The following is a 193,291-nucleotide window of genomic DNA, read 5'->3' on the forward strand; positions in this document are numbered from 1 at the left end:
GTGGAGCCCAAGCCCGCCCTCACCAAGATCCTCCAGGGCGGCCTGGGCGACAAGAGCGCGCTGCGCGAGGACTACGTGGACGAGCTGCTGAAGGTAGGCAAGCGTCCCGGCTATGCGACCGTCGCCCGCAGCGTGTACCAGGCCCTGCCCAGCCTCATCGCGGCCCGCTCGCGCTACCGGGAGGTCAAGGCACCCGTCCACCTCGTCTACGGCGAGAAGGACTGGTCCCGCCCCTCGGACCGCGAGGCCAACAAGCAGCTGCTGCCGGCCGCCGACTTCACCCAGGTACCAGAGGCCGGCCACTTCATCGCCCTGGAACGACCCGACGTCCTGGCCGACCTGCTCAACGCGGTGGCATAGGCATCACAATCGCAGCGGTCACCCCGATCGGGGTGTACTGCGGGACCGAGCCAGGGCACTGGGCCGTGGCCGGTCCCGCTGAGCCGGCTGCCGTACGGGAAGCAGATGCCCCTGGCGATGGCAGTCCTCGATGAACGACGGGGTGGGGTGCACTGATCGGCGCCCCAGGTCCCGAACCCCAATCCGGCGTCCTGTTGCCGGTGCCCCGCGCCTGCCTCGTGCAGCAAACACCGGTTTCTGAGACCGAAGAGGGTAGTCGCAATGAGTGCAGATCCGCAGAAGAAGGTGTTCTACGCCCTGAACATGTTCGACGTGGTCGACGTGGAGAAGCACCTCGCGTATTTCAGCCGTCTGCCCGAAGTGGCCCCGCAATATGGTGGGCGAATGGTGGCGTTCGGCCGTTTCCGGGACAGCGTGGTCGGTGACCTCGCGCCACGGCAGGTCCTGTTTCTCGTCGAATGGGACTCCGAAGAGGCGTTCAACAGCTTCCGGGACGACCCGGAACTGGCCGACCTGCATCCGCTGCGGGAGGACGGGACGGCGTCCTACATCTGGCAGAGGTTCGATGGCTCCGACATGAGCGACCGCGCCGGCGTTTCGCTCGACGATGTACTGGCGGTGCTCACGCCTTAAAGACCTTAAAGACCCGCAGCGCTACAGAGCCGGATCCGGATGAGCAGGCTGGCGAATCGACCTTGGACTTCGGTGGTGCTGCCGCAGCCGCATCCCGAGACCAGGCGGCACTTCGGGGGGCTGCCGTCGTGGCAGCACCGAAGTGGAGTCACATCAGCGGCCAGTGGCCCGGCTGCTGCCGCCACATTGGGTGTGAGCGCCGATCAGAAACCGGATCTTGATCCTCGAACCCCTGCAGAGGGCCTCAGTAAAGCGCTGACGTGTTCCGGCGGGATCGGGCCGACCCCGCAGCGGTCCTCTTCCCGGGGTGTATCCGTGCTGTGGGGGGAACGGACCCAGCATCACCTGGCATGTACGGGTCGCACCGGACGCCCCTGGGGGCGCGGGCCTGCTGTGACTTCTCCCACCTGCTCTTGCCTGGGCGAGAAGCGCTTGCCTACGTTCGGTCCCATGTCCTCCCATGGCCGCGCCGCTCCAGGCGACCCGATCCCGACGATCGACCTGGACGTCGACCTGAGCTCACATGAACTGCTCCGGCGCGCTCATGTCCTGGACGCTCTCGGCCCCGACTGGGACCCCGTCGCCGCGCTGCGCGGCGAGGAAGCGGCGTATGAGCTGCTGTATTCCGGCCTCAGCGCGGAGCAACAGCGCGTGTACGACGAGCTGGTCTCGGCCGGCGTGCTGCCTCGGAGAGGCGGCGGCGATGCTGCCGCTTGACCCGCAGGCGGACATCGGGCGCCGCGCCTGGGTGGCCTGCCCGAACTGCGACGACCGGAGGGGGTGCGCCACCTGCGAGCAGGGGCGCACCTGTTCCGAGCACTGGCGCTACCTGCTGTCCCACGTCGGCAGCCTGCTCCACCTGCAGTGCCGGTCTTGCACCCACATCTGGTCGCACGAGACCCACTTCGGCGCCACCCGCTCCAGGTGGGAGCGCATCACCAGCGGCCTGCGACGCATGTGATCGTTCACCTGGTGAGGCCGTACGGCGGATCGGCGCCCGCTTTCGGATGATCCCACCGCCTGTCGTCGGGAACGGCAGGCCGCCTTGCCCGAGGATCGCGTCCGGCGGGCATCCCTGCCCGCCGTTCGTCCGTCTCGGAGGCAGCGGTGCACATCCTGCTCCTGGCCAGTGCGTTCAACAGCCTCACCCAGCGTGTCTTCGCCGAACTGCGCGACGGTGGCCACACCGTGGCGGTGGAACTCGCCCTGCCCGGCGGCCCGTTGCCCGAAACCGTGCGGCGGCACGCACCGCAGCTCATCGTGGCGCCGATGCTGAAGACGGCGATTCCCGAGGAGGTATGGACAGCGCACACCTGCCTCATCGTCCATCCGGGGCCCGTGGGCGACCGTGGACCTTCCTCCCTGGACTGGGCGATTCACGAGGGCGTCGACCAGTGGGGGGTCACCGTCCTGCAGGCCGACGGGGAGATGGACGCCGGTGACGTGTGGGCCTGTGTGCCGTGCCGGGTCCCTCCGGTTCCCAAGAGCGAGCTGTACCGGGGCGAGATCGCCGACGCCGCGCTGGAGGCCGTCCTGCTGGCGGTGGAGCGCTTCGCCGAGGGAACCCACATCCCACGCAAGCAGGACGTGGCTCCCACGGCCGACGCCCGTCTGCGCCCCCGCCCCTACCTCGACCAGAGCGTCCGGCGCATCGACTGGGCCGAGGACTCCACGCAGGACGTCCTGCGCAAGCTGAGAGCGGCGGACTCGCAGCCCGGTGTGCTGGACGTCCTTCTCGGCCGTGAGTGGTATCTGCATGGCGGTCATCCCGAGAGCGTGTTGCGTGGCCGCCCGGGCGAGTTGCTGGCCACCAGGGCGGGGGCGGTGTGCCGGGCCACCAAGGACGGCGCCGTGTGGATCCCCGAGCTTCGGCCCCGGCGCGTGCCCGGGCAGCCGCCCACGTACAAACTGCCTGCCGTGCGGGCCCTGGGCGACCGGCTGCCGCCCCTGCCCGATCATGCCCTGCCCCTGCTGCCCGAGGTGCGGCACCGCACCTGGGCGGACATCCGCTACCGGGAGGACGGGAACGTCGGGTTCCTCTCGTTCTCCTTCCCCGGCGGCGCGATGAGTACGGAGCAGTGCCGGCGTCTGCTGGACGCCTACCGGGAAGCGTGCGAGCGGCCCACGTCCGTACTGGTGCTGGGCGGCGAACGGGACTTCTTCTCCAACGGGATCCACCTGGGCGTCATCGAGGCCGCGGACGACCCCGCTGCCGAGTCCTGGGCGAACATCAACGCCATCGACGATCTGGTCGAGGCGGTCCTGACGACGACCGACCGACTGGTGGTCGCGGCGGTCGCGGGCAACGCCGCGGCGGGCGGGGTGATGCTCGCCCTGGCGGCCGATGAGGTGTGGTGTCGCTCGGGCGCCGTTCTGAACCCTCACTACCGCCTGATGGGCCTGTACGGCTCGGAGTACTGGACGCACACCCTGCCGCGCAGGGTGGGTCCGGCAACGGCGGAACGGCTCATGCGTGAGGCTCTCCCGGTGAGCTCGGCGGCCGCCCTGCGCCTCGGCCTCGTCGACCGGGTGGTCGACTGCGGTCCGGACGCGTTCGCGGGGGAGGTCGACGGCCTGGCGGTCCGTCTGGCGTCACTGCCGGCGACGGCGTCACGGATCACCGCGAAGAAGACGGAGCTGGACCGGCTGGAGAGCGTGACCCCACTGGCCGGCTTCCGTGAGCAGGAGCTGGCCCGGATGCGCCGGACCTTCGACGACCCGGATGCCCCGTACCACTCGCTGCGTCGTTCCTTCGTCCACAAGGAGCGGCCGGCGTGCACCCCGCCGCACCTCGGTCCCGCCCGGGTCGCGCAAACCGGTCCGACCCCCTCCGCCGCGGATGTCACCGGAATGGCCCTGCATGGCGTCTCGTCACAGCCGAACGGCTGATACGAAGAGAAGCGATGGTCGAAATCTGGGCTTTCATCCCTTACCTCCCCAGGAGGCGGTCCCATGACTGAGGCGACGCCGGACACGGTCGGCGCTGCGGACGCGAGCGGCGCGCCCGCCGACGAGACACCCACGATCCACATTCTCTGGATCAACGCGGGCCTGAGCTGCGACGGTGACTCGGTCGCGTTGACGGCGGCCATGCAGCCCAGCATCGAGGAGATCGTGCTCGGTGTGCTGCCGGGCCTTCCGAAGATCGCCGTCCACTGGCCGCTCATCGACTTCGAGTGCGGTCCGGTCGGCGGCTCGGACACGTTCATCGAGTGGTTCTTCAAGGGCGAGCGGGGCGAGATCGACCCGTTCGTCCTGGTCGTCGAGGGCTCCATCCCCAACGAGGCGATCAAGCCCGAGGGCTATTGGTGCGGCTTCGGCGACAACCCGGAGACCGGCCAGCCGATCACCACCAGCGAGTGGATCGACCGGCTCGCCCCGAAGGCACTGGCGGTCGTCGCCATCGGCACCTGCGCCACCTACGGCGGGATCCACGCCATGGCGGGCAACCCGACCGGCGCGATGGGCGTGCCCGACTACCTCGGCTGGGACTGGAAGTCCCACGCGGGCATCCCCATCGTGTGCGTCCCCGGCTGTCCGATCCAGCCCGACAACTTTTCCGAGACGCTCACCTACCTGCTCTACCAGGCGACCGGCGCCGCCCCGATGATCCCGCTGGACGACAAGCTGCGCCCGACCTGGCTGTTCGGGGCCACCGTGCACGAGGGCTGCGACCGCGCGGGCTACTACGAGCAGGGCCAGTTCGCATTGTCGTACGACTCGCCGACGTGCCTGGTCAAGCTCGGCTGCTGGGGCCCGGTCGTCAAGTGCAACGTGCCCAAGCGCGGCTGGATGAACGGGATCGGCGGCTGCCCCAACGTCGGTGGCATCTGCATCGCCTGCACCATGCCCGGCTTCCCCGACAAGTTCATGCCGTTCATGGACGAACCCCCCGGCGCCAAGCTGTCGAGCAACGCCAGCGGAGCGTACGGCGCCGTGGTCCGCAAGCTGCGGTCGATCACCGCCAAGACGGTGGACAAGGAGCCCAAGTGGCGCAGCACCGGAGACAAGATCACCACCGGATACCGGCCCCCGTGGTGAGCGTCAACCGCACGTAATCCGCTCCCCGCTTCGTGCACACCCCCACACGAACCTCCCGCGCAACGAAGGGCACGGCACACAGATGGCACCGACGACGAAGGCGGCCGACGACGGCAGCGGCCTGGTGGAGATGGCCTGGGACCCGATCACCCGGATCGTGGGCAGCCTCGGCATCCACACGAAGATCGACTTCAAGCAGAAGCGAGTCGCCGAGTGCTACAGCACCTCGTCGGTCTTCCGCGGCTACAGCGTCTTCATGCGCGGCAAGGACCCCCGCGACGCCCACTTCATCACCAGCCGCATCTGCGGCATCTGCGGTGACAACCACGCCACCTGCTCGGTGTACGCGCAGAACATGGCGTACGGCGTGAAGCCCCCGCACCTCGGCGAGTGGATCATCAACCTCGGCGAGTCCGCGGAGTACATGTTCGACCACAACATCTTCCAGGAGAACCTGGTAGGGGTCGACTACTGCGAGAAGATGGTCAAGGAGACCAACCCCGGCGTCCTCGAACTCGCGGAGCGCACCGAGGCCCCGCACGCCGCGGAGCACGGCTACCGCACGATCGCCGACATCATGCGCTCGCTCAACCCCCTGGAGGGCGAGTTCTACCGCGAGGCCCTCCAGGTCAGCCGCTACACGCGCGAGATGTTCTGCCTGATGGAGGGCCGCCATGTGCACCCCTCCACGCTCTACCCGGGCGGCGTCGGAACCATCGCCTCCGTGCAGCTCTTCACGGACTACCTCAGCCGGCTGATGCGCTACGTGGAGTTCATGAAGCGCGTCGTGCCCCTGCACGACGACCTGTTCGACTTCTTCTACGAGGCGCTGCCCGGGTACGAGGAAGTGGGCCGCCGGCGTGTCCTGCTCGGCTGCTGGGGCGCACTCAACGACCCCGAGTACTGCGACTTCACCTACGCCAACATGACGGACTGGGGCCGGCGCATGTTCGTCACGCCCGGCATCATCGTGGACGGCAAGCTCGTCACCAACGACCTCACCGAGATCAACCTCGGCATCCGCATCCTGCTGGGCAGCTCCTACTACGAGGACTGGCAGGGCCAGGAGCAGTTCGTCACCCACGACCCGCTCGGCAACCCGGTGGACCCGCGGCACCCGTGGAACCAGCACACCATCCCCACCCCGCAGAAGCGGAACTTCGACGACAAGTACAGCTGGGTCATGTCCCCGCGCTGGTTCGACGGCAAGGACCACCTCGCCCTGGACACCGGCGGCGGCCCCATCGCCCGCCTGTGGTCGACCGCCCTGTCCGGTCTCGTCGACATCGGGTACGTCAAGGCCACCGGCCAGAGCGTGGTCATCAACCTGCCCCGCACCATGACCAAGCCCGAGACCACCTTCGAGTGGAAGATCCCGAAGTGGTCCAACGCGCTGGAGCGCAACCGCGCCCGCACGTACTTCCAGGCGTACGCCGCCGCCGTCGCCCTGCACTGCGCGGAGAAGGGACTGGCGGAGGTCCGCGCCGGACGCACCCAGACCTGGGAGAAGTTCGAGGTTCCGGACGAGAGCATCGGCGTCGGCTTCACCGAGGCGGTCCGCGGTGTCCTCTCCCACCACATGGTGATCCGGGACGGCAAGATCGCCAACTATCACCCGTACCCGCCGACCCCCTGGAACGCCAGTGTCCGGGACACCTACGGCACGCCCGGCCCGTACGAGGACGCCGTGCAGAACACGCCCATCTTCGAGGAGAACACCCCGGAGAACTTCAAGGGCATCGACATCATGCGCGCCGTCCGCAGCTTCGACCCCTGTCTGCCCTGTGGCGTCCACATGTACGTCGGGGGCGGCAAGACGGTGAAGTCCATGCACGTGCCCACCGGCCTGAGCGGACTGGGCGGATGAGCGCGGTCAGCTCCGCGGAGCAGACCGGGCGCCGGGTCGAGGAAATCCTCGACAGGCTGGCCGAGAGCGGCGACCCGGCAGCCGCCGAGGCCGCGGAGGAACTCGTCCGCTCCCTCATGGACTTCTACGGCGCCGGCCTCGCCCGCATCCTCCACCTGCTGTCCGGCGCCCCCGGCGAAGCAGCCGCACGCCTCCTGGACGACGACCTGGTCGCGAGCCTGCTCGTCCTGCACGACCTGCACCCCGAGGACCGCGACACCCGCATCGCCCGCGCCCTCGACGGGGTCCGGGACCACACCCTGGAGGTGGTGGGCTTCGACGACGAGAGCGGCACCCTGACCGTGCGGGCCCGGGAGGCCGACGGCTGCGGTTGCGGCTCCGGCACGGGTGCCCGGGAGGCCGCGGAGGCGGCGCTCGCCTGCTTCGCACCGGAGGTCAGAGCGGTCGACGTACAGACCGCCCCGGCGGGGCCGACGCTCCTCCAGATCGGCACCGCACCGACGGGGGCCCGATGACGGCGTCCCCGGCGACGCGCACGCCCGGCCTGCGGAGGTTCCTCACCGAGAGGCCTCCGCAGCCCGAACGATGCGAGCTGTGCGCCGTGGCGGTGGAGGCGGGCCACCGTCATCTCGTCGACACCGAGAGACGCGCCCTCGTCTGCGCCTGCGCCCCGTGCGCGCTGCTGATGGAGCAGCCGGGCGCCGCCGCCGGCCGCTTCCGTACGGTCCCGGCCCGCTACCTCACCGACCCCGGACACCACCTCGACGAGAGCGCGTGGGAGGCGCTGCAGATCCCGGTCGGTGTCGCCTTCCTCTTCCGCAACGCGGCGCTCGACCGGCTGGTCGCCCTCTACCCGAGCCCGGCCGGAGCCACCGAGAGCGAACTCGAACCGGCCACGTGGACGGACGTCCTCGGTGGCAGCCGCCTCGCCGACCTGCTCGAACCCGACGTGGAGGCGCTGCTGCTGCGCCGCACCGACGGCCGCTTCGAGTGCCACCTCGTACCCATCGACATCTGCTACGAACTCGTCGGCCGTATGCGTCTGTTGTGGCAGGGCTTCGACGGCGGAGCCGAGGCCCGCGCCGCGCTGGACGCGTTCTTCGCGGACGTCGCGCGACGCGTCCGGCCCCTGGGCGAGGTGGGTCACCCATGACCGCGTTCTCCTTCGCCTGCACCGGCGTCCGCGCCGACCAGTACGCCGCCGGACCAACCCTCGTCTTCCGGCTGCGCGTCACCGCCGCCGACAACACGCGCGTGCACGCCCTCGCGTTGCGCTGCCAGATCCGCATCGAACCCGCCCGCCGCGGCTACGCGCCCGCCGAGGCCGACGGCCTCGCGGACCTCTTCGGCGAGCGCTCACGCTGGGGCAGCACGCTCCAGCCGGTGCAGTTCGCCCAGGTCTCGGTCATGGTCCCGAGCTTCACCGGCGAGATCGAGACCGACCTCGTCGTGCCCTGCACCTACGACATGGAGATCGCCGCGACCCGCTACCTCACCGCGCTCACCGAGGGCGAGGTGCCCCTGCTGATGCTCTTCTCCGGTACGGCGTTCACCGGAACCGGCGGCTTTCAGGTGGAGCCCGTCCCGTGGGACCGCGAGGCGGCCTTCCGGATGCCCGTCACCGCCTGGCGGGAGATGGTCGAGCAGCACTTCCCCGGCTGCGGCTGGATCCGGCTGCCCCGCGACACCATGGACGCCCTCCTCGCCTACCGCTCCCGTCACGCCCTGCCCTCCTGGGAGGCGACCGTCGCGGCGCTGCTGGAGGAGGGGGCCGACCCGCCCGCGCACGACCCGCTGCGCGCCCTCACCGCCACCACCGGAAGGACCGATCCGTGACCGTGACCGCGTTCGCCCCCGAGACCGAGGAGCGCCTCGCTCTCGCCCGGCAGGTGGCCGACGCCGTCCTCTTCGAAGGCTATGTGCTCTACCCGTACCGCGCCTCGGCGGCCAAGAACCGGCTGCGCTGGCAGTTCGGGGTGCTCGTGCCACCCGGCTGGGGCACCGAGTGCGAGGAGCACGACTTCCAGCACACCGAATGCCTGATGGAACCGAAGGCGGGGGCGACCCTCGCGGTCGAGGTGCGCTTCCTGCACGCCCGAAGGCGCACGGTGCAGCGGGCCCGTCCGGACGGCGGCTTCGACACGGTGCCCGAACTCCACCTCGACGACCGGGTGTTGGTGCCCTGGGACGAGGGAAGCGAGGAGCGCGTCGCGGTGGTCGCGCGGGTGGACGAGCTCCTCGGCGACGGCGTCACACATCCCTTCCGGCTCCCCGCCCGCGAGGACACCGCACCGGTCCTGGACGCGGCCGGCCGAACCGTCGGCCGACTGGTCCGGCGCAGCGAGGAGATCAGCGGGACGGTACGGCTCTCCGCCCGCGAACTCGACGGCCCCTACCGGACCGTGCGGCTGACCGCCGTCATCGAGAACACCAGCGACTGGACACCGCCCGAGGGCCGCGGCGCGGACCGGGAGGCGGCGCTGCCGCACTCCCTGGTGGCCACCCACCTCCTCATGGCCCTCAGTGCCGGATCATTCCTGTCGATGACCGATCCCCCCGAGTGGGCGAAGGGCGCGGTCGCCGCCTGCCGCAACCTGCACACCTGGCCCGTACTCGCCGGCGAACCCGGCCGCGCCGACCTCGTACTGTCCTCGCCGATCATCCTGGACGACCATCCGGCCATCGCGCCGGAGAGTCCCGGCGCGCTCTACGACGCCACCGAGATCGACGAGATCCTCGCGCTGCGCACCGCGGCCCTCACCGACGAGGAGAAACGCGAGGCCCGGGGCACCGACGAGCGGGCGGCCGCCGTGATCGAACTGGCGGACTCGATGCCGCCCGAAGTTCTGGAGCGCCTGCACGGGGCGGTGCGGAGCCTGCGCGAGGTGACCGGTCCCGGCCCCGTAGCCCCGGCCTGCGGCTTCCCCGACGAATACGGGGTGATGCGGCCGGACACCCCCTGGTGGGACCCCGCGAGCGACGCGGGCTTCGACCCGGCGCAGGACCGGGTGGTCGTGGACGGCCGGTCGGTGGGCCAGGGCAGCCGCGTCGAGCTGCACCCGGGCCTGCGCCGCACCGACGCGCAGGACATCTTCCTGCGGGGCCGCACCGCGAAGGTCGAGGCGGTGCTGCACGACGTGGACGGCGGGGTGCACCTGGCGGTCACCGTGGAGGGCGACCCGGGCGCCGACGTCCGCCGTGAGCAGGGACGGTTCCTGTACTTCCAGCCCGACGAGGTCACACCGCTGGAGGACGACGTATGAACCCCTCCCCGCAGTCAGGCCCCAGGACCCTCGTCGCCGGCATCGGCAACGTCTTCCTCGGGGACGACGGCTTCGGCGTGGAGACCACCCGTCGGCTCGCCGAGCGCGACCTGCCCGGACACATCGAGGTCGTGGACATCGGGGTGCGCGGGGTGCACCTCGCTTACCAGCTGCTGGACGGCTACGACACCCTCGTCCTCGTGGACGCCACGGCACGCGGCGAAGCCCCCGGCACGCTGTACGTGATCGAGCACGACGTCGGCGGAGGGAGCCCTTCACCCGCCGCCCCCGCGCTGGACGGCCACCGGATGACCCCCGATACCGTCCTGGCACTGCTGGGCACCCTGTGCGCCGGGACCGGCGGCGAGCCACCACGCCGCGTCCTGGTCGTGGGATGCGAACCGGCTTCGGTAGAGGAGGGCATCGGTCTCAGTCCGCCGGTGTCCGACGCCGTACCGGAGGCCGTCCGGCTGATCGAAGAACTGCTGCGGGACGGCGAGCCGTCCGTGGCGCAGGCCTCAACCTCTGAGGCTCCGACATGAGGAGAGACGGGATGAAGAAGATCGTCATCGGTGGAGCGGCCGTGGCCGCCATGGTCGCTGTCGTCGTCGAGGTACTTCCCGACCTGAGGCGCTACCTGCGCATCAGACGCATGTGAATCGTGGCCGGCACCGGTGTGCCGCGCGGTTGGGTCGAACGGCTTACCCGCCGGCCGGCCACGGCGTGCCGGGCCCCGCGACCCGGCCGCGCGCGCCTCTAATGAAGGCCGACCGGAGGCAGCCGCGGACGGAAGGACGGAAACCATGCACGAGATGTCCGTCGCGATGGCCGTCGTCGACCAGGTGGAAGAGGCCGCCGCGCGGGCAGGTGACGTCACGGCGGTGCGATCGGTACGGCTCCAGGTGGGCGAACTGGCCGGCGTCGTACCCGATGCGCTCGCCTTCTCCTTCGAGCTGGCCTGCGCCGGAACCCTGCTGGAAGGCGCCGAACTGATCACCGAAGCGGTGCCGGGGCGGGCCCGCTGCACCCCCTGCGCACACGAATGGGCCGTCGGCATGCCGCCCCGGCTGACCTGCCCCGCGTGCGGCGGTACGCGGACCGACCTGCTCGCGGGCCGGGAACTGCAGATCGTCGACGTGCACTGGGAGGACGGCCTCGGCCCCGCGCACACGCCCACCCGCGAACCGATCTCCGAGGAGCGCTGAACCATGTGCCGTGTCGTCGACCTGCGGCAGGCCGTACTGGCGAAGAACGACGCAAGCGCCCACGAACTGCGCGCCGCCCTCGCGGCGCGAGGCACCGCGGTCGTCAACCTGCTGTCCAGTCCGGGCAGCGGCAAGACCGCGCTGCTGGAGCAGGAACTGCTGCGGGCACGGGAACGGTCCCTGCCCGTAGCGGCCCTGAGCGCCGATCTCGCCACCGAGAACGACGCGGTCCGCCTGGCGCGTTCGGGCGTCCCGGTCAAGCAGGTACTCACCGACGGACTGTGCCACCTGGAGGCGGGAATGCTCGCCGGGCACCTGGACGGGTGGCTGCCCGACGACACCCGGCTGCTGTTCGTGGAGAACGTCGGCAACCTGGTCTGCCCGGCTTCCTACGACCTGGGGGAGACACTGAGGGTCACCCTCGCTTCCGTGACGGAGGGCGAGGACAAGCCGCTCAAGTACCCCACCGCCTTCGGCCTCGCCCACCTCGTGGTGGTCACCAAGACCGACATCGCGGAGGCCGTCGAGTTCGACGAGGCGGCGTTCCGCGCGAACGTGGAGCAGGTCAATCCCGGTGTCGAGGTGATCCTGACGTCGGCACGCCGGGGGCAGGGAGTCGGCGCGCTGCTCGACCGGGCGCTGGCCGCCATGGACGGCACACCCGTCCACTCACCGGTCATGGCCCGGCAGCACCATCACCACACTCACCCGCACACGCACCCGGAGGCCACCGGCCCCATGGCCCACACCCACTCGTGAGCGGTCCGCAGGCTGCGAGCGCCGTCGCCGAGAACACCCCACGCCGCTGCCGGGTCACCGTCCGGGGAGTGGTACAGGGCGTGGGTTTCAGGCCCTACCTCTACGGCCTCGCCACCGAACTCGCCCTGGCCGGGCATGTGAGCAACACTCCGGAGGGCGTCGTAGCGGAGGTCGAGGGCAGTGCCTCGGCCGTGGCCCGGTTCTGCGAGCTGATCGCCGCCCAGGCACCGCCGCTGGCCCGCGTGGAGTCCGTCCACCACCGGGAGATGCCTCCCGTCGGCGGCACCGCGTTCACCATCCTCACCTCGCGCACCGGCGGGCCGGCCCGCACCCTGGTCTCCCCCGACTCCGCCACCTGTGCCGACTGCCTCGCCGAGCTGGCCGCCCCGGCGGACCGGCGCCACCGGCACCCCTTCGTCAACTGCACTCACTGCGGCCCGCGCTTCACGATCGTCACCGGCGTGCCGTACGACCGGGCGAACACCACCATGGCCGGCTTCGCGATGTGCCCCGACTGCGCCCGGGAGTACGCGGATCCGGCCGACCGCCGCTTCCACGCGCAGCCGGTCGCCTGCCCGGCCTGCGGGCCCCGTCTGCGGCTGGTCCTCGCCCAGGAGGCACGGCTCGGGAATCTCGAGGGGGCGGACCCGGTCACCGAGGCCCGCGAGCTGCTGAAGCGGGGCGCGATCCTCGCCGTGAAGGGCCTGGGCGGCTACCACCTGGCCTGCGATGCCTCGAACCAGGAGGCGGTCGCCCTCCTGCGCCGGCGGAAGGCACGCGGGGACAAGCCGTTCGCCGTCATGGCCAGGACCGCGGACGACGTCCGTCACCTGGTCCGGCTGAGCCCGGAGGAGCGGAGCCTGCTCGAAGGCGGGGCCAGGCCGGTCGTCCTGCTGAGGCGGCGTCCGCACCCCGTTGGGGATCCACGGCCCGCCGAGGCCGTGGCACCCGGCAGCCCCGACCTCGGCGTGATGCTGCCCTACACGCCCGTGCACCATCTGCTGCTCGGCCTGCCCGGCGACCCGGACGGCCCCGGGCTGCTGGTCATGACCAGCGGCAACCTGTCCGGTGAGCCGATCGTCACCGACGACGACGAGGCGCTGGAACGACTCGCGCACCTGGCCGACGCCTGGCTCACGCACGACCGGCCGATCCACGTCCCGTGCGACGACTCCGTGGTCCGCGTCTGTGACGGAGAGCCACTGGTGATCCGCCGCTCGCGTGGCTACGCCCCGTTGCCGGTCTCCCTCCCGCTGCCCGTGCGGCCGGCCCTCGCCGTCGGCGGAGACCTGAAGAACGCCTTCTGTCTCGGGGCGGGCCGGCAGGCCTGGCCGTCGGCGCACATCGGCGACATGGACGACGTCGGAACACAGCGGGTCTTCGAGCGCGCGGTGGCGCAGCTGGAGTCCATCACGGGAGTGCGGCCCGAGGCCCTGGTCTGCGACCGGCATCCCGGCTACCGCTCCACCGGATGGGCCGACCGGAACGCGGCGCACCGGACCGTCCTGCGCGTCCAGCACCATCACGCGCACATCGCCGCCACCATGGCCGAGCACGGACTGGACGGCACCCGGCCGGTGATCGGCGTCGCCTTCGACGGCACCGGCCACGGCGACGACGGCGCCGTGTGGGGCGGGGAGTTCCTGCTCGCGGACTACGACCGCTTCACACGGTTCGGACATCTCGCGTATGTTCCCCTGCCCGGTGGTGACGCCGCGGTGCGCCGGCCGTACCGCATGGCGCTGGCCCATCTGAGGGCGGCAGGGATCGACTGGTCCGACGACCTCGCCTGTACGACCGCCTGCCCGCCCGACGAACTCCACGTACTGGCACGGCAGTTGGAGCGCGACCTGAACTGTGTCCCTACGTCGAGCATGGGCCGGCTCTTCGACGCGGTGTCCTCTCTCGCCGGGGTGTGCCACCTGGCCGGGTACGAGGCACAGGCCGCCGTCGAACTGGAAGGGGCGGCTCTGCACGCACCCACCGACGACACCACCGCGTACGCCTTCGCCCTGCACGCGTCGGAGGAGAACCGCGACGGCGCCGTACGGGCCGATCCGGCACCCGTACTCGCGGCGATCGTCGGCGACCTGCGCGCGGGCGTCGAGCCGGCCCAGGTCGCCGCGCGCTTCCACCGGGGCGTGACCGGCCTGGTGCACCGGATGTGCGCGCGGGCGCGAGAGCGGCACGGGCTGGACACGGTCGCCCTGACGGGAGGCGTGTTCGCCAACACGCTGCTCTCCTCGGCCTGTGCCGCCACCCTGCGCGAGGACGGCTTCACGGTCCTGCGGCACCACCTGGTGCCGCCCAACGACGGTGGCCTGGCGCTGGGCCAGCTGATGGTGGCGGCCCGGGCCACTCCCACTCCCACCGACTGAGCAAACGCGCGACCACAGCGAGGAGAGGCTCATGTGCCTGGCGGTACCCGGCAGAGTGCTGGACATCGAGGATCGGGACGGCACCCGGATGGCCACCGTCGACTTCGGCGGCGTGGTCAAGGAGGTGTGCCTGGAGTATCTGCCCGACCTCCAGGTCGGCGAGTACGCCATCGTCCACGTCGGGTTCGCCCTGCAGCGGCTGGACGAGGAGTCGGCGCGACAGACGCTCGAACTCTTCGCCGAACTCGGCCTCTTGCAGGAGGAGTTCGGAGACCCCTGGGAAACGGCGGCGGCGGAGGCGGCGGGCTCGGAACCGGTGGAAGAGGTGCACAACAAGTGAAGTACATCGACGAGTTCCAGGACCCGGAGCTGGCACGCCGGCTCCTCGACGACATCCACGCCACGGTGACCAGGCCGTGGGCGCTGATGGAGGTGTGCGGAGGGCAGACGCACAGCATCATCCGGCACGGCATCGACCAACTCCTGCCGGACAAGGTCGAGTTGATCCACGGGCCCGGCTGTCCGGTGTGCGTGACTCCGCTGGAGGTCATCGACAAGGCTCTGGAGATCGCCTCCCGACCGGAGGTGATCTTCTGTTCCTTCGGCGACATGCTGCGAGTGCCGGGCACCGGACGGGACCTGTTCCAGGTCCGCGGAGAGGGCGGTGACGTGCGCGTCGTCTACTCACCGCTCGACGCGTTGCGGATCGCCCAGGAGAACCCGGACCGCGAGGTGGTGTTCTTCGGCATCGGCTTCGAGACGACCGCACCCCCCAACGCCATGACGGTCCATCAGGCCCGGAAGCTGGGCATCCCGAACTTCAGCACGCTGGTGTCCCATGTCCGTGTACCGCCCGCCATCGAGGCCATCATGTCGTCGCCGAGCTGCCGGGTGCAGGGCTTCCTCGCGGCCGGCCATGTCTGCAGCGTGATGGGCATGGGGGAGTACCCGGAACTGGCGGAGCGCTTCCGGGTGCCGATCGTCGTGACGGGCTTCGAGCCACTGGACATCCTCGAAGGCGTACGCCGTACCGTCCGGCAGCTGGAGCGCGGTGAGCACACCGTCGACAACGCCTACGCCCGTGCCGTTCGCGCGGAGGGCAACCCGGCCGCCCGGGCCATGCTGGAGGACGTCTTCGAGGTCACCGACCGCGCCTGGCGCGGCATCGGGGTGATCCCGCAGAGCGGCTGGCGGCTGGCGCCGAAGTACCGCGACTACGACGCCGAGCACCGCTTCTCCGTCGAGGGCATCCGCACGCAGGAGCCGGCCGAGTGCCGCAGCGGAGAGGTCCTGCAGGGGCTGCTCAAGCCGCACGAGTGCGAGGCCTTCGGCACTCTGTGCACACCTCGTACGCCGCTGGGGGCCACCATGGTCTCCAGCGAGGGAGCCTGCGCCGCGTACTACCTCTACCGGCGGCTGGACATGCCCGCCACCAAGGCCCAGGAGGCGACCCCCGTTGTCTGACACCACCGATCTCCCCGTCCCCGCCCTGGACGTCGAGGCGTGGACGTGTCCGGCGCCCCTGCGGGACCGGCCGCGTGTCGTCATGGGCCACGGCGGCGGCGGAGTGCTCTCCGCCGAACTGGTCCAGCAGATCTTCGCTCCCGCTTTCGGGGGCGAGGTGCTCGCCCAGATGGGTGACGCCGCCGTCCTGTCCCTGGGCGGTGCGCGGCTGGCGTTCTCGACCGACTCCTACGTGGTGCGGCCGCTGTTCTTCCCCGGCGGCAGCATCGGTGACCTGGCGGTCAACGGCACCGTCAACGACCTCGCCATGAGCGGCGCCCGCGCCGCCTACCTCTCCTGCGGATTCATCCTGGAGGAGGGCGTCGAGCTGGATGTGGTCACTCGGGTGTCCGAGGCTCTGGGGGCGGCCGCGCGCGCCGCCGGCGTAGAGGTGGCCACCGGGGACACCAAGGTGGTGGAGGCCGGCCACGGCGACGGGATCTACATCAACACCGCGGGCATCGGTCTCGTCCCGGCGGGCGTCGATCTGCGCCCTCAGCGGGTCGTCCCCGGCGACGTCGTGATCGTCAGCGGCGCCATCGGTGTCCACGGGGTGGCGGTCATGAGCCTACGCGAGGGACTGGAATTCGGAGTGGAGATCAAGAGCGACTGCGCGGCGCTCGGCGGCCTGGTCGACGCCATGCTCGCCGTCACCCCGGACCTGCATGTCCTGCGCGACCCCACCCGGGGCGGCCTGGCGGCCTCGCTCAACGAGATCGCGCAGGCCTCCGGGACCGGGGTGGTCATCCAGGAACGCGACGTCCCGGTCCCGCCGGCCGTGGCCAACGCCTGCGCCATTCTCGGACTGGACCCCACGTACATCGCCAACGAGGGCAAGCTCGTGGCGTTCGTCCCGCGCGAGCACGCCGACGCCGTCCTCGGGGCGATGCGCGCGCATCCTCTGGGCGCGGACTCCGTGATCATCGGTGAGGCCGTGGAGGGGCATCCCGGCATGGTCGTGGCACGGACCGGCCTGGGAGGGACGCGGGTGGTCGATCTGCCGATCGGGGAGCAACTGCCCCGGATCTGCTGACAGGGGTGAGTCTCGCCGGGGAACCTGTCGTCCGGGCCCGATCGGAGGGTTGATCCGGTCAGCGCCCGGGCGGCGGGTCCTGTGGGTCCACGCCGGTCTTGGCGGCAGCGTCCTTCGTGCCGCTGGGGCGCTGGGAGCGGCCCTTGCGTCCGGTGTCGCGCCTGCCCTTCTCGTCCGCGTCGCCGTACTCCTCGCCGCTTGTGTTCGGGCTCTCGACCGTGTCCCCGGGGACGGACTTCGTCTCCTCGGCGGACTTCGTCCGGCCCGGACCGCGCTTGCCGGCCTGCTCGGCACGGAAGGAGCGTTCGGCGCTCGGGTTGTCCTGCTGGCGGGTCTCGTCCACGTCGGGTGACCAGCCGTGGTGTTCGGTGTCCTGGTGACGGCTGGGACCCCTTCCGTGCGGTGGCTCGGACGAACGTGGTTTCTTCGACATGATCGGATCCGCCTTTTCACGGTCAGTGGGGGGGGGGACACCGGTGACGGCGGTCCCAAGTTAAGTAAATTATCCCACCTTGCAATATTTTAGGCATTTCATCCCGTTCCGGCGCTGCCGCGGAAGCCGGGCTGCCGAACCGCGACAGACGCCCTCTCCCGGTGATCTAAAAGGTCTTTCAGCGTTGCCGCTCGGGTGAGGATGGCGGCGGCGGTTGACGTCATTCGATTCGGGCTGCACCGAGCCCTGCGGAAGATCCGCCATGACTTCAGGCGAGTGCGATGCCCCGCTCGACCGGTGTCCGGGACATGACCCAGCTCGGCTATGTACTGGTTGACTTCGGCCTCCAGAGCGGCGGCCGGCATCCGACGGGCGCCGTCGCGCACGATCTCGTCGATCAGGGAGCCGGACTGGTGGACCGTCGGCGTTCACTACGCCGAGTACGGGCGTGCCTTCCCGACCTGCGCTGCAACGCGCGCCTACTCGGTGACCATCCAAGGATCATTCGGGAAGGTACGCCTTCCGCGTCCAACCCAACGCCGATCCACAAGTCCCGGGCATTGCTCCCGATCCACTGACCGGGCCGGTTCACTGACCACGCTGGTTCGCTGAGCTTCTTCGAGTTCCTGCCGCCTACGCTCGTGGAGTGGGTCACCATGCTGATCATCACCGTGAGGGTGACCGACGCTGCAAAACAGCAGCTCGGTCATCCATCTGCTCGCCGAACGTGCGCCGGGTCCGTTGAAGGTCCTGCGCGAGGCCGATGTGGACTGCGTTCTGCTGGACGGCACTCTCACCAGGTGGGCGACGGACGGACCGACTGTTCCCACAAGCACCGCCGGCACAGGGTGAACGTGCAGGTAGTCACCGAGAGCGGCATCGACGGCGTGCTTGTGGCCTGCGCGGACATGGCTGGCGAGCGCCAGGCGCTTCTGCTCGCGCGGCGGTCTGTCGACGTATGACGCGCTCACTGTGCCGCTCTGCGATTCGGCCGACGAGAGGGCGCCTGCATCGGTACCCCGTTGTGCCCAGGAGACGCCTTCTTCGGGACTCGTCCGGATTTGCCCCGTGTACGCACAGTCGGATCCGAGGACTCCCGGACAACAAGCTCTGTCGGCAGGCGGAGCTGGGACGGCGCGTCGCTCGTCTCACCGCGGAGGCGGGCGACGAGCAGGCGGGCGGCCTCGGCGCCCATCTGGTGGAGGGCGCTGCGAACCGTACTCAGGGGCACGGGAAGATCCCGGGCAATGGAGATGTCGTTGAACCCTATGACGGCCACGTCCGTCCCGATCTTGCATTCAAGGTCGCGCAGAGTGCCCATGACGCCGATCGCGGTCATGTCATTGACCGCGAAGATGGCCGTCGGCGGCCGTTTCTTGCGCATGAGCCTCAGCGTGGCGGTTCGGCCGCCGTCCGCGTCGAACGCGGAGTGGATCACGAGATCGCGCGGGGTGTCGATGCCGCGTTCGGCAAGGGCGTCCAGACATCCTCTTGTCCGCTCGCTCCCGGTGCTGGCGTAGGGCTGGCCGGCGATGATGCCGATGCGTCGATGACCGAGATCGGCCAGGTGTGTGCCCACGAGGCGTCCGCCCGCATAGTCGTCGGCTGTGACGGAGTCGAACCCGTCGTGGGTTCGGCTCACGAGCACGAAGGGCGTGCCGCGGGCGGCCAGCTCCGCCAGGAACGGACTGTCGGCGTGGGCGTCCCCGAGGATGAGGCCGTCCACGCGGCGGCTCAACAGCAACTCGGCGCGGCGACGTTGTTCGGCGGGAGAGTCGAGCGTGTTCGCCACCACCGTTTGGTAGCCGAGTTCCGTCGCGGCCTGGTCGATGCCCTCGTAGATGGTGCTGAGCACGACGTCGGTGAGGTGAGGGACGAGCACGCCCAGCATGTGCGTCTGCTTCGACCGCAGGCTGGCAGCCTGGGCGTCAGGCTCGTAATTGGCTCGGCGGGCGATCTCCAGGACGCGTTCGGCTGCCGCGGAGGACGGCGGCAGACCCTGCCGGGAGCGGGCCAGGACACGCGAGGCGGTGGACACGGCGACCCCCGCGGCCGCCGCGATCTCGCGCAACGTCGCGCGCCTCGCTGATCCTTCCTCCACTGTGCCGCTCCCTCCGGTCGAGCCGTCCATGAAGAGAAGAGTCTCTCAAACGTTGACGGCGTGCAATCGTTTCTGTAGTTTCGCGGAAACGTTTCCGCGCCGCTCCTGTCGAGAGGGTGTCTCCCGTGGTCGATGACCCAGGTGTTGTCCGTGTCGCCTGCGTCCAGATGCGCCCCCAGGTCGGTGAGCCCGAGCTGAACGTCCGCCGGTCGGCGGAGTTCGTCTCCGCCGCGGTCGCCGGGGGCGCGTCCCTCGTCGTTCTGCCCGAGCTGTGCAATTCCGGATACGCCTTCGACAGCCGAGAGGAGGCCTGGGCCGCCGCCGAGGAAATTCCCGGAGGAGAGGCGTGCCGGGTGTGGGAAGAGCTGTGCCGTCGGCACGGTATCCACCTGGTCGCCGGGATTGCCGAGCGATCCGGCTCGCGGCTGTTCAACGCGAGCGTCGTGTTCGGTCCCGACGGGTATGTCGGCACGTTCCGCAAGGTGCACCTGTGGAACCGGGAGAACCTCTTCTTCGACCCCGGTGATCTCGGATTCCCGGTGTTCCAGACACCGATCGGCCGTATCGGAACCTTCATCTGCTACGACGGCTGGTTTCCCGAGTCCTACCGCGAATGCGCCCTGCGGAACGCGGACATCATCTGCGTCCCGACCAACTGGGTGCCGATTCCGGGGCAGGCCGAAGACCAGCCGGCCATGGCGACCGTCCTGTGCATGGCAAACGCCCACTCCAACTCCGTCTACATCGCGGCGGCCGATCGGGTCGGCACCGAACGGGGTCAGCCGTTCATCGGCCAGAGCGTCATCGTCAGCTACACCGGCTGGCCGATTTCGGGCCCGGCCTCCCCTGACGCCGAGGAGATCGTCTACGCCGACCTCGACCTCAAGCAGGCGCGGGCGGCGCGCCGCTGGAACGACTTCAACGACCCCGTTCGGGACCGGCGGCCCGAGGCCTACACCGGCGATTCGCCGACCGCACCGTAACAAACCGGCGTGAACGTCCGCGTCGTATCGTCCCCAACCCGGCTGGACCAGACAACAAGGGAAACACCATGACAATATCGTCGTCGCGTGGCTTCGACCGGCGGTCCTTCCTCAGATCCTCCGCCCTCGCGGCCCTGGGCGCGAGCGCCGCGGTTCCGCTGCTCGGTGCGTGCGCGCCGCAGTCCTCCTCGAAGAATGCCTCGGGCGGAGAATCCGGCCCGATCAAAGTCGGTGTCATCTCGCCGCTGAGCGGTGCGTGGACGGTGTACGGCAAGGCTCACATCGCCGGGTTCAAGCTGGCCGTCGACGAGATCAACGCGGCCGGAGGCACACTCGGGCGCAAGTGGGAGATCGTGCAGGCCGACTCGCAGACCCAGCCGCAGGTGGTCACCGAGCAGGCCAACAGGCTCATTCGCGAGGAGAACGTCGCGTTCCTCGCGGGCACGTTCAGCAGCGCCGAGCGCAACGCCGCCGGGCCTGTGGTGACCGCCGCGGACAAACTGCTCCTGTATCCCACCTTCTACGAGGGGCAGAGCCAGAAGTACTACCCGGGTGTGTGCAACCCGAACATCTTCATGTTCGGTCCCGAGCCGTCGGAGCAGGTCTGGCCGCACATGGACTACGTCGTCAAGAAGCACGGCGGAAAGTTCTTCATGGTGGGTTCGGACTATGTCTGGCCCAGGGAGACGAACCGGCTGACGAAGCAGAAGCTCGCGGAGCTGGGCGGCAAGGTCGTCGGCGAGGTCTACATTCCGTTCAACACCCCCCAGTACGGTTCGGTCCTCTCGCAGATCAAGAAATCCGGCGCGGATGTCATATTCCTCTCCCTCACCGGTTCGGACACCGTCAACTTCCGTCGCCAGCTGGCCGCAGCCGGTATGAAGAAGGACTTCATCGTCTGGACGGTGGACGACGAGGAAGCCGCGACATCCGGAATCGGCCCGGAAGCGACGGCCGGTGACTACGTCAGCTTCGACTACTTCTGGTCCATCGACACCCCGAACAACGCGGCGTTCCGCAAGAAGGTGCGAGCCAAATCCGGCAACGTGCTGATGGACACAGTGGGCGTGGCCATGTACAACGCCGCTCATATGGCGGCGAAGGCCATTGAACTGGCCGGAGACGTCAGTACGGACGGCATCCGCGAAAAGCTCGGAGGCATGACCTTCGACAAGGCTCCGCAGGGATCGATCACCATGCGGGCCGAGGACCACCAGGCGGTGCTGCCGTCCTACCTCGTCAAGGTGCGTCCGAACTGGACCGGTACCGACGACATGTTCGAAGTCGTCCACAAGGTCGCGTCGGTGACGCCCAGCGCCGCGGCCTGCACCGATCTGCCCCTCAAGGCCAAGTAGCCATGACGCAAGTCATCTCGGTGGCGCTGGACGCCATCAGTACGAGCCTTGTCCTCGCATTGGTCGCCATGGGTCTGGCCGTGGTCTTCGGGCTGGTCCGAGTGATCAACATGGGCCACGGAGCCATGCTCGCCCTGGGCGCCTACCTCACCTGGACGCTGGCCCAGCACGGTCTGCCCTTCTTCGTGTCCGTCATCGTGTCGGCCCTGCTGGTCGGGGTGATCGGCCTGCTCTTCGAGGTCGTCCTGATCCGCCATTTCTACGACAAACAGTTCGAGACCCTGCTGATCACCTGGGCCTTCTACCTCGTGGCGACGCAGCTGATCAAGGTCTTCTGGGGGACGGACCTGCACAGCGTGGCGAATCCGATCCGGGGGACCTTCACCATCGGGGGCGCCGTGATCGGACGCTACGTGGCTGTCGTGTCCCTGGTGTCGCTGCTGCTCTTCGCGTCGGCCGGCTGGGTCATGTACCGCACCAGCGTGGGCATCCGGGTGCGGGCCATGATCCAGAACCGGGAGATGGCCATGATGCTGGGGGTCAGGGCATCGGCGATGTACCGCGCGATCTTCGCCCTGGGGGCGATGCTCGCCGGACTCGCGGGGGGACTCATCTCGCCGATGTTCAGCGTCGAGCCGGACATGGGAACCCTCTGGCTGGTACGGAGCTTCTTCGTCGTGACCGTGGGCGGTCTCGGAGCGCTGGTGGGCGGCACGCTCATCGGCAGCGCGCTGATGGGCGGGGTGACGACCCTCGTGTCCCTGGTGGCCCAGCAGGTGTTCGCGCAAACGGTCGTCTTCGCGCTTGCTGTGATCGCTCTGCGATTCCGCCCGGCGGGCATCCTGGGAAAGAAGGCCGCATGATCGTCGATCAGTCCGGTGGGACGCGTACCGAGTCCGTCCGCCGCCGTCCGGCAACCGCCGCGGTACGCAGGTGGGCCTCGGGTGAGAACATCGCCGCGTCGGCGGTCTTCGTCGCCTTGTTCTACGTGCCTTACGTGTTCACGGGCTACCCCGTGTTCGTGCTTCCGCAGTACATGCTCTTCGGTGTCCTCGCGATGAGCCTGTGCCTGCTGTGGGGCCTGGGGGGAATGGTCAGCTTCGGCCAGGCGGCCTTCTTCATCGTGGGCTCCTACTCCATGGGCATCGCGGTGCGTGACATCGCAGGTTCCCTCGGGCCCTGGGCCGGAATCGCCATGGGGGTCGCCATCGCCGTGGCCGCCGCAGGGGCTGTGGGCTACTTCCTCTTCAGTGCCCGAGTACGAGACTCCTACTTCGTGCTCGTCACCCTGGCCATCTCCACTGTCGCCCAGGTCGTTGCGAACTCCGCGTCCGGACTGACCGGCGGTTTCAACGGAATGTTCGTCCCCAGGGTCGCTCTCGACCTGCCGGGACTGGCCATCTCCCTGGAGAGCGACCTCGGCGCCTACTACGTCATCTTCCTGCTGACTCTCCTGACGTACCTCGGACTTCGCACGCTCCAGCGGTCGGCCTTCGGCAAGGTCCTCGTGAGCATCCGCGAGAACGAGGAGCGCACCGAGTCGCTGGGATACAACACGGCGTTGCGCAAGACGCTCGCCTTCGCCATCGCCGGCGGAGTGGCGGCCCTGGCCGGAGCGTTCTACGCGACCGACGCCGGGTTCGTGTCACCGGACCTCGGCGGCGTGCTCTTCTCGACCAACGTCGTGGTCTGGGTGGCGATCGGCGGCCGGCAGCACCTGCTCGGGGCGATCGTCGGGGCGATCGGTATCTCGGCTCTGTCGAACCAGCTCAACGCATGGATCCCCACCTACTGGCAGCTCCTGCTGGGACTGCTCTTCTTCGTCGTCATCGCCTTCTTCCGGCGTGGCCTGGTCGGGACAGTCCTGGCGATCCGTCTGCCCATGAGGAGGGCCCAGTGACCGCCATGCTCGAAGTCCACGGAATCTCGAAGCGGTTCGGAGGAGTGCAGGCGAACACCGATGTGAGCCTCGCTCTTCCGGACTCGGCGATCCGGTGCGTCATCGGCCCCAACGGAGCAGGGAAGTCCACCCTGGTCAGCATGCTGTCGGGCCATGTCAGGCCCGACCGGGGGACCATTCACCTGCGCGGCAAGGACATCACCACCTGGCCGGCTCACCGCGTGGCCTCGGCCGGCATGGTGCGCAAGTTCCAGCGGCCGTCCTTCTACCCCGAGTTGACCGTCCGCGAGAACCTGGAGATCGCGGTCCTGGGCAGCGGATTGCGGCGACGAGCCCTCGCCGCCCGCGTGCGGGAGGTCGCCGAGAGCGTCCGCCTCGGCGACGCGCTCGACAAGCCGGCGGCCCATCTGCCCCACGGGCGCACGCAATGGCTCGAAATCGGGCTGGTCGTCGGCCGACGGGCCCAGATCATGCTGCTCGACGAGCCCACCGCCGGCATGACCCCCGGGGAGACGATGACGACGGCCGGCCTGGTACGTGAACTCGTCGACACCCAGGGCGTCGCAGCGATCGTGGTGGAGCACGACATGGGGTTCGTCCGCGCGCTGGACGCCGAGATCACCGTGCTGCACCTCGGCCGCGTCATTGCGGAGGGCTCGATGTCACAGATCGAGCAGGACACTCAGGTCCGTGCTGTCTATCTTGGCGAGGAGGTGGCCTGATGCTCGAAGTACGTGACGTCGTGGCCGGATACGGGAACGGGACGGTCCTGCACGGGCTTTCGCTGTCCGTCCAGCGCGGCGAGATCGTGGGAATCCTGGGGCGCAACGGGATGGGCAAGACCAGCCTGATCCGCGCCGTGGCCGGTCTGCTGCGCCTCCGCGAAGGCACCATCCGGCTCGACGACATCGATCTCAGCCGCGCCCCCGCGCATGCCCGTGCGCACCACGGCATCGCTGTCGTACCGCAAGGGCGCGGTGTCTTCCCCGATCTGACGGTCGACGAGAACCTGCGGCTCGGGCGTATGGCAGCCGGTAAGCGCGGCCGCCCCGGCCGGCTGAAGGAGGTTCTCGACTACTTCCCCCGGCTGGGCGAGCGGGGGTCCCAGGCGGCCGGCACGCTGAGCGGCGGTGAGCAGCAGATGCTCGCCATCGGCCGGGCTTTGATGTCCGAGCCGCAACTGCTGCTGCTCGACGAGCCCTCGGACGGGATCATGCCCGTACTCGTCCAGCAGATCGCCCAGAACATCGTGGACATCAACCGGAACGAGGGACTGACGACTGTGGTCGTGGAGCAGAACGTGCCGATGGTGCGGAGCATGGCCGGGCGCTGTCTTCTGCTGGAGGGCGGTCAGGTGATCGCCGAGGGTCTGCTCGACACTCTTGCGGACAGCGGTCGGCTCGAACAGCATCTCGGAGTCTGACGCATGGGAACGACTCGTGTCGCGCTGCTCGGTACCGGCGGCACCATAGCCTCCGCATCGGGAGCGGACGGTCAGCTGATCGCCCGGCGCTCGGTCGCGGAGCTGCTCGACGGATGCGACGTGCCGGCGGGTATCTCCGTCGAGCCGGCGGTCGACCTCGACCGGATCAACAGCTGGGACATGGACCCGCGAAGGATGTGGCGTCTGGCCGCCCGCATCCAGGAGGTGCTGGCCGAGCCAGAGGTGGCCGGGATCGTGATCACACACGGCACCGACACCCTTGAGGAGACGGCGTTCGCAGTCGACCTGGTCACCACCGCGGACAAGCCCATTGTCTTCGCGTCGGCGATGCGCAGCGCGGACTCGACCTCGGCCGACGGACCCCGCAACCTCTCCAACGCCGTCGTCGCTGCGGCGAGTCCGGAACTGCGGGGCCTCGGGGTCCTCGTCCACGCGTCCGACGAACTACACGCGGCACGGTGGGTCCGCAAGGTCCACACGCATCACGTCGACGCGTTCTCCTCGCCGACCTTCGGACCGGTCGCCACCTTCGGTCCCGCCGGACGACTGCGGCTGATGCACCGCAGTATCGCGCGCTGGACGCCGGCGTGGCCGCTCGACCCCGACGTCCAGGTGGTCGCCATGACCCCCTACACCGGGTTCACTCCTGGTCTCGTACGGGCCGCCGTCGAACACACGGGAGCCCGCGGGCTGATACTCGAGGGCTTCGGTCTCGGAAACCTCCCGGGAAGCCTGACGAGCGTGGTCGGCGACCTCACGGAGAGAGGCGTGCTCGTGGTCATCGCGTCGCGTGTCATGGCAGGCGGCACGTTTCCGGTCTACGGCGGAGACGGGGGCGGCGCGGGGCTGGAGAGCGCGGGCGCGGTCTTCGCCGGTGGATTGTCGGCCGCGAAAGCACGCCTGCTGCTCATGTGCTGCCTCCCCGGCGCTTCTACGGCGGAGGCCCGCGCGAGACTGGTGCACGCCCTCGACGTCATCGACGGACGTAGTTCGGGCGAGCGGTGACGGTCCAACCAGCCGAACCACGGGCGCCGTGACGTGCTCCACCGCGGAGTCAACGGCTCCATTCCCGTGTACCCGCACCACGGCCACAAGTCTTGACGATTGCTCGTTCCCAACCCTGCCCAAGTCGCCCGGTTGCTCCGTGCCGTTGCTCAGCAGCGTGGGCGAGGTCCTGGCCGGCGGAGGTCATGCACCTCCGTCTTGAGCAGTGTTACCTCCCGAGGCCGGGTGGGGGCTGCTCCATCTGTCGGGTGGCGTCGTCGCCGCAGGCAAGGGCTGGACGGACGACGGTGCGGTGCACGACGTGCACTCGCTGAAGCGCCGTGCACCTGTGCCCATCCCGCCGCAGTTCGTGCGGATCCGCCGTGCGCACATGGAGCGAGTCCTCTTCCGTGACTGGTCCGGAAGAGCTGGTCAGGAGCGGGATAGCAGTGGGGCGCCTGACCTGAAAAACCCCAGGTCAGGCGCCCTTTTCGCCCCTCTAGAAGAAGCCCAGCTGCTTCGGCGAGTACGACACCAGCAAGTTCTTCGTCTGCTGGTAGTGCTCCAGCATCATCCTGTGCGTCTCCCGCCCGATCCCCGACTGCTTGTACCCGCCGAACGCGGCATGGGCCGGGTACGCGTGGTAGCAGTTCGTCCAGACGCGGCCGGCCTGGATCGCGCGGCCCGCCCGGTACGCCGTGTTCATGTCCCGGGTCCACACGCCCGCCCCGAGGCCGTACAGCGTGTCGTTGGCGATCTTCAGGGCGTCGTCGAAGTCGTCGAAGGACGTCACCGAGACGACGGGGCCGAAGATCTCCTCCTGGAAGATCCGCATACGGTTGTCGCCCTCGAAGATCGTCGGCTGGACGTAGTAGCCGCCCTTCAACTCGCCGTCGTACTCGATGCGTTCACCGCCGGTGAGGACCCTCGCGCCCTCCTGTCGGCCGACGTCCAGGTAGGAGAGGATCTTCTCCAGCTGGTCGTTCGAGGCCTGGGCACCGATCATCGTGTCGGTGTCGAGAGGGTGGCCCGGCTTGATGAGTTCGGTGCGGGCGACGGCCGCCTGGAGGAACTCGGCGTAGTTGCCGCGCTGGATCAGCGCCCGGGACGGACAGGTGCAGACCTCGCCCTGGTTGAGGGCGAACATCGTGAACCCTTCGAGGGCCTTGTCGCGGAAGTCGTCGTCCCGCGCCCAGACGTCGTCGAAGAAGATGTTCGGTGACTTGCCGCCGAGTTCGAGGGTGACCGGTTTGATGTTCTCGGAGGCGTACTGCATGATCAGCCGCCCTGTGGTGGTCTCGCCGGTGAAGGTCACCTTCGCCACCCGTGGACTGGACGCGAGCGGCTTGCCGGCCTCCACGCCGAAGCCGTTGACGATGTTCACCACGCCCGCAGGCAGCAGGTCGGCGATCAGGCTCATCCAGTAGTGGATGGAGGCCGGGGTCTGCTCGGCGGGCTTGATGACGACCGCGTTGCCCGCGGCGAGGGCCGGGGCGAGCTTCCACACCGCCATCAGGATCGGGAAGTTCCACGGGATGATCTGTGCGACCACACCGAGCGGCTCGTGGAAGTGGTACGCCACCGTGTCGTCGTCGAGCTCGCCGAGCGAACCCTCCTGCGCGCGGATCGCCCCCGCGAAGTACCGGAAGTGGTCGATGGCGAGAGGGATGTCGGCCGCCAGCGTCTCGCGCACCGGCTTGCCGTTCTCCCAGCTCTCCGCGACGGCTAGCTTCTCCAGGTTCGCCTCCATGCGGGCGGCGATCTTCAGCAGGATGCCGGACCGCTCGGTCACCGAGGTCCGGCCCCAGCCCGGGGCGGCGGCGTGCGCGGCGTCCAGCGCCCGCTCCACGTCCTCCGCGGTGCCGCGCGCGACCTCGGTGAACGTCTGCCCGTTCACCGGCGACGGGTTCTCGAAGTACTGCCCGCGCGCCGGCGGTACGTACTCGCCACCGATGAAGTGGTCGTAGCGCGCCTGGTAGGAGACGATCGCGCCCTCGGTGCCGGGTGCCGCGTAACGGGTCATGCTGGCCAGCCTCCTTCAGCAGCACTGCCCGCCGTTGGGCAGCTCTGCGCGTGAGGCTAGGAGCGCGGACGTTGCAACCACGTTGCCGTCGGCGCGGCCAGCTCCGACTCCAGCGCGGCCAGGCGGGCCCGCACACTCGCCGCGGGCCGCACGGCCGCGAGCGCCCGCCACACCTCGACGTCGTCCTCGCCCCACGGCGTGTGTGCCCAGTCGGCCAGCAGGTCGGGATCCCGGCGGGCGATCAACGCCGTCCGCAGCCCGTCGGCGACCCGGCGCCTGAGCCGCACCACCGCCGGTGCCTGCGAGGCGGGCAGCAGCGGACCGGTGTACCCGCGCGCCGCCTCCGTCACCGCCCCGCTCTCCAGCCGCCGCTCGACGAGGGCCGCGTCGGACTCCACCGGCACCGTCAGCCGGTACGGCCGCGAGGCGAGCAGTCCCGGTCCGAGCAGTCTGCGCAGTCGCGCCAGTTCGGCCCGCAGCGTCACCGGGGTCACCGACTCGTCCTCGTACAGCGCGCACAGCAGCTCGTCACCGGTCAGGCCCTCCGGGTGCCGGGACAGCAGCACCAGGATCTCGCTGTGCCGACGGCTGAGCCTGATCCTGCGGCCGTCACTGACCAGCAGGGCCTCGTCCCGGCCCAACGCGCTCAGTTCGGGGGCGTCCGTGGCGGGTTGCTGCGGCAGGAGCAGCGCCAGCTGGGACTCCGCGGCCCGCGCGACCGCCTGGACGAAGCCCAGACTGTGCGGATGCGCAAGTCCGTCCCCGCCGGTGATGTCCACGGCTCCCAGCACCCGCCCGGTCCGCGGGTCGTGCACCGGCGCCGCCGCGCACGTCCACGGCTGCACACGGCGGATGAAGTGCTCCGCCGCGAACACCTGCACGGGCCGGTCCACCGCCACCGCGGTACCCGGCGCGTTCGTCCCCATGGCGGTCTCCGCCCATCGCGCACCCGGCACGAAGTTCATCCATTCCGCCTGCCGCCGGGTCGAGGCATGACCCTCGACCCAGAGCAGCCTGCCGTGCTCGTCGCACACCGCGAGGAGATGCTCGCCATCCGCGGCGAACGTCCCCATCAGCTCACGGAACAGCGGCATGACCCGCGCCAGCGGATGCTCGGCCCGGTATGTCCCGAGGGCACCGTCGCTGAGCTCGACGTTCGCCGTCCCGTCGGGACCGACCCCGGCCCGCGCCGAACGCCGCCACGAGTCGGCCACCACCGGGCGCACCGGCCGCGGAACCGTGCCCGCCTCGGTGAACGTCTCGTGCGCCCGCAGCAGCAGCCGCACCTGCTCGGCAGGGTCGGCCCCCGGCTCCAGGGCCACCCATGGATCGGTCAACTCGGCCTCCCCGGAACGTGATGCGGCTGGGGACATCGTCACTCCGGGTACGGGCGCAGACAACCTCTTCGACCGCCGTCACCCGAACGATGTGCCCCCGGCGGCTCACACGAGCTCGACCATCCGCATGTAGCGCGCCCAGTCCCAGTACGGCCCCGGGTCGGTGTGGTCCGTGCCCGGCACCTCGTAGTGCCCGATGATGTGCGTACGGTCCCTGGGGATGCCGTATCTCTCGCAGATGTCCGCGGTCAGCACCGCGGACATCTCGTACAGGGCGTCGGTGAAGTAGGCGGGCTTGTCCACCCACCCCTCGTGCTCGATGCCGACGCTGCGCGTGTTGTACCCCCAGTTCCCGGCGTGCCAGGCCACGTCGGCCTCCCGGACGCACTGCGCTACATGACCGTCGGCCGACCGGACGACGTAGTGCGCGGACACCTGCTTCGCAGGGTTGCGGAAGATGTCCAGCGTGCCGGTGTACGAGGTCTGGGTGACGTGGATGACCACCCGGTCGATGCGGTAGGACTCGGGGCGGTCCGAGTACGTGTAGTTGGAGCTGGTCGCGGGCTGCCACTCGGCGAGCGGGTGGTCGACGGGTTGGGGAGCAGCCCCGGCCAGTGTCTCGGGAAGCAGCGCGTACGGTACGGCGGCGAGGACGGCGCCCTTCAGCAGCCGCCGCCGGTCGAACAGCGGTCTTGCGCGTTCCAAGGATCAAGTGCCTTTCCGGTCGGCGGACTTCAGCCCCGCAGGGCCGCCGCGGTCTCACGGAGCCTGTCGTGCACTCCGCGGTGAGTCTCGCGCGCGGGCAGCCATTCCTTGCGGATCTTCGCCACACAGGTGTAGTTGGTGTCGCAGACGTTGGCCAACGGCGACTCCACGGCCTGGGTCGCGAACTGGTACGCGTCCAGTTCGCTGAACCCGTAGTCGCGCGCGAGCCACTGCACCAGGTCGAGCTGCGATATCCGGAACGCGTCCTCCAGCGGGCGCGCCGAACCGGTCGAGATGATGTGCGTGTCCGACTCGATGCGCGGCCACGGCGTGGCGAGCCCCTTGAGCAGCTCGACGATCACCACCGTGTTCATGGCGCACTCGACAGCGACCCCGCACGTCTCTCCCTCGCCCTGCCGGGCGTGCCCGTCGCCGAGGCTGAGCAGGGCGCCCTCCACATTGACGCCGAGGTAGCAGGTGACGCCGGCCCGCATCTCCGGTGTGTCCATGTTCCCGCCGTGCGCATCGGGCACCAGCGCCGAACGCACCTCCAGATTGGCAGGAGCCACCCCCACGGTGCCGTGCATCGGGTCCATGGGCAGCTCGATCTCGATGTCACTGTCGTGAGCCCGGAACAACGCCGTGCGCCGGGCCCGGTCCAGCTGCCAGATCCACACGGTCTCCGGCAGCGGCGGCTGCAGCGTGGCGGTGGTGTGCGTCGAGGTGAGCGCCCCGAACAGGGGGACCGTGGTCGACGCGGCCCAGTCCCGGGCCGGTTCGATCGACACGAAGTGCACGGCGACCGTGTCACCCGGCTCCGCGCCCTCGATGTGGAAGGGCCCGGTCTGCGGGTTCAGGAAGGGGAACTCGCACACCTCGGACACCAGGTCCTTCTCGGACCGCACCCGCCCCGCGAAGCAGTCCTCCGTGTACAGGTCGAGGACCGTACCGGGGGTGATCCGGGCCACGGGCGGTGCGCCGCCGAACGTCCAGGCGTACTCGCCGGGTTCGGGTCGCACGGTCAGGATCCTGGGGTCGCTCATGGCTGCACGGCTCCGTTCCGCTGTTCATGGAGGCCGGGTGCCTCGCGTGAATCACGGTACGGGGACGGCAGGTTGGGCAGCAGGGCGCTTGGTGTTTCGGTGGACAACCTTGGAACTGTGGATAACCCTCTCACCCGACGGGGTGAACCAGCCGGCGAGTCAGGCCCGTTCACCCACAGCCGCCGGGTCGTCCAGCACGGCCCGCACCACCGAGTGCGCCGCCCCGAGCAGGGGTCCCTCCGACCCCAGCCGCGACACGGCCACCGGACACGGCGGACCGGCCGTGCGCCCGGCCAGCTCGTCCCGCAGCGACGGCAGCAGCCAGGGCGCCAGCCCGGCCAGCGCGCCTCCGAGCACCACACTTTCGGGGTCCAGCAGATTGACCGCGCCGGTCAGCGCGATGCCGAGCGCCTCGCCGGCCTCGCGCAGGGCGCCTCGTACGTCCTCGTCACCGTCCGCCGCGTGCTGCGCGAGCAGGCCGACCCGGTCCTCGCCCGGCTCCAGACCGGCCGCCCGCAGCACCGCCTCCTCACCGGCGTACTGCTCCAGACAGCCCCGTCCGCCGCACGGACACCGGGGGCCGTCCGGGCGGACCGGCACATGGCCCAGCTCACCCGCGAAACCGCGGGTACCGCGCAGCAGTTGCCCGTCGACCACGAGCGCAGCGCCGATGCCGATCTCGGCCGAGACGTGCAGGAAGTCGTGGGGTGTGCCCTCGCCGAGCCAGAGTTCGGCCAGCGCACCGAAGTTGGCCTCGTTGCCCACGGTCAGCGGATAGTCCTCGGGCAGCAGGGCGCCCAGGTCGGTGTCGTGCCAGTCGAGGTTCGGGGCGCGTACGACGGTCCGTGCGTCGCGCGCCACCAGACCGGGCACCGCCACCGCGAGCCCCGCGGGCCACAGGCCCTCGTCCTCAGCCTCCGCCACCACCCGGTGTACCAGGGCGGCGAGTTCGGCGATCACCGGCTCGGGGGAGCGGCCGCGGTTCGCGCCGTACCGCACCACGCGCGCGCGTACCTGTCCGCGCAGATCGACCGCGCAGACCGCGAGGTGGTCCACACCGACCTCGGCGCCTATCCCGGCGGGGCCCCGCCCGCTGACGGCGAGCGCGGAACCCGGTCTGCCGACCCGGCCGGGACGCTCGGGGCCCAGTTCCTCAAGGAGCCCCGAGCGTATGAGCTCGTCGACGAGGGTCGACACAGCGGCCCGGGTCAGACCGATGCGTGAGGCGACCGCGGCGCGCGAGAGCGGTCCCTCGGCACTCACGCTGTGCATCACACGGGCCAGGTTGCGCCGGCGCATGCCCTGCTGGGTGTCGGGCAGGCCCCGCCCGGGACCCGCCGTGTGGGCGTCGTGCAGCGGTGCGGTCATGCCTCCCTCGATCCTCTGTGGAGCAGCGGTCCGGTTCTCGGTCGGCCCCCGCGTTCCTGCTCTCGGCCGGACCGCGGCCCTGGCCGGCCGGCGGCAGGCCCGCGTCCTTGTGCTCGGCGAGCCCGCAGTCCTGTTGTCAGCCGCTCTGCGTCCCCCGCTCCAGCAGCGGCGCCGCGTCGGAGAGTACCCCGGCGATCCTGGCCAGCGTCTCGTCGTCCCGCTCCACGGCCTCCAGCACGGGCCCCGCCGCCGTGTTCCAGCGCCGGGCGACCGCGGCCGGGTCCTCGCCGGTCAGCAGTCCTGCCGCCTGTGCGGCGGCGCCGAGCGCGACCAGTTCCTTGGCCTCGGGCACCTGGACCGGACGCCCCGAGAGCCGTCGTACGGTCTGCTGCCAGGCGGTGCCCTGGGCGCCGCCGCCGATCAGCAGCAGCGGGGTCGAACGGTCCGCGTCCGCGTCGAGCACCAGGTCCAGCGCGCCGAGCAGCGCGTGCACGGCACCGTCGTAGGCCGCCTGGAGGAGCTGGCCGGCGGTGGTGTCGTGGCGCAGTCCGTGCAGCAGCCCCGAGGCGTTCGGCAGGTTCGGGGTGCGCTCGCCGTCCAGGAACGGCAGCAAAGTGACTCCGGAGACAGGCTCCACGGCCTCGCGGTCCAGGCCCAGCAGGGTGGCGACCCGGTCGACGGCGAGCGTGCAGTTCAGGGTGCAGGCCAGCGGCAGCCAGTCGCCGTGGGCGTCGGCGAAGCCCGCCACGGTCCCGGTCGGGTCGGCGGGGCGGTGCTTCGAGACGGCGTACACCGTCCCCGAGGTGCCCAGGCTCATCACCGGCGTCCCGGGACGCAGTCCGAGGCCCAGTGCGGCGGCCGCGTTGTCGCCGGTGCCGGGGGCGACCAGGGTGCCCTTGGAGAACGGCAGATCATGGCCGTCGCGCACGGTACCGGCGACCTCGCCGGGCCGGACCACGCGCGGGAGCAGCGCGGGGTCGAGCCCCACGTGCGCGAGAACCTCGCTGTCGTACGACTCCGTCGCCGACGCCCACCAGCCGGTGCCGGAGGCGTCACCGCGGTCGGTGGTGCCCTGGCCGGTGAGACGCTCGGTGAGGTAGTCGTGGGGCAGGCGCACGGCCTTCGTGGCCCGCAGCGCCTCCGGCTCGTGCTCGGCGAGCCAGGCCCACTTGGTGACCGTGAAGGAGGCGCCCGGCACACTGCCGGTCCGCTCCGCCCAGGCCTTCGGGCCGCCCAGCTCGTCGATCAGACGCTGGGCCTGCGGCGCCGAGCGCACGTCGTTCCACAGCATCGCCGGACGCACCGGCTCGCCTCGCCCGTCCAGCGTGACCAGGCCGTGCTGCTGGCCGCCGATCGACACCGCCGCCGCCTCGCGGGCCGCCTCCCCGCACTGGCGCAGCGCCTCGGACAGCGCGTCCCACCACTGGCGCGGATCGCTCTCCCGGCCGGCCCCGGAGGACACGGCGTGCGGTGCCTGGCCGCGTGCGACGACCTGACCGGTGGCCGCGTCGACCACCAGCGCCTTGGTGGACTGGGTGGACGTGTCCACGCCGACGACGAGCGGACCCTCGGCTGCTGACATCGGGCTCTCCCTGTGTGTGCGGCTCATGTCTCCAGCCGGAGACACCTTGTCTCTTCCCAGAGACGTGTGCGCATACTAATTTGTAAACCGCCATGACGAAATAGTCCGGAGCAGCAAGGAGCCGCGTCATGAACTACCAGCCCACCCCCGAGGACAGGTTCACCTTCGGCCTGTGGACCGTCGGCTGGCAGGGAAGGGACCCGTTCGGCGACGCCACCCGCCGTGCCCTCGACCCGGTCGAGACGGTGCAGCGCCTGGCCGAGCTCGGCGCCCACGGCGTGACCTTCCACGACGACGACCTGATCCCCTTCGGGGCGTCCGACAGCGCGCGTGAGGGTCACATCAAGCGCTTCCGTGAGGCCCTGGACGCGACCGGCATGAAGGTGCCGATGGCGACCACCAACCTCTTCACGCACCCGGTCTTCAAGGACGGCGCGTTCACCGCCAACGACCGTGACGTGCGCCGCTACGCGCTGCGCAAGACGATCCGCAACATCGACCTGGCGGTCGAGCTGGGCGCCGAGACCTACGTCGCCTGGGGCGGCCGTGAGGGTGCCGAGTCCGGCGGGGCCAAGGACGTACGCGTCGCCCTCGACCGCATGAAGGAGGCCTTCGACCTCCTCGGCGAGTACGTGACCGAGCAGGGCTACGACCTGAAGTTCGCGATCGAGCCCAAGCCGAACGAGCCGCGCGGCGACATCCTGCTGCCCACCGTCGGCCACGCCCTGGCCTTCATCGAGCGCCTGGAGCGCCCCGAGCTGTACGGCGTGAACCCCGAGGTCGGCCACGAGCAGATGGCCGGACTGAACTTCCCGCACGGCATCGCGCAGGCCCTGTGGGCGGGCAAGCTCTTCCACATCGACCTCAACGGCCAGTCCGGCATCAAGTACGACCAGGACCTCCGCTTCGGCGCGGGCGACCTGCGGGCCGCCTTCTGGCTCGTCGACCTCCTGGAGAGCGCGGGTTACGCCGGTCCCAAGCACTTCGACTTCAAGCCGCCGCGGACCGAGGACCTCGACGGTGTGTGGGCGTCGGCCGCGGGCTGCATGCGCAACTACCTCATCCTCAAGGAGCGTGCGGCCGCCTTCCGCGCCGACCCGCAGGTGCAGGAGGCGCTGCGGGCCTCGCGTCTGGACGAGCTGGCGCAGCAGACGGCGGCGGACGGCCTGAAGGCGCTGCTCGCGGACCGCAGCGCCTTCGAGGAGTTCGACGTGGAGGCGGCCGCCGCGCGTGGCATGGCCTTCGAGCAGCTCGACCAGCTCGCCATGGACCACCTGCTGGGTGCGCGCGGCTGAGTGAGCCCCACGCGCGCGTGCCGACGGTCGTGAGTGACCTCCGTCGACCGCACGCGCGCGTGGGTGTGCGCAGTGACCGTGACCCCTGCGCGGAATGTGCCGGAACCATGCGATCCACGGCATGGGGCCGTATCAACTTCCGCGCGGGGGTCGCCCCATGACCGGTTCGAGGTGACTCTGGACGGTATGGCCATGCCGCCGGTACCGCCCCAGCCGCCCGGACCGCCGGGTGACACACCGCCTCCGGGCGGTGGCTTCGGACCACCCCCCGACGACTTCGGGCGCAAGAGCCCGAACCCCTACGGCGGACTGCCGTCGACCCAGCCGATGGGTCCGGTCGGCGACCCCGGCCCGAGCGGTCCGAGAAGGCGCCGGAGCCCGCTGTTCGCCCTGCTCGCCGTCATCGCGGCGGCCGTGGCCGTCGCCCTCGTCGTGGTCTTCATGGCCTCGGGCAACGACGACTCACCGGACAAGAGCCCGGCCCCGGAGACCAGCACGAGCGGTTCTCCCGAGCCGTCGTTCAGCCTGCCGACCCGGCTTCCCAGTGAGCTCCCGTCGCAGTTCCCGACCGACATACCCAGCGAGTTCCCGAGTGACCTGGAATCGCTGCTCCCGTCCCTGATCGGCTGACGTGTACCTCAGAGGCCGCGCGGCAGCCTGACGTACGTCACCGTCGTCTCCACGCCGCTGTCCACCAGCCGGCCGTCGCCGTCGAAGGCGCCGGTACCGTCCGTCATCCCGAAGTCGTTGTCGTTGATCAGGGCGAGCGTGTCGTGGTCCACGCGCGCGACGCCCTCGATCTTCCCGGGCACCCCGGCGACCTTGCCCAGGTCGACGACAAGCTTCTTGGCGAGCACGGGCACGCCCGAGGCGGCCGGGTCGTCGAGCTGCTCCAGGGACGGAGAGGTGGTGTCGTCGTCCCAGGCGCCGCCCAGGATGTCCGAGGACCGGTCAAGGCGCACCAAGTGAAGACGCGCGGCCTTGTCGGTGCGCTCCTCGACCAGCAGCCGGTCACCGCCCACCGCGACCACCGAGGAGATCTTGAGCTCCGAGGTGTCGTCCTCGCTCGGGTCCACCACGTTCACCGGGTCGAAGCGGTACGCGTACTCGGCGGTGACCGCCTTCTTCTTCGGCGAGAAACGCAGCAGCCGGGTGGTCCGGGAGGCCTCTCCGGCGTCCGTGTCCGGCAGCGACAGCGGACTCTGCACGGCCAGCACCAGGTCGCCGCCGGGCAGTTGGGCGAGCCCCTCGAAGCCCCGGTTGATCTTCCGGTGGAGCAGGACGGAGGGCAGCGCCTCGACCACGGGGTAGTCGGCGCCGGTGAGGTTCAACCCCTTGGGGACATAGCGCGTGAGGACCTGCCCGCGCGCGGAGACGTGCACCAGGCTCGGGCCGTACTCGTCGACGAGCCAGAAGGTCCCGTCCGAGGCCCGCACGACGCCTTCGGTGTCGAGACCGTTCGGGTTGTACGACAGAGCTGTGAGCGCGTTGTAGTTGTACGGCGCCTCGTCGCGTCCCTTCTGGTTGGACAGCCCCGTGACGGCCTTGCCGGAGGAGGTGGTGATCGGGATCGCGTCCAGCACCTTCACGGTGTCGCCGGTGACGCGGATCTTCACGATCGCCGGGTCGAAGCCCGGGACCGGGAACGTGCGGCGCTTGGTGCCGTCCACCTTGATCTGACCGTTGGGGCCACGGTCGGTCACGGTCCAGAACTCGCCCTTGCGGCCCGCCGGGTAGATGTCACTGCCGAGGCCGCCGAGGTCCACTCCGCGGTCGTCGGCCACCGTGCCCGGCAGCAACCTGTTGCTGAACGCCCCGAGCGGGATGTCCCCGAGCGTCGCGGTCCGCACGACACGGGCCTCGCCGGAGGGGGCGCCCACGGCGGGGCCCGCCGCGACCAGAGCGGCGGCCAGGGCGAGGGGTATGCCCGCCGCGGCGGTGCGTCTGGCCGGGCGTCGGCCGTCGGCGTGCGGGGACATGGGGCCTCCTGGGGACCAAGTTCGGTGACAGCGGCCAGATTTGGCTCCCGCCCGGAACGCCGTACGACCGACGGGTGAACACACGGCGTCGGCCGGGCGGCGGTCCGACAGCGCGGTACGCGCGCGTGCGGTTCGTGAGACGCGTGCTCATCCAGGGGAGTTGCGGGGGGCCCGGTGCGGACCCAATCCCTGGAGGACATCACCGAGTTGGTCCGCCGTGAGTGCGGGGGTGGGGAGGGGCGGAGCGGTGGGCGAGGCGCGCAGGCCGTCGAGGAGCAGGGCCAGCGGGCGCCGCCAGGCCTCCGGGGCGACGGCGGTGGCCAGGGAGGGGACGGCTCGTCCGAGCGCGGCCAGCGAGAACAGGATGTCCTCCGTGGTGACGTCCGCACGGATGCTTCCCTCTTCGCGCCCCCGGTGCAGCAGCGACTCCATGGTCGCCCGGTTGTGGGCGTGCACGGCCTGCAACGAGTCCACGCCCTCAAGGTGCGTGGTCATCAAATCGTTCGTGCCGCGGTCGGTGGCCAGGACGGCGAAAACGGCCTCCAGGTAGCCGACCAGCCCCTCCCAGGCGTCCGCCGCGGTCCGGGCCCGCTCACCGGCGGCCATGGTGCCCGCCAGCGGCTCACGGAAGACCGCGTCGACCAGCGCGGCACGGCTGGGGAAATGCCGGTAGAGCGTGGCGTTCCCCACCCCCGCCCGCCGGGCGATCACGTCCAGGGGAGCCTCGAGACCCTGCTCCGTGAACACCTCGTGAGCGGCCTCGACCAGCAGTTCACGGTTGCGCCGCGCATCGCGCCGTCGCACCGGTGCCGTCGCGTCGTTCGTCATGATCGCCCTTCCACGGTACCGGGGAGTGCTCCCCGGTAGTGATGCTATCGTCGGCCGGGTAAACGGGGAGTACTCCCCATTTTGATGGAAGGGGTGGGCATGGCCAGTACGGCGCTTGTCCTCGGCGGGGGTGGCCCCGTCGGTGGAGCGTGGATGACGGGAGTGCTCGCCGGCCTGACCGACGCCGGTGTCGAGGCGACCCGCGCGGACGTCGTCATCGGCACCTCGGCCGGCGCGATCTTCGGCTCGCGGCTGCTCACCGGTGAACCCGCGCGCGAGCTGTTCGAACGCCAACTGGCCGGTGCCGACCGGGTGGACCTCGGCGTCAGCCTCGCTCGGACGCTCCGCTATTTGTGGGCCGCGTTGGGATCCCGCGACCCGGAGCGTTCCGTACGACGCCTCGGGCGGGCCGCGTTGAAGGCCCGCACGGTCCCCGAGTCCGAGGTGTTCCCCGTGCTCGACCCGCTGCTGCGCGGCGTGCGGAGGTGGCCCGAGCGCACGCTGCGGATCACGGCCGTCGACGCACTCTCGGGGCAACTGACGGCTTTCGACGCCGAGTCGGGGGTCGCACTCCTCGAAGCGGTCGTCGCGAGCTGCGCGGTTCCCGTGATCTGGCCCCCCATCACCCTGGCCGGGCGCCGCTGGATGGACGGAGGCAGTCGCTCCACGGCCAACATCCACCTCGCCCGCGGCCATCACCACGTCCTGGCCATCGCCCCGATCGACGCCGCCGTGGGCCCTCACGCGAGCGCCAAGGAGCAGGCGGCCGCCCTCGCCGCCGAAGGCGCCCACGTCACCCTCGTGACCCCGGACGCCGCCGCCCGCCGCGCCATGGGACGCGACATGACGGCCGACGCCCGCCGCCCCGCGGCCGCCCGGGCCGGTCACGCCCAGGCGACCGCGCTCGCGGCATCCGTGCACCCGGTCTGGCGCGCGGAGCAATAGAGGGCGCATCGGGACGCCGTAACCCTGACGACCGCGACCGAGAGGACCACCATGCCCGCCCCCAGCCTGGAGGAACTGGCCCCGGACGGCCACGACCTGGCCCAGGACCCTTACCCCGTCTACGCCGCGCTGCGGGCCAAAGGAGCTGTGCACCGCGTCCTCGTCCCCGGAAGCGGTGAGAGCTGGCTCGTGGTCGCCCATGACGCGGCACGGACCGCGCTGACCGACCCGCGCCTGCGCAACGACATCCGGCACTCCTCGTCCTGGCGTAGCGACGGCGGGCACGCCGTCGGCCGCAACATGCTCCAGACCGACCCTCCGCAGCACACCCGGCTGCGCCGACTCGTGGCGGCCCGCTTCACGGCCGGGAGCGTCGCCGCCCTGCGCCCGAGCATCGAGGCCGTAGCCCTCGAACTCCTGGACGGGCTGCCGGAGCGGGGGACGGCCGACCTGGTCGCCCGGTACGCGCTGCCGCTGCCCGTCACGGTGATCTGCGACCTGCTGGGTGTGCCCGCCGCGGACCGCACCGCGTTCCACTCCTGGTCCGACGAACTGGTCATGCCCACCTCGCCCGAGGCCGCGACCGCCGCCGCGTCCGCACTGACCGAGTACCTCGCCGAGCTGGTCGCCCCGGGACGCGAACCGCGGCCGAGCGGACTGCTCGGCGATCTCGTGGCGGCCGGTGGCCTCGACCCCGGGGAACTCCTCGGCATGGCCTTCCTGATCCTCGTCGCGGGCCACGAGACGACGGTCGACCTGATCTCCGCAACCGTCCACGCACTGCTCGCACACCCGGACCAACTCGCCCTGCTCCGCGCCGAACCGGACCTGGCCGAGGCCGCTGTCGAGGAGTCCCTGCGCTACAACTCACCCGTCCACGCCACGGCGTTCCGGTTCGCGGCCGAGCCGCTCGACCTCGACGGCACCCGCATCGAGGCGGGCGACTCCGTGCTGGTCTCCCTCGCCGCCGCCTCCCGCGATCCGCTGCGCTTTCCCGACCCGGACCGCTTCGACCTGTGGCGCCCCACGCGCGGGCACCTGGGATTCGGCCACGGCCCGCACCACTGCCTGGGGGCCCCGCTGGCCCGCGCCGAAACCTCCGTCGCCCTGCGGCTGCTGCTGCGCCACCGCCCCGCCTTCGCCTTCGCGACCGACCCGGACACGCTGACCTGGCGCAGCAGCACCCTGCTCAGGGGACTGGCCGAACTACCCCTGAGGTTCGGCTGAGGCGACCTCTGTCGAGGCCAGAGCGGTCGCCGGATCCAGGACGGCCGGACCCGCGGGCACCCAGCGCCCCCGCTCGTTCCGGTACGGCCACCAGCGCCCGTCCCGGCCCAGGCGTATCTGGGCGGGCGCGCCGACGACCGTCCACCGGTTGCCGGCCGCCCTGAGCGCCGGCCGCTCGTCCTCGTCCCAGACCGAGTCCAGGGCGGCACGCGCGCGTGCGAGGGTGTCGCCCGCGGGCGCCCACTCCTCCTCCAGCACGGACAGCGCTGCCGCACCTCCGAGGCCCCACGCGCGCGTGGCGTGCGCCAAGGCCTCCAGGTCGCGTCCTGATCCGGAGGCGAGCCGTTCCGTCACGGTCTGGTCGGGCGCCCCGACAGCCAGCCGCACCGCGTCCTGGGCAACCGTCAATTCGACGGCCGGAGAAGAGGTGGGCCCTCTCAGAGCCTCCGAGAGCAGCCGATGGGCCTCTACGGCCGTCCTGGCGGCCAGATGACGGACGGCGACCGGGTCGACTCCCGGTCCCGGCGGGGCCTCGGTGTCCAGCGAGGGCGGCCGCCCTGGGCCCTCGGGCAGTTCTGCCGGCGAGGGCAGGGGCGGCAGGATGTCGCCGGCGGCGTACGCCTCGGCCGCGTCCACACCGTCCGTCCTCTCGGGCTCGGAAGCCTCCTGCGCGGGCGCGGCGCTGCGGGCCCGGAGGTCCTCCAGGAGGGTCTGCTCGCCCCGGCCGCGCATGAGGAGCAGGACGAACGGGTCCTGGTCCAGCAGGCGGGCCACCTGGTAGCACAGGGCCGCCGTGTGACCGCAGTGGTCCCAGGTCCCGCAGTCGCACTCCGGTTCCAGATCGCCGAGGCCCGGCAGCAGCTCGATGCCGGCACTCGCCGCGTCCTCCACCAGATGCGGTGGCATCTCGCGGTCGAGCAGCGCGGCAATATGACCGGACCGTTCGACGGCCATGTCCAGGAACCGGTCCCACTGTTCGGCGGACAGCTCGGACAGCAGGACGTCGGCCCGGTGCGGGGTGCGGTCACGGTCCTGGACGACGGCCGTGATGCGCCCCGGACGCACCGACACCGCCCCCACCGCACCCGCGCGGGCGAGTCCGCGGCCCGTCTTGACCTGCTGTGAGTCCATCGCGGCGTCCTCCAGCGCCCGCAGCCAGGCCTGGCCCCACCAGGACTGTGCGAAACCCCTCCCGTGCGCGGGCGGCAGGGCCGTGAACGTCCGCTCGTTCTCCGTGTCGTGTCCCGTCATCGTGCGCCCCCTCGCAGTTCCACCAGATCGGCCAGCTCCGCGTCCGTCAGCTCGGTCAGTGCCGCCTCACCGGCGCCGAGCACCGCGTCGGCCAACTCCCGCTTGCGGTGCAGCATCTCGGCGATACGGTCCTCGATGGTCCCCTCGGCGATCAGCCGGTGCACCTGCACGGGACGGGTCTGGCCGATGCGGTACGCGCGGTCGGTGGCCTGCGCCTCGACGGCGGGGTTCCACCAGCGGTCGTAGTGCACGACATGCTCGGCCCGCGTCAGGTTCAGGCCGGTGCCCGCCGCCTTCAACGACAGCAGGAACACCGGGACCTCGCCCTCCTGGAACCGCCGCACCATCGCCTCGCGTTCGGCGACCGGAGTCCCGCCGTGCAGGAACTGCGAGGGCAGGCCGCGCGCCGCCAGATGGCGCTCGACGAGGCGGGCCATGCGCACGTACTGGGTGAAGACCAGGACACTCGCCCCTTCGGCGAGGATGGTGTCGAGGAGCTCGTCCAGCAGCTCCAGCTTGCCGGAGCGGCCGGCGATCCTCGGCTGCTCCTCCTTGAGGAACTGCGCCGGGTGGTTGCAGATCTGCTTCAGCCCGGTCAGCAGCTTCACGATCAGCCCGCGCCGCGCCATGCTGTCCGCCCCGGAGATCTCCGCGAGCGTCTCACGCACCATGGCCTCGTAGAGCCCGGTCTGTTCCTGGGTGAGCGACACGGCACGGTCGGTCTCGGTCTTCGGCGGCAACTCCGGGGCGATGCCCGGATCCGACTTGCGGCGCCGCAGCAGGAAGGGGCGCACGAGCCGGGCGAGACGCTCGGCGGCCGCCGGGTCCTGGCCGCTCTCGACGGCCTGCGCGTACCGGGCGCGGAAGGTGCCGAGCCGGCCCAGCAGGCCGGGAGTCGTCCAGTCGAGGATGGCCCACAGCTCCGACAGGTTGTTCTCCACCGGGGTGCCGGTGAGTGCCACGCGTGCGCGTGCCCCGATCGAGCGCAGCTCCCGCGCGGTCGCCGAGTACGGGTTCTTCACGTGCTGTGCCTCGTCCGCCACGACCATCCCCCAGGCCACGTCGGCCAGTCGGGGCGCGTCCAGGCGCATCGTGCCGTACGTGGTCAGCACGAACTCCCCGTCGGCCAGGGAGTCGAGCTCGCGCCGCGGACCGTGGAAGCGGCGCACGGGCGTACCCGGCGCGAACCTCTCGATCTCGCGCTGCCAGTTGCCCATGAGAGAGGTCGGGCACACGACGAGGGTGGGGCCGGCGGTGGCCGCGTCGGTCTGCCGGTGCAGATGCAGCGCGATCAGGGTGATCGTCTTGCCGAGGCCCATGTCGTCGGCCAGACAGCAGCCGAGCCCCGAGGAAGTCATACGAGCCAGCCAGTTCAGGCCCCTGCGCTGATAGTCCCTCAGGGTGGCGGCGAGCGCGGCGGGTTGCGGGACCGGCTCCTGGGCCTCCGGGTCCATGAGCCGGTCCCGCAGGGCCGCCAGCCAACCGGTGGGCTGTACGTCGACCCTGCGGCCGTCGACCTCGGCGGAGCCCGTCAGAGCGGCGCTCAGCGCGTCGACGGGCGTCACCTTGCGGTCCTGCCTGGCCCGGGCTCTGCGCACCTCGTGGGGATCGACCAGCACCCACTGGTCGCGCAGCCGCACGACAGGGCGGTTCGCCTCGGCGAGCCGGTCCAGCTCCTCGCGGGTGAGCTGTTGGCCGCCGAGGGCGAACGACCAGTCGAACGCGAGCAGCGCGTCGGCGGACAGGAACGACGGAGTGTCCGAGCCCACCCGGTCATCGCTGTCTGGCGGGCCGACCGTCGCGACCGTGGTCAACCCTCTGACCAGGCCCTTCGGCCAGTGCACCTCGACGCCCAGGTCGGAGAGGCTCCGCGTGCCGGCTCCGAGCAGATCGGTGACCTCCTCCTCGGCGAGGTCGACCGCGTCCGGCACGGCCGCCGAGAGCAGCGGCGCGAGCGGGGGCCACGCGTGTGCGGCCCTGCGGAGCGCGAGCAGGGAGTCCATTCGCGCGTGCGGGCCGAAGGCCGTGGCACCCGCCCAGACATCGGCGGCGTCCGCCACGAGCGTCGGATCGCTCACGCTGTGCACCTGCACCACGGCCCGGAAGGACGTCACCTCGCCAACGGCCAGGCCGCCCACCTCGATCCGCAGCGAGACACGTACGCCCGCGTCATGGCCCGCGGCGACATCCGCCGCCCATGTGCGCTGTTCGGGCATGTGCTGCGGTTCCCGGGCGGCGTAGGCCGGACCGCCCGTCACGAGGCGGGCCGCGGGGGAGCGGGGCAGGGCGTCGGCGACCGCGTCCAGGAAGGCGAGCAGCAGCTGTTCGGGGTCGGGCAGCAGCAGCGGCGCGGGGCTGTCCAGAGGCTCAGTGGTGTCCAGCGGGACGGCGGTGTCCAGCGGGACGGCGGTGTCCAGCGGGACGGCGTGGGCCTCGGGCGGCATCGCGGCGGCGAGCCGGCGGACCCGCTCGACGTCCGACGTGCCCAGCGGTCCCATCCGCCAGGCGTCATGGTCCGTCGCGGACAGGCCGGGCAGCAGGAGCCCGCGTGCCACGTACTGCAGGGCCAGCACGGCCGCGGCACCCCAGAACACCGCCGACCGGTGCCCGTGCGCGCAGGTACGCGCACGCGTGAGGACCGGCAGGGCGGCGCGGACGGGCAGCAGCAGCGCGGGCAGGCTCACGAGCTCCACACCCCCGACAGCGGGCACCACGAGCGCCAGGTCCTGGACCGTCCCGGCCGCGACAGCGGGAGGAGGGTCGCCGTCAGGCCGCCAGAAGGCCACACCGCCCGTGCGGGCCGGGTCGCCGGGCAGGAACACGGCTTGGCAGGAGGCCAGTTCGGAGATCTCGGACGGTGTTGCCGCGGGGAACCTCTGGACAGAGATCGCGGTGCTCCTCAAACTTGACTACTCGGTCGGAGTGGTCGAGGGTACAGCACTCTCCGGGCCTGTCTGGGGTGTCCTGCGTCACCTTCGCGCGAGGGTGTTGTCAACCCCCCGTCATGCCCGGTGCTGGCCCCCGAAGGGACACGGGGGGTTGCCACATGGTCGCGACAGGTCACTGGTCCGTACGTTTCCTCAGGTCAGCACGTTTCCTGAGAGAGCCGGAGTCCGGACATGCCTCAGCCCACCGCAACCGTCGCAGTCCATCCGCGCGGTACGTCCGGATCGCCGCCCGGCGGAAGCGAGTTCGCACCCCTCCTGCGCGCGGTGAAGGGGCAGGGCCTCCTGGACCGCCGCCACGGGTGGTACGCCCGGGCCATCACCCTGAACGCGCTCGCACTGGCCGGTCTCGTCACGGCGGTCGCCCTGTCCGGTGACTCCTGGTGGACCCTGCTGCTGGCCCCGCTCCTCGCCGTGTTCTGCGCCCGCACCGCCTTCATAGGCCACGACGCGGGCCACGCCCAGATCACCGGCGACAAGGCGACCGGCCGTGTCATCGGCCTTGTTCACGGCAACCTGCTGCTCGGGATGAGCTTTTCTTGGTGGAACCACAAGCACAACCGTCACCACGCAAACCCCAACCACATAGACAAGGACCCCGACGTCGCGGCCGACGTCCTCGTCTTCACCGGCGAACAGGCGAAGGACCGCACGGGCTTCCGGCGCCTGCTGACCCGCCACCAGGCCTGGCTGTTCTTCCCCCTCACCCTCCTCGAAGGCGTCGCCCTCAAGGTTCAGGGCTTTCGCGACCTGCGCCGACAGGCGCCGGGGGAGCGCGCCGTGGAGGGCACGCTCCTGGTGAGCCATGTCGTCGCCTATGCCACGCTGCTGCTGACCACCATGTCGCCCGGCAAGGCGCTGGCCTTCGCGGCGATCCACCAGGCGCTCTTCGGCCTGCACCTCGGAATGTCGTTCGCCCCCAACCACAAGGGCATGGAAATGCCGGACCCGGACGGCGAGCCCCTCGGCCACCTGCGCCGCCAGGTGCTCACCTCCCGCAACATCCGTGGGGGCGACGTCACCGACTGGTTCCTCGGCGGGCTCAACTACCAGATCGAGCACCACCTGTTCCCCAGCATGCCCCGGCCCCATCTGCGCCTCGCCCGGCCGCTGGTGCGCGCCCACTGCCGGGATCTGGGTATCCCCTACACGGAGGCCGGACTCGTCGACTCCTACCGGCAGGCGCTGGGCCATATGCACGAGGTGGGCGAACCGCTCAGGGCGGACCACCAGGCGTAGTGCGTCCGGGACGTCTCAGGGCGTGGTCTCAGGGATGTCTCAGGGTCGCGATCCGGAACTGCCGGGAGCGTGGACCCGTTTTTCTGGACAGAGAGCGGCAACCGCCGCGAAGGAGGCGACGCACATGTCGAAGAACGCGAAGATCGCCGCAGGGGGCGTGGCGGTCGGGCTGCTCCTGTTGATCTGGCTGCCCTGGTGGGCCGCCCTCCTGATCGTCCTGGGAGTCCCGGCCGCCGCATATCTCACGCTGGACCCCTCGCAGCGGCGCAGGCTGCGCCGCGTCACCCGCAAGGAACTCGGCCGCTGACGCGTCCGCACCGGCCGGGAGCACATCGGGCCCGGCCGGTGCGGAGCGACGGCTCAGCTGGGGCGTACGGCCATCTTGTCGAGCGCTTCCAGAAGCCCAGGAAGCTCCGGGCCCCGGCCGACCGGCAGGACCTCGCCCGGCTCGTCGTCGAGAAGCACGAACGCGATGTCGTCGGTCCTGGCCACCAGCGACCAGCCGGGACCGTCGGCGCGCAGCGTCCGTGCGTCGCCCGACGCGAAGGACGACCGGACCCGCCCGAGGGGAGGCGGCGTCTCCACGTAGCCGCGGGCCTCCGCGAGGACACGCCGAATGCCGCTGTGGCCTTTGGGTGCGTCCTTCTCGGCACCGCCCGAAGCCGTCCCGCCCGAAGCCGTGCCTGTCGAGGCCGTGCCTGCCGACGTCTGGCCACTCGAAGCCAAGTCGCCCAAGGCCGTGTCGCTCGAAGCCGTGTCCCCGGGGGCCTTGCTCCCCGAGGTCCCGCCATCCGAGGTGCCGGCTCCCACCGCATCGGTACCCGCGGTACGGCCTCCCGAGTCGCCGTCGCCCGAGCCATCGCCTTCAGCGGCGGCCTCTTCCTGCTCGTCCCCGGCGGACCCCGCCCCGCCGTTCGGGCTCGAGAAGGCCGCGTCGTCGATCTGTTCCCGCCACATCGCCCACCGGAGCGCGATCTCGTCGGCACCCAGACGCCGTTGAGCCGATCCCCACGTGGAGGTGTCCGGCGGCCTCAGCGCGGGCCCGTCGGCGACCTCGGGGTCGGGGTCGTGCGGCGCCGGCACACCGGGCGCGGCGACGGCGACCGCGAGTGGCCAGCCCGGCAGCGCGGCCACGACCGTGCGCTCGTCGGGCGAGAGGTCGTACTCCATGCCGCAGTCCCAGGACGCGATGGCGACGGCGACCAGCGAGACGTCGTCGATGACGACCGTCCACCGGGCGCCGCTGCCGTCCTGGCCGATCACCAGGCCGTACCCGTCGGCCAGCGGTGCCAGTCCGAGCGCCGCGCAGGCCTCCGGATAGTCGTCGCCCAGCACGCTCGGGAACTTCGCCGGCGTCAGCAGCACCGCCGTCAGCACATAGAGCGCGTCGTCCTCGGCGGCGACGGCGTCCTCGTCCGTCCCGGCCATCCCAGCCTCCCCATCGGTTCGTCCAACGGCGCGCACCCTAGTGTGCGCGGAAGGCGCTTGTCACGACTCCCAAGCACACCCGGAGCTGCAGTTTTCCGGCTGGACGGGGCGAATCGACCATCATTTGCCGGCCGGTCGGGCGGCCGGCAGTCCGAGGAGCGCACGCGCCACCGTACGCGGCGACTCGTCGCGCTCGCGCGCGAGGGCTATGACCGCCCGGCACGCGAGCTCGTTGACCCCGAACGACAGTGCCTCCGGCGAGACCCAGGACGAGGCCTCCTCGATCCGGTCCTGGTCGTCCTCCGCGCAGGCCGAGACATACGCGGCGGCGGCTTCGAACAGATTGTGCGAGCGGGCCTCCCGACCGGTCTGCTCCTCGGTGCGCAGCGCGTTGACGACTCTGTCGCTGGACTTGCGGATCCTGCCCCACATGCCGACCACCTTCCCCCTGAGTGACGTGGTCCTGCCCAACATTCATCTTCTGCCCCTCAACGTAGAGTTGGAGCCCTGGCGGCAGAAGGGGGACGGCGCGGCGAAGCCGTCGCAACGCCTCGAACAGTCCCTGCTGTGGGTGCGTCCCGGATCGTCCGGCAGATCAGGGACACCAAGGTGTTTCGTACCGAGCGATTTCCCCCTGCATCGGGCGTCCCGTCACACCCCTCCGCCTACGCCACCCCGCTCCGCCCCACGATCGTGCCCGCCCGGTCGATGCAGATCACGTCGACCGCGACAGGCGCGCCGCGCAGTACGGCCAGGGCCTCGTCGCGAGCGGCGACCGCCACCAGGTCGCCGAGCGGGACCCCGGCCGCCGCGCAGGACTGGAGCGCGGCGAGGCCGGTGTTGGCCCCCGCCACCTCGGCCACCAGGGCCCCGTCCGCGCCGCCCCGCCGGGCCAGTTCTGCGAGGAACCCGTTGTCGACCTGCGAGCGACCGGAGTGCAGGTCCAGGTGTCCTGCCGCCAGCTTGGACAGCTTGGCGAAGCCGCCGCAGATCGTGAGGCGGTCGACGGGATGGCGGCGGATGTACTTGAGGACCGCCCCCGCGAAGTCACCCATGTCGAGGAGCGCGTCCTCGGGCAGGCCGTACGCGGCGACGACCGTCTTCTCCGAGGTCGAGCCGGTGCAGCCGGCCACATGCGTGCGCCCGGCCGCTCGCGCCACGTCGACACCCCGCCGGATGGAGTCGATCCACGCCGAACACGAGTACGGCACCACGATCCCGGTCGTGCCCAGGATGGACAGTCCGCCGAGGATACCCAGGCGCGGGTTCCAGGTGGACCGGGCGATCTCCTCGCCGTGGTCTACGGAGATGGTGATCTCGACGTCGCCGGTGCCGCCGTACCGCCCGGCGACCTCGGCGATGTGCTCACGCATCATCCGGCGTGGGACGGGGTTGACGGCGGGTTCGCCGACCGGGAGGGGCAGGCCGGGCCGGGTGACCGTACCCACACCGGGACCGGCTTTGAAGACGACCCCGGAACCGGCCGGCAGTCGGCGGACGGTGACGCGCACCAGCGCTCCGTGGGTGACGTCCGGGTCGTCGCCGGCGTCCTTCACGATCCCCGCCATGGCCGATCCGTCGCCCAGTTCCTCGGCGGCCAGCGCGAAGGACGGCGTCTGCCCCTTGGGCAGCGTGATCGTCACCGGGTCGGGAAACTCGCCGGTCAGCAGCGCGGTGTACGCGGCCGTCGTCGCCGCGGTCGCACAGGCGCCGGTGGTCCAGCCGGGCCGTAGACCGGTGTGCTTGAGTTGGGCGCCGCGACCGCCCTCGGCCTCATTCATGAAGGGAACCTCGTGCACGTACTGATCCTGGGCGGGACCACGGAGGCCCGCCGCCTCGCCGAACTCCTGGCAGCCGGAACCGGCCTCAGGGTGACGACCTCCCTGGCCGGACGGGTGGCCGCGCCCCGGCTGCCGCCCGGCGAGGTCCGCGTGGGCGGCTTCGGCGGGGCCGAGGGGCTCGCCGCGTGGCTGCGTGAGCACGAGGTGGACGCGCTCATCGACGCCACGCACCCTTTCGCCGGAACGATCAGTTTCAACGCGGCGAAGGCCGCCGCCACCGCCCATGTTGCCCTGCTCGCGCTGCGCCGTCCCGGCTGGGTCCCCGTGGCGGGGGACGACTGGCACGAGGTCCACTCCCTGGGAGACGCGGCGGAGCTCCTGCCGACGCTCGGCCGGCGGGTGTTCCTGACCACCGGACGCATGGGTCTCGCGGCCTTCGCCGCCCTTGAGGACCTCTGGTTCCTCGTACGCGCCGTCGACGCGCCCGAGGGCCCGCACCCGCCCCGCATGGAGGTGCTGCTCGACCGCGGCCCGTTCACCCTCGCCGGGGAGCGCGCGCTGCTGAGCCGCCACGGGATCGACGTCGTCGTGACGAAGGACAGCGGGGGAACGGCCACCGCGCCCAAACTGACGGCCGCCCGGGAGGCCGGGCTGCCGGTGGTCGTCGTGCGCCGGCCGCCGGTGCCCGACGGGGTGCCCGTCGTGGCCGGGTCCGAGCAGGCCGTCGGCTGGCTCGCCGAGCAGGGCGCTTTTCCCGACGCTGGCCGAAATCTGACCTGAGCTTTGCCGCATCTGGCTATTACCTGCAACTCATATGCAGCAGCCTTTGATGTGTGGCTGAAACGAACGAATCGCCGGACCGGCGCCGCATCCGTATCTCGATGACCCGCAAGGAGTGGGCGAGCGTCGGCGGGATGGCAGCGTTCATCCTCGCCCTGCATGTCATCGGCTGGTTCACGCTGGTCGCGATCGTCGCCCCCGAGCACTACAGCCTGGGCACCAAGTCCTTCGGTATCGGCATCGGCGTCACCGCCTACTCCCTCGGCATGCGGCACGCCTTCGACGCCGATCACATCGCCGCCATCGACAACACGACCCGCAAGCTGATGAACGAGGGGCAACGCCCGCTCTCGGTCGGCTTCTGGTTCTCCCTCGGCCACTCGTCCATCGTCTTCGCGCTCGCCTTCCTGCTCTCCCTCGGCGTCAAGTCGCTGGCCGGACCGGTCGAGAACGACGACTCCGCGCTGCACAGCGTCACCGGCTGGATCGGTACGACCGTCTCCGGGACCTTCCTCTACGCCATCGCGATCATCAACCTGGTGATCATGGCGGGCATCTGGAAGGTGTTCCGGCAGATGCGCACCGGCCGCTTCGACGAGGCCGCCCTGGAGGAACAGCTCAACAACCGCGGCTTCATGAACCGGCTCCTCGGCCGCGTCATGAAGTCGATCACCAAGCCGTGGCAGATGTACCCGCTGGGCCTCCTGTTCGGCCTCGGCTTCGACACGGCCACCGAGATCGCGCTGCTCGTCCTCGCCGGCTCGGGCGCGGCCTCGGGCCTGCCCTGGTACGCGATCCTCTGCCTGCCGATCCTGTTCGCGGCCGGCATGTCGCTCCTGGACACCATCGACGGCTCGTTCATGAACTTCGCCTACGGCTGGGCCTTCTCCAAGCCGGTCCGCAAGGTCTACTACAACCTCACCATCACCGGCCTGTCCGTCGCCGTCGCGCTCATCATCGGCACGGTCGAACTGCTGGGCCTGATCGCGGACAAGGCGGGGCTGCACGGTGCTTTCTGGGACTGGGTGTCCGGCCTGGACCTGAACATCATCGGATACGTCATCGTCGGGCTGTTCTTCGCCACCTGGGCGGTCGCCCTGGTGGTGTGGAAGGTCGGCCGGATCGAGGAGAAGTGGACGGCGGGGCTGGCCCAGGCACCCGTCCCCGCCGAACAGGGCGCCGACTAGCGGCCTTTCACGCCCCGGGCTCGGCGTCCACGTCGGCGAGATCCCGGCTTGTTGTGGCTCGCTCGACGGATACGGTCAGCGGGGACGGGTCGCAGGGGCTTAGCCCATGGGCTTGCCGGTCACTCTTCCTCGCTCGCGATCGCGTTGAGCGCGGCGGCGGCGATGGCGCTGCCCCCGCGACGGCCGCGGACGATCAGGTGCTCCAGTCCCGAGGGGTGCGCGGCCAGGGCGTCCTTGGACTCGGCGGCGCCGACGAAACCGACCGGCACGCCGATGACGGCGGCCGGGCGGGGCGCCCCCTCCTCGATCATCTCCAGGAGGCGGAAGAGGGCGGTGGGTGCGTTGCCGACGGCGACGACCGAACCCTCCAGACGGTCCCGCCACAGCTCCAGGGCGGCCGCGCTGCGGGTGGTGCCCATCTTCGCGGCCAACTCGGGGACGGCCGGGTCGGAGAGCGTGCAGAGCACGTCGTTGTCGGCCGGCAGGCGCTTGCGGGTCACCCCACTGGCCACCATCCGCACGTCGGTGAAGATCGGCGCTCCGGCATGCAGGGCCTCACGGGCGCGGGCCACCACAGCTGGCGTGTGGGCGAGGTCCCGTACGAGGTCGACCATCCCGCAGGCGTGGATCATCCGGACCGCGACCTGGCTGATGTCGGCGGGCAGCCCCGAGAGGTCCGTCTCCGCGCGGATGGTGGCGAAGGACTGGCGGTAGATCGCCGCGCCGTCCTTCTCGTAGTCGTACCTGGTCACGATGGTGTTCTCGCTGCTCTCGGTCGTCGTCGTACGGCTCATGGGGTGATCGTCGCATTCTCGGCCGCCGGGTCCTAGGACCTATGCCCGATCCTCAGTCCGCTGCAGTTGCTGTTAGCGTGCAACTGCACATCATTCGCAACTAATTCGGAGGATGTTGGTATGGCGGTGTACACGCTCCCGGAGCTTCCCTACGACTACGCGGCGCTCGAACCGGTCATCAATCCACAGATCATCGAGCTGCACCACGACAAGCACCACGCCGCGTACGTGAAGGGTGCCAACGACACGCTGGAACAGCTGTCGGAGGCCCGGGACAAGGAGCAGTGGGGCTCCATCAACGGCCTGGAGAAGAACCTGGCCTTTCACCTGTCCGGGCACATCCTGCACTCGATCTACTGGCACAACATGACCGGCGACGGCGGCGGTGAGCCCCTCGCGGCCGACGGCGTCGGCGAACTCGCGGACGCGATCGCCGAGTCGTTCGGCTCCTTCGCCGGCTTCAAGGCGCAGCTCACCAAGGCCGCCGCCACCACACAGGGTTCGGGCTGGGGCGTTCTCGCCTACGAGCCCCTCAGCGGCCGGCTGATCGTCGAGCAGGTCTACGACCACCAGGGCAACGTCGGCCAGGGCTCGACCCCGATCCTCGTCTTCGACGCCTGGGAGCACGCCTTCTACCTGCAGTACAAGAACCAGAAGGTCGACTTCATCGACGCCATGTGGGCCGTCGTCAACTGGCAGGACGTGGCGAAGCGTTACGCGGCCGCCAAGGAGCGCGGCGACAGCCTGCTGCTCGCGCCGTGACCACCTGAGTGGGGGACGGCGGGCGGAGAGGCCGGAACACGGTCAACCCCCTTTGCAGAGCGGGATACTTGTGTTTTCTCGCAATGAGGCGACCGGAGGGGGCGGATCGGTGAACTCGGCCGTGCGAACGGGTCGTTGGGGCGGGAGGCACGCGGTTGTCGTGGGCGGCAGCCTCGCGGGGCTCCTCGCGGCGCACGTCCTTGCAGATCACGCCGACCGGGTGACCGTGGTCGAGCGCGACCGGTTCCCGGACGGCGACGGGTCACGGCCAGGCGTTCCGCAGGGCCGGCATCCGCACGTCCTGCTCCAGGGCGGCCAGGTGGCCCTGGAGTCCCTGCTGCCGGGCTTCCTGGCGGAGCTGAGGGCGGCGGGGGCGCCGAAGGTCGGTATGCCGTCGGACATGGTGCTGTGGCAGAACGGCCGCTGGCTGCGCCGACTGCCCGCGACGACGCACATATACACCGGCTCCCGCGCACAACTGGAGGAGCTGGTACGGCGACGGGTTCTCGCCAATCCGGTGGTCGACGTGCTGGAGGGAACCGACGCCGTCGGGCTTCTCGGGGACGCCGCACGAGTGCGGGGCGTGCTGCTGCGGGATCGCTCCGCCGGCTCCGGCGCGGAACCCCGGGCCCTGGAGGCCGATCTGGTCGTCGACGCCTCCGGCAGCGGCACCAAGGCGCCCCGGTGGCTCTCGGCGATCGGCGCCGAGAGCCCGCCCGAGGAGACCATCGACACGGGGCTCGCCTACGCCTCCCGCGTGTACCGCGGCAGAAGTGGCGCCCTCGACGGCGAGACCCTCGGCTACTACGTCTACCCCGGCCCCGACCAGGTTCACGGCGGCGGTGCACTGCCGTTGGAGGACGGCAGCCATCTGGTCATAGTCTCGGGGCTGCGGGGCGACGAACCGCCCACGGACGACGACGAGTTCGAGGCGTACACCAAGCGCCTCGCGCATCCGCTCCTGGACCGGTGGCTCGACGATGCCGAACCGCTCTCGCCCGCGTTCGGCTACCGGCGGACCGCGAACGTCCGCCGCCGCTACGACCTACCCGGCCGCCGACCGGCCGGATTCCTCGCCACGGGCGACGCGTTGTGCACCTTCAACCCGATCTACGGGCAGGGGATGGCCATCGCCGCGATGAGCGCGGTCGCTCTGCGGGACGCGCTGGCCGACCGGCGCCGGATGCCTACCACGCGCCGTGTGCAGCAGGCCCTCCTCACGGCGTCCCGGCAGGCCTGGGACATCTCCGCGGGCGCGGACCGCGCCATGCCGGGCGCGACCGGCACCGCGGTGACCGCGGGCCCCGCGGACCGTCTCGCGGGCTGGTATCTGGGCCGGGTCACGGTACGGTCCGCCGGCGACCCGGTCGTGGGCCGGGCCTTCCGCTCGGTGCTGACCCTCTCCGCGCCGGTCACCGCCCTGTTCGCTCCACCCGTGGTCCGGGCCGTCCTCTTCCGCCCACCCGGGCCGACGCCGGCCGAGCCGCCGACGGCACCGGAGCAACCGGGCAGCTGAACAAGGGCGGTTCCGGCCGCATGAGAACCCGTCAGCCGTCGAGGGACGCGATCGTCTCCCGCGCGTGGGCGGGTCGGTCACGCTCGTGCTCGCGCATCTCAGGCCCGAGCAAGTCTCCTGCGGCGGGCGGTAAGTGGATCGACGCCTACGAGCAGGACGATTTCGTGGCAGGCGTCCACACGCGCGTGCTCGAAAGGCCGGTTCCCCGCGGGCGTGCGCGTGGTGATCGTCCCCGATGCCGACCACCACACCATGTTCGAGTGAGCGCGGTCAGCCCTCACGGACGGCGAGCGCCAGGAATCGGGCGTCCTCGTCGACGTACGACGTCATGCGCCATCCCGAACCGGCCAGCAGCGGGCGGAGATTGGGCTCCGCGCGCAGGTCCTCCGGGGTGATCTGCCGTCCCTGGCGCGCGGCGAGCGCCGCCCTGCCGATCGGGTGGAACAGGGCCAGGACACCACCGGGCCGCACCACCCGGGCCAACTCGCGCAGATTGTCGGCCGGTCGGGGCAGATGGGAGATCAGGCCCGCGCCGAAGACGGCGTCGAGTGATTGGGCGCGCAACGGCAGCGCGGCCACGTCGGCGAGCAGCAACCGCCCGTCCCGGTCCCTCCCGGCCCGTACGGCCTCCCGCAGCATGGCCGGGGTCAGATCGACCCCGAGGACCACTCCGGAGGGCCCCACGGCCGTACGCAGGGGCGGCAGGGCCCGTCCGGTGCCGCAGCCCGCGTCCAGGACACGGTCGCCCTCCCGCAGTCCGAGTTCCGCGACCGCGGCGGCGTAGGCGGGGCCGTCGTCCGGGAACTTCCTGTCCCAGTCGGCGGCGCGGGCCGAGAAGAACTCCTGGACATGTGTGTGGTCGTCGCTCATGTTCCGCATGATCCCTCACCGACACGGATGAATCCCCGGCGCGCACGTTCGAGCGTGCCGCGATCGTTCAGATGCATCTCTGCGTCATATTCCAACACCTTTCGAAATGCGCCCTCTTCGTGCGCCCCTGCCCCGACTAGCGTCCCTTGGCCATGGGACACCTGGACCACGCAGCACTGGGCTGGCTGACGCCCGCCCTCTCCTACGCCATGGCCTGTATCGGCGCCGCACTCGGCCTGCGCTGCACCGTGCGCGCGCTCGGGGCCACCGGACGCTCGCGCCGCAACTGGCTCATCACCGCGGCCTCGGCTATCGGCACCGGCATCTGGACCATGCACTTCGTGGCCATGCTCGGCTTCAGCGTCAGCGGAACCGACATCCGCTACGACGTACCCCTGACCATCGCGAGCCTCCTGGTCGCCATGGTCGTCGTCTCCGCGGGCGTCTTCGCGGTCGGCTACGGTCATGACCGAGTCCGCGCACTCTTCGTGGGCGGACTCACCACAGGCCTCGGCGTGGCGAGCATGCACTACCTGGGCATGGCCGCCGTACGGCTGCACGGCGGCATCGACTACGACCCCGTCCTCGTCGGACTCTCCGTCCTCATCGCCGTCGTCGCGGCGACGGCGGCCCTGTGGGCGGCGCTCAACATCAAGTCGCCCGTCGCCGTGACGATCGCCTCGATCATCATGGGCGCCGCGGTCAGCAGCATGCACTACACCGGGATGTTCGCGGTGAGCGTGCGGGTCGCGCCCTCCGGCGAGGTCCTGCCCGGCGCCACGGCGATGCAGTTCATCTTCCCGCTCGCCGTCGGACTTGGCTCCTACCTGTTCCTGACCTCGGCCTTCGTCGCGCTGTCGCCCACGACAGGAGAGCGCGAGGCCACCGCCTCGGCCCAGCGCGCGGTCGAGAGCGTCCCCTCATAGCCGCGGTGTCCCATGGCCGCGGACCCGAGCTCCGGACGGCCCCGACGACACACCCCGAACCACTCCCGAGCGAGGAGGCCATGCGTACACCGCGTAGGACCCCCACAGCAGGCGCCGAGACGCCGTTCCAGACACCCGCGCGCGGCCGTCGCGCACATGCCGGACCACCGGCCGACGAAAGCCCGGACGATCCCGCCGGCCCGGCACCGGAGGACATACCCACGCGCGCGGGACACTGGCGGATACGCCCCCGCACGGTCCGCGCCAAGATCGTCTGCCTGCTCATGGTGCCCGTCGTCTCGCTGCTAGCCCTGTGGGCGTACGCCACCGTCAGCACCGCCCAGGACGTCTCACGGCTGCGGCAGTTGCAGCGCGTGGACGACACCGTCCGCTCTCCCGTCGCCGACGCCGTGACCGCGCTCCAGGCGGAACGTGCCGCCGCGGTCCGCCACGCGACCGATCCGACCGCCGCGCCGAGCGACGGCCTCCGTACCCTCGCCGCGCGCACCGACCAGGCCGTCGCACGGCTGCGGCTCGGCGACGACAACACCGTCGCCGACAGCGAGGAACTGCCCTCAGGCGTGGCCCAGCGGCTCGAGTCCTTCGTGACCGGTGTCGAGCGACTGCGGCCCCTGCGCGCCGCCGTGCTGGACCGCAGCGCCGGATGGGACGAGACCTACGGCCGCTACACCAGGACCATCGCCGGCGCCTTCGCGGTGGGCGGCGCCCTCACCGGCATCCAGGACGCCGAGCTCGGCTCCGACGCGCGCGTGCTGCTGGAGTTCTCCCGCGCGGGCGAGTCGCTGGCCCAGGAGGACGTCGTACTGGCGAGCGCACGCCTTGCGGGCGTCCTGGCCGGCGAGCGGCTGCGGCTGTTCACCGGAGCCGTCGACACCCGCCGGGCGCTCACCGAGGGCGCCGTTTCCGACCTGCGCGGCTCCGACGGCGCGGCCTGGCAGAAGGTCGCCGACAGCCGCGCCTACGCCACCGTGACCGCCGCCGAGGACCGAGTGCTCGCCGCCGCCCCCGGCGTCCGTGCCGTCGAGTCCACGCCCGAGGCCACCTGGCAGGCGGCACACACGCGTGTGCAGAGCGGCATGCGGACCGTCGAACAGGCCGCGGGAAGCGGTGTGGCCGACCGTGCCGACCCGTTCACCCGGGGCCTGCTCACCCCGGCGGGCGCCGCGGTCCTGCTCGGCCTGATCGCCGTCGCCGCCTCGCTCGTCATCTCGGTGCGCATTGGACGCGGCCTCGTCGTCGAGCTCGTGAGCCTGCGCAACAGCGCCCTCGAGATCGCCCGCCGCAAACTCCCCGAGGCCATGGAGAGGCTGCGCGCCGGCGACGAGATCGACGTCCGGTCCGAGGCCCCGCCCGGACCTCCCGCGGAGGACGAGGCCGGCCAGGTCGCCGAGGCCCTGGGCACGGTGCACCGCGCCGCGCTGCGGGCCGCGGTGGAGCGCGCCGAACTCGCCAGCGGCATCTCCGGGGTCTTCGTCAACCTCGCCCGCCGCAGCCAGATCCTCGTCCACCGCCAGCTGAGCCTGCTGGACAGCATGGAACGCCGCTCCGACGACCCGAACGAACTGAGCGACCTCTTCCGGCTCGACCACCTCACCACCCGCATGCGCCGTCACGCGGAGAGCCTGATCATCCTCTCCGGAGCGGCACCCGGCCGAGCCTGGCGCATGCCGGTGTCGCTGACCAACGTGGTCCGCGCGGCCGTCTCCGAGGTCGAGGACTACGCGCGCGTGGAGGTACGCCAGCTGCCCGACGCGTCCGTCGTGGGCGGAGCGGTCGCCGACCTCACCCACCTGCTCGCCGAGATCATCGAGAACGCCGCCCAGTTCTCCCCACCCCACACGCGCGTGCGCGTCACCGGCGAACCCGTCGGCAACGGCTACGCCGTCGAGGTCGAGGACCGTGGCCTCGGCATGGGCAAGGAGACCCTCGCGGAGGCCAACCGCCGCATCGAGCAGTCCGAGGCGCTCGACCTGTTCGACAGCGACCGGCTCGGCCTGTTCGTGGTCAGCAGGCTCGCGGCCCGGCACGGCATCAAGGTTCACCTGCGCACCTCGCCCTACGGCGGCACCACCGCTGTCGTCCTGCTGCCCACGGCGCTGCTGCACATCAAGGCGGCGGAACGTTCCCCCGCCAAGACCGCGGACCGGGAACGGCTCACGGAACGCGAGTACGCGCGCGTGCCCGCCGCCGAACGGGACCCGGACTCCGTCCCCGCCCCGGCCGAGCGGCCCGCCCTGGTGGCCCCCCTGACCGCCGCGGCCGACGGGAGAGCGGCCGACACACCGCCCCAGGGAGTCACCGCCTTGCGTCTGCATCGCCCGCCCGACGAGCCCGAGGAGTCCGACGACCTCCCCCGCCGGGTACGGCAGTCGCACCTCGCTCCCCAGCTGCGCGAGCAGCGCTCCGAGGAACCGGCCCCGGCAGCCGCACGCCGGGACGACGACGGCCGTACACCCGAGGTCGTACGGGACCGGATGGCCGCGTACCGGGAGGGCTGGGCGCGCGGGGGCGGCAGGCAGCCCGGCCGTGGTGCCACCCCAGAAGCCCCAGCGGGCAGAGACAGCAGCGAAGGAGACCGAGGATGATCCAGGATCCGAGCATGAGGGCCGCCCAGAGGTCCGGTGAACTCGACTGGCTGCTGGACGACCTGGTACTGCGCGTGAGCGAGGTACGGCATGCCGTGGTGCTCTCCAACGACGGCCTCGCCGTGGGTGCCTCGACGGATCTGCGCCGCGAGGACGCGGAACACCTCGCCGCGGTCTCCTCCGGTTTCCACAGCCTGGCCAAGGGCGCGGGTCGGCACTTCGGGGCCGGAGGAGTGCGCCAGACGATGGTCGAGATGGACGACGGCTTCCTCTTCGTGGCCGCCGCGGGAGACGGCTCCTGTCTCGCCGTCCTCACCGCCGTCACCGCGGACATAGGTCTGGTCGCCTACGAGATGGCACGGCTGGTCAAACGGGTCGGCGAGCACCTCTACACGCCGCCGCGCGTGGGCGCGCGGCCGCCTGCCGCCGGATGAGGAAGAAGGACGGTCGGTACGCATGACCGAGGACATGGCGGGCACCCCGCACGAACCGGGCAGCCAGTGGTACGACGGCGAGGCAGGACCCCTCGTCCGCCCCTACGCGATGACGGGCGGACGCACCAAGCCCGGCCCCACCGGGGTGCGTTTCGACCTGATCGCCCTCGTCACCCTGGACGTGGGCGCGCCCGGACCCGGCGAGGACACCGCGTTGGGGCCGGAGCACCGGGCCCTGATCGACCTGTGCCGTACGGAGACGCAGTCGGTGGCGGAGCTCTCCGCGGGCGCCGACCTGCCCGTGGGGGTGGTCAGGGTGCTCCTGGGCGACCTCCTGGAACTCGGCTGCGTCACCGTCAGCCGCCCGGTGCCCCCGGCGCAACTGCCTGACGAACGGATTCTGCGCGAGGTGATCGAAGGGCTTCGGGCACTGTAGATGAACGTTCAGAACCGGGCAATAAGCGGTCCAATCCCCCGAAGGGGAGCTTCAGTTGCCATGATGCTGATTTCGCGGCCCCTGATTGACGTCGCCGCCCGTTGCCGGCCCTCCCGAGAGAAGTGAACGATGGTCTCCGAGAACTCCGACGTCCAGGACGGCGACACGACCGCCCTCGCGCTGAAGATACTGGTCGCCGGCGGTTTCGGCGTGGGCAAGACCACCCTGGTGGGCGCGGTCAGCGAGATCAGGCCGCTGCGCACCGAGGAACTGCTCAGCGAGGCCGGTCAGTTGGTGGACGACACCGACGGCGTGGACCAGAAGGTCACCACGACGGTCGCCATGGACTTCGGCCGCATCACCATCCGCTCCGGCCTGTCCCTCTACCTCTTCGGAACCCCGGGCCAGGACCGCTTCTGGTTCCTGTGGGACGAACTGTCGCAAGGGGCCCTGGGCGCCGTCGTCCTCGCCGACACCCGGCGCCTGGAGGACTGCTTCCCGGCCGTGGACTACTTCGAGCACCGGCACATCCCGTTCGTGGTGGCCGTCAACTGCTTCTCCGGGGCCCGGACTTACGGCGCCCACGACGTCTCCCGCGCACTCGACCTCGACCAGGGCACCCCCGTGGTGCTGTGTGACGCACGGGACCGTGACTCGGGGAAGGAGGTGCTGATCCGGCTGGTGGAGTACGCCGGGCGGATGCACACCGCCCGGCTGCTCGACTCGGTGGGCTGACCGCCCCCCGGTACATCAGTCGGCCATGCGCTTCTGCGCCAGCACCTTGTCGATCGTCACGCGGACGAGGAGTTCCCCGGGGACGCCGTTGCGGGCGCCGAACTCCTCGGCCCGCTCCTCGCCCATGTAGCGCGCCCCTATCCGGCCGGCCCAGTGCCGGACCTCGTCGAGATCCTCCGATATCCGGGCCCGGCCCTGCAGCACCACAAAGTCGAACGGCGGCCGGTCGTCGTCCACGCACAGGGCGATACGCCCGTCCCGCGCCAGGTTGCGCCCCTTGACGGTGGCCTTGCCGGTGTTGAACACCATGTCGTCGCCGTCGAGCACGAACCAGATCGGCGCCACATGCGGACTCCCGTCGGCCCGTACGGTCGCCAACTTGCCGGTACGGGTGCCGTGCGAGACGAACTCCCGCCATTCCTCATCGGTCATCTTCTCTGCCATGTCCCCATTCTCCTTGCCCCGTTGACGGTCCTGGGGAAGGCTTGCGGGGGGAGATCCTCCGGGCAGGAGGAGACGTCACACGGGGAGACGGGACACATGCCGGAGAAGCAGGGCCTCGGCTGGCTGCTGGACGACCTGACCGAGCGCGTCGACCATGTGCGGCACGCGCTGGTGCTGTCCAACGACGGCCTGGTGACGGGCGCCAGCACAGGCCTGCGCCGCGAGGACGCGGAACACCTCGCCGCCGTATCGTCCGGACTGCACAGCCTGGCCAAGGGCTCGGGGCGGCACTTCGGCGCGGGCCGGGTACGGCAGACGATGATCGAGTTCGACGACGCGGTGCTGTTCGTCACCGCTGCGGGCACCGGCAGCTGCCTGTGCGTGCTCAGCGGCTCGGACGCCGACATCGGTCAGATCGCCTACGAGATGACACTCCTCGTCAACCGCGTCGGCGAGCACCTCGACGTGGACGCCCGCCTACCCGAGCGGAGCCCGGCGTCCGAGCTCTGACCTGCTGGTTCTTCGTCGCTCGTGGAGTTATCCACAGGCCCGTCACGCTTCTCGCCCCACCGGCTACGGTTTCTGTCACGGCGAGCGCACACAGCGTGAGCGACGACTCCACGGGGGAGCGAAGATGTCGGGCAACACAATCACCCAACTCCAGCGGCATTCCTGCACACCGAGCCGCGCAGCGCGGGAACTGGGCCTCAAACGCAGCGAGTTCGACCTCGCCGTGCACCTCGGACAGATCCGGACCGTCCCCGACGAGGGAGGTGGGGGCCGGCGGGTCACCGGCTCCGAGATCGACCGTCTCCGGGCGACGGACGGCTTTCCCGACTCGCTGCGCCGTCGCGTGCGCCTGGTGGGCACCACCGAGGGCGCGCAGGTCATGGACGTCCCCGTCGGCAGGTTCACCCGTCTGGCCCGGCTCGGTCTGTACTCGCCGGTGCGCTTCTACCTGAACCGGTACCGGGCCGTGGTGTGGCTGTATCTGGCCGAGGAACTGGAGCAGTTCACGACAGTGGAGGAGAACACCCCGCTGCTGACGGCACGGCGCATGCCCGAGGAACTGCGCGACCTGCTGGACACGGGTGTGGACCTCCGGGCCCGCAACTGGCGCCACCGCCACCGCGGATTCCTCCTGCGCCTCGCCGAAGACCCCTGGGAGAGCGCCGGAGTACTGGCCGCCTTCCTCGACCCCGTCCAGATCTCGGAGCTCGTCCCCGACCCCTACGAGCGGTCCCACCTGCTCCGCTTCCGGCCGGGACCGCCCGCCCACGGGACGCAGGGCACGCCCGCCGCTCACCTCATCGAGAAGATCATGACGGCGGACCACCCGGACGAGACCGACTGGCTGAGGGCCGAGCTGACCCGCGTCCTGGAGGACGCCCGAAGCCTGAGGCCCGCGCCACGACCCACAGCCCGGCGGACCCCCTCCGTCCAGCCGCAGGACCCGCCGCCACCTCAGGCGGAACCGGCTCGCGGCCTGCTGGGCTGGCTCCGGCGCAGAAGCGCCTGATTACAGCGCCCGGAACAACCCCTCCTGGACGACGGACACCAGCAGGCGTCCCTCCAGGTCGTAGATCCGGCCGCGGGCGAGCCCGCGGCCGCCCGTCGCGATCGGCGACTCCTGGTCGTACAGGAACCACTCGTCCGCACGGAACGGCCGGTGGAACCACATGGCGTGGTCCAGCGACGCGATGTCGAAGGTCCGCGGGCCCCACAGGGGCTGGACCGGAAGACGGACGGCGTCCAGGAGGGTCATGTCGCTGGCGTAGGTCAGCGCGCAGGTGTGCACGACCGGATCGTCGCCGAGCGGTCCGACCGCGCGCATCCACACCGCGCTGCGCGGCTCGGCGTCCTGGACCTCCTCGGCGGTCCAGCGCAACCGGTCCACGTACCGGATGTCGAAGGGCTGGCGACGCGCCATCCGCTCCAACTGCTCCGGCAGCTCGCCCAGATGCTCCCGGATCTCGTCCCCGACCCGCGGCAGGGACTCCGGGTCAGGGATCTTGCGGGCGGGCGGCAGCTGGTGCTCGAAGGGACCTTCCTCAGGCTTGTGAAAGGAGGCGGTGAGATTGAAGATCGTGCGGCCCTGCTGCACTGCGGTGACCCGGCGGGTGGTGAAGGACCGTCCGTCCCGCACCCGCTCGACCTGGTACACGATCGGCACACCGGGGCGGCCCGGGCGCAGGAAGTACGCATGCAGCGAATGCACCGGACGGTCGCCCTCCGTGGTGCGGGCGGCGGCGATCAGCGCCTGGCCCGCCACCTGGCCGCCGAAGACCCGCTGGAGGGACTCCTGCGGGCTTCGGCCACGGAAGATGTTGACCTCGATCTGCTCCAGGTCGAGCAGGTCGACGAGCCTCTCGGCCGGGTTGGTCATGGCTGGGATTCTCCTTGGTTCACAACTGGCCGACGTTGGTGACCCGGACGACCGCGCGGCCCTCCGCGTCGGAGGCGGCGAGGTCGACCTCCGCGCTGATGCCCCAGTCATGGTCGCCGTTCGGATCGGCGAAGGTCTGCCGGACGCGCCACAGCTTGTGCTGCGGCTCCTCCTCGATGCGCAGCAGCTTGGGGCCGCGGGCGTCAGGGCCGGTGCCGAGGTCGTCGTACTCGTCCCAGTACTTGTCCATCGCCTCGCCCCACGCGTCGGCGTCCCAGCCGGCCTCGGCGTCCATCTCGCCGAGCTCCTCGACATGGTCCAGGGCGGCGAGTTCGACGCGCCGGAACAGGGCGTTGCGGACCAGGACCCGGAAGGCGCGTGCGTTGGTGGTGACCGGCTTGACCTCGTCGGCCCTCTCCTGGGCCTCCTCGGCGGTCATCTCCTCCGGGTTGGCGAGCTGCTCCCACTCGTCGAGCAGGCTGGAGTCGACCTGACGGACCGTCTCGCCGAGCCACTCGATCAGGTCCTGCAGATCCTCGGACTTGAGGTCGTCCGGGATGTTGTGGTCGAGCGCCTTGTAGGCACTGGCGAGGTAGCGCAGGACAATGCCCTCGGTGCGGGCCAGCTCGTAGAAGGACACCAACTCCGTGAAGGACATGGCCCGTTCGTACATGTCACGGATGACGGACTTCGGGGAGAGCGGATGGTCGCCGACCCAGGGATGGCTCTTGCGGTAGGTGTTGTACGCGTGGAAGAGCAGCTCCTCCAGGGGCTTCGGGTACGAGACGTCCTGGAGGCGCTCCATGCGCTCCTCGTACTCGACGCCGTCCGCCTTCATCGCGGCCACCGCCTCGCCCTTCGCCTTGTTCAGCTGGGCGACGAGGATCTGCCGGGGGTCGTCAAGGGTGGACTCCACCACGGACACCATGTCCAGGGCGTAGGACGGCGATTCGGGGTCGAGCAGCTCGAACGCGGCGAGCGCGAACGTGGACAGCGGCTGGTTGAGCGCGAAGTCCTGTTGGAGGTCCACGGTGAGGCGGACGATCCGGCCGCTGGCGTCGGGCTCGTCGAGCTTCTCGACGATGCCGCCGTCCAGCAGCGAACGGTAGATGGCGATCGCCCGCCGGATGTGCCGCAGCTGCTGCTTGCGCGGCTCGTGGTTGTCCTCCAGGAGGTGCCGCATCGCCTCGAAGGCGTTGCCCGGACGGGCGATCACCGAGAGCAGCATGGTGTGGGTCACCCGGAACCGGGAGGTCAGCGGCTCCGGCTCGGAGGCGATCAGCTTCTCGAAGGTGTTGTCCGTCCAGCCGACGAAGCCCTCGGGCGCCTTCTTGCGGACCACCTTGCGGCGCTTCTTCGGGTCGTCGCCGGCCTTCGCGAGCGCCTTCTCGTTCTCGATCACGTGCTCGGGAGCCTGGGCGACGACGAAGCCCGCCGTGTCGAAGCCGGCCCGGCCTGCGCGGCCCGCGATCTGGTGGAACTCCCGGGCGCGCAGGGTACGGACACGGTTGCCGTCGTACTTGGTCAGCGCCGTGAACAGCACCGTGCGGATGGGCACGTTGACCCCGACGCCGAGGGTGTCCGTGCCGCAGATGACCTTCAGCAGACCGGCCTGGGCGAGCTTCTCCACCAGCCGCCGGTACTTGGGCAGCATGCCGGCGTGATGGACCCCGATGCCGTGCCGCACGTAACGGGAGAGGTTGCGGCCGAACTTGGTGGTGAAGCGGAAGTTGCCGATCAGCTCGGCGATCTGGTCCTTCTCCTCGCGCGAGCACATGTTGATGCTCATCAGCGCCTGCGCCCGCTCCACGGCCTGCGCCTGCGTGAAGTGCACGATGTAGACGGGCGCCTGCCTGGTCTCCAGGAGTTCCGTCAGGGTCTCGGTGAGCGGAGTGAGCTTGTACTCGTAGGAGAGCGGGACCGGGCGGGTCGCCGAGCGGACCACCGACGTCGGCCGGCCGGTGCGCCGGGTGAGGTCCTTCTCGAACATCGAGACGTCGCCGAGCGTGGCCGACATCAGGACGAACTGCGCCTGCGGGAGCTCCAGGATCGGGATCTGCCAGGCCCAGCCGCGGTCCGCCTCGGCGTAGAAGTGGAACTCGTCCATGACCACCTGGCCGACGTCCGCCTGCTTGCCGTCGCGCAGCGCGATCGACGCGAGCACCTCGGCGGTGCAGCAGATGACGGGCGCGTCGGCGTTGACGGACGCGTCACCGGTCAGCATGCCGACGTTCTCGGTGCCGAACATCTTGCAGAGTTCGAAGAACTTCTCCGACACCAGGGCCTTGATGGGCGCGGTGTAGAAGGTGACCTCGTCGCGGGCGAGGGCGGCGAAGTGCGCACCCGCGGCGATCATGCTCTTGCCGGAGCCGGTGGGCGTCGACACGATCACGTTGGCGCCGGAGACCACCTCGATCAGCGCCTCCTCCTGGTGGGGGTAGAGCGTGAGACCGCGTTCCTCGGCCCACGACTCGAAGGCTTCGTAGAGGGCGTCGGGGTCGGCGGTCGGCGGCAGCTGATCGATGAGGGTCACGGACCCATCTTGCCTGTCGTCTTCCCCTATAGGGGAATCGGTTGTCGGCAGGAAGATCACGACCAGTACGCTGTGTCGCCGACGGAGCGTCAGCGCAGCCTGTCAACTGGACAGTGGAACACGAGGAATGGGGCGGGCAACGCCGATGATGGGACCAGCACACTCGCTGTCGGGCGCCGCGGCCTGGCTCGGCGTAGGAGCGGCGGCCGCCGCCACGGGGCACACCATGCCCTGGCCCGTCCTGCTGGCCGGAGCCCTGATCTGCGCGGGCGCCGCGCTCGCTCCCGACCTCGACCACAAGGCGGCCACCATCTCGCGGGCCTTCGGGCCGATCTCACGGGGCCTGTGCGAGATCGTCGACAAACTCTCGTACGCCGTCTACAAGGCCACCAAGAAGCAGGGCGACCCGCGTCGCTCCGGCGGCCACCGCACGCTCACGCACACCTGGCTGTGGGCCGTGCTGATCGGCGCGGGTGCCTCGGTGGCGGCGATCACCGGTGGCCGTTGGGCGGTGCTGGCGATCCTGTTCGTGCACATGGTGCTGGCCATCGAGGGTCTGCTGTGGCGGGCGACGCGCGGTTCCAGTGCCGACGTCCTGGTCTGGCTGTTGGCCGCGACCAGCTCGTGGATCATCGCCGGTGTCCTGGACAAGCCCGGCAACGGCTCGGACTGGCTGCTCACCCAGCCGGGCCAGGAGTACCTGTGGCTGGGGCTGCCGATCGTGCTGGGCGCGCTCGTGCACGACATCGGGGACGCGCTGACGGTCTCCGGCTGCCCGGTCCTGTGGCCGATCCCGGTGGGCCGCAAGCGCTGGTACCCGATCGGCCCGCCGAAGGCCATGCGGTTCCGCGCGGGCAGCTGGGTCGAGCTGAAGGTGCTGATGCCGGCCTTCATGCTGCTCGGGGGAGTGGGCTGCGCGGCGGCGCTGAACTTCATCTGAGGCCGGCAGCAGAGCCACCGCCCGCGTCCAGGCGGCTCCTGCAGCGCGGGGAACCCTGGTCCCGGCGGCGGTCAGCTGCCCTGACCCGCGGTCCCGCCCCCGTACCGCCGCTCGAAGGCGGCGACCCGTCCCTCCGAGTCCACCGTTCGCGCCTTGCCGGTGTAGAAGGGGTGACTCTCGGAGGAGATCTCCACGTCCACCACGGGGTAGGTCTCGCCGTCGTCCCACTCGATGGTCTGGTCGCTGGTCGCGGTGGACCGGGTCAGGAAGGCGTAGCCGGCGGCCCGGTCCCGGAACACGACCGGGTGGTAGTCGGGCTGCTTGTCCTGCTGCATGGGTGCTCCTCGGGAAGGACGGCGGGGTGGGGGCGGGGCGGTCGGCAGGGCAGAGACCTACTCCTCGTCGACGATGTGCATCGCGGCCTCCTCCGCGGACGCGGCGGCACCGTCGATGCCCACGTCCGTGGCGATGAGCGCGCTCTCCTCGTCCTCGTGGGCCCCTTCGTCGGGGGCCACGAGACGGCCGGAGCGCAGCGCGCCCACCTCGTTGTCCAGGAGTTCCCCGTCGGTGCCGTCGCAGTCGCCGATGCCGTCGCCGCCGGACGGCGCGAGGTCGGGCAGCTCCTCGGCGAGCCGCTGGTCCAGAGTCTCGCCCTGTCGGCGCTCCGCGGCCGTCACACCGCTGTGCTCCACCGCCCACGGTCTCTCCGGCGGCGACCAGCCGCGGTCGAGGGGGTCACCGACTCCGTCGTTCTCCAGGGTGTCCTCCGCGTCGAGCAGACCCGCGTCGTCCTGGATCTCGGATCCGTCGGGCTGGTAGACGTCGTCTCCCCATCCGTCGGAGCTGTCCACGGGTACCTCCAGGTGAAGGGGACGGACCCGTTCTTCCCGCGGCCCGGGGCGGGCCACGGCCTCACGGGGCACTTGCCGCGCCCGCCGACGAACCGTGCCGTCCGCGGGAGCTCCCAGAGCCGGTGCTGCTGTCCAGCCTTCCACCCCCTTTCGGCACCGCGCAACGCCACGGGGGCGCTGCGCTGGCTGGAGCGGTGGGGATGGGCCGGGACGCCGGGGCGAGCGGGTCCGGCGAGTTCGGTCAGGTACTGGGGCGATCTTGAGGGGCCCGGGCGAAAATGCGGTGGGCGAGTCGTGCGGGGGCCGAGTGGCTGGGCCGACCGGGGCATCGAGCTGCCGGGGTCGCGAGGGCATCGGGCCGCTGAGCCGCCAGGCCCCGAGGGCATCGGGCCGGTGAGCGCCGAGCCGGTGAGGGGCCTCGTGGCTGAGCCATCGAGTGGCCGATTGGTCGAGCTCGAGCTCGACCCGAGCCCAAGCCCGAGCCGAGCCCAGGCTCCGCTCCCTGAGCCGTGGCCGGGCCATCGAGCCTGAGCTCCGGGCCCAGGCTGTGCCGTGCCCGGGCCATCGACCCTGAGCTCCGAGCCCAGGCCCCGCCCCCTGAGCCGAGCCCGCGCCATCGAGCCCAAGCCCAGGCCCCCTGAGCAGAGCCCGCGCCATCGAGCCTGAGCCCCGAGCCCAAGCCCCGCCCCTGAGCCAAGCCCACCCGCCCGAGCCAAGCCCCCCAAGCCAAGCCCACCCCCGCAAGCCAAGCCCCCCCCAGCCCGACCGCCGAGCCCGACCCGAACCCAAGCCCTGAGCCCCAGCCCATCCGGCCCCCCGCCCCCGGCGCAGCTAAGTCACCCGCCCACGACCCTCCAGCAGCTCAGCTGAGCTCAGCTCCAGCCTCCCGACACCGCCGAGCCACCACCCCCGCCCCGGAAACCCGGCCCCCGGAACCCCCGGCGGCCCCGCCGTCACCCGTGCCAGGACCTCCACAGCGCCGCGTAGGCCCCGTCCGCCGTCACCAGTTCGTCATGGCTGCCCAGCTCGCTGATGCGGCCGTTCTCGACGACGGCGATGACGTCCGCGTCGTGGGCGGTGTGGAGGCGGTGGGCGATGGCGACCACCGTGCGGCCGTCGAGGACGCGGGCCAGGGAGCGTTCCAGGTGACGGGCGGCCCGGGGGTCGAGCAGCGACGTCGCCTCGTCCAGGACCAGGGTGTGCGGGTCGGCCAGCACCAGCCGGGCCAGCGCGACCTGCTGGGCCTGGGCCGGAGTGACGGTCAGTCCGCCCGAGCCGACCTCGGAGTCCAGGCCGTCGTCGAGCGCCCGCGCCCACCCGTCCGCGTCGACCGCGCCGAGCGCCGCCCAGAGCTCGGCGTCCGTGGCGTCCGTCCGGGCGAGCAGGAGGTTGTCGCGCAGGGAGCCCACGAAGACGTGGTGCTCCTGGTTGACGAGGGCCACATGCTCACGGACCCGTTCGGCGGGCATCCGGGACAGCTCGGCGCCGCCGAGGGTGATCCGGCCGTCCCGGGGCGCGTAGATCCCGGCCAGGAGACGGCCCAACGTGGACTTGCCGGCACCCGAGGGTCCGACCAGCGCCAGCCGGGTGCCGGGTGCGACCTCCAGGGACACCTTGCGCAGGACGTCCACGCCCTCCAGGTACCCGAAGTGCACCCGGTCCGCGTGCACGTCCCGTCCCTCGGGAGCGAGCTCCGTGTCCCCGCCGGCCGGCTCGATGTCCCGCACACCCACCAGCCGGGCCAGCGACACCTGCGCCACCTGCAGCTCGTCGTACCAGCGCAGGATCAGCCCGACCGGGTCGATCAGCATCTGCGCGATGAGCGCGCCCGTGGTCAGCTGGCCGACTGAGATCCAGCCCTGGAGGACGAACACCCCGCCGACCATCAGCACCGACGAGAGGATCATCACGTGGCTGACGTTGATGCACGGGAAGAGCACCGACCGCAGCCACAGCGTGTACCGCTCCCAGGCCGTCCACTCCTTGATCCGCCGCTCCGACAGCTCGATGCGGCGCTCGCCGAGCCGGTGCGCCTCGACGGTGTGTCCGGCGTCCACGGTCTCCGCGAGCGCGGCGGCCACGGCGGCGTACCCGGCGGCCTCCGAGCGGTAGGCGGACGGCGCCCGCTTGAAGTACCAGCGGCAGCCGACCACCAGCAGCGGCAGGGCGAGCAGCACGGCGGCCGCGAGCGGCGGTGCCGTGATCACGAGTCCGCCGAGCAGCAGGGCCGCCCAGACCACACCGATCGCCAGCTGCGGGACGGCCTCGCGCATCGCGTTGCCGAGCCGGTCGATGTCCGTCGTGATCCGGGACAGCAGATCGCCGGTCCCGGCCCGCTCCAGGACACCCGGCGGCAGGCCGACCGACCGTACGAGGAAGTCCTCGCGCAGGTCGGCCAGCATCTGCTCGCCGAGCATCGCACCGCGCAGCCGCACCTGCCGTACGAACACGGCCTGGACGACCAGCGCGACCACGAACAGCCCGGCCGTCAGCTCCAGATGGAGTTCGCGAGCCCCGTCCGACACCCGCTCCACGAGGTCGCCGAGCAGCCACGGGCCGACCATCGAGGCCACGACCGAGACCGTGTTGACGCCGACGAGGAGCACGAAGGCACGGCGGTGCCGGCGGAACAGTTCGGCCACGTAGGCGCGTACGGTCGCGGTGGCGCCGACGGGCAGGGTGTTCGCCGTCGTCGGTGCTGCCGGGTCGTACGCCGGTGGCGCCACGCCGATCATGCTGACTCCTCGATCTCTTCCAGTTCGTGCAGTACGTCTTGCTCGGCCGGCGCGCTCGGTTCGTTCAGCGCGCTCTCTCCGTCCGTCTCGCGGGTCACGACCGCCCGGTACCGCGGTTCCTTGTGCACCAGTTCGCGGTGCACGCCCACCGCCGTGACCTCGCCCTCGTGCACGAGCACGACCCGGTCGGCGCGGTCCAGGAGCAGTGGTGAGGAAGTGAACACCACGGTCGTGCGCCCGGCGCGCAGCTCCCGGACGCCCTCGGCGATCCGCGCCTCGGTGTGCGAGTCGACGGCGGAGGTCGGCTCGTCCAGGACGAGCACCTCCGGGTCGGCCAGCAGCGACCGGGCCAGGGCGAGGCGCTGGCGCTGGCCGCCCGACAGGGACCGTCCGCGTTCGGTGACGCGTGCGTCCAGCGGGTCCTCGACGCCCAGCGATCCCTGGACCAGCGCGGCCAGGACGTCCTCACACTGCGCGGCCGCGAGCGCCTCCTCGGCGTTGACGTGGCCCGAGGCGGGCACGTCGAGGAGTTCGCGGAGACTGCCGGAGAGCAGGACCGGGTCCTTGTCCTGGACGAGGACCGCGGTGCGCGCCGAGTCGAGCGGCAGCTCGTCCAGCGGCACCCCGCCCAGCAGCACCGAGGCGCCCTCCTCCGAGGGGTGCCCGCCGAGCCGCTCGGCCAGCAGTCCCGCCGCGTCCGGGTCTCCGCACACCACCGCGGTGAGCCGGCCCGAGGGAGCCAGCAGCCCGGTGGCCGGGTCGTACAGGTCCCCGGAGGGCACTTCCCGTGTGTCCCGTGAGCCCTCGGCGGACGTGGCCCGCTCCAGCGACAGCACCCTGGCGGCCCGCGTGGCCGAGGGCCGAGAGAAGGAGTACGCCATGGCGATCTCCTCGAAGTGCCGCAGCGGATAGGTCAGGATCATCACCGAGCTGTAGACGGCGACCAGTTCGCCGATCTCGACGCGGCCCTGCCGGGCCAGGTGGACGCCGTACCAGACGACCGCGATCAGCAGCAGACCGGGCAGCAGCACCTGGATCGCGGAGATCAGGGACCACATCCGGGCGCTGCGTACGGCCGCGTGCCGGACCTCCTGGGAGGCGCTGCGGTAGCGGTCGAGGAAGAGCTCCTCGCCGCCGATGCCACGCAGCACGCGCAGTCCGGCCACGGTGTCGGAGGCCAGTTCGGTGGCGCGGCCCGCCTTCTCCCGCTGGACGTCGGCGCGTCGGGTCGCCCGGGGCAGCAGGGGCAGCACCGCGAGGGCCAGGACCGGCAGGCCCACGGCGACCACCGTGCCCAACGCGGGCTGGTAGAAGACCAGTCCGACGCAGACCACGACGACGGTGACGGCCGCCGCGGTGAACCGCGACCAGGCCTCCACGAACCAGCCGATCTTCTCGACGTCGCCGGTGGACACGGCCACGACCTCGCCGGCCGCGACCCGCCGGGTCAGCGCCGATCCCAGGTTCGAGGCCTTGTGGGCCAGGAGCTGCTGGACGCGCGCGGCGGCCGTGATCCAGTTGGTGACGGCGGTGCGGTGCAGGAAGGTGTCACCCAGCGCGTTGCCGACGCAGCACAGCAGGAGCAGGCCGCCGGCGAGGGCGAGCCTGCGCCCGGAGTGGTCGACGACCGCCTGGACGGCCACGCCGACACAGAACGGCAGCGCGGAGACGGAGAGGAAGTGCAGCATTCCCCAGGCCAGTGACTTGAGCTGTCCGCCCAGCTGGTTCCTGAAGAGCCACCACAGGAACCGGGGGCCCGAGCGGGCGTCCGGCACTCCCGGGTCGGGATACGGAAGGTCTTGGATCTGCATGACGTGTGACGTCCCAGTGGCTCGTGTCAGGGGGATGGGAGGGAGCCGCACACGGCGGCTGCAAACCGTGAAAGGTTCGCGGCAGAGCGTGGTCGGAGGCAACAGGTTTTCCGCCGCGGCGAACAGAACCGGCTGCGCTCGCTGAATCGGCCTCCTCCGGACCGCGGTGCGACGATGGAGCGATGCGAGGCGCAGGCGCACGACATGCCGTGGTGACGACGACCGTCCTGGGAGCACTGCTGATCCCCCTGGGCGGGTGCGGTGGCCCAGGCCCGTCGGACAGCGGCCGCACACCCACCGGAGCCCCAGTCAAGGCGGATCGACGAGAGGCCGAAAACACCCGCATCCCCGACGTCGGCGACCGCCTTCAACGCCGTATCCCCGCCGCCTCCCGCCAGGTCGTTGCGGTCTACGGCGACGGGAAGAACTCCTCGGACGCCACCGTCGTGCTCTACACCAGGCGCGGCTCCGGCTGGGACCGTGTCCGCAGCTGGCCCGCGCACAACGGAAAGAAGGGCTGGACCACCGACCACCACGAGGGCGACCAACGCAGTCCCGTAGGCGTGTTCACACTCAGCGACGCGGGCGGGGTGCTCTCCGACCCAGACCCCGATCCCGGGGCCGGACTGCCGTACACGAGGTCCGCCGCCATCGCGGCCCCGCGCTGGTGGCCCAGGTCGTACTGGCACGACTTCGACTACGTCATCGCCATCGACTACAACCGGGTCAAGGGCACCCCGCCCAACAACCAGACCCGGCCCGGGGGTTACGCCAGAGGCGGTGGCATCTGGCTGCACATGGACCACGGCAGCGGTACCTCGGCCTGTGTCAGCGTGTCCAGGGCGGCGATGCGGTATCTGCTGCGCACGCTCGATCCGGACCGGCATCCGGTGGTGGTGATGGGGGACAGGGCGACCTGAAGGCATGAGGCCGCTGCGGGAGGCGTCATTGCGGGGGATGCCCAACTCGCCGTAGAACTCCGCCATGAAGAGACGGATCATCATGTCCATGCTCGCGGGAGCGACCCTCCTGGCGGGCACACTGCTCGGGGCGGCGCCGGCCCAGTCCGCGCAGGCCCACGTCCAACCCGCCGACGTGCCCGCCGAGTTCGGCACCGACTGGCACGACCCCGTCACCGCCGCCCCGACCGTCGCGAAGCCCTCCGGCAGGTCCTGCCAAGTCACCCTCGCCGAAGCGCAGTTCCGCGACTTCACCCCGTACACCGGCACCTACACACCGCCCACGGGCTGCGGCGATCGCTGGAGCAAGGTCGTGCTGCGCCTCGAAGGCAAGGTCAAGGGGCGGCAGTTCGACCGGCTGGGCTATGTGCACATCGGCGGGGTCGAGGTCTTCCGTACCTCCACACCGCAGCCGTCGCCCGACGGCATCGAGTGGTCCGTGGAGAAGGACGTCACACGCTACAGCGACACCCTCCGCGGTACCCATGACGTCGAGATGCTGATCGGGAACGTCGTCGACGACACGTACACCGGCATCATCGACGTCAAGGTGACCCTGACCTTCTACGCGGGCAGGCCGGACATCCAGAGCGTCCCCGACCGTGTGCTGACGCCGAAGGACGACATCCTCACCACCCCGCGCAACAGCGAACGCATCGTCGCCGAGGTGTACGCCACCGGCTCCGGCGGTGGCTGCGAGGAGTACTGGTACCTGACGGTGCCGTCGCAGGCGCCGTACTCCTGCCAGGCCGAGGGCGGCCCCTACCGTGAGGTGCAGATCAAGGTCGACGGCCGGCTCGCGGGTATCGCGGCCCCGTTCCCGACCGTGTGGACCGGTGGCTGGTCCAATCCCTTTCTCTGGTACGTCGTTCCGGGGCCCCGCGCCTTCGACATCAAGCCGATCGAATACGACCTGACACCGTTCGCCGGAATCCTCAACGACGGGCGCCCGCACCGGCTGGAGGTCGGGGTCGTCGGCGTTCCCGAGGGGCAGTCGGGCTGGAGCACTCCGGTGAACGTCCTCGTCTGGCAGGACGCCCAGCGCACGCACGTCACCGGGAAGCTCACCGCTCACAACAGCGGCAAGCTCACCAACTCCTCGACGTACACCCCCGGTTCGGAACACCGCGTGGACACCGAGGGCGACCACCGGCTCGCCGTCGCGGGGTACGTCGACACCTCGCACGGCCGCGTCACCACCACCGTCCGCCGCTCGCTCGCGAACACCTCCGTCCACCGCTGGGCCGACGGCGAGAACCCCGACGCGCTCAAGGCGACCTGGACGGACGACGAGTCGGTGACCGTCGACGGCCGCGGACCGGCGCGCACCACGCACACCCACCGCACGTACACGATGGACGGCACGACCACCGTCGGCGCGGGCGACCGGCTGCGCACCGTACTGACGCTCGGTGACCGTGCCGAGGTCACGGCGACGAGCCAGGGCCGACGGACCGCCTGGCTACGGCTCGACGACACCTACACGGGCGACGCGACGTACACCATCAACGTCCCGCGCGACCAGCGCCACGCGATCGGCACGACCAGCGAGCGCTACCGGCTCAGGAGCTCCGGCGGCTGCTACGACCGCTCCCTCACCACCGTCCAGGGGGTGCTCACCGAGGACCGCAGCGGCTGTTGAGCCGAGTTGCGTGCGATGCGTCACACGGGGGCCGGATTTACGCGGCTGAAACGCGGCGGTCTTGTGTGAGATCAACGGCGCCTCCAGAGTGATCGGCACGGAAGCCGCTTTCCGTATCGCAGAAGTCCCGTCCAGGCTTCTGCGCGTCCCCCATCGCTCAAGGAGTGCCCGTGCCGCCGTCCGTCCCGTCCCTGCCGCGACGCGTCGCACGCATACTGCGTACCTCTCTCTTCGCGCAGGTCGCCTGCGCGCTCGTGCTCGGCATCCTCGTCGGAAAGCTGTGGCCCGACTTCGCCTCGGATCTCCAGCCGCTCGGCGACGGCTTCACCCGGCTCATCAAGACGATCATCTCGCCGCTGGTGTTCTGCGTGGTCGTCGTCGGCATCGCCAAGGCGGGTGACCTCAAGGCGTTCGGCCGGATCGGGCTCAAGGCGCTGATCTGGTTCGAGGTGGCGAGCACGCTCGCACTGCTGATCGGCCTCCTCGCCGCCAACATCGTCCAGCCCGGCTCGGGGATGCACGTCGACCCGTCCACGCTCAACAGCGCGGCGGTCGACGCCAAGACGGGCGGCGGACACCTGCCCTCGACGACCGAGTTCATCGTCAACGCGCTGCCCACCAGTTTCATCGGCGCCTTCGCCGAGAACTCGCTGCTCCAAGTGCTCATCCTGGCCTGTCTGGTGGGCGCGGCCCTGCTGCACCTCGGCCACACCAAGGTCCCCCAGGTGCTGCCCGCCATCGAGCAGGCCCAGGAGATCATCTTCGCGATCGTCGGCTTCGTGATGCGCCTCGCGCCCATCGCGGTGTTCGGCGCCATGGCCGTCCTGATCGGCCAGTACGGCCTCGGTGTCATCGAGACCTACGCCAAGCTGATCATCCTGTGCTACGTCGCTGCCGCGCTCTTCATCGTGCTGCTCGCCGTCGCGCTCAAGGTGGTCACCGGGCTCAGCCTCTGGAAGTTCCTGCGCTACATCCGCGAGGAGATGCTGCTCGCGCTCGGCACCGCCTCCACCGAGTCCGTCATGCCGCGCGTGATGCAGAAGCTGCGCAAGGCGGGCGCCCGCGACGACGCCGTGGGTCTGGTGCTGCCGACCGGCTACTCCTTCAACCTCGACGGCGCCTCGCTCTACCTGTCCATCGGCACGCTGTTCATCGCCCAGGCCGTGGGCGTCGACCTCAGCCTGAGCCAGCAGATCACCGTGGTCCTGGTGCTCATGCTGACCAGCAAGGGCATGGCGGGCATCCCCGGCTCCGCCTTCCTCGCCCTGTCGGCGACCGCGTCCTCGCTCGGCGCGATCCCCGCCGGTGCTGTCGCCCTGCTGCTCGGCGTGGACCGGATCATGGACTCGATGCGCGTGGTGACGAACCTGCTCGGCAACTGCGTCGCCGTCTTCGCGGTCTCCCGTTGGGAGGGGGCGCTGGACATCGACAAGGCGAAGAAGGTGCTGGGCGGCGAGGTCGTGCCGGAGGTGGAGGAGGAGCCCCTACCGGCTCAGACCACCAAGGAGTCGGTCTCCGAGGCCAGCTGACACCGGTCCGCGAACGGGGCGTGGCCACCACTCTGCCGGAGTGGTGGCCACGCCCCGTTCAGCACTGTCCGTCCGCCAATGTGTCCAGCAACCGGCCCAGCACCTCACGTTGTTCGCCCGACAAGGGGGCGAGGATCTCCTCCGCGGCCGCCCTGCGTACCGCGTGCAGTTCCTGAAGAGCCTTCACCCCGTCGTCGGTGAGCTCGATGCGGATCACCCGCCGGTTGGCCGGATCGGGCACGCGTCGGACCTTGCCGCCGGCCTCCAGGCCGTCGACCAGGCTCGTCACCGCACGCGGCACCACCTCAAGCCGCTCCGCGAGATCGGCCATGCGGGGCGGCGTCTCCCAGTGCGCGAGGGTGCGCAGCAGCCGGGACTGGGCCGGCGTCACGCCGAGACCGCGCTCATGGAGCTGGCGCTTCTGGATGCGGTGCACCCGACGCGTGAGCCTGAGCAACTGCTCGGCCAGCAGGCTGTCGGAATCGGGCGTGGTCATGCGGGAACAATATCAGGACCTATTTCATTGTGAGCATAGGTAACAATGAGCTAGGCTCCGCTGGTCCTCACCACCTCACCCTCCGTAGGAGACCATGCCCCGCGATCACATCGACTGGACCCCCGCCCCCGGCACCTCGACCGACCAACCCCGTCAGGTGCGCCGTATCCTCCGCCTCTTCAAGCCCTACCGCGCCAAGCTCGCCGTGGTCGGACTGCTGGTCGGCGCCTCCTCCCTGGTCACCGTCGCCACCCCGTTCCTGCTGAAGGAAACGCTGGACGTGGCCATCCCCCAGGGCCGCACCGGACTGCTCAGCCTGCTCGCGCTGGGCATGATCCTCAGCGCCGTCCTCACCGGCGTCTTCGGCGTCGGCCAGACCCTCATCTCCACGACCGTCGGCCAGCGCGTGATGCACGACCTGCGCACCGCGGTCTACGGCCGCCTGCAGCGCATGTCGCTCGCCTTCTTCACCCGGACCCGCACCGGCGAGGTGCAGTCCCGCATCGCCAACGACATCGGCGGCATGCAGGCCACCGTCACCTCGACCGCGACCTCCCTGGTCTCCAACCTGACCAGCGTGATCGCCACGATCGTCGCGATGATCGCCCTCGACTGGCGCCTGACAGTCGTCTCGCTGCTGCTGCTCCCGGTGTTCGTCTGGATCAGCCGCCGGGTCGGCAACGAACGCAAGAAGATCACCACCCAGCGCCAGAAGCAGATGGCCGCGATGGCCGCGACCGTCACCGAGTCGCTCTCCGTCAGCGGCATCCTGCTCGGCCGGACCATGGGCCGCTCCGACTCGCTCACCCGGTCCTTCGCCGACGAGTCCGAGAGCCTGGTCGACCTCGAAGTGCGCTCGAACATGGCAGGCCGCTGGCGCATGGCCGTCATCGGCATCGTCATGTCCGCGATGCCCGCTGTCATCTACTGGGCCGCGGGGGTCACCCTCCGGGCCGGCGGCCCGGACATCTCCATCGGCACCATCGTCGCCTTCGTCTCGCTCCAGCAGGGTCTGTTCCGCCCGGCCGTGAGCCTCCTGTCGACCGGCGTCCAGATCCAGACCTCGCTCGCGCTCTTCCAGCGCATCTTCGAGTACCTCGACCTGCCGATCGACATCACCGAGCGGGAGAACCCGGTCCACCTCGACCGCATCAAGGGCGAAGTCCGCCTGGAGAACGTCGAGTTCCGCTACGACGGCCAGGGCAGCCCCATCCTCGAAGGCATCGACATCGACGTCCCCGCGGGCAGCAGCCTCGCGCTCGTCGGCTCGACCGGCGCCGGCAAGTCCACGCTCGGCTACCTCGTCCCGCGGCTCTACGACGTGACCGGTGGCCGGGTCACCCTCGACGGGGTCGACGTCCGCGACCTCGACTTCGACACCCTCGCGCGGGCCATCGGGGTCGTCTCGCAGGAGACGTACCTCTTCCACGCCTCGGTCGCCGAGAACCTGCGCTTCGCGAAGCCCGACGCGACCGACGAGGAGCTCGAACAGGCGGCGCGGGCGGCGCAGATCCACGACCACATCGCCTCGCTGCCGGACGGCTACGACACCGTCGTCGGCGAGCGCGGTCACCGGTTCTCCGGCGGTGAGAAGCAGCGCCTGGCCATCGCGCGGACCATTCTGCGAGACCCGCCCGTCCTCATCCTGGACGAGGCGACCAGCGCCCTGGACACCCGTACCGAACACGCCGTCCAGGAGGCCATCGACGCGCTCTCGGCCAACCGCACCACGCTCACCATCGCGCACCGCCTGTCCACCATCCGGACCGCAGACCAGATCGTGGTCCTCGAATCCGGTCAGGTCGCCGAGCGAGGCACGCACGAGGAGCTGCTGGAGCGGGAGGGCCGGTACGCGGCGCTCGTACGCCGAGATGCCCAACTGGAACCGACAAGCTGAAAATATGCCGGGTTTGTCATGATATGCGGGTTACCGTGCCCGCATGCACATGAACACTCCGCCACGGAGCACGATTCGACTGACGCGCAGAGGCCGTCTCGTCCTCATCGCGACCGGGGCCGTCGTGGCCGGCACCGCTGTGGCGGTGCCGCTGCTGAGCCTGGACAGCGAGGGGGAGAAGAAGCCCGTCACCCTGGTGATCCCGGAGGGCTGGCGGGCCGGGCAGATCTACGACGCCGTCGACAAGGCCCTCGCCCAGCCCCCGGGCACCGCCAAGAAGTCCCTGGCCAAGGCGCACCTCAAGCTGCCGAACGACGCCGAGGGCAACCCGGAGGGCTACCTCTTCCCGGCGACGTACCCGCTGGAACGGGGCGGCAAGAAGATGACGCCTGAGGCGCTGCTCTCGTACATGGTCGACACCGCCAACAAGAAGTTCAACGGTGCCCCCATCGCGGCCGGGGCCCAGCGCAACGCGATGAACGTCTACCAGGCCGTCACCATCGCGAGCATCGTCCAGGCGGAGGCGGCGACCAAGGCCGACATGGGAAAGGTGGCCCGGGTCGTCTTCAACCGTCTGGAGCGTGGGATGCCGCTGCAGATGGACTCCACCATCAACTACGCGCTCAACCGCTCCACACTGCGCACCACCAGCGCCGACCTCCGGATCGACAGCCCTTACAACTCGTACCAGCGCATGGGTCTGCCGCCGACCCCGATCGACAGCCCGGGCGAGGACGCCATGCGCGCGGCGATCTCACCGGCTCCGGGCGACTGGCTGTACTTCGTGACGGTGAAGCCCGGCGACACCCGCTTCACCAACAACTACGCCGAACACCAGCGCAACGTGGCCGAGTTCAACAAGAACCGGCAGAAGTCGGCGAAGGCGGGCTGAACTTGACGGAGTATCAGGCGGAGACGAGCTCCGCCGCCAGCAGCCGCCTGATGTCCCGTACGGCCGCACGGCCCGCGCGGTTGGCGCCGATGGTGCTCGCCGACGGGCCGTAGCCGACGAGATGGATCCGAGGGTCGGCGACCGCGCGGGTGCCCTCGACCCGGATCCCACCGCCGGGCTCGCGCAGCTTCAGCGGGGCCAGATGGTCGACGGCCGCCCGGAACCCGGTCGCCCACAGGATGACGTCGGCCTCGACATGCCGTCCGTCGTTCCACTCCACACCCTCGGGCGTGATCCGGTCGAACATGGGCTGCCGGTCCAGGACCCCGTCCGCGATCGCCTGCCGGACCGCGTCGTTGAGCGGCAGCCCGGTCACCGACACCACGCTCTTCGGCGGCAGTCCCCGCCGTACCCGCTCCTCGACGAGCGCCACGGCCTCCCGGCCTACGTCCTCGGTGAAGGGTCCCTCACGGAACACGGGTTCACGCCTGGTCACCCAGGTGGTCGCGGCCGCGTACGGGGCGAGCTCCATGAGGTGCTGGGTGCCGGACGCGCCCCCGCCCACCACGACCACCCGCAGCCCGGAGAACGCCTCGGGGCCGGGGTATTGCGCGGTGTGCAACTGCCGCCCCCGGAAGGTCTCCTGTCCCGGGTAGCGCGGCCAGAACGGCCGGTCCCAGGTCCCGGTCGCGTTGATCAGCGTCCGCGTCGACCAGGTGCCGTCCGAGGTCTCGACCAGGAGCCGTCGGCCGTCGCCCTCCCGCACGGCACGGACGTCGACAGGCCGTCGTACCCGAAGATCGAAGGCGCGCTCGTACTCCGCGAAGTACTCGGCGATCACCTCCGACGACGGCCGCTGCGGATCCGCGCCCGTGAGCTCCCTGCCCGGCAGCGCGTGCATGCCGTGGACCTTGCCGTACGTCAGCGACGGCCACCGGAACTGCCAGGCACCGCCGGGGGCGGGGGAGTGGTCAAGGACCACGAAGTCGCGCTCCGGCTCGAAACCGGTGCGACGCAGGTGGTAGGCGCTGGACAGACCCGCCTGACCAGCGCCTATGACCACGACCTCGACCTCGCGCGTGTTGTTCACGCTTCTACCAACGGCGGCGAGGTCCTGGATCTTCCCAGGATCCGTGTGATTACCGCCCTCCCGCCACGAGGATCGGCGCCCCGGCCCGCGCACCCCCTTCGACCAGCCCGCGCGCCGCCAGCTCGGGAATCACACCCTCGCCGAACCAGTACGCCTCCTCCAGATGCGGATACCCCGAGAGCACGAAGTGCTCGACGCCGAGCGCGTGGTACTCCTCGATCAGATCGGCGACCTCCGCGTGGCTGCCGACGAGCGCCGTGCCCGCCCCGCCCCGCACGAGCCCGACGCCCGCCCACAGGTTCGGATGGATCTCCAGTTCGGCCCGGGACCCGCCGTGCAGGGCCAGCATTCGCTGCTGACCCACCGACTCGCTGCGCCCGAGCGCCGTCTGCGCGGCCGCGATGGTGTCGGGGTCGAGGTCGTCGAGCAGCCGGTTCGCGGTCGCCCAGGCCTCCTTCGACGAGTCGCGCGAGATGGTGTGCAGCCGGACCCCGAAGCGCACCTCACGGCCCTCCCGCCCCGCCAGCTCCCTGATCCAGTCGATCTTCTCCTTCACCTGCGCGGGCGGTTCGCCCCAGGTCAGATACACATCCGCGTGCCGCGCCGCGACCGGCCCGGCCGCCGGGGAGGACCCGCCGAAGAACAACTGCGGCAACGGGTCCGGCGGCAGCGCGGTCAGCCCGCCCTCGACCTGGTAGTGGGCGCCCTCGAAGTCGTACGGCTGTCCCCGCCAGACCCCTCGGACGACGGACAGGAACTCGTCCGTACGGTCATACCGCTGATCGTGGTCGAGACGGTCCCCGAAGCGCCGCTGCTCGGCCGAGTCGCCCCCGGTGACGACGTTCAGCAACAGCCGCCCCCGCGTGAGGCGTTGGTAGGTCGACGCCATCTGCGCGGCGAGCGTCGGAGAGATCAGCCCCGGCCGGAACGCCACCAGGAACTTCAGCCGCTCGGTGTGCTGGGCGAGCGCGACGGTGGTCAGCCAGGCGTCCTCGCACCAGGTGCCGGTCGGGGTGAGCACCGCCTCGAAGCCCAAGTGCTCGGCTGCCTTGGCTATTTGGGTGAGGTAGTCGATGTCCGGCGCCCGGACACCGGGGACTTGGCCGGTGTGGTTCGAGCCGTAGGCGTGCCGGTCCACGAGAGTGCGGCCGTCGCCGCCCGTGGGCAGGAACCAGTGAAGTCGTACGGTCATGTCGTCAGCCCTTCGAGGGGCGGGGCTGCGTGGTCGAGGACGGGAGGCCGCCGTTGTAGCGGGTGTCGACGAAGTCCGCGAAGTCGACCTTCTTCGGGATGAGCTTCAACTCGGTGAAGGCGTCCGCGATCTGCTGCTCGGAGGCGATCAGCGGCTTGTCGACGGCGACCGAGATCCGGGTGGCATAGGTCCGCTTCACCGCGGCCAGCGCCACCTCGTACGGCAGTCCGGTGTCCTTCGCCCAGACCTTCGCCCATTCCTCCTGATGGTCGTAGACCCATGCCGTGGCGCGGCGAAGACGATCCAGGTAGTCCTTGATCGCGGCGGACTTCTTCTGGTCCTTGAGTGCGCCGGGCGCCGCCACCTGGAAGGTCAGTCCGTTGGTGACGCCCTCGCCGGTGGTCAGTACACGGCCCTGCTTCGCCTGGAGCACCTGTGAGGTGTACGGGTCCCACACCGCCCAGGCGTCGACCTTGCCGGAGGTGAACGCGGCGAGCGCGTCGGCCGGTTGGAGGTACTTGACCTTGACGTCGCTCAGGTTGAGTTTGGCGGCCTTGAGGGAGGCGACCAGCTGGTAGTTGGCGGAGGAACCCTGCGCCACCGCTATCGACTTGCCCTTGAGCTGCTTCGGGTCGGTCAGCTTCGAGTCGTTCGGGACGAGGATGGCGTCGCCCTTGGAGGTGCCGTGGAAGGCGGCGACGACCGCGATCTTCGAGCCGGCACCCGCCGCGAACACCGGCGGGGTGTTGCCGACGCCGCCGATGTCGACGGCCTGGGCGTTGACGGCCTCCAGGAGCGGCGGGCCGGAGGTGAAGGTCGACCACTTGATCTTGTAGTCGAGGCTCTTGAGCTCCCCGGCGGCGCGCAGGATCGCCTCCGAACCGCCCTTCTGGTCACCGACGTTGAGCGTGAGGGAGCCCTTGCCGTCGGTGTCGGTGCCGGTTCCGGCGGACGCGTTCCCGCCGCAGGCGGTGAGCAGGAGGGCGAGGGGGAGGAGCAGTGCGGCGGGGGCGGCGAGGCGACGTCGCATTGGGGGTTCCGTTCTGTGCAACTGGGTGGGTGAGGTGGCGAGCTGGGGAGTTCAGGCGGCTTCGGCGGCCGTGTCGACGCCGAGGCGTTCCAGGAGCCGGCCGCGGATCTCCGCGAACCGGGGGTCGGCGATGTCGCGGGGCCGGTCGAGGTCGATCCGCTGCTCGTGCGCGATGACCCCGTCGTCCATCACGAAAACGCGGTCGGCGAGCAGAACGGCCTCCTCGACGTCGTGCGTCACAAGGAGCACGGCGCAGCCCCGGCGCTGCCACAACTCGCCCACCAGGCGCTGGGCCTTGATCCGGGTGAGGGCGTCGAGCGCGCCGAACGGCTCGTCCAGCAGCAGGAGATCGGGCTCACGCACCAACGCCCTTGCCAGCGAAGCACGTTGGGCCTCGCCCCCGGAGAGGGTCTTGGGCCAGGCGTCCGCACGGTGACTGAGGCCGACCTCCTCCAAAGCCTGGTCGGCGACCGCGCGGGCGGGCTTGCCGGACAGGCCGAGCAGGACGTTGCGCCACACCTTCTTCCACGGCATCAGCCGGGGTGCCTGGAACGCGACCGCCTTGCGGCGCGGGACGAGGACGGTGCCCTCGATGTCCCGGTCCAGTCCGGCGAGGATACGCAGCAGGGTGGACTTGCCGCAGCCGCTGCGGCCCAGCAGGGCTACGAACTCGCCTGGACGGACGTCGAGTTGGAGATTGTCGATGACGGCTCGGCCGTCGAAGGAACGGGTCAGGCCCTCGACGCGGACGGCCTGCGCAGGTCGGGAGGGCGCGGCGTCCGGTGTCTTGGCCGCCTCGGACACCTGGGGGCTCACCGGCCCGTGAACGTCGGTCGCCATTGCAGCAGCAGCCTTTCGAGGGTGCGGACGATGAAGTCGGCGAGCAGGCCGAAGAAGGCGTAGACGATCAGGCAGACCACGATGACGTCGGTGCGCAGGAAGTCGCGCGCCTGCACCATCAGGAAGCCGATGCCCGAGTCCGCGTTGACCTGTTCGGCGAAGACGAGAGCGAGCCAGGCGATCCCGAGGGAGTAGCGCAGACCGGTCATGGCGCCGGGCAGCGCACCCGGCAGGATGACGTGCCGTACGAGTCCCCAGCGGGAGAGTCCGAGGGACTCCCCGGCCTCGATGAGCTGGGAGTCCACGCCCCGGATGCCGGCGTAGACGTTGAGGTAGAGCGGAAAGGTCACGCCGAGGGTGATGATCGCGACCTTCGGGGCCTCGCCGATGCCGAACCAGATGATGAACAGCGGGATCAGCCCCACGAACGGCACGGTCCGGAGCATCTGCACCGGGGCGTCCACGAGGTCCTCGCCGATCCTGAACAGGCCCGATACGAGGGCGAGTCCGGTACCGATGAGGGTCCCGAGGAGCAGTCCGGCCGCGACCCGCTGCAGCGAGGTCGTCATCGCCGACGCCAGTGAGCCGTCGGCGGTCAGATCCCCCGCGACCTGGGCGACCCGGCCGGGAGAGGCGAGGGCGTCCGCGGTCAACACACCGGTGCTGCTGAGGAGTTGCCACAGGGCGAGCAGCAGGAGGGGGCCGGTCGTGCGGCGCAGCCAGCGGGGGACGCGGGTGCGTCGGGAGGAGACGGGAACGATGGGGACGAGGTCGACGGACACGACTTCATCACCTGATATTCCAGAAATATCGGGTTTGTGAGAGCCGGGCGGGGCATGGCTGATGCTCATGGGAGCTCCACGGAGGGGACGGCGGCCGATGAGGAGGTGAGGGCGGCCAGGCACTGCCGGCGTCAGTCTCGCGTCACCGATCGGGGATCAGCGCGGAGAGGACGTGCGGGTAGGGCGGAGCGCAGGCGCGAAAGGGGTGGGAGAAGGCGTCAGCAGCCGCGACGACACGCGGCGGAGGCCACCCGCAGCAGGTCGATGTGACCGCGCGTGGTGAGCAGAACTGAACGCAACATGTCGCCGAAAGTAGCCAGCTGGCGCGGCCATGGTCAATGGCGTCTCGCGGAATGGACCTGCCGTATCGCGGGACGGTCGGTGGATGGGGTGTGAATCCGGGCGCAGGGGTGAGGATGGGGGGATGTCAGACGCCTTCACCACCCGAGTCCTGAACGTCGCCTCCGGTTCGTCGGAGCGGATCGTCGACCTCACCGGCGACTGCGAGGCCTTCCTGAGGGAGGTCGCCGTCGGCCGCGACGGCCTCCTGAACGTCTTCGTCCCGCACGCCACAGCCGGCGTCGCCATCATCGAGACGGGCGCCGGCAGCGACGACGACCTCCTCGCCGCCCTCCACACCCTCCTCCCCGCCGACGACCGCTGGCAGCACCGCCACGGCAGCCCCGGCCACGGCCGAGACCACGTCCTCCCGGCGATCGTCCCACCGCATGCGACTCTGCCGGTGGTGAACGGGGGGCTGGAACTGGGGACTTGGCAGTCGGTTTGTCTGGTGGACACCAACATTTCCAATGCCAACCGTCATGTGCGGTTGAGCTTCCTGAGCTGAGCAAGATACGCATGCGCGCCGCCACCTCATCCCCGAGCGTCGGCGCGCGGATGTCCTCACCGCCCCCGAGGCGGTCGGCGGACACATCATCGGCTCCCCGCATGGTCCGGATCTTGATGCGGAGGGCCGACGTGTGCTGACGGCTGGTCGTTGCCGAGTCTGACGGGTCCCCGGCTGGCGTGTGACCTCCTGCGGCGCGCAGCGCAACGGCCTGATTCGGACTGAACCCGGCGTACAGCCCGACTCGTCTGCCTCCTACTTCACTGACCCGGGTGCACGGGGTGAACAGCCGTGGCACAGGCCAGGGAGTTGGCGCAGCACAGCACATTCGGACGGATCAAGGCGGACGGGTCGTCCAGCTTCGTCGACGTGCGCACGAGGAAACTCCTGGCCCCTCCCGCAGGCAAGGAGACGAGCATGTCGTCCACGACCGCGTCGGGCGCGACCTTGTCGGCCAGCAGGGCGATGTCGCGCACATAGGAGGTGGCGCGTACGTCGATCCGGTAGCCACCGTCCACGGGCAGGACGCCGGCGGTGAACGGCGCCGGGTCGTAGTCGAGGTCGCGGTCCTCGCCGAAGAGGTGATGGGCATGGGCGCCACCTGCGGTTGCGGTCAGCACTTCGCCGCGCGGGTCGGAGGGGGTGAGCAGGTCGTCGGCCAGGGACAGCTGCGCGGTGGACCGGGGCGGCACGTCGAGCGACAGCTCGGCGGTGGCCAGCGCCTTGCCGGTGAAGGTCTGCCGTGTCGCCAGCACAGTTGTCCGCCACGGCTGGTCGTGGTCGTTCACAGCGACCAACGTGGGCCTGCCGTCGCGGGGTTGGATGGTGAGCAACCGCGGATCGAACGCCTGCTTGATGGCGTAGTAGAGGGGTTTGGGTCGTTCTTCGCTGTCCACCGCGGCCCAGGAGATGGCGGGCCAGCAGTCGTTGAGCTGCCAGACGAGCGCGCCCGCGGTCCGCGGCCACCAGGAGCGGAAGTGCTCGATGCCGAACCTGACGGCGCGGGCCTGGTTGAGCTGGGTCGCCCAGTGCCACCGCTCCAGGTCGGCGGGGACCGGCAGGTGGGGCTCCAGGCCGCGGTGCAGCTTGCCGTTGCCGTCCTCGGCCTTCTGGTGGAGCAGGAGAGCGGGGGAGCCGGGTGTCATCGGTTCGTCGTGGATCCAGCGGTGGAGGGTGGTCCAGGCGGGCGGTCCCTGGAAGCCGAACTCGGCGCAGAACCTGGGCACATGGTGGCGGTAGTGGGTGTAGTCGCGCGCGTTCCACACGTCCCATTCGTGGCGGGTGCCGTGATGGGCGTCGTTGGGTGGCAGATCGCCGGGGCTGTAGGGGCTGCCGGGTGCGTAGGGACGGGTGGGGTCGAGTTCGGCGACGAGCGCGGGCAGCAGATCGGCGTAGTAGCCGAGCCCCCAGCTCCGCCCCTCCAGGCCTTCCTGCCAGCCCCAGTCGGTGTACGCGGGAAGGTTTTCGTTGTTGCCGTTCCACAGGACGAGCGAGGGGTGGGCCACGAGCCGGGTGATGTTCTCGCGGGCCTCGGCCAGGACCTCGTGCCGCAGCGGTTCCTCCTCGGCGTAGAAGGCGCAGGCGAAGGGGAAGTCCTGCCAGACCATCACACCGCGCTCGTCGCAGATCTCGTAGAAGTCGTCGCTCTCGTAGATTCCGCCGCCCCAGACCCGCAACATGTTCATGTTGGCGTCGACGGCCTGATCGATGCGGCGTGCCGTCCGCTGGGCGGTGACGCGGGTGAGGAAGTGATCGTCCGGAATCCAGTTGGCGCCCTTGGCGAAGATCCGTGTGCCGTTGACGACGAAGGTGAACGGCGTACCGGTCTCATCCGGTTCGGTGTCCACGGTGACGGTACGGAACCCGACCCGGCGCCGGTCGGTGTCGACACGCTCGCCGTCGGCCAGGAGCGTCACGGCCAGCTCGTACAGCGGCTGGGCGCCGTAGCCCGCCGGCCACCACAGTCGCACGTCCGGCACCAGGGCGGTGACGCGGGCGGTGGTGCCGCGAACCAGTGTCTGTACGTGGACGTTGCCGATGGTGACCTCCACGGTGTATTCGCGGTCGCCGCCAGTGCCGTCGGTTTCGGCGTCGGCGATGTCCACCTGCACGTCGATGCGGCCGGTGCCGTCCGGATCGACGGTGACGAGCGGGCGCACCTGCGCCAGGCGCCCGCCGGTCCACCGCTCCAGCCGTACGGGTTTCCAGATGCCGGCGGTCTGCAGGTCAGGACCCCAGTCCCAGCCGAAGGAGCACGCCATCTTCCGGATGGCGTTGTAAGGGTGGGGGTAGGCGCGCATGCGCCAGCCGAGCCGGGCCTCCGCCTCCTCGGCGTGGGTGAGCGCTGAACCCAGCGAGACGGTCAGTGTGTTGAGGCCCTCACGCAGCGATCCACGGGCGTCGAACCGGTAGCCGCGGTGCATGTTGGCGGTGTGCCCGAGCACATCGCCGTTGAGTTCGACGACGGCGATCGTGTCGATGCCGTCGAAGACGAGATCCGCCCGTTCGCCGGCTTGCGGCGCCGTTGCCCGGAACGTGGTCGTGTACTGCCAGTCGACGCGGTGCATCCAGGTCAGCGCCGATTCGTTGAGGTCCAGATACGGATCCGGGATGAGACCGGCGGCGAGCAGGTCGAGGTGGGTGCTCCCTGGCACCTGAGCGGGCACCTGACGGTTCGCGAGAGTGTCCGGCACCTGACCTGCCGTGGCTCGCAGGCTCCAGCCGTCGTGCAACGTCGTTCTGGCGATCATCCGCGTTCTCCTCGCTGGTCGCTGGTACGGCCGTGAGACGGCGTCCATGCTTACGCAGATAACTTAAGTAAGTCAACGGTGGGGAAATCCGGCGGAACCGCAAGGGGGAGGGTCCCGAGACTGTGCGCCCCGAATCGGGGCTCATGACGCGGCGTCGCCAGTATTGACCCCCTTTCTTAGGGGTCTTAATAATGTCGAGCATTCCCCGTGTCGCCACCTAGTCGAGCGTCAGGACGAGAGGACATCACCATGCTGTCGACAGGACGCGGTGCCAGACGGCACACCGTAGTGATCATGGCTGCCCTGATGCTCGCCGCCGCGGGGTGCCAGTCGTCCGGCACGCCGGCCCAGAGCAAGTCCCCGGTGCTGGTCGCCTACACAGGGCAGGCCAGCGACTACCAGATCAACTTCAACCCGTTCGCGCCGACAGCCATCGGCGGCACCGGGACGATCTTCCAGACGCTGTTCTTCTACAACACCGTCCGCAAGGACGCCCCGGTGCCCCGGCTGGGCAAGAAGTTCTCCTGGAACCCTGACGGCACCAAGCTGTCCATCACTCTCAGGGACGGGGTGAAGTGGTCGGACGGTCAGCGATTCACCGCCGCCGACGTCGTGTTCACCCTCGACATGATCACCAAGCACAAGGGGATGAACAACGCCGGATACGCGGGCCACGCCACGGCGGTCGACGACACCCACGTGAGCATCGCCTTCGACAAGCCGTCCTTCGTCGACGGCCCATCCGTCCTGGGCAAGACCTACATCGTGCCCCAGCACAAGTGGAAGGACCTCGCCGATCCGGGCGTCGCCGTCCTCAAGGACCCGGTCGGCACCGGTCCCTACCTCCTCGACGACTTCAAACCCCAGGCATACACGCTCAAGGCCAACCCCTCCTACTGGGGCGGGGAGCCGACGGTGAAGAGGATCCGCTATCCCGCACTCTCCGGCAACCAGTCTGGGGCGACCGCCCTCAAGGCCGGACAGATCGACTGGCAGACGGGGCCGGTGCCCGGCGTCGAGGACGTCGCGAAGAACTACCCCGGCTACGAGTCCGTCATCACACCGCTGAACCAGATCGTGCTTGACACCTGCAGCAACGCCGACCTCGGCTGCAAGGGCCCGCAGACCGACCCGGCCGTGCGTCGGGCGATCTACCACGCCATCGACCGAACCCAGCTCAACGCGCTGGCGTTCGAGGGCACAGCGAGTGAGATCTCGCCCAGCCTCCTGCTGCCGAACCGGGACAAGGCGCTCATGTCCGCTCGGCTGCAGAACGCGACCGCGCCGATGCAGCCGGACGTGGCCGAGGCACAACGCACCCTGGAGAGCGCCGGTTACGCCAAGGGCTCCGACGGGATCTACGCCAAGGACGGCAAGCCGCTGTCGCTGACGGTGATGACCGTCTCCGGCTGGACCGACTACATCACCGCGGTGAACACGATCGGCCAGCAACTCAAGAAGGCCGGCATCAAGCTCACTCCACAGCAGCTGTCCTGGAACGAGTTCGTCGACTCCAGGGACCGCGGCTCCTACCAGTTGATCATCGACTCCCTCTACCAGGGGCCCGCGCCCGACCCGTACTACCTCTACACCTACTTCCTCAGCACCGCGCAGACCGCCGAGGTCGGCGCCAAACCCGGCTCGAACTTCAGCCGCTTCTCCGATCCGCAGGTCGACAAGGCGCTGGACGCGATCAAGCACATCAACCCGGCCGACACCACCGCGCGCCAGCCCTACCTGGACACCGTGCAGACCCGCATCGAGCAGGCCATGCCGTACATCCCGGTGCTCACCCAGGGCACGATCAACGTCGTTCACGACGCGAAGTTCACCGGCTGGCCGACCGCCGCCGACCTCTACGCCTTCCCGGCTGTCTGGCAGAGCCCCGACAGCGCGGAGGTCTACCTGCGCCTCAAGCCCGCCGGGAAGTGAGGCGCACCGATGCGGTACTACCTGCGCAAGTTCGCCTTCTACCTGGTCGCCCTGTGGGCCGCCGTGACACTGAACTTCTTCATCCCGCGGATGATGCCGGGCGATCCGTCGGACATCCTGATGGCGAAGCTCCAGCAGCACGGTGGCGCGGTGGACCCCTCCGCACGCCGGGCCTACGAGCTCCTGCTCGGCACCCACACGGACGAGTCGCTGCTCCGGCAGTACATCGCCTACCTGGGCAACCTGCTACGCGGTGACTTCGGGGTCTCGGTGAGCGACTTCCCGACCCCGGTCTCGACCGTCATCGCCACCTCGCTGCCCTGGACCATCGCCCTGGTCGGGCTCGCGACCATCCTGGCGGTCGTCTCAGGGATCGTGCTGGGCGTGTTCGTGGGCTGGCGGCGTGGCACCTGGCTGGACTCGCTGGTGCCGGCCTCGACCGTACTGTCCGCGGTGCCGTACTTCTGGCTCGCGCTCATCCTGGTCGCCGCCCTCGGATCGGGGTTGGGCTGGTTCCCCCTCCTCGGCGGGTACGACGTCGCCATCACCCCCGGCCCCTACACCGACTTCATCATGTCCGCGCTCTACCACGGCATCCTGCCCGCGGCCACGATCGTGATCTCGTCCGTCGGAGGCTGGGTGCTGGGCACGCGGAACATGATGGTCTCCGCGATGGCCGAGGACTTCGTGCTCACCGCCAAGGCGAAGGGCCTCAGCGAGCGACGCATCATGATCCGGTACGCGGCGAGGAACGCGATCCTGCCCTCCGTCGCCGGATTCGCGATCTCCCTCGGCTTCGTCGTCGCCGGCTCGATCGTCACCGAGCAGGTCTTCGCCTATCCCGGCATCGGCTCGAAGCTGCTCCAGGCGGTACAGAACAACGACTACGCGCTCATGCAGGCCATCTTCCTGGTCATCACGGTCACCGTGCTCGCGGCCAACCTCGCCGTCGACCTGCTGTACGGCCTTATCGACCCACGCACCCGGACCAGCGGATAGGGCCCGTGCGGCGTTGGATCACCACCCCACAAAGACCCTGAGGTGGCACGTAGATGACGAACATCAGCCCCGATGTGCAGCCGAGCCCGCGCGATGTCTGGCGCGTGCGCTGGTCACCCAAGCTCGTGGTCGGCTCCGCTCTGATCCTCGCGATCTCCCTGTTCGGGCTCGTCGGCCCCCTGCTGGTCGACGACCCTGACCGGATCGACAACATGGGTCTGACCTCCCCGAGCGGCGGCCACCTGCTGGGAACCACCCAGACAGGCCAGGACGTTCTCGCCCAGATCGCCTACGCCACCCGCGGCTCGCTCTACATAGGCGTCCTCGTCGGAGTCCTGGCCACCGTCCTCGCCGCGTTCTTCGGCATCGTCGGGGCCTACCTCGGCGGCGTCGTGGACGAGGCGTTCTCTCTCTTCTCCAACGTGATGCTGGTGATCCCCGGGCTTCCGCTGATCATCGTGATCTCCGCGTTCGTACCGCCGGAACAGCGCGGATCCTGGACGATCGCCCTGGTCCTTGCGATCACCGGCTGGGCCGGTTCCGCTCGTGTCCTGCGCTCCCAGACCCTGTCCCTGCGCAACCGCGACTACGTGCTGGCCGCCCGCGTCGCGGGGGAGGGCCCGGGAAGGGTCATCGGCGTCGAGATCCTGCCCAACCTGCTGCCGCTGCTGGCCTCCCAGTTCGTGTTCGCGGTGATCGTCGCAATCCTGAGCGAGGCAGGCCTGTCCTTTCTCGGTCTGGGCGCATCCTCCTCATCGACCCTCGGCACGATGCTCTACTACGCGCAGAACGGCTTCGCCCTCCAGCGCGGCGCCTGGTGGTGGTTCGTACCGCCAGGACTGATCATCGCCCTGTTCGGCTGCGGTCTCGCCCTGGTGAACTTCACCATCGACGAGATCATCAATCCGACGCTGCGCAACCTGCCTCGCCGGACACGGGAAGCGGCCCGCCGAGCACCCGTGGCCGAGTCGAGCCGCGAGGAGGACGTAGTGCTCGACGTGCGAGGCATGTCCGTGGTCTACCAGGGCGAACAGCCGGTGCACGCCGTGCGGGACGTGTCCCTCACACTGCGGCGGGGTGAAATCCTCGGTCTGGTCGGTGAGTCGGGCTGCGGCAAGACCACCCTCGCGTACGCGGTGAACCGACTGCACACGCCACCCGCCGAGATCACCGACGGCTCCGTGACCTTCCACGACCGCGAGGGATCTTCCCTCGACGTACTCGCCCTGCCACCAAAGGAGTTGAGCGCCTTCCGCTGGGCGAAGCTGGCCATGGTCTTCCAGGGCGCGATGAACTCGCTCAACCCCGTTCTGACCATCCGGGCACAGATGGAGGACGTGCTCATCACCCACCGGCCGCAGATGTCCCGTACGCAAAGGCGGGCCCGCTGCGCCGAACTGCTCACCATGGTCGGCATCGATCCGGGGCGCCTGCGCTCCTACCCGCACGAGCTGTCCGGGGGGATGCGGCAACGCGTGATGATCGCGATGGCGATGCTGCTCGATCCGCAGGCGGTCATCCTGGACGAGCCGACGACCGCGCTGGACGTGGTCGTGCAACGGGGCATCCTCCAGGAGATCATGCGGCTTCGCGACGAGATCGGCTTCGCCGTCCTGTTCATCACCCACGACCTGCCCATGCTGCTTGAGGTCGCGGACCGGATCGCGGTGATGCTCGACGGGGAGATCGTCGAGAACGCGCCGGCCGAGGACATACGCGACCGGCCACAACACCCGTACACCCGCAGGCTGCTCGGCTCCTTCCCCAGCCTCACCGGCGAGAGCGGGGCGTTCGTACGATCCGGAGGTACGTCATGACGGTGCTCGAAGTGGCCGACCTGGTCAAGGAGTTCAGGATCAGAGGGGGCCTTCGCCCCACCCGGTTGCGAGCCGTCGACGAGGTCTCCTTCACTCTCACCCCGGGGCGTACGGTGGCATTGGTCGGCGAATCCGGATCGGGCAAGTCCACGATCGCGCGGATCATCGCCCGCCTGGAGCGGCCCACCGCAGGGCGGGTCACTCTCACCGGGGCGGACGGGGCGCCCGTCCCGGACCGCGACTACCGTCACCACGTACAGATGGTGTTCCAGGACCCGTTCGCCTCGCTGAACCCGTTCCACACCATCACTCACCACCTGGCGCGCCCGCTGCGGCTGCACGGTCGCACCAGGACGCGTACGGAGACCAGTGCCGCGGCGGCGGAACTGCTGGACCGGGTCAGTCTCCCGTCCGCCGCCATCGCACACCGCCGGCCCCACGAACTCTCCGGCGGACAGCGCCAGCGCGTGGCCATCGCCCGCGCGCTCGCGCCCGGTGCGACCGTCCTGGTGGCCGACGAGCCGGTCTCCATGCTGGATGTCTCGATCCGGCTGGATGTGCTCTCGACTCTGGCCCGACTCCAGCGGGAGGAGAACCTCGCCGTCCTCTACATCACCCACGACCTGGCGACCGCACGGCACTTCGCCGACGACATCCTGGTCCTGTACCGGGGGCGAGTGGTCGAACGGGGGCCTGCGGACAAGGTGATCCGCACCCCCCGACACCCCTACACCCAACTCCTGGCCGCAGCCTCACCTGACCCGGCCGCACGGGGCCGGGTCGTGGACATCGACCCGGCGGAGGTGGTCAAGGCGGGCAGCATGCCGGCGTACGAGCACAACTAGGCAGGCCTGTCAGGGGGTGGCTTCACCCGTGCCGACGAGCAGCGGTCGTACCCCGTCCTGCGGGTGGGCGAGGGTCAGTTCGCTCTGCAGGACAAGGACCGCCCCGCCGATCGCCGCCGCGTCCGAGCCGTTTACCGACGGCACGATCCGCACCGGGTGCACCCTGCGCGTGAACGTGCGCCGGTCCACCTCCTGCTGGATCACCGTCTGGTAGATCGAACCGGCCACGGAGAAGCTCGGCCCCGCCAGAATGATCGTGTCGACGTCGAACAGGGCGGACATCGTGACGGCGGCGTGCCCCAGATAGCGGGCCGACCGCTCGACGAGACCCCGCGCCTCGGCGTCACCGGCGTTCGCGGCGGCAGTGATCCGGGCGAACTCGGTGAGGAAGTCGTCGTCGGTCGGGCCCAGTGCCAGCCGCTGGGCCAGCTCCGGCATGTCCATGGCCTGCCGGACCAGGGCGGAGGGGCCGGCATAGTTCTCCAGGCAGCCGACGTTGCCGCACGGGCATTCCTCGCCGTTGACGTCGATGGAGATGTGGCCGATCTCCACACCGTTCGAGGAACTGCCGCGGTACACCTCGCCGGCCACCACGACCCCGCCGCCGATGCCGGTGGCCATGTAGATACAGCCGTAGGTGCTGTGCGGGGCGACCGTCCCCAGCCAGTACTCGCCGATGGCCGCCGCGGAGGCGTCGTTGTCGAGCAGTACGGGGAGTCCGAGGCTCTGGGCGAGGCTCGGCGCGACCGCGTAGCCGAGCCACTCCTCGGTGGGCTGCGGGGTGAGCAAGGTACCCGCGCGCCGATCCTGCGGGCCGTAGCCGACCAGGCCCACGCCCAGCACCTTCTCGCGGTCGACGGCCGCGGTGGCCAGCAACGCCTCCACCTGGTTCGCCACCAGCGGTAGTGCCTGCCCCGGCGGCATCGTCGCGGTGCCCTGGAACGAGGTCCTGGCCACCTGCCTGCCGGCCAGATCGACCACCACGATCACGCAGGAGTTGCGTTCGAGCTGGACACCGACGCTGTACCGGGCCTGCGGGTTGAGCTGGAGGAGCGTGCGCGGTTTGCCGCCCGTCGGCGCACCGCGACCGCTTTCGACGACCAGGTCGTCGGCCATGAGCTCGCGCACGACCGCGGAGATCGTCGCACCGGTGAGACCCGTCGCCGCCGCGAGCTCCACGCGGCTGGTCGCCCGCGCCGACCTGATCACGTCGAGGACCAAGCCGCGCGTCTTCAACCGGCTTGCCCACAGTGGACTGGACGCCACATGTTCTCCTTTGTCCCGGGCTTTGCCACCTTAGCTTACTTAGGCCGAGCAGGGCCTTTCGCTCCGGTCGGCTCCCAGTCTCCAGAAGCCAGTCGCAGGCACCTTGACTTCCATAAGTCACCGAATTAACGATGAGTGCATCGCTTCCATCGCTCCCATCCGTCCCTTACGGCAACGAGGAGATCAGGTGAAACGTCGTCACGCCTTAATGGCCACCGGCGCCGCCGGTGCGCTGATCCTGGGTGGCCTTGCAACCGCCACCCTGCCCGCGTCGGCAGCCGACACCGGCTGCTCGGTCACATACACGGTGCAGAGCCAATGGTCGGGCGGGTTCAACGCGGACGTGGCCATCACCAACCTCGGCGCCGCCGTGCGGGGGTGGAAGTTGACGTTCGACTTCCCGAACGACGACCAGAAGGTCACCAACGGCTGGAGCGCCACGTGGACCCAGTCCGGGACCCATGTGTCCGCCGCCGGCCTGGACTGGAACGGGGCGCTGGATACCGGCAAGTCCGCCTCCATCGGGTTCACCGGTGCGTGGAAGAGCGCCAATCCGAAACCCGCGTCGTTCGCGCTCAACGGCGTGACCTGCACCGGCTCGGTGACATCCCCGACCCCCAGCCCCACAGTCACTCCGACCGGCGACCCCGGCGGTCCGGCCCCGAAGCTGAAGGTCTCCGGTAACAAGATCGTCACCGCGAGCGGCAAGCAGTACCGGCTGCTGGGTGTGGACCGCTCCAGCGGTGAATACGCCTGTGTGCAGGGCAAGGGGCAATGGGACAGCGGCCCGGTCGACCAGGCCTCCGTCGACGCGATGAAGACCTGGAACGTTCACGCGGTACGCCTGCCGTTGAACGAGGAATGCTGGCTCGGCATCAACGGCTCGCCCAGCGGAGCCACCTACCAGCAAGGCGTCAAGGACTACGTCAACCTGCTGGTGGCCAACGGCATCACCCCGATCATCGACCTGCACTGGACCCGGGGCGCCTATACCAACGGGCCGGACTGGCACTGCAAGGACGCCACCGCGACCTGCCAGAAGCCGATGCCGGACGCGCAGTACGCCCCTCAGTTCTGGACCGGTGTCGCAGGCGCGTTCAAGGGCAACGACGCCGTCGTCTTCGATCTGTTCAACGAGCCGTACCCGGAGGTCGCCAGCAACTGGGACAAGACCCTCGGCTGGACGTGCTGGCGAGACGGCGGCACCTGCACCGGCCTTCCCTATGAAACCGCCGGCATGCAGGACCTGGTCGACGCTGTCCGGACCACCGGCGCGACCAATGTCCTCATGCTGGGCGGCCTGGAGTGGGCCAACGACATGCGGGAGTGGCTGACGTACAAGCCGACCGACCCGTTGAACAACATCGCCGCGTCCTGGCACTCGTACAGCTTCAACGCCTGCGCGACCGAATCCTGCTGGGACAGCCAGGTCGCGCCGCTCGCGCAACAGGTGCCGGTCGTCATCGGTGAGTTCGGCCAGGACAACTGCGGCTTCGACTACATGCAGCGGTTGGTGGACTGGGCCGACGCGCACGGCATGGGTTATCTCGCGTGGACCTGGAACCCGTGGGGCTGCAGCACCGGTGGCGTGCTCATCAAGGACTGGGCGGGCACCCCGGAGCCTGGCGTCGGCGAGGGCCTGAAGGCGCACCTCCTCACCCAGGACCCCTACGTCACCGGGACACCGAGTTGATGTCGCGGTAGGCGGCGTTCGCCCAGGTCCCGGCACGGTGCCCCGGCCGACGTGCGTCGTCGGCCGGGGCACCGTGCCGCTGCACGTGGAACGACGCCTCAGCCCGAACGTGTGCACGGTGTCGTTGCGGCAACGCCTCTCCCCACCGAGCATGGTGGGTCGGGTCACCAGTGGCTACCGGCTCGCCGCCTGGGGTGTCTGGCGCTGGTGCGCGGAGTGGGTGCCGAGACGCGGAGGGCCGAGGAGACCACACGGAGCCGTGAGCGCCGTGTTCTCGGTGGCTGCCGTCCACCTTCTCTGACATGAAAGTGAGACGCATGGCCATCGCCGGCCTCCTCTCGCCGCTGGTCGGCCGCTTTTCTTGCTGGGTCCTGATCTCCCACCCTCCACGCTGTGTCGAGGTTCTCGCGCGGATAGGGTGGATGGTGATCGGCAGGGACGGGCTGGGTGAGGGCGGCGGGCGGCATGGGCGGTGCCGAGGACGGCAGGAGCACAGGGACCGGGCGTCCGACGTCACGGGACGTCGCCCGGCTCGCCGGTGTGTCGCACACCGCGGTGTCCTTCGTGTTCAACGGCCGCGCCGAGGGCAACCTCTCACCCGCCACTCAGGAACGCATCAGGCAGGCCGCCGTCCAGCTGGGCTATCGCCCCGACCCCGTCGCCCGCGGTCTGCGCCGTCGCCGTACGGCCGTGATCGGGCTGGTCACCGACGAGATCGCGTCCTCACCGTTCGCCGGTCGGCTGCTGCGCGGCGCCATGGAGGCCGCCTGGGACAGCGATCATCTGGTCGTCACCATCGACTCCGGCGGCGACCCGGCCAAGGAGGACGCCGCGGTCGCGGAACTGCTCGACCGGCGGGTGGACGGCATCATCTACGCGGCCATGTCGCTGCGCCGGGTGCATGTTCCTGAAGGCATGCACCGTACCCACTCGGTCCTCGCCAATTGTCTGCCCGATGACGGCTCCCTGCCCGCCGTCGTCCCCGCCGAACGCGCGGGCGGCCGTACCGCGGCCCGGCTGCTGCTCGGCGCGGGCCACCGTCGGCTCGCCGTGATCGGCGGCCTGGCGGACATCGCCTCGTCCGAACGTACCCGCGGCTTCCGGGAGGCGTTGCGTGCCGAGGGCGTCACCGTGCCCGAGGAGTGGATCGTGCGCGGGGGAGGGGAGATCTCCGCGGGATACGCAGGGGCGCTGCGCCTGCTCGACGGGGTCGAGGCGGAAAGCCGCCCCACCGGCGTGCTGTGCTACAACGACCGGGTCGCGGCAGGCGTCCTGCATGCCGCGGCCCGGCTCGGGATCGACGTGCCCGCCGAACTGTCGGTGGTCGGCTACGACGATCAGGAACACATGGCCGGGTTCCTCACCCCGCCGCTCACTTCGATCGCGCTGCCGCACCGGGCGATGGGCGAGGCGGCGGCCCGCCTGCTCCTGGACGCCATCGAAACCGGCAGTACGCCGCCCGCGACCGTCCGGCGCCTGGCCTGCCCCGTGGTCAGCCGCGCCTCCGTGGGTCCGGCGCCCACCCGGTGACCTGGGCACCCGGCCCGTCGACGACCAGCTCGGCGATGTCGCCGGGGCGCCGGTAGACGCGCTCGGTGGCCATCGCCCGTTCCGCGACGAAGAGTTCGAGGAGCGAGCCGTCGACGAGCAGCCGGAGCGTGAGTTCCGGCGCCTTCGGCACCTGCACGGTGATCGGGGCCGAGCCTTCCCTGCCGGTCCGGGGCCAGGCGCTGCGATCGAGGAGGACGGTTCCCCTGGCGGGGTCCACGCGGATGGTCAGCTCCCGGCCCGACGGGTCCCGGAGAAGACTCACCGTGGTCGGTTCGCCTGCGGTGACCGTCAGGTCGTAGGTCTCCGGAAGCGGAACCCGGCCCGGCGCGGTGACGAACGGCTCGGCCGGGCGCAGAAGGTCGAGTTCCGGCGCGGGACGCACGCGCAGCGAACCGTCGGGGTGCACGTCGACGACCCGGGGAGCGGTGAGTACGCCCGCCCATCCGGCCTGGTGCACCTCCTCGTTCGGACGGGCCTCCCACGACCAGCCCCACAACAGCGCGCGGTCCGGCTCCTGGAGAACGGCGGGAGCGTAGAAGTCCCGGCCGTGATCCAGTCGGCCGCCGGCGCGCGTCACGAACCTCAACGACCCCTGGCCGTCTGCTTGCAGACGGCCGGTCAGGTACCCGGTCGAGCAGGGGTCTCCGTCCCACAGGGACACCAGAAGCACGTGGTCGCCGCCTGCTGTCCCGTACAGGTGCGGGCACTCCCAGCCCACCGCCCCCTTGTCGCCGAACACCCCCGCAGCCACCGGATCCCTGCCGTCCAGCAACACTCCGGCGAACCGCCAGTCGGTCAGGTCGTCGCAGTCGTAGAGCAGGACCGACGGTGTGCCGTCGGCGTGCCCGGCCCCGACGAGGGCCCAGCGCCGGTCCGCGTGGCGGAAGACGAACGGGTCGCGGAACATCACCACGTCCAGTCCCGGCGGCGGCCCTGCCACCACCGGCGTCGGCAGCGGTTTCCACTCGGTCAGCCGCTCGTCGTCCGGGTCCGCCGCCCGCGCCAGGCAGATGGTGCCGAGCCCGGCGTGCTCACGGTCGACTCCCGTGTACACGGCGGTCGGTGTGCCGGCGTCGTCGATCACACAGCCCGACCAGCAGCCGGCCTCGTCCGGGCCGCCGGGTGTCGGTGTGAGGGCGATCGGGTGGTGCTCCCAGTGGACGAGGTCGCGGCTGGAGGCGTGGCCCCAGTGGATGTCGGTGTGGACCGGGGCGTCCGGGTTGTGCTGGTAGAAGAGGTGCTGGCGGCCGCGCCAACGGAACGGGCCGTTGGGGTCGTTGATCCAGCCCGCGGGTGGACGGATCCGGAACCGGGGTATGTGGGGGTCGTGGCTCACCGGTTGACTCCTGCCGAGGTGATGCCCTCGCGCAGAGGGCGTTGGCCGACGACGAACACGGCGACGGCGGGGAGCATCGAGAGCACGACCCCGGCCAGGACCACCGAGATCGACCCGGTGCCGAGGTTGCCCTGCAGGGAGACCAGGCCCAGCGGAAGCGTGTAGTTCTGGCTGGAGGTCTCCAGGATCAGCGGGCGGAAGAACTCGTTCCAGTGGTAGTTGAAGGCGAGTACGCCGACGATCGCGAGGCCGGGCGTGGCCAGCGGGGCGTACACCGAGCGGAAGATCCGCCAGGGTCCCGCGCCGTCCAGCATGGCCGCCTCGCCGAGGTCCTTAGGCATGCCGAGGAAGTACTGGCGCATCAGGAAGGTGCCGAAGGCGGTCGGGAAGGCGGGGATGATCAGACCCAGGAGCGTGTCGGTGAGGCCCATCGACTTCAGCACCAGGAACACCGGCACGATGGTGACCTGCAACGGCACCATCATGGTCGCCAGGACCAGGCCGAACAGCGGCTTCTTGAAACGGAACTCCATGCGGGCGAAGGCGTATCCGGCCAGGCCCGCCGTGATCATCTGGCCGAGGGCGATCAGCGCCGTCACGAGGGTGGAGTTCAGGGCGAGCAGCCACACGTCGATCTGCTGGAAGACCCCCCGGTAGGCCGCGGTCGTCGGGTGGGCCGGAATGATCTGCGGGGGCAGGTCGAAGGACTGGGCCGGGGTGCGCAGGGAGGTGGCGACGGTCCAGACGACCGGGCCGAGCGTCACCAGGGCGCAGACGGTCAGTGCGGCGATCCGGGCCCAGGGGGCGAGGGAGTGGCGCGCGCGGCTCAGGGTCGGGGTTGCCTTGCTCATAGCGCTCATTGCGCCTGTGGCACTCATACGGATCACCGGCTCACTGGTAGTGGACGAAACGCCGGCTGAGCCGGAACTGGAGGGCGGTGACCGCCATGATCAGCACGAAGAGCAGCACGCCCACCGCGGACGCCTCCCCGAAGTCGAGCTGCTCGAAGGCCCGTTCGTAGATCACCATCACCACCGTGCGGGTGGCGTCGCCGGGTCCGCCGTCGGTGAGGACGTACGGCTGCTCGAAGACCTGGAGGGCGTTGATGATGCCGACCACCGACGCGACGAGCAGGGTCGGTGACAGCAGCGGCAGGGTGATGCCCAGGTGCTTGCGCAGGCCGGTCGCGCCGTCGAGGGCGGCGGCCTCGTGGATCTCCTTGGGGATGTTGTTCAGACCGCCGACGAACAGCAGGAACGAGAACCCGAACTGCTGCCAGACGTAGACGAGGATCACCGTGGCCATCGCCGCGTGCTCCGAGGTCAGCCAGGGCACGGGCGCGATGCCGACCAGGCCGATCAGCCAGTTCACCACCCCGAAGTCCTGGTTGAACAGGTACTTCATCACCACCGAGATGGACGCGGCGGACAGCACCAGCGGGAAGAAGAACGCCGAGCGGAACACCGACCGCAGCCACACCGGCATCCGCCCGTTCAGCACGAGCGCCAGCGTCAGCGCGATCAGGAGTTGCAGCGCGACCGCGAGGACCATGAAGACGAGCGTGTTGCGGAAGGAGACCAGGACGGTCGAATCAGTGAAGGTGGTGCGGTAGTTGGCGCCGCCGGCGAAGCGGGGCTGGTCGATCACGTTCCAGTGGAACAGGCTCAGCACGAGGGACCCGATGATCGGCACGACCGTGAAGACGACGATCCCGACGACCGTGGGCGCCAGGAACAGCGCGGCCAGCACGCGGGTGCCACGGTCGCGCCCGGAGGGCCGTGCGGTGACCACGGGTGGCGGGACCGGCCGTGAACTCACTTCCTGTACCTGGGTGTTCGTCATACCTCACGCTCCATGGCCGCTTCCAGGTCGCCCTGCATCCGGCGCAGCGCGGGACCCACCGCACGGGGTGAGGCCAGCGCGGTGCCGGTGTACTTGAGCAGCACGTCGGTCACCTCGGCGACCTGCGGCGGCGCCGGGATCGGGCCGGTGTCGGGAAACCGGTCGAGAGTGTCGTAGAAGACCTGCCAGTGCGCCGGGCCGCTCTCGCCGTAGCGGGCGGGGGTGAGCATCGAACGGCGGGCGGGGGTCGTCTGGTTGCTCCGGAACAGCTGGGTCATCGTGTCCTTGCGGGCGGTGTACTTGATGAACTCCCAGGCGGCCTCCTGCTTCTTGGAGGTGCGCAGCAACGCGTAGCCCGCCGCGCCGAACTGGTGGCGCTGGGTACGCCAGCGTGGGAAGTACTGCACGTCGTAGTCGTCCGCCCGCATGCCGGCCAGATGCAGGCCGCCCGCCCAGAAGCCGCCCGCCGGCGTGACGCCGACGCGGCCGGTGGAGAACACACCGACCAGGTTGGTGCCGTTGCCGCCCTCGGGGCGCGAGCACAGGTCCTCCTGGACGAGGGAGGCCAGATAGTCGTACGACTCCTCGACCCGGGCGGTGGTGGCCTGCGGGGTCGTCCAGCGGAAGCCGCCGCCGCGGCCCCGTCGGTCGGCGGCCGGGTAGAAGCTGTCCCACAGCCACGAACCACCGGGCGCCTTGGACTCCTTCAGCAGGTTCGTGCCGTTCGCGAAGAGCCAGGGCACCACGCCGCCCCACAGCCGGTTGGTCCAGAAGTACGGCGTGAAGTGCGTGCCACCGGCCCGCTTCATCTCGCGCAGCAGCGTGGTGAAGTCGTCGCGGCTCCAGTCGGCGGGCGGGAAGTCCGCACCCGTCCGCTTCAGCACCTGCTTGTTGAGGTATATGTCGGCTGCGTTGAACTCCATGGGGAGTTGGTAGAGGCTCCCCTCGTACATCATCGACTCGACGAGCGAGGGGTGGACGTCGGCGAAGTACTCACGCAGCTCCGCCGCGTCCCTGCGCACCCAGCGGTCCAGGGGCACTCCGAGCTTCTGGGCGAACAACTGCACGCCCTCGGTTGCCACATAGACCAGGTCGGGTGCGGTGCCCGCGGCGATCTGGGTGAGGATCTTGGCGAAGAAGTCCGACCAGTCGACGGCCTGCACCGCGTTCACCCGCAGCGGGATGTCGGGGTGAATGCGGTGGAAGCCCTTGGTCAGGGCGTCGACGGTGGCCGGGTCGAAGGCGGAGCCGAGGGTCGCGACGACGAGGGAGCCGTCGTCGCGGCCGGGGATGTCGGCCCCGGTGAGCCGGTCCCAGCTCGCGGCGGTACCGGCCAGGGCGGCTGCGCCCGCCCCGTACGCGCCGTACCGCAGCAGCGTGCGGCGGGGGAGGTTCGAGTCGGTCATCGAGTGGCCCTAACTCGTGTTAGTTCAGGGTTGATGCCCCAGATGATGAGAATCGGGCCAGGCGCCTGTCAAGAGTCGGGAGCGCTTGACCTTTAACGAGTTAGGTCTACAGTCCTCGTTCACACGAGCCGCTGTTTCACGCCATGTGCGTGAGGTGTCATGAGAGGGGCGATGCGTCATGCCCGGAACCTCGGGGATCTCCCGGAGAACGTTGTTCGCAGGGTCGGCCGCGGGTGGAGCCGCTGCCCTGCTGCCCACCGGTACGGCCGCGGCCGTACCGAAGGCCAAAGCCAAGCCGGCGGTGAGTGGCGCGAGTTACCGCGCCGCGTACCACTTCACGGTCCCCGACCAGTGGAAGAACGACCCGCAGCGGCCCGTCTGGGTCGACGGCGAGTACCGCTACTACTACCTCTACAACGCCGACTACTTCACCGGCGTCGTCGGCACCGCGTGGCGCCTGGCCACCACCAAGGACCTGGTCTCCTTCACCGACCGCGGCGTTGCCGTGCCCAAGGACACCACGCCCAACGGCGACCTCTGGTCGGGCTCGGCGGTGGTCGACACCGGCAACACGGCCGGCTTCGGCGCGGGCGCGGTCGTCGTCATCGTCACCATGTCCCCCGGCGGCGGCACCGACCACCAGGAGCAGTTCCTGTACTACTCGACCGACGGCGGACTCACGTTCAGGAACTACGGGACCGACCCCGTCCTCGCCAACCCGGGTGTCGCCGACTTCCGCGACCCCAAGGTGATCCGCGACGAGGACCGGGGCCGCTGGGTGATGACCCTCGCCGAGAACGACAAGATCGGCTTCTACCACTCCGACGACCTCAAGTCCTGGACCTACGTGAACGGTTTCGTCCACGGCGGCATCGGCGTCCTGGAGTGCCCCGACCTGTTCCGCATCACCGCAGGCGACGGCACCGTCAAGTGGGTGCTCGGCGCGAGCGCCAACGGGAAGGGCTCGGGGCTGCCCAACACGTACGCCTACTGGACGGGTTCCTTCGACGGCACCGCGTTCACCGCTGACACGAGTGACCCGCAGTGGCTCGACCACGGCTGGGACTGGTACGCCGCCGTCACCTTCGAGAAGCGGGACGCGAGCGGTGCGGTGGACGCGGGTGCCCGGTACGCGATCGGCTGGGTGAACACCTGGGACTACGCCAACACCACCCCCACCATCGACTGCGACGGCTTCAACGGCACCGACTCCATCGTCCGCGAGGTCACCCTGGCGAAGGCCTCCGACGGCAGCTACTACCTCGCCTCCCAACCCGTCGCCGCCCTCGACTCGCATGTCTCCCGCACCGTGAACCTGGGCGACGTGACCGTGGACGGCACGAAGGTGCTCGACTACACCGGCGTCTCCTACGAGGTGACCACCGAGATCACCTGGTCCCAACTCACCGGCGCCGGACTCCAGTTGAGGCGCTCCCCGGACGGCGGTCGGCACATCGACGCCGGGATCTACGGCGACTACGCCTTCCTCAACCGACGCAACACGGTGAACGCCGACACGTCCGGCAAGTGGCAGGAGAGCCACACCCCGTTCGACCCGTCCGCCCGCACGGTGAAACTGCGCATCCTGGTGGACCGCACGTCGGTGGAGATGTTCGTCGACGACGGCCGCTACGTGCACACCAGCCAGGTGTTCCCCTACCTGCTGGACACCCGGCTCGCGCTGTTCACCATCGGCGGCAGTGCGGTGTTCCGCAACACGGTGGTACGCGAGTTCTCGGTGTGAGGCCGGGTGGCCGGGGCCGCGGGTGCAGACCGTACGCGACCCCGATCGGCGCGACGGCCCACTTCACACATGCGGTGGCCGAGCGCCTCGGGTTCGCTCATCCCTGAGGCCGCAGTACTTCGTCACGCACGAGTTCCGCCCCGCCGAAAGCCCGCTGTCCGGGGCGGCTCGTGGTGGTGCCGTCGGCCTGGTCGGCGCCATTGCGGTGTCGGCCTTCGGTGGCAACTGACCGCAGGAGGGCTGTTCCTGCTCCCGGTCGCCACCGCGCCCGCCGCGGGCACTGTGGGGCTGATCGGACTGCTCGGTCCCGTCACAGGTGTGCTGCTCGGCATGACGGTTGCCGCGGAAGTACTGACCTCTCTTCCGCCAACGATCAGATCCCCGCCCGCCCAGGTCCCGGCGCGGGCTCGCTGCCGTTGTGGCGGATCGGCGAGCCCGGGGCACACTGCGCCCCGCCCGCCGCCGCGGCGAGGCTCTGTCTCAGGCGGGTGAGGCGGGCGATTTCCGTGTCCAGGACTGCCAGGCGATCGGCCACGACCTCGCTGAACTCGCCGGGGCGCTCGGCACAGGAGGCCGAGGGCTGGTCCTGGACGAGGTGGTCCAGACGGTGGGCGCGGCGGCGGAGGTCCTCCAGAGTGAGACCCAGAGCCAGCAGGCCGCGAATGACACGGACCCGGGCCACCTCGGCGGAGCCGTACTCACGTTGACCGGACACGGTGCGTGCTGGGGGCGGAAGCAGGCCGCGGGCCTCGTACAGGCGCAATGCGCGCGGTGTGGTTCCGGCCGCGGCCGCCGCCTCGCCGATCCGCATGCCTGCTCCGCCCTGTCGTGCGACTCCAGGTGTCCTACAACTCCACGATGGACGCCCCGAAGGAGCGACCGGCGATCAGCTGGGGCAACGCCCCCGGGGCGTGTTCCATTCCCGGGACCGGGGTGTACGGGAACCGGATGGCGCCCGCCCGCAGCCACTCCCCGAAGCGGGCCTCCCACTCCGTCTCGACATCCGGGTGGTCCGTGCCGCTGTAGCCGGCGATCGTGATGCCCCGGGTCAGCATTCGGTAGGTGTCGAGCACAGCCGGGGCGCTGCCGCCGGCCCGGTCCGGGGACAGCTGGCCGTCCAACGCCCCGACCAGGGCGACCCGGGCGCCCCGGTTCGCCGCGTTGACCGCGGCCGTCAGTTGTGCGCCGCCCACGGTGTCCAGGACGACGTCGATGCCGTCCGGCGCCACCTGGGCGAGTTGCCCGTCGATGGGGGCCGCTCCGCGCAACACGGTGGCGTCGTAGCCGAGTTCCCGCTCCAGTCGCTCCGCCTTGTCCGGTGAACCGGTGCTGCCGACCACCCGGGCGGCACCCAGCAAACGGGCGATCTGGCCCGCCATGGTGCCCACCGCACCGGCGGCGCCGGTCACGAACACGGTGTCGCCCTCGTGGACGTGGGCCAGCCGGGTCAGCGCGCCGTAGGCCACGGAGCCCTGGGCGAGATGGGCCACCGCGTCGGGCAGGGTGCCGTCCAGCGGCCGGCACTCGGCCGCGGCGGGCGTCGCGTACTCCCGCCAGCCCTGCAGGTGCAGCACCAACTGCCCCTTCTCCAGCGGCCCTTCGACCACCTCGCCGACGGCAGGGCCGAACAGGGTGTCGCCGGGGTGCAGCGCGGGCAGCGGGACATCGCGTGTTTCGCCTCCGATGAGGGTGCGCAGACCCGGGAAGACGAGGAAGTGGGTGTTGCGGACGAGTACCTGGCCGGCTTCGGGACGAGGGAGGGGCGCATGCGCCAGGGCGAAGTCGTCCGGGGTCGGCAGCCCCTCAGGGCGGCGGGTCAGGCGTACAAGACGATGAGTCGCGTTCATGGCCGGACGCTAAGCCCTGACCCATGGGTCAAGGTCAAGTCCCGGCACCAGGAAGGACCTTGATGGATACACGGGGGCCTCACGTCGATGAGTGACGAGGCGCGGTTGTGCTGGACGGCGTCGGGGGACACGACTCGGCGATTGCCCGTGGTCATGCTCCACGGCGGTCCGGGACTGCCGGACTACCTGGGTGATGTCGCCCTCATGGTCGCGGACCTCGCACCCGTGTACCGCTACGACCAGCGTGGCACCGGGCGCTCCCCGTGGGAGGGCCGCCATTCCCTCGCCCGCCATGTCGACGATCTCGTCGAGCTGCTCGACGCATGGGGCGTGCCCGAGGCCGTGCTGATCGGGCACTCGTACGGCACCGACCTGGCGAGCCGGTTCTGCCTGACGCACCCTGACCGGGTTGCCGCGATGCTGCTGATGTGCGGGCCGTTCGTGGGTGACTGGCGAACCGGGTACCGAGCGGAGCGTGACCGACGCATGTCCGCGGCGCAGCAGGAGCGGCTCCGCGAACTGGAGAATCTGCCACGCCGCACGGAGGAGCAGGAAGTCGAGTTGCTCACGCTGGCCTGGTTCACCGACCACGCCGGTCCCGAACGCGGATGGCATTGGGCCGCGCAGGGTGCCCGGCGGCGCCGGCCGATCAACTGGGCCATGAACGGTGAGCTCGGCAGCGAAGGACGCGTGGACCCGCTCGAGAAGCATCTTGCCGAACTGCACGCGTGCCTGCCCGCGCGAACGGAGCTGCTGGGCGGGGCCGACGATCCGCGCCCTGTGTCGGCCCTCGCATCACTCGCGCTCCGGCTCGGTCTTCCTCTGACGCGGATCGAGGACGCCGGGCACGAGCCCTGGCTGGAGCAGCCCGACACCGTGCGTGCGCACCTTCGGCGGTTTGTGCAGGGCACGGTGGGCGCACAGGCCTAGGCCGGTTTGGGCCGTTCTACGACAAAGGGAAGGGAGAACTCTCTCCCTTCCCTTCTCAACGTATAGCGCACAGGGGGGCTTGCGGCAAGACCCGGGTTACGGCGCAGAATCTTCGGCCGAGGCCACAACCTGCGGAAATGAGGGCACTACGTGACCGGGCAGTACGTGTGGGATCTTCAGGAGATCGACGAGATCGGCGAGAGGGCGGTCGCGGTCGTCGGTGGCAAGGGCGCGCACTTGGGCGGGCTGTCGCGGATCGACGGCATCCGCGTACCGGACGGCTTCTGCGTGACGACGGACGCCTTCCGGCGGATCATCACGGAGGTGCCGTCGATCGACGATCGGCTCGACCGGCTGTCGCGCCTGGACCCGGACGACCGGGACGGCATCCGCAACCTCAGCGCGGAGATCCGCCGGGCCATCGAGGAGACCGCTGTCCCGGGCGACCTCGCGGGCGCCATCACCGACGCGCTGGGCCGGTTCGGGGAGGAGGCCGCCTACGCCGTCCGTTCCAGCGCGACCGCGGAGGACCTGCCGACGGCCTCCTTCGCCGGCCAGCAGGACACGTACCTGAATGTCGTGGGTCCGACGGAGATCCTCCGGCACGTCAGCCGGTGCTGGGCCTCGCTGTTCACGGAGCGGGCCGTGACCTACCGTCGGCGCAACGGCATCGACCACCGTACGGTCCACATGGCCGTGGTCGTGCAGCGGATGGTCTTCCCGGACGCGTCCGGCATCCTGTTCACGGCCGACCCTGTGACGGGCAACCGGAAGACCGCCACCGTGGACGCCGGCTTCGGCCTCGGTGAGGCCCTGGTATCCGGCCTGGTGAACCCGGACGTCTTCACGGTGCGGGACGGTGAGGTCGTCGCCAGGACGATCGCCGCCAAGCAGCGTGCCGTGGACGCCCTGCCGGACGGCGGGACCCGGGAAGTGGCGATCGACGCGGGGCGGCAGCGGGAGCCGGCGCTGACGGATGCGCAGGTCGTGGAGCTCGTGCGGCTCGGGCGGCGGATCGAGTCGCACTTCGGCCGCCCGCAGGACATCGAGTGGTGCCTGGTCGACGACGGCTTCCGGATCGTCCAGAGCCGGCCGATCACGACGCTGTTCCCGGTCCCCGTGAGCGGCGACCAGGAGAACCACGTCTATGTCTCCGTCGGCCACCAGCAGATGATGACCGACCCCATGAAGCCCCTCGGGTACTCGATGTGGCAGCTGACGGCCATGGTGCCGATGCACGAGGCGGGCGGGAGGCTGTTCGTCGACGTCACCCGGCGGCTGGCCGCGCCCGCGAGCCGCGCCGGCCTCCTGGACCTCATGGGGCGGGGCGACCCACTGGTCAGGGACGCTCTGGAAACCGTCCTCGACCGCGACGACTTCGTCCCGTCGCTCCCGGACACCGTGCCCGGCGGACCTCCCGCCGGCGGGCGGCCGGCCGGCGGTCCCCCAACCCCGATCGAGACCGATCCGGCCATCGTCACCGGGTTGATCGAGCGCAGCAGGGCGTCCGTCGCCGCCCTGGAGCGCGACATCCGGACGAAGAGCGGACCGGCGCTGTTCGACTTCCTGCTGGAGGCCTTCGACGAGCACAAACGGGTCCTCGGCGATCCGCTGAACCTCCAGGTGATCATGGCCGGGATGGAGGCCACGTGGTGGCTCAACGACAAGCTGGAGGAGTGGCTCGGCGAGAAGAACGCCGCTGACACGCTCACCCTGTCCGCCCCCGACAACATCACCTCGGAGATGGGACTGGAACTGCTCGACGTCGCGGACGCGGTCCGCCCGCACCCGGAGGTGGTGGCGTTCCTGCAGGGCGTCGAGGACGAGGGTTTCCTGGACGAGTTGGCGAAGTTCGCGGGCGGGACCGAGGCGCGCGACGCCATCGAGACCTACCTCGACCGGTACGGCATGCGCTGTGTCGGCGAGATCGACATCACGAGGCCACGCTGGCGCGAGCGCCCCACCACGCTCGTGCCCGTGATCCTCGACAACGTCAGGAACTTCGGGCCGGGTGCCGCCCGCCGACGCTTCGAGCAGGGGCGCCAGAAGGCGTGGGAGAAGGAACAGGACGTGCTGTCGCGCCTGCGGGCACTGCCCGACGGGGAGCGGAAGGCCGACGAGACCAAGCGGACGATCGACCGGGTCCGGACCTTCATCGGCTACCGGGAGTACCCGAAGTACGGCATCGTCAGCCGCTACTTCGTCTACAAGCAGGCCCTGTTGGGGGAAGCCGAGCGCCTCGTGCGGGCAGGCGTGCTCGCCGAGCCGGAGGACATCTTCTACCTCACCTTCCAGGAACTCCACGACGTCGTACGCTCGCACCAGGTGGACGACCGGCTCATCCGGGAGCGCAAGGACGCGTTCCGGTCGTACGAGACACTCACCCCGCCCCGGGTGCTCACCTCGGACGGTGACGCGCTCAGCGGGTCCTACCGGCGCGACGACGTGCCGGACGGGGCCCTGATCGGTCTGCCGGTGTCCGTCGGGACCGTCGAGGGACGGGCCCGTGTCGTTCTCGACATGGCGGAGGCCGATCTGGAGGCGGGCGACATCCTGGTCACGTCCTTCACGGACCCCAGCTGGTCGCCGCTGTTCGTCGCGGTCGCGGGACTGGTGACGGAGGTGGGCGGTCTGATGACCCATGGCGCGGTGATCGCCCGCGAGTACGGCTTGCCGGCCGTCGTGGGCGTGGAGCGGGCCACCCGGCTGATCAGGGACGGACAGCGGATCCGCGTGCACGGAACCGACGGGTACGTCGAGATCCTGTCCTGACCGACCGCGCCGGGAGGCGTCGTCAGTAGACGGACCGTCAGTAGACGGACAGCCCGTAGACGTTGAGCGCTTCCTGGATCGGCTGATAGTAGGTGGTGCCTCCCACGGTGCAGTCCCCGGACCCGCCGGAGAGGATTCCGATGACCTTGTCGCCGGCGTACAGCGGGCCGCCGCTGTCGCCGGGCTCGGCGCAGATGTTGGTCTGGATCAGGCCGTAAATGACGTCTCCGCCGCCGTAGTTGACGGTCGCGTTCAGCGCGGTGACCCGGCCGCAGCGGACCCCGGTGGTCGCTCCCCGGCGGCAGACGCTCTGGCCGACGTAGGCGGTCGCGGTCCCGGTGACGTCGACGGTTCCGATGGTGCCGGGGTGCGGCACGGCCGGGTTGGTGTACCGGACGACCCCGAAGTCGTCGCCGGGGAAGCTGGTGGCGGTGGTGGTGCCGACCGGCGTGGTCATGGCGGAGCCGGTGTACCAGGTGGAGGCGCCGTCGGTGCAGTGGCCGGCGGTGACGAAGTAGTAGGTGGCGCCGCTCTGCACGTTGACCCCCGCGGAGCAGCGCCAGCCGGACGTGAAGATGCCGTCGCCGCCCGACAGGAGGGTGCGCAGTCGGCCGTCGAGCCGGTCGAGGGTCGCGGCACCGGCGTAACGCCCGGTGGCGCGCCGGAGCTCGGCCAGGTCGGCGTCCGCGACCGTGGCGTCCGCGTGCACCCGCAGCTTCCCGGTGCTCTCGTCCACGGCCCAGCTCGTCCCGGCGATCCCCAGGGAGTCGACGGCCGAGGCGGCGCGGGCCACCGAGGCGCTGGACGGTGCGGCGGTGTTCGTGGGTGCCGCGGCGGCGCCGGCGTCGGACACCGCGAGAGCGGTCACGACGAGCAGGCTGAGCACCGAGGCGACGAGCCGCGGACGTCTGACGGTGGTAAGGCGTGTTCTGATCACCGAAGTCTCCCGAGGACTGTGGGTCGGGGTGCTGCCCGCCGATGCCTCAGTGTGCCCGGCAGGGACGGGTGAGGACAGGCGGTCTTCGGCCTGAGCAGGGCGTCCCGGCGTCCCTGAATAGACGTAAATGCGCACCGACTTGAGGCAACCGTAGCCTTTGCTTTGCCGGTGTTTGCATTGTGTGCCGTGCTGCCCGGACCTAGCCTGACCTGCGAAACCGTGGGAAGGGCCGACATGCTGCAAACCGTCAGGGAACAGGCGAAGGGCCTCACCAAGGATCAGCGCAACGCGTTCCTCGCCGCCTATCTCGGCTGGGCGATGGACGCGTTCGACTACTTCCTGGTGGTCCTCGTCTACAGCGAGATAGCCGACGACTTCCATGTCTCCCTCACCGACATGGCCTTCCTCACCACCGCCACCCTGGTGATGCGGCCGGTCGGGGCCTTCGTCTTCGGTATGTGGGCGGACCGCCGGGGCCGTCGGCTCCCGCTCATGGTCGACGTGGTCTTCTACTCGATCGTCGGGTTCGCCTGCGCCTTCGCCCCCAACTACGCCGTCCTGCTGGTACTTCGACTGCTGTACGGCATCGGAATGGGCGGCGAGTGGGGTCTGGGCGCGGCGCTCGCCATGGAGAAGATCCCCGCCGAGCGCCGCGGTTTCTGGTCCGGCCTGCTGCAGAGCGGCTACTCGCTGGGGTATCTGCTCGCCGCCGTGGCGTTCTTCGTCATCGAACCCGTCTTCGGCTGGCGTGGGTTGTTCGCCTTCAGCCTGCTGCCCGCCCTGGTCGCCCTGTGGGTGCGCACCCGGGTGGAGGAGAGCGAGGTGTGGGAGAAGAGCGTCAAGCTCAACCGCACCCCCGCGTCCCAGGTGTTCAGGAACCCGGCGGTGCTGAAGCGGTTCGTGTACCTCGTCGCGCTGATGACCGCCTTCAACTGGATGTCGCACGGCACCCAGGACATCTACCCGACCTTCGTCAAGAAGGGCCTGGGCCTGTCCCCGGACACCTCCATCGCCATCGCCGTGGTCTACAACATCGGCGCCATGATCGGAGGCGCGCTGCTCGGCGCCTTCTCCGAGCGGCTGGGACGCCGTCGCACGATCATGATCGCGGCCGCCGGCGGCCTGGTCGTGGTGCCCTTCTTCGTACTGTCCACCCAGGTGGGCTGGTTGATGCTCTCCTCCTTCCTGATGCAGCTGTGCGTCCAGGGAGCCTGGGGCGTGATCCCCGCGCACCTGACGGAAATGAGCCCGGACTCGATCCGCGGCTTCTATCCCGGGGTCACCTACCAGCTCGGCAACCTGATTGCCGCCCTCAACCTGCCGATCCAGGAAGCCCTCGCCGAACGGCACGGCTATCCGGCGGCCATGACCTGGACCGTGGTGCCCGCCCTGGCCGTGGTGATCCTGCTGAGCGCCGTGGGCAAGGAGGCCAAGGGCATCCGCTTCGGCACCCCGGGAACACGGGCCCCGAGCACCGCGCAGGCCGACAGCGCGTAGGCCCGCTTCCGCGTACCTGTCCGAGCGAGGTTCCCAACCCCCTACGATGGCAAGCCTGTACATCTGCACAGTCGCGTTCCACCGCAGGGAGAAACGCCCATGGGTGCCAAAGAGACCGCAGGAACACCGGTGGACAGCGGGGTCCTGGGAGGGCGGTCGGCCGGCCCCATGGTGCCGCGGCTGGTGCTGGGCGCGAGGTTGCGCGAGCTGCGGGAGCAGCAGGGGATCTCCCGAGAGGCCGCTGGTCACGCCATCCGCGGCTCCCGGTCCAAGATCAGCCGTATGGAGGCGGGCCGCCACGGGTTCAAGCCGCGGGACGTCGAGGACCTGCTCACCCTCTACGGCGTCACCGACGAGGCCGAGCGCGCCACTCTGCTGACGCTGGCCGACGAGGCCAACACCCCTGCCTGGTGGCAGTACTTCAACGACGTGGTGCCCGCCTGGATGCAGACCTACCTCGCGGCCGAACAGGCGGCGAGCCTCATCCGCTGCTTCGAGGTGCAGCGCGTCCCGAGCCTGTTGCAGACCCCCGACTACGCGCGCGCCGCCCTCCGGCTCGCCCACTCGGACGCCTCCGAGGAGGAGATCGAGCGCCGTGTGGCCTTACGGCTGTCCCGGCAGCGCATCCTGCGCCGGCAGCCACCGACGCGGCTCTGGGCGGTGCTCGACGAGGCGGCGCTGCGCCGACCGGTGGGTGGCGCGGCCACGATGCGCGCCCAGCTCAGGCATCTCATCGAGATCTGCCGGCTCCCGCAGGTCTCCCTCCAGATCATGCCGTTCCTCGGCGGCGGCCACTCCGCGGAGGGCGGCCCGATCACGATCGTGCGGCTGCCCGGCAGCGAGTTGCCCGACGTGGTCTACCTCGAACAACTCGCCACCGGCCTCTACCCCGACCGGCCGGCCGACATCGAGTGCTACTGGGACGCCATGAACCGCCTGGCGGTCGAGGCCGAGTCACCCGACGAGACGCCGACGATCCTGCACCGCATCCTCCAGGAGACCTGACCCGACGCGGTCTCAGTTCTTGCGGGCGACACCGCCGTACTGGTGCACCTCCGCCGGAAGGCCCAGTGCCTCGGTGTCCGGGCGCCAGCGCGAGCACGACGCCACACCCGGTTCGAGCAGTTCCAGACCGTCGAAGTAGCGCGCGATCTGCTCGGGGGTGCGCAGGATGTAGGGGATCGAACCGCCCTCGTTGTACTGCTGGATCGCATCCAGGTACGCCTGGCTGGTGGCGGTGCTGTCGTACTGCACCAGGAAGCTGCCGGAGGGCAGACCGGCCACCAGTTGCCGCACGATCGAGCACGCCTCGTCGTGGTCCTCGATGTGACCGAGGATGCCCATCAGCATCAGGGCGACGGGCTTGTCGAAGTCCAGGGTCTTCGCCGCCTCCCGCAGGATGGTGTCCGGGTCGCGCAGGTCGGCGTCGACGTAGTTGGTGACACCCTCCGGAGTGCTGGTGAGCAGCGCGCGGGCGTGGGCCAGGACCAGCGGGTCGTTGTCGACGTAGACGATCCGGGACTCCGGGGCCACCCGCTGGGCGATCTGGTGGGTGTTGTCGACGTTGGGCAGTCCGGTGCCGATGTCCAGGAACTGCCGTACGCCCTCCTCGCCGGCCAGATGACGCACGGCGCGGGCGAGGAAGTACCGGGCGGCCCGGGCGCCGGTCTCGATGCCGGGGAAGATCTCGCGGAACGCGTCACCGGCGACGCGGTCGACCTCGTAGTTGTCCTTCCCTCCCAGCCAGTAGTTCCAGATCCGCGCCGACTGCGGCACAGAGGTGTCGATCTTGGGCAAGGTCTCCTGCTCGGAGTTCTCCGCCTGATCAGCCATGGACGCTCCTGGGAGTGCGCGAGGGGGAACCGTCGAACGGCCGAACACCGTTCGTGGACATCCACGTTAATCCCCGAGCCTCGTCTCATGTGAATCATCAGCCCCAACAGGCAGGTGTTTACCGTCAGTTGACACGGGCTGGATCCCGAAACACGTCTTGCCCGGGACGGCACTGGGGCGCGTCCCGGGCAGAGGTGACTACAGCGTGGTCAGATAGGCCCTTTCGATCGTCTGGGTCAGCGTGTTGCCGTCACGGTCGGTCAGCTCCGCGCGCAGGGAGACGGAGCCCGCCTTCGCCGGGTGCTTCAGGGACAGGTGCGTGCCGCCGACGGACTTGGCCGGCTGCCAGGTCCTCCCCTCGTCGTACGACACCTGGAAGGCGAGCTTCGCCGGGCGCTGACCCGCCGCCGCGCCCTCGACGGTGAAGGGCACCTCGAAGCGCTTGCCCGCCTCGGCCGTGCTGGCCAGGGTCAGGTCGGGGCTGTAGCGGACCGTCGACAGCGGCACCGCGGTGAAGTCGCCCTCGGGGGTCTTCGCCGAGTGGAAGGTCCACTCCGCCTGGACGCGGGTGCTGACCGGATACACCGCCGGGTCGCGGGAGTTGTCCACCGTCAGCTTGTACGCGGAGTCCGCTGCCGGAACCGTGTACTCGGTGACACTGTCGGTCGGCGGGATGCCGTAGTCGTCGGAGATCTCCTTGCCGTCGGCCTCCAGCCGGGTCGTCACCGCGGTCGTGTCGCTGGTGCCCCAGTGCCCGGATCCGTCGCCGAACAGCGGCAGATAGGCCCTGAGCGTGTTGCCGTCGCGGCCGACACCGGGGAAGCCCCTGCCCGGTCCGAGATCCTCGGGGCCGGGCAGGACGGGCCCGAAGACGCCGACGCCGAAGCGTTCCTGGTAGGTGTGGCCGGCCTGCCAGGTCCTCGGCATGCGCATCTGGAAGCTCTCGAAGACCGAGTCGTGGCCCTCACCGGAGACCTGCCAGGTGCGCAGCGACCACTTCACACCGTTGTCGAGGATGTACTCGGTGCTCCGGAACGGAAGGTCCCCGCGCATGTCGGTGTAGGTGCTCACCAGCTCTCCGTCGGGCAGGTGCGCGGTCACCTCGGCCTGGACGCGCCGGCCGTCGACCGCCTCGCCCACCTGAAGACCGACCTTGGCGAGCTGCTTCCGTTGGACCTTCGCGGTGAAGCCGTCGAAGTCGCCCTCCCGGTACCAGGCCAGGTGGTAGTTGACCGGCCTGCCGTCCGCGTCCTGGCTGGTCCAGCCGCCGGAGTAGAGGGAGGTCAGTCCGTTCACGGACGTGCCCGGCACTAGCCGCCCGAACCGGGATCCGTCGAAGGTGGGCAGCAGGTACTGCAGGAAGGCGTCCCTCTCCCCTGCGCCCCGCCCGTAGCCGATCGCGACCGTGGCGTCGGCGCTCTTCGCCGCCGGGTCCGGCACGGTGACGTCCACCGGCTTCGCCTGCCGGGCGTCGACCGTGATCGTCATGTCCTTGTCCAGCGTCACCTTCGGTTCGACCAGCACGGCGTGGGTCGCGGACGACGTCGCCGGGTGGATCACCCCGCTGAGGATGTAGTCGGCCTTGGGCAGCCGTACCGACAACTCGCCGTCCTGCTCGTCGGCGTACCCGGCGTAGAAGTCGCTGTACAGGCCCGCGACGGAGGTGGCGGCGTCACCGGTCGGCGCACCGTTCTCGTCGATGTGCTTCAGCGTCAGGGTGTACGACTCGACCTCGCGCTGTACGCCCACGGCGGACCGCACCCGCACCTTGCCGTCGGCCGAAACGGCGCTCACCGAGCCGCCGAAGCTGCCGTCCGCGGTGCCCGCGCGGGTGTCGGCGGTGACGTCGGCACTCGCCTCGCCGCCCGCCGGGACGGTGAGCCGCTGCGGGGAGAGAGCGAACATGCCCTCGGCGGCGGGCTTTCCGTCTACCGCGTAGGCGTCGACGGACAGGTCCAGGGTGACGGGCTCCGTGCCGAGGTTGCGGTAGGTGAGCTTCTTGGTGACCGGCTTGTCGTCGCCGTGCGGCCACAGCTGCTCGCCGAAGTCGACCGGCCCCTGCTCGGTGACGACACTCTGCTCCAGCGCCCGGACCAGGTCGGTGCGTCCGGTGCCCTGCTGGAACGAGCTGTACGAGCCCGGCTTCGCGGAGCCCGTGAGCACCGCCTTCAGACGCTCACCGCTCCACTCGGGGTGCTGCTGGGCGAGGATCGCCGCGGCGCCCGCGACATGCGGGGTGGCCATGGAGGTGCCGTCGATGGTCAGGTAGCCGGGCACGTCGGAGGGGTACTCCTGCTCCAGGACGCTGCCGGCGGCCGCCGCTGCCGTGATGGCGGCACCGGGCGCGGTCAGGTCGGGCTTGACCCCGCCGTCGCCGACGCGCGGGCCGCGGCTGGAGAAGTCGCCGAGGGCGTCGGACTTGTCGACCGCGCCGACGGTGAGCGCGGCGTCGGCACTGCCGGGCGAGCCGACCGTTCCCTCGCCGAACTCGCCCTCGTTGCCCGCCGCGATGACGAAGAGCGTGTCGGACTCGGCGGAGAGCCGGTTCACCGCCTCCTCCAGCGGGTCGACACCGGGGAGGTCGGTGCCGCCCAGGCTGAGGTTGACGACATTGGCGCCCTTGGCCGCCGCCCACTCCATACCGGCGATGATCCCGGAGTCCGAACCGAAGCCGGTGTCGTCCAGGACCTTGCCGTTGAGGATCTTCGCCCCGGGCGCGACGCCCTTGTACTTGCCGTCCGAGCGGGCCCCCGTACCGGCCACGATGGACGCCACGTGGGTGCCGTGACCGAACTTGTCGGAGGGACCGGAGGACCCCGAGAAGTCCTGCTCCTCGATCACCTGGCTCGCCAGGTCGGCGTGGCCGGTGTCCACCCCGGTGTCCAGGACGGCCACCTTGGTGCCGGTGCCGTCGAATCCCGCGGCCCAGGCGGTCGGCGCGCCGATCTGCCCGACGCTCTTGTCGAGCGAGGCCCGGCGTCTGCCGTCGAGCCACAGCTTCTCCACGCCGGCCGCGGCGGTGAACTCGGCCGTTCCCTGCGCGGAGTTGTCGGTCACGGCCTTCCAGAACTCGGTGCCGCGCTTCTTCGCGGAGCGCATCGCCCGGCCGTTGACGACGGGCAGCTGACGGCCCATCCGGGCGCCGGCCTCGGTGAACGGGCTCGTCGAGGGCGCCTTCTTGCCGCGGAAGGTGACGATCAGCGGCAGGTCGGAGCGGCCCTTGTCGTCGTAGCCGTCCTTGACCAGCTGGGTGACGTCGAACAGCCGCGGGTCCAACTTGCCCTGCGCGAGCAGCAGTTCGGCGTCCCCGGGGACGACCCGGGTGTGCCCGGCGACGACCCGGACCGAGAACGGCATGTCCTGACGGCCCTGCGCGCGCTCCACCCCGGAGACCTGGCCGGTGCCGTCGACCCGGACCCGGTCGCCGGTGACGAGGGTGACCGTCCTGACCGCGGAGGCCGTACGGGTGCTCGCCTTGGAGACGTCGGTGACGGCTCCCGCGCCGGCCGGGAGACCGGCCAGCACCATGGCCGCGGAAGCCACTCCCGCGGCCATGGCCGCGTGTCTGTGGCGTACGCGTAACTCCATCTGAACTCCAGTTCGTCTGGGGGATGAGTCGGTCACGGGACGGAGGGGCCCGTGAGGGGACGGCCGTCGTTGTCGTACGGCCAGACATTGGGGACGCAGCCGAGCAGGCCCTTGATCTGCTGCATCATCGCGGGGGCCGGCTTGCCCTTGCCGGGGCAGGTGACGTGGCCGTGGCCGAGGAAGTGGCCCACCTCGTGGTTGATGATCAGCGAGCGGTACCCGGTGACGTCCTTCGTGTAGAACTCCGTTGCCAGGACCCAGCGTCTGAGGTTGACCATCACGTTGCGGTTCACGCTGCAGTTGACCTTGCCGCCGGTGTCGAGGCCGCCCTCGGCGCACTTCTTGTCGACGGTCGTCGGGGTGGCGAGGCGGACCACGAAGTCGGTGGGGCCACTGGACACCCGCTGGAACGCCGAGTGGCCGTCGGCGATCCAGCCGCGCGGGTCGGCCAGGGTCCGCTCCACCTGCTCGGCGACGTCCTCGGGGGAGATGGCGATGCCGTTCTCCACCTCGACCCGGTAGCGCATCGGCGTGCCCTTGCCGACCCGATCGCTCCCGCCGGGCGCGGTGACGAAGGTCCCCGGACCGCTCTGCGGGAGGGGCGTCGTGGACGGGCTGGGGGAGGCGCTGGACGGAGACGGTTCCGGTGACGCGGTGATCCTCTGCGGCTCCGGACTCTCCACGGGTGAGGGCGCCGCAGGCACGGATGAGGGTGCCGCGGACGGTCGCTTCGCGTCGGACGGCAGCCACGCCACCACCGCGCCGCCGACGGCCGCGAAGACGGCCAACGCGACCAGGCCACCTGTCAGTTGCCGCTTCACGCTCCGCCCGGAGCGCTTCCGGCGACTGCGGCCGGCGGGGTTTCGTTTGTGCGCTGTCACGGTGGTTCACGATGTGATCGCCATGTGATCGGACCTGGCCCGGAAGGTAACGAACCGATAACCCTCCTGATGGTCATGGCCCTGTGGATACTGTGCGCATGCCACGTGTACTGCTGATCGAAGACGACCCCGCCGTCCGGGAGGGCGTCGCCCTGGCCCTGCGCCGTCAGAACCACGACGTCGCCGCCACCGCGACCGGCGAGGAGGGGATGGACCGGCTGCGCGCCTTCCGGCCGGACATAGTGGTCCTCGATCTGATGCTCCCCGGCATGACCGGACTTGAGGTGTGCCGGAACATACGGGCCCTGGACCAGACCCTGCCGATCATCATGGCGACGGCAAGGGGTGACGAAGTGGACATCGTTGTCGGTCTGGAGGCCGGCGCCGACGACTACGTCGTCAAGCCCGTACTGGCCCGCGTGCTCGACGCGCGCATACGTGCCGTCCTGCGTCGGGCGGCCGGGGGCGCGCCGGACGCCGAGGGCCTGCCGAAGATCGACACCTATGGCGAACTGGCCGTGGACCGGGCGGGGTTGACCGTCACGCTGAGCGGCGAGCCGATCGCCCTCGCCCCCTCCGAGCTACGGCTCCTGCTCACCCTCTCGGCCTCCCCCGGCCAGGTGTTCAGCCGTCAGCAACTCCTGGAGGCGGTCTGGGAGCACGACTACCACGGCGACGCGCGCCTGGTGGACGCCTGCGTCAAACGGCTGCGCACCAAGATGTCGGAGCCGCCCCGCGCACCCCGCTACATCCACACCGTGCGCGGTTTCGGCTACCGTTTCGCGGCGCCGTGAAGAAGCGTCGGCTGCGGGGCCTGCGTTCCCGCCTGGTGGTGGCCTTCGGGCTGGTCGCCGCCGTCGCCGCCATCTCGACCGGCGCCCTGACCTTCCGGGAGGCGCGTACCGGGGTGCTCCAGCAGAGCCAGGACGCCACCATCAGGCAATTACGTGCCCAGCTCAACCAGCATTCCGCCGAACTCTCCCTTCCGCCCGACGAACCGGCGTTGCGGAAGTTCGCCGAGGACATGGCGGCCACCGAGTCGCAGGGGAGCTGGCGGGTGCTGGTGACGTACGGGGACCTCAGCGGCTCCTCCGTCCCCGGCGACCCGTTCACCGAGGTGACGCCGGCCGTGCGCGAGGCCGTCGGATCCAGCCGGGCCACCGTCTTCCAACGGGTGCGGGACGACGGGCGCACCTCCCTCGTCGTGGGGATGTCGACCCTCTTCGGCGGCCCGAACGTGTCCGACGCGACCACCGGCGTCCGGGTGTTCCTGATCGTGCCGCAGACCACCGAGCAGGCGTACGTCGACGCCCTGGTGACCGCCGTCGAACGGGCCATGGCGGCCGCACTGGCGCTCGCCGTCGTGCTCGCCCTGTTCGCCGCCCGCGGGGTGCTGGTGCCGGTGCGGAAGCTGCGGCACGCCACCCGCCGGATCGCCGAAGGGCGCCTGGACACCCGGCTCGCGGTCAACGGCTCCGACGAACTCGCCGAGCTGTCCCACACGTTCAACGAGACCGCCGCCGCCCTCGAGACCTCGGTGGCGGAACTGCGCGAGATGGAGGCCCGGGCCCGCCGTTTCGCCGCCGACGTCTCCCACGAACTGCGCACCCCGCTTGCCGCCATGTCCGCGGTCACCGACGTCCTCGACGAGGACGCCGCCCGGCTGGACCCGGACACCGCCACCGCGGTCCGCCTCATCAGCGAGGAGACCGTCAAACTCGCGCGTCTCGTCGACGACTTGATGGAGATCTCCCGTTTCGACGCGGGCGCGGCCGTGCTGCACCTGGACGAGATCGACCTCGCCGAGTCGATCCGCCGCACGCTCGCCGCGCGGGGCTGGACGGACACCGTGGAAACCGACCTGCCGCTCCCGCACGAGGTGCGCGGCCGTGTCGACCCGCGCCGCCTCGACGTCGTCGTGGCCAACCTGGTCGGCAACGCGCTGAAGCACGGCACCCGTCCGGTGCGGGTGCGCCTGAGCGCGGGCGACGAGGTGGCCGTCATCGAGGTACGGGACAGTGGACCCGGCATCCCGTACGACGTCCTGCCCCATGTCTTCGAGCGGTTCTACAAGTCGGACACCGCCAGGATCCGCTCCGAGGGCAGTGGCCTCGGCCTGTCCATCACCGCCGAGAACGTCCGCATCCACGGCGGCACCGTCCGCGCCGCCAACCACCCGGCGGGCGGCGCCGTCTTCACCGTAGAACTTCCGCTGCGGCGGGACGAGTCGCCCGAGGAGTACCCGTCATGAAGGCCCTGCGCCGCGTCCCGCCGCTGCTGACGCTCTTCGCGCTCACCTCCTGCGGGATCCCCGCCACCGGGGTGGTGGAGGCGGGCGGTCCCGCGAGCGGGGCCCTTCCGCTCACCCAGGTCTACTTCGTCGAGGACGGCGGACTCGTCGCGATGCAGCGCAACACCGACCAGCCCGGCGACCCCGCGGCGGCGCTGCTCCTGCTGATGGAGGGGCCGCTGGCGGGGGAGGGGCGCACGGGCCGCCTCGCCACCGAGGTGCCGGGTCCGCCGACCGCCGTGCCCGCCCCGCCGGCCACCTCCGACACGGCCGGGGAGCCCTCGTCGGACGCCCCGGCGGTGACGGTGCAGGACGACACGATGACGATCCGATTGCCGTCGGCGATGGGCGCGTTGAGCGACCTCGGGGTGCGGCAGACGGTGTGCACGGCCGCCGCCGCGTACCGGCTGACCCGCCCGTCCGCCTACCCGCTCACCGCCGAGGTGACCGGTGGTGGGGGATGGCGGGTCAGGAGCTCGGATGAGGACTGTCCCGGATGGTGAGGGTGATTCCGCCGTCGAGTGCCCGCGGCCGTGCCCCGTCGTGAGTAATCCAGTTCTTTGCGGAGTCGCTCATGATTGATAGGAACATGAGTTCTGTTCTGGTGCTGCGGAGTGCCTTCGGAGAGGGGTCCGGGGCGGCGGGCTGATCGTTGCGCAAATTCCCGCGGAAGGGCATCGCGCCCTCTTCCGTTGTGCCATCATGAAGCACCTCGGGGGCGAGTGCTTCTGACTGGCGCACGCGTACGGATGGGGATCCGGCGCGGTGTCCAGAGGGGGATCAAGCGGCAGGCCTGGGAAAAGGCCGGGTGCGCCGCATCGGGGGGAGTCGTCGAAATGGGGGAATCCCGTATTGGTCAGGCATGCCCAGTGTGCGGAACTCCGGCACACGGCGGTGAGTCCTGTGGGGTCTGCCGGTGGCTGCTGTGCGACGTCCCGATCCTTGGAGAGCTGACCTCGGCGGACATCGACAGGGCGCGCTTGGCCCTGGAAGCGGCCGGGCACGCCTGGGACACCAGGGCCGCCGTGCTGGCTGACGGGGCGTCGGAGCCGGGCGGTGTCGGCGACCGGCTCGGAGCGGTGATCAGAGGCGGGCCTCCAAGACCCGGGGAGAGAGCGGCGAGCGGCGGCACACCGGGATCCTCGAAGAAATCCGTCGGAGTGACTTCAGGGGCCACTTCAAAGGAATATGACGGGATCCTCGACGATCTGTTCGGACGGCGCATGAAGGAATTGCTCTTCATCGAATTCAAGCCCGATGAAGTGAGCATGGTCAGAGTTGACCTCGACGCCGGCGGAATACCTCGGCAAGCGGATGCGGGAAGTGTGAAATGGTCCTCCATGGCGGTGGGCCTCGACGACCGTGATGAAATTCGGAGATTCCAGCTCGCCGGTGGTATCGGCACCCTTCCGGCGATCTCCCGCACGGAGTTCGACACCGCTGTTCAGCACTGGCTCAAGGCGTACCTCCCGCCCTCGTACGAGCACTCCGTCGTCCTGCTCGCACCGCAGGCCGGATGGGTCCTTCTGGAACGGGCCGCGGCCGCCGTGCGCTCCGTCCTCCCCCTCCGTGCCGAACTGCGGCGGGGCACCGAGGTCGCCGCCCGGGGCAGCACCGCCGAGGCGGTGCGGGAAGTGCTGCGCACCGCGCCTCTCCTCGCCGATCACGTCCTGACACTGGCGCTGGCGGACCGAGGTACCGGAGCGGTGGGGACGTACCACCATGCCCTGTTCCCGGCCGGCTCCCGGCTCGGCCGAGGTGAGACGGCGACGGCGGAGGTCACCGTGCACGGCGGACTCGATGCCGGTGAACCCCTGAAGCTCCCGGTGTTCGCGGGACGGCCCGAGCCGAACGGCCCCGCGGCCCCGCTCGTCGCCCTCCACGAGGCCGTCGTCGGCGTCCTGGCACCGGCCCGCCTCAGGTTCGTGCTGCGCGGCCCCGGTGAGGTCGAACTCGCCGACTCCCGCACCGGCGTGCCGCACGCCGGACGGAAACCCGCCGCCGTCGAGGTCCCGGCCCTGCTCACCCGCCTGCCGCACCGGATTCTGCCCCCGCCCCCGCTGGAACTCCACCTCACCGTCGAACTCAGCGGCGCGGACCGGGCCGAGACCGAGGAACGCCTGACCTTCGCGCGGGACCTGCTTGCCGCACTGGCCCGCCAGGACCCGACCGGCACCGCGATCCGCACGGGGACCGTCGGTCACTACGACCACGAGATCCACGAGAACAGTCACACCCCGCGCGGCTTCACCGTGCTGCCGCCGGTCCCCGCCGGACCCGCCCCCGTCACGCTGGCCGCCATGGACGGCTGGCAGCCCGCGAGGCGTGGACAGGACCTGGCGTCCTCCCTGGAGGACGCACTGCGTGTCGTGCTGTCCGGCCGCGCGGCCTCCGGCGGTCGGCGCCCCGAGGAGGTCCGGCGGGTCCTGCTCGTGGTGGCCCGCCGCCCGCCCGGCCAGCCCCGGCAGCACGGCATCCACCCGGCCTGTCCGCTCGGTGCCGACTGGCGCGATGAGCTCGCCAGGCTGCGCGCCGCCGGGGTCAGGGTCATGACCCGGGCCGACCCGGTCACCGGCCCGCCCCCGGCCGACGCCCCCGGCCTCGCGGCCCGCCGGTACGCCGACGCGGCCTGGGCCGAACTCTCCGCCGAGGGCTCCTTCCGGCCCGGACGCGACTCGGCGGCCGACGTGGCCAGGGCGCTCACCCCGCCCTGGCGCCTCGAAGGCCCGCCCTGCCGGCTGGCCTTCGCCGCACCCCTGCTCTGAGCTTCCGTTCCGGTACGAGGAGAACGCGATGTCCGCACAGTTGTGGGACCCCAACAGCGAGCCACAGGGCGACTCCCAGCAGGGCGCACCCCCGCGGCCCGCACATCCGCCACGGACCGCTCCGGGCGAACCCACCGACGCCGCCACCGGCCCGGCGGCGGCCGGGCCCTTCCAGCCCGCCCAGCCGGACCGGCCGCCAGAGCCCCCGCAACCGCCCCCGTGGCCGCAGCGGGTGGTGCCGCTCCAGCCATCCGGCCGCACCGAATTCCAACCGGCGCCCGCCTATCCGCCACAGCCCGTGGGACCCCCCGTGCAGGACGGCAACCTCGCACCGCTGCGGATCCCCACGGCCCGCCAGGAGGACGGCAGCGCCGCCGACCGGATGCGGATCGGACTGTGGGGTGCGCCGCGCTCCGGCAAGACGACCTATCTGGCCGCCCTTCCCCTCGCGGCGATCCAGTACCAGCGGCACGAGGAGGGGAACTGGCTGATCGGCGGGATGACGGGGGAGTCCAGCGGCTTCCTCAACGACAGCGTCACCAAACTCACCATCGAGCGGAGGTTTCCCTCCGCCACCACGGGCCTGGAAGGCATGAGCTGGTCGTTCCACGGCCAGGAACCCGGCACCGGGATGATGCGCAAGCGCCTCCGTGAAGCCAGCTTCGTGCTGGAGATCCAGGACGCGCCCGGTGAGGCGTTCGTACCGAGCAACCCGCTGCACGCCCGGGTGATCGACCAACTCGCCCGCGCCCAGGGCCTGATCTACCTCTTCGACCCGCTGGGCGACGCCCAGAAGGACACCCACAGTCTGACGTTCTTCTTCTCCACGCTGAACGAACTGCACAACCGCATCAGGAACGCGGGCACCCACGACCGGGGCCGGCTGCCGCACCATGTCTCCGTCTGCATCGCCAAGTTCGACCACCCGGAGATCTTCCAGCCCGCCGTCGAGGCGGGCTGGGTCACCCAGGACACCGTCGGCGCCCAACTGCCGCGTGTCCCCGCCCACCTCGCCGACGGCTACTTCCAGTGGCTGTGCAACGACTACCGGGGCGCGACCGCGCGCCTGGTGCGCGACGGCCTGGCGGCTTACTTCCACCCCGAGCGCGTCAAGTACTACGCGACGTCCGCCATCGGATTCCGGCTGAATCCGCAGCACATCTTCGACTACCGCAACTACGCCAACGTCGAGATCGTCAACGGCGAACCCCGCATCTGCACCTCCCCGGAGCCCATCAACGTCCTGGAACCGCTGACGGATCTGGAGCGCCGGATGCGCACCTCGGGCAACGGGCGGAAGGTACGGCCGTGGTGAACGGCAGCCCCGGGACGGGGCTCACCGCCGACTGGGCCGTGCTGGGCAAGCGCCCGGGTCAGGTCATGGGCTACCAGGTGCTCGACGGCAGCCTGCCGAGGGACCGGGCGGAGAGCTACCTGTGGGGAGCCAGCACGGGCACCCCGGAGAGCCGCGACCCGGCGGCCGCACTGCCCTGGCGCGTCTTCTTCGGCAGCACCTCCACCGACGCCACCCCGGTCTGCGCGACCGTCGAGACCACCTGGGACGGAAGCCGGGACGGCACCGGCGCGCCCAGCTACGCCTGGCGGCTGTTCCTGCTCGACTGGCCGCAGGCCGGTGCCGCCCGGCTGACCTGGTCCGCGCTGGACGAGGCGGTGCCCCGGGACGAAGGGCCACTGCCGGCCCGGGCGGTGCCGCTGCCCCCGTCCCGCCCGCCCGGTGAGCAACTCGCCGTACGCATCGACGAACTGGGCTTCGCATGGGCCGCGGGCGTGGCCGCGCTGCTGCTCGACGACCGGCGGGTGGCGCTCGTACCGCAGCCCGGCGCGGCACTCCCGGACGTCACCGAACGGGTCCGTGCCCTCGACGCCGTCTGCGCCCTGCTGCCGTACGGCTGCCGCGCCTGGCTCAGTGCCGCGACCTGGACCGGACGGGCCGAACACGACCTGCGGCTGGTCTTCACGGCCGCTGCGAGGTCCGGGCAGACGGAGGTCAGGCTCGGTGCCGGACTCCCGCCCGAACCCCGGGGCGAGGTCGCCCGCGCCTACCTCACGGAACTGCTCCGGCTGCACGCCAAGCAGCACACCACCGCCGACCTCGTACAACACCTCCTGGCCAGTACCGACGTCCTGCCCCGGCAGAACTCCGCCGAGGCCCTGCGCGTACTGCGCGAGGCCGACCTCCTGGACTCCGTCGTCGAGGCCGTACGACAGGGCCGCGGCAACCTGAACGACGTACAACGAGTGCTGGAGCAGTACGCCGTGGACTCCCTCGGCGCACACCGGCTCGCGGCGCTCGTGCCCTACCTCGCCCGGTGCGCGACGCACAGCGGCGCCACTCCCGACGGGCTCGCGCTCACCCTGCTGCGGCGGCACTGGAGCCGCGCCACACCGACCCTCCTGGCCGAGGACGTACTGGCCCGGGGGTCGACGTCGGACTCCATCGCCCTGGCACGCGGCCATCTCCAGGTGATGCACGCCGTCGAGACCGAACGACCGGACGCCTTCGACGCACTGCTGGCCGCCCTGGCGACCGCCCCGCACCAGAGCCCGGAGTGGACCGGCACCCTCGTCTACATGGCCGAGCGGACCACGGGCCGCTCCCTGGACAGCGCCGACGCCGCCGTGATCGCCTCCCGCCAGGCGGGACTGAGCTGGCTGGGCACCTGGCTGGCCGACCGCAACCGCAAGCGCGACCCGGCGCCGCTGGTCCGGCTGGTGACCCGCTCGACGACCCTGCCCACCGGGGACCTGACCGGATGGCTGCGGTTCGCCGCCTTCGTGACCGGACAAGCCGGTGTCGAACCGCCGTCGGCGCGGGACGCCGCCGAGTTCGCGGGTGCGCACGAGGACGCCTGGGAGGTCGCCCTCGGCGTCGCGGAGACCACGCGTCGGCCCGAGGCGGTGGGCCTGCTCTTCCCGCGCCTGCTGGACGTCGCCCGCAGCCGCGGGGAGGCACCCGCGCGTCTGCTGTCCGCGCTGGACCGCCTCGCCCCGTGCGAGGACGCGGGCCTGGCACCGGACGTCGCCGCCGACGTCGACCTGCTGCGCGTGCTGCACGCACACGCCCTGGACGGCGAGGGGTCCTCCGCGGGCCTGCCGCGCGCCCGGTACCTGCCGGACGAGCGCTCCCGTGAGGCCTACGCGTCCATCCTGGGCGCCCGCCTCAGAGGCAATCCGGAGGCGAGGCAGCCCGTCGTCGAGGCCCTGCTCGGCAACGAACCGGACCGCGGCGGCTGGCGCTTGCTCGATCCGCTGCTGCGGCAGGTGCCCAGCATGGTGCCTCACGTCTGTGACGGCCTGGAGCGCCGACTCGCCGACGATCACGCCAGGTGGCTCGAACTCGGCCTGCCCGAGAACCTGTTGGCTCGGCTGTGCACGCGCGAACGGCTCGGCTGGCTGCGTCCGGTGGCGGAGTTCCGCGCCGCGGTGAGCGCCGAGGAGTCGACGGCACGGCTTGCACAGGTGATCGCCGCGGGTGCGCCGAACGGTGTCTTCGCTCCCCGACTGCTCTCCACGGTCGCGGACTTCATCGCGGCACACCGAGGGTGGGCGGCCTACGAGCTGGCCAGGGAACTGCGCGCTCTGCGACAGGACCTGGACCTCGCCCTGTACGCCGCACTGCGCGGCAGCGAAGAGACCCTGGCCGTCGCGCAGATGGTGGACCAGTTCCACCAGACGGAGGTCTACCAGCACCACAGGCTGCTCGGCACCCCGCCGCCCGGGGCGCCGTCCTCGGCCCAGGGACAGCAGACACCGACCGTCGAGGCGTGGATGTACGCCCCCATGATGCCGACGGGCGCCGGGATGGGGCGGCACGCCCAAAGGACACGGTTGCGGTCACGGCTGTCGCGGTGGCCCTTCCACCGGCCCGAGTGGTTCCGGGGGCTGCGATGAGCGGCCCCGCCGTGGCGATCGACCCCGGCGCCCGCTTCACCCGCGTCGCCCATGTCGGCCCCGACGGCACTCCGGCCCTGGTCGCGCTGCCCGGCACGGTTCCGGGGGAGGGGCTGCCCACCTCCGGCGCGGCGGGCGGCCATCACGGTGCGGCGCTCCGGACCGCGTACGCCGCCTACCGCCGGCAGTACGGCACACCCGAGCGGATCGTGGTCGTCGTACCGCAGCACGACCGGCCCGGCGAGGCACGCCGGGCCACCGATGTGCTCACCGCGCTGCACGGCCCCGACCCGATGCCCCGGGTACTCGCCCTCGGCACTCCGCACGCGGTCCTGGCCCTGTTGCGGCACGCCGGTACAGCGACCGGCGCCCGGTACGCCGTGTGCGATCTCGGCGCCACAGCGGCCGAACTGTCACTGTGCGCGCTCACCGCAGGCTCCGTGGCGGTGACCGGCACCGCCCGGCACGCGCCCGCCGAGGGCTTCGCCGCGAGCTTCGACGCCGCTGTGCTGGCCGGAGCGGGACTGCCCGACGACGAGACCACCCGACTGGCCCTCGCCGAAGCCCGGGCCGGGGACGGCGTCGTGCAACGGCTGGAGATCGCCCTCGGCCGCAGCGCCGGCCGGCCCGGACACTACGACGAGACCGTGGTCCTCGAAGTGGCCGGGAGACCGGTCACCGTGGCCGTGCTGCGGCGGGCGCTGGACCGGCTCACCGCCGGGCTCGACACCGTGCTCGACCGGACTGCCGACGGCCAGCCGGCCCCGCAGGTCGTCGCTGTGGGCGGTGCCGCCCGCTCGGCACGGCTGCGCCGCCACCTGACACAGCGTCGGGGAGCTCCCGCCCCGCTGCCCACGGGCACCGATCCCGCGCTCGCCGCCGCGTTCGGCGCCGCCCTGGTCGCCGCCGGGCGGATCGACCCAGCCGACCGCTATCCGCACGTCGTGTTCGTCGGAACCCACCGCACGGTGGACGGGCTGCCCCGAGGCGAGGAACTGCTCGTCTGCCCCGCCGGATCCCTGGAACCCGGCGGACCGACCGTCTTCGCCCGGACCGGAGAGGAGCGGGTACGGCTGCGCACCACCGCGGCCGGCAACGCCGCCGACCGGCCCGTGCGGATCCAGGTCCGGGACGCGCGTGGCGGCCACGCCACACCCGTCCGCACACTGACGGTCCCGGCGGCTCCCGAAGGCACCCGTTTCCACGTCGGCGTGCGCCTCGCCGCCGACGGCACGGCCCGGCTCGTCCTGGAGCCGCTGGGCTCCGGACAGCCCAGTGAACACCCGCTCGGCCCGCTGCCGACCGACATCGAGGGAGCACGTCCGTGAAGCCGACCGTCAGGGGGCGACCGCTCGCGCTCCCGTTCCGGGACCGGGCCGCCACGAAGTCCCCGGCCACCGACAAGCCCGCCGGGAGAGGGCCGCGCGGCCTCGCCCGAGCCGCCGTGGCGGTCCTCGCACTGCTGGCCGCCGCTTCCCTCGGTGTGCCCGCGGCCACGGCCGACACCACGCCCACCCGGGCCGATGTCTACACCGCGCTCGGTCTGGACGACCAGCCCGCGGACTACGCCGTCCTCGTCGACACCTCCGGCTCCATGACGGACGAGGGCCGCTACGACACCGTCCGCACCGCTCTGGGCCTCTTCCTCGACGGGCTGTCGAGCGAGGACCACGTGGCGTTGTTCACCTTCGACTCCACGCCGGAGCCCCGCTACATCGGCGCGGCCGGAGACACCGACCGGATCCTGTCGACGCTGCCGGACACGCCCGACGAGAACGGCGCGACCGACATCGGGTCGGCGCTGGACAGCGCGCTCGGTGAACTCGAACGCAGCGACGCCGTCGAAGTCGCCTCCGTGGTGCTGCTCACCGACGGCGCGCACAGCCCACCGGACGGTTCGCCCTACCCGGACAGCACCGGACCCGCCTGGAACGCGCTGCACGAACGGGCTCGGGCCCTCGGCGAACGGGGCACCGAACTCGCCGGATACGCACTGCCGTTGGAGGACGGGGCCACTGGTGCCGACCTGCTCGGCGATGTCATCGACGACGCCACCGTGCTGCGCCCCGACAGTGTCGAGGATCTCGGTGGCTATCTCGAGCGCGCCGGGGACGGCACCCGACTGCGCAAGGCCGGACTGGTGCTCGCAGGCGACGTCGGCAAGGGGATCAGCGCCACCTGGACCGACCGTCGCAGGCGTGACCTCACCGCGGGCGACGCCACCGCGGAGATCACGCTCACCTCGACGACCCGTCATGTCCCGCTGACCGTGCGGGGCCTGCACGTCTCGGTGTCCGGTGAGCCGGTCCGGATCTCCGGCCTGCCGGCCACCCTGACACTGGACCCGGGGCAGACCCGCACCTTCCCGGTACGACTGCGCGGCACCCTGTCGGACGGGCCGGTGCCCTATCTCCGAGACCGCGACACGGACGTACCGCTCCGCGTGTCGGGCCGGGTCTCCTCGGCATGGGAGCAGGCGCTCGCACCGGACGTGCGGCTGAAGGTGCCGCGCGAGGTCCGGACCACCGGAGCCGCGCTGCCGTTGCACGCCACCGTCGGCTCGGCGGTCCTGCTGCCCGGGCTGATCGGGGCCGTCGTCGCCGTGCTGCTGATCCGGTGGCTGACCTGGCGGCGCACCCACCGCCCACGGCTGCGGGGGGAACTGCTGCTCACACCGGTGTACGGCGGTCAGCTCCCGGACCGCATCCCCCTACGGGGACGCCGAGTACAGCTGCGCCCGCAGGCCATCGGCGGCCGGGGTTCGGTGCACGGGCGACGCCGGTCCACCGAGGGCGGGCCACGCGTCGACCTCCTGATCCGCTACACCCCGGACGGCACGTCCCGGCGGCAGAGCGACGCCACCTGCGGTCCGGGTGGCCAGGTCGTGGTCAACGGCGTGTCGTTCACCTACCTCACGCAGGAGCCGGCCGACCGGGTGCCCGCGGGCGGACGGTCGCGATGACCCTCCTGAACATCGCGGCCACCCATGTCGGCACCGAGGCCCTCGGACCGGGTGTGCGGTCCGTCGTCTGGGTGCAGGGCTGCCCCTTCCACTGCTCGGGCTGCATCGCCCCGGACTGGATCCCCGACCGCCCGGCCCGGCGGGCCGAACCCGCCGCGCTCGCCGAGGAGTTGCTCGCCGACCCCCGGGTCACCGGCCTCACCCTCTCCGGAGGGGAGCCGATGCAGCAGGCGGCGGGACTCGCCGAGCTGGTGCGTCAGGCCCGCGCGATCCGGGACGTCTCCGTCGTCTGCTTCACCGGGCACCGACTGGAAGGGCTGCGCGCCCGCCCGCCGGCCCCGGGTGTGCAGGACCTGCTGGCCCAGGTCGACGTGCTCATCGACGGCCGTTACGTCGCCGCCCTCGACGACGGCCGAGGCCTGCGCGGCAGCTCCAACCAGCGCGTTCACCACCTCACCGGCCGACCGGCCACCCGCGACTACGACTTCGAGGGGCGCTCACGCACCGCGGAGATCGCCGTCGACGGACCGGGGGCCCTGCTCATCGGGGTACCGCCACCCGGCCTGCTCGACGTCTTCGACACGGCCGTCGACAGCGTTCTCGCCGGCTCCTGGCCCCGGAGCGGACTCCGCGGCGCCGGCACCTCTTCGCACGTCCCCAGGAAGGAAGATCCGTCATGAGCGGCAGGAAACGCATTCAGGTCGACGAGTCGGAGTGGTACCGCATCCAGCGAAAGGCCCAGCAGCTCAAGGAGGTGCAGCGCAACATCCCCCGGCTGATCGACGAGGTACGGGCCCAGACCCGCGCCGACATCGACCGGTCGTTCGCCGGTGTCCAGGAGCGTCAGCGGCGCCACGAACAGGCGATGAGCACGCTCAGCGAGCAGACCCGGCGGCTGGAGGAGACCACCACGCACCGGCTCCGCGAGCAGGCCGACCAACTGCACCGCTCGCTCGACGAGGCCGCGGGACAGATCCGGGCCGAGACCCGGCGGGAACTGGCCCGGCAGCGGGAGGAGACCCGGCAGGCCATCGCGGCCGAACGGGAGGAGCGCCGCGCCGAGATGCTCCGCGTGACCCAGGAGATCGACGCCCTCAAACAGGACCGGGCGCGCTCGGAGGAGATGGTGCGCGCCTGGCTCGGGGACGCCCGCACCATGGCGACGCTCGTCGCCGACACACTGCCGCACGAACGCTACGCACCGGGCGAACTGGCCCGGCTCACCGGCCGGTTGGCCACCGCCGAGCACAACGCGGCGGAGGGCCGTTACGAGGCCGCCCTGGCCGTCGCACAGGAGGCCTTCCACTCCCTGAGCGACCTGCGCGTCGACACCGAACAGCGCGAACTGGAGCGCTGCTCCGCCCAGTCGGAGGCGGTCGAGGCCCTCGTACGCGTCGAGAAACTGGCCGTGGGCAACGCGCGACGACCCGTCATCGGACCGGACGGGCGGGCCCTTGACGGCTACGAACTGGATGTCGTGCACTGGTCCCACGGTGAGTACGACGCCCTGCGCGAGGAGACCCGGGACGCCCTGGCCCGGGCCCGCGACGACACCACCGACACCGGCGAACTCCTCGACCTGCGCGACCAGGAGACGACCCGCCTCGAACAGGCCCTCGGCGACACCGTCGAACGCGCGGGGATGCGTCACCTCGCCGCGCAGATCCGCGTCAACCTGGCCGACGCGGTGGCCGGCACCCTGCGCGACTACGCCTACTACGACCTGGTCGAGGGCGACTACGAGAACGGCGACCAACGGGGCAGGTACCGCGCCAGGCTGCGCAACGGCGAGAACGAACTCGTGGTGGACGTCGCCCAGGCCGAACCCGACTCGGAGAAGTGTGTGATCCGGGTGCTCTCCTACGACCAGGACGTCACCTCCGAGGCCGAACTCATGCACCGCGCCCAGGCCGTCCGGCGGGCCCTCGCGGCGGACGGCCTGAACGTCTCGGACCCGGAGTGCGAGCCGGGCAGCCCCGAGGAGATGGTGCCCGACCCCGGTCACCCCGCCCGCCGACCGGCCCCCGCTCCCGCCAGGCGGCCCGTACCCGCCCCGGCCTCCGCCGAGGAACAGCCCGCCCCGGAGACGCGGTGACCGCGGCGACGGTCGAAGCGGATCCGCCCTCGCCCTTCCCGGCGACGGAACGGCTCGACGCGTCCGCCCTGCACGGCGGCGAGCCGTTCACCGTCGTCTACGGGCCGGGTGTGGGTGACGTCTTCGTCGACAGCGCCTACCAGGTGTGCGTCCTGGAACAGGCGCTGTGGCGGCTGCTGCGCGCGGAGGGGTACGAGCGGATCGTCTTCAGCTCCCTGGAACACCCGGTCTACTTCCGGGACGAGGCATCCCGGGATCTCTCCCGCGGCGCGGGCGCCCCGGCCGCGGCGCCCGCCCGCCCGGGCGTCATGCGCCACCGGCAGCTCAGGGGACCGCTGGGCGCCCTGGACGTGCGTGCCGGTCGCGGGAGCGGCCCCGGGGCCGAACCGGAGCCCGCGGGACCGGCGCGGCCGCGGCCGTCCACCGGGATCTCCGACCCGTTCAGCGTGAGCACCCTCACCGGCTATCTGCGCCAGACCCGCCACCGGACGGCAGTGGTGTTCTCGCACGCCGAGGAGATCCTGCACCACACCACCGCCCCGCGTGAGCTGGCCGGGGCCATGGAGCGCTGGGCCCACCACGGCAACGACCGCAACCTGTGGGTCCTGGTCTTCCGCAAGTCGACCCTGGACGAGGTGGCCGACTTCGTGCGCGCCCAGGGCCACTTCCCCTTCCTGGAGACCTTCGTCGACGACCAGCGCGCCGCGGCCGGACACGGCGGCACCTACCGCGTCGGCCACCCGCAGGCCGCCGAACTGGAACGGCTCATCCACGCGGTACGGCTGCGCCAGGGGCTGCGGATCGCCGACTGGCGGGAGCTCGATCCGATCGTCAAGGCGATGGCCGGTCACCCCGGCAAGGCGCTCACCTGGCACACGCGGCTGGGCAGGCTGGCCCGCCGCGGCGGGGAGCTGAGCCGGGACACCGTACGGCAGTGGCTGGGCGCGGTGTCCGCCGACGGGCGCACCGCCTGGGAGCGGCTGGAGGACATGCAGGGGCTCGACGGGCTCAAGCACTACTTCGAGCAGTTGCGGGCCGAGACGGAGGCGGACGGGGAACTGCGCGCCCTCGGACGTGCCACGACCGCCGAACCACCCGCCCTGCACCTGGTGTTCACCGGCAATCCGGGCACCGGGAAGACCACCGTGGCCCGGCTCGTCGGCGAGATGTACCGCGATCTCGACCTGCTCGCCCGCGGCCACTGCGTCGAGGCCAGGATGAGCGAGCTCGTGGCCGGATACATCGGTCAGACGGCCGCGTTGACCAACCGGACCGTCGACCGGGCCCTGGACGGCGTGCTGTTCATCGACGAGGCGTACGGACTCAGCGACCAGCGGGGCGGGTTCGGCGACGAGGCGATCCAGACGCTGCTGAAGCGGATGGAGGACGACCGGGGCCGGCTGGTCGTGATCGTCGCCGGATACCCGGGGAAGATGAAGGAGTTCCTGGCGGCCAACCCGGGTCTCGCCAGCCGGTTCCCGCTGGACAACGTCCTGGAGTTCCCCGACTTCGACACCGCCACCCTCACGGCGGTCCTGCTGCGCCGTCTGGAGGAGCGCGGGCTGCGGCTCGCCGAGGGCGTGGCGGACACGTTGCGGGGACTCGTCGCGGAGATGCGCCGGACCGCCGGCGAGGACTTCGCCAACGCCCGTGACATGCGCACCCTCGCCGACGGCGTCGCCAAAGGGTGGGCCCGGCGCATCCGGGGCGACGTCACGGTCCCGGTCACCGTCGACGACCTCCCCGAGGCCTACCGCGGATACCTGCCCCGCCCCGCGCCCGATCCGTCGGTGTTGCTGGCCGAACTCGACGACTACGTCGGCATGGAGCCGGTCCGGGAGGTCCTGGAGGACCTCGCCAACCGGCTGCGCATGCGTCAGGCGCTGAACAAGGGCGGGCTCACCGCGCCCCACATGCTGTTCACCGGGCCGCCCGGTACGGGCAAGACCACCGTGGCCCGGATGATCGGGAAGCTCTTCCACGACCTCGGCCTGCTGCGCAAGCGGCACGTCGTCGAGGTGACCCGTGCCGACCTGGTGGCGACCCATGTCGGTCAGACCGCGCCGCTGGTGCGCAAGGCCGTGCACGACGCCCTGGACGGTGTGCTGTTCATCGACGAGGCCTATGGCCTGGTGCGGGACACCCGGGGCGGTGGCGGCTTCGGCGCCGAGGCCATCGACACCCTGATCCGGGAGATGGAGCACTGGCGGGGCCGCCTGGTGGTGATCGCCGCCGGTTACCCCGCGGACATGGACGAGCTGCTCGCCTTCAACCCGGGGATGCCGTCACGCTTCACCGTCCGGGTGCCCTTCCCCGACTACTCCGTCCCCGACCTCGTCGAGATCCTGCGGCGGATGGCCGCGGCTGAGGAGTACACCCTCGGCAAGGGCGTCCCCGAGCAGGCGGCCCGCTGGCTGGACGCCACCCACCTCGCCGATCCCGCCGCATTCGGCAACGCCCGTACCGTGCGCGGGCTGCTGGGCACAATGGAAGGTCGTATGGCCGCCCGATTCGCCCGAGGCCGGGCCACGGGAGGCGAGTTCCTGCCGGAGGACGTACCCGATCCGCCGGCGATCCCACGGCGGACACGATGAGCCGGCCGCGCATGGACCGCAGGTCACGTCCGCGGCACCACCGCCCGGCCCTCGGTGTCCCTCTCCTCCCGGTCCCGCAACACCACGGTGAGAGCGGCGTCGGCCTCGCGGAGCCGCCGCTCGACGGTGTCCGCGAGGACCTCCACCTGTTCGAGAGTGAGCCCGCCGCCCGCCGGGGCGGCGGGGCCCTCCGCGCCGGCCGCCCCGCGCAGCGCGTGCGCCAGCTCCCGGTCGGCGCGCGCATGCCGGTTCAGGGAGGCCAGGCGGGCGCCCTGCGCGGCGTGCACGGCCTCCAGCCGGTCCTGGTAGCCGGCGAGTTCCGCATTGCTCGCCCGGTACTCGCGCTCCGCCGCGGCAAGGGCGTTCTGCGCCGTCGCGGCCCGCTCCAGGGTCTCGCGCGTCTGTGGAGCCAGCAGCGCGAGTCGGTCCTCGGTGAGCCGTACGAGCGCGTCGCTGCTGGTGCGCATCGCCTGGTCCACGCCGGTGTCCCGCCCACGCAACTCGGCCAGCCGCGCGCCGATGACCTGCTGCTGGTCCTGGAGCGCGTCCAGGGCGGCCACCAGCCGCTCCAGCCGGCGCAGTTCGTCCACCTGACGGCGCAGCTCCGTGTGCTCGGCCAACTGACCGCGCAGCGCGTCCTCCGTGGCCGCGAGCTGCTCCAGGGTCTCGCGCGCGGCGCGCACCCGGTCGGCCGTGTCCGTGAGTTCGCGCATCAACTCCTCGGAACCCCGGGCCACTTCGGGCCCGGGACGGGCGGCCACGACGAGCCCCGGCAGTTCCCGGGCCAGCTCCCGGCCGTCCGTCAGGGCGTCGTCCAGCGCGTACAGGGCGGCGAGGGCCGGTGCCCCGCCCTCGCCGGCGTCCACCTGGCGCAGCGCGCCGGCGGCCCAGCGCAGGGCGTGGCCCAGTACCCGCAGTGCGGCCTCCTGTTCGCTGATGTCGGTGGCGGCCAGCGTCTCCGTGATGCCTCGCCTGCTGTCGTCCACGATGCCCCTCTTCAGAGTCGGCGACGTTTCCTTGAAAACCCGCATGAACCATCAGTTAGCGGCATTATTCTTTACGAATACCATTCAATGAACACAACTCGGGGGAATTATGGCGGAGTTGGTGCGTTTCTACGGTTCCGGCGGGGCGACGCTGCTCGTCGAGGTGGAGGACGAGGAGGTCGACCTCGAACGCATCGCCGTCCGCGACGGCAACGGCGTGGCCGAGGCGGGACGGCGTCTGGAGGAGGCCCTCGCGGTGGTACGCCCGGCGCTGCGGTCGGTCGTCGACTTCGTGGGGGCCCTCGCACCGGACGAGTACGAGGTCGAGTTCGGGATGAAGCTCAACGCCGAGTCCGGCGTGGTGATCGCGAAGACCGCCCTGGAGGGCCACTTCAACGTCAAGATCCACTGGAGCGGTCCCGCCGCCGGCAGCGGGGCCTGACCCCGTGGCCGCCACCGAGGAGCGCGCGCCCTGGCAGGTGAGCGTCCACCGCACCCGGGACGCCGATCCGGCCGGCGCCGGTCTGCTGGCCACGCCCCGGCATGTGCTGACCTGCGCCCACGTCGTCCGGGAGAGCGCGGCGCTCTCCCGGCCCGAGGAACCGGTGTACGTGCGGTTCCAGCACACCCCGGAACACGATCCGATCCCCGCGACGGTGGTGCCCGACGGCTGGCACCCGCTCACCGGAACCGGCACCGCCGACATCGCGGTCCTCGAACTCGCCGAGCCCCCGCCCCCGGAAGCCGAGCCCGCTCCGCTGCGCACCACCGGCACCACCTGGGACCACCGGTTCCGTGTCTACGGCTACCCGAGGGAGCACCGGGACGGAATCCACGTCCGGGGCGAGATCAACGGCCGCGCGGGCCGGGAATGGCTCCAGGTGGAGGCCGGCACCCACGGTTTCGCGCTGGAGGGAGGCTTCTCCGGCTCCCCGGTGTGGGACATGAACACCCGGGGTGTGATCGGCATGATGGTCGCCCGTGATCCCGTCTCCAGGAAGACCGGGGTGGACCGGCGCACCGCGTACGCCGTCAGGGTCGAAGTCCTCGCCCGGTACTGGCCGCCGCTCGCCGAGCACGTGCGCGACACCACGAGCGAGGAACTGCGCGACCGCCTGGAGAGGCTGTTGTGGATCCCGCTGACCGAGGACGGCGACATCCCCCGCGTGGACGCGGTCGACCCGTACGACATCGGCGTCTCCCGCTCCAAGTACGGCAACCGTCCGGAGACCGCGCCCTACGTCCCCCGGCACCCGCAGGACGGGCAACTGGACGCAGCGCTCGCCGAGGCCCGCTTCGTGGTGCTCCTCGGTCCCTCCAAGGCCGGCAAGTCCCGCACGCTGTACGAGGCGCTGAACCGTGTGCTGCCCGGCGCCCGGCTGATGGTGCCCCGCCCCGACGGACCGGACCAGCGGGTCCTCGACGACCTGAGCCGACTCACCCTGCCCACCGGAACGGACCGCAGCGTGCTGTGGCTGGACGATCTCCACCGCTACCTCCAACCCGGCGGGCTGGACCTCCAGATCCTCGACCGGCTGGCGCGTCAGGACCCGCCGGTCGTCGTCGTGGCCACCCTCCCGGCCAAGCAGCGGGCGGCGCTCACCGGCATGGAGAACGACGTCGGGAGGGTCTCACGCACCGTCCTGGGCAAGGCGCGCACGGTCAAGCTGCCCTCACGGCTGGGCGCCGAGGACACCGCGGCCGCCCGCGATCTGTATCCCGGCGAGGACTTCGCGGTGCGCGGCATCGGCGAGCTGATGGTGGCCGCCCCCGCCCTGGAGCAGAGGTTCGACGACGGCGTGGAGAGCTGCCCGGCCGGCTGGACGGTGGTGAAGGCGGCCACCGACTGGTACCGCATGGGCATGACCGAGCCGGTGCCCGAGGACCGGCTGCGTCGGCTGTTCGACGTCTACCTCGCCGTGCACCACCCACAGTTCGACGCCGAGGACGAACTCTTCCGCACCGGCCTGGCCTGGGCCCGCGAGCCGGTCGCCGGGGGTGTCGCCCTGCTGCACCGCGACTCCGGACCGGACCTGCCGCCCGTGTACACCGGATCGCCCCACCTCGCGGAGTACCTGGACAGCCGCACCGACGACCCCGCCGCCGCGGTGCCGCGCATGGCCTGGCAGCACCTCGCCGAACACCAGCCGGCCGGCGACCTGCTGCGCAGCGCGTACGCGGCTCTGCTGCGGGAGGAGAGCGAGATCGCCGAGCAGATCTTCCAGCGCGTCGCCCGCACCACCGGCGAACACGACAGCGCGGCCTGGGCGTCCCTGATGCTCGGTGAGATCCACCTCTACCAGGGCGACTTCGAGCAGGCGGCCGCTCTGCTGGACACCGCGGCCGCCTCCGGCGTCGAGGACGTGGTCCCCCTCGCCCAGGTCGACCTGGCCGGACTCCTCATGATCACCGGCGATCGCCGGCGGGCCCGCGCCCTGCTGGAGACCGCGGTCACCTCCCGCGACGCGCAGGTCTCCCAGATGGCCCAGGTGGGCCTGGCCCGTCTGCTCGCGCTGCAGGGCGAGTCCCTTCGGGCCGAACAGATCCTGGAGACGGTGCTCGCCGCCGGGGACACCGAGGTGACCTCACTGGCACGGCCGCAGTACGTCAGCGTGCTGACCCATGACATACGCGGTGTGCGTGGCGGACGTCCCGCCTCCCGCGAACGGGGCAAGCCCGGCACCGGTGTCTCCGCCCGCACGGGCAGGGCCGAGGTGGAAGAACAGCCGTGGGCGCTGTCCCGCGCGGTCGGCGAGTCGATCGCCGGCCAGATCACCGCGCTGGCCTCGGTCGGCCTCAGCGAGATCTATGCAAACCAGGGCAAGCTCAAGCGTGCCGAGGAACTGCTGAAGTCGGCGGCTGACAGCGGCGGCTACCACGCCGCGCCCCAGGCCCAGTCGGGCCTCGCCGAGCTGTACATCTTCCAGGGCCGGTTGGACGAGGCCCGGCAGATGCTGGAGGCCGTACTCCGCTCCGGGCATCCCCTGCTCGTCCCGGCCGCGCGCGTGAGCCTCGGCGTCGCGCTGTTGCAGCAGGGCGACGTCGAGGACGCGCTGCCGCTGCTGCGCGAGGTGGCCGAGCAGGGGCACCCCGACCAGGGACCCCGCGCCGCGTGCGCGCTCGGCGAATGGCACACCGCGGTGGAGGAAACGGACACCGCCCGCGACTGGCTGGCACGCGCGGTCGCCTCCGGACACCCGGACTGGTCGCACACCGCCCGCGTCGACCTGGCGTTCGTCCTGGCCACCCAGGCCGACGACCTGGAGGCGGGGCGCGCACTCCTGACGGAGGTCATGGGGTCGGGCCACGTCGAACAGGCCCCGCGTGCCGCCGACGTCCTGGGTGAACTGCTGGCCGCGGCCGACCGGACACAGGAGGCCGAGCAGGCCTACCGCACGGCGATCGACTCCGGGCACCGGGACTGGACACAGATCGCCCGCATCAACCTTGCCGCGATGCTCGCCGCCCAGGACGGCATCTCCGGCCGCGCCTCGGAACTGCTGATGGAGGCGGCCCGGTCCGGACACCCGGACCAGGGGCCGCGCGCCGCCGACATCCTCGGTGACTACCTGTCGGGCGAGGGCCGGATCGCGGAGGCCGAGGAGGCCTACCGGATCGCCATCGACTCCGGCCACGAGGAGTGGTCGCTGGTCGCCCGCGTCGACCTCGCCGTCACCCTCGCCGACCACGGCGACCTCGCCCGCGCCGAGAGTCTGCTGCGGGTGGTCGCCAAGTCGGACAACGCCGCGGCCGTGGCCTGGGCGACCGCCCTGCTCGGCATGGTCCTCGTGTACGACGGCCGCCGCGAGGAAGGCATGGCGGCACTGCGCGAGGCGGGGCGGGCCGACGAGGCGCTCGTGGCCCGGATGGCACAGGTCCAGTTGGCGAAGTTCCTGCTGGAGGGCGGCGGCGACGACGCCGAGGCCGACCGCCTGCTGCGGGGCGTGAGCGGCGACCCCGACCCGGCCCTGGCCGACGTCGTCAACGTCGCACGCGCGTATCTCTGCGTGCTGCTGCTGCGCAGGGGAGACGTCGACGCGGCGGAGGAACTGCTGCCGGGCGTGGAGGAGTCCGGCGACTCCCAGGCGATCGCAGTGGCTTACTTCGGCATGGGCGAACACCTGCTGGAGATCGGCGACATCAAGGCCGCCGGGGAACTCCTGGAGAGCTCGCTCGGCATGGGCGACCCGGACACCGCGCCCTCGGCCGGCGTCCTGCTCGGCGTCGTACGGCTGTCCGAGGACGAGCTGGAGGAGGCGCGGCGCCTGTTGTCCGACGCGCTCGCCACCGCAGACCCCGGCGTCGAGTGGCAGGCCCGCCGATACCTGGGCGGCACCCTGTTCCGCATGGAACTGTGGCGCGAGGCCGAGGAGACGCTGCTGCCGCTCGCCCGCTCCGAGGACACCGAGCACCGGCCGCAGGGCCTGCGGCTGCTGGCACAGGTGCTGGTCGCGGACGACCGGCCGGAGGAGGCGTGCCCCTGGTTCGAGCAGGCCCTCGCGTGCGGTGACCACGAAATCGAGTTCGCCGTGCGCGAGGAGTACGCCGAGTTGCTGCTCAGCCTGGGGCAGCGGGAGCGCGCCCGGGAGGTTCTGGCGCCCACCGTGTCCGAAGAGACGGAGACGGAAGTGGTCGAGGGTGCCCGGCCCGAGCGGCCTCCTCTCCCCGCGGGCGGTGGCACGGCACCGGGCGGAGCGGTCACTGACGCCCCCGCGTCACCGCCGCCGTTCGCGCACCCCCTCCCGGCGGCGGTGCTGGCGCTGCTGGGCGACGTGGCCGCGGCGGAGGGCGACGAGGAGGAGGCCAGGTACTGGCACGGCCTCGCCGAGCGGCAGCCCGGCCCCCGGGCCTGACGACGACGGTACTCGGCGGAGGCACAGGGGCCCCGTTCAGCGGGGCCGGTCGGCGGGTGCCGCGGGCGCCGTAGGGGCGAGCCGTTCGTTTCGGCTGCGGCTGAGAGGGGGCTGCTGCTGCCGACACGGGCCCGACGTGGCGGTGTCGGCCTGCTGGAGCTGCGTCAGGAGCTGGTTCTGGCCCGCGAGGAGTTCGGTGAGGATACGGCGGGCCGCGCGCAGGAGTTCGGCGACGTCGCCGCCGGCGAGGGCGTAACTCACCGTGGAGCCCTCCCGGATGGACACGACGATGCCCGAGCGGCGTAGGACGGCCAGCTGTTGGGACAGGCTGGAGGGCTCGATGTCGATGTCGGCGAGCAGGTCGCGGACGGGGACGGGCCCGTGCTGGAGCAGTTCCAGCACGCGGATGCGCACGGGGTGCCCCAGCATGCGGAAGAAGTCCGCCTTGGCCTGGTAGAGGGGGACGTGCATGGGGGGGGGGCTCGCTCCCTGCCGGACGGGACGGGTCGTCGATGCCGATCCTGCTGGTCGGGGACGGCGGGCGGCCACGGATTGGACTCATGTGGATGTGGCGACTTGAAGAAGTCTTCACATCGTGGGCGCGCGACATCCCCGACCTGGAAGGGGGCCTAGATCTCCAACTGCTCCTCCACACGCCTGAGTTGGTGGCGCGCCATGGCCAGGTTCGAGCGGGCCTTGTCGAGGACCAGATACAGGAACAGCCCGTTGCCGTTGCGGCCGGTCACCAGGCGGATGAGGTGGTACTGGGTCCCGAGCGTGATCAGGATGTCCTCGATGCTGCTCTTGAGGCCCAACTGCTCCATGGTGCGCACCTTGGCCCGGATGACATCGGTGTTGCCGGCCGCCGCGACCGTCATGTCCAGGTCCTTGCCGCCGCCCAGCGTGCCCAACGCCATCCCGCTGGTGTAGTCGACGACCGCGGCCGCCATCGCTCCTTCCGTCCCGGCCAGCATCTCCTTCAGCGACACTTCCACACTCGCCACGGTGCCTCCTCTGTGTCTGTGGATCGCGGCGGGCCCGCGCCGGGTCCGTCCGTCGGATGCCCGGAACGTATGCGCGTCACCGTGCCCGGCGGCGAGGGTCTTCGGGACTGCCCCACGTTTGACTGAACGCCACCCCGACGAGACCACCTGTCGCGCCACAACTGGCCTCCGACGGGCCGAAGATGACGCCTTGCGCGGAGCCCAGGGCTCCAAGGTCACCGAGGGCCGGGCCGCCGTCAGAGGGTCCGGGCCGCCAGCAGCGTGACGTCGTCCTCCGAGTTGGCCGGGGCCAGGCGGTCGATGACGGTGGTGAGGATGTCCGGCAGGGGGTGTCCGGAGGCGATGGGCATGGCCGTCAGGGCGTCGAGGCCGGCGTCTATGTCCTGGCCGCGCCGCTCCACGAGCCCGTCGGTGTAGGCCAGCAGCAGGGAGCCCGGTGGCAGCGGGCAGTGCCGGCTCTCGTACCCGCCGGAGCCCGTGCCCAGCGGGGGGCCGACGGGCAGGTCCGCGAGTTCGGGGGCGGTGTCGGGGCGGACCAGGAGGGGCGGGACATGACCGGCCGTGGCCAGCACGGCGTGTCCGGCATCGGGATCCAGCAGGGCCAGCACACAGGTCGCGACGCGGTCCAGGTCGAGCGCGTGGGCGGTGCGGTCCGCCTCGGTGAGCAGCCGGTCGGGGGCGAGGCCCTGCAGGGCCAGAGCTCGGATCACAGAGCGGTACTCGCTCATGGCCGCGGCGGCCCGCACCCCGTGCCCCATGACGTCCCCGACCACGAGCAGCGTGCACCCGGAGGGCAGGGCGACCGCGTCGAACCAGTCGCCACCGACCTCGGCGCCCCGCCCGGCCGGCAGATAGCGGCTGGCGATCTCCACGCCAGGCCCCGGAGTGTGCGGGGTGGCCAGGAAGGCGCGCTGCATCTCCAGGGCGGTCTCGTGCTCGTGGGTGTAGCGCAGCGCGTGACCGATGCCCGTCGCGGCCCGCGCGGTCAGCAGCTCCAGGAGCTCGATGTCCTCCTGGGTGAACTCCGGGGAGTCTCCTCGGCGGCCGACGACGACGGCTCCCACCGGCTCGCCGCCCACCATCAGGGGCAGATACGCCACCGAGTGCAGCTCCAGGGCCCGATAGCGCTCCAGCCGCTGCCGGGTGGGAGCCAGGAGGCGCACGGTGTCGTCGTCGGGCCGTATGAGCACCATGGGCTCGTGCCTGGTCAGCACCTGGGCCATCGACGAGCTGGCCTGGTGGAAGATCACCTCGCCGCTTCTGGTCACGGGGGTCAGCGGCTCGGGCATGCCGGGAGCGGCGGCCACCGCCATCCGCCGCAACCGCACCGGCATGGGGGTGGCCGGGGCCCGGCGGGTGCCCTCGGGGTCGAGCACGTCCACGACGGCGTAGTCGGCGAACCGCGGCACCAGCACATCGGTCAGCGCCCGACAGGCCTCGGCCGCGTCGAGCGTGCTGCCGACCCGGGCGGCGGTCTCCTCCAGCAGTTCCAGACGCTCCTGGGCCCGCCGCAGCGACTCACGCTGCTGGATCCCCTCGGTGACCTCCATGACGACGGCGGCGACGCCGAGGATCTCGCCGTCCTCGCCGTCGAGCCGGTGGAAGGCACCGAGCCACCAGCGCGGCGCGTCCACCGGGTCCACGGGCGCCCGGCCGTCGAACACGACCGTCTGCGGCCGTCCGGTACGGATCACCTCGCGCACCACCTCCGCCGAGGGCCCGGAGCCGGGGATCACCTCCGGCATGGGGCGGCCGATGTGGTCCTCCACGGGCAGCCCGTTGAACTCCGCCAGGGTGTCGTTGAGGTACAGATAGCGCAGGTCCGCGTCCAGGACCGCGACGGCCGCCGGTGTCCCGTCCAGGAACCGGCGGGCCGTCCACAGCTCGTCCAGCACCTGCCCGGTCCCCGCCGCCCGGGCCGCCTCGGACAGCTCCCGGAGGGTCTCCGAAGGCAGGAAGGGGGCCGAGCGTGTGTACAGGCGGGGGTGGGTCATGTGGTGCATGTCCTCGAAAGATGGAGTCCGATTCGTCACACTTATGGCGTATTGGACCACATCCGGGCTGTCGAAGCTATGAGCTGGGTCTCACGCTCAGCCGGGCGCCCCAGCGCCGGGTCCGGTACCGGCCGACCGTGCCGCAGACGACGTAGATCAGGAACGAGATCGTCGTGACGTACGGGCTGATCGGGATGCTGCTGCCCAGGGCGAGCAGGATGCCGCCCTCGATCGACGCCATGGCGAAGACCACGCTGAACAGGGGCAGCAGGACCGGGGACGCGGTGACCCGGGCGGCCGCCGCGGCCGGGGTGATCAGCAGCGAGAGCACCAGCAGAGCGCCCACGACCTGCACGGACAGCGCGACCGCCAGCCCGAGCACGATCATGAAGGCGAAGGAGAGCCCGCGCACCGGGACTCCGCGGGCCTCGGCGACGTCGGGGTCGGCGCTGGCGAACGCGAGCGGGCGCCACATCACCGCGAGGGCGATCAGGACCACCGCGGAGGTGACGAGCAGCCAGGTCGTCTGCGGGGTGTCCACGGCGACGATCTGTCCGGTGAGCAGACCGAACTTGTTCGCCGCCCGCCCTTTGTAGAGGGCGAGGAAGAGCACCCCGAGCCCCAGTCCGAACGGCATCAGGATGCCGATCACCGAGTTGCGGTCACGCGCGCGGGTGCCGAGCAGGCCGATCGCGCCGGCCGCGAGGAGCGAGCCGGTGATCGAGCCGGCCACGATGTTCATGCCCATCAGCAGCGCCCCGGAGGCGCCCGCGAACGACAGCTCGCTGATGCCGTGCACCGCGAAGGGCAGATCGCGCATCGCGACGAAGACCCCGGCGAGACCGCCGACCAGTCCGAGGGCCGCGCCGACGATGAGCGAGTTGCGGACCAGGACCAGGAGTTCGCCGTAGTTCTCGAAGTCGAACAGCTCGTGCCAGACGGTCATGGGCGAACCTCCTCGGGCACGTGGTGCGCGGGCTCGTCGAGGGCGCCGACGACGACCACCCGTCCGCGCACGTTGACGACGTCGACCCGGGTGCCGTACAGGCGGGACAGGGACTCGGAGGTGAGGACCTCGTCGGGGGTGCCGACCCGATGGGCGCCGGGCGCCAGGTAGAGCACCCGGTCCACCAGGTCGAGGACCGGGTTGATCTCGTGGGTCACGAACACCACTGCCGTGCCGTGGGAGCGGCGGCGGGCGTCCACCAGCTCGGTGACCGCACGCTGGTGGTGGAGGTCGAGGGAGAGCAGCGGCTCGTCGCACAGCAGGATCTCGGGATCGGTCGCGAGCGCCTGCCCGATGCGGACACGCTGACGCTCGCCGCCGGACAACTGGCCCACGGGTACGTCGGCGTAGGCCGAGGCGCCCACGGAGGCGAGGATCTCGTCGACGCGGCTGCGCACGCCCGCCGTTCGCAGCCGCGGTCCGAAACGGTGCCCGTCGATGCCGAACCGGACGAGATCGCGGGCGCGGAGCATCGCCTGCGCGGACAGGGACGCCTGCTGGGGCACGTAACCGATGTGCCGGGCCGCCTCGCGGGGAGGGCGGCCGAGGACCGTCAACTCCCCGGCGGACAGCGGCTGTCGGCCCAGCAAGGCCCGTACGAAGCTGGTCTTGCCGGCTCCGTTCGGGCCCAGGACCGCGAGGAACTCCCCTGGCTGTACGTCGAGTTCGAGGCCGTGCCAGACCGTGCGGGCGCCGTAGGACAGCGCGGCACCGCGCAGGCTGATCACCGGCGGGGGTATCGGGCTCACTTGGCCAGCGCGTTCGCGAGCGCGTCGACGTTGGAGGTCATCCAGGTGAGGTAGTTCTTGCCGCTCGGCAGGGTCTCGGTCACCGGGACCACGGGGATGCCCGCCGCCTTGGCCGCCTGCTCGGACTTCTCGGTCTGCGGCCCCGAGGTCTGCTCGTTGTAGACCAGCGCCTTGACCTGCTTCTCGGAGAAGAGGGCGAGCGCCTCCTGGAGGACCTTGGGGGAGACGTCGGTGCCCTCCTCGATGGCCTCGCTGAACTCCGCGGGCGTCTTGTCGACCAGGCCGCTCGCCGTGGTCATGTACAGCGGCACCGGCTCGGTGATGGCGATCGCCGCACCGGCGTGTTCCTTCCTGATCTGCGCCTCCTTGGCCTCAAGCGGCTTCAGGGCGGCCTTGAAGACCTCGGCGTTCTTCGTGTAGACGGCTGCGTTCGAGGGGTCGGCCTTGCCGAGGGCGGCGGCGATACGGTCGGCGATCTTCGCGACGGTCGGGAAGTCGTACCAGACGTGCTCGTTGAGCTCGCCGCCCTTGGGCGCGGTGTGGCCGGAGACCTTCACCGCGTTGATCACCTCGGCGGAGGAGTTGCCGCCGCTCTTGAGCATCCGGTCCACGAAGTCGTCGTAGCCGCCGCCGTTCTCGACGACGACCTTCGCCTTCGACAGGGCCAGCTGGTTCTGGGTGCTGGCCTCGTAGGAGTGCGGGTCCTGGTCGGGGTCGCTGATGACCGAGGTGACGGAGACCTTGTCGCCGCCTATGCGCGAGACGATGTCGCCGTAGACGTTGGTGGAGGCGACGACGGCGACCTTGGAGGACGCCGCCGGGGCGGCGGAGGCGCTCCCGTCGCTCCCGGAGTCCGAGGAGCTGCCGCAGCCTGCCAACAGGGCGACGGAGGCGCCGACGAGCAGCGCCAGACGGCGGGACGGGGACGTGGACATGGATCCTCCAAGCGCGGTTCTGATTGCTCCGCCACGCTAGGTGGAAATGATTGTCGTAAACAGATCTGGCGGCCGTTATGTGAAAACCGTTGCCATTAATTGACTTTTCCCTGGTCCGGGCCGCGAGATCAGTCCTTCCCTGTGAGCAGTCTCCGGGGGTTGGCGATGCGGAAGGCATACGCGGCCGCTCCGCCGAGTCCGTGGCCGGGGTGCTGCGGCGGCTCCGCGTACGGCCGGTCCGAACCCTGGATCACGGCGTCCACGCCGAGCGCCCGGACGACGGACTCCACCGCGCGCGGACCGTACGAGGACGTCTCGACGAAGACCAACGGGTCCGGCCGGCTGTCGCCGTCCCCGCGGGCGGCGAACCGCTCGCCGTGCAGCGGGGCGAGCCCGGCCAGCAGCGCGAAGCAGACCCGCAGCCGGGCGTGACGAGGCCGGCCGTGGGCGCGGAAGGCGAACCAGGCGGCGTGCATCTGCTGGACGTAGGGCACCATCGCGGGCCACCAGCCAGGCCCCGCCGAGCCGCCGGCCGCGGGCCCCGGGTGCACGAACAGCGGGAGGTCGCGTTGTTCGAGCAGATCGAGCAGTGGGGCGCACCGGGCGTAACCGGCCGCGTCCGCAAGGGCGTCGGCGGGCAGCTGGAGACCGGCGAACCCCTGGTCGAGGGCCTTGCCCGTGGCCTTGGCGTCGATGTCCCGCACGCACGCGGCGGCCCACGCCCCGAAGGGTTCGGGGAGCGCGGCCGAGCCCTCGTGGTAGGCGTCAAGGAGGGGCTGTGCCTCGGCCGCGGGCAGCCACTCCACGCCGATCGGCGCGGACAGCGAGACGAGCGCGAGGCCGAGGCCGTCGGTGGCGGCGAGTTCGGCGCGCAGGGCCACGTCGTGGTCGGCGGGCGGAAGGTCGTAGGGTGGCTCACCGTCCAGATGCAGCGTCCAGCCGTCGAGACACGGCGGCTCGCGACGCGCCCTCAGGGCCGTCACCAGCGCAGGGGTCCACAGATGCTGGTGCACGTCGACATTGGTCATGACGCTCCTCCCACCCAGGCGCGCAATGCGCTCAGGACAGCGCAGGACCCCATGATCTCGTGGTTCACCGCCTCCGCGTCCACCCCGTGGGGCCGGTCGTCGTCAACCGGCCTGCCCGGCAGCCGAGTTCAGGGCTCACCGAACACCGGACGCCGACCCGATCTCGACCACTCGGGCCCACGCGGGTGGCGCGTCGGGCACGTACTCGGGGTTGTTCTCGCGTTGCGCCCCACTCGCCCCGGGCCGGGGGAAGAGGCCGACCACCGTACGGCAGGACGGCCGCGCGCTCGGCCAGGGCGTCTGGCCGTCGGTCAGGGCCACGACGACGTCCGGCCGGGGCCGGGAGCGCAGTGCCTTGTCGAAGCCCGAGCGCAGGTCGGTACCCCCGCCGCCGGTCAGCGGGATGCCCTCGGCCCGGCACAGCGGACGCACCGTTCCGGCCGCCGCGTCGCACGACAGCACGGTGACCAGGTCGCGGCGGCCGCCCACGGCACGGGAGATCGCGGCGACCTCAAGGAGTGCGCTGCCCAGTTCGGCGTCGCTGACCGAGCCCGAGGTGTCGATGATCACGCACACTCGGGGCGGCCTGCGCCGCAGACTCGGCAGCACCGCGCCGGGCACCCCGGCCGAGCGCCGCGACGGACGCCCGTAGCTGTAGTCGTCGCCCGACCCGGCACCGGAGACCGCCGAACGCAGCGCCGCCCCCAGCAACTCCCGCCACGGCTGCGGCGGATGGAACGCCTCCTCCGCCCACCGCCGCCACCCCTGCGGGGCGTGTCCCGGGCGTGCCTTGATGCCCTCCGCGACCCGGAAGCGGACCGCGTCCCGTGCCTGCTCGCTCAGACCGTCCGCACCGTCGGCTCCCAGGTCCCACTCACGCTCCAGGCCGTCGGCGCCGCTCCCGCAGTCCAGCCAGGACAGGTCAAGGGTGAGCGGCCCGAGGCTGATGTCCCTCAGGTACTCCTCCATCAGCCGTCCCTCGCCCAGTCGCAGGCGCCGCGGCTCGACGGCACCCTCGGGCCGGACCAGCCCGTCGCCGTACACGTCGTCGTTGATCTCGCAGTCCGCGGCGATGTTCATCCGCAGCCGGTCGCCCACGCCGGCCAGCCCGCGGTCCCGGGCCACCCGGTCTCCGCGCCCGTGATGGTCGCGCAGCAGATGCGACACCTCGTGCACCCACACGCCCGCCAGTTCCTCCACCGGCGTCCGGTCCACGAACGCCGGCGAGACATAGCACCGCCAGTGCCGGTCCACGGCCATGGTCGGCACCCGCTTCGACTCGACGGTGTGCAGGGCGAAGAGCGCGGTGGCCAGGTAGGGGCGGGCGCGGGCGGCGTGGAGACGGGCGGCGAAGAGCTTCTCGCGGTCCAGGACGCCCACCTCTTCGGGGGCGCTCGTACTCATCGGCGACCCTCGGCGGCGACCGCGGCCCGGTCCGCCCGCTGCGACAGCACCACCGTCCCGGCCAGCTTCTCGATCGCCGCCGGTACGTCCCAGTCCGGCCGGCGCAGCGAGGCGAGCGTGGTCGCGGGCACGACCACCAGGTCCGGGGCGCCGGTCTCCAGCGCCCGGACCAGCACCGCCCAGGCCGACTCCCAACGGGCCCGGTCCGGCCGCGCGCGTACGGCCGCCACCACACCGTCGAGCACCGCCTGCCGCAGATCTCCACGCTCGGGCAGGACGGCCCCCGCCGGGTCGGCGAGCACGTCCTCCGGATCGGGCAGGTCCAGCCGGTCCAGGCTCGCCAGCAGTTCGAGTCCCGGACCGTCCCCCACCGTGCCCCGGACCAGCAGGGAGAGCACGTCCCGCGCGGAGCCGGCCGCGGTCGCGAAGGCGATCAGGGACAGGGTCATGTCCCAGCTCCGCGGCGACGGCCACGGCCCGCCCCGCCGGGTCTCGCCGGAAGGCAACCGGTGCACGAGCGTGGGCCGCGCGGCGAGCAGCCCGCACACCGCCCGCCGGGCGAACTCCACCGCCTCCGGCAGCTTCCCGGGATCGAGCCGCGGCAGTGTCGCCCGGGGCCAGGTCCCGCCGAGTCCGCGTACGACGACCTCGTGGTCGTGGGTCCACTGCAGATGGACGAACCGGTTGGCCAGCGGAGGGCTCAGTTCCCAGCCGTCGGCCGCCGAGGACCGGGGGTTGGCGGCGGCCACGATCCTTACTCCGGGCGGCAGTTGCAGGGCGCCGATCCGCCGCTCCAGCACCAGCCTGAGCAGCGCGGCCTGCACGGCAGGTGGGGCGGTGGACAACTCGTCCAGGAACAGCAGTCCGCGCCCGGCCCGCACCAGCCGTACCGCCCAGTCCGGCGGGGCCATGGGCACGCCCTGCGTCGCGGGATCGTCGCCGACCACGGGCAGGCCCGAGAAGTCGGACGGCTCGTGCACGCTGGCGATCACCGTGGTCAGGGGGAGGTCCAGGGCGGCGGCGAGCTGGGTCAGGGCCGCGGTCTTGCCGATCCCCGGCTCGCCCCACAGCAGTACGGGCAGGTCGGCGGCGACGGCCAGGGTCAGGGCCGCCAGCTGGGAGTCGGGGCGAGGTTCGGTGGTGGATCGGCGCAGCAGGGTCAACAGGTCTGCGGCGACGTCGAGTTGGGAGTCGGGGGCAGGGGCGTATGTGGTCATGTGTGATCACCTATGGGCTAGGAGCGGGCCAGGAGAAGGGGGTCTGTGGAGGGCGCGGAGGGTTCATCGGGAGGTCGCGTGGCGTGGACGTGTACGCCGGGACCGGGAGCCGCCGGCGCTCGGACCGGGTGCGAACCGGGCGGGGTTCGGCCCCGACAGGCCCGTCCTGAAGAGGCCGTACGTGATGCGCCGTAGCGCGGCCGCTTCCAGTTCGTCCCGGAGGGGCCCGGTGCGCAACAGCGCCTCGGGGCCGAGCAGCGCCTCTACGACGGCCAGCGCGCCGGCGGTGTCGCCGTGCACCAGGCGTTCGCGGACGCCGTCCAGGCAGTGCGGGCGGCGGTGTGCCTCGTCGATGGCCTGGAGACAGGGGAGTGGAGTGCCGGTCAGCGCGGCCAGCAGCTCCTCGCGACGGATCTCGTCCGGGTCGTGGTCCAGCGGGGCCAGGACCCCGTCGACCAGACCGATCCGGTGCCGGGCGCCGCGGCACTCCACGAGCCGCTGCTGTGCCGGCCCGTCGGGGACCCGGGGCGGTCCGGTGGCCGTACTGCGGTCCGGTGCCAGGGCGGCGGCGACGAGGGGGTGCAGCCGGTCGGCCTCGATCGCGCCGGTGCGCAGGAGTTCGAGGTCGGGGAGGACCCAGGTCGCCGTGTCGGGCAGGACGGGGAGCGCGGAGACGGTTCCGGCGGTGGGTGTCGGCACGGGCCGTATCAGGTCGTCGTCCGCGGAGATTTCCAGCACCAACCGCCGGCGCCCCCCGAACCGCACCAGCACACGGCCGGCGGACCGCCCCTCGGCACCGAGCAGGATCCGCGCCTCGGCCACCCAACGGTCGACGGCACAGCCGTGCGGGACGGTGGGTCTCAACTCCGGTTTGACCGGCGTGGGTTGACGGTTCGTGGACCCCGGGCCGGACACCGCGCCGGCGTCCGAACCGTCCCACACGTCGCCGGTTGCCCGACGCGGGCGGCGACGGTTGCTGTCGCGGCTTGGACGGCTGCCGTCATGGGTCAGCCCGTCACGGCTGCCGTCCCGGCCTGTGCTGCGGTGGCTGCTGTTCTGCTGTGGCTCGTGACCGTTGCCGTGCGGCTGTGGGCCGTCGCGGCTGACGCGCTGGCCCGGACCGCGGTGGCTGCTGTCCTGCTCCGGCCCGTGACCGCTGACGTCCCAGATCGGACTGCGGCGGCTGCCGTCCCGCCCCGGCCCGGCACCGCGGCCGTCCCAGCCTCGGTCGGTACCGGACTCGCCCCGGCGTCGGGCGTCGTCGGCGCCGGGGTCGGCCAGGCTCCGCCAGGCCCGCGCCCTTGGCGGGTCTCCCGGGTCACCGGCCCCTGCCCCCCAATGGCCCCACGCCCCACCAGCCCCCACCCCCCTAGGGCCCCACGCCGCACCGACCCCCGCCCGCTCCCGCAGCTCACCCGCCCGCCCCGCATCCCACAGATGCCGATGCAGATCCAGCCGGAACCGTCGGTTGGGTCGCGGATGCGGATGCGGATGTCGTACGGCGTCGGGTGCCGAGCGGGACCACAGGGCGAGGCTGATCCGCTGCCCGGCGTCCGCCCAGGCGGGCGCGGTCCGGGCCACGAGATGCACGGGGCCGCCGTCGGTGTCGTACCGGGCCAGCGTCAGGGTCAGGCCCGGCCGCAGCAGCCCGTCGGGAGCGATCCTCGGCATGTGCCAGCGCAGCAGATCGGGGGCCAGTGAGCGGAGATCGGCCCGGACCCGGGACGCGAGTTCCCGGCCGTGACCGCGTGCCAGGGCACGGAGGTTGAGGTCGACGTCGAAGCCGGCGGCGGCACAGGCCCCCGCCCAGTCCCCGGCGAGGCGGCGGGCGGTCGCGGTCTCGATCATGGAGGCCGGCACGGCGAACTCGCGCACGCGCGGCCAGAAGGACGTACGGATGTCCTCGTTCGCGGTCGAAGTGAGCATCAGCACTCACCTTGCGCGGACGGGACCCCCAATCGTTCAGGAGTGTGAGTCGTCATCGTGGGGAAGCGTAAGGCCTCCCCGCCCGCATCTGCCACGGGTTTTCCACCGGGTTAGTCTGGGGCGTGCTCGGATTCCCGCTCGGCGCCGCCACCACGCTGGCCGAACTCGCCCATGACCCCCACCCACGGCTGGCCGAACTCCGCGCCCACGAGCCGGTGTCGTGGCTGCCCGAGCTGAACGGCTGGCTGGTGACCCGTCGCGATCTCGTGCTCGACGTGATGCGGGACGCCGAGACCTTCACCGTCGACGATCCCCGTTTCTCGACCGCCCAGGTCGTCGGCCCGAGCATGCTCTCCCTGGACGGCGACGAGCACGCCCGGCACCGCGAGCCGTTCGCCGCGCCCTTCCGCCCTCGTGAAGTACGGGAAGGATTCGCCGAGTTCCTCGAGCGGGAGACCGACCGCCTGGTCACCGGCATCGAACCGGCGGGCGCGGCGGAACTCCGACGGGCCTTCGCCGGCCCGCTCGCCGTGGCGGTCGTGACCGAGGCGCTCGGGCTGGTGGGCGCCGACACGGACACGGTGCTCTCCTGGTACGAGGCCATCGTGCGGACGGTCTCGGACATCACGGCGGGCCACACCGCGGGAGAAGCGGGCGAGAAGGCGTACACCCAACTGCGGGCAGCGGTGGAGACCACCGTCACCGCCAGGTCCGCCTCCTCGCTCCTCGTCTCCGCGGCAGACCGCCTCACGCTGCCGGAAGTCGCCTCCAACGCCGCGGTGTTGATGTTCGGGGGCATAGAGACCACCGAGGCGATGATCACCAACGCGCTGCTGCATCTGCTCCGGGACACCGACCAACTCGCCCTTGTCCAGCAAGACTTCGCTCTCCTGGACGGCGCGATCGAGGAGTCCCTGCGGCTCGAACCCGGCGCGGCCATCGTGGACCGTTACGCCACCCGTGACAACACCCTCGGCCGGGCCACGATCCGCGAGGGTGACCTCGTCACCGTCTCCCTCGCGGGCGCCAACCGGGACCCAGCGGTCTTCCCCGACCCCGACCGCTTCGACGTCCGCCGTGCCAACGCCCGCCTCCAACTCGCCTTCGCCCATGGCCCGCACTACTGCCTCGCCGCCCATCTGGCCCGCCTGGAGACCCGCATCGCCCTACGGCACCTTCTCGACCGCCTCCCTGCCCTGCGTCTCGACCCGGACCACCCCGCCGCCCCGCGCGGCCTGGTCTTCCGCAAGCCGCCCACCCTGCAGGTGCGCTGGGGGTGAGCCCCGCATCGCTGCCCATCCGTCCCTCGGCCGGCGTGAGAAACAGCGGTCGGTCTCCGTACGAGGTGGCATGACGGGCACGTCGTCCCTGATCCGCAGCGCGGCCGCGGCGGCCAGATGCCCGAGGCGCAGCCGGTCGCACTCGACGCGGTCGTTCCGCACACCGCCAATCCGTCGTGGTCCGAGAGCGACCCGGGCCTCAGCCCTGCCTCAGCCGGCCCGCGTCACCTCCAGGGACAGGTCGTTGTCGACCGTGTAGTACGGCCGCACCACGGCACCCCCGATCGTGACGCCCGGGTAGACGAACACCGCCTTGCGGTCCGCCACGTCGTCCAGGAGACGGGCGAGCCGGATCGTCGGGGCTCCGGGAGCGGGCCGTAGGAACAGGTCCCAGATGCCGGTGTCCAGGTCCTCGTCGTCGACCGTGAAGGAGAAGCCGCGGCCGTCCTCGGCGGCCGCCGGAGTCAGGGTGCGGATGACGCCACCGCCCTTCCGCAGCCGCAGCTCCACGCGGGCCCCGGCCGGCAGCGAGGCGCCGTGCGTTCGGGCCGCGAACGTCAGCGCCCGGTCCATGACGTCCACGCGCTCGACCTCGGCGTGCGCGGACCGCAACCACGTCCGCACCGCCAGGAAGCCGTCCAAGGTGACGTACGGAACCCGCACGGCCAGCGGCGCCGACCGCTCCCGCAGCGGCCCGCCGACCAGGGCGCGCAGGTCGCGCGGGCCCGGACGCAGGCGCGTGCGCTCGGAACCGTGCAGCAGATACACGTCCCAACGGCCCTCCGCGAGCTCGGGATCGGCTTCCAGCACGGCATGCGCGCGTCCCTCGGCGGCCGAGTCCAGTTCGAGGACGTGGAGGATCTCCTCGGGCTGCCCCTTCTTCGGCCGCAGCCGCAGCAGCAACCGGCGCCCGTCCGCCTCCGGCACCTCGAAGGTGATCCGGCCCTCGGCGTCGACCGCGCATCCCGCGCGTGGTGTGGTCACGACCGCCCCTTCCGTACGATGCGCAGCGCACCGCTCGCCGCGGTCAGCGCGGAGTCGCGTGCGGCGAAGCCCCGGGCGGCCAGCGCCCCGCATGGCCGTTCCCGCGCGACGGGTTGTCCCGCCCTCCGCGCCGAGACCGCGCTCGCGATGAGCCGCTCGGCCTGCTCGACGACGGGCCCGGGAGCGAACCGCCGCGCGTTCTCCAGGGCCGCCCGGCCCATCCGGCGGCGCAGCTCCTCGTCCCGGACCAGTTCCAGCAGGGCCGCGGCCAGCGCGTCCCGGTCCCCGACCGGCACCAACCGGCCGTCCACCCCGTCCGCGATGATCTCGGCGGGGCCGTGCGGGCAGTCCGTGCTCACCACGGGCAGCCCGCAGCGCATGGCCTCCACGAGGGTCATGCCGAAGGGTTCGAAGCCGGCGGCGGCCGCCCCGATCGAGCCCTTGACCCACTCCGCCTCCATGGGGGCCGCGGCACCCATCAGGAAGACGTTGTTCCACAGCCCGAGGTCGGTGATGCGCCGGCGCAGCCGGTCGTGCTCCTCCCCCTTGCCGTAGATGCGCAGCTGCCAGTCCGGATGTGCTGCGGCGACCGCGGCGAAGGCCTCGACGAGCAGGTCGTACCGCTTCACCGGCACCAGCCGGCCGGCCGCGACGACCACCTTGGCGAAACCGTCCGAGGGCGGCAGCACGGGGTCCGGCACGCTGTTCGGCAGCGCCTCGACGTGTACGCCGGGCAGCCGCATCCGGCGCCGGTAGGAGGCCGCGTCCGCCTCGGTGACCGTGGTGAGCACGTCGAGCTTCCGGTACGCCCGCCGCAGTGCGGTGCGCAGCCGGGGTGAGTGGTTGTCCAGGGTGAGGTGCTCCTGCCCTATCCGTGCCACATGGGGCGGGGCCTGGCCAGCGAGATGCACGTTGAGCCCGGGCCGGGTGCCGATCACCGCGTCCGCGTCGGTCGCGGCGAGGGTCTCGGCGATGCGCTGGTCGGTCAACTCGCTGTACTGGCCGTACCGGTACTCGGAGCGCGGGAACACCCGCGCCGGTAACAGATGTAAGGGGTGCTCCTTCTCCTCTCTGAGATCGACCAGCGGCCGCAGCGAAACCCGGGGATCCAGAACGAAGTTGGGGAGCTCCCGGTGCCGCAGCACGGAGATGATCTCGACCTCGTGCCGTTCGGCCAGGGCCTGGGCCAGGTTGAAGGTCGTGGTGATGGTGCCGCCGATCCCGTAGGCGTTGTGCAGCAGGAAAGAGATCTTCATGTTGGGCTAGACCACGGGACATTGCCTCCGGTTGACCCTCGTTACCCTTTCGTGGTGTCCTCGCCACCTCGACGTCATGCCGTGTACTGGTATGCGGGGTATGTGAGATAGCCCTGGTCGCCGCCCTGGAAGTAGGTGTCCTCGTCGGCGGGGGCGATCGGCAGGCCGGTGCGCAGCCGCTCGACCAGGTCGGGGTTGGCGATGAAGGCGCGGCCGAAGCTGATGAGGTCGGCGCCCAGGCCCAGCCAGCGGTCGGCGTCGTCGCGGCCGGTCTGCTTGGCGCCCATCGGCAGCACCGGGTTCATGACGAGCGCGCCCCGCCACACCCCGCGCAGGAGGACAAGCGTCTCCTCCGGGCCGGTGGCCTCCAGATGGACGTAGGCGAGTCCGAGGCGGGACAGCTCGGTCAGCAGGGCGGTGTACAGCTCGGGGACGTCGGTCTCCTCGACTCCCCAGAAGGCGCCGCCCGGTGAGAGCCGTATCCCCGTCCGGTCCGCGCCCACGGCGTCGACGGTCGCCGCGGCCGCCTCGACCGCGAACCTGATCCGGTTGGCCGGCGAGCCGCCGTAGCGGTCCGTGCGCAGGTTGGCGTTGGTGGAGAGGAACTGTGAGATCAAGTAGCCGTTGGCGCCGTGCAGTTCGACTCCGTCGAACCCTGCGTCGACAGCGCGGCGGGCGGCCTCGGCGTAGGACTCGGCGTGCTCCGGCACTTCTTCTGTGCGCAGTGCCCGCGGCACCGGTGCGGGCTGTCGTCCCGTGGGGGTGAACACCTCACCGCCGGCCGGGACGGCCGAGGGCCCGACGGGGCGCAGACCGTTGGTGTCCGGGTGCGAGACCCGCCCGCCGTGCATGATCTGCGCGAAGATCCGGCCCCCGTTGGTGTGCACGGCCTCGGTCACCGGACGCCACGCGGCCACCTGCTCATCGGTGTACAGCCCCGGTGTGCCCGGATTGGACTGCCCGACCAGGCTCGGCTGCACCCCCTCGGAGACGAGCAGGCCGGCCGTGGCCCGCTGGGCGTAGTAGCGCGCCATCGACGGCGTCGCGAGTCCGTCGGCGGCGGCCCGGACCCGGGTCATCGGGGCCATCACCACGCGGTTGGGCAGCCGCAGTCCGCCGAGCCGGAAACCGGTGAAAAGGGTCGTCACGTCACGTCTCCTTGATGGTTCGTCACACCCGCCTCCCGGGTGTGCGGTTACGCTAAAACCTGACGTCGATGTGAGGGTCAAGTCCGCTGGGGAGGAACACGTGCGCATCGGGGAGTTGGCGGCGAGGTCGGGGGTGAGCGTCCGGGCCCTGCGCTACTACGAGGAGCAGGGGCTGCTCACCAGCACCCGCAGCGCGAGCGGCCAGCGGCACTACACGCCGACCGCGGTCGATCGGGTGCTGTTCCTCCAACGGATGTATGCGGCAGGCCTGTCCAGCCGCACGATCACCGAACTCCTCCCCTGTGTGGACTCACCGAGCGAGGAGACCTCCGACGCGGCGCTGGAACGGATGGCCGGGGAACGCGACCGGCTCACCGACCACATCGCCGAACTCGTCCGCACCCGGGACTCCCTCGACGAGCTGATGGCCGTGAACCGGGCGTACCGCGAGAGCCTGCGGCCGGTGTGACAGGTCCAGGTCTCGGTCGGCGGGTGACCGGCCGGTGGGGCCGGTCGCGCCCACGCGGCGGAGCCGCAAGTCGATACGGTCCGCGCCCCTGAAGGGGCGCCGCAGTCTCCCCGCTTCTACCAGGACACCGGCAACAGCCGTGGCCCGCGTGTCATCTGCCCCTCCCGAACCGGTCGGACCGAGGGGCCTGCGTGGCGGCGGCTCTCTGGGCGTGTTGATGGCCGTGCACCGGGCCCATCGTGTGAGCCCGCGGGCGGCGTGACAGGCTGAGACTCCCGAACCGGTCGGACCGAGGAGCCCCGTGACGTACGACATCGCCGCCATCCGCTCCCACTTCCCGGCCCTGGCCGCCGGTACCGCCCACTTCGACGGCCCCGGCGGCACCCAGACCCCCGGAACCGTCATCCGGGCCATCGCCGACGCCCTGTCGCAGCCGCTGTCGAACCGGGGGCAGGTGACGCTCGGGGAGCGCAACGCCGAGGGCATCGTCAGTGGGGCCCGTCGGGCCATGGCCGACCTGTTGGGGGCGAGCCCGGCGGGGATCGTCTTCGGCCGCAGCGCCACGCAACTCACCTACGAGTTCTCGCGCACCGTCGCCAAGACCTGGTCGCCCGGCGACGAGGTGGTCGTCACCCGCCTCGACCACGATGCCAACATCCGCCCCTGGGTACAGGCCGCCGAACCGGCCGGCGCCACCGTCCGCTGGGCCGAATTCGACCCGCGGACAGGTGAGTTGACGGTCGAGGCCATCCGAGCCGTACTCTCCGACCGCACCCGGCTCGTCGCCGTCACCGCCGCCTCCAACCTGATCGGCACCCGCCCCGACATCCCCGCGATCGCCCGCGCCGCACACGAAGTCGGCGCGCTCGTCCACGTGGACGGCGTCCACCACGCCGCCCACACCCTCGTGGACCTGGAGCAGCTGGGCGCGGACTTCTACACCTGCTCCCCGTACAAGTTCCTCGGCCCGCACCACGGAGTCCTCGCCGCCCGCCCGGAGTTGCTGGAGACCCTGCGCCCCGACAAGCTCCTGCCCTCCACGGACGCCGTCCCGGAACGCTTCGAACTCGGCACCCTGCCCTACGAGTTCCTCGCCGGCACCACAGCCGCGGTCGACTTCCTCGCCGAACACCTCGACGCCACGGCCACCGGCACCCGGCGCGAGCGCCTGGCCGCGGGATTCGCCTCCCTCGAAGCCCACGAACACGTCCTGCGCACCCGGATCGACAAGGGCCTCGCCACCCTCGACGGCGTCACCGTCCACTCCAGGGCCGCCGACCGCACCCCGACCGTCCTGCTGACCTTCGAGAACCACAGCACCGTCGACGCGTACGCCTTCCTCGCGGAGCGCGGCGTCCAGGCCCCCTCCGGCTCCTTCTACGCCATCGAGGCCTCCCGCCACCTCGGCCTCGGCGACACCGGCGGCCTCCGCGTCGGCCTCGCCCCCTACAACGACACCAAGGACGTCGACCGGCTCCTGACGGGACTGACAGACTTCCTGAAGAGGTGAAGGGAGACCCATCATGACCACGTTCCCCACCGCACCGAACGTACGGACCACCCCGGAAGGCCTGCTGTGGGAGCCCAGCGAGCGCTGGGTCCGCGGCCGCAAGGCGGACGTCACCGTCGTCGACAGCCGGCACCCCGTCCTCGTCTGGGAGCCGGACTTCCCCGTCCCGCTGTACGCCTTCCCGCGCGCCGACGTCCGCGAGGACCTGCTCCGCCCCGCCAAGAACCCGGCGACCGGCACCCACACCGGATCGCGGATCTTCTACGACCTCGAAGTGAACGGCGAGCTCGTCGAGAACGCGGCCTGGACCTTCCCGGCCGCCGACCTGGCCGACCACATCGCCTTCGCCTGGTTCCGGCGCTGGGGGACCGGCCTCGACCACTGGTACGAGGAGGAGGAAGAGATCTTCATCCACCCCCGTGACCCGCACAAACGCGTCGACGCCCTGCCCAGCAGCCGCCACGTCCAGGTCGAGGTCGACGGGATGCTCGTCGCCGACACCCGCCGTCCCGTCCTCCTCTTCGAGACCAGCCTGCCCACCCGCTACTACATCCCGCGCGAGGACGTCCGCCTCGACCTCCTCGAAGCCACCGACCACCACACCGGCTGCCCCTACAAGGGCACCGCCGAGTACTGGTCCACGGGCGGCCACGCCAACATCGTCTGGAGCTACCCCGACCCGCTCCCCGCGGTGGCCGCGGTCAAGGGGCTGCTCGCCTTCTTCAACGAGGTCGTCGACATCACCGTCGACGGGGAGCGCCAGGAGCGCCCGGTCACCCCCTTCACCCAGACGCTCAAGTGACCTCAGGGCGCGGACTCCCGTACCCGCGCGGATCGCCGCGAATCCACCCCCGACACGTGAGCTGACTCTCATGGCGACCGGCGGTCTTTGCCGAGACCATGGGGGCGTCACCGGCAGGCCGAAGGGAACGGGAATGCTCCGCAAGGTACTGGTCGCCAACCGTGGTGAGATCGCGATCCGCGCATTTCGCGCGGGGTACGAGGTGGGCGCGCGGACGGTCGCCGTCTTCCCGCACGAGGACCGCAACTCACTGCACCGACTCAAAGCCGACGAGGCCTACGAGATCGGCGAACCGGGCCATCCCGTGCGGGCCTATCTCTCCGTCGACGAGATCATCCGCGCCGCCCGCCAGGCCGGTGCCGACGCCGTCTACCCCGGCTACGGCTTCCTCTCGGAGAACCCCGAGCTCGCGCGGGCCTGCGAGGAGGCGGGCATCACCTTCGTCGGCCCGAGCGCCGACATCCTCGAACTGACCGGCAACAAGGCCCGCGCGGTCGCCGCCGCCCGTGCCGCCGGCGTACCGGTCCTGGGCTCCTCGGCACCCTCCACCGACGTGGACGAGCTGGTCGCGGCCGCCGACGGCATCGGCTTCCCCGTCTTCGTGAAGGCCGTCGCCGGTGGCGGCGGGCGCGGTATGCGCCGGGTCGAGAACCCCGCCCAGCTGCGGGAGTCCATCGAGGCCGCCGCGCGTGAGGCGGCCTCGGCCTTCGGCGACTCGACCGTCTTCCTGGAGAAGGCCGTCGTCGAGCCCCGCCACATCGAGGTGCAGATCCTCGCCGACGGCCACGGCAACGTCATCCACCTCTACGAGCGCGACTGCTCGGTCCAGCGCCGCCACCAGAAGGTCATCGAGCTCGCTCCCGCGCCCAACCTCGACCCCGACCTGCGGGACCGCATCTGCGCCGACGCCGTCCGTTTCGCCCGCGAGATCGGCTACCGCAACGCGGGCACCGTCGAGTTCCTCCTCGACCGCGAGGGCAACCACGTCTTCATCGAGATGAACCCGCGCATCCAGGTCGAGCACACGGTCACCGAGGAGGTCACCGACGTCGACCTCGTCCAGGCCCAGCTGCGCATCGCCGCCGGCGCCACCCTCGCCGACCTCGGGCTCTCCCAGGAGACGGTGCGGCTGCACGGCGCCGCCCTCCAGTGCCGTATCACCACCGAGGACCCCGCCAACGGCTTCCGCCCGGACACCGGCCGCATCAGCGCCTACCGCTCGCCCGGCGGCTCCGGTATCCGCCTCGACGGCGGCACCACCCACGCCGGTACGGAGATCAGCGCTCACTTCGACTCGATGCTGGTCAAGCTCTCCTGCCGGGGCCGGGACTTCACCACCGCGGTCAACCGGGCCCGGCGTGCCGTCGCCGAGTTCCGGATCCGCGGCGTGGCGACCAACATCCCGTTCCTCCAGGCCGTCCTCGACGACCCGGACTTCCAGGCGGGCAACGTCACCACGTCGTTCATCGAGCAGCGCCCGCACCTGCTGACCGCCCGCCACTCGGCCGACCGCGGCACCAAGCTGCTCACGTACCTGGCCGACGTGACGGTGAACAAGCCGCACGGCGAGCGGCCCGACTTGATCGAGCCCGTCTCCAAGCTGCCCAGGACCCCGGACATCGAGCCGCCCGCGGGCTCCAAGCAGAAGCTCACCGAGCTGGGCCCGGAGGGCTTCGCCCGCTGGCTGCGCGAGTCCCCGACCATCGGCGTCACCGACACCACGTTCCGCGACGCCCACCAGTCGCTGCTCGCCACCCGGGTCCGCACGAAGGACATGCTCGCCGTGGCACCCGTGGTCGCCCGCACGCTCCCCGAGCTGCTCTCCCTGGAGTGCTGGGGCGGCGCCACCTACGACGTCGCCCTGCGCTTCCTCGCCGAGGACCCCTGGGAGCGGCTCGCCGCCCTGCGCGAGGCCGTCCCCAACATCTGCCTCCAGATGCTGCTGCGCGGCCGCAACACCGTCGGCTACACCCCGTACCCGACCGAGGTCACGGACGCCTTCGTGCAGGAGGCCGCCGAGACCGGCATCGACATCTTCCGCATCTTCGACGCCCTCAACGACGTCAGCCAGATGCGCCCCGCGATCGAAGCCGTACGGGCCACGGGCACCTCGATCGCCGAGGTCGCCCTCTGCTACACCTCGGACCTGTCCGACCCGAACGAGCGCCTCTACACCCTCGACTACTACCTCCGCCTCGCCGAGCAGATCGTCGACGCGGGCGCCCACGTCCTGGCCGTCAAGGACATGGCGGGCCTGCTGCGCGCCCCCGCCGCCGCCAAGCTCGTCTCGGCGCTGCGCCGCGAGTTCGACCTGCCGGTCCACATCCACACCCACGACACCGCGGGCGGCCAGCTCGCCACCTACCTGGCCGCGATCCAGGCGGGCGCGGACGCGGTCGACGGTGCCGTGGCCTCCATGGCCGGTACGACCTCGCAGCCCTCCCTCTCGGCGATCGTCGCCGCGACCGACCACTCCGACCGGCCCACGGGCCTTGACCTGAGGGCCGTCGGGAACCTGGAGCCGTACTGGGAGAGCGTCCGCAAGATCTACGCCCCCTTCGAGGCGGGCCTCGCCTCCCCGACCGGGCGCGTCTACGACCACGAGATCCCCGGCGGCCAGCTCTCCAACCTGCGCACCCAGGCCGTCGCCCTCGGCCTCGGCGACCGCTTCGAGGACATCGAGGCGATGTACGCGGCCGCCGACCGGATCCTCGGCCACCTGGTCAAGGTCACCCCGTCCTCCAAGGTGGTCGGCGACCTCGCCCTGCACCTGGTCGGCGCCGGGGTCGACCCCAAGGAGTTCGAGGAGACGCCGGACCGCTTCGACATCCCCGACTCGGTGATCGGCTTCCTGCGCGGCGAGCTCGGCACCCCGCCCGGCGGCTGGCCCGAGCCCTTCCGCAGCAAGGCCCTCCAGGGCCGCGCCGACGCCAAGCCCGTGCAGGAACTGAATGCCGAGGACCGCACCGGCCTGGAGAAGGACCGCCGCTCGACCCTCAACCGGCTCCTGTTCCCCGCCCCGACCCGCGAGTTCGAGACCCACCGCCAGTCCTACGGCGACACCAGCCTCCTGGACAGCAAGGACTTCTTCTACGGCCTGCGCCCGGGCAAGGAGTACGCCGTCGACCTGGAACCCGGCGTCCGTCTCCTCATCGCCCTGGAGGCGATCGGCGAGGCCGACGAGCGGGGCATGCGCACGGTGATGTCCACGCTCAACGGCCAGCTGCGGCCCATCCAGATCCGCGACGTCGCCGTCTCCTCGGACATCCCGGCCACGGAGAAGGCCGACCGGTCCAACCCCGGCCATGTCGCGGCCCCGTTCGCCGGAGTGGTCACGCTCGCGGTCAGCGAGGGTGACGAGGTCGAGGCCGGTGCGACTGTGGCCACCATCGAAGCCATGAAGATGGAGGCCTCGATCACGGCAGCGAAGGCCGGCCGGGTCTCCCGCCTCGCCATCAACAAGATCCAGCAGGTGGAGGGTGGCGACCTGCTGGTCGAGATCGGCTGAGCCTCCGGGCTTCGGCCGGAACGGTGACGCCCGCTTCCGTATAGCGCACCGCCATTGCGGCTTCGTGTCGGTGCGCTGAGTCTGGACGCATGTCCCGGGCGGCGAGGAGGACGGGCGGATGACGAGTGGAAGCGGCACACCGGACGCCGAGCTGAAGCGGCTGGCCGCGGCCGACGCGGGCACGGCCCCCTGGCGGCGCTGGGGTCCCTACCTGAGCGAACGTCAGTGGGGCACCGTCCGCGAGGACTACAGCGAGAACGGCGACGCCTGGTCGTACTTCACCCACGACCAGGCCCGCTCCCGCGCGTACCGCTGGGGCGAGGACGGCATCGCCGGCGTCAGCGACGACAAGCAGCGGCTGTGCTTCGCGCTCGCCCTGTGGAACGGCCGCGACCCCATCCTCAAGGAGCGGATGTTCGGCCTGACCAACGCCGAGGGCAACCACGGCGAGGACGCCAAGGAGTACTGGTTCCACCTGGACAACACGCCCACCCACTCGTACATGAAGTACCTGTACAAGTACCCGCAGGGCGAGTTCCCCTACGGCGACCTCGTCGACACCAACCGGGCCAGGGGCCGCCAGGACTTCGAGTACGAACTCCTCGACACCGGCGTCTTCGACGAGAACCGCTACTTCGACGTGTTCGTCGAGTACGCCAAGGCAGGACCGGAAGACCTCCTGATCGAGATCACCGCCCACAACCGGGGCCCCGACGAGGCGGTGCTGCACCTCCTGCCGACCCTCTGGTTCCGGCACACCTGGTCATGGGCGGGCGGCGACGCGGTGCCGAGCCTGGCACTCGACCAGGACACGATCAGGGCCGAGCACGAGCAACTCGGCACCCGCAGGCTGTACTTCGAGGGCGCCGAGGCGCTCTTCACCGACAACGAGACCAACAACGAGCGCATCTTCGGCAGCCCCAACAGCACCCCGTACGTCAAGGACGGCATCGACCGGTACGTCGTCCAGGGCGAGCGGGAAGCCGTCAACCCGGCCCGCACCGGCACCAAGTCCGCGGTCCACCACGTGCTCACGATCCCCGCCGGGGACAGCGCCCGCATCCGCCTGCGTCTGACCGACGCCGAACTCCCCGACCCCTGGGTCGAGTTCGACGACATCCTCGACACCCGCCGCACCGAGGCCGACACGTTCTACGCGGCCATCACCCCGCCCGCCATAGGAGAGGAAGAGCGGCGACTCGTCCGCCAGGCCCTCGCCGGAATGCTCTGGAGCAAGCAGTACTACTACCTCGACGTCGAGCGCTGGCTCGCCGAACACGGCGTCGACCCGCTCTCCGCGGACCCCCGTGTCCGCAACAGCGCCTGGTACCACATGGTCAACGACGAGATCATGTCGATGCCGGACACCTGGGAGTACCCCTGGTTCGCCGCCTGGGACCTCGCCTTCCACACCCTGTCCCTCTCCATGGTCGACATCGGCTTCGCCAAGTCCCAACTCGACCTGCTGCTGCGCCGCCTGTACCTCCACCCCAACGGCCAGATCCCGGCGTACGAATGGAACTTCGGGGACGTCAACCCGCCGGTGCACGCCTGGGCGGTGCTGTTCGTCTACGAGTTGGAGAAGCACCGCACCGGCCGCGGCGACCGCGCCTTCCTGGAGAACGCCTTCCAGAAGCTGTCGAAGAACTTCACCTGGTGGCTCAACCGCAAGGACGCCGACGGCAACAACGTCTTCCAGGGCGGCTTCCTCGGCCTCGACAACATCGGCGTCTTCGACCGCAGCGCCCCGCTGCCCACCGGCGGCCAGCTCGACCAGGCCGACGGCACCGCCTGGATGGCCCTGTACTGCCAGAACCTTCTCGACATCGCGATCGAACTCGCCGTCGACAACCCGGTCTACGTCGAGCAGGCCCAGATGCTCTTCGAGCACTTCGCCTGGATCGCCGTCGCCATGAACCGCATCGGCAAGGACAACGCCAGCCTCTGGGACGAGGAGGACGGCTTCTTCTACGACGTCCTCCGCCTGCCCGACGGCACCGCGACCCGGCTCAAGGTACGGTCCCTGGTCGGCTTGATACCGCTTGCGGCGACGAGCATCATCGGCGGCCGAGCGGACCGCGCGTTTCCCGAACTGGTGGAAGGAGCAAGGGACTTCATCCGACGGCATCCCGCCGTGGAGGCCTTCGTCTCCCAGCACGCGACCGCGGACCCGACCACCGACGGCCGGTACCTCTTCGCGCTGTTCGGCGAGGACCGGCTGCGCCGCATCCTGGCCCGGATGCTCGACGAGGACGAGTTCCTCGGCCCGCACGGCATCCGGTCCCTGTCGAGGCACCACGTGAAACACCCGTACACCTTCGACGTGCACGGACAGACGTACGGTGTCGGCTATCTGCCCGCCGAGTCCGACTCGGGCATGTTCGGCGGGAACTCCAACTGGCGCGGCCCCGTGTGGTTCCCGATGAACATCCTGCTGATCCGCGCCCTGCTGAACCTGCACGGCTACCACGGCCCCGACTTCACCGTGGAGTGCCCGACCGGCTCCGGACGCATGCTCAACCTGTACCAGGTGGCCCGCGAGATCTCCGACCGGCTCACCGCCACCTTCCTGCCCGACACCGACGGCCACCGGCCGGTCCACGGCGCCCAGTCCGTGTTCGCCAAGGACCCGCACTGGAAGAACCTGATCCTCTTCTACGAGTACTTCCACGGCGACAACGGCGCCGGCCTCGGCGCCTCCCACCAGACCGGCTGGACCGGGCTGGTGGCGGCCACCGCGACCCTGTTCCACGCGATCAGCGAGGAGGACTGGCACCGGGGCGGCCGGGAGTCGCTGCGGCCGACGGCAGAGCGAGAGGAACCGCTGTCATGACCGTGATCCACGAGATCAACACCCTTGTCTGGCTGGGTGAGTTGAGCCGCCGCCACGGCCGTCCCGTCACCCTCGCCGACGTGCCCGGCGAGGTCTGGGACGCCGTCGCACGGCCCGGCGTCGACACCGTCTGGCTGATGGGCGTATGGGAACGCAGCCCGGCCGGACTGAAGATCGCCCTGCGCGACGAAGGGCTTATGGACTCCTTCCGCGCGGCCCTGCCCGACGTCACCGAGGCGGACATCGCCGGATCGCCGTACTGCGTACGGAACTACGTCGTGGACGCCTCCCTCGGCGGCCCGGAGGGCCTGGCCGCCGCCCGCGCCCAACTCGCCGCACGAGGACTGCGGTTGATCCTCGACCACGTCCCCAACCACGTGGCCCCCGACCACCCCTGGCTCACCTCGGACCCCGACCGCCTCGTGCGCGGCACCGTCGACGACCTGACCCGCGCACCGGCCGACTTCGTCGAGGCCGGGGGACAGGTCTACGCCCGCGGCCGCGACCCCTACTTCCCGCCCTGGCCGGACGTGGTCCAGCTGAACGCCTTCAGCGACGCGCTCCGGGAGGCGACCGTCGAGACGCTCGTGTCCATCGGCGACCAGGCCGACGGCGTGCGCTGCGACATGGCCATGCTGCTGATGAACGACATCTTCGGAAAGACCTGGGGAGACCGCGCGGGCACGGCCCCCGCCGAGGACTTCTGGCCGTACGTCATCCCCCGCGTCCGGGCCCGCCACCCCGACCTCCTCTTCGTGGCGGAGGCCTACTGGGACCTCGAACGGTCCCTCCAGCAACAGGGTTTCGACCACTGCTACGACAAACGTCTCTACGACCGTCTCCTCCACGAGGACGCCGGCTCCGTCCGCGTCCACCTGAGCGCCGACCTCGCCCACCAGCACGGTCTCGTCCGCTTCCTGGAGAACCACGACGAACCACGGGCCGCCGCGGTGATGCCCGGAGACCGGGAACGCGCCGCCGCCGTGGCCGTCGCGACCCTGCCCGGCGCCACGCTCTGGCACGAGGGCCAGTTCGAGGGCCGCCGGGTGCGAGTGCCCGTCTTCCTGAGGCGAGGGCCGCAGGAGCCGGTCGACGAGCCCCTGCGTGACTTCTACGGCCGCCTGCTGCCCACCGCTGCCGCCGTACGCCGGGGAGACTGGCGGCCGGTGACCCCGGCCGGCTGGCCGGACAACGACACCCACCGCAACCTGCTCGCCTGGACCTGGACCCACACCGACGGCCGCCACCTGGTCGTCGTCAACGACTCCGACCGCCCGGCCCAGGCCCGGCTGCCCCTGCCCTGGGACGACCTGCGCGGACGCGAGCACCGCATCACCGACCTGCTCAGCGGTGAGGCGAACGACCGTCACGGAGACGAACTGACCGACTCCGGACTGTTCGTGTCCCTGGACGCCTGGGGGTCTCACGTTTTCGAGTGGTGACGGGCACGGCACGGGCGTACGGTCTTACGGAGACCATGAGCACCGACCCGCAGGCGAGTTCTGCAGCACGGACCACCCCACCGGACTCCGGCGGCGGTGGGAACGCCATGGCCCTGCTGGTCATCGCGTCCTGCCAGCTGATGGTGGTGCTCGACATCACCATCGTGAACATCGCGCTGCCGGACATCCAGCGCTCCCTGGACTTCTCCACCACCAGCCTGGCCTGGGTGGTCAACGCGTACACCCTCACCTTCGGCGGTCTGTTGCTGCTCGGCGGCAGGACCGGAGACATCCTCGGCAGACGCCGCATGTTCGTCTGCGGAGTGCTGCTGTTCGTGCTCGCCTCGCTGCTCGGCGGGCTCGCCCAGAACGAGGCCCAACTCCTCGCCGCCCGCGCCCTCCAGGGCGTCGGCGGCGCCATCGCGTCCCCGACCGCGCTCTCCCTGGTCAGTACGACCTTCCGCGAAGGCCCCGAGCGCAACCGGGCCTTCGGCGTCTTCGCCGCCGTCTCGGCGGGCGGCGGCGCGATCGGACTGCTGGCCGGCGGAGTCCTCGTCGAATGGCTGAACTGGCGGTGGGTGCTGTTCGTCAACGTCCCCATCGGAGTGCTCATCGCGCTCGCCACGCCCCGCTGGATCCGCGAGTCCGAGCGCCATCCCGGCAACTTCGACATCACCGGCGCGCTGACCGCCACCGCGGGCATGGTGCTGCTGGTGTACGGCTTCATCCGGGCCGCCCAGGAAGGCTGGCGGGACGCCCTCACGCTGGGCTCCTTCGCCGCCGCGGTCGTCCTTCTCGTGGTGTTCGTGCTGGTCGAGAAGCGTTCCCGGCAACCGATCACCCCGCTACACATGTTCGCCGACCGCAACCGCGCGGGCACCTACGGCATCATGCTGTGCCTCGCGGCCGCGATCTTCGGCATGTTCTTCTTCCTGACCCTCTTCGTACAGAACGTGCTCGACTTCAGCCCCCTGGCCACCGGGTTCGCGTTCCTGCCGGTCAGCGCGCTCATCGCGGTGGGCGCCGGACTGGCCTCCCGCTTCCTGCCGACGTACGGCCCGAAGCCCTTCATGGTGGGCGGCGCGATCCTGGCCGCGGTCGGCCTCGGCTGGCTCACCCTGACCGACGTCCACTCCACCTACGCGGGCAGTGTCCTCGGACCGATGCTCGTCTTCAGCCTCGGCATGGGCATGGAGTTCGTCTCGCTGACCCTGATGGCGCTCTCCAACGTGCCCACCGAGGAGACGGGTGCGGCCTCCGGGCTCCTCAACGCCACTCAGCAGGTGGGCGGTTCACTCGGGCTGTCCATCCTGGTCACGATGTTCGGCACGGCGAGCACCAACGAGGCCGAGAAGCAGGTCCCGCGCTTCCTCGCCCAGGCCACGCCAGCCGAGCGCCGCCTCTTCGAACGCACCGGTGAACTCCCGGGCACCTGGGGCGACGAGGTCCTCACCGCCGGTGTCTCCGCCGCCTTCGTCATGGCCGCGATCTTCACCGTGCTCGCCGCGCTGATCGCCGTCGTGGTCATCCAGGTCCGCCCCTCCGACCTCGAACGTCTCAAGGGCGGGCCCCCACTGCCGTAGGGAGCAGTCCGAGACGCTGGGCGTGCAGCACCGCGCTGACGCGGTCGTGGGTGCCGAGCTTCCGGTAGATGTTCGCGATGTGCTTGTGGACCGTCCGCTCCGATATCCCGAGCCGACGGCCGATGGACTGGGCGGTCAGCGCGTCGCCGAGGAGGAGGAGCACGGTCGTCTCCCGGGGCGTGAGCGCCAGGTCGGCCGCCTCCTCGGACGGGGTGTTGAGCCGTCGCAGGAGTTGGCGCTGTTGCTCCACGGCGGCCAGGAGCGGCTGCAACTGCTCGGCGAGACGCAGCTCGTCGTCGGTGAAGTCCCGGCCGGAGCGGTAGACCATGCAGCCCGTGATCGGGGTGGTCGACTGCGGCAGCGGGATCCCCAACACATGGTCCACGTCCAGGAGTTCGTCGAGCAGCCGCGCGGTCCGGCTCCGCGGCCAGGAACGACCGGCCACCCGTCCGGCGGTGACCGGTGCCCGGTCCGGTGTGCTCGCGTAGTGCCCGGCCAACGGATAGCCCGCGCGCAGGACTCCCATGTCCTCGTCCCCGAGCGAGGTGAACTCCGCGGTGGCACCGGGGGACAGACCGAGGGTGCCCTCGCTCTCGTTCCAGTCCTCCAGCTTGTAGATCAGGGCGTCGCCCCCGCACAGCCCCGGCAGATCGGCCGCCAGCAGGGGCCACAGCTGCTCAGGGTCGCGTTCGTGGAGTGCGGCCACGGCGACCGACAGCACCCGCTCATACGCAGTTGTACCCATACCGGCGTAGTACCTCGCTGACCCACACTTCATCCGAGCAACATCGACGTTCTCGGACACTCCAGCACATTGAAGCTCCGGCGGGCCACAGTGGGGGAGGGTGGGCCGCCGGTACGGGGGACCGGCGGCCCACACACCTTTCCGCTCACTGGTCCGGCGCCTCCAGAGCCGCCCCCGGAGCGGGCTCGGGGTTGAACACCGGGTGGAAGCTCTCCGGCGGCGCGAGACAGGTGGCGGGCAGCCCACCCGTGTCGACCACGATCTGGTCCACCGCGATCGCGGGATCGACCATGAAGATCCGCAGCACATGCTCGCCGGCCTCGCCGACCGTCACGCGCGCGGTCAGCCTCTCGACCCCGTCCTCCACCTGCCGGGCCCAGGCGTCCCCCCGGTTCCCGGTGGCGACGGCCTGCCCCGACAGCACGGTGACGGCCTGGTCGTCCAGCCCCACGGCCACCCGGCGCAGCCCCCGCTCGTCGAGGGAGGGCAGCCGGAAGACGGTCACCGGGAAGGTTCCGGTACTGCTGAAGCGCACCCGGTATCTCAACTCGGGCGCACGGGAGGCGAAGTCGGCGGTGATCGACGCCGCCGTCGAAGGAACCGCCTCGACGGCTCCCGTGCGACGTCCAAGGCCCCGCACGGTCCGCCAGCGGCAGCCGCCCCGCGCCACCCTCTGGTCGGCGTGCGCCGCGTCGATCGACACATAGCCGTGGGCCTCGACGAAGCCACGGGCCCGCCGGGGGCCGTTGAGCACCCGGATCGGCACCTCGAAACGCTGTCCGGCACCGGTGAAGGCGACCGAGGCCTCCAGGGCACCCTCGGGAGCCCGCTCCCAGTAGATCTCCACCCACACCCGCCGCTGCTCGGTGAGCGAGCCGCCGGTCGCGTTCAGCAGCACCCAGGGGTGACTCGCCTCGGCCGTCCAGTCCAGCGCCAGGAACCCGGTGTTGAAGACGTCCACGAACCGCCGGTCGCGGGTGTACGAGGAGAACGACAGGGGCCGGGACGTCCCCGTCTCGTTCCCTTCGGCCGCCACCCCGAGCCCGGAGGTCTCCTGGCGGGTCACCCTGGTGACGGCCGGGCGACCCGGCGCCTTCGGGATCTGGGACGGATACGGATTGACGATCCCGTTCCATTTCCCGCCCGCCAGCTGGGTGTTGTAGCGGGTGGTGAGCGCGGCCTCCGCGGTGTGCGCGGCCAGCGCGAGATCCGCGAAGCGGTTCGTGCCGGCGCCTCTTCCCTGGCGGACGGCGAGTGCGTTGCGGTCCGCCCAGTAGTACTTGAGGTTCATCAAGTAGGCGCCGTGCACCGGGTATTCCACCAGCTCGTAGAAGGAGTCCCGGTAGGCCTCCGGGAGGTCGGCGCCCACCGTCCGCACCCGGGCGAGGAGTTCGTCGTACGCCGCCATCCGGCGCCCCGCCTCGTCACCGTGGTGGACGACGGAGACGAGGCCCGGGGCGATGAACTCGGGACGCAGCTCCCCGGCGAGCCGGTAGTACTCCGTACGGATCGCCGCGAGCTCCTGGGCGTGCCGCCGCCCGAACTGCCGTCCGTACCACGCGGCCAGGAAACCCTCGACCTCGTCGGCCTCCCAGCGGTCCACGTCCCAGGCCATGTCCATCGCGAAGGACAGGCCGGTCTCGATCGACTTGAGGTCACCGACGTTGAAGATCCACATACGGTCGGTGCCGTGCTCGTACACCCGCCGCAACTCCTGCCAGACCTTGGCCACCTGGGTGGTGTCCAGCCACAGGTAGCTCTTCGGGCGGCCCCAGTAGGAGAGGTGGTAGTAGATGCCGTTGCCGCCCGGCCGGGCGCGTTCCGTGTCGTTCGGCAGCTGGCGCATGTTGCCGTGGTTGTCGTCCGGCCAGATCAGCGTGACGTCGTCGGGGACCTGGACGCCCGCGTTGTACAGGTCCAGGACCTCCTTGTACGGGATGAAGATCTGCGGCTCGGCCGCGGCGCCGACCTCTTCGGCGAGGATCCTGCGCTGGTCGGCGATGATGTCGTTCATCACCACGACCTTCTCCGGGATCGTGGTCGCGTACTTGGTCTCCAGCGCACTGTCGTGCAGACCGCGCATGCCGAGCGTCCAGCTGCTCTCGTAGGCTGCGTTCTGTCTCGCCCGGGCTCTCCAGTAGTCGGAGATGACACCGGGGTTGACCGTGTAGTCGTACACCGGTGCGCTGCCGTCGGCGTTCGGGTGCTCCGCGATCCAGGGCTCCCATTCGTGGACGCCGTTGCGCAGCAGGGCCTCGGGGTGGCTGGAGCCGACGACGATGCCGTAGCGGTCGGCGAGTTCGGGGTTCTCCCGGTACTTGTTGAAGAAGTCGGAGTACGGGTGCATCGCCGGCCAGAGGTAGTTGGCCTTCAGACGGAGCAGCAGCTCGAAGAGGCGCTTGTACGTCTCGGGACCGATGTTCTTGTCGGTCTCCTGGGTGCGGTTCGACCAAGTGGTCAGGTTCTGCTCGTCGTTGATGAAGACGCCCCGGTAGCGGACCGACGGCTCGTCGCGGGTGAAGGGCCCGGCGGGGACGGTCACGGTGTCGCGGTGCTCCACGGGGACGTCGGCCCACCAGTACCAGGGTGAGACGCCGATCCGCTCGGAGGTGTCGTAGATCCCGTAGACCGTGCCGCGCCGGTCGCTGCCCGCGATCACCAGCGCGCGGTCCACCCCGGGCAGCGGACGATCGACCACCTGGGTCACGGACGCCTCCCAGCGGCCCTTCACCCGGGAGACGTCGAGGCGGCCCCGGGCGACCAGGCGGTCGATGGCGGGGCTGGCGCCGAGAGTGCCCACCAGGACGAGCAGCGGGGCGCTCCGGGGGAGCGTGCGCAGCAGTTCCGGGCGGGTTCCGGAGACCCGTTCGACGTCCGCCTGGAGATCGCCCGCGGCACGGACGACGGCGGGATCGTCCGCGGCGTCCACGAAGACGGCGACGGCCGAACCTCCCGCCACCAGCGGGAAGTCGGGGCGGCCCGACGAGGCCGCGTGGGCGCTCGCCGGGAGGATGCCGGGAAGGAACGGGGCCGCTCCGACGGCGGCCATTCCCTGGAGAAAGGACTTGCGGGTCCACTGCCGATGCGGCACAGACGCTCCCCTGGTTGGCATGGTCAGGCCAGAAAGCGCTTTCTCCGGAACCCTAGGCGAGATCTTCGCGGGGCGTCCAGAGGTGTGCGTGAAGGGAGTGCCGTCGGGTGCTGTTCGTGTTGCTTGTGCTTCTTGTGCGTGCCGGTCAGGCGGGCCGGATCGCGCCGCGGATGATCGACTCACCGGTCGGGTAGATCGACTCCTCGCGGATCGACGCCCCGGGACCCGGTGCGTGGATCATCATGCCGTTGCCGGTGCACAGGCCGACATGGCTGAAGTCGTCGTGGAAGAAGACGAGATCGCCGGGTTGCATGGCGTACAACGGCACCGCCGTACCGGTGCTCGCCTGGCCGAGCGAGGTGCGCGGGAGGGAGACCCCGGCGACCTTCCACGCGGCCTGTGTGAGACCGGCGTTGTCGTACGACCCCGGGCCCGCGGCACCCCAGACACAGGGCTTGCCGATCTGGGAGCGGGCGAAGGCCAGCACCTGGATGACCTTCGAGTCGTAACCGGGGTCGACGGTGGGGAGTGAGCCGGCCGGGTCAACGGGGGCCGAGGTCGACTGCGGTGCCTGCCACTGCGGCTCGGGGGCGCGGGGGGCCGGGATGGCAGGGATGGCCTGGGTGACCATCGGCACGGACTGGGTGGTGTCGACCGGCGGCGGAGCGATCACGGCGAGCGGGGGGCTGAGCTGCGTGGAGTACTCGGGGAAGGCAGTGGTGGGTTGTGCGGTGTAGTCGGGGAGGCCGGTGCTGAACTGGCCCGTGTAGTCCGGGAGGCCGGTGCTGAACTGGCCGGTGTATTCGGGGAATCCGGTACTGGGCTGTGCCGTGTACCCGGTGCCCACCTGTGCTGTGTACTCGGGAAGGCCGCCTGTGCCGAGTTCTCCGGCGAACTCGGGGAGGCCGGTGCGGAGTTGGCCGGTGTACTGGGCCGCGTCGGCCGTCGGGGTGTAGTTCGGGAATGCCGTGTCGAGTTGCCCGCTGTACTCGGTGAACCCGGTGCCGAGTTGTCCGCCGTGCTCCGGGAATCCCGTGCTCGCTGTGTCGGCCTGTGTGCCGTACTCCCGGTACCCGGTGTCGAGTTGTGGCGTGGCCACGGTGGGTATCTCGTCGGTGCCGGTGACGTTCTGCGGGGCCGGCTCCAGGGCCGCCCAGGTGGACGTCTGGTCGGCCGCGGGTGCTGTTTCCGGTGCGGCCGGCAGGGCGAGCATGGGCTTGGCGGTCAGTTCCGGCATGGCCCGTTCGGCCGGCCCCGGTTCGCGTGCCGTGCGAGTGTCGGCGGCCGGGCGCGGGCGCCGGTTCTCGACCGGGCGGGCCGGAGTGCGGTCCGCCGGCAGGGTCGCCTCGACGAACGGGCCCAGCTTGGCGCGCGCCACGCCGTACCACTGCTTGGCGAGGGTGTCGAGCGCGGGGTCCCTGTCCGCCCTGCCGCCACCGCCGGTCGCCGCACCGGTGGTACGGCCGCGGGTGCTCGACGCCCTTCCGGCAGCGCGGGTGGCGTTGTACGTGCCGGAGTCCGACTCGGCGCGGTCGTAGAGGTTGGTGACCCGCCGGCTCACCTCGTCGCGGCTCGGGCCCTCGTCCGCGGCCGCGCTCCCGGACTGGGAGAGGAGGGCCGCGGAGGCCATGGCGGCCGTCGCGAGCGCGGAGTTGCGCTTGGCCGGGAGGCTGAACCCTCCATTGCGCGAAGTTCGATCCGGCGCCATGAAAGACGTGCCCCTTCCGTCGTGCTGCTCGCTCGTCAACTTAGCCAACTTGTGAGGCTCGCGTGAAGATTGAAGTGTGAAAAGTGTGAGATGTAACTGTGACCTTCGTCGCGTGCGAGCCATGGCTGCTGGTGAAGGTCAGTGGTTGCCCTGGTGGAGCCAGGTCTCGTAGTGGTCGAGGACCGTCTCCTCGACCGGGCGGTAGGTGATGCCCAGTTCGGTCACGCTGCGGCTGTTGTCCACCTTGAAGCGGATCCCGAGGTGCCCCCGGATGTAGTCCTGCGTGAGGCCGAACGCGGGCCCCAGGATCCGCACCGGCCAGTGGGGCAGCGCGGTGCGCGGGAGGCGCAGACCGTGGGGGTGCCGGGTGCGGATGATGCGGGACATGTCGTGGAACGACGTCATCGTCTCCGCGGCCAGGATGTAACGGCCCTTCGCGTCGGGATTCTCCGCGGCCGCGATGTGCGCGTCGGCCACGTCACGGACGTCGACCGTGGTGAAACTGAAGTCCGGGGCGCCGTAGAAGAAGTAGCCCTTGAAGAGCTCCTCCAGGAGGAAGAGGCTGCCGGACTCGGAGGCGGGGGCGAGCGAAGGGCCCAGGATCAGGCCGGGGTTGACGGACACCATGCGCCAGCGGTCCTGTGCGGCCTCGGCGTCCCAGGCGGCGCGCTCGGCGACCGTCTTGGCGTAGTGGTACGGGTTGTTCTCCACCGTGCTGGAGGTGTTGAAGTACCTCTCCGACAGGATCTGCCCGTCCATCTCGCGTACGTCGGCGTAGTCGCCGAAGATCGCGCCGACGGTGGAGGTGAACACCAGCCGCTCCACCGCCGGTGTCCGCTCGATGCCGGCCAGGACGTTGCGGGTGCCGAGGAGGGCCGGGTCGACCATGTCCTTCCGGCCGTCCTTGATCTTCTCCGGCATGAAGAACGGCGAGGCGACATGGAAGACGACCCGGCAGCCCGCCATGGCCTCGTCGAAGGAGCCTTCTTCGAGCAGATCCGCCTCGAACAAGGCCAGCCTGCCGGGGAATTCGTCCCGCAGGGCCCGCAGTGGCCGTACCTTCGCCGCGTTCGCGAGACTGCGCACGGTCGTGTGCACCTCGTAACCGCGCTCCAGCAGCCGCCGTACCAGATGACTCCCGACGAACCCGCTGCCGCCGGTCACCAGGACTCTGCCCGACTCCGCACCCATGCCGCCGCTCCTCCACCCGGGGCTGACATTGAAGCACCGGAGGATCTTCAGCGGCAGGTGATCGCCCACACCACGCGCGACCGTCGATGCCGGCATCGCGCACTCCGAACTGCCCGGCCTCGAGCACGGATCGGGGACCTTGACGGGTCCCCGGTGGGGTCGGCCGCGATCCGACTGTCCACGACGGTGGCGGCGGGGCTGTCGGGTTCTCTGACGTCTGCCGCGGTGGTCGTGGCCTGCTGGTGATGTGCGGTGTGCTTCTCGGTGGCGGAGGGCTGCGCGGTCTGGCGGAGTTGTTGCGGTGTGCGTTGTTCGGACCGGCGGGGAGCGGCACCATGACGGCGGCCGGGCCTGACGTCCACCCCGGCGGGCCCATGTGCGGTGTGCTTCTCGGTGGTGTGGGGTGGCCCGGCCTGGAGCGTGGGGGGCTTCGCGTCAGCGGTCGCCGTTCAGGACGCGGTCCGCGTTCGCCGTCTGGGTGCGGATGGCGCTCTTCGCCTGCGCGAGTTCCCGGCTCTTCGAGGCCATCATCTGCCGCTGGTAGGCGGCGTCCACGGTGAACCAGACGCCGATCACGTTGGTCTGCCGCTTGCACGCCACATCCGCCTTGGCCAGGGCGATCTCCTGCCGGGTGGGCGCCGGGCCGGTGAACCGGGGGTCCTTGCCGGGGGCGTGGGTGGGCGCGGCGTACGAATAGCCGCGGTCCCGCATGCAGGCCGACCACGCCCGGAAGACCGACTTGACGCGAGGGTCGGCCTGCGACTTCTGGTAGCTGACGACGTTGATCTCGTTGGCCAGTTGGTCGTTGCCCAGCCGCTGCGGATCGCCGGTGAGTCGTGCGGTCGCCTGCCCCTGGCAACCCCCTTCCGGTACCGCCCGGCCGTGGTAGCGGGCCGGTGCGGGGGCGCCGTCGCCGGTGCGGCCGGTCAGTACGGCCAGTGCGTCGGCGTTGGGCCGGGAGGCGGAGGAGTCGTCGGGGGTCCTCTGCCGGGCGTCAGGTGCGAAGTGGTACCCGTGGCGGGCCGCGAGTGCGGGATCCGTGATGCCGTAACGGCGAGCCATGTTGGCCGCGTTCCTCATGCCAGGGGCCGTACCGGCGCTGTCACTCTGCTCCGCACCGGATGCGGGCCACGCGAAGCCGAACTGGCGCATGCACGGAACCACCAGCGCCTGTCGGGCACGGAGGATGCCCGTCGTCTGACGGGTGGTGAACAGATACGGCTCGATCGGCAGGACCAGGGACTTCACGTCGAGGATCACCGGCGTGCCCTGACGTGTCGTGGTGGGTGCTGCCGCGCGCGGCCGCTCGGGGGCGGCTCCGTCCGAACAACCGGTGATCGCGACGAGAGCGGCCAGGACGCCGAGGGCAGCGGTGACTCGAACACCCCTCCCACCGAAGGCTGTTGACGGCATGCGCATGTACGTCTCCCCCTGGCAGCGGGCAGATGAGAGTGGCGGGTCCTGCGACGAGGGCTTGTCGCGGCGGGCCGGGAGAACCTCTCCACGACCCGCCGCCGCAGCACCGAGGTCAGCCCACGTACGTCCAGTTCAGCGAGGCGTTGTCGTTGCGCACACCCACCTTCAACTGGCGGGACTCGCCCGGGTAGAAGGTGTCCACCGCCCCCTGGTAGTTCTCGTTGTACCAGATGTTCGCGGCCCAGTGCTGGTCGTTGTTCCACGCCCGGTTGACGTTGTTCTTCACACGCTGGCCGTAGCCGTCGACGCCGTTGTTGAAGGTGTCGGTGCCGAAGTTCGTGGTGGGGCCGTAGTAGGCCCTCCAGGCGCTGTTGGCCGCGGTGCTGTAGTAGAGGTAGATGTTTCCGTCCCAGGCCGCCCTGGCCGGAGCGGCGGCCGCCTTGGCCGTGGCGGGTGCGGAGGCCTTGCTGGGCTTGTCCGACTTGGCCGGGGCGGCCGCGGCCGTGCCGACACCGGTCAGCAGGAGTCCGACGGCGGCCGACCCCGCCACAACGGCCGAAAGAGTACGGGTCCTCATGGTTCCCTCCCTGAAAGATCCTCTCCAGAGGCCGGCTGGGTGGCCGACCCGGGTTCCGAGCTTTCGGCCCAGGTCATGGGCATGTCGAGATGTTTCCCGTAGACCTCCGGCAATGGGAAACAGGGAAACACCCGCCTCCGATCGCCGCCGGGGCCCCAACAGCCCCGGCGGTAACGTGGATTGGGGGCGGCGGTGCGAGGCGTGACCGACGGGGGGACGCGGACCGCCGTGGAAAGGTGATGTGGTCGAGATGCCGCACACGACCGGGGACACGGGGGACGGGGAAACCACCAGAGACGGATCCGGTGGTTCGCTGCCGGACTTCCCCACCGAGCTGAGACGTCTGAGAAGCCGGAGCGGACTGTCGCTCACCGCACTCGCCCAGCGGGTGCACTACAGCAAGGGATATCTGAGCAAGATCGAGAACGGGTCCAAGCCGGTCACACCGGATGTCGCCCGCCGCTGCGACGAGGCTCTGCTCGCGGATGGCTCGCTCCTACGGCTGTTACAGGACCAGCCGAGGCCTGAGGGGCCCGAACGGTCCGAACGGCCCGACGAGCCGGAGGAGGTGTGCCCTTACCGCGGGCTGGCCGCCTTCACCGCGCAGGACGTCCCCTGGTTCTTCGGACGGGCGCGCGCGACCGCCGCGCTGGTGGACCGGCTCTTCGAACGGGTGGGCAGCGGACCGCTGTTGGTCGTGGCACCGTCGGGGGCGGGCAAGTCGTCCCTGCTCAACGCGGGCCTCGTCCCCGCGTTGCAGAACGGCGCGCTGCCGATGGCCGGGTCGCGTGAGTGGCCGGTCGTGGCCCTCACCCCCACGGCCCGTCCGCTCGACGAACTCCTGTCACGCACGTCGAAGGCGCTGGGCGAGGACCTGGACATCACGGCGGCCCAACTCCACGAGGAACCGGCCAGGTTGGCGGTGGCGGTCGCCCGGGCGAGGGAGCGTGCGCCGCGCGGACGGGATGGCCTCGAACCGCCCCCGGCCCGGCTGGTGCTGCTGGTGGACCAGTTCGAGGAGGTCTTCACCCTCTGCTCGGACGAGGCCGAACGGCGGGCCTTCATCCGGGTTCTGTGCGCCCTGTCGGCGCGGGATCCGGCGCAGGGCGATGCGTCCGGCCGAGAGCCGTCGGTGGTGGTCCTCGGCATGCGGGCCGACTTCACCGGCCGCTGCCTGGACCATCCCGAGCTGGCCGCGGTGTTCGCCACGGGGCTGTTCGTGCTGCGGCCGATGACCGTACGGGAACTGCGTGAGTCGATCACCCGCCCGGCTCGCCAGGCCGGTCTCGCACTCGAACCCGGCCTGGTTCAGCTGCTGTTGCGGGATGTGGGACTGCGCTCGGATCCCACGGCGGCGTCGCAGGGACCGGAGGGACCGGCCCACCCCGACGAGTCGGCGCCCGCTCCGCCGGGCGCGCTGCCCCTGCTCTCCCACGCCCTGATGGCCACCTGGCAGCGCCGGGACGGCCGTACGCTGACCATGACCGGCTACGAGCGCAGCGGTGGCATCCAGGGGGCCGTCGCCAGGACGGCGGAGACCGTCTTCGCCCGGTTGTATCCCGCCGAACAGACCATGATCCGCCAGGCGTTGGTCCGGCTGGTCCAACTCGGCGACGGGAGCGAGGAGACCCGGCGCCGGCTCAACCGCTCGGTTCTGCTGGAGCAGCTTGCCGACCCCAAGGCGGCCGCCGCCGCCCTCGACGCGTTCGTCCGGGCCCGGCTGATCACGGTCGACCGGGACACCGTCGAGATCACCCACGAGGCGTTGCTGCACGTCTGGCCCAGGCTGCGCGGCTGGATCCACGCCGACCGGGCCGGACTGCTGATCCGCCAGCAACTCGCCGACGCGGCCGCGGAGTGGGAGCGCGAGGGGCGCGACCCGTCCCTCCTGTACCGGGGGCCCCGGCTGTCCGCCGTCGGCGAGTGGACGCGGGACGTGGGGGACCGGGCCGAACTCGGCCCGCGGGAGACGGAGTTCTTCGAGGCGAGCCGGGCCGAGGAGCTCGGGCGGCAGGAGTCCGCCCGGCGCCAGGCGCGCAAGCAGCGCCACCTGCTCGCCGTCCTCGCCGCCCTGCTGGGCCTGGCCGTCACCGCGGGCGGACTCGCCTACCAACAGCGTTCCGAAGCATTGCGGCAGAGCCGGGTCACGCTGTCCCAGTCACTGGCCGTACGGTCGACCGCGATGGCGGACGCCCAGCCGGAGGCCGCCCTGCTGCTCGCCGCCGAGGCGTTTCGCACCGAGCCGACCACGGAGGCCCGCGGCGCCCTGCTCAGCACCCAGGCGCAGTACTTCGCCGGCCGGCTGACCGGGCACGCGGGGCCGGTCAACGCCGTCGCCTTCGCTCCCGGGGGCAGGCTGGTTGCGACCGGGAGCAGCGACGGCACGGTCAGGCTCTGGCGGACCGCCGAACGACGGCAGGACGCGGTCTTCGCCGCCGTCGGCAAAGTGCGCTCCGTGGCCTTCAGCCCCGACGGCCGGACCCTGGCCGCGGGCGCTTCCGGCACGGCGGGCGGCACCGTGCGGGTGTGGGACGTGACCGGACGCCGGATCGTCGCCACCCTCACCACGGACTCCCCGGTGCGGGCCGTCGCCTACGCACCTGACGGGCGGACGCTGGCGTCGGCGGGCTCCGACGGCACGATCACCCTGTGGCGGGTCACCGGAGGACACCGGCCGGTCGTCACCTTCCCCGGCCACGAGGACGGCGTGAACGCCCTGGCCTTCAGCCCCGACGGACGGACCCTCGCGTCGGGCGGCTCCGACCACACCGTACGGCTGTGGGACACGGCCCGGCGCAGGCCCCTGGCCGTCCTCGCCGGTCACACCGCCGAGGTCCTCGGCGTGGCGTTCGCTCCCGACGGACGTACGGTCGCCTCGGGCGGCGCCGACCGCGTCGTGCGCATGTGGGACAGGACCCGGCTCCGGGCCACCGCCACTCTCACGGGCACCAGCGACGACGTGAACGCCGTCTCCTTCACCCCCGACTCCACCACGGTGATCGGCGCCGGCGGCGACGGGGCGGTGCGCCTGTGGGACGTCCGCAGCCACCGGATCACGACCACGCTCTCGGGGCACACCGACTACGTTCTCGGCGTCGCGGTGAGCCCCGCGGGCACGCTGGCCACGGCGGGGTTCGACGAGTCGGTCGTGCTCTGGGACCTGAGCCGCTCGGCGCTGACGGCACGCCCGTTCACGGAGGTCTGGCAAGCCGCGTACAGCCCGGACGGGCGCATGCTGGCCACCGCCGACGCGGATCACACCGTGCGGCTGTGGGACGTGGCCGGGCGTCGGTCGCTCACCGTGCTGCGGGGACACACGGGTGCGGTGTTCTCGGTGGCGTTCGCCCCGGACGGCCGGACGCTGGCCTCGGCGGGCTCCGGCGGCGCGCTGCGGTTGTGGGACGTGGCCGGGCGTCGCTCGCTCGCCGTGCTGCGAGGGCATACGGGTGCGGTGTTCTCCGTGGCGTTCGCCCCCGACGGCCGGACACTGGCGTCCGCCGGTCTGGACGGCACCGTCCGGTTGTGGGACGTGCCCGGTGGGCGGCTGCTGACCACCTTCACCGGACACACGGACTTCGTGAACGCGGTCGCGTTCAGCAGCGACGGCCGTACCCTCGCGAGCGCGAGCGACGACCTGACCGTGCGGCTGTGGGACGTCTCCCGACGGCTGCCCCTCGCCACCCTCACCGGCCACACCGGCGCCGTACGCGCCGTGGCGTTCGCCCCGGACGGGCGGACGCTGGCCAGCAGCGGCAACGACGGCAGCGTACGGCTGTGGGACCACAACCGGCACCGGGCGCTGGCCACCCTGACCGGGCACACCGGCTCCGCCCGCGGACTCGCCTTCGCCCCGGACGGGCGGACACTGGCCAGCAGCGGCAACGACCGCACCGTACGGCTGTGGGACGTGCGGGAGCGGAGTGCGCTGGCCACCCTCACCGGTCACACCAGCGCGGTGTGGGGCGTGACGTTCGCCCCCGACGGGCGGACGCTCGCCAGCAGCGGCATCGACGGCAGCGTACGGCTGTGGAATCCCGACGTACGCGCCCGCGCGGCCGAGGTGTGCCGGCTGACCCGCGCGCCGGACGGCCCCCGGTGGCAGCAGCTCATGGCGGATCTGCCCGTGAGCCACTGCCTCAAGGGAGGGTGAGCGAAACAGCACCGGTCACGGGCTCAGGGCTGGGGCACCGGCTCGGCCCCGCCTGGTCGAGCCGGAACGGCGGGTACTCGTCGGTCAGCAGGGAGGTGTAGGCCGACACCCGCATGGCCCAGCGGTTGAGGCCGACCACCAGGTCCCAGATGCCGCCCGGGTAGTGGCCGGTGAAGAGCAGGGAGACGCCCGCGAAGAAGGTCAGCAGGCCGATGAGCGCGCGGATGCCGCCTGCCAGTCCGAGGACGAGGAAGTGGGGCACGGCCAGCAGCCACCACTTCACCAGAACCAGTCCGCGGGAAAGGTGCTCGGGGTAGGCGACGTCCCAACGGGGGGGGATAGTCGGGGGCGTCGGCCAGGGAGAACGGCGGGTAGCGGTCGGTGCCGAGAGCGGCGTAGGCGTAGTAGGCGACCCGCCAGTCCCAGCGCAGCACGCCTACGGCGAAGTCGAACAGGGGGCGCGGGTAGCGGCCGGTGACGAGGATCGCGAAGAACGCCACCACGCTCACCGCCGCGAAGCCCACCCACAGGACGGCCAGGACGAGGAAGTGGGGGAGTACGAGCAGCCACTTCACCAGCCACAGCCAGCGGGAGAGGCCGGGATCGAGCCGGGCCGTGAGGCTCGCCGGGTAGGGCGCGGACAGGGTTTCGGTGCGCAGGGTTTCCGTGGTCATGCCTCCGGTCCTTTCAGGCCGTGGGACGAATCGACCGTGGTGCCGGTGGGAGGTGACTCGGACCAGTGTCCGCCGTACGTGGGCCCGCTCCCAAGGGGTCGGAAAAGACAAGGCGCCCGGGTTCACCGGGCGCCTTGTCTCATGGGGGTCCTGTCACCAACGGGGGAGCCTGAGTTCGTAGTCGGGCTGGAACCGCTGCATGTACCCGGTGTCGTCCCGGCTGCGTACCCCGGAGTCGACATAGAGGCGGTGCAGCCGCTCCAGGGCGTCGTGGTCGAGCTCCACACCGAGCCCGGGCCCGGTCGGCACCTTGACCTCTCCGTCGCGGAACTCCAGGACACCCGGGCGGATCACGTCGTCGGCGTGGTTCCACGGGTAGTGGGTGTCGCACGAGTGGTCGAGGTTCGGGATCGCCGCGGCCACATGGGTCATGGCGGCGAGGCTGATGCCCAGGTGCGAGTTGGAGTGCATCGACAGGGCGAGCCCGAACGCCTCGCAGACCGAGGCCAGTTCACGGGTGCGGCGCAGACCGCCCCAGTAGTGATGGTCCGTCAGCAGGACCTGGATCGCGTCCTGCTCGATGGCCGGCTTCAGGTGCTCCCAGGCGATCACGCACATGTTGGTGCCCAGCGGCATCGGCGCGTCCTTCGCCACCGCGGCCATGCCCTCGATGCCTTTGGTCGGGTCCTCCAAGTACTCCAGGACACCGTCGAGTTCGCGGGCCACGTACTTCGACGTCTCCACCGTCCAGGCCGTGTTGGGGTCCAGGCGCAGCGGCTGTCCAGGGAAGGCCTCCGCGAGCGCCCTGATCGCGGCGATCTCCTCGTCGGGCGGGAAGACACCGCCCTTCAGCTTGAACGACCTGAACCCGTACCGCTGTTGCATCAGCCGGGCCTGCTCCACGATGCCGGCCGGGTCCAGGGCCTCGCCCCACTCGTCGCCGACGGCGGCGCGGCCGTCGAGGGCAGGATGCTCGGCCCACTTGTAGAAGAGGTACGCCGCGAACGGCACCGAGTCCCGGACCGTCCCGCCGAGCAGGTCGCTGACCGGACGGTCGAGCAGCTTGCCCTGCGCGTCCAGGCAGGCCACCTCGACGGCGGAGGTGGTCCAGCCGCGCTCGTGACTCGACGGCACGGTGGGCAGCAGGGCGGCGTCGATCGCGGCCGAGAGGGCCGTCGTGTCGAAGACGTCCATGCCGACGACGACCTTCGCCGCGGCCTCGAGTCGTTCCAGGCGGGCCACCCCGCCGGGGGACTCGCCGAGACCCACCGTGCCGTCCTCCAGGACGAGTTGGAGGATGATCCGCAGGGCGAGGGGCTCGTGCACGCCGTTGGAGTTGAGCAGGGGCGGGTCGCGGAAGGCGATCGGGGTGACGATCAGCTCCTTGATCCGGGTCGGGTCGCTCATGCGCCGACCACCTCCAGGCCGTGGTCGATGAGCTGGGACAGCCGCGTGATGTGCTCCGGGGTCGGGTCGACCAGGGGCGCCCGTACGCCACCCACGTCCAGGCCACGCAGGGCCACTCCGGACTTGACGAGCGCCACGGCGTACCCCGGTACCTCGTCGCGGAGCTGGACGAGGGGGCCGTAGAACTCGTCGAGGAGCGTGTCGACCAGCGGTCGGTCGCCCGCGGCGAGCGCCCCGTGGAAGGCGAGCGCGATCTCGGGCGCGAAGGCGAACACGGCGGAGGAGTACAGGGAGACGCCGATGCCCTGGTAGGCGGGCGCGGTCATCTCCGCCGTCGGGAGGCCGTTGAAGAACTGGAAGTCCTCCGTGCCGGGTACGGCCCGCACCGCGCGCACGATCCGGTGCATGCGCTCGATGTCGCCGAGGCCGTCCTTGAGGCCGACGACCTTGGGCAGTGCGGCGATCTCGGCGGCCGTTTCCGCGGTGAGGCGGGCGGTGCCGCGCTGGTAGAAGATCACGGGGAGGTCGCTCGCGGCGGTGACCTCCTGGACGTAGCGCACCAGACCCTGCTGCGGGGCCGTCACCAGGTACGGCGGGAGCAGCAGGATGCCGTCGGCGCCCGCGCGGGCCACACGCGCGGCCTGGTCGCGGGCGACGGGGGTGGGGCCACCGGCCGCGGCCAGGACGGGCACCCGGCCCGCGGTCGTCTCGACTGCGACCCGGGTGGCCCGCTCGATCTCGTCGGACGTCAGCGCGTGGAACTCACCGGTGCCGCAGGCGACGAACACGCCGCCCGCACCGGCCGCGACGCCGCTCTCGATGTGCTGGGCGAGCCGTTCCTCGTCCAGCGAGCCGTCCGCGGCGAACGGCGTCACCGGGAAGAACAGCACTCCTTGGAACTTCATGTCTCCCTCAAACGTGGGGGGTTGGTCGGGCCTGTCCGGCGGATCAGGTCGGAGGAAATCAGCGGTGGCTCATCGGCGCGGGTGAGCGGGGGTGATGGGCACGGGCGCAGCCGCAGGGCGGGGGAGGCCAGGACAGCAGCCGTTCCGCGACGGGCGACACCGGGAGCGGGGGGCGCCTGCCGGAACCCGCGATTCGACGTGAACCCGAGGCCATGTCTAGCCCTTCGTGGCGCCGGCGGCGATGCCGGTGACCAGGGAGCGCTGGAGGAGCAGGTAGACGATCAGGCTGGGGATCAGGGCGATGACCGCACCGGCCAGGACCACCCCGGAGCCGACCTCGGGGTCGGTGCGCAGGATGGACAGGGCGACGGTGACCGTGTAGTCGGTGGGGTCCTTGGAGGCGATCAGGGGCAGCAGGTACTGGTCCCAGATCATGATGAAGCCGAGGACCCCCGCCACGCCGAGCGCGGGCTTGCACAGCGGCAGGATGATCTGCCACAGCATCCGCAGTTCACCGACGCCGTCGAGGCGGGCCGCCTCCTCTATCTCCCCGGGGATGTCCCGCATGAACTCGGTCAGCATCATCACCGAGAAGCCCCAGGCGCCCAGCGGCAGGATGACGCCCCACACCGTGCCCTTGAGGTCGAGGTGGACCACCGGGACGTCACCGAGGACCAGGGACAGGGGGATCGCGATGACCTCCTCGGGCAGCATCAGCGTCATCATGAACAGCATCATGATCAGCGCCTGGCCGCGGAACCGGTGCCGCGCCAGCGCGTACGCCGCGAGGGTGCACACCACCAGCTGGAGCAGCAGCCCGCCGCCCGCGATGACGAGCGAGTTGCCGAGGTAGTCCCAGATGCCGCGCTCGCCCGCCACCGTGAAGTTCGACAGCGTGCTGTCGTGCGGTAGGAAGGACAGCGAGGAGCCGCTGGGGTTGGTGGAGAAGGCGCCCGAGAAGATCGTCAGGAACGGCGCCGCGAACACCGCGAGGGCGATCACACAGAGCAGGATCCTCAGGCTCCAGGCGACTCCGGGCCTGTCGTTCCAGCCGAGAGCGGTGTCGAAGCGGGCCGGGGTGGTCCGCTGGGCCTTGGTGCTCCGCCCGGCCGGGGTGTCGGCCGCCGGCCGGACGGGGTCGATGACGGGGGCGCTCATCGCGCTTCTCCCCTCTTGCGCAGGTAATTGACCATGACGGTGAGCAGGAGCGTCACGCACAGCAGCACGACCGAGGCCGCCGAGGCGCCGCCGATGTCGTTGCGGGTGAAGCCCAGGGTGTAGGCGCGGGTCATCCACACGTCGGTGGACCCGGCGGGACCGCCGCCGGTGAGGACGTAGACCTCGGTGAACACGCGCAGACCACGGATGGTGGCGAGGGTGAGCACGATCATGAGTGCCGGACGGATCGCGGGGAGCGTGACGTACCGCAGCCGCTGCCACAGCGACACACCGTCCATCGCCGCCGCCTCGTACAGCGAGCGGTCCACACCCGCGAGACCGGCGAGGAAGATCACCATGTTGTACGGGGCCCAGATCCAGATGCCCATCACCATCGTCGAGTAGAGCGCGATGTTCGGGTTGTCGAGGAACTGGACGGTCCCGAGGCCGAAGAAGTGCAGGCCGCTGTTGATCAGGCCGTCGGAGGTCGGGTAGTACATCAGCCGCCACAGCTCGCCGACGACCGCGGTGGCCGTGACGGCGGGCAGGAAGACCGCGGTGCGCAGGAACTTCAGCGAGCGGGCCTGGCCTTCGAGGAGCAGTGCGAGGGCGAACCCGAGCAGGATCGCGCCGACCGACTGGCCTATGCCCAGGATCAGGGTGTGCCCGATGGCGTCCTGGAAGCGGTGGTCGGTCAGGACCCTCGTGTAGTTGTCGAGGCCGATCCACTTGTCGCCGAGGAACGGCCGCACGTCGAAGAAGCTGAGCCAGATGCCCTTGGCCATCGGCCAGAACTTGAAGACGAGCGCGAGCAGCAGACCCGGGGCCAGGAAGAGCCAGGGGACGACGGCCCTCTTGTTGACGGCCCTGCGAGCTGCGGGGGCGGGGACGGTAGCGGTCATTTCAGCAGGTCCTGGTCCTTGAGGTCACCGGCGAGGGTGTCGTTCAGCTCCCCCAGCTGCGAACGGACGTCACCGCCGCAGTACGTGAAGATCGAGTTCAGCGCGTCGGCGGTGTCCTGCTTGATCGGGGCGAAGTCCGGCGCGTTCGGGAACTGCTCGGACGCGTCCTCGTAGGCCCTCTGTACGACACTCCAGCGGGCGTCGTTCCTGACCTTCGCCGCGTCCAGCGTGGAGTTGACCGGGATGCGGACGACGGGCTGGTGGCCGTCGACGCTGGTCATGGCGATCCTCTGGCCCTCGGGCGAGACCAGGAAGGAGGCCAGCGCCAGCTCCTGCCTGTCCTTGCCGGTCTTGGCGCCGAGGTAGACGTTCTCGCCGTCGGCCAGCACATCGCCGCCCGCCGGACCCGCGGGGGCGGGGACGACCTCGTACTTGGCCTTGCCGGGCGTGGCGTCGAACGTGGTGATGTTGTACGGCCCGGTCAGGTACATCCCGGCGTTGCCGTCCTGGAAGTTGGTGGCCGTGGACGTGATGGCGGTGATCGCGCCGGGCTGGACGACACCCTTCTTGCCGCAGAAGAGGTTGTCCTTCATCCAGGTCACGGCGTTCACCGCGGCGGCCGAGTCCATGGCCGGGGTGTACTTGCCGTTGCCGGTCGGCTTGATGATCTGCGCGCCGCCCTGCCACAGGAAGCTCGCGCCCCACCAGGCGGCGTAGCCGTTCTGGGCGCTGGCCGGCGCGACGATGCCGTAGGTGTCGGCCTTGCCGTCGCCGTCCGGGTCCTCGGTGGCGAAGGCCTTGGCGACGGAGAGCATCTCCTGCCAGGTCGTCGGCGCCTTCAGGCCGAGCTTCTTCAGCCAGTCCGTCCGGATCATCAGCGTCTGGGCCTGACGGGAGTACGGGATGCCGTAGTGCTTCCCGTCGATGCCGACCGTGGAGGACCAGGACTTCTCGGTGATCTGGTCGCCGCCCGCGATCGAGGCGGGGTCGATCGGCTTGAGCAGCCCCTGGCTCTGGTAACTGCCCATCAACGCCGTGTCGTTGATCATGACGTCCGGCAGGTCCTTGGTGGACGCCCGGCTCTGGAGCTGCTGGTCGAAGTTGATGACCGGCTGGTAGTCGATCTTGATACCGGTCTTCTTGGTGAAGGCGGCGAAGACCCGGTCGTAGGTGGCGGCCGCGTCCGGATTGCTCCGGGTCCAGACCTCCAGCGTGTTCGGATCGCTGCTGCCCGCGCTGCCGGAGTCGGAGCCACAGGCGGCCGTCCCGAACATCAATCCCGCGACGGTGGCCGCCGCGGCCAGGCGGCGTCGTCGTCGGCGATCGCCCATGGACACTCTCCGTTCATATCCGTGAACCCGCTTCACGAATCTAAATGATCGGCCAAGCTACGGATCGTTTCTTCCGTATGTCAAGACATAACGGGGAGATTTCACAGAGGCTATGCACAAGCCCCCGGGAACGCGGAGGGTGTGGTTGAGCAGGGAGGCACGGGTGTTCGACGACAGTGAGGACCCGGGTGCGGCGGCGACGCGGCTCACCGGCCGTACGGCGACCGGGGAGCGCCCGCTGTCCGGCGCGCTGGCCGAGGTCACCCTCGACGACGGCCGGGCGGTGATGGTCAAGCGCGCCGACTCCCTGGAGGCGGCGAGGGCGGAGGCGGCGGGGCTGCGCTGGCTGGCCGAGGCCGGGTCGGTCCGGGTGCCGACGGTGTACGGCCCGGACGCCCAGTGGCTGGTGACCGACCTGGTCCCACGGGGGCGCCCGAGCCGGGACGCGGCGGCCGAGCTGGGCCGGGCGCTGGCCGGGCTGCACCTCGCCGGAGCGCCCGCCTTCGGCGCCGGGCCGCCCGGGGGGCCACGGGAGGCGTACATCGGGCGGGCGCCGATGCGGAACATCGAGGGCGCCGACTGGGCGGAGTGGTACGCCGAGCACCGGGTGCTGCCCTATCTGCGGCTCGCGGTCGACGAGGGCACGATCGCTGCCGGCGAGGTGCCGGTGATCGAACGGCTCTGCGAGCTCCTGCCCGATCTCGCGGGCCCCGCCGAACCGCCCGCCCGACTCCACGGCGACCTGTGGAACGGCAACGTGCGCTGGGGTGCCGACGGTCACGCCTGGCTGATCGACCCGGCCGCGCACGGCGGCCATCGCGAGACCGACCTCGCGATGCTCCACCTCTTCGGTTGCCCGTACCTGGACGAGGTGCTGCGGGGCTACGAGCGGGCGGCACCCCTCGCCGACGGCTGGGCCGACCGCATCGGGCTGCACCAGCTCTTCCCGCTGCTGGTGCACGCCGTGCTGTTCGGCCGGGGCTACGCGCAGCAGGCGCTGAGCACGGCGAAGGCGGCCCTGGAACGGTGAGACCGGTCCGGGCCGCCTGGCGGATGACATCACGGACGGCACGGCCACGGTGACCCGCGGCTGTGCCGCCCGGTGCGACGTCGAGGGCGAGGAAAGCGAAAGGGCTGGAGCAATAGGGAGCCCGGTTTTGAAACCGGATAGAAGGAAGCCCCTTCATGGCCTCGCTGTCAGCGTCACATCGAGGGCGAGGAGAGCGGAAGGGCTGAAATCCAAGCCCCATGGGGGCTCATCGCGTGATGAGAAGGAAGCCCTTCCATGGCCTCGCCAAGACGAACGCTAACAGTCACGCGGGGATCAAGTCGCGCAGATTTTCCGGGGTGATGACCACCGAGTCCGGGTGCAGCCCCTCGGGCCGCTCCAGGCCGATGTAGGTCACGGGCCCGTCCGGGACCGACCCGGCGTCCCAAGTCGCCACGTCCGTACCGCTGTTCGCCATCAGCTCGGTCAGATACCTCACCGTCAGCTGCTCGCGCTCGACGATGCCGCGCAGCAGCGTCGCCACCGACACCTGGTTGTCCTCGACGCGGTTGTACGCCGGGTGCCCCTTCAGGTACAGGTGCAGCCACTTGGCGTGCCAACTCCCGTCCTCCGTACGCAGGAACGCCAGCGGCAGCGCCACCCGGCCAGGACCCCGCAGCTCCGACTTCATCCGCACGGTCCGCGGTTCGAAGGGCCGCCCCTTCTGCTCGGCCTCGCGCAGCATGAACCCGAAGAACGACTCCTCGGCCTCCTCGAACCTCTCCCCGGAGTAGATGAGGACCTCCGGGACGATGTACGTGCCCCGCACCGCACCGAGCCGCAGATTGATGAACTCCGAAGCGCCGTCGGGTGCATCGGTGATGTCGCCGGAGTGCTCGCCCTCCACCTCGGTGAGATTGGTGTACGACAGCGACGACACCGTGTTGTACTCGGCGTCCAGCAGCACCGCCGACAGGTCGTAGTCCGTGACGCGCTGCTTCTGCTTCCAGTACACGAAGAACCGCAGCAGTTCCCCTTCGACCGGCGAGACTGAGCCGCGCGGCAGCACACCGAGCCCGGCGGCGGTCGCCCGCCCGCTGAGCGGAAGCGCCACGTCGAGCACGTCCGGGTCGACCAACAGCCGCTCAGGGGCCGGGAGTCGGCGGCCGATCTCCGCGTCGAGCGCGGCGACCAGACGCTTGCGGTCGGCCTCCGGTACGGCCGCACGCGCGTCGTCGGCGACATGCGCGCGACCGGCACGGTTGATGAACACCCGCCGCCTGCCGGTCTCTTCGGCCCGGTTGTGCAGGAACTCACGCACCGACAGCACGACCCGCCCGGAGACCTCCGGTGCGACCTCCTCGGCGACGGCCGCGACGGCGTCCCGCTCCTCCTGTGTGGCGGCGGTGCGCAGCAGCCGGTCCAGCGCGCGGAACAGCCTGCCGGGCGCGGACCTGAGCAGTTCCGCCGCCCCGGTGACGTCGTCCGCGCCGAGCAGGGCCTCGATGCGGGCGTCGAAGGTGTACGCCTTCTTCTCGCCCCGGGCGACGGCGAACACCTCGGCGGCGTGCGGCCACCGCGGGTACTCGTGCGGGTGCAGCCGCTCGCCGAGCCGCTTGAAGGCCTCGCGGTGCGGGAGGACGTCGGCGAGCTTCGCCGGGGCCGCCGCGACGACCGAGTCCAGCCCCGCGAGCAGGGCCCGGCGTACCGGCCGCGACAGCGCACGGAACCGGGTCCGCTCCCGCAGGGACACGTCCCCGCCCGACAACGCGCAGGCCAGCCGCAGCACATCGGTGACGGTGTCGAGGAGCAGACCCGAACCGGCCTTCAGCCGGGCCTCGTTGACGACGGCACGGATCTCCCGCACCGGGATCGTCTCCGGCTGAGGGCCGTCCGCGCAGTGCTCGGCGAGCACCTTGAGGTCGGCCAGGTGCTCCTCGCCGAGCGGCGTGGTGCTGCCGGCCAGCGCCAGGTACAGCGCGGTGACCTCGTCGTCCAGGGCGTCGCCCAGGTGCAGGACGGTCAGCCGGTCGCCGAGCGCGGCGGTCAGCTCGTCATGGGCGGCGAGCATCTCCTCGTACGTGTGCCGGTAGTTGCCGTACGACGGCAGCGTGAGCAGGTTGATCACGCCGGTGCGGAGCTGGGCGACGATGCCGGGGCGGGCCTTGCGGTCCTCCAGCGCCTCGGTCACGCACCGCATCCAGAACTCGAAGGTGTCCGGGACGTTCGCCGGGAAGTCCTTGAAGTAGACGTTGTGCCGCACGTGGTCGCCGACCAACTCGCGCACCGTGTCCAGGGTGCGCACGGCGGTGTCGACGACCGTGCCCTCGGACAGCCCGGACAGGTGCCTCAGCGCGTCGGCCGACAGCTTGAAGCCGACGGACATCAGCGCGGCGTCGAACTGCCGTGCGGCGACGTCGCCCTCCCCGGCGGGGCCCGCGGGGGAGGGGAGGCGAAGGGTGTGCCGGATGACCAGGCGTTCCAGACGGTGGACCATGCCGGAATGGTCGCAGAGGTGTTCGACTCTGCGCACCGGAGTTTTCAGGTGCGGGTCAGGACTCCTGGCCCTGCTTCTTCTCCTTGATACGGGCCGTCTCCTTGCGGACCTCCGCCTGCGTGGCGCGCTCCTTCTCCAGCCACTCGGGCCGCTCCTCCCGCAGCGCCTCGATCTGCTCGGTGGTCAGGGCCTCGGTGACCCCGCCGCGCGCGAGACCCGCGATGGAGACACCCAGCCGGGCGGCGACCACCGGGCGGGGGTGCGGGCCGGTGCGGCGCAGATCCTGCAGCCACTGGGGCGGGTTGGCCTGCAGTTCGTTCAGCTCGGCGCGCGAGACCACGCCCTCCTGGAACTCCGCGGGGGTGGCAGGGAGGTACACACCCAGCTTCTTCGCCGCGGTCGCGGGCTTCATCGTCTGGGCGGTCTGGTGCGACTTCATGTACTCAAGACTATCGGCCGCGCACGAGACCTCCGACCACAGTGGGTAACCTTGCCGCGTGACAGACTCGCCAGCATCCCCCTCCTTCCGGCTCGCGTACGTCCCCGGGGTGACGCCCGCCAAGTGGGTGCGGATCTGGAACGAGCGCCTGCCGGACATCCCCCTGGAGCTCCTCCAGGTTTCCGCCGCCGAGGCCTCCGACCTGTTGCGCGACGGGGGCGCGGACGCCGGCTTCGTACGGCTCCCGGTCGACCGTACGGTCTTCAGCGCGATCCCCCTCTACACCGAGACGACGGTCGTCGTGGTCCCCAAGGACCACGTGGTGACCGCGGCCGAGGAAGTGACCCTGGAGGACCTGGCCGACGAGGTCGTCCTCCATCCCCTCGACGACGTCATCGGCTGGGAACGGCCGCCCGGCGAACCGGCCTTCGAGCGCCCCGCCACCACTGCGGACGCCATCGAGCTGGTCGCCGCCAACATCGGCCTTCTCGTCGTCCCCCAGTCCCTGGCCCGCCTCCATCACCGGCGCGACCTCACCTACCGCCCGGTCACCGACGCCCCTGAGTCCGCCGTGGCCCTCTCCTGGCGCGAGGACGCGACGACGGACATGGTCGAGGACTTCATCGGGATCGTGCGGGGCCGGACGGTGAACAGCTCGCGGGGCCGCACCCAGCCGGAACCGGAGCGCAAACAGAGATCCGAGAGGGGCGGCGGCCGCAAGCCGGCGGCCGCCGGGAAGGGCACGGTCCGCGGATCGTCCGGCGCCCCCAAGGGGTCCCGCGGCGCTTCTGGCGGCTCCAAAAGCGCAGGCGCCCGACGAGGCAAGCCCAAGCGCAGGGGGTAGCGTTCCCCGGTGCCCGGTGCCCGGTGCCCGGTGCCCGGTGCCCGGTGCCCGGTGCCCGGTGCCCGGTGCCCGGTGCCCGGTGCCCGGTGCCCGGTGCCCGGTGCCCG

The 193,291-nt window shown here is 71.0% G+C and carries 154 protein-coding genes and 4 pseudogenes; 85 read left to right on the top strand and 73 right to left on the bottom strand.

Translation table 11 applies throughout. The features are described from left to right. The 18 genes from AB0D34_RS00005 to hypE form a co-directional block, all read left to right on the top strand. A partial coding sequence (locus AB0D34_RS00005; protein WP_362653989.1) for an alpha/beta hydrolase occupies positions 1 to 360 on the top strand: 360 nt, incomplete at its 5' end. A 261-nt stretch (positions 361 to 621) separates the two neighbouring features. Continuing rightward, positions 622 to 993, top strand: coding sequence for a DUF1330 domain-containing protein (locus AB0D34_RS00010; RefSeq protein ID WP_362653992.1), 372 nt, complete (start codon positions 622 to 624; stop codon positions 991 to 993). Positions 994 to 1,443: 450 nt separating this feature from the next. Continuing rightward, positions 1,444 to 1,710, top strand: coding sequence for a DUF6400 family protein (locus AB0D34_RS00015; RefSeq protein ID WP_362653994.1), 267 nt, complete (start codon positions 1,444 to 1,446; stop codon positions 1,708 to 1,710). Next, positions 1,697 to 1,954: a hypothetical protein gene (locus AB0D34_RS00020; RefSeq protein ID WP_328979859.1), complete on the top strand. Its 258-nt coding sequence runs from the start codon at positions 1,697 to 1,699 to the stop codon at positions 1,952 to 1,954. The genes AB0D34_RS00015 and AB0D34_RS00020 overlap by 14 nt, the downstream gene beginning before the upstream one ends. 146 nt (positions 1,955 to 2,100) lie before the next feature. Beyond that, on the top strand, positions 2,101 to 3,882 hold the full coding sequence (locus AB0D34_RS00025) for an enoyl-CoA hydratase-related protein (RefSeq protein WP_362653997.1): 1,782 nt from the start codon (positions 2,101 to 2,103) through the stop codon (positions 3,880 to 3,882). A gap of 63 nt (positions 3,883 to 3,945) precedes the next feature. Then, complete coding sequence (locus tag AB0D34_RS00030) at positions 3,946 to 5,034, top strand: hydrogenase expression protein HypE (protein WP_362654000.1); 1,089 nt, start codon at positions 3,946 to 3,948, stop codon at positions 5,032 to 5,034. Positions 5,035 to 5,116: 82 nt separating this feature from the next. Then, the gene (locus tag AB0D34_RS00035) at positions 5,117 to 6,901 is read left to right on the top strand and encodes a nickel-dependent hydrogenase large subunit (RefSeq protein ID WP_362654003.1); all 1,785 of its coding nucleotides are present in this window, start codon (positions 5,117 to 5,119) and stop codon (positions 6,899 to 6,901) included. Beyond that, positions 6,898 to 7,416, top strand: coding sequence for a hypothetical protein (locus AB0D34_RS00040; RefSeq protein ID WP_362654006.1), 519 nt, complete (start codon positions 6,898 to 6,900; stop codon positions 7,414 to 7,416). The genes AB0D34_RS00035 and AB0D34_RS00040 overlap by 4 nt, the downstream gene beginning before the upstream one ends. Beyond that, complete coding sequence (locus AB0D34_RS00045) at positions 7,413 to 8,054, top strand: DUF5947 family protein (RefSeq protein ID WP_362654008.1); 642 nt, start codon at positions 7,413 to 7,415, stop codon at positions 8,052 to 8,054. Before AB0D34_RS00040 ends, AB0D34_RS00045 begins: the two co-directional genes overlap by 4 nt. Next, positions 8,051 to 8,737 (top strand): DUF6084 family protein, encoded by a 687-nt coding sequence (locus AB0D34_RS00050; RefSeq protein ID WP_362654011.1) that lies wholly within the window; start codon positions 8,051 to 8,053, stop codon positions 8,735 to 8,737. The genes AB0D34_RS00045 and AB0D34_RS00050 overlap by 4 nt, the downstream gene beginning before the upstream one ends. Next, on the top strand, positions 8,734 to 10,164 hold the full coding sequence (locus AB0D34_RS00055) for a hypothetical protein (protein WP_362654014.1): 1,431 nt from the start codon (positions 8,734 to 8,736) through the stop codon (positions 10,162 to 10,164). The genes AB0D34_RS00050 and AB0D34_RS00055 overlap by 4 nt, the downstream gene beginning before the upstream one ends. After that, positions 10,161 to 10,706 (top strand): hydrogenase maturation protease, encoded by a 546-nt coding sequence (locus AB0D34_RS00060; RefSeq protein WP_362654017.1) that lies wholly within the window; start codon positions 10,161 to 10,163, stop codon positions 10,704 to 10,706. The genes AB0D34_RS00055 and AB0D34_RS00060 overlap by 4 nt, the downstream gene beginning before the upstream one ends. A 261-nt stretch (positions 10,707 to 10,967) precedes the next feature. Continuing rightward, positions 10,968 to 11,369 (top strand): hydrogenase maturation nickel metallochaperone HypA, encoded by a 402-nt coding sequence (locus AB0D34_RS00065; RefSeq protein WP_362654020.1) that lies wholly within the window; start codon positions 10,968 to 10,970, stop codon positions 11,367 to 11,369. 3 nt (positions 11,370 to 11,372) lie between these two features. Beyond that, entirely contained in the window at positions 11,373 to 12,128 is a 756-nt protein-coding gene (gene hypB, locus AB0D34_RS00070; RefSeq protein WP_362654023.1) for a hydrogenase nickel incorporation protein HypB, read from the top strand. Continuing rightward, complete coding sequence (hypF, locus tag AB0D34_RS00075) at positions 12,125 to 14,506, top strand: carbamoyltransferase HypF (RefSeq protein ID WP_362654026.1); 2,382 nt, start codon at positions 12,125 to 12,127, stop codon at positions 14,504 to 14,506. The genes hypB and hypF overlap by 4 nt, the downstream gene beginning before the upstream one ends. A gap of 31 nt (positions 14,507 to 14,537) precedes the next feature. After that, on the top strand, positions 14,538 to 14,846 hold the full coding sequence (locus AB0D34_RS00080; RefSeq protein WP_362654029.1) for a HypC/HybG/HupF family hydrogenase formation chaperone: 309 nt from the start codon (positions 14,538 to 14,540) through the stop codon (positions 14,844 to 14,846). After that, positions 14,843 to 15,970, top strand: a complete 1,128-nt coding sequence (gene hypD, locus AB0D34_RS00085; RefSeq protein ID WP_362654032.1) for a hydrogenase formation protein HypD — start codon at positions 14,843 to 14,845, stop codon at positions 15,968 to 15,970. The genes AB0D34_RS00080 and hypD overlap by 4 nt, the downstream gene beginning before the upstream one ends. Next, a complete protein-coding gene (gene hypE, locus AB0D34_RS00090) occupies positions 15,963 to 17,042 on the top strand; it encodes a hydrogenase expression/formation protein HypE (RefSeq protein WP_362654035.1) in 1,080 nt (359 codons plus the stop codon). Before hypD ends, hypE begins: the two co-directional genes overlap by 8 nt. Positions 17,043 to 17,100: 58 nt before the next feature. Here the strand turns inward: hypE and AB0D34_RS00095 are convergent, their stop codons facing one another. Both AB0D34_RS00095 and AB0D34_RS00100 read right to left on the bottom strand, forming a co-directional pair. Continuing rightward, positions 17,101 to 17,475 carry a hypothetical protein gene (locus tag AB0D34_RS00095; protein ID WP_362654038.1) on the bottom strand — a complete coding sequence of 125 codons (375 nt, stop codon included), beginning with the start codon at positions 17,473 to 17,475 and terminating at the stop codon, positions 17,101 to 17,103. Positions 17,476 to 17,669: 194 nt separating this feature from the next. Next, a pseudogene (locus AB0D34_RS00100) lies at positions 17,670 to 17,782 on the bottom strand (IS5/IS1182 family transposase); the annotation flags it as partial. Positions 17,783 to 18,131: 349 nt separating this feature from the next. Between AB0D34_RS00100 and AB0D34_RS00105 the strand changes: the two are divergent. Then, positions 18,132 to 18,353 (top strand): annotated as a pseudogene (locus tag AB0D34_RS00105) (IS5/IS1182 family transposase); the annotation flags it as partial. An 89-nt stretch (positions 18,354 to 18,442) separates the two neighbouring features. Here AB0D34_RS00105 and AB0D34_RS00110 read toward each other — a convergent pair. Beyond that, positions 18,443 to 19,576, bottom strand: a complete 1,134-nt coding sequence (locus AB0D34_RS00110; RefSeq protein WP_362654041.1) for a LacI family DNA-binding transcriptional regulator — start codon at positions 19,574 to 19,576, stop codon at positions 18,443 to 18,445. A gap of 125 nt (positions 19,577 to 19,701) precedes the next feature. Here AB0D34_RS00110 and AB0D34_RS00115 point away from each other — a divergent pair, with 125 nt between their 5' ends. The 7 genes from AB0D34_RS00115 to AB0D34_RS00145 all read left to right on the top strand — a co-directional run bounded on the left by AB0D34_RS00115 (position 19,702) and on the right by AB0D34_RS00145 (position 26,263). Next, the gene (locus AB0D34_RS00115) at positions 19,702 to 20,559 is read left to right on the top strand and encodes a nitrilase family protein (RefSeq protein ID WP_362654043.1); all 858 of its coding nucleotides are present in this window, start codon (positions 19,702 to 19,704) and stop codon (positions 20,557 to 20,559) included. Between the two features lie 68 nt (positions 20,560 to 20,627). Beyond that, on the top strand, positions 20,628 to 21,914 hold the full coding sequence (locus AB0D34_RS00120) for a substrate-binding protein (protein ID WP_362654046.1): 1,287 nt from the start codon (positions 20,628 to 20,630) through the stop codon (positions 21,912 to 21,914). A gap of 2 nt (positions 21,915 to 21,916) precedes the next feature. Continuing rightward, a complete protein-coding gene (locus tag AB0D34_RS00125; RefSeq protein ID WP_362654049.1) occupies positions 21,917 to 22,777 on the top strand; it encodes a branched-chain amino acid ABC transporter permease in 861 nt (286 codons plus the stop codon). Next, positions 22,774 to 23,814, top strand: a complete 1,041-nt coding sequence (locus AB0D34_RS00130) for a branched-chain amino acid ABC transporter permease (protein WP_362654052.1) — start codon at positions 22,774 to 22,776, stop codon at positions 23,812 to 23,814. The genes AB0D34_RS00125 and AB0D34_RS00130 overlap by 4 nt, the downstream gene beginning before the upstream one ends. Before the next feature lie 5 nt (positions 23,815 to 23,819). Beyond that, positions 23,820 to 24,536: an ATP-binding cassette domain-containing protein gene (locus AB0D34_RS00135; RefSeq protein ID WP_362655342.1), complete on the top strand. Its 717-nt coding sequence runs from the start codon at positions 23,820 to 23,822 to the stop codon at positions 24,534 to 24,536. Continuing rightward, the gene (locus AB0D34_RS00140) at positions 24,536 to 25,237 is read left to right on the top strand and encodes an ABC transporter ATP-binding protein (RefSeq protein ID WP_362654055.1); all 702 of its coding nucleotides are present in this window, start codon (positions 24,536 to 24,538) and stop codon (positions 25,235 to 25,237) included. Before AB0D34_RS00135 ends, AB0D34_RS00140 begins: the two co-directional genes overlap by 1 nt. A gap of 3 nt (positions 25,238 to 25,240) precedes the next feature. Beyond that, on the top strand, positions 25,241 to 26,263 hold the full coding sequence (locus tag AB0D34_RS00145; protein WP_362654058.1) for an asparaginase: 1,023 nt from the start codon (positions 25,241 to 25,243) through the stop codon (positions 26,261 to 26,263). 478 nt (positions 26,264 to 26,741) lie between these two features. Here AB0D34_RS00145 and AB0D34_RS00150 read toward each other — a convergent pair whose 3' ends face one another. From AB0D34_RS00150 to xylB, 6 genes are all read right to left on the bottom strand, one after another. After that, entirely contained in the window at positions 26,742 to 28,265 is a 1,524-nt protein-coding gene (locus AB0D34_RS00150) for an aldehyde dehydrogenase family protein (protein WP_362654060.1), read from the bottom strand. 56 nt (positions 28,266 to 28,321) lie between these two features. Further along, on the bottom strand, positions 28,322 to 29,602 hold the full coding sequence (locus tag AB0D34_RS00155) for a GAF domain-containing protein (protein ID WP_362654062.1): 1,281 nt from the start codon (positions 29,600 to 29,602) through the stop codon (positions 28,322 to 28,324). 105 nt (positions 29,603 to 29,707) lie between these two features. Then, complete coding sequence (locus AB0D34_RS00160) at positions 29,708 to 30,307, bottom strand: peptidoglycan recognition family protein (protein WP_362654065.1); 600 nt, start codon at positions 30,305 to 30,307, stop codon at positions 29,708 to 29,710. Between the two features lie 29 nt (positions 30,308 to 30,336). Beyond that, positions 30,337 to 31,350, bottom strand: a complete 1,014-nt coding sequence (locus AB0D34_RS00165) for an acetamidase/formamidase family protein (RefSeq protein ID WP_362654068.1) — start codon at positions 31,348 to 31,350, stop codon at positions 30,337 to 30,339. A gap of 159 nt (positions 31,351 to 31,509) precedes the next feature. Further along, positions 31,510 to 32,718, bottom strand: a complete 1,209-nt coding sequence (locus AB0D34_RS00170; protein ID WP_362654071.1) for an ROK family transcriptional regulator — start codon at positions 32,716 to 32,718, stop codon at positions 31,510 to 31,512. Between the two features lie 136 nt (positions 32,719 to 32,854). After that, positions 32,855 to 34,300, bottom strand: a complete 1,446-nt coding sequence (gene xylB / locus AB0D34_RS00175; RefSeq protein WP_362654074.1) for a xylulokinase — start codon at positions 34,298 to 34,300, stop codon at positions 32,855 to 32,857. 128 nt (positions 34,301 to 34,428) lie between these two features. Between xylB and xylA the strand changes: the two genes are divergently transcribed. Beyond that, positions 34,429 to 35,595: a xylose isomerase gene (gene xylA / locus AB0D34_RS00180; RefSeq protein WP_362654077.1), complete on the top strand. Its 1,167-nt coding sequence runs from the start codon at positions 34,429 to 34,431 to the stop codon at positions 35,593 to 35,595. A 186-nt stretch (positions 35,596 to 35,781) separates the two neighbouring features. Next, entirely contained in the window at positions 35,782 to 36,225 is a 444-nt protein-coding gene (locus tag AB0D34_RS00185; RefSeq protein WP_362654079.1) for a hypothetical protein, read from the top strand. An 8-nt stretch (positions 36,226 to 36,233) separates the two neighbouring features. On the opposite strand, the gene AB0D34_RS00190 is transcribed toward AB0D34_RS00185, so the two are convergent. Then, positions 36,234 to 37,574: an esterase-like activity of phytase family protein gene (locus tag AB0D34_RS00190; protein WP_362654082.1), complete on the bottom strand. Its 1,341-nt coding sequence runs from the start codon at positions 37,572 to 37,574 to the stop codon at positions 36,234 to 36,236. Positions 37,575 to 37,721: 147 nt separating this feature from the next. Further along, entirely contained in the window at positions 37,722 to 38,402 is a 681-nt protein-coding gene (locus AB0D34_RS00195; protein ID WP_362654085.1) for a helix-turn-helix domain-containing protein, read from the bottom strand. Positions 38,403 to 38,501: 99 nt separating this feature from the next. Here AB0D34_RS00195 and AB0D34_RS00200 point away from each other — a divergent pair, with 99 nt between their 5' ends. Next, positions 38,502 to 39,347: a patatin-like phospholipase family protein gene (locus tag AB0D34_RS00200; protein WP_362654088.1), complete on the top strand. Its 846-nt coding sequence runs from the start codon at positions 38,502 to 38,504 to the stop codon at positions 39,345 to 39,347. Between the two features lie 51 nt (positions 39,348 to 39,398). Next, positions 39,399 to 40,574, top strand: coding sequence for a cytochrome P450 (locus AB0D34_RS00205; RefSeq protein ID WP_362654091.1), 1,176 nt, complete (start codon positions 39,399 to 39,401; stop codon positions 40,572 to 40,574). On the opposite strand, the gene AB0D34_RS00210 is transcribed toward AB0D34_RS00205, so the two are convergent. Together AB0D34_RS00210 and AB0D34_RS00215 are read right to left on the bottom strand one after the other, a co-directional pair. Continuing rightward, a complete protein-coding gene (locus AB0D34_RS00210) occupies positions 40,554 to 41,825 on the bottom strand; it encodes an SWF or SNF family helicase (protein ID WP_362654093.1) in 1,272 nt (423 codons plus the stop codon). The genes AB0D34_RS00205 and AB0D34_RS00210 overlap by 21 nt on opposite strands. Further along, positions 41,822 to 44,728, bottom strand: coding sequence for a DEAD/DEAH box helicase (locus tag AB0D34_RS00215; RefSeq protein ID WP_362654096.1), 2,907 nt, complete (start codon positions 44,726 to 44,728; stop codon positions 41,822 to 41,824). The genes AB0D34_RS00210 and AB0D34_RS00215 overlap by 4 nt, the downstream gene beginning before the upstream one ends. A gap of 216 nt (positions 44,729 to 44,944) precedes the next feature. Here AB0D34_RS00215 and AB0D34_RS00220 point away from each other — a divergent pair, with 216 nt between their 5' ends. Further along, positions 44,945 to 46,009: an acyl-CoA desaturase gene (locus AB0D34_RS00220; protein ID WP_362654099.1), complete on the top strand. Its 1,065-nt coding sequence runs from the start codon at positions 44,945 to 44,947 to the stop codon at positions 46,007 to 46,009. Between the two features lie 124 nt (positions 46,010 to 46,133). Continuing rightward, positions 46,134 to 46,316, top strand: coding sequence for a hypothetical protein (locus tag AB0D34_RS00225; protein WP_020137233.1), 183 nt, complete (start codon positions 46,134 to 46,136; stop codon positions 46,314 to 46,316). 53 nt (positions 46,317 to 46,369) lie between these two features. On the opposite strand, the gene AB0D34_RS00230 is transcribed toward AB0D34_RS00225, so the two are convergent. From AB0D34_RS00230 to AB0D34_RS00240, 3 genes are all read right to left on the bottom strand, one after another. Beyond that, on the bottom strand, positions 46,370 to 47,437 hold the full coding sequence (locus AB0D34_RS00230) for a hypothetical protein (protein ID WP_362654102.1): 1,068 nt from the start codon (positions 47,435 to 47,437) through the stop codon (positions 46,370 to 46,372). Between the two features lie 120 nt (positions 47,438 to 47,557). Continuing rightward, a complete protein-coding gene (locus tag AB0D34_RS00235) occupies positions 47,558 to 47,869 on the bottom strand; it encodes a hypothetical protein (RefSeq protein WP_362654105.1) in 312 nt (103 codons plus the stop codon). A gap of 233 nt (positions 47,870 to 48,102) precedes the next feature. Next, the gene (locus tag AB0D34_RS00240) at positions 48,103 to 49,218 is read right to left on the bottom strand and encodes a cobalt-precorrin-5B (C(1))-methyltransferase (protein ID WP_362654108.1); all 1,116 of its coding nucleotides are present in this window, start codon (positions 49,216 to 49,218) and stop codon (positions 48,103 to 48,105) included. Positions 49,219 to 49,230: 12 nt separating this feature from the next. On the opposite strand from AB0D34_RS00240, the gene AB0D34_RS00245 reads away from it, so the two are divergent. Both AB0D34_RS00245 and AB0D34_RS00250 read left to right on the top strand, forming a co-directional pair. Next, positions 49,231 to 49,998: a cobalt-precorrin-6A reductase gene (locus AB0D34_RS00245; RefSeq protein ID WP_362654111.1), complete on the top strand. Its 768-nt coding sequence runs from the start codon at positions 49,231 to 49,233 to the stop codon at positions 49,996 to 49,998. Between the two features lie 101 nt (positions 49,999 to 50,099). Continuing rightward, positions 50,100 to 51,185, top strand: a complete 1,086-nt coding sequence (locus tag AB0D34_RS00250; RefSeq protein ID WP_362655345.1) for a HoxN/HupN/NixA family nickel/cobalt transporter — start codon at positions 50,100 to 50,102, stop codon at positions 51,183 to 51,185. A 119-nt stretch (positions 51,186 to 51,304) separates the two neighbouring features. Here AB0D34_RS00250 and AB0D34_RS00255 read toward each other — a convergent pair whose 3' ends face one another. Next, entirely contained in the window at positions 51,305 to 51,979 is a 675-nt protein-coding gene (locus tag AB0D34_RS00255) for a precorrin-8X methylmutase (RefSeq protein ID WP_362654114.1), read from the bottom strand. Between the two features lie 120 nt (positions 51,980 to 52,099). Between AB0D34_RS00255 and AB0D34_RS00260 the strand changes: the two genes are divergently transcribed. Further along, entirely contained in the window at positions 52,100 to 52,741 is a 642-nt protein-coding gene (locus tag AB0D34_RS00260; RefSeq protein WP_362654117.1) for a superoxide dismutase, read from the top strand. A gap of 160 nt (positions 52,742 to 52,901) precedes the next feature. Further along, on the top strand, positions 52,902 to 54,257 hold the full coding sequence (locus AB0D34_RS00265) for an FAD-dependent monooxygenase (protein ID WP_362654120.1): 1,356 nt from the start codon (positions 52,902 to 52,904) through the stop codon (positions 54,255 to 54,257). A gap of 270 nt (positions 54,258 to 54,527) precedes the next feature. Here the strand turns inward: AB0D34_RS00265 and AB0D34_RS00270 are convergent, their stop codons facing one another. Next, complete coding sequence (locus tag AB0D34_RS00270; RefSeq protein WP_362654122.1) at positions 54,528 to 55,127, bottom strand: class I SAM-dependent methyltransferase; 600 nt, start codon at positions 55,125 to 55,127, stop codon at positions 54,528 to 54,530. Between the two features lie 152 nt (positions 55,128 to 55,279). Between AB0D34_RS00270 and AB0D34_RS00275 the strand changes: the two genes are divergently transcribed. From AB0D34_RS00275 to AB0D34_RS00295, 5 genes are all read left to right on the top strand, one after another. Next, positions 55,280 to 56,053, top strand: a complete 774-nt coding sequence (locus AB0D34_RS00275) for an MHYT domain-containing protein (protein WP_362654125.1) — start codon at positions 55,280 to 55,282, stop codon at positions 56,051 to 56,053. 80 nt (positions 56,054 to 56,133) lie between these two features. Then, a complete protein-coding gene (locus AB0D34_RS00280) occupies positions 56,134 to 58,659 on the top strand; it encodes a nitrate- and nitrite sensing domain-containing protein (protein WP_362654128.1) in 2,526 nt (841 codons plus the stop codon). Beyond that, complete coding sequence (locus AB0D34_RS00285; RefSeq protein ID WP_164425671.1) at positions 58,656 to 59,093, top strand: roadblock/LC7 domain-containing protein; 438 nt, start codon at positions 58,656 to 58,658, stop codon at positions 59,091 to 59,093. Before AB0D34_RS00280 ends, AB0D34_RS00285 begins: the two co-directional genes overlap by 4 nt. Positions 59,094 to 59,115: 22 nt before the next feature. Then, on the top strand, positions 59,116 to 59,529 hold the full coding sequence (locus AB0D34_RS00290) for a DUF742 domain-containing protein (protein ID WP_362654131.1): 414 nt from the start codon (positions 59,116 to 59,118) through the stop codon (positions 59,527 to 59,529). Between the two features lie 129 nt (positions 59,530 to 59,658). Continuing rightward, a complete protein-coding gene (locus AB0D34_RS00295) occupies positions 59,659 to 60,264 on the top strand; it encodes an ATP/GTP-binding protein (protein WP_362654134.1) in 606 nt (201 codons plus the stop codon). Positions 60,265 to 60,279: 15 nt separating this feature from the next. Here the strand turns inward: AB0D34_RS00295 and AB0D34_RS00300 are convergent, their stop codons facing one another. Beyond that, positions 60,280 to 60,708, bottom strand: coding sequence for a PPOX class F420-dependent oxidoreductase (locus AB0D34_RS00300; protein ID WP_362654137.1), 429 nt, complete (start codon positions 60,706 to 60,708; stop codon positions 60,280 to 60,282). A 96-nt stretch (positions 60,709 to 60,804) separates the two neighbouring features. Here AB0D34_RS00300 and AB0D34_RS00305 point away from each other — a divergent pair, with 96 nt between their 5' ends. Both AB0D34_RS00305 and AB0D34_RS00310 read left to right on the top strand, forming a co-directional pair. Continuing rightward, positions 60,805 to 61,218: a roadblock/LC7 domain-containing protein gene (locus tag AB0D34_RS00305; RefSeq protein WP_362654140.1), complete on the top strand. Its 414-nt coding sequence runs from the start codon at positions 60,805 to 60,807 to the stop codon at positions 61,216 to 61,218. A 124-nt stretch (positions 61,219 to 61,342) separates the two neighbouring features. After that, positions 61,343 to 62,227: a DUF6397 family protein gene (locus tag AB0D34_RS00310; RefSeq protein ID WP_362654143.1), complete on the top strand. Its 885-nt coding sequence runs from the start codon at positions 61,343 to 61,345 to the stop codon at positions 62,225 to 62,227. Here the strand turns inward: AB0D34_RS00310 and AB0D34_RS00315 are convergent, their stop codons facing one another. Both AB0D34_RS00315 and AB0D34_RS00320 read right to left on the bottom strand, forming a co-directional pair. Beyond that, positions 62,228 to 63,094, bottom strand: coding sequence for an acyl-CoA thioesterase II (locus tag AB0D34_RS00315; RefSeq protein ID WP_362654146.1), 867 nt, complete (start codon positions 63,092 to 63,094; stop codon positions 62,228 to 62,230). Positions 63,095 to 63,113: 19 nt separating this feature from the next. Then, positions 63,114 to 65,627: a DUF3516 domain-containing protein gene (locus AB0D34_RS00320; protein WP_362654149.1), complete on the bottom strand. Its 2,514-nt coding sequence runs from the start codon at positions 65,625 to 65,627 to the stop codon at positions 63,114 to 63,116. A gap of 145 nt (positions 65,628 to 65,772) precedes the next feature. Between AB0D34_RS00320 and AB0D34_RS00325 the strand changes: the two genes are divergently transcribed. After that, on the top strand, positions 65,773 to 66,567 hold the full coding sequence (locus AB0D34_RS00325) for a metal-dependent hydrolase (protein ID WP_362654152.1): 795 nt from the start codon (positions 65,773 to 65,775) through the stop codon (positions 66,565 to 66,567). A 71-nt stretch (positions 66,568 to 66,638) separates the two neighbouring features. Here the strand turns inward: AB0D34_RS00325 and AB0D34_RS00330 are convergent, their stop codons facing one another. From AB0D34_RS00330 to AB0D34_RS00345, 4 genes are all read right to left on the bottom strand, one after another. Next, entirely contained in the window at positions 66,639 to 66,902 is a 264-nt protein-coding gene (locus tag AB0D34_RS00330) for a type B 50S ribosomal protein L31 (RefSeq protein WP_362654155.1), read from the bottom strand. 57 nt (positions 66,903 to 66,959) lie between these two features. Continuing rightward, complete coding sequence (locus tag AB0D34_RS00335; protein ID WP_362654158.1) at positions 66,960 to 67,418, bottom strand: DUF5709 domain-containing protein; 459 nt, start codon at positions 67,416 to 67,418, stop codon at positions 66,960 to 66,962. 953 nt (positions 67,419 to 68,371) lie between these two features. After that, positions 68,372 to 70,153 carry an ABC transporter ATP-binding protein gene (locus tag AB0D34_RS00340; RefSeq protein ID WP_362654161.1) on the bottom strand — a complete coding sequence of 594 codons (1,782 nt, stop codon included), beginning with the start codon at positions 70,151 to 70,153 and terminating at the stop codon, positions 68,372 to 68,374. Continuing rightward, positions 70,150 to 71,964 carry an ABC transporter ATP-binding protein gene (locus AB0D34_RS00345; RefSeq protein ID WP_362654164.1) on the bottom strand — a complete coding sequence of 605 codons (1,815 nt, stop codon included), beginning with the start codon at positions 71,962 to 71,964 and terminating at the stop codon, positions 70,150 to 70,152. The genes AB0D34_RS00340 and AB0D34_RS00345 overlap by 4 nt, the downstream gene beginning before the upstream one ends. A gap of 182 nt (positions 71,965 to 72,146) precedes the next feature. Here AB0D34_RS00345 and AB0D34_RS00350 point away from each other — a divergent pair, with 182 nt between their 5' ends. The 3 genes from AB0D34_RS00350 (at position 72,147) to AB0D34_RS00360 (ending at position 76,094) form a co-directional block, all read left to right on the top strand. Then, positions 72,147 to 72,884, top strand: a complete 738-nt coding sequence (locus AB0D34_RS00350) for a hypothetical protein (RefSeq protein ID WP_362654167.1) — start codon at positions 72,147 to 72,149, stop codon at positions 72,882 to 72,884. A gap of 64 nt (positions 72,885 to 72,948) precedes the next feature. After that, positions 72,949 to 74,565: a peptide-N4-asparagine amidase gene (locus AB0D34_RS00355; protein WP_362654170.1), complete on the top strand. Its 1,617-nt coding sequence runs from the start codon at positions 72,949 to 72,951 to the stop codon at positions 74,563 to 74,565. Between the two features lie 170 nt (positions 74,566 to 74,735). After that, positions 74,736 to 76,094: a cation:dicarboxylase symporter family transporter gene (locus AB0D34_RS00360; protein ID WP_362654173.1), complete on the top strand. Its 1,359-nt coding sequence runs from the start codon at positions 74,736 to 74,738 to the stop codon at positions 76,092 to 76,094. A gap of 58 nt (positions 76,095 to 76,152) precedes the next feature. Here AB0D34_RS00360 and AB0D34_RS00365 read toward each other — a convergent pair whose 3' ends face one another. After that, positions 76,153 to 76,590, bottom strand: coding sequence for a MarR family transcriptional regulator (locus tag AB0D34_RS00365; RefSeq protein ID WP_362654176.1), 438 nt, complete (start codon positions 76,588 to 76,590; stop codon positions 76,153 to 76,155). 94 nt (positions 76,591 to 76,684) lie between these two features. Here AB0D34_RS00365 and AB0D34_RS00370 point away from each other — a divergent pair, with 94 nt between their 5' ends. Together AB0D34_RS00370 and mltG are read left to right on the top strand one after the other, a co-directional pair. Continuing rightward, positions 76,685 to 78,487, top strand: coding sequence for an ABC transporter ATP-binding protein (locus AB0D34_RS00370; protein ID WP_362654179.1), 1,803 nt, complete (start codon positions 76,685 to 76,687; stop codon positions 78,485 to 78,487). A 43-nt stretch (positions 78,488 to 78,530) separates the two neighbouring features. Further along, positions 78,531 to 79,379: an endolytic transglycosylase MltG gene (gene mltG / locus AB0D34_RS00375; RefSeq protein WP_362654182.1), complete on the top strand. Its 849-nt coding sequence runs from the start codon at positions 78,531 to 78,533 to the stop codon at positions 79,377 to 79,379. Positions 79,380 to 79,392: 13 nt separating this feature from the next. Here the strand turns inward: mltG and AB0D34_RS00380 are convergent, their stop codons facing one another. The 6 genes from AB0D34_RS00380 to AB0D34_RS00405 form a co-directional block, all read right to left on the bottom strand. Then, on the bottom strand, positions 79,393 to 80,469 hold the full coding sequence (locus AB0D34_RS00380; protein WP_362654185.1) for an NAD(P)-binding domain-containing protein: 1,077 nt from the start codon (positions 80,467 to 80,469) through the stop codon (positions 79,393 to 79,395). A gap of 49 nt (positions 80,470 to 80,518) precedes the next feature. Continuing rightward, complete coding sequence (locus AB0D34_RS00385; protein WP_362654188.1) at positions 80,519 to 81,661, bottom strand: LLM class flavin-dependent oxidoreductase; 1,143 nt, start codon at positions 81,659 to 81,661, stop codon at positions 80,519 to 80,521. Between the two features lie 4 nt (positions 81,662 to 81,665). Then, positions 81,666 to 82,691 (bottom strand): ABC transporter substrate-binding protein, encoded by a 1,026-nt coding sequence (locus AB0D34_RS00390; RefSeq protein ID WP_362654190.1) that lies wholly within the window; start codon positions 82,689 to 82,691, stop codon positions 81,666 to 81,668. 51 nt (positions 82,692 to 82,742) lie between these two features. Then, positions 82,743 to 83,531 (bottom strand): ABC transporter ATP-binding protein, encoded by a 789-nt coding sequence (locus AB0D34_RS00395; protein WP_362654193.1) that lies wholly within the window; start codon positions 83,529 to 83,531, stop codon positions 82,743 to 82,745. Beyond that, complete coding sequence (locus tag AB0D34_RS00400) at positions 83,504 to 84,382, bottom strand: ABC transporter permease (protein WP_362654196.1); 879 nt, start codon at positions 84,380 to 84,382, stop codon at positions 83,504 to 83,506. Before AB0D34_RS00400 ends, AB0D34_RS00395 begins: the two co-directional genes overlap by 28 nt. A 149-nt stretch (positions 84,383 to 84,531) precedes the next feature. Beyond that, a complete protein-coding gene (locus AB0D34_RS00405; RefSeq protein WP_350495123.1) occupies positions 84,532 to 84,615 on the bottom strand; it encodes a putative leader peptide in 84 nt (27 codons plus the stop codon). Positions 84,616 to 84,737: 122 nt separating this feature from the next. On the opposite strand from AB0D34_RS00405, the gene AB0D34_RS00410 reads away from it, so the two are divergent. After that, positions 84,738 to 85,160: a YjbQ family protein gene (locus AB0D34_RS00410; protein WP_362654199.1), complete on the top strand. Its 423-nt coding sequence runs from the start codon at positions 84,738 to 84,740 to the stop codon at positions 85,158 to 85,160. Positions 85,161 to 85,420: 260 nt separating this feature from the next. Here AB0D34_RS00410 and AB0D34_RS00415 read toward each other — a convergent pair whose 3' ends face one another. Next, positions 85,421 to 87,910, bottom strand: a complete 2,490-nt coding sequence (locus tag AB0D34_RS00415; protein WP_362654202.1) for a glycoside hydrolase family 2 protein — start codon at positions 87,908 to 87,910, stop codon at positions 85,421 to 85,423. Positions 87,911 to 88,204: 294 nt separating this feature from the next. On the opposite strand from AB0D34_RS00415, the gene AB0D34_RS00420 reads away from it, so the two are divergent. The 4 genes from AB0D34_RS00420 to AB0D34_RS00435 are packed head-to-tail and all read left to right on the top strand — an operon-like array spanning position 88,205 to position 93,503. Further along, positions 88,205 to 89,842, top strand: a complete 1,638-nt coding sequence (locus AB0D34_RS00420; RefSeq protein ID WP_362654205.1) for an ABC transporter substrate-binding protein — start codon at positions 88,205 to 88,207, stop codon at positions 89,840 to 89,842. A gap of 9 nt (positions 89,843 to 89,851) precedes the next feature. After that, a complete protein-coding gene (locus tag AB0D34_RS00425) occupies positions 89,852 to 90,841 on the top strand; it encodes an ABC transporter permease (RefSeq protein WP_362654208.1) in 990 nt (329 codons plus the stop codon). A 53-nt stretch (positions 90,842 to 90,894) separates the two neighbouring features. Next, positions 90,895 to 92,658 carry a dipeptide/oligopeptide/nickel ABC transporter permease/ATP-binding protein gene (locus tag AB0D34_RS00430; RefSeq protein ID WP_362654211.1) on the top strand — a complete coding sequence of 588 codons (1,764 nt, stop codon included), beginning with the start codon at positions 90,895 to 90,897 and terminating at the stop codon, positions 92,656 to 92,658. Beyond that, on the top strand, positions 92,655 to 93,503 hold the full coding sequence (locus AB0D34_RS00435) for an ATP-binding cassette domain-containing protein (protein ID WP_362654214.1): 849 nt from the start codon (positions 92,655 to 92,657) through the stop codon (positions 93,501 to 93,503). Before AB0D34_RS00430 ends, AB0D34_RS00435 begins: the two co-directional genes overlap by 4 nt. Positions 93,504 to 93,512: 9 nt before the next feature. On the opposite strand, the gene AB0D34_RS00440 is transcribed toward AB0D34_RS00435, so the two are convergent. Beyond that, on the bottom strand, positions 93,513 to 94,769 hold the full coding sequence (locus tag AB0D34_RS00440) for an ROK family protein (RefSeq protein ID WP_362654217.1): 1,257 nt from the start codon (positions 94,767 to 94,769) through the stop codon (positions 93,513 to 93,515). A gap of 187 nt (positions 94,770 to 94,956) precedes the next feature. Here AB0D34_RS00440 and AB0D34_RS00445 point away from each other — a divergent pair, with 187 nt between their 5' ends. Next, positions 94,957 to 96,462, top strand: coding sequence for a cellulase family glycosylhydrolase (locus tag AB0D34_RS00445; protein WP_362654220.1), 1,506 nt, complete (start codon positions 94,957 to 94,959; stop codon positions 96,460 to 96,462). Positions 96,463 to 96,927: 465 nt separating this feature from the next. Then, complete coding sequence (locus AB0D34_RS00450; protein WP_362655348.1) at positions 96,928 to 97,992, top strand: LacI family DNA-binding transcriptional regulator; 1,065 nt, start codon at positions 96,928 to 96,930, stop codon at positions 97,990 to 97,992. Here the strand turns inward: AB0D34_RS00450 and AB0D34_RS00455 are convergent. Genes AB0D34_RS00455 through AB0D34_RS00470 form a run of 4 tightly spaced genes read right to left on the bottom strand, consistent with a single transcriptional unit; the run spans position 97,955 to position 102,597 of the window. Next, on the bottom strand, positions 97,955 to 99,349 hold the full coding sequence (locus tag AB0D34_RS00455) for a glycoside hydrolase family 32 protein (RefSeq protein WP_362654223.1): 1,395 nt from the start codon (positions 99,347 to 99,349) through the stop codon (positions 97,955 to 97,957). The genes AB0D34_RS00450 and AB0D34_RS00455 overlap by 38 nt on opposite strands. Further along, the gene (locus tag AB0D34_RS00460; protein WP_362654225.1) at positions 99,346 to 100,200 is read right to left on the bottom strand and encodes a carbohydrate ABC transporter permease; all 855 of its coding nucleotides are present in this window, start codon (positions 100,198 to 100,200) and stop codon (positions 99,346 to 99,348) included. The genes AB0D34_RS00455 and AB0D34_RS00460 overlap by 4 nt, the downstream gene beginning before the upstream one ends. 40 nt (positions 100,201 to 100,240) lie before the next feature. Next, a complete protein-coding gene (locus tag AB0D34_RS00465; protein ID WP_362654228.1) occupies positions 100,241 to 101,191 on the bottom strand; it encodes a sugar ABC transporter permease in 951 nt (316 codons plus the stop codon). Next, positions 101,188 to 102,597 carry an extracellular solute-binding protein gene (locus AB0D34_RS00470; protein ID WP_362654231.1) on the bottom strand — a complete coding sequence of 470 codons (1,410 nt, stop codon included), beginning with the start codon at positions 102,595 to 102,597 and terminating at the stop codon, positions 101,188 to 101,190. The genes AB0D34_RS00465 and AB0D34_RS00470 overlap by 4 nt, the downstream gene beginning before the upstream one ends. A gap of 178 nt (positions 102,598 to 102,775) precedes the next feature. Here AB0D34_RS00470 and AB0D34_RS00475 point away from each other — a divergent pair, with 178 nt between their 5' ends. Then, positions 102,776 to 104,341, top strand: coding sequence for a GH32 C-terminal domain-containing protein (locus tag AB0D34_RS00475; RefSeq protein WP_362654234.1), 1,566 nt, complete (start codon positions 102,776 to 102,778; stop codon positions 104,339 to 104,341). Positions 104,342 to 104,714: 373 nt separating this feature from the next. Here the strand turns inward: AB0D34_RS00475 and AB0D34_RS00480 are convergent, their stop codons facing one another. Together AB0D34_RS00480 and AB0D34_RS00485 are read right to left on the bottom strand one after the other, a co-directional pair. After that, positions 104,715 to 105,152 (bottom strand): MerR family transcriptional regulator, encoded by a 438-nt coding sequence (locus tag AB0D34_RS00480; RefSeq protein WP_362654237.1) that lies wholly within the window; start codon positions 105,150 to 105,152, stop codon positions 104,715 to 104,717. A 34-nt stretch (positions 105,153 to 105,186) separates the two neighbouring features. Further along, a complete protein-coding gene (locus AB0D34_RS00485; protein ID WP_362654240.1) occupies positions 105,187 to 106,188 on the bottom strand; it encodes an NADP-dependent oxidoreductase in 1,002 nt (333 codons plus the stop codon). A 204-nt stretch (positions 106,189 to 106,392) separates the two neighbouring features. On the opposite strand from AB0D34_RS00485, the gene AB0D34_RS00490 reads away from it, so the two are divergent. Together AB0D34_RS00490 and rph are read left to right on the top strand one after the other, a co-directional pair. Continuing rightward, the gene (locus tag AB0D34_RS00490) at positions 106,393 to 107,118 is read left to right on the top strand and encodes an alpha/beta hydrolase (RefSeq protein WP_362654243.1); all 726 of its coding nucleotides are present in this window, start codon (positions 106,393 to 106,395) and stop codon (positions 107,116 to 107,118) included. Positions 107,119 to 107,268: 150 nt separating this feature from the next. Beyond that, positions 107,269 to 109,890, top strand: a complete 2,622-nt coding sequence (gene rph / locus AB0D34_RS00495) for a rifamycin-inactivating phosphotransferase (protein WP_362654245.1) — start codon at positions 107,269 to 107,271, stop codon at positions 109,888 to 109,890. Positions 109,891 to 109,927: 37 nt separating this feature from the next. On the opposite strand, the gene AB0D34_RS00500 is transcribed toward rph, so the two are convergent. Continuing rightward, complete coding sequence (locus AB0D34_RS00500; protein WP_362654248.1) at positions 109,928 to 110,827, bottom strand: S1 family peptidase; 900 nt, start codon at positions 110,825 to 110,827, stop codon at positions 109,928 to 109,930. A gap of 234 nt (positions 110,828 to 111,061) precedes the next feature. On the opposite strand from AB0D34_RS00500, the gene AB0D34_RS00505 reads away from it, so the two are divergent. Both AB0D34_RS00505 and AB0D34_RS00510 read left to right on the top strand, forming a co-directional pair. Further along, a complete protein-coding gene (locus AB0D34_RS00505) occupies positions 111,062 to 112,324 on the top strand; it encodes an MFS transporter (RefSeq protein ID WP_362654251.1) in 1,263 nt (420 codons plus the stop codon). Positions 112,325 to 112,423: 99 nt separating this feature from the next. Further along, a complete protein-coding gene (locus AB0D34_RS00510) occupies positions 112,424 to 113,329 on the top strand; it encodes a helix-turn-helix transcriptional regulator (RefSeq protein ID WP_362654254.1) in 906 nt (301 codons plus the stop codon). Between the two features lie 12 nt (positions 113,330 to 113,341). Here the strand turns inward: AB0D34_RS00510 and AB0D34_RS00515 are convergent, their stop codons facing one another. From AB0D34_RS00515 to AB0D34_RS00525, 3 genes are all read right to left on the bottom strand, one after another. Next, positions 113,342 to 114,157, bottom strand: a complete 816-nt coding sequence (locus AB0D34_RS00515; RefSeq protein ID WP_362654257.1) for an SAM-dependent methyltransferase — start codon at positions 114,155 to 114,157, stop codon at positions 113,342 to 113,344. Positions 114,158 to 114,355: 198 nt separating this feature from the next. After that, entirely contained in the window at positions 114,356 to 117,712 is a 3,357-nt protein-coding gene (locus AB0D34_RS00520; RefSeq protein WP_362654260.1) for a S8 family serine peptidase, read from the bottom strand. 65 nt (positions 117,713 to 117,777) lie between these two features. Beyond that, positions 117,778 to 118,566 (bottom strand): DUF3152 domain-containing protein, encoded by a 789-nt coding sequence (locus tag AB0D34_RS00525; RefSeq protein ID WP_362654263.1) that lies wholly within the window; start codon positions 118,564 to 118,566, stop codon positions 117,778 to 117,780. A 158-nt stretch (positions 118,567 to 118,724) separates the two neighbouring features. On the opposite strand from AB0D34_RS00525, the gene AB0D34_RS00530 reads away from it, so the two are divergent. The 11 genes from AB0D34_RS00530 to AB0D34_RS00580 all read left to right on the top strand — a co-directional run bounded on the left by AB0D34_RS00530 (position 118,725) and on the right by AB0D34_RS00580 (position 135,244). Beyond that, positions 118,725 to 119,420 carry a response regulator transcription factor gene (locus AB0D34_RS00530; protein ID WP_362654266.1) on the top strand — a complete coding sequence of 232 codons (696 nt, stop codon included), beginning with the start codon at positions 118,725 to 118,727 and terminating at the stop codon, positions 119,418 to 119,420. After that, positions 119,417 to 120,877, top strand: a complete 1,461-nt coding sequence (locus AB0D34_RS00535; protein ID WP_362654268.1) for a HAMP domain-containing sensor histidine kinase — start codon at positions 119,417 to 119,419, stop codon at positions 120,875 to 120,877. The genes AB0D34_RS00530 and AB0D34_RS00535 overlap by 4 nt, the downstream gene beginning before the upstream one ends. Beyond that, entirely contained in the window at positions 120,874 to 121,419 is a 546-nt protein-coding gene (locus AB0D34_RS00540; protein WP_362654271.1) for a hypothetical protein, read from the top strand. The genes AB0D34_RS00535 and AB0D34_RS00540 overlap by 4 nt, the downstream gene beginning before the upstream one ends. Before the next feature lie 837 nt (positions 121,420 to 122,256). Then, positions 122,257 to 123,681, top strand: a complete 1,425-nt coding sequence (locus AB0D34_RS00545; RefSeq protein WP_362654274.1) for a hypothetical protein — start codon at positions 122,257 to 122,259, stop codon at positions 123,679 to 123,681. A gap of 28 nt (positions 123,682 to 123,709) precedes the next feature. Beyond that, positions 123,710 to 124,996, top strand: coding sequence for a hypothetical protein (locus AB0D34_RS00550; RefSeq protein ID WP_362654277.1), 1,287 nt, complete (start codon positions 123,710 to 123,712; stop codon positions 124,994 to 124,996). Continuing rightward, positions 124,990 to 127,593 carry a hypothetical protein gene (locus AB0D34_RS00555; RefSeq protein ID WP_362654279.1) on the top strand — a complete coding sequence of 868 codons (2,604 nt, stop codon included), beginning with the start codon at positions 124,990 to 124,992 and terminating at the stop codon, positions 127,591 to 127,593. The genes AB0D34_RS00550 and AB0D34_RS00555 overlap by 7 nt, the downstream gene beginning before the upstream one ends. Next, the gene (locus AB0D34_RS00560; protein WP_362654282.1) at positions 127,590 to 128,921 is read left to right on the top strand and encodes a hypothetical protein; all 1,332 of its coding nucleotides are present in this window, start codon (positions 127,590 to 127,592) and stop codon (positions 128,919 to 128,921) included. The genes AB0D34_RS00555 and AB0D34_RS00560 overlap by 4 nt, the downstream gene beginning before the upstream one ends. Beyond that, positions 128,918 to 130,555 (top strand): VWA domain-containing protein, encoded by a 1,638-nt coding sequence (locus AB0D34_RS00565; RefSeq protein WP_362654284.1) that lies wholly within the window; start codon positions 128,918 to 128,920, stop codon positions 130,553 to 130,555. Before AB0D34_RS00560 ends, AB0D34_RS00565 begins: the two co-directional genes overlap by 4 nt. Continuing rightward, the gene (locus AB0D34_RS00570; RefSeq protein ID WP_362654287.1) at positions 130,552 to 131,235 is read left to right on the top strand and encodes a 4Fe-4S single cluster domain-containing protein; all 684 of its coding nucleotides are present in this window, start codon (positions 130,552 to 130,554) and stop codon (positions 131,233 to 131,235) included. Before AB0D34_RS00565 ends, AB0D34_RS00570 begins: the two co-directional genes overlap by 4 nt. Beyond that, entirely contained in the window at positions 131,232 to 132,650 is a 1,419-nt protein-coding gene (locus tag AB0D34_RS00575) for a hypothetical protein (protein ID WP_362654289.1), read from the top strand. The genes AB0D34_RS00570 and AB0D34_RS00575 overlap by 4 nt, the downstream gene beginning before the upstream one ends. Then, a complete protein-coding gene (locus AB0D34_RS00580; RefSeq protein ID WP_362654291.1) occupies positions 132,647 to 135,244 on the top strand; it encodes an AAA family ATPase in 2,598 nt (865 codons plus the stop codon). The genes AB0D34_RS00575 and AB0D34_RS00580 overlap by 4 nt, the downstream gene beginning before the upstream one ends. A gap of 23 nt (positions 135,245 to 135,267) precedes the next feature. On the opposite strand, the gene AB0D34_RS00585 is transcribed toward AB0D34_RS00580, so the two are convergent. Then, on the bottom strand, positions 135,268 to 136,230 hold the full coding sequence (locus tag AB0D34_RS00585) for a hypothetical protein (RefSeq protein ID WP_362654294.1): 963 nt from the start codon (positions 136,228 to 136,230) through the stop codon (positions 135,268 to 135,270). Positions 136,231 to 136,339: 109 nt separating this feature from the next. Here AB0D34_RS00585 and AB0D34_RS00590 point away from each other — a divergent pair, with 109 nt between their 5' ends. Together AB0D34_RS00590 and AB0D34_RS00595 are read left to right on the top strand one after the other, a co-directional pair. Further along, positions 136,340 to 136,672, top strand: coding sequence for a CU044_2847 family protein (locus tag AB0D34_RS00590; RefSeq protein ID WP_362654297.1), 333 nt, complete (start codon positions 136,340 to 136,342; stop codon positions 136,670 to 136,672). Positions 136,673 to 136,676: 4 nt separating this feature from the next. Continuing rightward, complete coding sequence (locus tag AB0D34_RS00595; RefSeq protein ID WP_362654300.1) at positions 136,677 to 141,083, top strand: tetratricopeptide repeat protein; 4,407 nt, start codon at positions 136,677 to 136,679, stop codon at positions 141,081 to 141,083. A 36-nt stretch (positions 141,084 to 141,119) separates the two neighbouring features. On the opposite strand, the gene AB0D34_RS00600 is transcribed toward AB0D34_RS00595, so the two are convergent. The 11 genes and pseudogenes from AB0D34_RS00600 to AB0D34_RS00650 form a co-directional block, all read right to left on the bottom strand. Continuing rightward, on the bottom strand, positions 141,120 to 141,554 hold the full coding sequence (locus tag AB0D34_RS00600) for a metalloregulator ArsR/SmtB family transcription factor (RefSeq protein ID WP_362654303.1): 435 nt from the start codon (positions 141,552 to 141,554) through the stop codon (positions 141,120 to 141,122). Positions 141,555 to 141,712: 158 nt separating this feature from the next. After that, a complete protein-coding gene (locus tag AB0D34_RS00605) occupies positions 141,713 to 142,087 on the bottom strand; it encodes a hypothetical protein (protein ID WP_362654306.1) in 375 nt (124 codons plus the stop codon). Positions 142,088 to 142,323: 236 nt separating this feature from the next. Next, positions 142,324 to 144,081 (bottom strand): SpoIIE family protein phosphatase, encoded by a 1,758-nt coding sequence (locus AB0D34_RS00610; RefSeq protein ID WP_362654308.1) that lies wholly within the window; start codon positions 144,079 to 144,081, stop codon positions 142,324 to 142,326. A gap of 76 nt (positions 144,082 to 144,157) precedes the next feature. Continuing rightward, entirely contained in the window at positions 144,158 to 145,027 is an 870-nt protein-coding gene (locus tag AB0D34_RS00615) for a metal ABC transporter permease (RefSeq protein WP_362654311.1), read from the bottom strand. Then, the gene (locus AB0D34_RS00620) at positions 145,024 to 145,836 is read right to left on the bottom strand and encodes a metal ABC transporter ATP-binding protein (protein WP_362654314.1); all 813 of its coding nucleotides are present in this window, start codon (positions 145,834 to 145,836) and stop codon (positions 145,024 to 145,026) included. The genes AB0D34_RS00615 and AB0D34_RS00620 overlap by 4 nt, the downstream gene beginning before the upstream one ends. Further along, entirely contained in the window at positions 145,833 to 146,771 is a 939-nt protein-coding gene (locus tag AB0D34_RS00625; protein WP_362654317.1) for a zinc ABC transporter substrate-binding protein, read from the bottom strand. The genes AB0D34_RS00620 and AB0D34_RS00625 overlap by 4 nt, the downstream gene beginning before the upstream one ends. 128 nt (positions 146,772 to 146,899) lie before the next feature. Next, positions 146,900 to 147,799 (bottom strand): amidohydrolase, encoded by a 900-nt coding sequence (locus AB0D34_RS00630; RefSeq protein WP_362654319.1) that lies wholly within the window; start codon positions 147,797 to 147,799, stop codon positions 146,900 to 146,902. Between the two features lie 135 nt (positions 147,800 to 147,934). Next, positions 147,935 to 149,203, bottom strand: a complete 1,269-nt coding sequence (locus tag AB0D34_RS00635) for a VWA-like domain-containing protein (protein ID WP_362654321.1) — start codon at positions 149,201 to 149,203, stop codon at positions 147,935 to 147,937. Further along, complete coding sequence (locus AB0D34_RS00640; RefSeq protein ID WP_362654324.1) at positions 149,200 to 150,420, bottom strand: AAA family ATPase; 1,221 nt, start codon at positions 150,418 to 150,420, stop codon at positions 149,200 to 149,202. The genes AB0D34_RS00635 and AB0D34_RS00640 overlap by 4 nt, the downstream gene beginning before the upstream one ends. 63 nt (positions 150,421 to 150,483) lie before the next feature. Beyond that, positions 150,484 to 151,830: a hypothetical protein gene (locus AB0D34_RS00645; RefSeq protein ID WP_362655351.1), complete on the bottom strand. Its 1,347-nt coding sequence runs from the start codon at positions 151,828 to 151,830 to the stop codon at positions 150,484 to 150,486. Further along, positions 151,813 to 152,346 (bottom strand): annotated as a pseudogene (locus AB0D34_RS00650) (hypothetical protein); the annotation flags it as partial. The pseudogene AB0D34_RS00650 and the gene AB0D34_RS00645, both read right to left, overlap by 18 nt. Before the next feature lie 122 nt (positions 152,347 to 152,468). Between AB0D34_RS00650 and AB0D34_RS00655 the strand changes: the two are divergent. Beyond that, entirely contained in the window at positions 152,469 to 153,626 is a 1,158-nt protein-coding gene (locus tag AB0D34_RS00655; protein ID WP_362654327.1) for a cytochrome P450, read from the top strand. Between the two features lie 210 nt (positions 153,627 to 153,836). Here the strand turns inward: AB0D34_RS00655 and AB0D34_RS00660 are convergent, their stop codons facing one another. The 3 genes from AB0D34_RS00660 to AB0D34_RS00670 form a co-directional block, all read right to left on the bottom strand. Next, positions 153,837 to 154,610: a hypothetical protein gene (locus AB0D34_RS00660; protein ID WP_362654330.1), complete on the bottom strand. Its 774-nt coding sequence runs from the start codon at positions 154,608 to 154,610 to the stop codon at positions 153,837 to 153,839. Next, a complete protein-coding gene (locus tag AB0D34_RS00665; protein ID WP_362654333.1) occupies positions 154,607 to 155,866 on the bottom strand; it encodes a glycosyltransferase family 4 protein in 1,260 nt (419 codons plus the stop codon). The genes AB0D34_RS00660 and AB0D34_RS00665 overlap by 4 nt, the downstream gene beginning before the upstream one ends. A gap of 74 nt (positions 155,867 to 155,940) precedes the next feature. Next, positions 155,941 to 157,014 carry an alkene reductase gene (locus AB0D34_RS00670; RefSeq protein WP_362654336.1) on the bottom strand — a complete coding sequence of 358 codons (1,074 nt, stop codon included), beginning with the start codon at positions 157,012 to 157,014 and terminating at the stop codon, positions 155,941 to 155,943. 100 nt (positions 157,015 to 157,114) lie between these two features. On the opposite strand from AB0D34_RS00670, the gene AB0D34_RS00675 reads away from it, so the two are divergent. The 7 genes from AB0D34_RS00675 to AB0D34_RS00705 all read left to right on the top strand — a co-directional run bounded on the left by AB0D34_RS00675 (position 157,115) and on the right by AB0D34_RS00705 (position 169,161). Continuing rightward, positions 157,115 to 157,483: a MerR family transcriptional regulator gene (locus tag AB0D34_RS00675; protein WP_362654339.1), complete on the top strand. Its 369-nt coding sequence runs from the start codon at positions 157,115 to 157,117 to the stop codon at positions 157,481 to 157,483. Positions 157,484 to 157,784: 301 nt separating this feature from the next. Beyond that, positions 157,785 to 158,993, top strand: a complete 1,209-nt coding sequence (locus AB0D34_RS00680) for a cysteine desulfurase-like protein (RefSeq protein WP_362654341.1) — start codon at positions 157,785 to 157,787, stop codon at positions 158,991 to 158,993. A 13-nt stretch (positions 158,994 to 159,006) separates the two neighbouring features. After that, a complete protein-coding gene (locus AB0D34_RS00685; RefSeq protein WP_362654344.1) occupies positions 159,007 to 159,795 on the top strand; it encodes a DUF427 domain-containing protein in 789 nt (262 codons plus the stop codon). A 133-nt stretch (positions 159,796 to 159,928) separates the two neighbouring features. Then, positions 159,929 to 163,303 carry a pyruvate carboxylase gene (locus tag AB0D34_RS00690; RefSeq protein ID WP_362654347.1) on the top strand — a complete coding sequence of 1,125 codons (3,375 nt, stop codon included), beginning with the start codon at positions 159,929 to 159,931 and terminating at the stop codon, positions 163,301 to 163,303. Positions 163,304 to 163,421: 118 nt separating this feature from the next. Continuing rightward, on the top strand, positions 163,422 to 166,136 hold the full coding sequence (locus AB0D34_RS00695) for a glucosidase (RefSeq protein ID WP_362654350.1): 2,715 nt from the start codon (positions 163,422 to 163,424) through the stop codon (positions 166,134 to 166,136). After that, positions 166,133 to 167,578, top strand: a complete 1,446-nt coding sequence (locus AB0D34_RS00700; protein WP_362654352.1) for an alpha-amylase — start codon at positions 166,133 to 166,135, stop codon at positions 167,576 to 167,578. Before AB0D34_RS00695 ends, AB0D34_RS00700 begins: the two co-directional genes overlap by 4 nt. 107 nt (positions 167,579 to 167,685) lie before the next feature. Continuing rightward, on the top strand, positions 167,686 to 169,161 hold the full coding sequence (locus AB0D34_RS00705; RefSeq protein ID WP_362655353.1) for an MFS transporter: 1,476 nt from the start codon (positions 167,686 to 167,688) through the stop codon (positions 169,159 to 169,161). Here AB0D34_RS00705 and AB0D34_RS00710 read toward each other — a convergent pair. From AB0D34_RS00710 to AB0D34_RS00735, 6 genes are all read right to left on the bottom strand, one after another. After that, the gene (locus AB0D34_RS00710; RefSeq protein WP_362654355.1) at positions 169,136 to 169,906 is read right to left on the bottom strand and encodes a LuxR C-terminal-related transcriptional regulator; all 771 of its coding nucleotides are present in this window, start codon (positions 169,904 to 169,906) and stop codon (positions 169,136 to 169,138) included. The genes AB0D34_RS00705 and AB0D34_RS00710 overlap by 26 nt on opposite strands. Before the next feature lie 145 nt (positions 169,907 to 170,051). After that, a complete protein-coding gene (locus tag AB0D34_RS00715; protein ID WP_362655356.1) occupies positions 170,052 to 172,955 on the bottom strand; it encodes a glycosyl hydrolase 115 family protein in 2,904 nt (967 codons plus the stop codon). A gap of 187 nt (positions 172,956 to 173,142) precedes the next feature. Beyond that, positions 173,143 to 174,705 (bottom strand): C40 family peptidase, encoded by a 1,563-nt coding sequence (locus tag AB0D34_RS00720; RefSeq protein WP_362654358.1) that lies wholly within the window; start codon positions 174,703 to 174,705, stop codon positions 173,143 to 173,145. 138 nt (positions 174,706 to 174,843) lie between these two features. Then, entirely contained in the window at positions 174,844 to 175,896 is a 1,053-nt protein-coding gene (locus AB0D34_RS00725) for an NAD-dependent epimerase/dehydratase family protein (RefSeq protein WP_362654361.1), read from the bottom strand. 435 nt (positions 175,897 to 176,331) lie between these two features. Next, the gene (locus AB0D34_RS00730; RefSeq protein ID WP_362654364.1) at positions 176,332 to 177,315 is read right to left on the bottom strand and encodes a hypothetical protein; all 984 of its coding nucleotides are present in this window, start codon (positions 177,313 to 177,315) and stop codon (positions 176,332 to 176,334) included. A gap of 109 nt (positions 177,316 to 177,424) precedes the next feature. Further along, a complete protein-coding gene (locus tag AB0D34_RS00735) occupies positions 177,425 to 177,889 on the bottom strand; it encodes a hypothetical protein (protein WP_362654367.1) in 465 nt (154 codons plus the stop codon). 250 nt (positions 177,890 to 178,139) lie between these two features. Here AB0D34_RS00735 and AB0D34_RS00740 point away from each other — a divergent pair, with 250 nt between their 5' ends. Then, positions 178,140 to 182,039 (top strand): helix-turn-helix domain-containing protein, encoded by a 3,900-nt coding sequence (locus AB0D34_RS00740; protein ID WP_362654370.1) that lies wholly within the window; start codon positions 178,140 to 178,142, stop codon positions 182,037 to 182,039. On the opposite strand, the pseudogene AB0D34_RS00745 reads toward AB0D34_RS00740, so the two are convergent. From AB0D34_RS00745 to AB0D34_RS00770, 6 genes and pseudogenes are all read right to left on the bottom strand, one after another. Then, positions 182,026 to 182,713: pseudogene (locus tag AB0D34_RS00745) on the bottom strand (DUF4389 domain-containing protein). The gene AB0D34_RS00740 and the pseudogene AB0D34_RS00745 sit on opposite strands and share 14 nt — an antisense overlap. 153 nt (positions 182,714 to 182,866) lie before the next feature. Then, positions 182,867 to 184,120: a glucarate dehydratase family protein gene (locus AB0D34_RS00750; protein ID WP_362654373.1), complete on the bottom strand. Its 1,254-nt coding sequence runs from the start codon at positions 184,118 to 184,120 to the stop codon at positions 182,867 to 182,869. Beyond that, positions 184,117 to 185,025: a 5-dehydro-4-deoxyglucarate dehydratase gene (locus tag AB0D34_RS00755; RefSeq protein ID WP_362654376.1), complete on the bottom strand. Its 909-nt coding sequence runs from the start codon at positions 185,023 to 185,025 to the stop codon at positions 184,117 to 184,119. The genes AB0D34_RS00750 and AB0D34_RS00755 overlap by 4 nt, the downstream gene beginning before the upstream one ends. Positions 185,026 to 185,241: 216 nt before the next feature. Further along, the gene (locus AB0D34_RS00760; protein ID WP_362654378.1) at positions 185,242 to 186,183 is read right to left on the bottom strand and encodes a carbohydrate ABC transporter permease; all 942 of its coding nucleotides are present in this window, start codon (positions 186,181 to 186,183) and stop codon (positions 185,242 to 185,244) included. Beyond that, complete coding sequence (locus AB0D34_RS00765) at positions 186,180 to 187,085, bottom strand: sugar ABC transporter permease (protein WP_362654381.1); 906 nt, start codon at positions 187,083 to 187,085, stop codon at positions 186,180 to 186,182. Before AB0D34_RS00765 ends, AB0D34_RS00760 begins: the two co-directional genes overlap by 4 nt. Next, positions 187,082 to 188,416, bottom strand: coding sequence for a sugar ABC transporter substrate-binding protein (locus AB0D34_RS00770; protein ID WP_362654384.1), 1,335 nt, complete (start codon positions 188,414 to 188,416; stop codon positions 187,082 to 187,084). Before AB0D34_RS00770 ends, AB0D34_RS00765 begins: the two co-directional genes overlap by 4 nt. 163 nt (positions 188,417 to 188,579) lie before the next feature. On the opposite strand from AB0D34_RS00770, the gene AB0D34_RS00775 reads away from it, so the two are divergent. Further along, positions 188,580 to 189,446, top strand: coding sequence for a fructosamine kinase family protein (locus tag AB0D34_RS00775; RefSeq protein ID WP_362654386.1), 867 nt, complete (start codon positions 188,580 to 188,582; stop codon positions 189,444 to 189,446). 283 nt (positions 189,447 to 189,729) lie between these two features. Here the strand turns inward: AB0D34_RS00775 and AB0D34_RS00780 are convergent, their stop codons facing one another. Together AB0D34_RS00780 and AB0D34_RS00785 are read right to left on the bottom strand one after the other, a co-directional pair. Continuing rightward, positions 189,730 to 191,901 carry a hypothetical protein gene (locus tag AB0D34_RS00780; protein WP_362654389.1) on the bottom strand — a complete coding sequence of 724 codons (2,172 nt, stop codon included), beginning with the start codon at positions 191,899 to 191,901 and terminating at the stop codon, positions 189,730 to 189,732. 55 nt (positions 191,902 to 191,956) lie between these two features. Further along, positions 191,957 to 192,340, bottom strand: a complete 384-nt coding sequence (locus AB0D34_RS00785; protein WP_362654392.1) for a DUF5997 family protein — start codon at positions 192,338 to 192,340, stop codon at positions 191,957 to 191,959. Positions 192,341 to 192,398: 58 nt separating this feature from the next. On the opposite strand from AB0D34_RS00785, the gene AB0D34_RS00790 reads away from it, so the two are divergent. Continuing rightward, complete coding sequence (locus AB0D34_RS00790) at positions 192,399 to 193,184, top strand: LysR substrate-binding domain-containing protein (RefSeq protein WP_362654395.1); 786 nt, start codon at positions 192,399 to 192,401, stop codon at positions 193,182 to 193,184. The last annotated feature ends 107 nt before the right edge of the window (positions 193,185 to 193,291 follow it).

This window comes from Streptomyces sp. NPDC048420 (assembly GCF_040651535.1).
In the GTDB taxonomy this organism is placed as follows: Bacteria; Actinomycetota; Actinomycetes; order Streptomycetales; family Streptomycetaceae; genus Streptomyces.

Excerpts from the sequence above, each read along its gene's own strand:
- AB0D34_RS00015 (WP_362653994.1), top strand. The coding sequence starts at position 1,444 with ATGTCCTCCCATGGCCGCGCCGCTCCAGGCGACCCGATCCCGACGATC.
- AB0D34_RS00185 (WP_362654079.1), top strand. The coding sequence starts at position 35,782 with ATGGCCATGCCGCCGGTACCGCCCCAGCCGCCCGGACCGCCGGGTGAC.
- AB0D34_RS00600 (WP_362654303.1), bottom strand. The coding sequence starts at position 141,554 with ATGCACGTCCCCCTCTACCAGGCCAAGGCGGACTTCTTCCGCATGCTG.
- AB0D34_RS00665 (WP_362654333.1), bottom strand. The coding sequence starts at position 155,866 with ATGAAGATCTCTTTCCTGCTGCACAACGCCTACGGGATCGGCGGCACC.
- AB0D34_RS00715 (WP_362655356.1), bottom strand. The coding sequence starts at position 172,955 with ATGGCCGCCGTCGGAGCGGCCCCGTTCCTTCCCGGCATCCTCCCGGCG.
- AB0D34_RS00755 (WP_362654376.1), bottom strand. The coding sequence starts at position 185,025 with ATGAAGTTCCAAGGAGTGCTGTTCTTCCCGGTGACGCCGTTCGCCGCG.
- AB0D34_RS00610 (WP_362654308.1), bottom strand. The coding sequence starts at position 144,081 with ATGACCCACCCCCGCCTGTACACACGCTCGGCCCCCTTCCTGCCTTCG.
- AB0D34_RS00045 (WP_362654008.1), top strand. The coding sequence starts at position 7,413 with ATGACGGCGTCCCCGGCGACGCGCACGCCCGGCCTGCGGAGGTTCCTC.
- AB0D34_RS00095 (WP_362654038.1), bottom strand. The coding sequence starts at position 17,475 with ATGTCGAAGAAACCACGTTCGTCCGAGCCACCGCACGGAAGGGGTCCC.
- AB0D34_RS00060 (WP_362654017.1), top strand. The coding sequence starts at position 10,161 with ATGAACCCCTCCCCGCAGTCAGGCCCCAGGACCCTCGTCGCCGGCATC.
- AB0D34_RS00545 (WP_362654274.1), top strand. The coding sequence starts at position 122,257 with ATGGCGGTGGGCCTCGACGACCGTGATGAAATTCGGAGATTCCAGCTC.
- AB0D34_RS00355 (WP_362654170.1), top strand. The coding sequence starts at position 72,949 with ATGAAGAGACGGATCATCATGTCCATGCTCGCGGGAGCGACCCTCCTG.
- AB0D34_RS00570 (WP_362654287.1), top strand. The coding sequence starts at position 130,552 with ATGACCCTCCTGAACATCGCGGCCACCCATGTCGGCACCGAGGCCCTC.
- AB0D34_RS00165 (WP_362654068.1), bottom strand. The coding sequence starts at position 31,350 with ATGAGCGACCCCAGGATCCTGACCGTGCGACCCGAACCCGGCGAGTAC.
- AB0D34_RS00510 (WP_362654254.1), top strand. The coding sequence starts at position 112,424 with ATGGGTGCCAAAGAGACCGCAGGAACACCGGTGGACAGCGGGGTCCTG.
- AB0D34_RS00035 (WP_362654003.1), top strand. The coding sequence starts at position 5,117 with ATGGCACCGACGACGAAGGCGGCCGACGACGGCAGCGGCCTGGTGGAG.
- AB0D34_RS00425 (WP_362654208.1), top strand. The coding sequence starts at position 89,852 with ATGCGGTACTACCTGCGCAAGTTCGCCTTCTACCTGGTCGCCCTGTGG.
- AB0D34_RS00740 (WP_362654370.1), top strand. The coding sequence starts at position 178,140 with ATGCCGCACACGACCGGGGACACGGGGGACGGGGAAACCACCAGAGAC.
- AB0D34_RS00040 (WP_362654006.1), top strand. The coding sequence starts at position 6,898 with ATGAGCGCGGTCAGCTCCGCGGAGCAGACCGGGCGCCGGGTCGAGGAA.
- AB0D34_RS00460 (WP_362654225.1), bottom strand. The coding sequence starts at position 100,200 with ATGAGCAAGGCAACCCCGACCCTGAGCCGCGCGCGCCACTCCCTCGCC.
- AB0D34_RS00270 (WP_362654122.1), bottom strand. The coding sequence starts at position 55,127 with ATGAGCGACGACCACACACATGTCCAGGAGTTCTTCTCGGCCCGCGCC.
- AB0D34_RS00420 (WP_362654205.1), top strand. The coding sequence starts at position 88,205 with ATGGCTGCCCTGATGCTCGCCGCCGCGGGGTGCCAGTCGTCCGGCACG.
- mltG (WP_362654182.1), top strand. The coding sequence starts at position 78,531 with ATGCACATGAACACTCCGCCACGGAGCACGATTCGACTGACGCGCAGA.
- AB0D34_RS00200 (WP_362654088.1), top strand. The coding sequence starts at position 38,502 with ATGGCCAGTACGGCGCTTGTCCTCGGCGGGGGTGGCCCCGTCGGTGGA.
- AB0D34_RS00400 (WP_362654196.1), bottom strand. The coding sequence starts at position 84,382 with ATGAGCATCAGCCATGCCCCGCCCGGCTCTCACAAACCCGATATTTCT.
- AB0D34_RS00640 (WP_362654324.1), bottom strand. The coding sequence starts at position 150,420 with ATGACCACATACGCCCCTGCCCCCGACTCCCAACTCGACGTCGCCGCA.
- AB0D34_RS00540 (WP_362654271.1), top strand. The coding sequence starts at position 120,874 with ATGAAGGCCCTGCGCCGCGTCCCGCCGCTGCTGACGCTCTTCGCGCTC.
- AB0D34_RS00010 (WP_362653992.1), top strand. The coding sequence starts at position 622 with ATGAGTGCAGATCCGCAGAAGAAGGTGTTCTACGCCCTGAACATGTTC.
- AB0D34_RS00135 (WP_362655342.1), top strand. The coding sequence starts at position 23,820 with ATGCTCGAAGTCCACGGAATCTCGAAGCGGTTCGGAGGAGTGCAGGCG.
- AB0D34_RS00240 (WP_362654108.1), bottom strand. The coding sequence starts at position 49,218 with ATGAATGAGGCCGAGGGCGGTCGCGGCGCCCAACTCAAGCACACCGGT.
- AB0D34_RS00760 (WP_362654378.1), bottom strand. The coding sequence starts at position 186,183 with ATGAGCGCCCCCGTCATCGACCCCGTCCGGCCGGCGGCCGACACCCCG.
- AB0D34_RS00630 (WP_362654319.1), bottom strand. The coding sequence starts at position 147,799 with ATGACCAATGTCGACGTGCACCAGCATCTGTGGACCCCTGCGCTGGTG.
- AB0D34_RS00365 (WP_362654176.1), bottom strand. The coding sequence starts at position 76,590 with ATGACCACGCCCGATTCCGACAGCCTGCTGGCCGAGCAGTTGCTCAGG.
- hypB (WP_362654023.1), top strand. The coding sequence starts at position 11,373 with ATGTGCCGTGTCGTCGACCTGCGGCAGGCCGTACTGGCGAAGAACGAC.
- AB0D34_RS00315 (WP_362654146.1), bottom strand. The coding sequence starts at position 63,094 with ATGACCAACCCGGCCGAGAGGCTCGTCGACCTGCTCGACCTGGAGCAG.
- AB0D34_RS00250 (WP_362655345.1), top strand. The coding sequence starts at position 50,100 with ATGACCCGCAAGGAGTGGGCGAGCGTCGGCGGGATGGCAGCGTTCATC.
- AB0D34_RS00735 (WP_362654367.1), bottom strand. The coding sequence starts at position 177,889 with ATGAGGACCCGTACTCTTTCGGCCGTTGTGGCGGGGTCGGCCGCCGTC.
- AB0D34_RS00220 (WP_362654099.1), top strand. The coding sequence starts at position 44,945 with ATGCCTCAGCCCACCGCAACCGTCGCAGTCCATCCGCGCGGTACGTCC.
- AB0D34_RS00415 (WP_362654202.1), bottom strand. The coding sequence starts at position 87,910 with ATGATCGCCAGAACGACGTTGCACGACGGCTGGAGCCTGCGAGCCACG.
- AB0D34_RS00765 (WP_362654381.1), bottom strand. The coding sequence starts at position 187,085 with ATGACCGCTACCGTCCCCGCCCCCGCAGCTCGCAGGGCCGTCAACAAG.
- AB0D34_RS00470 (WP_362654231.1), bottom strand. The coding sequence starts at position 102,597 with ATGACCGACTCGAACCTCCCCCGCCGCACGCTGCTGCGGTACGGCGCG.
- AB0D34_RS00780 (WP_362654389.1), bottom strand. The coding sequence starts at position 191,901 with ATGGTCCACCGTCTGGAACGCCTGGTCATCCGGCACACCCTTCGCCTC.
- AB0D34_RS00150 (WP_362654060.1), bottom strand. The coding sequence starts at position 28,265 with ATGACCCGTTACGCGGCACCCGGCACCGAGGGCGCGATCGTCTCCTAC.
- AB0D34_RS00505 (WP_362654251.1), top strand. The coding sequence starts at position 111,062 with ATGCTGCAAACCGTCAGGGAACAGGCGAAGGGCCTCACCAAGGATCAG.
- AB0D34_RS00785 (WP_362654392.1), bottom strand. The coding sequence starts at position 192,340 with ATGAAGTCGCACCAGACCGCCCAGACGATGAAGCCCGCGACCGCGGCG.
- AB0D34_RS00520 (WP_362654260.1), bottom strand. The coding sequence starts at position 117,712 with ATGGCCGCGGGAGTGGCTTCCGCGGCCATGGTGCTGGCCGGTCTCCCG.
- AB0D34_RS00145 (WP_362654058.1), top strand. The coding sequence starts at position 25,241 with ATGGGAACGACTCGTGTCGCGCTGCTCGGTACCGGCGGCACCATAGCC.
- xylA (WP_362654077.1), top strand. The coding sequence starts at position 34,429 with ATGAACTACCAGCCCACCCCCGAGGACAGGTTCACCTTCGGCCTGTGG.
- AB0D34_RS00275 (WP_362654125.1), top strand. The coding sequence starts at position 55,280 with ATGGGACACCTGGACCACGCAGCACTGGGCTGGCTGACGCCCGCCCTC.
- AB0D34_RS00330 (WP_362654155.1), bottom strand. The coding sequence starts at position 66,902 with ATGCAGCAGGACAAGCAGCCCGACTACCACCCGGTCGTGTTCCGGGAC.
- AB0D34_RS00465 (WP_362654228.1), bottom strand. The coding sequence starts at position 101,191 with ATGACGAACACCCAGGTACAGGAAGTGAGTTCACGGCCGGTCCCGCCA.
- AB0D34_RS00385 (WP_362654188.1), bottom strand. The coding sequence starts at position 81,661 with ATGACCGTACGACTTCACTGGTTCCTGCCCACGGGCGGCGACGGCCGC.
- AB0D34_RS00140 (WP_362654055.1), top strand. The coding sequence starts at position 24,536 with ATGCTCGAAGTACGTGACGTCGTGGCCGGATACGGGAACGGGACGGTC.
- AB0D34_RS00065 (WP_362654020.1), top strand. The coding sequence starts at position 10,968 with ATGCACGAGATGTCCGTCGCGATGGCCGTCGTCGACCAGGTGGAAGAG.
- AB0D34_RS00685 (WP_362654344.1), top strand. The coding sequence starts at position 159,007 with ATGACCACGTTCCCCACCGCACCGAACGTACGGACCACCCCGGAAGGC.
- AB0D34_RS00225 (WP_020137233.1), top strand. The coding sequence starts at position 46,134 with ATGTCGAAGAACGCGAAGATCGCCGCAGGGGGCGTGGCGGTCGGGCTG.
- AB0D34_RS00020 (WP_328979859.1), top strand. The coding sequence starts at position 1,697 with ATGCTGCCGCTTGACCCGCAGGCGGACATCGGGCGCCGCGCCTGGGTG.
- AB0D34_RS00300 (WP_362654137.1), bottom strand. The coding sequence starts at position 60,708 with ATGGCAGAGAAGATGACCGATGAGGAATGGCGGGAGTTCGTCTCGCAC.
- AB0D34_RS00295 (WP_362654134.1), top strand. The coding sequence starts at position 59,659 with ATGGTCTCCGAGAACTCCGACGTCCAGGACGGCGACACGACCGCCCTC.
- AB0D34_RS00475 (WP_362654234.1), top strand. The coding sequence starts at position 102,776 with ATGCCCGGAACCTCGGGGATCTCCCGGAGAACGTTGTTCGCAGGGTCG.
- AB0D34_RS00405 (WP_350495123.1), bottom strand. The coding sequence starts at position 84,615 with ATGTTGCGTTCAGTTCTGCTCACCACGCGCGGTCACATCGACCTGCTG.
- AB0D34_RS00690 (WP_362654347.1), top strand. The coding sequence starts at position 159,929 with ATGCTCCGCAAGGTACTGGTCGCCAACCGTGGTGAGATCGCGATCCGC.
- AB0D34_RS00575 (WP_362654289.1), top strand. The coding sequence starts at position 131,232 with ATGAGCGGCAGGAAACGCATTCAGGTCGACGAGTCGGAGTGGTACCGC.
- AB0D34_RS00560 (WP_362654282.1), top strand. The coding sequence starts at position 127,590 with ATGAGCGGCCCCGCCGTGGCGATCGACCCCGGCGCCCGCTTCACCCGC.
- AB0D34_RS00720 (WP_362654358.1), bottom strand. The coding sequence starts at position 174,705 with ATGGCGCCGGATCGAACTTCGCGCAATGGAGGGTTCAGCCTCCCGGCC.
- AB0D34_RS00050 (WP_362654011.1), top strand. The coding sequence starts at position 8,051 with ATGACCGCGTTCTCCTTCGCCTGCACCGGCGTCCGCGCCGACCAGTAC.
- AB0D34_RS00615 (WP_362654311.1), bottom strand. The coding sequence starts at position 145,027 with ATGACCGTCTGGCACGAGCTGTTCGACTTCGAGAACTACGGCGAACTC.
- AB0D34_RS00230 (WP_362654102.1), bottom strand. The coding sequence starts at position 47,437 with ATGGCCGGGACGGACGAGGACGCCGTCGCCGCCGAGGACGACGCGCTC.
- AB0D34_RS00235 (WP_362654105.1), bottom strand. The coding sequence starts at position 47,869 with ATGTGGGGCAGGATCCGCAAGTCCAGCGACAGAGTCGTCAACGCGCTG.
- AB0D34_RS00120 (WP_362654046.1), top strand. The coding sequence starts at position 20,628 with ATGACAATATCGTCGTCGCGTGGCTTCGACCGGCGGTCCTTCCTCAGA.
- AB0D34_RS00210 (WP_362654093.1), bottom strand. The coding sequence starts at position 41,825 with ATGACGGGACACGACACGGAGAACGAGCGGACGTTCACGGCCCTGCCG.
- AB0D34_RS00635 (WP_362654321.1), bottom strand. The coding sequence starts at position 149,203 with ATGAGTACGAGCGCCCCCGAAGAGGTGGGCGTCCTGGACCGCGAGAAG.
- AB0D34_RS00350 (WP_362654167.1), top strand. The coding sequence starts at position 72,147 with ATGCGAGGCGCAGGCGCACGACATGCCGTGGTGACGACGACCGTCCTG.
- AB0D34_RS00485 (WP_362654240.1), bottom strand. The coding sequence starts at position 106,188 with ATGAACGCGACTCATCGTCTTGTACGCCTGACCCGCCGCCCTGAGGGG.
- AB0D34_RS00080 (WP_362654029.1), top strand. The coding sequence starts at position 14,538 with ATGTGCCTGGCGGTACCCGGCAGAGTGCTGGACATCGAGGATCGGGAC.
- AB0D34_RS00710 (WP_362654355.1), bottom strand. The coding sequence starts at position 169,906 with ATGGGTACAACTGCGTATGAGCGGGTGCTGTCGGTCGCCGTGGCCGCA.
- AB0D34_RS00290 (WP_362654131.1), top strand. The coding sequence starts at position 59,116 with ATGACCGAGGACATGGCGGGCACCCCGCACGAACCGGGCAGCCAGTGG.
- AB0D34_RS00530 (WP_362654266.1), top strand. The coding sequence starts at position 118,725 with ATGCCACGTGTACTGCTGATCGAAGACGACCCCGCCGTCCGGGAGGGC.
- AB0D34_RS00515 (WP_362654257.1), bottom strand. The coding sequence starts at position 114,157 with ATGGCTGATCAGGCGGAGAACTCCGAGCAGGAGACCTTGCCCAAGATC.
- AB0D34_RS00435 (WP_362654214.1), top strand. The coding sequence starts at position 92,655 with ATGACGGTGCTCGAAGTGGCCGACCTGGTCAAGGAGTTCAGGATCAGA.
- AB0D34_RS00590 (WP_362654297.1), top strand. The coding sequence starts at position 136,340 with ATGGCGGAGTTGGTGCGTTTCTACGGTTCCGGCGGGGCGACGCTGCTC.
- AB0D34_RS00730 (WP_362654364.1), bottom strand. The coding sequence starts at position 177,315 with ATGCGCATGCCGTCAACAGCCTTCGGTGGGAGGGGTGTTCGAGTCACC.
- AB0D34_RS00345 (WP_362654164.1), bottom strand. The coding sequence starts at position 71,964 with ATGCAGATCCAAGACCTTCCGTATCCCGACCCGGGAGTGCCGGACGCC.
- AB0D34_RS00190 (WP_362654082.1), bottom strand. The coding sequence starts at position 37,574 with ATGTCCCCGCACGCCGACGGCCGACGCCCGGCCAGACGCACCGCCGCG.
- AB0D34_RS00125 (WP_362654049.1), top strand. The coding sequence starts at position 21,917 with ATGACGCAAGTCATCTCGGTGGCGCTGGACGCCATCAGTACGAGCCTT.
- AB0D34_RS00550 (WP_362654277.1), top strand. The coding sequence starts at position 123,710 with ATGTCCGCACAGTTGTGGGACCCCAACAGCGAGCCACAGGGCGACTCC.
- AB0D34_RS00340 (WP_362654161.1), bottom strand. The coding sequence starts at position 70,153 with ATGATCGGCGTGGCGCCACCGGCGTACGACCCGGCAGCACCGACGACG.
- AB0D34_RS00030 (WP_362654000.1), top strand. The coding sequence starts at position 3,946 with ATGACTGAGGCGACGCCGGACACGGTCGGCGCTGCGGACGCGAGCGGC.
- AB0D34_RS00310 (WP_362654143.1), top strand. The coding sequence starts at position 61,343 with ATGTCGGGCAACACAATCACCCAACTCCAGCGGCATTCCTGCACACCG.
- AB0D34_RS00430 (WP_362654211.1), top strand. The coding sequence starts at position 90,895 with ATGACGAACATCAGCCCCGATGTGCAGCCGAGCCCGCGCGATGTCTGG.
- AB0D34_RS00700 (WP_362654352.1), top strand. The coding sequence starts at position 166,133 with ATGACCGTGATCCACGAGATCAACACCCTTGTCTGGCTGGGTGAGTTG.
- AB0D34_RS00695 (WP_362654350.1), top strand. The coding sequence starts at position 163,422 with ATGACGAGTGGAAGCGGCACACCGGACGCCGAGCTGAAGCGGCTGGCC.
- AB0D34_RS00705 (WP_362655353.1), top strand. The coding sequence starts at position 167,686 with ATGGCCCTGCTGGTCATCGCGTCCTGCCAGCTGATGGTGGTGCTCGAC.
- AB0D34_RS00305 (WP_362654140.1), top strand. The coding sequence starts at position 60,805 with ATGCCGGAGAAGCAGGGCCTCGGCTGGCTGCTGGACGACCTGACCGAG.
- AB0D34_RS00480 (WP_362654237.1), bottom strand. The coding sequence starts at position 105,152 with ATGCGGATCGGCGAGGCGGCGGCCGCGGCCGGAACCACACCGCGCGCA.
- AB0D34_RS00130 (WP_362654052.1), top strand. The coding sequence starts at position 22,774 with ATGATCGTCGATCAGTCCGGTGGGACGCGTACCGAGTCCGTCCGCCGC.
- AB0D34_RS00450 (WP_362655348.1), top strand. The coding sequence starts at position 96,928 with ATGGGCGGTGCCGAGGACGGCAGGAGCACAGGGACCGGGCGTCCGACG.
- xylB (WP_362654074.1), bottom strand. The coding sequence starts at position 34,300 with ATGTCAGCAGCCGAGGGTCCGCTCGTCGTCGGCGTGGACACGTCCACC.
- AB0D34_RS00410 (WP_362654199.1), top strand. The coding sequence starts at position 84,738 with ATGTCAGACGCCTTCACCACCCGAGTCCTGAACGTCGCCTCCGGTTCG.
- AB0D34_RS00325 (WP_362654152.1), top strand. The coding sequence starts at position 65,773 with ATGATGGGACCAGCACACTCGCTGTCGGGCGCCGCGGCCTGGCTCGGC.
- AB0D34_RS00395 (WP_362654193.1), bottom strand. The coding sequence starts at position 83,531 with ATGGCGACCGACGTTCACGGGCCGGTGAGCCCCCAGGTGTCCGAGGCG.
- AB0D34_RS00255 (WP_362654114.1), bottom strand. The coding sequence starts at position 51,979 with ATGAGCCGTACGACGACGACCGAGAGCAGCGAGAACACCATCGTGACC.
- AB0D34_RS00170 (WP_362654071.1), bottom strand. The coding sequence starts at position 32,718 with ATGACCGCACCGCTGCACGACGCCCACACGGCGGGTCCCGGGCGGGGC.
- AB0D34_RS00260 (WP_362654117.1), top strand. The coding sequence starts at position 52,100 with ATGGCGGTGTACACGCTCCCGGAGCTTCCCTACGACTACGCGGCGCTC.
- AB0D34_RS00280 (WP_362654128.1), top strand. The coding sequence starts at position 56,134 with ATGCGTACACCGCGTAGGACCCCCACAGCAGGCGCCGAGACGCCGTTC.
- AB0D34_RS00750 (WP_362654373.1), bottom strand. The coding sequence starts at position 184,120 with ATGAGCGACCCGACCCGGATCAAGGAGCTGATCGTCACCCCGATCGCC.
- AB0D34_RS00370 (WP_362654179.1), top strand. The coding sequence starts at position 76,685 with ATGCCCCGCGATCACATCGACTGGACCCCCGCCCCCGGCACCTCGACC.
- AB0D34_RS00490 (WP_362654243.1), top strand. The coding sequence starts at position 106,393 with ATGGTCGCGGACCTCGCACCCGTGTACCGCTACGACCAGCGTGGCACC.
- AB0D34_RS00770 (WP_362654384.1), bottom strand. The coding sequence starts at position 188,416 with ATGGGCGATCGCCGACGACGACGCCGCCTGGCCGCGGCGGCCACCGTC.
- AB0D34_RS00390 (WP_362654190.1), bottom strand. The coding sequence starts at position 82,691 with ATGCGACGTCGCCTCGCCGCCCCCGCCGCACTGCTCCTCCCCCTCGCC.
- AB0D34_RS00205 (WP_362654091.1), top strand. The coding sequence starts at position 39,399 with ATGCCCGCCCCCAGCCTGGAGGAACTGGCCCCGGACGGCCACGACCTG.
- AB0D34_RS00195 (WP_362654085.1), bottom strand. The coding sequence starts at position 38,402 with ATGACGAACGACGCGACGGCACCGGTGCGACGGCGCGATGCGCGGCGC.
- AB0D34_RS00725 (WP_362654361.1), bottom strand. The coding sequence starts at position 175,896 with ATGGGTGCGGAGTCGGGCAGAGTCCTGGTGACCGGCGGCAGCGGGTTC.
- AB0D34_RS00285 (WP_164425671.1), top strand. The coding sequence starts at position 58,656 with ATGATCCAGGATCCGAGCATGAGGGCCGCCCAGAGGTCCGGTGAACTC.
- AB0D34_RS00625 (WP_362654317.1), bottom strand. The coding sequence starts at position 146,771 with ATGTCCACGTCCCCGTCCCGCCGTCTGGCGCTGCTCGTCGGCGCCTCC.